The following is a 226,826-nucleotide window of genomic DNA, read 5'->3' on the forward strand; positions in this document are numbered from 1 at the left end:
CATGGGCGTCCTCGGGGATCCCGAGGACGCCCCGGGCGTGGCGGCGGGCCCGGGCGTCGAAGGCGAAGCGCTCGGTCTCGATGCCGTTGGGGACGACCCGGATGCGGTCCGGCGGCACCCCCCAGTCGGCGAGCCGGCGGGCGACGCTGGGGGAGACGGCGACCGTGGAGGTGCCGAGCCGCTCGGACGCGAGGTAGAGCGCGCGGGTGCCCGCCGAGAGCGGCCTGCCCTCGATCTGGGTCTCGCCGAGGGAGTGCTCCGTGGCGATGACGCGCCGCACCCCGGCCAGCCGGGCCGCCGTCCTGCCGTACACACAGGCCCGGTAGAGGTGGGTGTGGACGAGGTCGTAGCGGCCCTGCCGGACGATCCGGGCGAGCCGGGGGAGCGCGCCGACGTCCCGGTTGCCCGCCATGCCCAGGTGGGTGACCGGGGTGCCGTCGGACTCGATGCCGGTCGCGACGACGCCGGGGTTGGTGAGCGTGACCACGTCGCTCCGCACCGGCAGATGGCGGAGCAGGAGCCGCAGCTGCTGCTCGGCGCCTCCGATGCCCAGCCCGGTGATGACGTGCAGCACCTTCATGCCGCACCGACCACGGCGGGTCCGTACCGCGCGGGGACCAGATCAGCGGGGTGGCGGCGGCGCAGCGGGTGGAGGAGACGCTTGGCGGTGAGCCGCCACGCGGTGTCGTCCTCGCCGATGTGGACCCGGGGCAGGGCGTACGTGCCGGTGTGCGGGCCCGGGTCGATCGCGCAGCCGTACCGGTAACCGGCTCTGCGCACGGCGTGGATGGCGCGCGGGTCGACCTTCCCGTACGGGTAGCAGAAGCCGTCGACGGTGGCGCCGGTCATCTCCTCCAGGAGTTCACGGCTCCGCCGGGTCTGGGCGGCGAGCTCCGCGTCGTCGACCTCGGTGAGCGGGACGTGCGTGAGCCCGTGCGAGGCGATCTCCATGCCTGCCCGGGCGATCCGCAGGATCCCGTCCTCGGTGAGCAGCGACTTGCGCGGGCCCTCCGAGTCCCAGGCGTTCTCCCCGCCGAGCCGCCCCGGCAGGACGAACACCGTCGCGGTGAAGCCGTGCCGGAGGAGGAGCGGAAGCGCCGAGTCGAGGAAGTCCGCGTAACCGTCGTCGAAGGTCAGGCCCACGAGCCCCTTGGCACGCCCCTCCGTGGTGGCGGCGAGCAGCTCCCGGACCGACACCCCGCGCAGTCCCCGGTCGGCCAGCCAGTGCAGCTGGCGGGCGAAGCGCACGGGGGAGACGGTCACCCGGTACGGATCGTCAGCGGTGTCCGTGATCGAGTGGTACATCGCCACCCACGGGGGCGGCTTCATCCACAGGGGCGGCTTCGGCAGCAGACGGCTCAGCGCGGTGACGGCGGGCATGGGGGGTCCTCCGGAAGGCGGAGCGGGGCAGGGGCGGAATCTCGGGCGCCTTGGCGGCGCAGGCGGTGAAGATCAGGAAGACGCCGATCACGACCAGGCCCGCCACCGCGACGGCGAGGGCCGCGGGGCCGATCGCGAGGGAGCACAGCCAGCCGGCGCCGGTGGCCCACGCCCCCGCGGTGGCGAGCCGGAGCAGCCCCTCGCCGAGCCGGCCGACGTGGACCGGTACGGCCTGCCGGTGCGCGCCGCGCAGCAGCAGGACCGCGGTCAGGGTGATGCCGAGGGCGTTGGCCGCGGCGATGCCGACGGCGCCCCAGTAGTGGGCGCCGGGGACTCCGGCGGCGGCGGTGGTGACGAGCCCGGCGGCCATCGCGGCGGCCGGGTACCAGAGCGGGCGGGCGGCGGAGAAGTAGCAGCGGACCAGGGCGCCCACCATCGTCTGGCCGAGCAGCCCGAGGGCGTAGACCCGCATGACGGCGGCGGTGGCGACGGTGTCGTCACGGGTGAACTCGCCGCGCTCGAAGAGGAGCTCGACGATCCGGGGGGCAGCCGCGATCACCGTGGAGGCGCCGACGAGGACGACGACGGCGGCGAGCAGCAGGTCACGTTCGACGCGACGGCGGGCCGCCTCCGTATCGCCCGCCGCGAGGGCGCGGGCGACCACCGGGAAGCTGACGGTGCACAGCATCAGGGAGAGGATCATCGGCATCTGCGCGATCTTCTGCGCGTAGTTCAGCTGCGAGATGGCGCCGGCGGGCAGCGGCGAGGCGAGGAAGCGTTCGATCAGCGTCTGGGACTGGCGGGACAGCGAGAACGCGACGACCGGAGCGATCAGGCCGAGGACCAGGATGCGGCCCTCACCGGTGGACGGAGGCGTGGACGCCTCGGGCTCCCGTACGGGTACGGGGCGGGCGCGCAGCTCCCGGATGAGCGAGGGGGCCTGGACGAGGACCATCAGGACCCCGCCGACGGCGACGCCGGCGGCGGCGGAGCGCACCCCCCACGGCTCGCGGAGCAGCAGGATGGTGCCGATGATGCCGGCGTTGTACGCCACGTAGATGGTGGCCGGCGGCAGGAAGGAGCCGTGCGCGCGCAGCGCCGCCGAGCAGTAGCCGACCAGGGCGAAGGTCAGGACGCAGGTCCCGGTCAGACGCGTGCAGTCGATCGCGAGCCCGGGGTCGGGCAGCCCGGGGGCGAGCGCCCCGACGATCAGCGGGGCGGCGGCGATCAGGACCGCCGCGACGACACCGACGGCGAGGGTCAGCCGGGGCAGGGTGCCGCGCACGAGGGCCCGCACGGGGTCGGCGAGCGGCCGGCCGGAACGGCGGGCCAGGGCGCGGGAGAAGGCGGGCACCAGGATCAGCGCCATCGCGTCCTCGATGAGCAGCGTCGAGGCGAACTCCGGCACGGTCCACGCCACCAGGAACGCGTCCGTCTCGGCGCCGGCCCCGAAGTACCCGGCCAGGATCTGGTCCCGGACGAGCCCGAGCAGCGCCCCGACCGCCGTGAGCCCGGCGGTCACGGCGGCGGCCTTCGCGAGGAACCCCCGGCCCTCGGGCGCGCCGGTCCGGGCCGCCCGGACCCGCGCGTGGGCGCGGCGGCCGGGAGGGCGGGGGGAGGCGGTGGTCCCTGACACGGGGGTACGGGGCGGGGGCGGAGGAACGACACGCGGACCCTCGGCCGTTCCCGTCCCCGGCAGCACGACGGCCTCCGGGGGCCACGGGGAGTCCGTGGGGCCCGGAGGCGCGGTCGGCCAGGGATCGGTCAGCGGGGTGCCGCAGGGCGGTCCGCCCGCGGGGCGTGGTTCACCGGCCCGCGGGGTGTCCGTGGGCTCCGGTTCCCCGGCCCACGGGTCACGCACGTCGGACCTCCGCGAGGGCCCACCAGGCCGCGAGGCCCAGCACGACCGACATCAGGACCGTCGAGGGGCCGCCGATGTCCGCGTAGAAGAAGTCGATGAGCTGCCAGCCGAGCAGACCCGTCGCGACGAGCGCGCAGTCCGCGCCCAGGCGGTGGCGGCGCAGCGACGCGACGAGCAGCGCCGTCCAGCTGCCCACGAGGGCGATCAGCCCGAACAGGCCCTGCTCGCTGAGGACCAGGAGGTACATGTTGTGCGGGGAGAGCAGGGGCTGACGCGCGAAGGCGGCGCCGGCGCCGGCCGTGTCGCTGCCGGAGGACAGGGCGAGGGAGGCGTTGGAGTCGCGGTACTGAGGGAAGCCCTTGAGGCCGACCCCGGTGACCGGCTCCGAGGCCCACATCCGCCCGGCCGCCGCCCACATCGTGTACCGGTCCGTCACCGACTGGTCCGGCGCGGCCGCCACCTGCGTGATGCTGGCGACCCGCTCCTTCACCATCGCCGAGCCGATGCCGAGCCCGCCGACCAGGACCACCCCGAGCGCCCCGGCGGCGAGCGCCACGCGCGCCGCCCGCCGGGGCCCGGAGAGCAGCAGCTGGACGCCGCAGGCGAGGACGGTCGCGATCCACGCGCCCCGGCTGAACGACAGCACGAGCGGCACGAAGAGCAGTCCGGCGCAGACGAGCGCGGCCGTCCGGGTCCGGCCGGGACCGCTGCCGAGCGCGATCCCGGTGACGACGACGAGTCCGTACGACACGACGGTCGCCATGCCCATCACATCGGTGGGCCCGAAGGTGCCGACGGCCCGGACGTCCTCACCCATGTACGAGGCGCCGGTGCCGGTCAGGTACTGGGCGACGCCGACCGCGCCCTGGACCAGCGCGAGCCCGACCAGACCCCAGGCGACCACGGCGAAGTCCCGCCGGTCCCGGATCATCAGGAGCACGGCCGCCGGGACGAGCACGAAGATCTGGACGTACCGGGCGACGCCCGGCAGGCTCGCGGCCGGGTCGTTCGAGGTGATCGCCGCGAGACAGATCCCGAGGACCGGCAGGCCGAGGACGACGGCCGCCGTCCGGGTCAGCGGCCGGGCGCCGCCGCGCAGCACCCGGACCAGACAGATCAGGACGAGGAGCCCGGAGGCCGCGTCGGCGACCGTTCCCGAACCGCCGGTGCCGCCCTGCGCGCCGCCGCCGCCCGGGACGAGCAGCAGCGCGATCACGGCGAGGACCGGGGAGAGCGCCCCGGCCCTGCGCGCCCAGTCCCGTACGTCGTCCGGGGCGAGCGCCGGCACCGTCACGGCCGTGGCCATCCTCAGCTCCCCGTGGGTCGGACGAGTCCGGCCGCCGTGCGCAGCAGGATGCAGACGTCCTGCCAGAGCGACCAGTGGTCGATGTAGTGGTTGTCGAAGCGGCAGCGGTCCTCGATGGACGTGTCGCCGCGCAGCCCGTGCACCTGCGCCAGACCGGTCAGCCCCACCGGCATCCGGTGCCGGGCCGCGTATCCGGCGTGGATCTTGCTGAACTGGGCGACGAAGTACGGGCGTTCGGGCCGCGGCCCGACGAGGCTCATGTCACCGCGCAGCACGTTCCACAGCTGCGGCAGCTCGTCGAGCGAGGACTTCCGCAGGAAGCTCCCGGCCGCGCTCATCCGCCGGTCGCCCGCCACGTTCCAGCGGGTCGCCGACTCGGTGTCGTCGGAGGGGCGGAGCGTCCGGAACTTGAGCAGCGTGAAGTGCCGTCCGTGCTGGCCCACCCGCTCCTGCCGGAACAGCACCCCGGGACCGTCCGCGAGCCGTACGGCGAGCGCGCACAGCAGCAGCACGGGCAGCGCGAGCGCCAGCGCGGGCGCGGCGAGCACGATGTCGAGGGCGCGCTTGGCGGGCAGCCGGCGCCGCTCGACCGGCGGGGCGACGCGCTGCCAGGCGTACCCCCACATGTGTGCGCCCATCGGGCCGTCCTGGTGCCGTCCGCCGACCCGCCAGGTCGTGCAGCCGTAGTGCTGGAAGAGGGTCATGAGCCCCGGGTCGTCGTGGAGGAACACGGCGTCCCGCACCGTGTTCTGGATGACGGCCCGGTGGATCTCCTCGGTCGTGGTGAGCACCGGAAGCCCGGCCTCGCCCGCCGACCGGGACGCGCCGCCCTGCTCGGGCACACCGACGATGCCGACCGGCCGTACCCCGTACTCGGGGTGCTGGACGGCCGCGGAGGCGAACCGGCGCGCGGCCCCCGCCCCGCCGACGACCAGCGCCGACCGGGGGTGGGCGCGGGCGGTCCGGCGCCGCTGGTGGAGCATGAGCGCCCGGACCAGGACCACGACGCCGACGTGCGCGGTGTACGCGGCGAGGAGCCGCAGCGGCCCGATCGCGAGGGCGGGGGCGTACGCGGCCACCCCGGCCGCCGCCAGACACCAGGCGACGCCGGCGCGGGAGGCGAGCGCGGGCAGTTCGTCGAGGGCCCGGGTGTGCGGGGCCGGGCGGTGGAGCCCCGCGCGCCCGTCGAGCACGAGGACGAGCGCCACGACCGGCAGCAGCAGCCGGGGGTCGTGGTGCGCCGTGCTCAGCAGCGTGGCGGCGGAGAGGACGGCCAGGCAGTCGACCGCGACGAGCGGCAGCACGCCGGTCCCGGGCCGCGCGGGGCGGTACGGGAGGGCGTGCCGCGCGGTCGTGCCGCGGCGCGGTGCGAGGGAGGCGAGGCCGAAGGTCTGGCCTGCCGCGGGCCACGGGCCCGGTGAGGGAGGGACGCTGGTGCTTTCGGTGGTCACTGCGCAATCGGCTCTCTGTGCTCGGTGTCGCGCACTCCGGCCAGTTCGCGGTAGACGTCCGCGACGGCCGCGCCGGTGCGCCGGACATCGAATCTGCTGAGTACGTGCTCGTGGGCCTCGCGGCCCAGGCGGTGCCGGAGCTCCTGCCTGCCGAGGAGGCGGCCGAGAGCGGTGGCGAGGGCGGCCGGGTCCTCGGGCGGGACCAGGCACAGGGGTTCATGGGCGGGCGGCAGGCTCTCGCGGGCCCCGTCGACATCGCTGACGACGACGGGCCGGCCGGCGGCCATGGCCTCCAGGGGTGCGAGCGCCATGCCCTCCCAGCGGGACGGCAGGACGACCACATCGGCGGCCCGGTACCAGGGGGCGGTGTCGGCGACGGCTCCGGTGAACCGCACCGAGGGGCCCGCCGCGGCACGCAGCAGGTCGCCGTCGGGGCCGTCGCCGACCAGGACGAGCCTGGCCGTCGGCACCTCCGCGAGGACGGCGGGCCAGGCGGCGAGCAGCACGTCCTGCCCCTTCTGGCGGCAGAGCCGGCCCACGCAGACGACGGTGGGCGCGGGGTTGCCCGCCGGGCCGTCGGTCGCGAACCGGGCCACGTCCACGCCGTTGTGGACGACGGCCCAGTCGGCCGTCACCCCGGCGGCCTCGCCGGTACGCCGCTCGGCCTCGCTGACGCAGAGGATCCGGTCGGCCCAGCGGGCGCCGTACCGCTCCCAGCGCCGGGCCAGCGAGGCGGTCGTTCCCTCGACCGCCTCGAAGGACCAGGCGTGCGGCTGGTACACCGTCGGAATCCGTCCGCGCAGGGCGAGTCGGGCGCACAGCCCGGCCTTCGCGCTGTGCGCGTGGACGAGTCCGGGGCGCACGGTACGGATCACCCGGGCGAGGCCGCGGGTCTCGCGGAGGAGCTGGGGTCCCGGGTTCCGCCCGGCCCGCCAGACATGGGTGTCGGCCCCCTCGGCGCGAACGGCGGCGGCCAGGACGGTGTCCGGTGGGCAGGCGACCGCGACCCGCAGGCCGGCGGCGAGTTGGGCGCGGACGAGGTCGATGACGACACGGGCGACCCCGCCGTCACCGGGCTGGACCGCGTGCAGGACGGTGACGGACCCGGGGTCCGTGTCTCGTGGAGGCCGCACGTCAGCGCCGGACGTCCGCCTGGAAGAAGAGCGCACCGAGCCAGACGGTGTCCTTCCGGCTCCCCGACCGGACATGGACACGGTCGGCCCCGTCGCGCAGCGCCCCCCGCAGATCGAAGACGTCGGAGTCGTACCCGAGCGTGTTCGTACCGTCGGGTGAGCGGACCGTACGACCGGTGCCGAATTCGGTGATGCTGGAGTTCATCACGTCGTCCGCCGAATTGGCGGAATCGGATAGCCGGACGCTCTTCGAGCGGCCCGTTTCCACCGCCAGGTAATCACCGGAAGTGCCCCGGTCGCCGTCATAGGCGACCACTCCGAGACGGCCGTTCGTGGCCTTGCCGTAACGGTTTGCGTCGAGCGGTACGCGAAGCTCCCCGGAGCGCGGTCCGACCGTTTCGAATCCGTCCCAGACGCCGATCCTGCGGAGCGGTTCCGAGGCCTTCTCGTACGCGGCGACGAGCGTCCAGCCACCCCAGCCGCCGACCGCGGAGCGGCCCATGGCCACGTTGACCTGAGCGACCGTCCACTGCCCCGAACGGGAGGAACGGACCAGCTCGGTGACGTCGGCGGAGGCCTGGAAGGCGTCGGCGCCGTCGGCCGTGCGATGGCCGATCAGGGTGTCCGCGAGCAGCGCCTTGTAGGCGCCGCCGGGCTCGGCGATCAGCACCCGGCCGTTGTCCTCGGGCGGCTTCTGCTCGCCCACCCGCAGGTTGCCGCCCCAGTAGAGACGGGCCCAGCTGACCCGGGCGCCCGCGGGAACGGCGAGCTCGGCACGGCTGGAGTTGTACGTGTTGGGGTCGCTGTCCACGTCGACGTAGGCGATCGAGACGTCGTCGTTGACCGACTCGGTGCCCTTCGCGCCCTTCGCCGAGGAGTTGGCCGCGCGCACGACCCCACCGTGCTGCACGGACTGGTAGCGAGCGGCGAACGGGATGCGGGTCGCCTCCCGTGGCTGTGGTGCCGAGGCGGAGGCGACCGGCAGCGCGGCGGACAACGCCGCACACGACAGGGCGCACAACACGCTGCGTCGCACAGCAGGAACCGCTGAATTCCGCATACAGGTTCTCCGCTTTGATGAGAGAAGGAAGGGAAGACCCGTGAAGGCCGGGAGGGGGGAAGGTGTCGTCCGCACGAAATGGGTGAACGCGCGGCGGGCCCGGAAGCAACGTTCGGGAACGTTATAACCCCGGCGCGGGGCGATAGTACGCATTAGATGCCTGGAAACGCTAACTCCCGTATCCGCGGGGCAGGTTCGTCGTTGAGCGTGTTGCGCCATTCCACGCCCACTCCCTCCAATGGCCCTCCTATGGCCCAAAGATCGGTTGAACGTCACCCGTTCGGGAGAGCAACCGATGAAAAGCCCGGGCGTTGTTGAGGGAGCCGGGCCGCACAGTCCGCGCAGTCCACGTTGAATTTCGATCGAGGAGCACTTCCCCATGTCCCGTATCGCCAAGGCCGTTGTCCTGACCGTGGGTGCCGCCGCCGCGGTCGCCGGTGCCGCCGGTGCCGCCACCGCCGACGCCGGCGCCGAGGGCGCGGCCGTGAAGTCCCCCGGCGTCGGCTCCGGCAACGTCGTCCAGGTCCCGGTGCACATCCCGGTGAACCTCTGCGGCAACACCGTCAGCGTCATCGGCGCGCTGAACCCGACCTTCGGCAACACCTGCGTCAACGCCTGATCCGGCACGCCTGATCGGTCCTTCCGAAGCCGGTGCGCCCACTCCCGACGGGGTGGGCGCACCGGCTTTTTCCTTGTCGTCACGGGATCGGTACTCGTTCGGCGGCACCGTCGTGCGCCGGTCGGTGCAACGGCGTACGCCCCATCGAGGGGCATGTTCGAGGGGTGGATTCACTCGAACGGAGGCGTGGCGCTCAGTAGTTCTGCGGTTGCGGAGGGCTATACCCGCAGGCACGGTGAGAGGGAAGTTGTCCGACGCATAAGGAAAAGGAACACATATGCGTCCCCTGGCTACACGCCGCATCACCGCCCTGGCGATATCCGCCGTCATCACCCTCGGCACGGCGGGACCCGCCATCGCCGGCGAGCACCATCCGTCCACCGCGGCCGAACGGGCCGCCCGCGCACCCCTCCCCGACGCCGCCGCCCTGCTGAGCCAGGCCGAAGCGCTCGGAGGCCTCGGCTCGGTGACCACTCCCGTGACCGAACTCGTCACGGCCGCGCTCAAGGCCGACTCCGGTCAGCTCCCCGCGGCCGACGCCGAGACCCTCAAGGCCAAGATCGCGGCAGCCGTCGACGAGGCCAAGGCCACCGCCCCGGCCCCGCTGCCGGTCACGCCCGTCACGCCGCCCTCGACGGACCTCCCGGTCACGCCCCCGTCGACGGACCTTCCCGTCACGCCGCCCGCGGCCGACCTTCCCGTCACGCCGCCGGTCGTGGAGACCCCCGTCGAGCTCCCGGCGACGCCGCCCGTGGAAGCCCCCGCCCTGCCGGTGACGCCGCCGGCGACCCTGCCCGTCGTGGCCGACGCGAAGGCCGCGTGGGCCGGGAAGACGGCCGCCCCCGCCGACGTCGTCGACGACGCGCTCGCCTCGGTCGAGAAGGCGGTCGCCGCGCTGCTCGCCGCGGTCACCTCCGGCGACGCGGGCGGAGTCGTACCGCAGGTCACGGCGACCCTGACCTCCGTGGTCAACCTGGCCGTCGCCACGGTCCTCGGGAGCGGTCTGCCCGCTCCCGACCTGGCGGGACTGCCCGCGCTGCCCGCGCTCCCGGTCACGGCGCCCGAGCTGCCGGTGGACCCGCCGGAGCTGCCCGTCGACCCGCCGGCCGCCGTGCCCGCGCTGCCGGCCACGCCCCCGCTGCCGGTCCGGTAGTCACCCGCAGGCCCTGTACCGGCCCGGCGTCCCGCCGGGCCGGTACAGGCGCGTGCGGCGGGGGTGCGCCCCGGGGCGCGAGGGGGCGCGCCGGTGTGCGGTCGGCAAATAGCACCGGTCCGCATCGATCGGGTGCAGTGTCGAGAAATCCTTCCTTCCGGAGTTTCCGTGCGGCACGCCGTTCGTTACAGAAGCAGAACAAAGTGCGCGGGATTCGGCCAAGAGCCCTGTGCGGTAAGTGACTTGAAGCCATAGAGGAAGGACTCATCCCATGAAGCCCACCAAGGTCGCCGCGGTTGTCGCCGGTTCGCTGATGGCCCTCGGCGCTGCCGCGCCCGCCATGGCCACGGAGGCGCTGACCCCCACCAGCCTGAACGGTGGCCTCGAAGCGATCGCCGCCAATGGGCTGAAGTCGGACGTCCTGAGCAGCACCACGGACGGCTCCCCGGTCAAGACCGTCACGGACACCGCGACCCAGCTGAACGAGACCACCAAGGGCGCGCCGCTCCTCGGTGGGCTCCCGGTCCCCGGCGGTCTGCCGCTCGGTGGCTGACGCGGGGTCACCACGCGACTGACAGCACCTCAGTAGGCCTGCCTTTCGGGGCACTTGCGGTGGCCTCGGCGCCACCGTCTCCCACGGTCGGCTGATCGAATGATTTTCTGATCAGCTGCCGTGTGGCCCCCGTTGCACGGGGTTCGCCGACCCATACCCTCTGGCCAGTCCCACGCGAACGTCGGCGTGGATCAGGCCGGTCGGAGCGAGGGGGGATCCTCGCCGGCCTCTCCCTTTCTCCAGAGGAAGAGCGGTATGCGGTCCATCATCAGCAGGAAAGTACTCACCGCGGCGGCAGCGACCGGCATCCTGTCGCTGAGCGGCGGATTCGCCCTGGCCGCGAACTCCCACGCGGGTACCGGCGACGGTCCGGGCCCCGGCAACGCCGGCCATGTCCAGGCCCCGCTGCCTGCGGACGTCTGCGGAAAGAGCATGGAACTCGGCGGTTACGTCGCCGCGGCCGTCGGTGACCTCTGCGACCAGGCGGAGGGTCCCGGCGGCTACGGCGACGAGCCGGGTGAACCTACGCACCCCGGCGAGCCGACTCATCCGGGTGAACCCACGCACCCGCCCACGCACCCGCCCACGCACCCGCCGACCCACCCGCCCACGCACCCGCCGACGCACCCGCCCACGCACCCGCCGACGCATCCGCCCACCCACCCGCCGACGCACCCGCCGACGACGCCTCCCACGACGCACCCGCCGACGACGCCGCCGACGACCCACCCGCCGACGCATCCGCCGACGACGCCTCCCACGACGCATCCGCCGACGCATCCGCCGACGACGCACCCGCCGACGACGCCGCCGACGACCCACCCGCCGACGACCCACCCGCCCACCACGCACCCCACCACGCACCCGCCGACCCACCCGGGTGAGTGCGAGGAGCCCCCGCCGGGTGAGGAGCCGGAGCCCGGTTGCGAGGAGCCGACGCACCCGCCGACCACGCCTCCCAGCACCCCGCCCGAGCTCCCCGACACAGGTAGCGGGCCGGCGCTCATGGGCGCGGCCGCGATCAGTGCCGCGCTGATCATCGGCGGTGGCGTCGTGTACCTCCGCGGCGGCCGGATCGCCCGCCGCCACTGACGCCGCCCAACGGCCGAGCGTCAACCGGGGCCCTCACCTTCACCGGTGAGGGCCCCGCCCGTTGCTGCACATGGGGGAGTTCCGGCGACGTTCCCCCGAAGGTCTCGTTGTCAGAACATGACTCTGCGCTCTCACGCCGGCATGGGACTCCTCATGACCGCATTCGCCTCCGCCGCCCTGGCCGCCCCGGCCTCGGCCGTCGAGGCGCCGGTGATCGTCCCCCTCCAGGGGCTCGACCCGGTGCTCCCGATGGACGCCCCCACGGTGGCCACCGGCGTACCCGTCGCCATGCCCGGCGCGCCCACCGGTTTCCAGAAGGGACTCGGCTCGCTGCCCGACGTCGCGCTGCCCAGCGTGCCGCTCACCGGCACCCTCCCCGCGACGGTGGTGGACGCCCCGCTGCCCGAGGTCCTGAAGGACAGCGAGCCCGGCCGCGCGCTCTTCGCCACCCCGCACTCGGAGATGGCCGCGGCCACCCCGGGCGCCGTCGTCGGCAACCCGGTGGTCGCCCCCGAGGGCGACGGCCTCGCGGGCCTTCCGGACCTCGCGAAGCCCCGGGTCGGCCTGCTGCCCCCGATGGTGAGCGGTGCGCTGGACTCCCAGCTCGGTCTGGCGCCCGAGTCGCACTGACGCGGCGGACCGTCGCGAGACGGCACGCAGGGGCCGGCCCTCCGACCCCTTCCTTTGTTCGTTCTTCTGTGCGATCGGCGGCTCAGTGGGTGAAGACACGATTCTTCCCCGCCACCGGAAGGGCTTTCGTTCGTTGCAACAAGAGGCTTGTCGCATGGCCGCGGCCCGCGTACCGAGGACGTCCCGTCGTATCCGACGGCGGACGGTTCTCGGGCCGCGGGCCATTTTTCGGTTTTCCTTCTTCTCTTTCGGCCCAACGGCCGTGACCCGGCCCGTGGTACGACGTTGAACGGGAATGACGGCCGTGATTCCTGCGGTCGCTTTCCACGTCCAAGGAGTTCTTGATGTCTCGCATCGCGAAGGCTGCCGCTGTTCTCGCCGGCACGGGTGCCGTTGCCCTCAGCGGAGCCGGCCTGGCCGTCGCCGACTCGGGCGCCGAGGCCGTCGCCGCCCACTCGCCCGGTGTCGCCTCCGGCAACGTCGTCCAGGTCCCGGTCCACGTCCCGGTCAACCTCTGCGGCAACACCGTCAACGTCATCGGTCTGCTGAACCCGGCGTTCGGCAACACCTGCATCAACGCCGACGGCCACGACAACGGCGACGGCGGCTACGGCGGCTGATCCCCCGTGACGACCGTGTCCCCCCGATCCTGCCGGATCGGGGGGACACGTGTGTGCGGGGTGCGGAACCGCCCGGGGCACGGGGCCCTCCGGCGGGTCCCTCAGACGTACCGGTAGATCCGGCTGTGGTCGAACATCGACGTCGGCGTCACTCCCCAGGGCGCCATCGGCTCGTGCCGGGCCACGACCTTGCGGTACTGCGCGTCCCCGAGCGGCGGCGGCTCCGCGGGGAGGTACGCGGCGCCCGGGTTGCGCTGCTGCCAGCGCGACCAGACCAGGTCGACGAACGAGTGGTGCAGCCAGAACACCGGGTCGTTCACGGAGCCGCCGCCCAGCATCAGACCGCCGACCCAGCGGTGCACCCGGTTGTGGACGCGGAACCGTTCGTTGCCCCGGCCCGGCGCCCAGCCCTCCAGGCGGTTGCGGAAGCCGGAGGCGCTCGTCGAGTTCCACGGCGTCACGTCGTACACCCGCTCCCGCATCACCTCGTCGAGCTGCGCCTGCGTCGGCAGCGCGATCGGATCGCGGGGGCGGCCGAAGTCCCTGGTCAGGAAGCGTTCCTCGGTCATCGACTGGGTGATCGTCCAGCGCCCGGCGGAATGCGCGAAGGGCCCGGTCATCACCTGGAGGTCGGCGCGGCGCCCGTTGCCGCCCAGGAAGTCCTCGCCCCAGAGCGCGGACGCCGGAGTGTTGTCGCGGGTCCAGTCCCAGTACGGGACGGAGACCGTCGGGTCGATCCGGCGCAGGGCCGTCTCGAACTCCAGCAGGAACTTGCGGTGCCAGGGCAGGAAGCTCGGGGTCATGTGGGCGACCCGGAGCCGCCCCTCCCCGTCGGCCGTGTAGTGGTCGATATGGGTGCGGACGAAGCGGTCGTACGCCCCCGTGCGCTTGAGCTCCAGGACGGCGGCGACGAACTTCCGGCGCTCGGCGCCGGTCAGGTCGCGCTGGTTTTTACGCGTGTACACCACGCGGGCTCCCTCCCGTCGGGTCGGTGTGGACGCCATGGGCGGCGGCGAGCGGGGAGAGCCGGGCGGTGCCCAGCCCGTCCACGGCCGCGCGGACGGCCGCCAGCGGCGTCGGGCAGGACTCGTAGTGGTCGATCGGAGTGACGTAACCGCCGTCGGCGCAGCGCATCAGATGCAGGGGCCGGCCGTCGACGAGGGCCACCGGCTCGCCCCCGGGGCCGGAGCGGCCCAGGAGGTGACGGCCCCCGTACATCTCGTCGAAGGCGTGCGGATCGCGCGCGTTCCCCGCGGGCGCTCCGGAGGGTGGGCGGGTCGTGATGCGCCCGAGGGCGCCCCCCGTGAAAGCGGTGACGGCCAGCGCGAAGAGGGACCGCAGTGCGACGCGGCGCGGGACGATCATGAGTGATCTCCTCGGGGTCGGGGGAGCCCTCAGGGCACAACGATGAAAACCCGGGTTCGTTGCGCCGGAAATGCCAGCGGCGTGAATGTCGGCCGTTCGAGTGAAAACGGCGCGGGGAAAGGGTGGTTGGAGCATTAGCATCCGATTCATGACCACTTCCAACGTCGTTTCCTCGGCGCGCAGCGCCTCTCCGCTGGGAACTCTCACGGTGATCCCGTGGTCCAGCGAGCCCTCCGCCGATGCGGCGGGTACGCCGTTTCTCATGGCGTATTCGCTCGGCGACGGCCGGGACGGACCGGAGGCCGGTCAGCAGGCCATGCGGACCGCCCTGGAGGCCATGGGCCTCTCCGTCGGCGACCGGCTCTTCGATCTGGACAAGGACGCCGGGATCTCCGCCTCCCTGCTCGTTGAGGGCGGCTCCGTCGTCCTCAACCTGCCGTTCCTCAAGGTGCAGTGCCCGGTGCCCGACGAGTGGCAGGAGGCGGCCCGCGAGCGCGGCCAGGTCTACCTGATCTGCTCCCTGCGGCCCTGGCCCGAGGCGGTCCCCGGACAGCCGGTCGACGAGGCGCGGCTGCGGGCGTTCGTCTCCGACGAGGAGATGCTCAAGGAGAGCGCCCACGTCCTGATGCCCGTCCGGCGTCTGCAGGGCTGAGCGGGAAGGGGGTCGCGTCATGGCGACGGTGAACGTACGGGGCGGGGTGCCGGACCAGCGGCAGGAGCGGGAGGAGTCCGCGCGGGGGACCGCGGGGACGATCGGCGCGAGCCGGGCCCTCGCCTGGCTGCTGATGATCACCGGGGCGGCGGGCGTGCTGTCCGGCTGGGTGATCACGATCGACAAGTTCAAGCTGCTCGAGGACCCCGGCTTCCAGCCCGGGTGCAGCCTCAACCCGGTCGTGTCCTGCGGCAACATCATGAAGAGCGAGCAGGCAGGGGTCTTCGGCTTCCCCAACCCGATGCTCGGCCTCGTCACGTACGCCGTCGTCGTCGCCCTCGGTGCCGGGCTCCTCGCCGGGGCCCGCTACCGCGGCTGGCTCTGGCTCGGCCTCAACGCCGGCATGCTCTTCGGCGTCGGATTCTGCACCTGGCTGATGTACCAGTCTCTGTACGAGATCAACTCGCTGTGTCTGTGGTGCTGCCTGGCCTGGGTCGCCACCATCGTCATGTTCTGGTACGTCACCGCGCACAACGTGCGGCACGCGACGATCCCCGCCCCGGCGGGCGTGCGGACCTTCCTCGGCGAGTTCACCTTCGCCCTGCCCGTCCTGCACATCGGGATCATCGGGATGCTGATCCTGACCCGGTGGTGGGAATTCTGGACGAGCTGACGTGAGACGTCCCCTTCCCGGGCCGCGGGCCGCACTTCTCGTGCTGCTCGCGGCCGTTCTCGTGCTCCTGCTGCCGTACGACCGGATCCTGCCCGGCGAGCGGGACACCGGGACCGGGGCGGAGCCGGACCAGCGGCCGCTGCCCGGGGTGCCGTCCGGGTTCTTCACCGGCTCCGACGAGGCCGGGGTGCGCAGGATCGCCCAGGCGCAGGCCTGGCTCGGCGGCGGGTCGCTGACCGTCGGGCACACCTATCTGCCGGGCGACCGCTGGTCCAACATCGAGGGCCATGCGGCGCTCTTCGAGCCCTGGGCGCGCTGGAAGGAGGCGCGGCCGGGGCGTCTCTTCGTGCTCAACGTGCCGATGATGGACCGGAGCGAGGCGGGGCTGTCGGACGCCGAGGTGCGGGCGGGGCTGCGGCGCGGCGCGTCCGGTGCCTTCGACGGCCATTTCCGGACGCTCGGGGAGCGGCTGGTGGAGCACGGGCTCGGGGAGGCGGTCCTGGTGCTCGGCTGGGAGATGAACGGCACCACGTACAGCCATCGCTGCGGGCCGGACCCGGAGGCCTGGAAGGCGTACTGGCGCCGGGTCGTCGAGGTGATGCGGGGAGTGCCGGGGCAGCGGTTCCGCTTCGACTTCACGCCGAGCCGGGGGCGGGACGCGGTGGAGTGGCCGCGCTGCTACCCGGGGGACGACGTCGTCGACATCATCGGGATGGACGCGTACGACCAGCCCGCGGGGCTCTCCTTCGAGGACCAGGTGGCCGAGGAGTACGGGCTCGCGCACCAGGTGCGGTTCGCGGCGGAGCACGGCAAGCCGGTCTCGTACCCGGAGTGGGGGCTCTTCCGGAACGGCGACAACCCGGCGTACGTGCGGGGGATGCTCGACTGGTTCGCGGTCCACCGGCCCGTCTACCAGACGGTCACCGACTACTGCCCGCACGGGGTGTGGGGGTGCGCCGACAATCCCGAGTCGGCGCGGGTGGTCAGGAAGGCGCTGGGAGGGCAGGCCGGGCCGTGAGGGACCGGCCGTTCGCGTGTGCTCTCCCCGGGTCCGGTCAGGCGTGCTGGTAGGCGACCAGGGAGATGCCGACGTAGTGGACGATGAAGGCGGCCAGCGTCAGCGAGTGGAAGACCTCGTGGAAGCCGAACCAGCGCGGTGAGGGGTTCGGGCGCTTCATGCCGTAGATGACGCCGCCCGCGCTGTAGAGCAGTCCGCCGACGATGACGAGGACGAGGACGGCGATGCCGCCCGCGCGCATGAAGTCGGGCAGGAAGAAGACCGCGGCCCAGCCCATCGCGATGTAGCAGGGCGTGTACAGCCAGCGCGGGGCGCCGACCCAGAAGACCCGGAAGGCGATGCCGGCGAGGGCCGCCGCCCAGACCGCCCACATGAGCGGGCGGCCGGTGGAGTCGGGGAGCAGCAGCAGGGTGAGCGGGGTGTAGGTGCCGGCGATGATCAGGAAGATGTTGGCGTGGTCGAGGCGGCGGAGCACGGCCTCGCCGCGCGGGCCCCAGTCGCCGCGGTGGTACAGCGCGCTGATGCCGAAGAGCAGGCAAGCGGTGAGGACGTAGATCCCGCAGGCGATGCGGGCGCGGGGCGAGTCGGAGAGGGCCACCAGGACCAGACCGGCGACGATCACGGCGGGGAACATCCCCGCGTGCAGCCATCCTCTGAGCCGGGGCTTCAGCGGGAGCGACGGGGGTTCGCCGACTGCGTTCGGCTCGATCGGGGTCACTTCCGGCGTGGCTGCAGTCATGGAACGGAATCGTACCTACGGGCCCGTAGGTCGCGGATACGAGTGGCGATGCTCACATGTGCGCGCCCCTGGACATATGGGCGGATCCGTCGGATGATCAAATGAGTGCGGTCGGCACCGGATGAGCAGCTACGAAGCATCCGGGTCGCGGCCCCCACGGGGCACACACCAAAAAACCCCTCTACAAGGAGCAATCGTGGCGCGCGACAACGCGGCTCCCCAGACCCTTCCGACCCAGCACCAGGAGCTCGTCTCCTGGGTGAACGAGATCGCGGAGATCACCCAGCCGGACGAGATCGTCTGGTGCGACGGCTCCGAGGCCGAGTACGAGCGCCTGTGCGAGGAGCTCGTCGCCAAGGGAACCTTCACGAAGCTCGACCCGGTGAAGCGCCCGAACTCGTACTACGCCGCCTCCGACCCGACCGACGTCGCGCGCGTCGAGGACCGGACCTTCATCTGCTCCGAGAAGGAGGAGGACGCGGGCCCGACCAACCACTGGAAGGCCCCGGCGGAGATGAAGGAGATCTTCGCGGGCGAGAAGGGCATCTTCCGCGGCTCGATGCGTGGCCGCACCATGTACGTCGTGCCCTTCTGCATGGGCCCGGTCGGCTCCCCGCTCTCCGCCATCGGCGTCGAGATCACCGACTCCGCGTACGTCGCCGTCTCCATGCGCACCATGACCCGCATGGGACAGGCCGTCCTCGACGAGCTCGGCACCGACGGCTTCTTCGTGAAGGCCGTCCACACCCTCGGCGCCCCCCTGGAGGAGGGCCAGGAGGACGTGTCGTGGCCGTGCAACTCCACCAAGTACATCTCGCACTTCCCCGAGAGCCGCGAGATCTGGTCGTACGGCTCCGGCTACGGCGGCAACGCCCTGCTCGGCAAGAAGTGCTACGCGCTCCGCATCGCCTCCGTCATGGCCCGTGACGAGGGCTGGCTCGCCGAGCACATGCTGATCCTCAAGCTCACCCCGCCGCAGGGCGAGGCGAAGTACGTCGCCGCCGCCTTCCCGTCGGCCTGCGGCAAGACCAACCTCGCCATGCTGGAGCCGACGATCTCCGGCTGGACCGTCGAGACCATCGGCGACGACATCGCCTGGATGCGCTTCGGCGAGGACGGCCGTCTCTACGCGATCAACCCCGAGGCCGGCTTCTTCGGCGTCGCGCCCGGCACCGGCGAGCACACCAACGCCAACGCCATGAAGACCCTCTGGGGCAACTCCGTCTTCACCAACGTCGCCCTCACCGACGACAACGACGTGTGGTGGGAGGGGATGGCCGAGACGGCCCCCGCGCACCTCACGGACTGGAAGGGCAACGACTGGACGCCGGAGTCCGAGACGCCGGCCGCCCACCCGAACGCCCGCTTCACCGTCCCGGCCGGGCAGTGCCCGACGATCGCCCCCGAGTGGGAGGACACCAAGGGCGTTCCGATCTCGGCGATCCTCTTCGGCGGCCGCCGCGCCTCCGCCGTCCCGCTGGTGACCGAGTCCTTCGACTGGAACCACGGCGTCTTCCTCGGCGCGAACGTCGCCTCCGAGAAGACCGCCGCCGCCGAGGGCAAGGTCGGCGAGCTGCGTCGCGACCCCTTCGCGATGCTGCCGTTCTGCGGCTACAACATGGGCGACTACATGGCCCACTGGGTCAAGGTCGGCGCCACCGCGGACGCGGCCAAGCTGCCCAAGATCTACTACGTGAACTGGTTCCGCAAGAACGACGCCGGCAAGTTCGTCTGGCCCGGCTTCGGCGAGAACAGCCGCGTCCTCAAGTGGATCGTCGAACGCCTGGAGGGCAGGGCCGAGGGCGTCGAGACCCCGATCGGCATCCTGCCGACCGCGGAGTCCCTCGACACCGAGGGCCTCGACCTGCCGGCCGAGGACCTGGAGTTCCTCCTCAAGGTCGACCGTGACGTGTGGCGCGAGGAAGCCGCCCTCGTCCCCGACCACCTCAACACCTTCGGCGACCACACGCCGAAGGAGCTGTGGGACGAGTACCACGCGCTGGTCGAGCGCCTGGGCTGATCCCGCACCGCAGACTCGTGGTGGGTTGCCCCGAGATACCGCCCTGACCAGTGGGGTCACGACGGCCCACCACGACGCAACCGGCCCCCGGAGCCCCCTCAGGCACCGGGGGCCGGCGCATGCCCGCGCTCAGTCGCCCCGCTCCTCCACGTACCGCGTGTGGATCTGCTGCCGGACCGCCTCCGCCTCCCGCAGGGCGGAGGCGACGGAGACCGCCTGCTCGTGGAGCGCGGTCAGCTGGCGCTCCAGGTGTTCCTCCGGCGCCTCGGCGCCCGCGGAGAACCGGGACCACCACCGTGTCCGCACGAAGGTGTCGACGGCCTCCGGGACGTCCTGGCGCACGGTGCGGGCGATCAGGTGCAGATGCTCCGGGTCGGTCACCCAGCCCGGCTCCAGCAGGGCCTCGACGAGGGCGTCCAGCGCGGTCAGCCGCTCCCGCGCGGCGACCGGCAGCTCCACCTCCGCCAGGTACCCGCGCAGGGTCGCGAAGTCGGCCCGCAGCCGGTCGAGCCGGTCCCCCTCCTCGGCGAACTCCGGGGTCGCCGGCCGGTCGGGCGGGGCGATCAGCGCCCCCGCCGTGTACAGACCGCCGACCACCAGGGGCCAGAGGGCGCCCGCGGCCCCGGTGAGGGCGATGCCCACACCGGCCAGGCCGCAGACGGAGCCGAAGAGGTTCTGCCGGGACTCGGCGTACCGGAGGACGGCGCTCCAGGGTCTCTCACTGGTAGCCACGGATCTCCTCGAAGGCGCCGTCCAGCGAACCCTGCTGGGCGTCGAAGAGCCTGCCGCCGGTCAGGCCCGCGATGTGGTCGAGCTCGCCGCGGTCGGAGTCCCCGAAGAGGATCGGGAAGACCGGCGTGCGCTTCTGCTCGGCGGACAGGGAGCCGTAGAAGCCGTCGAAGGCGGTGGCCGGGTCCCCGTCGGTGTTCTCCCCGTCCGTCATGAGGACGATCGAGGTGAACGTGTCACCGCGGGACTTCCCGAGGAAGCGGTACGCCTCCTGGAGGCTGGAGTAGATCGCGGTGCCGCCCGAGGCCGAGAGCTTCCGCGCGTCCCCCTTGATCGCGTCGAGCGCCGCCCGCGGCGAGGCCGGGTCGACCGTGTGCGTACGCACCTCGTCCTGCTTCACGGCGGAGCCGAAGGGCATCAGGGTGACCTCCTCCCGGTCCCGGAAGTCGCCGGTCAGCTCCACCAGGGCCTTCTTGAGGCGGTCGAGCCGCTCACCGCTCATGGACCCGGAGGTGTCGAGCACGTACACCGTCCGGGACGGCCTGCGCAGGGTGTTGTCGTACGCGTCGAGCAGTCCGTCCGCCACCTTCCGGCTGCCGGGGAACGGCAGTTCGCGCCGCTGGTCCCGGGCGAGCCCGGGAGCCGGGTCGACGCCGGGGACGACCGGGCGGCGCAGGGTCTTCTCGGTGATCTGCCGCTGGGCGTCCGGGGTGCGCAGGAACGTCGTGAGCTTCACCGCCGCCGCCTTCGCCTCGGGACGGGCGGAGGTGAGCAGGGTCAGCGGGTAGTCGGCCGTCACGACGCCGTCGGACGGCCGGATCACCGTCAGCCGGCCGGGCGCGGACAGCAGGACCGACTCGTAGTTGACGAGCGCGTCGACATCGGTGCGGCGGGCGTACGCGGTGGCGAGCCAGCCGGAGGAGCCCGAGGTCAGCTTCTGGCCGGTGAAGAACTCCTTGAGCCGCGGGGTGGCCTCGGCGACGTCCCGCTCGGTGAGCGCCGACTGGGCGCCGGAGAGGCCCGAGGCGACCGAGACCAGTGCGGAGAAGCCCGAGTTGGAGCGCATCGGGTCGGTCATGCCGTAGGTCAGCTTCCCGTCGGCGACCGCCCGGTGCAGCTGCGACCAGGTGACCTTCGCCGGATCCCAGCCGAGCCGGGTGATGGCCTCCGGCCGTACCCCGAGGGCCACCGGCGAGGCCATGACCGGCGTCTCCCCGGTGATCTTCCGGGCGGTGTCCGGGCGCAGCCGGAGATAGTCGTTGGAGGAGAGCCAGACCGCGTCGTAGGCCTTCTCCGCCTCGCCGGACGCGATCTGCTCGACGGCGTCGAGGGTTCCGGCGTACGTGGGCCGGACGGTGACGCCGGTGGACTTGCGGGCCTCTTCGAGGATCGGGGCCATGTCGGCGAGCTCGGAGGAGGCCAGGACCCGGAGGGTGCCGGCGGCCGCCTCCTGGCCCTGCCCGTCGGGCCGGCCGGTGGCCCCGCCGCCGGTGTCCCCGGACCCGCCGGTGCAGGCGGTGACCAGCAGGGCGAGGGAGAGCCCGGCGACGGCGCGGGCGAAGGAGCGGTGGCGACGTGTACGGGTGGTCGTCATGCGAGGCCACCACCTTCCGGCGCGCAGGTGCGGCGGCTGCGCGCCAGACGGGCGCTCGCCTCCTGGAGTTCGGCGGTCAGCGACTCGACCGTCGCCGCCATCGACTCCGTCGCCCGCGCCTTGTACGTGTCGATGGCGTCGAGCGTCCGGTAGATCTGCTGGAACGCCGTACGGAGCGTCTCCGCGCCAACCGCCGGGTCCGCCGCGATCCGCTGGATCTCGCCGGCCTGGGTGGCCAGCATCTCGGCGTTGCCGCGGATCAGGCCCTCGGTCGTCGAGCGCAGCGCGTTCACCTGCTCGGTGACCTTCCGCTGGTTCTCGAGCGCCGAGGCCAGCATCACCGCGATCCGCAGCGCCGACACGGTCGTCGTCGCCGCCCGGTCGACGCCCTTGATCAGTTCGTCGTTGTTCCGGCGGACCACGTCCATCGCCAGATATCCCTGGGCGCAGACGGCGAGTTGGGTGAGCAGGTCCTGGTGTCTCTGGCGGACCGGGAAGAGGACGTCCGCGCGCAGCGCGTCCGCCTGGGCCGGGTCGGCCGTGGTGGCGATGCGGCGCTCCACGGCGGCGTCGAGCGCGTCGGTGAGCACCGCGTACTCCTGGAGCCTGCCCATCGTCTCCCAGAGCCGGGCCCGCTCGGTCTGCAACGCGGCGTTGTCGCGGCGCAGTTCGTCCTGGCCGCCACGGAGGGACCCGACGATCCGGTTCAGGGTGGCCTGCGAGGAGGCGTACGCGGCGACGTGGTCGCGGAGCCTGTTGCCGCCGGGGAGCTTCGAGAGCAGCCCCTTGAGGCCCTTGCCGGGAGTGTCGCGGGGGTCCAGGTCCGTGATCGTGCGCCGGAGTTCGACGAGGGACGTGCCGACCCGGGACCGGGCGTCGGCGCCGGCTCCGGAGCCGAGCGAGCGGACCGTACGGTCGAGCATCCGGTTCGACTGCTGGGCGGCGGTGCGCATCTCGCCCGCGCCGAGTCCCGCGATCTCGCCGATGCGGCCGGTGAACTCGGGGGAGCGCGGGTCGAGTCCCTCGATCGAGCCGACGTACTCGGCGGCCCTCCGGGACAGCTCCGTACGGGTGGCCTCGTCGACCGGCACCAGGCCGGAGGCCTGCTCGGCGCGGACCGGTGGCACGGGCTCGGGCGGGGTGAGGACCAGCGGGGTGTCGTGCTCGGGAGGCGTCAGGGCCATCGTTCTTCTCGGATCCTCGGGCGTGGTCATGCGGTGTCCCCCTGGTCGCGGGCCAGCAGGGCCATCTCGTGCAGCACCTTGCCGGTGGGCACGGGCGCCTGGCGGACACCGGTCAGCGTCTGGTTGAGGTAGGCGGTGTGGCTCTGGGTCGCGGTGGTGAACTCGCTCGCCGCGCCCTGCGGCCGGAAGCCGTGGCGGACCGCGAGCCTGCGCAACTCGGGGTCGGTGGAAAGGAGTTCGCCGAGGGCGCGGCCGTTGTCGGTGAGCGGTACGAGGGTGTGGTCGCTGTTGACCGTGGTGTCCGGGTAGAGGACGACGAGGTCGCCCATCGGCCGGCCCGCCAGGAGCTGGGCGGCGACCTGGGACTCGTACACGAGGACGAGCGGGTTGCCGACGCCGCTGATGAAGTCCCGGAAGGGGGCGTCGGAGCCGGACTGCTGGGCGCCCTGGACCTGTACGAGCTTGCGCAGCAGCGGCGCGGTGCGGGTCACGGCCGCCTTGTCGCCCGCGACGCGGCCGCCGTCGGCGACGTAGCTCGCGGCGGCGAGGTAGAGGGCGCCCGAGTTGGAGGCGACCGGGTCGGTGGAGGTGATGAAGAGGGTGCCGCTCAGTTCGGAGTGCCCGGCGGAGCCCTTGAGCTGCTGCCAGGTCCGGTCGGCCCGTGCCGCCGTGAGGTAGGCGTCCATCCGCAGGGTGCCGCTGGTGCCGCGCGGTCCGAGGGTCGCCAGGCCGTTCCCGGCGAGGACCCGGGCGGCGGCGCTGTGCGCGACCACGACGAGCGGCGAGTAGAAGGGCCGCAGCGGGGCGGTCGTCGCCTTCGTCCGGTCCGCCGCCTTCGCGCGCAGTCCGTCGGCCGGGGCCTTGGAGGACGGGAAGGCGAAGTCGTAGCCGTCGAGGGGCAGTTCCTCCATGTCCCAGGACCCGGAGGTCTCGGTGCCCACGGTGAAGCCCTTCGCGGCGAGGGCCTTCACCACCTGCGGGTCGGTGAAGAACTCGGCCTTCTCCGACCCGATGACTCCTCGCACGGTCTTCGTTGCCGTGCCTGTGTCCTTGTCGCCGCCCGTCACGAGGACGGCGGCGACGCCGCCGAGGAGAAGGACGGCCAGGACGATTCCCAGGATGCGTCTCACGTGGGCAGCGTGCTCACGGAAACCCACGTTCCAGGGGGCGCCGGGTGTACGGGGGGTGAAGGAGCGATCCCGGTACCGAACCGGAGCGTGGGGTGCCGTATCTCCGGGGTTCTGGGGTGTGGAGGGGGCGTGGAGGGAGGAGGGGGAAGGCGGTGGCGCCCGGCCGGTGGTGCGGGGGTGTGCCGGGTGGGTGGCGCCCGGTCCGCGCGGTTCGTGACGCGCGGACCGGGGCCGTCAGGGGGTGCCGACTCCGGCCAGGGTGGGTTCCCCGGCGAGTGCGGCGGTGTGCGCGTCCATGCGCTTCGCGGCGAGGATCGCGGCGGCGGTGTCGGCCCGCGAGGCGGCGACGACCAGGGCGCGGCCCGCGAGGGCGTGCGCCCTGCGGTGCAGGTCCGGCGCCGACGAGCCGCTCAGACCCGCGTGCCGCGCCGGCGGCGCGCCGCGCAGCCGGGCCACCTGCCGGGCGATGAGTTCGCCGGCCTCGGTGTCGCCGAGCTCGTCGGTGACGGCGAGCAGGGCGGAGAGGTGTCCGGCGAGCTGGATGTCCAGCTCCTCCTCGCGGGAGCGGTGCGGATACGCGTCCTGGGCGTCGTCGGCCGTCCGGTGGACCGACTTGGCGCGGATCGGTTCGTACATGGGACGGCCTCCTGAGTGCTCTGGAGCCATCCTAGCTTAGATTCAGTCTAAAGTTGAGCGGGGTCCGGACATGGCGCGCTACGGCTGGCTGTAGCCGTCCAGGAAGCGGCCGATCCGGGTCACCGCGTCCGCCAGGTCCGCCGCCGCCGGCAGCGTGACGATCCGGAAGTGATCGGGCTCGTGCCAGTTGAAGCCCGTCCCGTGGACCACCATGATCTTCTCGGCCCGCAGCAGGTCCAGGACCATCTGCCGGTCGTCCTTGATCTTGTAGACGTTCGGGTCGAGCCGCGGGAACAGGTACAGCGCGCCCTTCGGCTTCACGCACGTCACGCCCGGGATCTGGGTCAGCAGCTCGTACGCCGTGTCCCGCTGTTCGAGCAGCCGCCCGCCCGGCAGGACGAGGTCCTCGATCGACTGCCTGCCCTGGAGCGCGGCGGCCACCGCGTGCTGCGCCGGCATGTTCGCGCAGAGGCGCATGTTGGCGAGGATCGTGAGGCCCTCGATGTACGAGGACGCGTGGTGCTTCGGACCGCAGACGGCGAGCCAGCCCGAGCGGAAACCGGCCACCCGGTAGTTCTTGCTCATCCCGTTGAAGGTCAGGACGAGCAGGTCGGGGGCGATCGCGGCGGTCGGGGTGTGCGTGGCACCGTCGTAGAGGATCTTGTCGTAGATCTCGTCCGAGCAGATGACCAGGTCGTGGCGGCGGGCGATCTCCGTGAGGGAGCGGAGCATCTCGTCGTCGTAGACGGCGCCCGTCGGATTGTTCGGGTTGATGATCACGATCGCCTTGGTGCGATCGGTGATCTTCCGCTCGATGTCCGCGAGGTCCGGCATCCAGTCCGCCTGCTCGTCGCAGCGGTAGTGCACGGCCGTACCGCCCGCGAGCGAGACCGACGCCGTCCACAGCGGATAGTCCGGCGCCGGGACGAGGACCTCGTCACCGTCGTCGAGCAGCGCCTGCATCGACATCTGGATCAGCTCCGAGACGCCGTTGCCGAGGTAGATGTCCTCGACGGAGAGCGGGATGCCCTTGGTCTCGTAATGGCTCATCACCGCACGCCGGGCCGCGAGCAGCCCCTTCGCGTCGCCGTAGCCGTGCGCCTCGGAGAGGTTGCGCAGCACGTCCTCGAGGATGGCGGGCGGGCACTCGAAGCCGAAGGCGGCCGGGTTCCCCGTGTTGAGCTTGAGGATGCGATGACCCGCGGCCTCAAGCCGCATCGCCTCTTCGAGCACCGGACCCCGGATTTCGTAACAGACGTTGGCGAGCTTCGTGGACTGGATCACCTGCATGCCGAGAGCTTACGGCCGGGTCGGCCGGGACGCTTCGTGTTTTGGGACACGTCGGACAGGGGCACGGGCGGACCGGCGGCGCTTTCCCCTGGTGAGGGACGCCGAATAGGGGTCCTCCGGCCGGCGGGATAGGTTGGCCCGTCATGTGGGTTCAGAGTGCTTCCGGATGCCGGTGGCTCGGCGCGGCCGGGTCGCTGGCCGTCGCCGTGGGCGGCTGGGCCGCCGGGACGCTGCCGGTACGCGGCGGCTGGGGGCTGTGGGAGCCGCGCGGCTCCGCGCTCACCCTGGCCGGCGCGCTCCTCGCGTACCTCGGCCTGACCGTGCTCGTCGCCGCCTGGTGGCGGTACGGCGTGCTGCTCGCCCGGGGCGTACGGGACGGGGTGCTCGCCACCCTGGCCTGGTGGACCGCGCCGCTGCTCCTCGCGCCGCCGCTCTACAGCAAGGACGTCTACAGCTACATCGCGCAGGGCGCCATGGTCCTCGAAGGACACGACGTGTACGGCGGCGGGCCCTCCGTCCTCGGGCCCGGCGACCTGGGGGCGGACGCGGCCGCGAGCGTCGGCGGGCACTGGACCGACACCCCCGCGCCGTACGGGCCCGCCTTCCTGGTCCTGGCGCAGCTGGTCGTGCGGCTGACCGGCGGCGACATCGTCCCCGCCGTGCTCGGCATGCGGTTGCTCGCGGTCGGCGCGCTCGCGCTGATCGTCTGGGCCGTACGGGGGCTGGGAGGCGGACGTGGAGGCCCCGACGGGGCGCTGTGGCTGGCCGCCCTCAACCCGCTGCTGCTCATCCATGTCATCGGCGGCATGCACAACGACGGACTGATGATCGGGCTCATGCTGGCGGGCGTGCTGCTCGCCGTGCGGGGCCGGTGGGTGCTCGGGTGCGTCCTCGTGGGCCTCGCGATGATGGTCAAGTCGCCCGCGGCGGTCGCGCTGCTCTTCATCGGCGTGATGGTCGCGCGGCGGGACGGCGGCGGCGTGCGGGGGCTGGCGAAGGGACTCGTGCTGCCGGGGCTCGTGGCCGGGGCGGTGGCCGCGGGGGCGACGGTGCTCGCCGGGACCGGCTTCGGGTGGCTGCGGACGCAGAGCGTGGCCGGGACGATCCACACGGCGCTCTCCGTGAGCAGCGATCTCGGTCTCGGGCTGGGGCTGCTCCTCGGGGACGACCCCGACCCGGTCAGGGCGGTCGTGCGGAACCTCGGACTGCTGGCCGCCGCGGTGATCATCCTGGTGCTCGCGTGGCGGGCCTGGAAGGGGCGTCTCGACCCGGTCCTCGGGCTGGGTCTCGCACTGGTGGCGCTCGTCGCGCTCTCGCCGATGGTGCAGCCGTGGTACCTGCTGTGGGGGACGGCCGTGGTGGCGGCGGTCGCCTGGCGGAGCCGGGCGGGGCAGGTGCTCGCGGTGCTCTCGGCGGCGCTGGTCTACGAGACGGCGCTGGACGGGCGGACGCCCTGGTACGGATTCGTGGTGACGGGACTGGTGCTCGTGGTGGGGCTGGTGTGGGTGCGGCGGGAGCCGTGGGGCGAGGGGCCCGCACGGCCCCGCCGCACGCTAGCGCGTACGACGGACTGACCTGCCCGCCAGCGCGTTCGTGCGCCGGCCGTCCTCCATCACGAACTCACCGTTGACCAGGACGTGCGGGATTCCCGTGGGGAGCGTGCGCGGGGACGCGTACGTCGCTCCCGCCGCGACCGTACCGGGGTCGAAGAGGACCAGGTCCGCCCGGTGGCCCTCGCGGACGAGGCCCCGGTCCCGCAGGCCCAGACGGGCTGCCGGGCGCGAGGTCAGATGGGCCACGCAGTCCTCCAGGGTGAGGACGCCGAGGTCCCGTACGTACCGGCCCAGGTACTGGGGAAACGTGCCGTACGCGCGCGGGTGCGGCTTCAGGCCCTGGAGGATGCCGTCCGAGCCACCGGTGTGCACCCGGTGCCGCATGATCGTCCGGACGTTCTCCTCGTGGCCCACGTGCTGGAGGATCGTCGTTCCGAGCCGGTCCTCCAGGAGGAGCCGGCGGGCCGTCTCCCAGCCGTCCACCCGGCGGCCCACCCAGTCCGTGAGCGTCCCCTCGGACACCCCCGAGACCTCGATCGTGTCCCAGTCCATCGGGACGCCGTGGCAGCCGTCCGAGCCGAGGACCTCCAGGTGGTGGCGGATGCGCTCCGCCGTCCCTTCGTCGCGCAGCCGGGCGAGCACCGCCTCCGGGCCGCCCTCGCTCGCCCAGCTCGGCAGCAGGGCCACCAGGGTCGTACAGCCGGGTGTGTAGGGGTACGTGTCGAGGCTGATGTCCGCGCCCGCGTCCAGGGCCCCGTCCAGGAGGGCGAGGAGTTCGGGGGCCCTGCCCTCGTTCACGCCGAAGTTCATCGTGGCGTGGGCGAGGTGGAGGGCGCAGCCCGCCTCCCGGGTGAGCCGCACCATCTCCTCGTACGCCTCCAGGGCCCCGGCCCCGTACGAGCGGTGGTGCGGGCAGTAGTAGCCGCCGTACCCGGCCACGACCCGGCAGAGCTCCGTGAGCTCGGCGTCCTTCGCGTACATCCCGGGTGTGTAGGTCAGGCCCGAGGACATGCCGACCGCGCCCTGCTCCATGCCCTCGGCGACCAGCCGGCGCATGTGGTCCAGCTCGGACTCCGTCGCCGGGCGGTCGTCCCAGCCGACGGCGTACATCCGCACCGTGCCCTGGGGGACCAGGTACGCGGCGTTGACGGCGATGCCCCGGTCCAGGCGGTCCAGGTACTCGCCGACGGTGCGCCAGTCGAAGTCGATGTCGTCGCCGGACCCGTTCCAGCCGGTGATCGTCCTGCGCACCTCGGCGAGCGTGCGGTCGTCGACCGGGGCGTACGACAGGCCGTCCTGGCCCAGCACCTCGAGCGTCACGCCCTGTGCGGCCTTCGCGCTGTGGTCCGGGTCGCGGAGCAGCGCGAGGTCGCTGTGGGCGTGCATGTCGATGAAGCCGGGGGAGAGGACGAGGCCCTCGGCGTCCACCACGCGGCGGGCGGTGGGGCGCTGGCAGCCGGCCGCCGCGCCCTCCTTCACGATCGCGGCGATCCGGCCGCCGTCGATCGCCACGTCGGCGCGGTAGGAGGCGCCGCCGGTGCCGTCGACGACCTCCGCGTCGCGGAAGACGAGGTCCATGCCGACTCCTTCTAGAAGAACGTGCGGATGTAGTCGACGACCGTGCCGTCCGCCTCGACCAGCGGGATCAGCTGCCACTTGTCGAAGATCGTGCACGGGTGGGACAGGCCCATGCCGAGCCAGTCGCCGACCTCCAGATCGGCGCCCTCCTCCGTCCGCACCCAGGCGTGCTGGTCGGAGAGGCCGGTGACGGTCAGGCCGTCGGCGGGACGGATCTCGCCGGTGCGGGCGTCCCGGACCACCTGCGCCTCGGGGAGGTGCAGGTCGTGGGCGGCGTCGCGCTTGCCGGCGTTGGTGAACGCCTGCTCCGGGGTGGGGCGGGAGACGACCTGCGACCAGAGGCGGAACGCGGGCTCCAGGGCGCCCTCCTCCGGGACCCGGTTGAAGGGCGTCCGCTCGCGGTACTGCCCGTCGTCGTGCGAGACGTACGCGCCGGAGCGCAGCAGCTTCAGGACGGGCAGCGAGAGCCCGGGGATCTCCGCGAACACGTCCGCGACCGCGTCGAACCACTCGCTGCCGCCCGCGCTCACCACGATCTCGCCGATCGAGGGGTCGAAGCGGCCGGCCTTGTCGAAGTCGGCCGCGAGCGCGACCAGCCGGTGCAACCACTCCCTGACCCGCTCGCCGTCGGCCCCGGGCATCGTGCCCTCGTACCCGGCGACGCCGACGAGCCGCAGGGTGGGGGCGTCCGCGACCGCGTCGGCGACGGCCGCGCACTCCGCCTCGGTCCGTACGCCGGTGCGGCCCGTCGCGCCGGCCGCCAGCTCGACGACGACGTCGACGGGACGGCCCGCGCCCGCGGCGCGCAGGGCCCCGTCCATCAGCTCGACGCCGCGCACGGAGTCGACGTAGCAGAGGAAGCGGAAGTCCGGGTCGGCGTCCAGCTCGCCGGCGACCCAGCGGAGCGCGACCGGGTCGACGATCTCGTTCGCGAGGAAGATCCGGCCGATGCCGTGCGCCCGGTAGACGCGGGCCTGGTGGGGGAGGGCCGCGGTGATGCCCCAGGCGCCGTGCGCCAGCTGCCGGTCGAAGAGCTGGGGGGCCATGGAGGTCTTGCCGTGCGGTGCGAAGGCCAGGCCGTGGCGCTCGGCGTACGTCTCCAGGAGGCGGAGGTTGTGCTCGACGGACTCGGCGGAGAGGGCGAGGACGGGGGTGGTGAAGCCGCCGGTGAAGAGGTTGCGCCGCTGGGCGGCGAGCTCGCCGACGGTCAGGCCCTCGGCGTCCGGGGGCAGGGCCTTGAAGCGGTGGTCGACGCGCTCGTTCGCCAGGTCGGGCATGAGGCCTCCTCATCGAAGCGTTGCGAAGGGTGCAACAGCCATTGCGTATGTCGCTCAAAGCTGTCTAGCATCCGGGCCAAGGCCGGGTCAATGGACCCCGCGAGAGTCGCAAGGGAGCGCCAGAGTGGCCGGAGAACCGTCCGTGGATGTCGTGTGCCTCGGCGAGTCCATGGTCACCTTCCTTCCCTCCCGACCGGGCCGCCTCGCCGACGTACCCGCCTTCGAGCGCGCGATCGGCGGCGCCGAGTCCAACGTCGCCTGCGCCCTCGCAGCCGCGGGCCACCGCACCCGCTGGGTCGGCCGGGTCGGCCGGGACGGCTTCGGCGACCACCTCGTCGAGACCATCGGCGCCTACGGCGTCGACGTCAGCGCCGTCGACCGCGACCCGCGGCGCCCCACCGGCGTCTACTTCCGCACCGCCGCCGACCGCGCCACCGCCGCCCACGAGGTCGTCTACTACCGGGCCGGATCGGCCGCCTCCGCGATGTCGCCCGCGACCGTGCCCTACGAGACCGTCGACGACGCCCGCGTCCTCCACCTCACCGGCATCACCGCCGCCCTCTCCGACGACTGCCTCGCCCTCATGCGCGCCCTCACCGCGCCCCGGGCGGGCCGCCCCCTCGTCTCCTTCGACGTCAACTGCCGCCCCGGACTGTGGCGCGACGGCGCCTCCACCGCCGGGCCCGTCCTCCTGGAACTCGCCCGCCGGGCCGACCTCGTCTTCGTCGGCGCCGACGAGGCCGAACAGGCCTGGGGCCTCGGCGACCCCGCCACGATCCGCGCGGCCCTCCCCGAACCCGCCGTCCTCGTCGTGAAACGGGGCGCCGACGGCGCGACCGTCCACGAACGCACCGGCCCCGGAACCGACACCGTCGTGCACGTGCCCGCGCCCCGCGTCGACGTCGTCGCCGCCGTCGGCGCCGGAGACGCCTTCGCCGCCGGATTCCTCTCCGCCACCCTCCGCGGGCTCGACGCCACGGCCCGCCTCCGGCACGGCCACCTGCTGGCCGCCGCCGCCCTCACCGTTCCCGGCGACCTGGCCGTGCCTCCCCGCCGCGCCCACGCCGACCGGCTCGCCGCCCTCCCCCCGACCGCCTGGGGCACACTTCTGCTCGGCCCCGGCTGGACGGGGGACGACCAGGAGGGACGTACACCATGAGCCAGACCGTCGACCGGGCGCTCAGCATCCTGCCCTTGCTCGCGCAGGGTCCCGCCGACCTCGGACAGGTCGCCGACCGGCTCGGCGTCCACAAGTCCACCGCCCTCCGGCTGCTGCGCACCCTGCACGAGCACGGCCTCGTCTACCGCCAGCAGGACCAGCGCTACCGGCTCGGCGCCCGCCTCTTCGCGCTCGCCCAGGAGGCCGTCGAGAACCTCGACATCCGCGAGATCGCGCACCCCCACCTCGCCGCGCTCAACGAACGGATCGGGCACACGATCCACCTCGCCGTCCACGAGGACGGCGAGGTCCTCTACATCGACAAGGTCGAGAGCCGCTACCCGGTCCGCATGTACTCGCGCATCGGCAAGCCCGTCGCGATCACCGTCGCCGCCGTCGCCAAACTGCTCCTCGCCGACCTGCCCGAGCCCGAGCGCCGCGCCCTCGCCGGCAAGCTCGACTACCCCCCGTACACGCCCCGTTCGACCCCGAACGCCGCCGCCTTCCTCAAGGAGCTGGCGACCGTACGCGAACAGGGCTGGGCCACCGACCTCGGCGGCCACGAGGAGTCCATCAACTGCGTCGCCGCGCCCATCCGCGGCGCCGACGGGCGCGTCGTCGCCGCCATGTCGGTCTCGGCGCCCAACGTGGTCGTCACGGCCGAGGAACTCCTCTCCCTCCTCCCGCAGGTGCGCCGCACCGCGGACGCCATCAGCCGGGAGTACTCCGGCACCTCCCCGAGCAAGGACAGCGCATGACCGACCAGAACCCCGCCCAGCCGACCGAGAAGACCGCCCTCACCCCCGCCACCCACACCGCCCCGCCCGCGAAGTTCTCGCACGGCGTGAAGAAGGGCAACATCCTCCAGGTCGCGGGCCAGGTCGGCTTCCTGCCCGCCGTCGAGGGCCAGGCCCCCACCGTCGCCGGCCCGACCCTGCGCGAACAGACCCTCCAGACCTTCGCCAACGTCAAGGCGATCCTGGAGGAGGGCGGCGCGAGCTGGGACGACGTGATGATGATGCGCGTCTACCTGACGGACGTGGACCACTTCGCCGAGATGAACGCGATCTACAACCAGTACTTCGAGGAGCAGGGCCTCAAGGCCCCCGCCTCCGCCCGCACCACCGTCTACGTCGGTCTGCCCCAGGGCCTCCTCATCGAGATCGACGCCCTCGCCGTCCTCGGCTGATCCGAGCGCGCACGGCCGGAGCACACACGGCCCGAGCACGTACGGCCGGAGCGCTCACGCCCGAGCGCGTACGGCCGGCGTCCACCCGCCCGAACGGACCTGAACCGATCCACCTGAACCAGCCGCTCCACGGCACGGCGTTCTCCCCCGGAACGCCGTGCCGCGCTCCCCCCTACCCAAAAGCGAGGCCTCCCCCCGCCATGAACCCCGCCACGCCCCCGCACACCGGTGGACTGCTCCACCTGATACCCGGCACCGCCGGCCTGCTCACCGTCGCCGCCCTCGGCATCGCCGTCCTGCTCCTGCTGATCATCAAGATCCGGCTCCAGCCCTTCGTCGCGCTGCTCGCCGTCTCCATCGGCGTCGGCCTCGCCGCCGGCCTCTCCGTCACCGAACTCTTCGGCACCGTCCAGAAGTCCGCCGCCACCTCCGTCATCGAGACCGGCATGGGCGGCATCCTCGGCCACGTCGCGATCATCATCGGACTCGGCACCATGCTCGGCGCGATCCTGGAGGTCTCGGGCGGCGCCGAGGTGCTGAGCAGCCGCCTCCTCGGCCTCTTCGGCGAGAAGCGCGCCCCCCTCGCCATGGGCCTCACCGGACTCATCTTCGGCATCCCGGTCTTCTTCGACGTCGGCATCTTCGTCCTCGCCCCGATCGTCTACGCCGCCGCCAAGCGCTCCGGCAAATCGATCCTGCTCTACGCCATGCCGCTGCTCGCGGGCCTCTCCATGACCCACGCCTTCCTGCCGCCGCACCCCGGCCCGGTCGCCGCCGCCGGCCTCCTGCACGTCTCGCTCGGCTGGGTCATCCTGATGGGCGCCCTGGTCGGCATCCCCGCCGTGCTCGCGGCCTGGGCGTACGCCGGCTGGATCGGCCGCCGGCTCTTCGTCGCGGTCCCGCAGGACATGCTGGAGGCCGCCGAGGAGGCCAGGGCCAAGGTCGCCGCCGAGCGGCGCGGCGGGACCGAGGAGCCCGTGGCCCTCTCCACCGTGCTCCTCATCATCGGCACGCCGCTGGTCCTCATCCTCGCCGCGACCTTCTCCTCCATCGCCCTGGACGAGTCGACCCTCCGCTCCGTCGTCGAGTTCTTCGGCAGCCCCTTCGTCGCCCTGACGCTCGCGCTCCTCCTGGCGTACTGGCTGCTCGGCATCCGCCGCGGCTGGTCCCGGAAGTCCCTGGAGCAGGTGTCCACCTCCTCCCTCAAGCCGGTCGGCAACATCCTGCTCGTCGTCGGCGCGGGCGGGGTCTTCGGCGCGGTCCTCAAGGTGAGCGGCGTCGCCCAGGCGCTCTCCGACACCTTCCACGACGTCGGTCTCCCCGTCATCGTGCTCGCCTACCTCATCTCCCTGGTGCTGCGCGTCGCCCAGGGCTCGGCGACGGTCGCCATCGTCACCACGGCCGGCATCGTGCTGCCCCTGGTCGAGGGCGGCGGCCACTCGCAGGCCTTCCTGGCCCTCGTCATCATGGCCATCTCGGCCGGCTCGATCTTCGCCTCGCACGTCAACGACGGCGGCTTCTGGATCGTCTCCAAGTACTTCGGCATCACCGAACGGGACACCCTCAAGTCCTGGACGGTGCTGGAGTCGGTGCTCTCCCTGGCGGGCTTCGCGGCGGCGGCCGTGCTGAGTCTGTTCGTCTGAGGAGCGGCCCGTGACGCGGGGGCGCCCCGGCGGAATGCCGCCGGGGCGCCCCCTCTCACGTACGGGCCGTCAGGCCGCGCAGTACTGCGCCTGCTTGCCGATCGAGCGGTACATGCAGTCGGCGTTCTCCAGGAGCTGCAGGACGGCGTCGCGGTTGCGGCTCGTCTCGCGCTCGATGACCTCGTCGGGCGGGTAGAACCCGCCGCCGCCGGACGAGGACGGGTACATCTCGAAGGTGTACGCGAAGATCCGCTGCGAGCCCCACAGATAGTCGTCGATCGACCCGTCCGTGATGTAGAGGTCGCTGGACTGCTCGGGGGTGTAGCCGTTGCTGGCCGCCATCTTGCCGCCGACCGCCGCGAACGCGTTCCGGTCGTCCAGCGTCATGCCCGGCGCGGTGTTGGCCGTGGTCCAGCCGAAGGGCCACAGCACGAGCTCGCTGTAGGTGTGGAAGTCGATGGCAGCGGTGATCTGCTGCTTGCCGCCGACCACCCGGGAGCGGACGAAGTCGGCGACGACCTTGACCTCGGGGGCGGACTCGGGGGCCGCGCCGCGGTACGTCTCGGAGCTCTTGGAGCCGGAGGAGCCGCCGCAGCAGCCCCACTTGTAGTCCCAGTTCCGGTTGAGGTCGGTGCCGATGTACGAGGAGCCGGAGTTGGGCTGACGGTTCTTGCGCCAGCTGCGGTAGGAACCGCTCGCGATGTCGTACTCGCCGCCGTCCGGGTTGAGGTCCGGGACGATCCAGATCTCGCGGCCGTTCACGGCACCGGTGATCCTGGAGTCGCTGCCGTACCCCGCGCCGAGCTCGCGCAGGAGGTACAGCGCCATCTCGACGGTGAGGTGCTCGCGGGCGTGCTGGTGGTGGGTGAAGAGGACCTCGGGCTCGGCCTCGTCGGTGGCGACGTTGTCGCTGACCTTGATGGCGATGATGTCCCGGCCCTGGTACGTCTTCCCGATGACCTGCTTGCGCATGATCGAGGGGTAGGCGGCGAGCCGCTGGTCGATCTCCGCGTTCATCTCCGCGTAGTTGTGGTACTTCGCGTCGGCGGAGGGGAAGTCGAGCGGGCCGGCCGCCTGGCCGCCCTCGGCGGTGCGGTTCGGCGGGCCGGGGAGGGCGACCGGCCGGTAGCCGAGCGCCTTGAGGTTCCTCAGTTGTTCGGAGTTGGCGCTGACCACGACCGACCGGGCGTCGACCTCGTCGATCGAGACGCCGGTGGCGGTCAGCGCGCTCCGGGCGGCCGGGGTGGACGGTCCGGCGACCTCGTACTGCCGGATCACCTCGTCGGCGCCGACGGCGATCCGGGCGGCGGCCGAGGAGGGGTCGGCCCCGGCGGGTGTCGTGAGGGCGGACAGGGGCGCCGCGAGGGTGAGCGCCACGAGGGCCGCGAGGGTGGCGGACCTTCGGCCGCGGATGGGACGTCGCATGCTGTCTCCTGGGTGGGGAGGGTGGGGGGTGCGACAAGCTCGTGCGGGTCTTCGGTGGTGCGGTGCTGCGGTGTTCGGCGCTGCGGTGCTGCCGTGATCGGTGGTGCGGTGTGGAGCGGCTCGCCGATCAGCCGCCGGCTGTGAGGTGTCCGGCCACATGGTGAGCCCGTGTCATGGACCGGTCAAGATGGGGAGTTCGGCCATACTGTCCCGCGTGGGGACCCTCATCGGCAGATACGTCATCGAGCACAAGCTAGGCGAAGGCGGCATGGGCACCGTCTATTTGGCGCGATCGCGCGGCGGGCGTGCCGTGGCCGTCAAGGTGGCGCGGCCGGAACTCGCCTCCGATCCCTCCTTCCGCGCCCGCTTCCGCGCCGAGGTCGCGGCGGCCCGGCAGGTCGGCGGCTTCCACACCGCCCAGGTCGTCGACGCCGACCCCGACGCGGAGGCACCCTGGCTCGCCACCGCCTACATCCCCGGCCCCACCCTCGCGGCGCTCGTCACCGCCGACGGCCCGATGGACGAGGGGCGGCTGCGCTCGCTCGGCGCCGCGCTCGCCGAGGCCCTGGAGGCCATCCACGGCTGCGGGCTCGTCCACCGCGACCTCAAGCCCGGCAACATCGTCATGGCCCCCGACGGGCCCCGCGTCCTCGACTTCGGCATCGCCCGCGCGCTGGAGTCGACCCGGCTCACCGCGACCGGCTCCGCCTTCGGCACTCCCGGCTACCTCGCCCCCGAGCAGGCCCTCGGTGAGGAGGTCACGGGCGCGGCGGACGTCTTCGCGCTGGGCGCGGTGCTGGTCGCGGCGGCGGGTGGCCGCCCCTTCGGCGACGGCACGCCGATGGGCCTCATGTACCGCGCGGTCCACGAGGCCCCGGACCTCGCCTCCGTACCGGAGTCCCTGCGCGTGCTCGTGGGCCGCTGCCTCGCGAAGGACCCGGCCGAACGGCCGACGCCGGAGGAGATCCTCGACGCCCTGGGTGAGGGGGCGGAGGGTCCGGCGGGGACGGCGCCGCCGGCGACGGTCGTCGACGCGCCCGCGACGCCGAGCCGCCCCGTCCCGCCCGGGTTCGGACCGCCGCACGACTCGGTCCCGCCGGGGTTCGGGCCGCCCGCCCCCGCCCTCTTCGTCCCGCCGCCGCCCGTCGTGCCCCCGCAGCCCGTGCCGGAGTTCGTGGCCGCCGACAGCGTCTACGGGGTCGTCGTGGACGGTGCCGGGATCTGCCTCCAGCTGCTCGACGACGAGGCGGAGTTCACCTGGGCCGAGATCGGATCCGTACGGTACGAGCGGACCCGGCGCGGCCGGTCGCTGCGGATCTCCGTCGACCTCTACGGCGGCACCAGCTACCTCTGCGAGATCGACGGCCGCCGGGCGGCCAGGGTGGAGGAGTGGGTCACCGGGCTCGACCGGGCCCTGGCCCGGTTCCTGCCCGGGTGAGGTCCGGGCCGCCGGCCCGAGGAGACGCCGCGGCGCCGCCGGGGGACCGGCGGCGCCGCGGGTGGTGCGGGACCGTTTCCGTTACGGCAGGTTGTGGACGTGCGGGCCCACCGCGTTCGACCAGGCGTTGCCGGCCGTCGCGTCCCAGTTCGTCGACCAGGTCATCGCGCCGCGCAGCGTCGGCCAGGCCTGGGCCGGCTTGAAGGTGCCGCAGCCCGTGAGCCTGGTCAGGCAGTCGAGCGCGTTCTTCACGATCTGCGGGTCGACGTAGCCGCTGCCCGCGCCCCGCGAGGAGGCGGGGACGCCCAGGCCGACCTGCGACGGGGCGAGACCGCCCTGGATCTGGATGCAGGCGAGGGCGGTGAGGAAGTCCACCGAGCCCTGGCTGTAGACCTTGCCGTCGCAGCCGAGCATCGAACCGCTGTTGTAGTACTGCATGTTGACGACCGTGAGGATGTCCTTCACGGCGAGCGCGGTCTTGAAGTACTCCGTGCCCGTGCTCTGCATGTCGATGGTCTGCGGGGCCATCGTCAGGACCAGCGACGAACCGGCCTTGGCGGACAGCTGACGCAGCGCCTTGGCCAGGTAGGTCGAGTTGATGCCGTGCTCGAGGTCGATGTCGACGCCGCTGAAGCCGTACTCCTGCATGAGGGCGTACGCGCTGTTCGCGAAGGCGGTCGCGGAGGCGTCACTGTTGATCGTGACGTTCCCCTTCTCGCCGCCGACCGAGATGATGACGGACTTGCCGGCGGCCTTCTTCGCGGCGATGTCCGCCTTGAAGTCGGCGACCGAGGCGTAGCCGACGGCCGGGTCGAGGTTGAAGACGATCTGGCCGGCCGTGGTGGTCGAGTCGGCGAACGAGACGGCGATGATGTCGTACTGCGACTGCACGTCCCGCAGCTTCTGGACCGTGGCGCCGTTGTTGAAGTTCTGCCAGTAGCCGGTGAGGGCGTGCTTGGGCACGGCCGGGCCGGGGCCCGGGTCGGTGACCTTGGCGGTCCTGGCCGAGACGGCGGCGGACTTCGCGGACTCGCCCGCGGAGTTCGTCGCGGCGACCTGGAACTGGTACGCGGTGTCGGCCGTGAGCCCGCTGATCGTGGCCGACGTGCCGCTCACCGTCTGCGGGTTGGCGCCGTCCCGGTACACCTTGTAGCCGGTGGCGCCGGAGACCGCGCCCCAGTTCAGGTCGACCGAGGAGGAGGTGACGGTGCCCGCGGCGAGACCGGTCGGGGTGGACGGGACCACCGGGTCGGGGTCCTGGCCGCCGCCCCCGTCGGGGCCGTAGACGCTGACGTCGTCGACGGAGTACGGGGAGGTCCCGTACCAGCCGTGGGTGTAGATCTCCACCGACGTGGTGCTCGCCCCGGTGGTGAACGTGGTGGTGAGCTGCTTCCAGGCGGAGCTGTCGGGCGTCCAGGTGGAGACGCTGCCGGAGCCGGTGCCGGTGTTGTTCGCGCCGAGGTAGGCGTAGCCGCCCTGGACCCAGGCGCTCAGCGTGTACGTCGAGTTGGGCTTCACGGCCACGGTCTGCGCGCACTTGGCGTTGTCGAGCCCGGCCGGGGTCGCCCGGAGCGCGCCGGCCCCGGTGCGGACCGGGGAGGAGACGGCGGCGCCGCTCCCGGCGGAACAGGACCAGTTGGCGAGGCCGTTCTCGAAACCGGCGTTCTTGGCGACGTTGACGTCGGCCGCCTGCGCGGTGCCGGCTCCGCCGACGAGGACGAGCCCGGAGCCGACGGCGAGCGCGATCGCTCCGCCGAGCCAGCGGCGTCCGTACGGGCGGGTGGTGGTGCGGTCCACGTGCATCCTCCGGAGGGGAGTTGGGGATGTGGGGGATGTGGAGGTGCCGTACGTCGTCGTACGGAGGGGCTCGTACGGGGGTACGAGGCGGTACGGGGGGTATGGGGGGGCAGAGGGTTCCCGAGGTTCGGGCGGTACGGGGAGTGCGGACGGTGGCCACCGCTGTGGGGACAAGTTGGTCCAGACCAATCGCGTTGTCAAGACCTCTGGCAGCAAGCCCTGTTCGGAGCGGGTGAGGGGGACGCCGGGCGGGCCCCCGGGCCCCGGGTCGCCGACCCCCAAGAAAGCGGGACAGCTTGGCGGATTGTGTGTTCACCACCCCGGGGGGCGTGGATAAGGTGCAGAGGCGGCAGCACCCTGCGGTGATGCCCTGAACGCGGTAAGTGATCCGCGGCCCCCGGGACACCGGAGGCCGGAGGGGACGGGGGGTCCGACGTGCCGACAGCGATCGCGGTCACCAGTGCCGACCTGGCACTGCCGCCGACCGACCCCGGGACCCCGCACGCCACCGTCCTCCCGGCCCCCGACACCCAGTCGCTCGACGCCTCGATCGCCGACATGCAGCAGCTCGTCGCCCGGTACGGACATGTGGTCGTCGTCTGCCCCACCTCCGCCCCGGCCGCCGTCGAACAACGCCTGCGCGCCGTCCGCGCCCTGCTCGAGAGCGACCGGATCGCCCTGGTCAGGACCGACCTGCCACCCCTGGGAGCGGCCGTACTCGTCCGCCAGCTCCGACAGCTGGCGGGCTGCGACTTCAGCCCCGGCGTCCTCGCCTCCGCCGCCCGGCTGCTCGCCCACTACATCTACGCCGGAGCCGTCCTCGGCTCCGTCTCCCGGCTCGACCGCGTCCCCGTCAGCCTCGGCTCCCACCTCAAGGGCTGGCTGCCCGGCGCCCACTTCGCGGTACTCGCCGGACCCACCGCGCAGATCACCCGCGTCGGCAGCGGCGAGATGGCCCTCCCGGGACCGGAGTTCACCACCGAACTCCTGCTCGCCCGCGGCCAGCTCCAGACCGACTGGCCCACGACCACCCTCGTGCCCGGGTGGCGGATCCAGGGCGCCGTCCAGGAGACACCGCTGCCCGAGGCCTCGCCCCGCTGGTGGGGGACGGGCAAGCTCGTCGAGTTCGCCGCGTACCTGCCCGACCTGTCCGTCCTCTACCAGCTCGTCTCCTCCGTACGGCGGGAGATCTGCCACTGGTGCGCGATGGAACTCATCGGCGACCGCTGCGGCTTCTGCGGGGCGCCCCTCCAGGTCGGACCGGTACCGGAGCAGGTAGCCCGCGCGCTGAACGGCGGTCCGGGCGGGGGCCGGAACGACGGCGACACCCGCGCACTCGGGCCCGGAGCGCAGACGGCCCGACCGGAGGGCGCGCACCCGGGCCGGCAGCCGGACGGCGTACACCCGGCCCCGTACCAGGCGCCGCACCCGGCCCACCCGGCGTCCTCGTACACCGAACTCACCCCCGTGAACGCACAGCAGGCGAACCCCACCCGTGCCCTGCCGTGAGCGGCCCCCCGCCCCCCTCCACACCCCCTCCTCCCGCCCCCGACCACCCGCTCCCGTCCGCCCCGGACCCACGTCTCCGATCGAGGTAGTACGGCCATGAACTCCCGCCAGCGCCGCGGCGTGATCCTGCTGCTGCTGTCCGTCCTGTGCGCGATCGGCGCCTTCGCCGGTGTGCTCGCCGTGATCAGCGACGTGAACTCCAAGGTCGGCCCGGAGACCACCGCGTACCGGGTCAAGGACGACGTGGCCCCGTACGCCCCCCTGAGGGCGAGCCAGTTCGAGAAGATCTCCATGCCGAAGCGCTGGCTCTCGGAGACCGCCGTCACCGACCTCCGCCGGATCGAGGGCCGGATCGCCGTCACCCGGCTCAAGGCCGGCTCGCTCCTCCAGTCCGACATGATCGTCGACCGGCCCGAACTCCAGCCCGGCCAGCAGGAGATCGCGATCATGATCGACGCCGCCACCGGTGTCGCCGGGAAGATCACCGCGGGCGCCACCGTCAACATCTACGCCACCTTCGCGGGCGACAAGAAGGGCGAGGCCTCCCAGTCCCGCATGATCGTCTCCGGCGCCCGCGTCCTCGACGTCGGCAAGCTCACCCCGATCAGGGAGAGCTCCCAGGGCTCCGCCCGCACCAACGACGCCGTGCCGATCTCCTTCGCCCTCTCCACCCTCGACGCCCAGCGCGTCGCGTACGCCGAGTCCTTCGCCGAGCACGTACGCCTCGCCCTGGTCGCCCCCACCACCACCGGCGGCACCCCCGCCGACCAGCGCGACCGCACCTACACGCTCGAAAAGGACAAGTGAGGCCGGTATGACCACCAGGATCCTGCCGGCCGTCGGCGACCCCGACGCGGCCCGGTCCGTCACCACGCTCATCGGCCAGCTCCCCGACGCCGAGCCCGCCCCACCGGTCACCGACTCCACCCAGCTCGTCGACACCCTCGCGCGGCTCGCCGCCGCCTCACTCGACGAACTCCCCGAGGTCGTCCTGGTCCACGAGCGGATCGGACCCGTCCCGGCGCTCGAACTCGTCCGCGAGGTCGCCCTCCGCTTCCCCGCCGTCGGCGTCGTCCTCATCACCGCCGACGCCAGCCCCGTCCTCTTCTCCGCCGCCATGGACTCCGGCGCGCGAGGACTCGTCACCCTGCCCCTCGGTTACGAGGAGCTCGCCAGCCGCGTCCAGGCCGCCGCCCAGTGGTCCGTCGGCGTCCGCCGCCACCTCGGCGCCGGAGCCGAGCAGGTCACCGGCCCCGGCGGCACCGTCGTCACCGTCAGCGGCGCCAAGGGCGGGGTCGGAGCCACCGTCACCGCCGTCCACCTCGCCCTCGCGGCCCGCGCCTCAGGGCGCACCGTCGCGCTCGTCGACATGGACCTCCAGAGCGGCGACATCGCCTCCTACCTGGACGTCCAGTTCCGGCGATCCGTCGCCGACCTCGCCTCCATCGCCGACATCTCGCCGCGCGTCCTCCAGGACGCCGTGTACGTCCACGAGACCGGCCTCTCCCTGCTCCTCGCCCCGGCGGAGGGCGAGCGCGGCGAGGAGGTCACCGACCGCGCCGCCCGACAGATCGTCAGCGCCCTGCGCGGCCGGCACGAGGTCGTCGTCGTCGACTGCGGTTCCCAGCTCAACAGCGCGAACGCCGCCGCGATCGAGATGGCCGACACCGCCGTCCTCGTCGCCACGCCGGACGTCGTCGCCGTCCGGGCGGCCAAGCGGACCGTCCGCATGTGGGAACGGCTCCAGGTCCGCAAGGCCGAGGAGACCGTGACCCTGGTCAACCGGCACCACCGCTCCACCGAGATCCAGCCGCCCCTCGTCCAGAAGATCACCGGCACCCGGGTCGCCGGCGTCGCCGTCCCCGCCCACTACAAGGAACTCCAGGCGGTCGTCGACGCGGGCCGGCTGCACGAACTCGACGCCAAGTCGACGGTGAAGCAGGCGCTGTGGTCCCTCGCGGGGGAGCTGGGCCTGGTCCAGGCCCCGGCCGCGGCACCGTCGGCGGGCGGGCCGGGCAAGCAGCTCGCGCGCGCCGGCGACCGGGGCTCGCTGGGACTGCGGCGCCGCGCCGGAGGACGCTGAACCATGCGCGCGCACCGGGGCCCGGGCGGGGACGACAGGGGGCAGGTGGCGGTCGAGTTCCTCGGCATGGTGCCGCTGATCCTCCTCACCCTCGCGCTGCTCTGGCAGATCGTCCTGGTGGGGTACACGTACACGCTCGCGGGGAACGCCGCGGACGAGGCGGCGCGGGCGTGCGCCGTCGGCGACGACGGGGCCGCGGCCGCCGGCCGCCACATCGGCGGCGCCTGGAGCGTCTCCGGTGGGGCCTGCGACGTGAGCGGCGGCATGGTCCACGTCGAGATCTCCGTCGAGGTCCCGGTCCTCGTCCCGGGCCTGGGCGGGCTCTTCCCGGTGATGGGCAAGGCCGGTGCCGTGGACGAGAGGGGCCTCACACCATGAGCGGACACCCGCGCGAGCGGCGGCGCGACCGGGGCCAGGCCGCCATCGAGTACCTCGGATTCCTGCCGATCCTGCTGATCGTCGGCCTCGCAGGACTCCAGCTCGGCATCGCCGCCTACGCGGCGCAGCAGGCGGGCACGGCGGCCCGGGCCGCCGCGCGGGCGGCGAGCAGCGACGCGGAGGACGGGCCCGATGCCCAGACGGCCGGCACCGCCGCCGTGAGCGGCTGGATCCACCCCGCTGTCGGCGTCGGTCCCCCGGGCGGCGGCGAGATCACCGTCACCGTCACCGTCACCATCCCCTCCGTCATGCCCTTCGTACACGACTTCGGCTCCGTGACGAAGACCGCCACCATGCCCCTGCCCGACGAGGAGGACGAGTGAGAAGGGACGAGGAAGCATGAGTCTGCGGGCCCGGATCAACGCCCCCGAGGAGAACGGCGGCGGCGCGGCGGCCCGGGAGGACGGCCATCTGGTCGCGTCCTTCCGCGCCAAACTCCTGGAGGAGATCGACCTCACCGAGATGTCCGCGCTCGCCGCCGCCGAGCGGCGGGCCCGTCTGGAGCGCGTCCTCGGGCACATCATCAGCCGTGAAGGGCCCGTCCTCTCCACCGCCGAGCGAGCCCAGCTGATCCGCCGGGTCGTCGACGAGGCCCTCGGTCTCGGCGTACTCGAACCGCTCCTGGAGGACGCCTCGATCACCGAGATCATGGTCAACGGCCCCGACCAGATCTTCATCGAACGGGCCGGCCGCGTCGAGCTGCTGCCGCTCCGCTTCGCCTCCCACGACCAGTTGATGCAGACCATCGAGCGGATCGTGTCCACCGTCAACCGGCGGGTCGACGAGTCGAACCCGATGGTCGACGCGCGGCTGCCGTCCGGCGAGCGCGTCAACGTCATCATCCCGCCGCTCTCGCTCACCGGGGCGACCCTCACCATCCGCCGCTTCCCCCGGGCGTACACGCTCCACGAGATGATCGGCCTCGGCTCGCTCGACGAGCAGATGCTGCTCCTGTTGTCGGGACTGGTTCAGGCCAAGTTCAATCTGATCGTCTCGGGTGCCACCGGCACCGGGAAGACCACCCTCCTCAACGCCCTCTCCGGTCTCGTCCCCGACGGCGAGCGGATCATCACCATCGAGGACTCGGCCGAACTCCAGCTCCAGCAGTCCCATGTGATCCGGCTGGAGGCCCGGCCGCCGAACATCGAGGGCCGCGGCGCGATCACCATCCGCGATCTCGTCCGCAACTCGCTCCGTATGCGGCCCGACCGCATCATCGTCGGCGAGGTCCGCGGCGGGGAGACCCTCGACATGCTCCAGGCGATGTCCACCGGACACGACGGTTCGCTCGCCACCGTCCACGCCAACTCGGCCGAGGACGCGCTGATGCGACTCCAGACCCTGGCGTCGATGTCGGAGGTCAAGGTGCCCTTCGAGGCGCTCCGGGACCAGATCAACAGCGCCGTGGACGTCCTCGTCCAGCTCACCCGGCACCCCGACGGCACCCGCCGGATCACCGAGATCTCCGTCCTCGCCTCCCACGGGCGCGAGCGTTTCCTGCTCGCCACGGTGTGCCGCTTCCAGGCACAGCCGGTGGCCGCCGACGGACGGGTGTACGGGCGGTTCACGTACCACCCGCTGCCCAGGCGGGTCGCGGAGCGCCTCTACCTGGCGGGCCAGCCCATTCCACAGGCCTTCGGCGTGGCCGTGACGGACGCCCACCTCACCACCCGGGAAGCCGACTGATGCCGACGAGAGCCGACGAGGAGCAAGGCACATGACCGACCCGTTCTGGCTGACGATCGGCGTCGCGCTGCTCTGCTGCGTGCTGGGCATCACCGGCATCCAGCTGTACGCCAGCGGCGCCCGCCGGCACGCGGCGCTCGTCGCGCGGCTCGACGAGTCGGGGGCGCCCGAGGCGGCCGGCCGCCGGAGGCGCCGCTTCCAGGGCGTCGACCGGCGGGTCCGCCGGACGTCCCTCGGCCGGAGGCTGGAGCTGCGGATCGCGGCGACCGGTCTCGACATCACCCCGGGCGAGTTCTCGATGGGTCTCGCGGCGACGGTGGCCGTCCTGTGGGTGGTCGGCCAGGCGGCGCTCTCGCCGTTCTTCGGCCCCCTCTGCGGACTGCTCGGCGTCTGGGTCGCCATGGGCTATCTCGGCTGGCAGCGGCAGAAGCGGATCGAGAAGTTCATCAACCAGCTGCCGGAACTCTCCCGGATCCTGGCCAACGCCACTCAGGCCGGGCTCGCGCTCCGGATGGCCCTCAGCCTGGCCGCCGACGAGATGGAGGCACCGGCCGGGGACGAACTGGAGAAGGTGGCACAGCAGTTGTCCGTCGGAACGTCGCTCGACGACGCCCTGGGGGAACTCGCCGAGCGGCTCCCGTCCCGGGAGCTCGTCGTCCTCGTCACCACCCTGGTCCTCGCCAACCGGGCCGGAGGCACCGTCGTCTCCTCCCTGCGCAACCTCACCGAGACGCTGGAGGAGCGCAAGGAGACCCGGCGCGAGGTCCGCACCCAGCTCTCGCAGGTGAGCATGACCGCGTACTCGGTGCCCGTCATCGGCGTCGGTTCGCTGCTGCTCATCGACAACATGCAGCCGGGCGCGCTGGACCGGATGACCGGTTCGGGCCTGGGCCAGTTCGCCGTCGTCGCCGCGTTCGCCCTGTACGTGGTGGGCTTCATCGCCATCCGCCGCTTCTCCAAGATCGACGTGTAGGGACGGGACAGCCGCCGTGGAACTCCTCCTCGCCCTCCTCGCGGGCCTCGCCGTCGCCGGGGCCGCGTACGGCGTCCGCCTCTACCGCGCGGACGCCAAGCTCCCCGACGACCTCCGGCTCGCCCTGGAGGTCGGCGCCACCCGCACCGGAGCCGTCGACTCGGCCGTCGACCGGCTGGGCATGCGCTGGTCGCCGACCGTGCTCCGACTGATGGGCCCCAAGCGGGTCAACGCCGTCCGGCGCCGGATCGACCTGGCCGGAAACCCCGGCGGTCTCACGATCGACCGGTACGGGGCGAGGCGGGCGGTCTACGGCTTCCTGGGCGTCCTGGGCGGCCTGCTGATGCTCAGCAGGGGCTCGTTCCTGGTGGCGGTCCTCCTCTTCGCGTTCGGCGCGTTCTGGACCGAGGTCGGCATCTGGTCCGCGGTCCGCATCCGCAAGGACCAGATCGAACGCACGCTGCCGGACTTCCTGGACGTGCTGGCCGTCGTGGTCTCGGCGGGCCTGGGGTTCCGGCAGGCCCTCGAACGGGTGGCGGAGAAGTACGAGGGCCCGTGGGCGGACGAACTCCGCATCACGCTGCGGCAGATGGACATGGGCGTGAGCCGCCGCCAGGCCTTCGACGAACTGCGCCGCCGGAACGACTCGGAGCAGGTGGCGCAGTTCGTGACGGCGCTGCAGCAGGGCGAGGAGCTGGGTGCGCCGATCGTGGACACGCTGATTCAGATCGCGAACGACATGCGGCGCACGGACGCGCAGAACGCCCGCCGGAAGGCGGCGAAGGCGGTCCCGAAGGCGACGATGGTCATCACGACACTGATGGTCCCGGCGACGATGATCCTGCTGGGCGCGGGCCTGTTCCTGGGCACGGGGACGGACTTCGGGTCGGTGACGGGGGAGTGAGGGGGGAGTGAGGGGGCGAAGGCGCGACCGGTGACATATTCATGGGAAAGGCCTTCGCGCGCACAACAGGATGTGCCACAGTGCGGACTGAGTGTGAGGAAGGGAGAGATGGGCGTGATCGCGAGCAGCCTCGAGAACCGCCACATCGCCACCCGCACACGTGCCGAGGCCATAGCCTCCCGGCTGGGCAGGAGGCCCACCCGATGACCAGGGCCCATACGGCCCGCGGGCCCTGTCCGCCGACCCGCCGGTCGGCGAACCGTACCCGAGCACAGGCGTCTGAACGCGGAGGGGACCACGATGAACGACGCGATGCTGAAGGCTCTGACGAGGGCCAAGGTGGGAGTGACCGCGCGACTGCTGCGAGGGGATCGCGGGCAGACGGCGGTGGAGTACTTGGGGATCATCGTGGTGGTGGTGGCGATCGTGGTGGCGATCACCGGCACGGACATCGGGCAGTCGATCAAGACTGCCATCACGGACAAGATTGCCGACCTGACCGGCGGGTGATGGGCGGTTCCCTTAGGGACTCGGGGCAGGCGTTCCCTGTTTACATTGCTGCCGTGGCAGCCCTCCTGTTCCTGGCGTTCGCCTACTTCGTCGTGGGGCAGGCAGGTGCCACGCGCAGCAGTGCCCAGACGGCGGCCGACGCGGCGGCACTCGCCGCCGCGGAGGATGCCCGGACCCAGCTCCGCGAGGGTTGGCTCGGCGTAATCCTGGACCCTGGGCAGTGGGACGGGTTCCTCAAGGGGACGGCGTATTACGTCTCGTCTGCATGTCAGAAGGCAGCGGCCTTCGCAGCGAAGAACGATGCGGTGCTCTTGGAGGATGAGTGCGATCCCCTTGCGGGGCGGCCGGGATTCAGTGTCACCGTCCGCACACAGGGAAGTGTCGGACTGCCTGGAACCAAGCCACGGAATGCAGTCGCATCCGCGACGGCCCTGATCGAGGCGAAATGCACCTTCATTCGTCCCGAGGAGCCCGAACCGGAGGAAACCGAGCCGGGTCCCGATCCCACCGGGCCGGATCCCGAGCCCACGGAGCCGGAGCCGGAACCTGAGCCGATCACTGGGCTCACCTGCGACGGGGAGGCCTGGACGATCGACCCCGACGACCCGGTACTGCCCAGCGCGGTAGATCTCTTCACTGTTCGACTGGCCGGCGACGACGAGTAAAGGAAGCGCGCTTCATGAATGTTCGGTACGCACGAAAGGGGCTGGCCTCCCTCGCGGTCGCGTCGGTGGCACTCCTCGCAGTCGGCTGCGGGGCTGAGGAGAAGCCGCAGGCGAACAAGCCGGTCGCAACCACCGCTTCGTCGCAGAAGACCCCAGCCGGCCAGGCTCAGCCGAGCGCTGAGGATGCGGCAGAACCAATCGCTGTACTCAAGGGGCGCAAGGGCCTGCAAATGGAGCTCACTTCGGTGGAGCGTGACGCTGGCGGTTTCCTCACGGTCAAAGGTCGGCTGACCAACGCCGGGGAATCCGGAAGCGCAGTCCCCGCGCAGGTGAGCGGTGACGAGACAGAGGTCGTGAAGCACGGCACCTCGCTGGGCGGCGCCACTCTTGTCGATGCTGTCGGAAAGAAGAGGTACTACGTGCTGCGGGACACGGACGGGCGGCCGCTGACCACCTCAGGCCTCGCCATCGTGCCGGCAGGGGACTCGATCGAGGTCTTCATGCAGTTCCCCGCACCCCCCGCCTCCGCCACCGACGTCTCGTTCCAACTCCCCACCTTCGAACCCGCCACCCTCAAACTCTCCTGAGGCGACGCCATGACGACGACATCCCGCCGCCTCGCCGTGCTCCTGGTCGCCTCTGTCGCTCTGGGGCCTCTCGTCGTGCCCGTCGCGTACGCCGACGATCCCCCCGGGTCCGCCGCCAGTGCCTCCGCGCCGCCGGTCATCGACTCCGAGTCCCCGGGGCTCATGCTTCCCGACGGGGCCACCCTCGCCGCCGCCAAGGTGCTCGACATCAAGCAGATCGTCGAGGACGAGGGCGGTGAGCAGCGCCGTCAGGACACCAACGTGGACGTGACGTTCGCGCTGCAGGCCGAGGTCCTGTTCCCCAAGAACAGTGCCAAGCTCGGGGCCCCCGCCCACGCCCGTATCGCCGCCATCGCCGCCGAGATCAACAAGCTCGGTTCCGGTCGTGTCCGCGTCTTCGGGTTCACCGACAACCTGGGGACGTACGAGCACGGTCTGAAGCTGTCGAAGGAGCGCGCCGTCGCCGTGCAGCAGGTCCTGGCACGGAGCCTCGACCCGGGCACGACCTTCGACATCCGGGGCTACAGCGAGGACTACCCGATCGCCGACAACGGCTCCGAGGAGGGCCGCAAGAAGAACCGTCGCGTCGAGATCTCCTTCCCGCGCACCACACCGCCCCCCGCCACGCCCTGACGCCGCGACGCCCGGGCCGTGCCCGGGCGCCCCGGCCGTCCCTCCTGCGACGGCGGTCCGCGAGGCGACGGCGGTCCGACGGTCCTCACGTCAGAGCGCCAGCGCCGCCCTGATCGTGGCCGTCATCCGGTCCGGATGCCGGAAGACCTCGCCCGCCGTGAACCGCAGCACCCGGCGGATCTCCGGGCAGGACTGCAGCGCGTTGTACCGGGCCACGTCCCGCTCGTGGGCCCGGCGGGTGCCGTGGAAGGCGTACCCCTCGACCTCCACCGCCAGGCCCTGCGCGCGGAACAGGAAGTCGGGGCGCAGCAGCGGTCCCACCGCCGTCCGCAGGCTCGGCTGGGACTCCGGGAACAGGCCCGCGTCCCCCATCCGCAGCCTCGCCACCGTCTCGGCCGGCGAGCCCGACGCCGGCTCGGCGAGCCGCAGCCAGGAGCGGGCCCGGGGTGCTCCCCGCCGGGGCGCCGAGAGTTCTGCGGTGAGCTCCTCGTACCCGACGAGTGCCTCGCGCCGTACCCCCTCGACCGCGCGGTGCGCGAGCGCCGAGTCGGCGACCACCACGGCCTCCTCCCGGCTGCCGGCCGTCCGTATCAGGTCGCCGACCGTCCGCGCCGGGGTCGTCGTCCGCAGGCCCCGTCGTATCGACCCGTCGCCGGCCGTCAGGAACCTCGTGCCGTGGACGCGTACCCCCGCCCCCTCGCCGGCCGTCGAGCGGGACGACGCGGTGAACTCCAGCCGGTCCGCGCGGTCCTGCGCCCCGAGCCGCTCGATGCGGTGGAGCCGCGCGGCCGTCCCGTGGCTGCACACCCACTCCGGGCGCAGGAGCTGGAGCGCCGTGGCCCGCACCCGCCAGTCCACCTCCTTCCCCGGGGCCGCCCACGCGCCCCGGCAGATCCGCTGCCAGCCGTCGCGGCGCAGACGGCCGGTCAGGCGGCCCGGCGGCCAGCCCGCCGCGACCGCCCAGACCGTCAGGAGGACCCCGCCCCTGGCGAGGATCGCCAACTCGTACATACGCCCAACGATCCACGGAAGAGGGACACTTCGCACCCCCTGTGGAAAACCTGCCGAAAGCCGTCGTCAGGAAAGCGCAAAGGTGGCGGGACAAGCTTGTCGGGCAGGAGCATTCTGGACAGATGACGACGACGGGCGAAACTCCGGGAAGAGCCCCGAGTGCGCACAGCGCTCACGGCACTCAGCGGGCTCACGGTGCTCAGCGGGCTCACAGCGGGCAGAGCGCGCAGGGTGTGCAGTTGGTCAGCGACCTCGTCACCCGGATCCCGGAGTTCCGGGACGTGTACGAGAACCACGTCTTCCATCAGGGCGATGTGCAGCCGCACGTGTTCTTCTGGGACGTCGTCCAGGACACCGTCCGCTCCTTCCTCGGCGAGTCCCCGTGCGCGGCCGACTGGCGCCGCACCCTCGCCTTCCTGGAGGAGCAGAGCTGTCGTGGTGTCCTCGGCGTCGACGAGGTGATCGTCACCTCCTTCCTCGGCGACCTGCCCTCCCCGCACGAGCCGGGGCACGCCATCGTCCGGCAGCTCGGTCCCGTGATGGCCGCGAGGTTCGTCCGCATAAGGCCGCTGGGCTGAGCCACGGCGCCCCGTCGGGATAATCGGGCGCATGTCCCCGCCGTCCCCGCCCGTACTCGCCCGTCGCACCCGCGCCACGCGTGCCGTTCATCCCCTCCGCCCCCTCGACCCCGCCGTTCTCGCCGTCGGCGGGTACGCCGTGACCCGGCTCATCGGCCTCGCGGTCCTCGCGATCGCCTCCGCCGTCACCGGGGAGGACGGGCTGCACCGGCTCAAGGGCCGCTGGGACTCCGTCTGGTACGTGCGGATCGCCGAGAACGGCTACGGCTACCAGGCCACCCTGCCGAACGGCGACGTCCACCCCGACCTGGCGTTCTTCCCGCTCCTCCCGGCCCTTGAGCGCGGCCTCTCCGCCGTCCTCCCGCTGGACGCGGCCACCGCCGGTCTGCTCGTCTCCTGGACCGCCGGGCTCGCCGCCGCCTGGGGCATGTACCGCTGCGGCGCCCATGCCTTCGGGACCCGTGCCGGCATCCTGCTCGCCGTCCTCTGGGGCGTGTACCCGACGGCCTTCGTCCAGTCGATGGCGTACACGGAGACGCTGTTCACCGCCTTCGCCGCCTGGTCGCTCTACGCGGTCCTGCGCGGGCGCTGGATCCTGGCCGGCGCCCTGTGCGTGGCCGCCGGGCTCACCCGGCCGACGGCGGTCGCCCTGATCGCCGCCCTCGGGATCACCGCCCTCGTCACGCTCGTACGGGAACGACGGCTGCCCCTGCGCACGGTGGCCGGGGTCCTGATCGCGCCGCTCGGCTGGCTCGCCCACATCGCGTACGTCGGTGTCCGCCGGGGCAGTGCGACCGCGTACTTCGACGTCCAGGCCGCCTGGGGCAACTCCATCGACGGCGGGGTCGCCCTCGCCCGCTTCATCGCCGGACTGCCGTGGCCCGCCGCCCTCGGCCTCTGCGCGGCGCTCGCGCTGCTCGGATGGCTGGTCGCCCTCTGCGTACGGCAGCGGCAGCCCCTGCCCCTGCTCGTCCTCACGATCGGCGTCGTGTTCGTCTCGCTCGTCGGCGCCGCGTACTTCGGCTCCCGGCCGCGGCTGATGATGCCCGCGTTCGGGCTGCTGCTTCCGCCCGCCGTGGCCCTCGCGCGGCTCCGGGTCCGGACCGCCGTGCCGGTCCTCGCCGGGCTCGCGCTCGCCTCCGCCGTGTACGGGGCCCTCACTCTGCTGGGCCCGGGCCCGCCGTGAGGTCCCCGGCCGGGGACCCGTGCCCGGAATCCGTCTCCACGCGCACGCGTACCCCCGGCCGCAGCCCCCAGCACGCCATCGCGCCCGCCTCCGCCTCCAGGACGTGCCGGCCGCGCGGCCGGATCATGCCGAGCCGTCCGGGCCGCATCGTGACGACGGAGCGGACCGTGAACGACCGGTCCAGATAGGCGACGTCGATCGCGAACCGCATCCCGAAGGTGTGCACGCTGTTCGTCCGGACGATGAGCATCGCCCCCGCGACGCCGTCCCGCCCGAGCAGTCCCCGTCGGCGCGCGCGGTACGAGGCCGCGACCTCCAGCGGCACCTCCCGGACCGTGTCCGTCGCCAGTGTCCCCGTCCCGTCCGCCCATTTCCCCATGTGCCAGACCGTAGCGGCCCGCCGAGCCTAGGGTCGGCCCCGTGTACGTCACGACGATCACCCTCGCCGCCCTCTGGGGCGCCGCCGTCGGGCTGCTCGTGCCGCGCGCCGCGTACCGGCTCTCCGTGGCATCCGAGGAGCCGTGGCGGGACCGCTGCCCCGCCGGGCACGTCCTCGCCGGGCCCGGGCGCGGCTGGCTCGGCGGGCCCGGCCGGCAGGAGTGCGCGGCCCCCGCCGGGCGGCTCGCGGCGCCCCTGCTCACCGCGCTCGTGTGCGCCGTGCTCGCCGCCGCCACCGGCGGGCCCCGGCCCGAGCTCGCGGTCTGGCTGCTCGGCGCGCCCTTCGCCGTTCTCCTCGCCAGTGTCGACGCGCGCGTGCACCGGCTTCCGGACGCTGTCACCCTGCCGCTCGCCGTCGCGGTCCCGCTGCTCCTCGGCGTCGCCGAGCTGCTTCCGTACGACGCGGGCTCCTGGCTCCACGCGCTGCTCGGCGCGCTCGCACTCGGCGGGGCCTATCTGGTGCTCCATCTGATCAACCCGGGCCAGCTCGGGCAGGGCGACGTCAAGCTGGCGCTGCCGCTCGGCGCCGCCCTCGGCTGGTACGGCTGGGGCGTGCTCTTCACCGGGGCGTTCGCGGGGTTCCTGTTCGGCGCGGTGTACGGACTCGGCCTCATGCTCCTGGGCCGGGCCGACCGCACCTCGGCGATCCCCTTCGGCCCCTTCATGCTCGGCGGCGGGCTGTTGGGGCTGCTCCTCGGCGCGTTCACCGCGCTTCCGTGACGTCGGTACCCGCCGGGTCACCGACTGGTCGCCCGCGGTGACGGCACCGGTTCGGTCCATCGAGGCGTCCGGGGTCTGACCTGCCGGAAAACCGTCCGGGGCGGCTGCCCCGTCAATGCGACGCCCGGCCCGGGTGGTCCCTCTTCGGAGGGACGGAAGTCCGCCGCCGCGCCGGGGCGCAAACCCGCCACGGCCCGCTACACCCCTTGTCCCGCCTGGGATCCGGCGAATTCGCCGAGGTTCGGTCGGCGTACCTGGCGCGCATCACGACTATCGAAGGGTTATGGTGGAAACCCCCCCTCGGGCCGGTCCGTATCCCCCCCCACGGACCGGCCCGTTTTTTCTTTCCCGGATCCCGCCAGGGCCCGCCCCGGATCCCCACAGGGCCTGCCCCCGGTCACTCCGGAGGCGTCAGCCCCGGCCGGCCCAGATGTTCGTGCCCTCGGTGTCCACGGCGAACGAGTCGATCTCCACCAGCTCGTCGGAGGTCAGCGGCGCGGCCGCGAGAGCCGCCACGTTCTCCTCCAGCTGGGCGACGCTGGACGCGCCGATCAGCGCCGAGGTCATCCGCTCGTCGCGCAGCACCCACGACAGCGCCAGCTGCGCCAGCGACTGCCCGCGCCGGCCGGCGATGTCCGCGAGGCCGCGCAGCCGCCGCAGCACCTCGTCGGAGAGCAGGTTCGGGTCGAGGGACTTGCCCTGGGTGGCCCGCGAGCCCTCCGGGATGCCCTTCAGGTACTTGTTGGTGAGCAGCCCCTGCGCCAGCGGCACGAAGGAGATGCAGCCCATGCCGGCCGCCTCCAGCGTGTCGAGGAGGCCGTCCTCCTCGGTCCAGCGGTTGATCATCGAGTACGAGGGCTGGTGGATGAGGGCCGGGACGCCCATCTCACGCAGGATCCGCGCGGCCTCGGCGGTCTGCTCGCTGTTGTACGAGGAGACACCCACGTACAGCGCCTTGCCCTGCTGGACGGCGGAGGCCAGGGCCCCCATCGTCTCCTCCAGCGGGGTGTTCGGGTCGAAGCGGTGCGAGTAGAAGATGTCGACGTGGTCGAGGCCCATCCGGTTCAGGGAGGCGTCGAGCGAGGACAGCAGGTACTTGCGGGAGCCCCACTCGCCGTACGGGCCGGGGTGCATCTCGTACCCGGCCTTGGTGGAGATGATCAGCTCGTCGCGGTAGGGCGCGAAGTCCTGGGCGAAGAGCTTGCCGAAGTTCAGCTCGGCCGAGCCGGGCGGCGGCCCGTAGTTGTTCGCCAGGTCGAAGTGGGTGACGCCGAGGTCGAAGGCGCGGCGCAGGATCGCGCGCTGCGTGTCGAGGGCGCGGTCGTCGCCGAAGTTGTGCCAGAGGCCGAGGGAGATCGCCGGGAGTTTGAGGCCGCTGCGGCCCGAGCGGCGGTACTCCATGGAGTCGTAGCGGTCCGCGGAGGCGCGGTACAGGGGGGAATCAGTCACGTATCTCTGCTTATCACGGACTTGTGACAGTCCCGGGCTGGGTCCCTGTCGCCCGTCCGCAGTAGTGTGGCCGCTTGCGGACCGCCGCGGCACGGCGGGCCTGCCGCTGCATGGAGAGGTAAAGAACAGTGAACCTGCGCGACCTGGTGTACGGGCTCTACGCACGCCGGGTGGAAGGCCGCCTCGACCATGACCAGGTGCCCAAGCACATCGGGGTCATCCTCGACGGGAACCGCCGCTGGGCCAAGGCCTCCGGCGGGACGCCCGAGCAGGGCCACAAGGCGGGCGCGGACAAGATCCAGGAGCTGCTCGGCTGGTGCGCCGAGACCGACGTCGAGGTCGTCACGCTCTGGATGCTCTCCACGGACAACCTGAACCGGCCCGAGGAGCAGCTCGTCCCGCTGCTCGGCATCATCGAGAACGCCGTACGGGCGCTCGCCGCCGACGGCCGCTGGCGCGTCCACCACGTCGGCACGATGGACCTGCTGCCCGCCCGTACGCAGTCGGTGCTCAAGGAGGCCGAGCAGACCACCCACGACAACACGGGGATACTCGTGAACGTGGCCGTGGGCTACGGCGGCCGGCAGGAGATCGCCGACGCGGTCCGCTCGCTGCTCCTGGAGCACGCGGAGCGCGGCACGAGCTTCGAGGAGCTCGCCGAGATCGTCGACGTCGAGCACATCTCGGAGCACCTCTACACGCGCGGTCAGCCCGACCCGGACCTGGTGATCCGCACCAGCGGCGAGCAGCGGCTGTCCGGATTCATGCTGTGGCAGAGCGCCCATTCCGAGTACTACTTCTGTGAAGTGCACTGGCCGGCCTTCCGCAAGGTCGACTTCCTGCGGGCGCTGCGCGACTACGCCGCCCGGCACCGGCGCTACGGAACCTGATCACCGGCATCCCGGGCGCCCCCGGAACCCCCGGGGACGCGATCGGAACCGATCACCTCGTGTTCACGAACACGTCGTCATATGCCATGGCATGGCAGAGCCTGTTCGAGGGCATATCCCTGGTGAAGTGAGCGGCACGGAGACCGCCACCCGGGAGGCCCCTTGCACCAGGACGACCGTGCGGGACACGTACGGGAGAAGCGGAGGGCCGTGGTTCGGCCCATGCACGGCGGCCCGAACCCGGTCCCAATCCGCAGCGACACCGGTTCCGTCGCACCCCGACCTCACAGGGGTCTTCCGAGGGGGTCTGTCCATCCGTGGTGACAAGCACGAAGCGCCGCCTTTCCGACCGGCGCACCTATGTTCTCGACACCAGCGTCCTGCTGGCCGACCCCAACGCCGTCTCCCGGTTCGAGGAGCACGAGGTCGTGCTCCCGATCGTCGTGGTGACGGAGCTTGAGGCCAAGCGGCACCATCCCGAGCTCGGGTACTTCGCCCGGCAGGCCCTGCGCCTCCTGGACGACTTCCGGGTCCGGTACGGACGCCTCGACGCCCCGCTCCCCGTAGGGGACCTGGGCGGCACCCTGCGTGTCGAACTCAACCATTCCGACCCCGGCATCCTGCCCGCCGGCTACAGGTTGGGGGACAACGACTCACGGATCCTCGCGGTCGCGCGCAACCTCCAGGCGGAGGGGTACGACGTCACGGTCGTCTCCAAGGACCTGCCGCTGCGCATCAAGGCCTCGTCGGTCGGACTCCTCGCCGAGGAGTACCGCGCCGAACTGGCCATCACGGACGCCAACGGCTGGACCGGAATGTCCGAGCTGGCGCTCTCCGGCGAGCAGGTGGACCTGCTCTTCGACCAGGAGTCGCTGTACGTGCCGGAGGCCGCCGAGCTTCCGGTCCACACGGGCCTGGTGCTCCAGTCCGAGCGCGGCAAGGCACTCGGCCGGATCACCGCCGAGGGGAACGTACGGCTGGTCCGCGGCGACCGGGAGGCCTTCGGGCTCCGCGGCCGCAGCGCCGAGCAGCGGATCGCGCTGGACCTGCTCCTCGACCCGGACGTCGGCATCATCTCCATGGGCGGCCGGGCCGGCACCGGCAAGTCCGCGCTCGCGCTCTGCGCGGGCCTGGAAGCGGTCCTGGAGCGCCGTCAGCACCAGAAGGTGATGGTCTTCCGTCCGCTGTACGCGGTCGGCGGCCAGGAGCTCGGCTACCTGCCGGGCAGCGAGGCGGAGAAGATGAGCCCGTGGGCTCAGGCCGTCTTCGACACGCTGTCCTCGGTGGCGAGCCGGGAGGTGGTGGAGGAGGTGCTCGGCCGCGGGATGCTGGAGGTCCTGCCGCTCACCCACATCCGGGGCCGTTCGCTCCACGACGCGTTCGTCATCGTGGACGAGGCCCAGTCCCTGGAGCGGAACGTCCTGTTGACCGTTCTGTCCCGTATCGGGGCGAATTCGCGGGTCGTTCTGACCCACGATGTCGCGCAGCGAGACAACCTCAGGGTCGGCCGGTACGACGGAGTCGTCGCCGTGGTCGAGAAACTGAAGGGGCATCCGCTCTTCGCCCATGTCACCCTCACCCGCTCCGAGCGCTCCCAGATCGCGGCGCTCGTGACGGAGATGCTGGAGGACGGTCAGATCTGACCCGATTCGTACGCGTCCGTACACGTACGGAAGTTGGCGCCGCCCGGCAGAGCGCAGGAGCTTAGCCGGGCGGCGCCCTCATGTCCGCCCTATCTCCAAAAACACCTGCCTCAGTCCAGGTGTGAGCTTTCACACGCAACACGGAATTGCCTTGCGGTGTCGCCGTCCGGCAAAGTCTTGCTTCCGTCAGGCCCCGCATACGGCACCCGTGCACCTTCAGGCGCACAAGCACCGCACAACTCCACAGTCGTTCGCCGTATGCCGCCCACAGCACCACGGGCCCGTGTCTCCTGTGACCCCGTATGTCGGAGACCAGCGCCAGGGGCACGATTTCGGCCGCGTGGTCACCTGTGCGGACGATGCTGGAAGGAAACCGTGTGAGCCGGATCTCGGTCCGGGGATTCGCGGTGGCTTCGGCCACTGCGGTCACCACCGTCGGCGCCGTCATGGGCGTTGCGTCGGGTAACGCCGCTCAGTCCTCGGACGACAACTTCGAGGCCACCGCGGCCGACACCACGCTGCTCGCGGACATTCCCGTGGGCGAACAGGCCCAGGTACAGGTCTCGTCCCTCTCGGAGCAGGCCGACGTCCAGGCCGCCGCTGCCGACTCCGTCGCCAAGAAGTCCGCGGAGGAGACGGCTCGTCTCCGCGCCGCCAAGGACGCCGAGGCGAAGAAGGAGGCGGCCGACAAGGCCGCCGCCGAGGAGAAGGCCGAGAAGGAGCGCAAGGAGGCCGAGGAGCGCGCCAGTCGTTCCGCGGTCCGCGACGCCTCGTCCTTCAGCGCGCAGGGCTCGTACTCCGTCTCCGAGGTCAAGGCGATCGCCCGCCAGATGGTCCCGGCCTCGCAGTTCCAGTGCTTCAGCAACATCGTGGACCACGAGTCCACCTGGAACTACAAGGCCGTCAACCAGGGTTCGGGCGCCTACGGTCTCGTCCAGGCGCTCCCGGGCAACAAGATGGCCAGCGCGGGCGCCGACTGGCAGACCAACCCGGCCACCCAGATCAAGTGGGGCCTCAACTACATGAACGACCGCTACGGCAGCCCGTGCGGCGCCTGGTCGTTCTGGCTGTCCCACCGCTGGTACTAGTCACGGCGTGCTCAACCTCGGGGAGCCCCTCACCGTCCTACGGTGAGGGGCTCCTTGCGTGTAGTTTCGAAGGTCCACGGTTTTCCGGGGGATCGGTGGGCAACCGGTGGGAAAGAGCGAGCGGGGGATGAGGAAAGCGATGTCGAGAGTGCCAGGGTGGCTGGGCCGACTGGGCGAGAGCCTGAGCCGTATGGGTGAACGCCTCGACGAGCGGCGGGCCGAGGCGGAGCGAGCGGATCCGCTCGACCCGCCGTACGAGGAGTCGCGGGAACGGCGTCCGGCCGACGCGGCCCCCGTCGCCGGCGAGGTGAACGGGAGCGGCGCCGCGAACGGTCGCGGAGCCGAGGCCGGGTCGGGGACCGGGGCGGTCGCCGTCGCCGTGCCCGCCCGCCCCGACGAGGACCAGGACGCCGCGGCGTCCGTCCCGAAGCCCGCCACCGCCCCGGCAGTCGACTCGGGCCGCTCCGTCCCGGCACCCCCCTCGTACGCACCGGCCGTCGCCGCCCGGCCCGACCCCGCCGCCGCGATCCCGTGGGGCATGCGGGTGGCCGCCGAGGCGAGCTGGCGCCTGCTCGTCTTCGCCGGCACCGTCTGGGTGCTGATGAAGGTGATCAGCTCCGTCCAGCTGGTCGTCCTCGCGTTCGTCGCCGCCCTCCTCATCACCGCGCTGCTCCAGCCCACCGTGGCCATGCTGCGCCGGAAGGGTCTGCCGCGCGGGCTCGCCACCGCCGTCACCGCCGTCTCCGGCTTCGTCGTGATGGGGCTGGTCGGCTGGTTCGTGGTCTGGCAGGTGATGGACAACATCGACAACCTGACCGACCAGGTCAAGGACGGCATCGAGGAGCTCAAGCGCTGGGCCCTCGACAGTCCGTTCCATGTGACCGAGCGCCAGATCAACGAGATTGCGAAGAACCTCAGCGACACCATCGGGGCGAACGCCGAGCAGATCACCTCCGTCGGACTGCAGGGCGTCGCCGTCTTCGTCGAGGCGATGACCGGCATCCTGCTCGCCATGTTCTCGACGCTCTTCCTGCTGTACGACGGGAAGAAGGTCTGGGAGTGGACGCTCAAGCTGGTGCCCGCGCAGGCCCGGCCCGGCGTCGCGGGCGCGGGGCCGCGCGCCTGGCGCACCCTCACCGCCTATGTGCGGGGCACGGTGCTCGTCGCCCTGATCGACGCGGTCTTCATCGGCCTCGGACTCTGGTTCCTCGAGGTGCCGATGGCCGTACCGCTCGCCGTCTTCATCTTCCTCTTCGCCTTCATCCCGCTGGTCGGAGCGGTGGTCTCCGGCGCCCTCGCGGTCGTCGTCGCCCTCGTCACCAACGGGCCGTTCACCGCGCTCATGGTCCTGGTCGTCGTCCTCGCCGTGCAGCAGATCGAGGGCCATGTGCTCCAGCCCTTCATCCTCGGGCGCGCGGTCCGGGTCCACCCGCTGGCCGTGGTCCTCGCGGTCGCGGCCGGCGGCCTGACCGCCGGCATCGGCGGCGCCGTGGTCGCCGTCCCGCTGGTCGCCGTCGTCAACACGGTGGTCGGCTACCTCCGCGCGTACAGCACCGAGCAGGCGCTGCGCAGCGCGCCGGAACCTCGCGGGGCGACCGCACACGAGGTCGCGCCCACCCCGGCCCCCGGCTCGCTCGCCGCCAGGGGGGACGGCAAGTGATATCGGAGCCGGAGTTCGTGGGCACGGTGGAGTTCGACGACCCCGAGGTGCTCAGCGAGACCCCGCCGCCCCGTCCGCCTCGTGGGCGGCGACCCTGGCTGTGGGCGCTCGGCGGCGCGGTGCTGGCGTCGGCGGTGTGGGGCGGCGGGCTCTACGCGTACGGGCAGAAGGAGGACCCGGGACCCGACCTGGGCGGGTACAAACCGATGGAGGACTTCTGCGGGGCGGCGAAGCTCAAAGGGCTCTCCGGCGCCCTCGGCAAGCGTATCGACGGGGGTTTCGGCCCCTTCCTGGACGAACCGGCGATCAGCGAGTCCTCATGCCAGATCACCTTCGCCTCGGTGGACACCGGGCCGAGTGTCTCGGTCACCTACACCCTCCACAAGGTGACCGATCCGGGGCCGGAGTTCGCCGCGCGGGCGCAGCAGTACGGCGTCCTGCAGAAGGTCGACGGAGTCGGTGAGCAGGCCTTCTTCGACGACGAGAGCGGTCAGGGCGGCCACCTCCGGGTCCTCGACGGCCAGGCCGAGTTCGATCTCCAGCTCTACACCCAGGGCGGTCACGACGAGAACGGGAAGCCGATCGATGCGCCGCAGGTCGACCTGTCGGGGATCGATGTGCCGATGATCCAGGACGTGCTCGCCCTCATGAAGGCGCTCAGGAAGTGACGGAAGGGCCCCGGGGTCGAGACCCCGGGGCCCTTCTCGTGGCGTGTCGTCCTACTCGGCGGAGGCGAGGACCGCTTCCGCGTCGAGGGTGACGCCGACCGCCTGGATCACCGCGGCGATCTTGACGGCCTCCTGGATGGTGGCCCGGTCGACACCGGCCTGGCGCAGGACCTGCTCGTGCGAGTCGAGGCACTGGCCGCAGCCGTTGATCGCGGACACCGCCAGCGACCACAGCTCGAAGTCGACCTTCTCGACGCCCGGGTTGCCGATGACGTTCATCCGCAGACCGGCGCGCATCGTCCCGTATTCGGGGTCCGACAGCAGGTGCCGGGTCCGGTAGAAGACGTTGTTCATCGCCATGATCGCGGCGGCGGACTTGGCCGCCTGGTACGCCTCGGGCTTCAGGTTGGCCTGGGCCTCGGGCTCCAGCTCCTTGAGGACCTTCGGCGAGCGCGAGGCGATCGCGCAGGCGAGGACGGTGCCCCAGAGCTGCTGCTCGGGCAGCTCGCTGTTGCCGATGACCGAACCGAGGTTCAGCTTCAGGTCCTTGGCGAAGTCCGGTATGGCGGACTTCAGTTCGTCGAGAGCCATGTCAGATCACTCGCCCGACAGGAGCGCGGCGGCGTCGAGGGTGCCCTCGCCCTTGTTCCAGTTGCAGGGGCACAGCTCGTCGGTCTGCAGGGCGTCGAGGACCCGCAGGACCTCCTTGGGGTTACGGCCGACGGAGCCGGCGGTCACCATGGTGAACTGGATCTCGTTGTTCGGGTCCACGATGAAGACGGCACGCTGGGCGAAGCCGTCCTCGCCGCGCACGCCGCAGTCGCTCATGAGCTCGTGCTTGGAGTCGGCCAGCATCGGGAAGGGCAGGTCACGCAGGTCGGCGTGGTCCTTGCGCCAGGCGTGGTGCACGAACTCGGAGTCGCCGGAGACGCCGAGGATCTGGGCGTCGCGGTCCGCGAACTCGTCGTTCAGCTTGCCGAACGCGGCGATCTCGGTGGGGCAGACGAAGGTGAAGTCCTTCGGCCAGAAGAACACCACGCGCCACTTGCCCTCGTAGGCCTTGTGGTCGATCTGCTCGAACTCCTTGCCGCTCTCCAGCGACACGCAGGCGGTCAGGTCGTAGGTGGGGAACTTGTCACCGACAGTGAGCACGCGCTCTCCTTGCGAACGGGAAGGGTCCCTTTTGGGGTCTTCCGTGGGGGTTGGACGGCTCACAGCATGGCACGGAGTGCATTGATCAGTGAAATAGCTAGAGTGGGTCGTGTTGATCGAAGGTGGTTATCAGTGATCCCGGCACGACGTGTGAAACAGCCCAGCCTGTCCCAGCTCAGAGCCTTCGCGGCGGTGGCCGAACATCTCCACTTCCGCGATGCGGCGGCCGCCATCGGCATGAGCCAGCCCGCGCTCTCGGGCGCGGTTTCGGCTCTCGAAGAGGCACTCGGTGTCCAGCTCCTCGAGCGTACGACGCGGAAGGTGCTGCTCTCGCCCGCGGGGGAACGGCTCGCGCTCCGCGCCCGGGCGGTCCTCGACACGGTGTCGGAGCTGATGGAGGAGGCGGAGGCGGCCCAGGCCCCGTTCACCGGAGTGCTGCGGCTCGGGGTGATCCCCACGGTCGCCCCGTATCTGCTGCCGACGGTGCTGCGGCTCGTCCACCGGCGCTACCCGGACCTCGACCTCCAGGTCCACGAGGAGCAGACCTCCTCCCTCCTGGAGGGGCTCGCGGCGGGGCGGCTCGACCTGCTGCTGCTCGCCGTGCCTCTCGGAGTGCCCGGAGTCACCGAACTCCCCCTGTTCGACGAGGACTTCGTCCTGGTCACCCCGCAGGGTCATCCGCTGGCCGGCCGGGACGACATTCCGCGCGATGCCCTCAAGGAGCTGCGCCTGCTGCTCCTCGACGAGGGGCACTGCCTGCGCGACCAGGCGCTCGACATCTGCCGCGAGGCCGGGCGCACGGACGGCGCCGAGGTCACCACCACCGCGGCGGGGCTCTCCACCCTGGTCCAGCTGGTGGCCGGCGGTCTCGGGGTGACCCTGTTGCCGCGTACCGCCGTCACGGTCGAGACCGCCCGTAACAACGCCCTGTGGACCGGGCTCTTCACCGAACCGGCCCCCGCCCGGCGGATCGCCCTCGCGATGCGTTCGGGCGCGGCCCGGCACGCCGAATTCGAGGAACTGGCGGCGGAGCTGAGGGGCGCGATGCGCGGGCTTCCGGTGCGGGTCCTGGACGGAGGCGCCTGAGACCCGCCGGTACGGGTGAGGGGCGGCGGTTCCTGAGACCCCCCGGTATCAGGAACCGCCGCCCCTCTCCTCGTACATCCGCCCGGAGGGTTACTCCGTGCGCAGCCCGTCCGCGCGCATCAGGCGCCAGAGGACGGGCATGCTCAGCAGCGTCACGGCGGCGATCAGGCCCAGCCCGATCCCGACGACGGGCAGGAAGACCCACCAGTCCTGGACCTGCTGCCCGCCCGTCTTGAGCAGGACGACACCGAGGCCGGTCCCGCCCGCGACGGCGAGGAGCAGACCGAGGACGATCGGGACCGCCGTCTGCCACAGCACCGACAAGCTCAGGGTGGAACGCCGGGTGCCGAAGGCGACCAGTGAGGAGAGCAGCCGCTTGCGGTCCCGGAGCTGTTCCAGGGTCGCGACCAGGAGCGAGGCCGCCACCAGCAGCATCGTCAGCGTGGAGCCGACCAGGATGCCGGTGCGGACGCTGCTGAACGCGGCGTCCCGCTGGGTGTCCTCGAGAGTGCGGACCCAGGACGTCGGGGAGACGGCCTCCGCCGTGTTCCGTACGAACTCGGCGGCGTCCGGCACGGCCGGGTCGAGCCGGACCATGGCCTGTGCGTCGGGATCGTCGAGCCGGGTGGCGTCGATGGCCGACGGGGTGGCGAGGACGCCGTACTGGTACATGCCCGTCGGGTCGGGGCGGGAGTCCACCACCCGGGCGCCGGCGGGGATGCGCCACTGCGGGACCGGGCCGCCCTCGGCGCGCTTCGGCTCGTCCGGGTGCGGATGCGGGTCGCGCAGCGCGACCGCGGCGCCCGGCCGTGCCGTCCTGGTGACGAACGCGTCCCCCGGGTTGCCCTGCGCGCCGTGCGCGAGGAAGACGAACACATCGCCGTCCTCGCAGGAGGGCAGTGCGGCGAACTCCGCGAGGGAGGCGCAGTCGCCGATCCTGAGGGAGGTCATCGGGGCGAACTCCTCGCCCTCCTTCAGGGGTCCGGGACGCCACAGACTCGATTCGACGATGCCGGTGACGCCGGTGACGCCCTTGGTCCTCTCGAAGCGGTCGATCATCCGGCGGGCCTCGTCGGCGGTCCCGGCGTCGACGCCGACGGCGATCTGGGCGCGGGACACGTCCTGGCCCGTGACCTCGGTGAAGTCGCTCTCCATCGCCTGGAAGAGCATCTGCAGCGCGATCGCGCCCGTCGCCGCGACGACGATGCCGCTGACCGCGCGGGCCGCCGTGCCGCTGCTCAGCTGGAGCCGCCGGACCGCGAGCTGCCAGGACACCGGGCCCGTGTGCAGCCGCTTCACCCCGGCCTCGACGAGCCACGGCAGCAGCGTGGTCAGACCGATCAGGGCCAGCGTGGTGCCGGCCGCCACGCCCACGGTGTCGATGCTGGTCTCGGTGACCTGGACCTCGCCCATGAGCGGGACGAGCAGGGCCACTCCCGCCGCGAGGAGCAGCAGGCGCCACCACAGTCGCCGACGGCGGGGAGTGGAGGTCCGGACGACCCCGAGGGGCTCGATCACCACACCCCGCAGCGCGAAGAGGGTGACGACGACCGAGGAGACCGGGACGGCGACGAGCGCGAGCACGGCGAGCGCGGGCATCGGTACGACGTCGGAGGGGTACGCGTTGACGTCCCAGATGGTGAACGCCCCGGCGAACTGCCGTGCCACCGCGAAGAGTCCGAGTCCGACGAGCAGGCCGAGCAGCGCGCCCGCGAGGGACTCGCCGGCCGCGATCCGCCGGGTCATGGCGGTGTCGGCGCCGACGAGGCGGAGCGCCGCGAGCCGCCGGTCGCGCTGTTCGCCGCCGAAGCGGACGGCGGTGGCGATGAAGACGAGCACGGGCAGGAGCAGGACCACGCAGGCGACGACGACGAGGAGGATCAGGAACGCGTTCATCGGTTCCTCGGGCACCGACCAGCCGTAGCGCACGCCGCGCCCGTCGAAGGTGTCGGTGGTGAGGAAGCCGACGTGGGCGACGTACCGCAGCTCGGCGGGGCCGATGAGTCCGTCCGGCCCGATCGTCCCGGCGACCTTGTAGGGGAGGCGCTCCTTGAGGAGGGCTCCGTCGGGGGAGTCGAGGATGTCCTGGAGCGCGGGGGAGACCAGCATCTCGCCGCGCGCGGGGAACGCCGCCGCGCCCGGCGGGACCGGCGGGCGGTCGCCCTCCGGGGTGAGCAGCAGCCCGCTGACCACGTCGTCCCGGTAGACGGTGGTCCTGCCGAGGTGGAGGAAGGTGTCGGCCCGGGGCGCGTTGACCTGCTCGCTGCCGTCGACGGCGCGGACGGACTCGCGCACCTCCCGCTGGAAGAGCATGTTCGGCAGGGAGGAGGCGAGCAGCAGCAGGGCGACGCCGAAGCCGACCCCGGTCGCCGTCAGCAGGGTGCGCAGGAGGCCGGACCGGCCTCCGGCGACCGCGAACCGGGCGCCGAGCGCCAGGTCGCGGGTCCAGGTGCGGAGCGTCATGCCACCCACTCCGCGTCGCGTACGGCTCCGTCGCGGACGACGATCTCGCGGTCCGAGTAGGCGGCGACGCGGGCCTCGTGGGTGACGAGGACGACGGCGGCGCCGGTGTCCCTGGAGGCGTCGGTGAGCAGGTGCATGACCCGCTCGCCGTTGAGGGAGTCGAGGGCGCCGGTCGGCTCGTCGGCGAAGATCACCCGCGGGGCGGTGACGAGCGCGCGGGCGACGGCGACGCGCTGGCCCTGGCCGCCGGATATCTCGCCGGGGCGCTTGTGCGCGGTGTCGTCGACCTCCAGGCGTGCCATCCACTCGGCGGCCCGGGCCTCGGCGGCCTTCCGCTTCTCGCCGTTGAGGCGGAGCGGGAGGGCCACGTTCTCGACGCAGGTCAGCTCGGGGACGAGCTGGCCGAACTGGAAGACGAAGCCGAAGTCGGTACGGCGCAGGGAGCTGCGCGCGGTGTCGGAGAGCGCGGTGAGTTCGCGTCCGTCGTAGGTGATCGTGCCCGCGTCGGGGCGCACGATGCCGGCCAGGCAGTGCAACAGGGTCGACTTGCCGGAGCCGGAGGGCCCCATGACGGCGACGACCTCGCCGGCCCGGAGCGCGAAGCCGGCTTGGGCGAGGGCCGTGGTCGGGCCGTAGGCCTTGTCGAGGCCGGTGGCGGTCAGGAGCGGGGTGGGGCTCATCGGCGGATCTCCTCGGCGAGCCGGTCGAGGCGGGCGGCGGTCAGTTCCAGCCAGCGCAGGTCCGCTTCCAGATGGAAGAGGGCGTGGTCGCAGATCAGCTGGTCGGCGAGGTCGCCGTCCTTCTTGCGGCGGGTGAGCTCGCGCATCAGGCGCAGGTGCTCGGCGCGCTGGGTGTCGAGGAGCTCGGCGGCGCCGCGACCGGTGAGCAGGGCCAGGACGACCTTGGTGTAGAGCGTGGACTGGAGGTACGGCTCGGGCTTCTCGGGCGTGGTGAGCCACTGGGCGACATCGGTGATGCCGGCCTCGGTGATGGCGTACCGCTTCCGTTCCGGGCCGCCGCCCGCCTCGATGCCGTCGACGACGACGAGGCCGTTCTTCAGGAGCCGGGACATGGTCGAGTAGACCTGGCCGTAGTGCAGCGGCCGGTCGTGGCCGAACTTCTCGTCGAAGGCGCGCTTGAGGTCGTAACCGTGACGCGGGCCGGACTCCAGGAGCCCCAGGAGGGTGTGACCGATGGACATGCCGGTCACTGTACACGGGGTGTATACCCACGATGTATAGCCACCCCGGGCGGGGCGGGGAAGGGTCGGTCACAAAGCGGAATCACGCCCTCACGCAACCATCGGTCCCTTCCGGGCGTCGGTTCCTCTGGGTATGGGTGCTGATTCTCACGTCCGGAAAAGGCGTGATCGGTTGTCGTTTGTCTGCATCGTCGGTGTTAGCTGACTAGCTGAACCGATCCGGCGCGGGGACACGGGCCGAGGCACGCCGGGACACACGACGAGCGGAGCGACAGGACACATGGGCGGACCGGACAAGAGCAAGGCGAAGAAACGCGGCCTGCGCCGCTTCTTCTCCTGGAGGAAGCTCCTGGGCACCTTCTTCGTGGTCTGCCTGCTCGCGATGGGCGCCCTGTACGTCGTCTACCTCCTGGTCCCGGTGCCGACGGCCAACGCCGAGGCGACGATGCAGAGCAACATCTACAAGTACGCCAACGGCAAGGTCCTCGCCCGCACCGGCAAGATCAACCGAGAGATCGTCGGCCTCGACAGGATCCCCCTGCCGGTCCAGAAGGCGTTCGTCGCCGCGGAGAACAAGACCTTCTACCGGGACAACGGCGTCGACATCAAGGGCACCACCCGCGCCGCCTGGTCGACCATCACCGGCAAGGGCAAGCAGGGCGGCTCGACCATCACCCAGCAGTACGTCAAGAACTTCTACCTGAGCCAGGACCAGACCGCGACGCGCAAGCTCAAGGAAATGGTCATCGCCATCAAGGTCGACCAGGAGTCGAGCAAGAGCGACATCCTCGCCGGGTACATGAACACCAGCTACTACGGGCGCAGCGCCTACGGCATACAGGCCGCCGCCCGCTCGTACTACGGCGTCGACGCCACCCAGCTGACCACCGCCCAGGGCGCCTATCTCGCCTCGCTGCTCCAGGCGCCCAACCAGTACGACTGGACCTCCGCGAGCAGCACCGGCCGCAAGCTCGTCGAGGAGCGGTGGAACTACGTCCTCGACAACATGGTCGGCGAGGGCTGGCTCCCGCAGGCCGAGCGCGCCGGCATGAAGTTCCCCGTCCCGCAGAAGCCCAAGCCCCTCCCCGGCATGGAAGGCCAGACCGGGTACATCGTCGAGGCCGCCAACCAGGAGCTGATGCGCCAGGGCGTCAGCGAGGAGGACATCAAGGCCGGCGGCTGGACGATCACCCTCTCCATCGACGAGAAGCGGCAGAAGGACCTCGTCAAGGCGGTCGACCGGCAGCTGGAGGCCAAGCTCGACCGCAAGGGCGACAAGAAGGACGCCACCGTCCAGGCGGGCGCCACCTCCGTCGACCCGAAGACCGGCGAGGTCGTCGCGCTGTACGGCGGCATCGGCGCCACCGAGCACTGGACGTCCAACGCCACCCGCCGCGACTACCAGCCCGCCTCCACCTTCAAGCCGGTCGTCCTCGCCTCCGCCCTCGACCACCGCTCGGTCACCCAGGACGGGCGGGACATCGGCCTCGGCACGATCTACGACGGCACCAGCAAGCGCGAGGTCGTCGGCAGCGACATCCCCTTCGCGCCGGAGAACGAGGACAACCGCAGCTACGGACCCGTCTCCGTGCAGAAGGCCACCAACAGTTCCATCAACTCCGCCTTCGCGCAGATGATCGTGGACGTCGGCCCCGCCAGGACCAAGGAGACCGCCCTCGCCCTCGGTATGAAGGACGGCCCGGACTTCGGCGCGACCCCCGCCATGTCCCTCGGCACCATGGGCGCCTCCACGATGGACATGGCCGGCGTCTACGCCACGCTCGACAACCACGGCAAGAAGGTCTCCCCGACCCTCGTGAAGGCGGCCGTGCACCGGGACCGCACGCTCTCCCCCGCCAAGGGGATCGGCGACCAGGTCATCAGCCGCGAGGCCGCCGACACCGTCACCCAGGCCATGACGGGCGTCGTGCAGAACGGCTCCGGCACCCGCGCCGCCGGAGACTACGAGGCCGCCGGCAAGACCGGCACCTCCGAGAACAACCGTTCCGCCTGGTTCGTGGGCTACACCCCCGAACTCGTCACCGCCGTCGCCCTCTTCGGCGAGGACCCCAAGGGCAACCAGGTCACCCTCACCAACACCATCAACGAGGGCCGCGCCAACGGTGGCCGTACGCCCGCCCAGATCTGGGGCGACTACACCGACCGCGCCCTCGGCGGCGGCTCCGACGCCTCCTTCGACCTGGAGACCGACGGCTCGGCCTCCTCCGACCCGGACCCGACGCCCACCCCCACCAGCACCGAGGAGACGCAGGAGCCGACCGACGAGCCGACCCGGGAGCCGACGACACGCTCCCCGGACTCGACGCCCCCGCCGACCTCCACGGCCACCACGCCGCCGGAGCCGACGCGCGACCCGGCCACCACACCGCCGGAACCCACGAGCACGCCGCCGGTCACCGACGAGCCTTCGCCGCCGCCGTCGATCGAGCCGCCGAACCCGGACGCCAGTCAGGGCGACACCGACCGACCGCAGCGGTAGAGAACGGCGACACGACGACGTACAGGGGCCGGACCCCACCGGGGTCCGGCCCCTGTGCGTCACGGTGACGTTCTCGCCGCGCCTACGACTGGCTCGGGGTCGCCAGTTCGAACCAGACCACCTTGCCGCCCGAGAGCCGTGTGGCCCCCCAGCGCCGCGCCAGCCGGTTCACCAGGAAGAGGCCGCGCCCGCCCTCGTCGGTGTCGCGCGCCCGCCGCTGCCGGGGCAGCTGCGGCGAGTCGTCGCCGACCTCGCAGCGCAGCACGTCCGTCCGCAGCAGCCGCAGCGTCACCGGCCGCTCCGCGTACCGCACGGCGTTGGTCACGACCTCGCTGATCAGCAGCTCGACCGAGTCCGTCAGCTCCTCCAGGTCCCAACGGGCCAGCGCCCGCCGGGCGAGCCGCCGCGCCCGTCCCGGGGCGGCGTCCTCCGGTTCCAGGAACCAGTACGCCACGTCGCTCGGCGCGATGCCGTCGAACCGCGCCGCGAGCAGCGCGATGTCGTCGTCCCGGTCACCGGGACCCAGCATGTCCAGGACGTCGTCGCACAGCGCCTCCAGAGGCGGCGAGTGGTCCGGTCCGGTCAGCTGCGCCGTCGCCGCCAGGCGCTCCCGCAGCTGCTCGATGCCGGTCCACACGTCCCGAAGCCGGGACTCGACCAGACCGTCCGTGTAGAGCAGCAGCGTCGCACCGGCCGGGGCGTCCAGCTCGACCGCCTCGAAGTCCACGCCGCCGACCCCGATCGGGGCGCCCGGCGGCACCCGCAGCACCTCGGCGCGGCCGCCCAGGTGGAGGAGTATCGGCGGCGGATGACCGGCGTTGGCCACGGTGATCCGGTGCGAGACCGGGTCGTACACCGCGTACATACAGGTCGCCATCCGGTCCTGGCCGAGCCGTTGCGCCTGCTCGTCCAGGTGGTGCAGGACCTCCTGCGGCGGCAGGTCGAGCCCGGCCAGGGTCTGCGCGGTCGTGCGCAGCTGGCCCATGATCGCCGCCGAGGTCATCGAGTGACCCATGACGTCGCCGACGACCAGCGCGACCCGGCTGCCGGGCAGCGGGATCGCGTCGTACCAGTCGCCGCCCACCCGGGCCGTCTCGGCCGCCGGCAGATAGCGCGAGGCCAGCTTGACGCCGGTCGGCTGCGGCAGCGAGTCCGGCAGCATCGTCCGCTGGAGCTCGTCCGCGATGTACGCCTCACGGCCGTACAGCACGGCCTTGTCGATGCCGAGCGCGGTGTGCGTGGCCAGCTGCGCCGCGACGAGCAGATCGTTCGGCTCGAACCCGGCCCGCTCGGGGCGGCGCAGGAACACGGCGGCGCCGATCACCCGGCGCCGGCCGCGCAGCGGCGCCAGGACGGCCCGCAGTCCGCCGGGCAGCGGATGCTCGGGGCCGAGGAGCTCGGTCAGCGCGGTCTTGGCGGCGGCGGAGTCGCCGAACACCGGCCGCACCCCGCGCAGGACCTCGGCCAGCGCCCCACCGGACCGCACCTCGCAGAGTTCGGCCGCGGGGGTCGGATCCGGGTCGGGTACGAGCACGAGCTCCTCGCCCTCCAGATCGCTTAACCGGAGCCGGTCCGTGCGGCGCAGGCGCAACACGAACGGCGCGACCGGCCGCTCGTCGCCCACCGGCAGCGGGTCGCGGAGGTAGACGAGGATCTCGTCGGAGAAGGTCGGCACGGTCGCCCGGCACAGACCGAGCACGATCTCGTCCAGGTCGATGCCGCGGGCGATGCGCCGGGTCGCCGCCCCGACGAACCGCAGCTTCTCGCCCTCGCGCCGCGCGACGGCGTCCCCGCCGCGGCCGCCGCCCGCGAGCTGCGCCGACACGGCGACGGCCATGGTGCCGGGCAGGCCGGGGACCGTGGGCGCCGGGGGCGTGGGCGCGTCCGGGGACGCGGGGGCCGCCGGGCCCGCCGCCCCGCCCGGCTGTGCGGGCACGTCGGAGGGCAGGCCGGCCGCTGCCTCCTGGCGAGGGCGCGCGCGTTCCTGCGACCGGGCAGCCAGGGGCTGCCGGCCTTCGTGGGAGGTGGGATGCTCCGTCACGCGTGGGATTCCGTCCGTCCGGGCCGGTGGTGCGATGCACTCGCTCTTCTCGCCGATGCCGCGCCTTCGGCGGGGCTAAACCCCTTGTGTGCGGTGGATCTGAAGGCTCCGCGAGCGGCGGCACCAGCGGGGGTCGGAACACCCGGGCAGACGTCCGGCACTGCTCTCCCCCTCGTGGATGACTTCTGGTCAGGTCCTGCGCTGCGTTCGGTCGTTGACGTGCTGCTCGATCGGTCTGACGTGCCGTTCGGTCCGCCTCCGCCGTGCGGAGGACGATCCTACGTTTGAACCCCGGGGGCGCATCAAGGGTCTCACGGTGCCGTGTGCGCCGGAGTGCGGTCCCAGTCGGCCGGCAGTTCCGGAACCCGCCATGCCGGATCGGGCCGCCAGTTCTCCCAGCCGTCCGAGAACGGCGCCCCCCACTCCTTGATGCGTTCTACCGCCCGCCGCCCGGCCTCCCGCACGCGCGCGGCCTGTTCCGGACCCATCAGACCGGACCGCTGCGCCTGCGCGAACTCGTCCTCGTCCCGCCACAGCCAGCTGCGGTCGGGATAGACGGAGATGTCGAGGAAGTGGTCCTCGGAGTCGAAGCCGCCGGACCAGCGGACCCGCGGCTCCTCCAGGTTCACGTACCAGCTGCGGAAGCGCCAGCCGCGCTCCCAGAACAGCCACACCGACCACGGGTCGCCGGGCCGCGCCAGCTTCAGGACGCCGCTGCCGGACCACCGCGCGCGTTCCGTGGTGCGCGGCGCGGTGTAGCGGGTGGCGAGGGGCTCCTCGTGCACGGGCGTGCCGTCGGTCAGGACCGGACGGACACATTCCGTGCCGGGCGCCATCCAGACCGCGAGGAGGTCCGGAGTGTCCTGCACGACCGTCACCGGCCGGCAGATGTGCACGTCCCCGGTGCCGTTGCCGCGGTAGCGCCAGAGGACGTGCTCCCCCGGCGCCCAATGCTGAGGGCCGCCCGATCCTGTCATGCGCAGATCTTAGGGGCGCGCTCCCACGACCGCAGCGGCATGGATCACGGATGAGTCATACGAGGACGTCTGTCACGGCCGCGTCATCCGCAGCACGTCCAGCGCTTCGTCCAGCTGCTCGACCGTCAGGTCGCCGCGCTCCACGTAACCGGACTCCAGCACCACCTCGCGGATGGTCCTCCGCTCGGCGAGCGACCTCTTCGCGACCTTGGCGGCCTCCTCGTAGCCGATGTACTTGTTCAGCGGGGTGACCACGGACGGCGAGGACTCGGCGTACTCGCGGGCCCGCTCGACGTTGGCCGTGATGCCGTCGACCGTGCGGTCGGCGAGCAGCCGGGAGGCGTTGGCCAGAAGCCGTACGGACTCCAGGAGGTTCTTGGCCATCACCGGCAGCATCACGTTGAGCTCGAAGTTGCCGGCCGCGCCCGCCACCGCCACCGTGGTGTCGTTACCGGTCACCTGCGCGGCGACCATCAGGACCGCCTCGGGGATCACCGGGTTCACCTTGCCCGGCATGATCGACGAGCCGGGCTGGAGGTCGGGGAGGTTGATCTCGGCGAGGCCCGTGCGGGGACCGCTGGCCATCCAGCGGAGATCGTTGGAGATCTTGGTGAGGGAGACCGCGACCGTACGGAGCTGCCCGGACGTCTCCACCAGGGCGTCCCGGGCGCCCTGCGCCTCGAAGTGGTCGCGGGCCTCGGTCAGCGGCAGGCCGGTCGCGCGGGCGACCTCCGTGATGACGGCCGCGGAGAAGCCGGCCGGGGTGTTGATGCCGGTGCCCACCGCCGTACCGCCGAGGGGGAGTTCGGCGAGCCGGGGGAGTGCGGAGCGCAGCCGCTCGATCCCGTACCTGACCTGTGCCGCGTAGCCGCCGAACTCCTGCCCCAGCGTGACCGGGGTGGCATCCATGAGGTGCGTACGGCCGGACTTCACCACCGACGCGAATTCGGCCGATTTTCGCTCAAGGGAAGCGGCCAGATGATCGAGGGCGGGGATCAGGTCGCGGGTGACGGCGCCGGTGGCCGCGATGTGGATCGAGGACGGGAACACGTCGTTGGAGGACTGCGAGGCGTTCACATGGTCGTTGGGGTGGACCTCGCGCCCCTCGGGGAGCCGCTCGGTGGCGAGGGTGGCGATCACCTCGTTGGTGTTCATGTTGGACGAGGTGCCGGAGCCGGTCTGGAAGACGTCCACCGGGAAGTGCTCGTCCCAACGCCCCTCGGCGACCTCGGCCGCCGCCGAGGCGATGGCCTCCGCGCGGTCCCGGTCGATCACTCCCAGCTCCGCGTTGACCTGGGCGGCGGCGGCCTTGATCCGGGCGAGGGCCTCGATGTGGGCGCGCTCCAGGCGCTGCCCGGAGACCGGGAAGTTCTCCACGGCCCGCTGGGTCTGGGCCCTCCACTTGGCGTGTGCCGGGACCCGCACCTCACCCATGGAGTCGTGCTCGATCCGGTGGCCGTCGGCCTGGTCTGTGTCGTTCATGTTCCTCAACCTCCTATAAAAGATGAGCACTTGTCTTGTTCGATGTATTCCCATCGGGCGTACCGGCCAGTAAAAACCGTGGGTAACCCCACTTCCAGGAGGCGCAATGACGCGCACCAGGTACAGACACCGCTGGCCCATCGCCGTCGTCGCCGCGGCCGCCGCCGCGCTCGGCACGATGACCGCCGCCGCCCCCGCCGGAGCGGCCGGCACGGGCACCGCCGGCGCCACGGCCGTGACCGCCGCCGTACCGCTCCCGCCCGCTCTGGAGGCGATCCGCGCCGCCGAGGCCACCACGATCTACGGCAGCCCCGAGGAGCGCCCGCTCGCCCAGCGCAGGACCGGACTGATCTCGCTCGGCGACAGCGAGATCTCCGGCGAGGGCGTCGGCACCTACGAGTCGCCCACCAACGGTCCCACCAACTGGTGCCACCGCTCGCCCGAGGCCGCCATCCACCGCACCGGAATCCCCGCGGACCTCACGTTCAACGTGTCCTGCTCCGGCGCGTACACCGGCAACATCCGGATCGGCGGCTCGAAGCAGTACGCCGACGAGCTCGTCCAGAGCGACAATCTGGCCGTCAAGGCGCGCAACACCCGGATCAAGATGATCACACTCGTCGCCGGGGCCAATGACGACCTGCAGTTCGGGCCCGTCATGACCGACTGCGTCCAGCGCTACCTGCTCCTCCAGGGCGCCTGTGAGCCCAAGTACGCGGGCGGTTGGCAGGCCCGCGTCGACGCGCTCGTCCCCAAGGTCGAGCAGACCGTCCGCGACCTCAAGACCGTGATGCGCGACGCCGGTTACGCCGACGGCGACTACAAGCTCGTCGTCATGGGCTACCCCAGCCCGATCGGCCCCGACTTCCGCGACAACCCCGACTTCCCCGGGAAGCTGATCTGCGGTGGGCTCGGCTACGACTCCGACACCGTCTGGGGCCGCAACACCGCCGTCCCCGCCTTCGAGCGCGGGATGCGCGCGGCGGCCGCCTCCACCGGCGCCGTCTACCTCGACAACTCGCGGCTCTTCCACGGCCACGAGGTCTGCATGGAGGACGCCTGGGCCCGAGGCCTCTACATCGACCTCTCCAAGCCCGGGACCCCGGACGAGAACTCCGTACGGCAGTCCTTCCACCCCAACGCGCGCGGACACGCGGCCTTCGCCTCCTGCCTCACCCAGATCTACAACTCGGGTGCGCGGGAAGCCGGTTGCGCGGACGTGAACTCCTCGGGCACGCCCACGCTCTTCCCCCTCGCCTGGGACGACGCCTACAGGCCGCTGAAGAACCAGGCGACCGGCAACTGCCTGGACGTCGACGCGGCCACCTCGTCCAACGGGACGGCCGTCCTCGGCTGGGACTGCCACGGCGGCCGCAACCAGGGCTGGTGGTACGACTCCACCCGCCGGACCGTCCACACCCAGCTGACCCAGGACCGCTGCCTGGACGTCCCCGCCTCCGGCTACCAGGCGGGCAAGGCGCTCGTCCTGTGGAACTGCCACGGCGGCGCCAACCAGAAGTTCGTCCGGGACGGAGCCACGATCCGCCCGGCCGACGCGACCGGCCTCTGCCTCGCCCAGAGCGCGGCGAAGCAGCCGGTCAGGCTGCAGACCTGCGACGGCTCGGCGAACCAGAAGTTCGTGTAGCGGCGTCCGGTCCTTCCCGTACTCCCTCACGTCCTTCGGTACTTCCCGTACTCCCTTGAGACCGTGGCCCCCGTCCCTGAGCGGACGGGGGCCACGGCCGTGTTCGGTACGGGCACGGGCACGGGTGCGGGCTCAGAGTGCCTTGAGCGAGGTCCTGGCCAGTTCGTAGGCCGGGAGCATCGCCCGGTGCTCCGCAGTGTCGAGCCCGCCGAGGTGCACGATCACCGTCCCCTTCGGCGTCGAGACGGCGAAGGCGCGCTCCTCCTTCGTCCCCCCCATCAGCTCGTCGCGGACGGTGTACGTCACCTCGGTGGCGGGACCCGCGCCGGACCCGCTCTCCTGGTAGACGACCCCGGAGGTGTTCCGCCCGGCCTTCACGAATCCTTCGAGGGCCGTCCTGGCCGGGCCCTTCCCGGCCGTCCACACCCGGAGGAAGCCCACGTGCCCGGCCGGCTTGGCGTCCACCTCGCAGCGGACGGTGGCCGGCCCCTGCTGGGTGAGCGCGGCGAACTCCGGGTTCTCGGGGTCCTCGACCGCCTTCGGCGTCCACTTCTCTGCCACCCCGAAGGAGACCGGCAGCGCGCAGGCCGTCCCCGGACCGCCGACGGTCACCCGGGACGCGGCGGCCGCGGGCGCCTTCGTGGCGGGCGCGGCCGTGGGGCGGGCGCCCTGTGCGACCTCGGGCAACGGCTCGACGGCGGCGCCGCAGCCGGCGAGCAGCAGCCCCGTCGCCAGGGTGGCGGCGCAGGGGGCCAGGGTCCGTATCGGGTGTCTCATGCGCGTCAGCGTAGTGGCGGCCCGGAGGTCCTCCGGACGGGCGACCCGGCGGCCCGGTCATGGGGCGGACCCTGCCGGCGCGCGGGTCCGCCCGTCCGGGGTCAGGAGAGCTTGCCGCCGTAGTCCGGGAGCTTGAACGTGCGCTCGGCGTGACCGCCGACCAGGTCGGTGGTGTTGTTGCCGATGTTCGCGATGATCGTGTAGCCCTTGCCCTCGATCTTGGCGCGCTGCTCCGTCTTGTACGCGCTGACCTCGGCGAACAGATCGGGAAGCGAGCGCACGTACAGCCCGTCGACGGGGTAGCCGGCCTGCTTCAGGTTCCAGTCGGTGAGGGACTGGATGATGCCCGGGCGGGCGGTGACGAAGAAGACGTCGACGCCGCGGTCGTGGGCCTCGCGGACCAGGGTGCGCACCTCGGCGATGGCCGGGGTCGGCAGCTCCCAGAAGGGGTGGAAGTCCGTCTCCAGCGAGCTGTTGTCGATGTCGAGGACGATCGCCTGCTTCTCGGTCCCGGCGTTCCTGGAGCGCTCCTCGATGTACGGGCGGGCCTGCGCGACCACGGCCGCCACGTCACGGCGCCAGGTCGTGTAGTCGACGTCCTTGAGGGCGGCGGTCGACGTGCTGTGGCCGTCCGGGTCGGAGGCGGAGGCGGTGGGCGCGGGGCCGACGACGAGGAAGGCGGTCAGCGCGAGCGTGGCGGTGGTTCCGGCGGCGGCGCGCCTGCGGAAGGGCGTGACGGGCATGGGGGGCTCCTTGGTCGACCAGCTCAGGACTTTGGCATGCTCGCGCTCAATACTGGACAGTAGGCAACGAGATGGCTACCGGTCGGTAGCGACTTTCTGAGCGGACGACGAAGCCCCCCGGTCCACAGGACCGAGGGGCGGGCGCCGGGCGCCGGGGGATCAGCCGAGGCCGGGGCCCCGCACCGGGATGTGCGTGAACGTCGGCTCCGGTGCCGGGTTCTGGAAGAAGTCGTTGCCCTTGTCGTCCACCACGATGAACGCCGGGAAGTCCTCGACCTCGATCTTCCAGACCGCCTCCATGCCGAGCTCCTCGTACTCGACGACCTCGACCTTCTTGATGCAGTCCTGCGCGAGCCGCGCGGCCGGGCCGCCGATCGAGCCGAGGTAGAAACCGCCGTGACTGCCGCAGGCGTTCGTGACCTGCTGCGAGCGGTTGCCCTTGGCCAGCATGACCTTCGAGCCGCCCGCCGCCTGGAACTGCTCCACGTACGAGTCCATCCGGCCGGCCGTCGTCGGACCGAACGAACCGGAGGCGTACCCCTCGGGGGTCTTCGCCGGGCCCGCGTAGTACACCGGGTGGTCCTTCAGGTACTGCGGCATCTCCTCGCCCGCGTCCAGCCGCTCCTTGATCTTGGCGTGCGCGATGTCGCGCGCCACGACCAGCGGGCCGTTGAGCGAGAGCCGGGTCTTGACCGGGTACCTGGTCAGCTCGGCGAGGATGTCGTCCATCGGCTGGTTCAGGTCGATGGTGACGACGTCGCTCTCCTCGGCGAGGCCCGCGGCGGAGCCGCTGTTCAGCTCCGTGTCGGTCGTCTCCGGCAGGAAGCGCGCCGGGTCGGTCTCCAGCTGCTCCAGGAAGACGCCCTCGGCGGTGATCTTCGCGACGGCCTGGCGGTCGGCCGAGCAGGATACGGCGATCGCGACGGGCAGCGAGGCGCCGTGGCGGGGGAGGCGGACGACCCGGACGTCGTGGCAGAAGTACTTGCCGCCGAACTGCGCGCCGATGCCGATCTTCTGCGTCAGCTCGAAGACCTTCTCCTCCAGCTCCTTGTCGCGGAAGCCGTGGCCGGTCTCGGCCGAGCCCTCGGTGGGCAGCTCGTCCAGGTAGTGCGCGGAGGCGTACTTCGCGGTCTTGAGCGCGAACTCGGCGGACGTGCCGCCGACGACGATCGCCAGGTGGTACGGCGGGCAGGCGGCCGTGCCGAGCGAACGGATCTTCTCCTCCAGGAACTTCATCATGCTCGCCTCGTTGAGGACGGCCTTCGTCTCCTGGTAGAGGAAGGACTTGTTGGCGGAGCCGCCGCCCTTGGCCATGAAGAGGAACTTGTACGCGCCGCCGTCGGTCGCGTACAGCTCGATCTGCGCGGGCAGGTTCGAGCCGGTGTTCTTCTCCTCCCACATGGTGACCGGGGCCATCTGCGAGTACCGCAGGTTGAGCTTGGTGTACGCGTCGTAGACGCCCTTGGACAGGGCCTCCTCGTCGCGGCCGGAGGTCAGCACGTTCTGGCCGCGCTTGCCCATGACGATCGCGGTGCCCGTGTCCTGGCACATGGGCAGGACGCCGGCGGCGGCGATGTTCGCGTTCTTGAGGAGGTCGAGCGCGACGAACTTGTCGTTCGACGAGGCCTCGGGGTCGTCGATGATCCGGCGCAGCTGGGCCAGGTGGGCCGGGCGCAGGAAGTGCTGGATGTCGTGGATCGCCTCGGCGGCCAGGGTGCGCAGCGCCTCCGGCTCGACCGTGAGGAACGTACGGCCGTCGGCCTCGAAGGTGGAGACACCTTCGGAGGTCACCAGGCGGTAGGGCGTGGTGTCCTCTCCCAGGGGGAGCAGATCGGAGTACGCAAACTCTGGCATGGGGGCCATTCCTCACTCGGCAAGACGGCGCACCGCCTCCGTTGGCAGTGCGCCCTCCAGCGTAGAACGCGGGCGGGCGCGCGGTCCTGTGAGGTAAGGCTCACTTGGGACGGCGACCGTGCCGCGGTGGCGTGTTTCCGCTGGGGCGGCCGGGTCCCGGGGTGGGGTCGGGGCCGGACGGACAGCAGGGTCGGTTCGCTCCCAGGACGTGGTCCGGTCCGGATGGCCGTGCCTTCAACCCGCTGTTTCCGCCGTCCGGTTCGAGACGTCGTCCCCAGGGCACGGCCCCGCCCCCTGGTCGCGATCTATCGCGTTTCGCTAGGCTGGCGACGTGGACCTCGAAAAGAAGCCCGAACCCGAAAAGCAGCCGGAGCCGCAGCGGCAGGCCGCCCCCGCCGAGCCCGCCCCCGCGGAGACCGCCTTCGCCGACCCGCAGGGCTCGCTGCGGGCCTCGGACGCGGACCGGGACCGGATCGCGGACATCCTGAGGGACGCCCTGGCCGAGGGGCGGATCGACGCCGAGGAGCACTCGGACCGGATCGACTCGGTGTACCGGGCGAAGACCGTCGGGGAGCTGGAGCCGATCGTCCGCGACCTGCCGGGCGCCCGGACGCGCCAGGAGCCCGCCCCGGACTACGGGTACGGCCCGGAGGACGCCGACGGCCCCCCGGCCAATCTCGTCGCGATCTTCTCCAGCACCACGCGCAAGGGGCGGTGGCGGGTGAGCCGCCGGACGAACGCGTTCGCGCTCTTCGGGAACATCGAGATCGATCTGACCGAGGCGATCTTCGCGCAGCGGCTGACCACCATCAACGCCACGTCGATCTTCGGCAACGTGGAGGTCCGCGTCCCGGAGAACATCAGCCTCCGGGGCAACGGCAGCGGGATCTTCGGCAACTTCGAGGTCGTGACCCTGGAGGGCGTCGACCCGCACGCCCCGGTCGTCGTCATCAACGGCTACTCGGTCTTCGGAAACGTCGAGGCGCGGCCCAAGCGCGGCAAGTGGATCACCGACCTCCAGGACAGGATGCGCAAGCATCTCGGCCACTGACACGGCGCCGCGCGCGGACGCCGTGACCCGAGGGGCGGGGCTCCGGCGACCGGGTCCGGCGGCCGGTTCCGGCACGCCGTTCCGACCCGTCGCCCGGGGGTGACCGGAATTCGCCCTCGGGTATCCGCAGTGCGGAACGACGCGGCACGCAGTGCATAGGCGCGCGCACAGCGGGTAGGGCTGGTGCATCGCCGCTCGCTCGCGAAGCCGTCGTCAGGAGTAGACCGTGCTGCAACTGCCGCATCAGCCCCTCCAGGTCGCCGCCGTGCCTCCTCAGCGCGCCCCTGCACGGGAGGACGAGGCCGGTCCTTGGCACGCGGAGGCGGTGTGCCGCCGGGACGAGGCCGGACTGTTCTTCGCCCCCTCCAAGGAGCCGACCGCCGCGCGGCTCGCGCGTGAGGCGGCGGCCAAGCGGGTCTGCGGCCGCTGTCCCGTGATGGTCGAGTGCCGGGAGCACGCGCTCCTCCAGCCCGAGCCGTACGGCGTGTGGGGCGGGCTCACCGCGGCGGAGCGCCGGGTCGCCCTGGCCCGCCGCCGGCGGCGCGAGGTCGAGCTGCGGAAGGCGGCCGCGACCGACCGCATCGCCCAGGCGGGCTGACGCGGAGGCACCGCACTCGCGGCCGAGGCGGACGCTCCGCCCTCGCGGCTGACGGGGGCGCGGCCACCGCCGTCGTTCCGTACGGGAAGGGGCGCCCCCACCGCACATGGGGGCGCCCCTCTTCGTACCGCTCGGTGGTGAGGCGTCGCCGCCCCTCCGGCCCGCGCGGCTAGTTCGCGCGGTCGAAGTCGATCTTGCTGTACGCGCGCAGCTTCGAGAGCCGGTGCGTGGAGTCGATCTGGCGGATCGTGCCGGACTTCGAGCGCATGACGAGCGACTGCGTGGTCGCCGTCTCGGCGCGGTAGCGGACCCCGCGGAGCAGCTCGCCGTCGGTGATGCCGGTCGCGACGAAGAAGACGTTGTCGCCGCCGACCAGGTCGTTCGTGGAGAGCACCCGGTCCAGGTCGTGGCCCGCGTCGAGGGCCTTCTGGCGCTCGGCCTCGTCCTTCGGCCACAGCTTGCCCTGGATCACCCCGCCGAGGCACTTGATGGCGCAGGCGGAGATGATGCCCTCGGGGGTGCCGCCGACGCCCATGAGCATGTCGACGCCGGTGCCCTCGCGGACGGCCATGATCGAACCGGCGACGTCGCCGTCCGAGATGAACTTGATGCGGGCGCCGGTCTCGCGGATCTCCTTGATGATGCCCTCGTGACGGGGGCGGTCCAGGATGACGACCGTGATGTCCTCGGGGGAGGAGTTCTTCGCCTTGGCGACCCGGCGGATGTTGACCGAGACCGGGGCGTTGATGTCGACGAAGTCGGCGGCCTCGGGGCCGGTGACCAGCTTGTCCATGTAGAAGACCGCGGACGGGTCGAACATGGTGCCGCGGTCCGCGGCGGCCAGGACGGCGATCGCGTTCGGCATGCCCTTGGCGTTCAGCGTGGTGCCGTCGATCGGGTCGACGGCGATGTCGACCTCGGCGCCGGTGCCGTCGCCGACCCGCTCGCCGTTGAAGAGCATGGGCGCCTCGTCCTTCTCGCCCTCGCCGATGACGACCACGCCGTTCATCGAGACGGTGGAGATCAGGGTGCGCATGGCGTTGACCGCCGCGCCGTCCGCGCCGATCTTGTCGCCGCGGCCGACCCAGCGGCCGGCGGCCATGGCGGCGGCCTCGGTGACGCGGACCAGCTCAAGGGCGAGGTTGCGGTCGGGAGCCTCGGGGGAGACCACGAGCTCGGGCGGCAGATTCTGCTGCTCGGTCATCGGAACGCACCTTTCTGTACGGCGACGGCCGGTTAAGGGAGGGTGCTGCGACTCTATCGGTACGTCGACAAAATGAGCAGAGGGGCCCACGTATGAGCACGGACCCTTGATGCGACCATGGTGCGCGTGGCAGGTATGCGAGGCAGGCAGACGGTACGCGGGATGTTCCAGTCCCTCGGGGTGATCTTGGTCGCCGCGGGAGTGATGTATCTCTTCATTCCGCATGATGAGAGCGCCGAACCGGTCAAGGCGAAGGACTACCGGGTCGAGCTCCTGACGGCTCAGCGGGCGGCACCGTATCCGGTGCTGGCCCCCGAGGGCCTCGGCGAGGGGTGGAAGGCGACGGTCGTCTCGTACAAGCGCGAGAACGCCAACGCCTGGCAGCTCGGCTTCCTCTCGCCGGACACCCAGTACGTGGCGATCCACCAGTCGACGGCGGCGCCGAAGACCTTCGTGCCGGACGTCACCCAGCGGGCGAAGAACACCGGGAAGACCGAGACGGTGGCCGGCCAGGTCTGGCAGCGCTGGGAGGGCCCGAAGTACGACGCGCTCGTCCGGGTGGACGGCGGGGCGACGACGGTGGTGACCGGCACGGCGTCGTTCGAGCGGCTCTCCGAGATGGTGGCGTCGCTCCAGTCGAAGAAGGTCTGAGCCGGAGAGAGCACGAAGAAAGGCCCCGCACTCGTGGAGTGCGGGGCCTTTCCGTGTCATCGCCGTGCCGGCGGGACTCAGACGGTGGTGACGACCTCGTCGAAGGAGAGGCGCGGGGAGCGCGGGAACCAGGCGTCCTCGCCCGGCTTGCCGATGTTGACGACCATCAGCGGGGTGTGGTCGTCGTCCAGGAACTCCTTCTGGACGCCGGCGAAGTCCAGGCCGGTCATCGGGCCCGCGGCCAGGCCGGCGGCGCGGACGCCCACGATGAAGTACGCGGCCTGGAGGGCGGCGTTCAGAACGGCGGACTGCTCGCGGACCGGACGCTCGGCGAAGAACATGTCCTTGGCCTGCGGGAAGTGCGGCAGCAGGGCCGGGAGCTCCTCGTGGAACTCGTTGTCGGCCGAGAGTATGGCGACGAGCGGGGCGGCGGCGGTCTTGGGCTGGTTGCCCTCGGCCATGTGCTTGACCAGGCGCTCGCGGGCCTCGGGGGAGCGGACCAGGGTGATGCGCAGCGGGGTCTGGTTGAAGGCGGTCGGACCGTACTTCACCAGGTCGTAGATCGCCTGGACCTGCTCGTCGGTCACCGGCTCGTCGGTGAACGTGTTGGCCGTGCGGGCCTCGCGGAAAAGGAGATCCTGAGCGGCGGCGTCAAGGGCGAGAGACATGCTGCGTACCTTCCGGACTGCAAGGGGGGCTCGCTCGTAGGGGGTTCAAGCGATGTCCTCGACAGTACGCCCATGATTGGTGAAAGTTCAACTAATCCATCCGGATAGTGATCCGCTTCACTCGCAGTCTACGCCCTGCCGCGGGGACGCCTCGGGGGCGGGACGTCGGGGCGGCCGGAGCGGGGCTGCCGGTCGGGGCGGCTGCAGGCCCGGGCCGCTTGTGCCGGGGCTGCTACCGGTCGGAGCGGCTCACGCCTCGGGTGGCCGCCGGTCAGGGAGCTCGCGCCGCGGCTGCTGCCGGTCCCGGGCCGCCTACTCCTCCTCGTCGCCGCCGGAGGGGCTCCCGGCCTCCTCCGCCGCCCGCTCGGCCGCGAGCGAGGCGTCCAGCCGGGCCCGCGCCCCTTCGAGACGGCGCCGGCAGACCTTCGCCAGCTCCTCACCGCGCTCCCAGAGTGCGAGGGACTCCTCCAGGGACGTTCCGCCCGCTTCGAGCCGCCGTACGACCTCGATCAGCTCGTCCCGCGCCTGCTCGTACCCGAGGGCCGCCTCGTCCGCGCCCGATGCCGCCGTATCCGTTCCCGCTGCCATGTGCCGCTCCACCCTCCGTAACCGGTCTTCCCTAGGTCCTGCTGGTCCCGCTGGTCCCGCTCTGTGCCGCTGGTCCTGCGTCGTCCTCCGTGGCCCCGCGCGGTCCGCCCTGGTCCCAGGGCGATCCCGTGCGGGCCGTTCAGGCCGGGTCGGCCACGCGCCGCACCGCGAACTCGCCCTCCGCGACCCGGGCGCGCAGCTCCTCGTCCGCCGCGACCTCCTCGGGGGAGCGGACCACCGAGCCGTCGGCCCGCTGGAGCACCGCGTACCCGCGCTCCATCGTCGCGGCGGGCGACAGCGCCCGGACCCGCGCCCGGGTGTGCGACAGCTCGGAGTCCGCCCGGTCCAGGAGGTGACCGAGGACCCGACGGCTGCGCGCGAGCAGCGCGACGATTTCGTCCTCGCGGACCTCGACCATGCGCTGCGGATGCTCCATGACGGGCCGGGCGAGCGTGTGCGCGAGACCGCGCTCCTCCCGGTCGAGCAGCCCGCGTACGGTCCGCAGGGCCCGGTCCCGGAGCCCGCGCACCCGGTCCAGCTCCTCGCCGACGTCCGGGACGACCTTCTTGGCCGCGTCCGTCGGCGTCGAGGCGCGCAGGTCGGCCACCAGGTCGAGAAGGGGGGAGTCGGGTTCGTGCCCGATGGCCGAGACCACCGGCGTACGGCAGTCGGCGACGGTGCGGACGAGCTGCTCGTCCGAGAAGGGCAGCAGGTCCTCGACGCTGCCGCCGCCCCGGGCGACGATGATCACGTCGACGTCCTCGTGGGCGTCGAGCTCCTTGACGGCCTGGACGACCTGGGGGACGGCCTTCACGCCCTGCACGGCCACGTTCCGCACCTCGAAGGCGACGGCCGGCCAGCGGCGGCGCGCGTTCTCCAGGACGTCCCGCTCCGCCGCGGAGGCGCGGCCGCAGACGAGGCCGATGCGGTGGGGCAGGAAGGGCAGCGGCTTCTTCCGGTCGAGGGCGAACAGCCCCTCGGAGGCCAGGCCGCGCTTCAGCTGTTCGAGACGGGCGAGCAGCTCGCCGATGCCGACGGGCTTGATCTCCACCGCCCGCAGGGACAGCTGGCCGCGCGGCGCGTACCACTCGGGCTTGGCGCGCACGACGACCCGGGCGCCTTCCGACACGACGTCCGCCACGGCGTCGAAGACCTGGCGGTAGCAGGTGACGCCGATGGAGATGTCGTGCGAGGGATCGCGCAGCGTCAGGAAGACGACGCCGGCGCCGGGGCGCCGGGACAACTGCGTGATCTGCCCCTCGACCCAGATCGCCCCGAGCCGGTCGATCCACCCCCCGATCAGACGGGAGACCTCACCGACGGGAAGCGGTGCTTCGGCGGACGTAGTCAGAGCCATGGACCGAGCGTAACCGCGCGGTACGACAACGTCAGGGGCACGCGCACGCAGCACGGCCCGGCTCGGGCCCCACCACGCGCGCGTGGCCCTGCTCCACGGCGCGGCCCGGCTCGGGCCCCACCCCGTCTCCCGCGCCCCCTCGCACCCCGTGCGCCCCTACCCCCCGGATCAGCGGCGTGACGGTGTTCTCGTCGCGCCCTGGACCGCGAGGACGATCAGGCCCACGCCCAGCCACACCACGCCCACCACCTGTGCCGCCACCGAGGCCTCCACGATGACCGCGATCAGGATCGCGGCGCCGATCACGGGCAGGACGACGTGCCTCAGCCAGTGCGGCGGTCCCTCCGCCCTGCGTACCGCGAACCAGCCCACCACGCTCGCGTGCAGCAGGACGAAGGCCGTCAGGGCGCCCACGTCGACGACCGACACCAGGTGGTCGAGGCCGTCGTCCCGCCGGGCCGCCCACACCGCCGCGATCATCGTCACCGTCGCCGACACCAGGAGCGCCACCCGCGGCACGCCCCCGTCCGTCCGGGCGAGCACGTGCGGCAGGCGCCGTTCGCGGCCCATCGCGAAGAGGAGACGGCCACCGGCCGCCTGCCCCGCGAGCGCCGCGAAGGCCGCGCCGATCGCCTTCGAGACGGCCACGAGGTCGTGCAGCCAGCCGCCGACCGCGCTCTCGACGGCGTCGTAGAAGGCCGATCCCTGCTTGCCCGGGTCGGCGGCGAGCTCGGCCGAGGAGACCGGTTCGAGCAGGGCCACCAGCCAGGTCTGCGCGATGAACAGGACGCCCGCGAGGGCCAGGCAGAACAGCAGCGCCCGCGCCACCTTCGCCGAGCCGCCCGTGACCTCCTCCGCGAAGGAGGCGATCGCGTCGAAGCCCAGGTAGGACAGGACGGCCACGGACACCGCGCCGATGACGGCGGCGAGCGAGAACGACGCGTCACCGGCGAGCGGCGACCACCAGTCCCGCCGTGCCCCGTCCTGCGCGAGCGCCACGATCGCGGAGACGACGAAGACCAGCAGCACGACGATCTCCATCGCGAGCACCGCGAAGCCGACCCGGGCGGCCGCCCGTACGCCCCAGAGGTTGAGCAGGGTCGTGAGGACGACGGCGATCCCGGTCCACACCCACCGGTCGACCTCCGGGACCAGCGCCTCCATCGCGATGCCCGCGAAGAGATAGGCGACGGCCGGGATCAGCAGGTAGTCGAGCATCGCCATCCAGCCGGCGACGAATCCCGGCCCTTCGCCGAGGCCCTTGCGCGCGTACGTGAAGACCGAACCGGCCTGCGGCGCGACCCGCACCATCTGCGCGTAGCTGAAGGCGGTGAACGCCATGGCCACCGTGGCGAAGACGTACACGAGCGCGACGGCTCCGCCGGACTTCGCGTCGAGGGTGCCGAAGACGCCGACGGGGGCCATGGGGGCGATGAACAGCAGCCCGTAGACGACCAGGTCCCGGAACCCGAGGTTCCGACGAAGTCCCGTATGTTCCGCGTCTTCCCCGCGCGCCGCCACCTGCGATTCCTCGGCCATGGCCACAGTTTCGGCCACGGCACCGATCAAACCGCTCACCGACGCGGCCTTACGATGGGACGCATGACTGCAACGCCCGCGTCGACGCCCGATTCCGCCTCCGCGACGAACCGCCCGAAGCGTGTCCTGCTCGCCGCTCCCCGCGGCTACTGCGCGGGCGTGGACCGTGCCGTGATCGCGGTGGAGAAGGCCCTGGAGCAGTACGGCGCCCCGATCTACGTCCGGCACGAGATCGTCCACAACAAGTACGTCGTCCAGACCCTCGAGCGGAAGGGCGCCATCTTCGTCGACCAGGCGACCGAGGTGCCGCCGGGCAACATCGTGATGTTCTCCGCGCACGGCGTCGCCCCGACCGTCCACGAGGAGGCCCGTGAGGGCCGGCTCGCGACCATCGACGCCACCTGCCCGCTGGTCACCAAGGTCCACAAGGAAGCCGTCCGCTTCGCCAACGACGACTTCGACATCCTCCTCATCGGCCACGAGGGCCACGAGGAGGTCATCGGCACCTCCGGCGAGGCCCCCGACCACATCCAGCTGGTCGACGGCCCCGGCGACGTCGCCAAGATCGAGGTCCGCGACCCGTCCCGCGTCGTCTGGCTCTCCCAGACCACGCTCTCGGTCGACGAGACCATGGAGACGGTCGACGCGCTGAAGGAGAAGTTCCCGCAGCTCATCTCCCCGCCGTCCGACGACATCTGCTACGCCACGCAGAACCGCCAGATCGCGATCAAGGAGCTGGCCGGCCAGGCCGAGCTCGTGATCGTCGTCGGCTCGAAGAACTCCTCGAACTCGATCCGCATGGTCGAGGTCGCCAAGCAGGCCGGCGCCCCCGCCGCGTACCTGGTCGACTTCGCGAGCGAGATCGACGAGGCCTGGCTGGACGGCGTCACCAGCGTCGGTCTCTCCTCCGGCGCCTCCGTCCCGGACATCCTCGTGCAGGAGGTCCTGGAATGGCTCTCCGAGCGCGGTTACGCGGACGTGGAGATCGTCAAGACGGCCGACGAGTCCCTCACCTTCTCGCTGCCCAAGGAGCTCCGCAACAAGGACCTGCGGGCCGTGGCCGAGAAGCTGGGGGCGGGCACGCCCGCAGCGTCCGCCAAGGAGTAACCCGGCACCCCAGCCCGTACCGTGGATTCCATGAACGTCTTCGGAGTGGACATCGGCGGCTCGGGCATCAAGGGCGCCCCCGTGGACCTGGAGCGCGGGACGCTCACCGAGGAGCGCCACAAGGTACTGACCCCGCACCCCGCCACACCCGACGGTGTGGCGGGGTGCGTCGCGGAGGTCGTGGCGCACTTCGGCTGGACCGGACCGGTGGGGGTGACCTTCCCGGGAGTGGTGACCGGCTCGACCATCCGTACGGCGGCGAACGTCGACAAATCATGGGTCGGCGTGGACGCGGGCACCCTGCTGAGCGAACGCCTGGGCGGCCTCCCGGTGACCGTCCTGAACGACGCCGACGCGGCCGGAATCGCCGAGATGACCTTCGGCGCGGGCCGCGGCCGCAAGGGCACCGTGATCATGCTGACCCTCGGCACGGGCATCGGCTCGGCCCTCTTCGTCGACGGCCGCCTCGTCCCGAACACGGAGCTGGGCCACCTGGAGCTCAAGGGCCACGACGCCGAGACCAGGGCGTCGACGAAGGCCAAGGAGGACGAGGACCTCAGCTGGGAGCACTGGGCGACGCGCCGGGTGCGGAAGTACCTCGCGCACGTGGAGATGCTGTTCTCGCCGGAGCTGTTCATCATCGGCGGCGGGGTGAGCCGGAAAGCGGACAAGTTCCTGCCGCTCATCGAGGGCATCAGGGCGGAGATCGTCCCGGCGGAACTCCAGAACAACGCGGGGATCGTGGGCGCGGGGATGGCGGCGGGGGCGGCGTAGGGGCAGCCGGTCGCGGAGGAGGCCACGCAGACGGCGCGGGAACCAGCCGGCATGGCCGAGGGACGAAGGGCCGAGGGCACACGGATCGACGGCTCACAACATCCACGGGCCTACGGGCCTACGGGCCTCCGGGTCTCCGCGTCGACGGCCGTCCTAGGCGACGGGACGGCGGCGAGGAGTCCGGCCCGACGAGGGCCCCCTCCCACCGGCACCGGGCGCCTCACCGGCGGCGGAGGTTCCGGCCGGGGAGCCTGCGGCCGGGGTCGCGGCGGCGGTACGCACGAGGTGCTGGCGCCGTCCCATCTCCCGCACCTTCCGCACGCTCGCGATGAGCCCGGCGACGAGGGTCCCGCCGTACAGCCAGCCGGCGTGCACGGCGAGGGCGGTCACGACGGCCATGGCCTGGCCGCCGAAGCCGCCCGTGCCGCCCGCGATGGGGACGACGCCGACGGCGAAGGCGATGGGGACGCCGATGGGGGCGGTGACGAGGTCGGCGGTCCGGACCCAGAGCGCGGTCAGGGCGCTGACCGGCAGGAACAGCAGTCCGTAGACGACGGGGGAGCCGTCGAGGAGCAGCAGGTCGAGGAAGCCGAGCGTCAGCATGACGGCGGAGGCGAACAGCCCGGCGCCGAGCCCGGTGAGACGCGGCTGGGGGAGCCGCCGCAGCGCGAGGACGACGGGCGGCACGGGCCGTCCCGTCGGCTTCCCGGCCGCCGCTCCGTGTGCCCCGGCGCGCTGGACGCGGGGACCGCCGGGGCCCCGCCGGGTCCGGCCGGTCACCCGGTACACCGCCGCGCCCTCCACGAGCGCGGGCGGCGGGGTGACAGGCGGCGTGACGGGGGTTTGCGGCCGTCGGCGGCCTTGCGGCTGACTTGTCCTGTGCTGCTCCACTCCACCAACGTAGGTCGGGAAGGGGTGGGAAGCTGGTCCGGGACACGCCCTTTGGGTGACCTTGCCCCCGAGAACGACCGAAGGTCGGCGTCACTGGCCGGTTCGGCCCGCCCGTAAACTGGGGGATCGGCCCCCCATCCACACTTCAGGAAGTCGCCACCGTGTCGCTCACGATCGGAATCGTCGGTCTGCCGAATGTCGGCAAGTCGACCCTGTTCAACGCCCTGACCAAGAACGACGTGCTGGCGGCCAACTACCCGTTCGCCACGATCGAGCCCAACGTCGGGGTCGTCGGTGTCCCGGACGCCCGCCTGACCAAGCTCGCGGAGATCTTCAGCTCCCAGCGCGTCCTCCCGGCGACGGTCGACTTCGTCGACATCGCGGGCATCGTGCGCGGCGCGAGCGAGGGCGAGGGCCTCGGCAACAAGTTCCTGGCGAACATCCGCGAGTCGGACGCCATCTGCCAGGTCATCCGCGCCTTCAAGGACGAGAACGTCGTCCACGTCGACGGCAAGGTCTCGCCGAAGGACGACATCGAGACGATCAACACGGAGCTGATCCTCGCGGACCTCCAGACGATCGAGAAGGTCCTGCCGCGCCTCCAGAAGGAGATGCGGATCAAGAAGGACACGGCGCCGAAGGTCGCCGCCGTCGAGGCCGCGCAGGCGATCCTGGAGAGGGGCGACACCCTCTTCTCGCAGGGCATCGTGCAGGGATCGGAGAAGGCGGAGCTCCTCCACGACCTGCACCTCCTCACCACCAAGCCGTTCCTCTACGTCTTCAACGTGGACGAGGACGAGCTGACGGACGACGCGTTCAAGGCCGAGCAGAGCGCGCTGGTCGCGCCGGCGGAGGCGATCTTCCTGAACGCGAAGCTGGAGCAGGACCTGACGGAGCTGGACGAGGAGGACGCCATGGAGCTCCTCCAGTCCGTCGGCGCCGAGGAGCCGGGCCTGGCGATCCTCGCCCGCGTCGGCTTCGCGACCCTGGGCCTCCAGACCTACCTGACGGCCGGCCCGAAGGAATCCCGCGCCTGGACGATCAAGCAGGGCGCGACGGCCCCCGAGGCGGCCGGTGTGATCCACACCGACTTCCAGAAGGGCTTCATCAAGGCCGAGGTCATCTCCTTCGCCGACCTGGTGGAAACCGGCTCGGTAGCCGACGCCCGCTCGGCCGGCAAGGCCCGCATGGAGGGCAAGGAGTACGTCATGCAGGACGGCGACGTGGTGGAGTTCCGCTTCAACGTGTGACGTTTCGTCAAGAACTGTGCCCGACCCGGTTGTTGGCGGGTCGGGCGCAAGCCTTTGTCCGCAGGGAGCCCTCGCCCTCGTGATGAGGGGCAGTGACAGGTCCGGTCGGCGTGAGGCCGTCTCAGACCTTGACGACCTCGACAGAAGGGCCGCACAGGAGTGTCAGATCCTCGGGGTCGGACGTGAGGACCGTGACCGGCCGGGGTGCGTTGCGGGCGATGACGGCGAAGGCGGCATCGATGGCGTACTTGTGGCCGTGGAGGTGATGGGCGCGCAGAAGCGCGGCGGCCTGGTCGGTGATCTCCTTGGTGACGTCGTGAACGTCGACGCGGGAGAGGATCCACTTGATACGGGCCGGGTGGATGCGCTCGTAGTCGGCCTCAAGCGTGGTCATGGCGCTGGTGGCGACGCGGATGCCCTCTTCCGAGGCCGCTTGGACCAGGGCCACGACGGTACGGTCCTTGAGGTAGAGCTTCGAGAGGCCTTCGCTGTCGAGCAGGAGGGTGCCGGGCATCAGGCGGCGGCCCCGCCGGACCGCCGGTGGTCGTGCCGCAGCAGCGCCCGGGCGGCCTCGACCTCCTCGCGGGCGAGAGCTTCGTTGTCGGTCTCGAAGTCGGCGACGATCTCCCGGAGCTTGTCCATGGCGACCCGTTGTTCGAGTGCCTCGGCGACGTAGGCGGAGAAGCTGCCGGGGCCGACATGGGCGCGTACGGCCTCGGCGAGGTCCTCGGGCAGGCTGATGGAGTACTTCTTGCTACCGCTCATGCCGCTGATCCTACCGGCGGTCGTAAAGCTCTGTTGATGAAACCTCATGCAGGCCCAACCGGTCTGTGCCGACTTTTCCCATGTCCCGGAGATCGCAAGAAACGGCCTCTGACCTGCAGCAGCGCAGATCGGAGGCGTCCGGTGGGGCCTCGGCATCCTGTCCGGACTGGACGAACACCCTGTCCAGGGCCGGATTGGGCGGTGGGAGGACGAGGGGACTGCGAGAGATGGGATGGGACGCGTGGTGCGTAGTGAGCTGGACACGGTTGCGAGGGGAGCGTGACGCGTGACGGTAAGAGGCGGCGCAGGCAGTGGCCGGTGACCGCGCCGGGGTGGTCGAGGCGGTGCGGGCGGCGTTGAAGCCGTCTCCAACTTCAAGTACGTGCTGGGAGTGGTGAAGGCAGCGCTCGCTGCGGGTCCCACTGCCGGTACTCCGATGTTCGGTCCGCTCACCGGCATCGTCCCGGCCGGACGACGGCGGCAGATCGTAGACGACTTCGTCGGGGTCTCGGGACCAGCATTGCTCCTGGCGCAGATCCAGGCGGCCGGTGCCGGCCTCAATATGCAGGCTGCCTCCGTCGTGATCATCTGCGACCCGCAGATCAAGCCGATCATCGAACACCAGGCAGCGGCCAGGGCCCACCGCATGGGCCAGGTCAGGCCGATTCACGTGCATCACCTTCTCGCCACCGGGAGAGCGGATGAACACATGGTGAGGATCCTGGAGGAGAAGATCTGTCTGTTCGATCTCCTCGGACCTCCGTGTTCGCATTGCCGTTTCTCGCGACTGTGCGCAAGGGGTCTGGGGGCAAACTCGGCGATGGGCTTGCACGAGCCCCAAGACAGGAAAGGCTCCCCTGCCGCGGTGTGCAGGGAAGGGGAGCCTTAGAGAGTCGACCGTCTACCGGATCAGATCCCGTTCTCCTCGTCCTCGTCCCATGGACCGGGTTCGGCGGGCCGGCGCGGGCTGTGCGACGGGTCCCAGAAGTGGGGAGACGGAGTGTCGTCCTCGCTCGTCTCCCATCGATCCTGGCGCTGGTCCCCGGTGTTCGCGCTGCCCTCCGCTGTCCTCGGCGCGAACGTGCTCGCAGTGGGGGCCACGTACGGGTCGGTGAACGGCGGGCCTTCCGGGGCCGGGGAGCGAGGCGGCCAGGGGCCGGTGGTGTTCCCCTCGCTCGAAGGCTCGTCCTCCGGGCCCTCGCCGGGAGCCAGGCCAAAGGCCCGCCTGATCTCGTCGGCGGCCTCGTCCAGCCCCTCCGTTTTCAAGAACCTCATTACGCGGTGCGCGAGCACCGTGTAACCGTCCATGTCCGGCTTCAGGCCTGCCTCTGTCAGCAACAGGCGCAATCGATCCGAGACCCCTACTTCCTCCTCGCGGTCGAAAACGCCTCCTTCGTGGTCGCCCCCGTCCCACAGCGGGCCCCCGGCGGTCGCTTCGCTCCGTGCGCCCACGGGTGGGACGAGCAGGTGGCGGAAGAGCTCGGGCACTTCCTCGTCGTTGGCCGCCGCCGCGACCTGGGCGAGCGGGCCGATCATGTCGACCGCCTTCTCGATTTCGTTCTCGTGGCGGGCGAGCCACCACACCACCGCGCTGCCCGCGCTCTTGAGCACGTCGTCACCGAGGTAGCGCCGCTTGTTGCGCTCGTGCTGACGTTCGTACTCCCAGATCTCCTCGTCCTTGCGAAGATCGTTCAGCTTCTGCAGGCGTTCGCGGTCGGCTGGGGCGAGGGCCAGCGTCACATCGGCCGCCATGGCCTTCACCCGCCCGCTCAGGTCCGGGAGCAGGATGCCCAGCTGCCCCTCCAAGAGGTACCGTGCGAAGCTCGCCCGGCCGGGTTCCTCGTGACGGACGACCTCCAGGGCTCGGCTGACGACCGAGGACACGGCGAGGGCTGAGGAGGTGCTGTCGGCTTGGCCGGCATGGTCGGGGACCGGCCTCCACCACACGGTGGCGGAGAAGAGGAAGTCGTAGCCGTCCGTCGCGCTCGGCAGCACCGCGTCGACCACCCGTGCCTCCTGGTACGGCTGCTCCGTCGGCACCGCGGGCGGCTCGGGTTCCCCGGGCTCGTACGGGTCGACGGACGTGTGGCCACCGCTGAGGACCGTCATCACGAGCAGCAGGGAACCGGAGGCCGTGACCATGGACATAAAGCCCCACAACCACGCCGACCAGTCCAGAAAGTGTCCGAGCACAGCCGGTGCGAGGCCGCAGAGAGCGACGAACAGCAGGCTGGGAAAACGATGTTTCATCGTTCCTCTTCCGTGGTCCGTGGTTGGGCGCCCGCATGCTCCGTACTCTCCGTGCGGGCGTACTGCGCTTGGTCGATGTGCTGCCAGAAGAGGGTGGCGACGGCCGCCCGGGACGGGTGGGGCGCAGACCGTGCCCAGCCGCAGGCGATGAGGTAGAGGCGGTGGAGAGCGGTCGTGCGGCCGTGCGTCGCCCTGACCATCACGTCCAGCGACATCTCTTGCGTGCGGTCGTCCGCCACGGTGTCCAGCCAACTGCTCACCAGCGGGTTCCAGAGTTCAGTCGGCGGTTGGGAGAACACCGCCTTCCAACCCAGGAACAGGTCCGACCAGCGAGGCGGGTCCGGCGCTCGGTCGCTCCTCAACAGCTCTGTGAGCAGAAGGAGATGGGGATTCGCCCTGTGTGGTTCCTGATGCGACCGGTCCCGCAGGCGGTCGATCAGCAGTCGGTAGAGCCGACGGTCACGGCCGGCAAGGTCGAGAAGCGCTTCCCGGGCCTCGTGCGCTGTCTCCCCCCTCCGCACGGCGAGGTGGTGGAGGCGCACCATGGCTTGATCTGGGTGTGTCGCGCCGAGGCTCTGGTGACAGGCGGTCGTCAGGACACGGGCCAGGCCGTCAGACAAGGAGCCGGACCTCGTGACGCACTCGTACGTCCGCCTGCGGAACCATCCCCCGAACTCCTCATGCCGGAGACCGAGTTCGAGGGCCGTCGCGGCCCGCGGATCGCCGGATGCCCTGGCCGCGCGGTTCGCCCAGCGCACCACGAGGCCGAAGAGGTGGTCGGGCCGCCCGACGGCCAGAGACTGCTCGCCGAAGCGGACGACGACGTCCACCTGGTCGTCGATGGTCAAACCGTCCAGCCCGGCGCCGCAGTCGATCCAGTCCCTGAGGTCGTCGCGTACCCCGGGGAAGTTCGCCCAGAAGTACGTCCGTACCGCGTCGGCGTAGGCCAGCCGCTCGAAGCGGAGCCGTCCGTCCGGGGATCGCTCGATCCCGAGCACTTTCAACCGCTCCCCGAAGCCCGTCTGCGCGAACTCGGAGGTCACCTCCTCCTTGTGTCCCACCTTCTTCATCAAGTCTTGCCATGCCTCGTAGACGGTGTCAGCGCGAGCCCCCTCGAACACCGCCGCCGCGAGAAACAGGGCCCGCTCGGGCGCGGTGCGGACCGCGACCATCTGCCGACCCACCTCACCGGCACGGTCGGTCACCGCATGTATCGCCTGGTCGAGCCATCCCGCGAAGTCGGATCCGAACCGGCCACTGTCACGGGCGGCTTTCACCAGCCCCGCGAGCCGCGCCAGTTCCCGCATGGGGGAGCGGCCGCACAAACGTTGGAGGTCGGCGCTCCCCAGATCCGCAGGGCGGAAGGCCATCCGGTCCATACGGAGGTACCGGGTGACGACAGCGATGCCCCGGGGGCGTTCCAGCTTCACTCTGTGCGGTTCGAAGTCCGGCGCATGGGCGTGCTCCATGACCGACGGCAGGACGACGACCATGTGGGCCCCCGCCTCCTGAACCTTCGACCGGTGCACGGCCAGACGGCGCTGGGCCGTGGCGTACTCCTCTTCGTCGGTGATCCCGGAGAGGTCGAGAAGAAAACGGTCCCCCTCACCGGGGGCGAGTGGCTTATCGTTCCTGTGCTCGTCCTTGGCTGTGGCGGGAAGCTCCTCGACCCGGACCCTCTCCTCGTCGGCGCTCTCGTCCTCACCGAACCTGTGCAGCAGCATGATCGCCGCGGCACGGCGGCCGCTGCCGGGCGGTCCCTCCAGCAGCACCACCGCCCCCGGTTTCTCCAAGTGGTCGGCGGCGATGCGGTAGCCCCTGGGGGGAACGAACCGGTTGGCCAGGCGCATCCGGTCCTCGCGGGCGATCCGGAGGGACTCGACCCCTTTGCGGGTCATCCAGTCCGTGCCAGCGCCGTAGAAGACGTACTGGTGTCCCTCGCCGTTGTTCACCGGGCCGCGCGGATCGTTGACGGTGACGCGGTCCTGCTCGGTCATCGCCCGTCGTCCGAGCGTCGGCGCTCGCGCTCGAAGCGCTGGTGGACCGTACCGCTGTTGTCGCCCGCGGTGAACTGGACCCCGGTGTTGTCGCCCTCGAAGTGAGGCGCGTTGTACTGATGGCCCCGACCGGTGTTCACGGGCCCCTGCGGCTCGTTGACGAAGGTGCCGGACAGGTCTCCGTTGAGGTTTCCGATGCCGCCACGCACGCGCTGTTCGACGTCACGCGTTCGCATCCTGATGTGCCCGATGTCCCCGGTCGACTTCTCGCGTGACTTTGCCTCCGTCCGCTCCTTTGCCGCACGGCCGTCGCGGTCCACCTTGCTCAGCTCGGGCAGCAGCCGGGAGAGGGTGTCCCCGAGCGTCGTCAGGTCCGATTCGGCGTTGCGGTGGTCGAACCGCCTGTACTGGAAGTCCGCCAGCTCCAGCAGATCGTCCGGAAGGACGGTGCGATCGATCCGCGTGGCCTTTCCGACTAGCACGGGGATCACCAGGACTCCACGGTCGAGCGCGGTCTGGATCTCACGACGGGTCCAGTCCTGTTCGGCTTCGAGCGCGGGGCGGCCGTCGGCCCCCCGTACCTCCGCCCAGCGCGGGCCGATCACGGCGAGGAGCGCCTCGCATTCCTCCACCGCCCTGACCAGTTCCACCGGGAAACGGCGTCCGGGATCAATCGAGTTGCTGGCGAAGAAGATCCGCTCGTCGCCGAACCTCCGGGCGAGTTCCCGAGCGATCATGGTCGCGGCGGACTCCTCGTCGCCTGTGCGGTAGTTGACGAAGACATCGGGCATGGAAGGTTCCCTTCGTGAGAGAAAGACGAGTGAACGGGCGCGGGGCTGCGGACCGGGGTTCCGGTTTACCCGAGCCATCAGGTCCCGACCGTGTGACGGCATGACGCGTCCACGGAAGGGCGTGCGAATGGAGGGGCACCGCCTGTGCATCACTGGCTGCGGGCAGCCCGGAGAAGCCGGGGGCGCGATGTGACGCGTCGGGCGGGAATCAGAGAGGCCTGCCGGGGATCGTGGGATCCGGGAAGCCGGAAGGAGCGGGTAATGGGGCGAGCCGGGCGGCTCGAGTCCGTGTCGGTCGTGGAGCGGCTGTCAGCCGTGCGCGGGGGCGAGTACGCGTGCCAGCGCGGGCTGCAGATCACGCACGGCGCGGCTGCTCCGGAACCGGGACAGTTCCTGTGCGAGGCGTCGGACGTCGCTGTTCACCGTCGCCGAGGGCACGGCCGGCATCACTCCCAGGAGCTCCCCGGCGATCGCGCACGCGTGCTCGACCTCCCCGGAGGCGGCATGTGCCAGGGACCTGCGGAAGCCGTACCGGGCGCGGGTACGCAGCGCGTGCGGCGGAAGGCGACGGCACTCTCGGTCGAGTACCTCGGCAGCGGCCTTGGGACGCCCGAGGTCGTACAGACACCAGCCGGTCGACATCGCCGCCGGATCGCTCACGTGTGAAGTGCCGATCACGGGCTCGGCGCCGTTGAGGGTGTCGTCGGCGAGCAGTTCCCGCGCCCTGTCGAGGCTGCGGAGGCAGTCGACTTCGTTGCCGACGAGCGCGTGCCCTTGGGCCTCTCGTTGGGCCGCGAGTCCCCTGATGCGCGATGGGAGTTCGCTGCTCTGGGCGCGGCGGGCCAGCGCGACGGTGCCAGCGGCGTCCCCGCCGTACATGGTGACCAGGGCGCGCCGCACCAGTGCGTAGGAACCGAGGTGCGGGTCACCCCCGGCGCGCGCCAGTTCGACGGCCTCGCCCGTCCAGTCGAGTGCCGCGTCGCTGTCCCCGGCCTCCTGGGCCATCCAGCCGGTGAACTCCGCGAACCGCGAGGCGAGCAGGAGCGCGGGGGCCCGGGAAGCGGACCGGATGTCGGAGACGAGCCCGGCGATCATGCGGGTCTGCGTCTCCAGCAGGGGCAGCAGGATTTTGGGAGCGGTGGACTGACCGAGCTTTCGCAGCTGGTCGAACTGCGTGCGATAGGAGCCCAGTAGGGGGGCGTCGGCGGAGGACAACGCCTGACTGCCGAGTTTCAGGCCGAGGTCGATCAGTACTCCGGTACCCGCCGAGAGGACTGCCCGACGCCCGACGAGCCAGCGGCTCGGACCGGCGGGGGATTCGGCGGTACCCGAGTCCGAGTCCGCTTCGGGGCGGGCGGCCAGGCGCTGCAGCTCGCCGTCCGCGCCGAGGAAGGCGTCACACCGCCGGGCCAGTTCGGGGGACGCGGAACGCTCTCCGCGCTCGACCTTGCTGAGGTGCCCCTTGTCGTAGTTGAGTGCCACGGAGAACTCGGTAAGAGTGAGCCCCGCTTCCACTCGTAAACGACGAAGTTCCGGGCCAAAACGTAAAGTCGTGCTCATCATCAACCTCCCCTTGAACAGTGACCGCGAGGGCCGTCCGCTCTCGACGTTGAACACCTGCTGTAACGGTGTCGTTTCGCTTCGCGTCCGAAAGTGAGTCTGGCACGACCCTCGTCTGGAGAACCGGGGTTCGGTGGCGTTGCCCGTTGCCTCTTTCGTTCTTCGTTGTTCCCCGCCCGTTCCGCGGAGTGACCGGGATTGACCATGATCGGAACAGAGTGTTCGAGAGTGGCAGGACCATGGGTGGGGTCCCGCCTTCACGAAGTCGCAGCGCTCGATCATGCAACCGCAGCTGGTCTTTGCGGGTGCCGGGACGCTGTCGGTCACTTTCCCGGGCGCAGGTCGGTGCGGTCGATCCAGGTGGGGGCGACGAAGACGTTGTCGCCGATGGGGGCTTCGGAGGCTTCCAGCAGGGACCAGGTGCGGGACTCCTCGACCAAAAGCTCCCAGGGCGCGGTCCAGTCGAGTTCCCAGTTCAGGCCGGTGTCGGAGATGCCGTACGTGCGGCCGGCGTCCACCCGCCGGAACTGGGCGTAGAGGATCACCTGGGCGTGGTCGGCCAGGTCATTGATGACCTCGGGAAAGCGGGCCGAGGGCCAGCCCGGGGCGTCGTTTGCTGCGGCGGCTCGCAGGCGCGCGGTGAGCGGCGGGACGAACGGGGCGCGGGCGCCGAGTTCAGTCAGGGCCCAGCGGATGCCTTCTGGCTCGCTCCAGTCCGGTGGCGTCGCCCGTTCCAGGTAGGCGGGGTAGGCGCGACGCAGGGGCTCGACCGCGCCGTCGATCTCCAGGCTCGCCAGGGCCATCACCGCCCATTCCCGGACGGGTGGAGTCGTCGCTGCGCAGGAGGGCGATCAGAGCGGGGCCGCAGCGCGGGTCCGCCACCTCTTCGAAGACCTCGATGGCGGTCAGCTGCCCGAAGCCGCCGAGGGGGGCAGTCCGTCGATGATGGCGGGGATGGCGTCGGACCCGATACCGATCAGTTCCGCGCGGGTGTCGTACGACGGGCCGGTCGAGTCGTCGAGCTGCTGGATGAGTCTCTCGGTGTGGGTGGTCATGGGTGGTCCCGGCGCCAATAGGTGGGGAGCCACCAGCAGAGCACCGAGCGGTCGTCTGGCCACGGGGCGCGGTCCTCGGATTCCCAGTCCTCGAAGGAGTCGCGCGTCAGGTCGATGGGCCGCCAGGCGGGGTCGAGCGGCTCGTCCTCGGCCGGCGGGCGGACAAACCGGCGGCCGTGCTCATCGCAGGCGCCGAAGTCCTGGTAGTTCCGCTGGGCCTCAATCAAGGAGACCTTGTTCGCCCCGCCTGCCATGGTCGGCCAGCGGAACTGGACCCCGTCGTCCTCCCAGAAGCAGACAGGGCAGATCTCGAACGAGCCGGGCATCTCGTCCAGCACGCGGTGCCCGCAGCAGGGACAGGGGTAGGAGTTGCTCACCTGCGCAGTCTCCTTGCAGGCCCAGCCGGTGTGCCAGGGATTTCGCCGCCTCGGAGCCTCCGGCCAGTCCGCAGCCAGTCCGCAGGACACCCGTAAACAGGCGTCTGGAGCCAACGCACGCCAACAAGGAAATCCCAGGTCAGGGATCTGGAGGGGGCTCCGCCGCAGGTCAGGATCAGGCCGCAGACGTTCCGCTTCAACGTCTCGGCGCGTCGTCCCCGCGCGTTGGTCGCTCTCGTCGAACGTGCGGGTCGGAAGGGGTCGGGCTCCGGCGAGTCCGACCCCTTCCGTGCTCCCGTGCTGACGTGGTGCCGACTTCTCAGCTGCTTCGGGGTGGCGTCAGCTTGTCGAGGTCCAGGGCTGGGTCGATGCGCGGAAGGGCGACTTCCTCTACGTGCCCCAAGGCGGGCTGCACGCCTTCCGCAACGACTCGGACGCCCCCGCCGAGATGCTGATGATCTTCGCCCCGGGTGCCGCGCGCGAGGAGTGCTTCGAGGGTCTGGCCGCGATGGCGGACGCGACGGACGAGGAGCGCGCGGAGTTCTTCGTCCGTCATGACTCCTACTTCGTCGAGTAGCGGCGGCGGGGTCCGCGTGCCGGGGTGCGGCCGGTCCGCGGTGGTGTCCGACGGCGGGCATACTTTCAGCCGGAATCATCGTGGTGGAGGTGCGGGTCGTGAAGCTTGCCGAGGCGCTGGTGCTGCGGGCGGATGCCGCGCGGCGGGTCGAGCAGTTGCGGTCCCGGGTGGTCGGCAGCGCCCGGTACCAGGAGGGCGAGGAGCCCGCCGAGGACGCGGCCGCCCTGCTGGCCGAGACGGGCGAGGTCCTGGCGGAGCTGGAGGGGTTGATCCGGCGGATCAACCGGACCAACGCCCAGGCCGTCGTCGAGGGCGGGGGCACGCTCACCGACGCGCTGGCGCGGCGTGACGTGCTGCGGCTGCGGCACTCCGTCGTCACGTCGGCCGCCGACGCCGCCGCCGGGCGGGACCAGCACGGCATGGTGCGGCAGCTGCGGTCCGAGCTGAAGATGCTGTCGGCGTTCCCCGTGGCGCCCCTGCGGGCGCAGGCCGATGTGCTGGCGCGGGAGATCCGTGAGGTCGACGTGCTGATCCAGCGGTCGAACTGGGAGGTCGACCTGCTGGACTGAGCGAGTCGTTCGACGTGGAGCAGGTAGTCGCCCCGAAGGCGTGCACAAGCCGAGGACCGGCGGTACATCCGGTTCATCCTGGCGCGTGGGGAGCAGCGCAGGGGTTCGATCCCCCTTTTTACACAGCCGCTCAGCACAGCGCACAGGTAACCGTGCACAACGCACAGTTCATCACCATGTGCAGATTCGGACGACGAGGGCGGGATCGGGGATCTCCACGTCACGGTCGACCCTCCCACCCCACGTATCCTCGACTGCTGGGGAACGGGGGCAGGATCGCGGAGGTGTACTGGTGGAGTTCCGGCTGCTCGGCTCCGTTGCGCTGGTGACGGAGGACGGGGACGTAGCCCTGGGGCCCGCCAAACGGTCCAGCCTTCTCGTCATGCTGTTGCTACGGCCCAACAGCGCGGTGAACGTCAATCAGCTGATCGACGCGCTCTGGGAGGAGGAGCCGCCCACCCACGCCAAGACCGTGCTCCAGGGACACGTCTCGCGGCTGCGGGCGCTTCTCGCCGAGCACGGGGCGGAGGCGTACGGGGTCGAGCTCGCCACCCAGGGGTCGGCGTACGTGCTGCGGATGCCGGAGTCCCTGGTGGACGCGCACCGCTTCGAGGAGCTCGTGGCGCTCGCCGGGGTGCAGCGGCGCCCCGCCGACGCGGTACGGATGCTGCGGGAGGCCTTGTCGTACTGGCAGGGTCCCGCGCTCACCGGGACCGTGCACAGCCGCCCCCTCGAAGCCGCCGCCGGGGGGCTCGAGGAGCTGCGCCTCGCCTCCGTCGAGTCGCTGGCGGAGGCGTACGGAGCGCTCGGCGAACACGCCAGGGCCGCCGCCGTCCTGCGTACCGAGGCTGTCGCGCACCCCCTGCGGGAGTCCCTCGCGGCCGCGCTGATGCTGGCCCTCGGCCGCTCGGGCCGACAGTCCGACGCGATCGACTGGTACCACCGCACCCGGCGGCTGCTCGCCGAGGAGCTGGGCGTCGATCCCGGCGAGACGCTCAGCGAGGCGTACGCCACACTGCTCCGCTCCGCCGAGCCCGTGACCGCACCCCGGCCCGTGCCTCCCGTCGCGGTCCCGGCGCCGGAGGGGCTGCCGCGCGCCCCGCGCGGATTCACCGGGCGCGGCGCGGAACTCGCCGCCCTCGACCGGGTCGTGCGGGGCGGCGAAGGGCCCGTCTGCCTGGTCACCGGGCCCGCCGGCGTCGGCAAGACGGCCTTCGCCGTCCACTGGGCGTACGAGCGCCGCGCCGACTTCCCCGACGGGCGGCTCTTCGCCGACCTGCGGGGCTTCAGCAACACCCCGGCCCCCGAGACCGCCGGCGTCCTCCGCGAATTCCTGCTCGCGCTCGGAGTCCAGCCGCAGCGGATCCCCGAGGCCGTCGAGGCGCGCGGTGCCCTGTTCCGCTCCCTGACCGCCGGCCGCCGACTGCTCGTCGTCCTCGACAACGCGCGCTCCTCCGAGCAGGTCAGGCCCCTGCTGCCGGGCGGCGACCACTGCGCCACCCTGGTCACCAGCCGCGACCGGCTCGGCGGCCTCATCGCCTCCGACGCGGCCCGGCCGGTGCCGCTCTGCCATCTCCCCCCGGCCGATTCCGAGGCGCTGCTCACCACCGTCCTCGGCGAGACGCGGGTCGCCGCCGAACCGGCCGCCGCCGCTCGGCTCGCCGGACTCTGCGACGGCCTGCCGCTCGCGCTGCGCGTGACGGCCGCCCGGCTCGCCGAGCGCCCCGGGTGGACCCTCGGCGCGATGGTCGGCGAACTCGCCGACGAGCAGAGCCGGCTCCTGCTCCTCGACGTCGAGGACCGGGGCGTCTCCGCCGCGCTGCACCTCACCGTGCAGCAGCTGCCCGACTCCGCGGCCCGGCTGTTCCGCGCGATCGGCCTGCACACCGGCTCCGACCTGGACCGGTTCGCGGCCGGCGCGCTCGTCGGCACGTCCCCGGCGCAGGCCTCCGTCGACCTGGACCGGCTGGCCGCCGCCCATCTGCTCACCGAGCCCGTCCCGGGCCGCTGGATGCCGCACGACCTGGTACGGCTCTACGCCCGCCACCTCGCCGAGGACGCCGATCCCGAGGGCCTGCGGCGCCTCTTCGACCACTACCTGTACACGGGGCTCGCGGCCGACGCGGCGGCCGAGCCGGGCTCCCAGCCCTGCTACTCGCTGCCCGCCGACGCCCGCCGCCCCGCCGCGACCCTCGAGTTCGAGGACCGGACGGCGGCCCTCGACTGGTACGTGGCCGAGCGCGCCGCCCTGGAGGGCGCCGTCACCGCAGCGGCCGCCCTCGGCCTGCACGACCGGGCCTGGCGGCTCGCCCTGGTGCAGTGGCCGCTGATGCTCATGCGGATCGGGGACGGCTGGACGCCGCTCCTGGAGGCCGGACTCGTCTCCGCCGAGCACGTGGGCGACTTCGACGCGCAGTCGCGGACCAGGGCGCTGCTCGGCTGGATCCTGCACGAGGAGGGCCGGGACGCCGAGGCCCTCGTCCATCTGGAGAAGGCGCCCGGCCTGGCCGCCCGGGCCGGCGACACGATCAGCGAGGCGATCGCGTACGTCAACCACGCCGCCGTCCTGGACTCGACGGGGGAGCACGAGCGCGCCGGGCTGCTCATGGTGCACGCCGTCTCGCTGGCCGACCGCACGGGCCATCCGTCCACCCAGGTGCTCACCCTCCATCATCTGGCGGGGCACTGCATGAACGCGGGGGACTATCACGCGGCGCTCGCGCACACCCTTCGCGCCGGGGAACTCGTCGCACCCGACGCGGTGGTCGTCCAGGCCCAGCTGCAGATCGTCAAGGGCGAGGCGCTGGCCGGCATCGGTCGTGTCGAAGAGGCCGCCGACCAGCTGGAACGTGCGATCGCGGCGTCCGACGCGGCCGGTTTCACGGAGGGTTCGGCGCGGGCGGCGGCGCGGCTCTCGCGCCTGTCAGCGGATCGTTAGCGGTACGCAAGCGGGACGGCAGCGCGAGGGCGGAAGCTGGATACAGCACCGGGGACCTGACGTACTCGGTGTCCTGACGCCGGGGCGGTCGCCCCGGCGCGTCCACGCCGACCGCACGTTTCACGGGGGAGAACCACCATGCGTACCCACCACAAGTCCACCGTCCTGGCCGCCGCCGCCATCGCCGCCCTCTCGCTGGGCCTGACGGCCTGCGGAGGCGACACGGACACCGGCGCGAAGGACGCGGGCAGCGCGAGCTCCGCCCCGTCGGCCGCGGGCTCCGCCGACAAGGGGACGGGCGCCGACGCCGGCACCGCCGACCAGACCGCCGCGAAGAGCGGCTCCGGCTCCGCCGGCGGGTCGACGACGACCGGTGGTACGACGACGTCCGGCGGCAGCGGTACGAAGGGGACCACGGCGGGCTCCTCGACCGGTGGCAAGACCTCCGCCAAGGCGCCCGCCTGTGCCTACGGCGACATCAAGGTCACGGCGGCGAAGGCCGACGAGGTCCCGACCGAGCACATCGTCCTCACCGCGACCAACACCTCCGGCAGCGCCTGCACCCTGCTCCAGTACCCGCTGCTCGCCTTCGGCCCGATCCAGACCGCCAAGGACGTCCCGGCCGTCGCGAAGAGCAAGCCGGGCGCCCCGGTCGTCCTCGAGCCCGGCGCGCCCGCCTACGCGAACGTGCGCGTCGCGCTCGGCGGCACCCACGAGAACACCGAGGTCGTGAACAGCTTCAACGTGAACCTCTTCGCCACCGACGGCCCGGCCGAGGGCAGCATCGTGGTCAAGGCGCCCGCGGGCGGCCTGGCCGTCGACGGGGCCGTCGCGAAGACGGGTTACTGGACGGAGCAGCTCCGCAACGGCGCCGACGAGTTCTGAGCGGCCTCGCGCCGGACACATCCGGCGCGGGCAGCCGTCACGGCCTTCGCCGCGGGCATCCGCCCGCGGCGTTCCGGCCTTGGCCCCTGACCCCCCGCCGCGGCGTTCCGGCCCTCGCCCCCGACGCCCGCCCGGTCGCACCGGAGGGCCCCGGGGTCACCGCGCGAGCCCGGTCTTCGCCCCCGCCCCGCACAGCGGTACGACCGTGAGGCCGGGCCTCGGCGCGGCGGCTCGGACCGCCGCCCAGCAGGCCACCCCGGTGGACTCCACGAAGAGGCCGCGGCGGGCCAGTTCCCGCTGCGCGTCCCGGATCTGGTCCTCCGTCACCGTGAGGAACGTGCCGCCCGTCGCCCGTACCGCCCGCAGGATCTGAGAGGCGCGGGGCGGCGCCGGGATCGCGATGCCCTCGGCGAGGGTGGGGCGGACGGGGACGGCCTCGCCCAGCTCCTCCGCGCCCGCGTGGAACGCCGCGGCCAGCGGGGAGACGGCCTCCGCCTGGACGGCGACGAGGGCGGGGCGGTTGTCCGTGAGGCCGTGGCTGTGCAGCTCGTCGAGGGCGAGGGCGGCGCCGAGGAGCAGGGTGCCGTTGCCGACGGGGACGACGATCGTGTCCGGGAGGCGGCCGCCGAGCTCCTCCCAGAGTTCGTAGACGTAGGTCTTGGTGCCGTGCAGGAAGTACGGGTTGTGGACGTGCGAGGCGTAGAAGGTGCCGGGCTCGTCGGCGGCCGCCCGCGCGGCGCGGGCCGTGGCCTCGCGGTCGCCGGGCACCTCGACGACCCGGGCCCCGTGCGCCCGGATCTGCTCCAGCTTCTTGGCCGAGGTGCCCTCGGGGACGTACACGAGGCAGTCGAGACCGGCCCGTGCGCCGTACGCGGCGATCGCCGTGCCCGCGTTGCCGCTGCTGTCGGCGACGACCTGGCGGAGGCTGCCGTTCCGTGCGAGGCGGAGGGCGTGGGCGGCAAGCATCACCGCGCCGCGGTCCTTGAAGGACAGGGTCGGCATGAGGAAGTCGAGTTTGGCGGAAACCGTTCCCTCCGCCGCTTCCTCCAGGGGGACGAGGGGGGTACGGCCCTCCCCGAGCGTCACCTCCGGCGCGTACGGCATCGGCGGTAGTGCCTCCTCGTAACGCCACAACGAATTTCGTCGTGACGCGAGTGACGGGAGGGAAACCGGCCCACCGGTGAACTCCAGATCCCAGGGGCCGCGGCACTTCGGACAACACCAGGTGAGGGCGTCCGTGGGCGAGTGGACCTGGCAACGGGGGCACACGTAGGCGGTCATGAGGATCAGCATGTCAGCTGTGTGGCGCGGGTGTTGCGGGCTGTCGGGAGCCCTTGTGAGATTCCTATGGATCAGTCAATCTTTCGCTCGGCAGCCGGATGCGCGAGGCGGTGTGGAGCCACATCTACTTGTCATGTCCCTGCTAATCCCCCACAGCGACGCACCACCAATGAGGAGGACCCCTCACATGTCAGTGATGCGTGAATCACGGCGTCGAATCGCCACCGCCGCGGCCGTCGCCGTCACCGCCCTCACCCTCGGCACCCTCTCCGCCCTCCCGGCCGCCGCCTCACCGGCCGCCCCGGAGGGTGTCATCGAGAACGCGGGAGCCGAAGGCACGATCGCGGGCAGCTACATCGTCACCCTCGACGGGTCGGCGCGGGCCGAGACCGCGAAGGGCCGCGCCGTGGCCGCCAGGTTCGGCGCGAAGATCAAGCGGACGTACACCTCGGCGCTCAACGGGTACTCCGTCGAACTCTCCGAGGCACAGGCGAGGAAGCTCGCGGCCGACCCCGCCGTGGCCTCCGTCGTCCAGAACCGCGTCTTCCACGTCGACGGCACGCAGCCGTCGCCGCCGTCCTGGGGCCTGGACCGGATCGACCAGAAGGCCCTCCCGCTGAACCAGAGCTACACCTACCCGGACACCGCGGGCCAGGGTGTGACCGCGTACATCATCGACACCGGCGTACGCATCACCCACAGCGACTTCGGCGGCCGTGCCTCCTACGGCTACGACGCCATCGACAACGACAACACCGCGCAGGACGGCCACGGCCACGGCACCCACGTCGCCGGTACGGTCGCCGGCACGTCGTACGGCGTCGCGAAGAAGGCGAAGATCGTCGGCGTCCGCGTCCTCGACAACTCCGGCTCCGGCACGACCGAGCAGGTCGTCGCGGGCATCGACTGGGTCACGCGGAACGCCGTGAAGCCGGCCGTCGCCAACATGAGCCTCGGCGGCGGCGTCGACACCGCCCTCGACACGGCCGTCCGCAACTCGATCGCCTCCGGCGTCACGTACGCGGTCGCGGCGGGCAACGACAGCGCCAACGCCTCCAACTACTCGCCGGCGCGCGTCACCGAGGCCATCACCGTCGGCTCCACGACCAGCACCGACGCCCGCTCCAGCTTCTCCAACTACGGCACGGTCCTGGACATCTTCGCCCCGGGCTCCTCGATCACCTCGTCCTGGAACTCCAGCGACTCCGCCACCAACACCATCTCCGGTACGTCCATGGCGACCCCGCACGTCGTGGGCGCCGCGGCCGTCTACCTCGCCGGCAACCCGACGGCGACCCCGGCGCAGGTCTCCGCGGCCCTGACGGCCGCCGCCACCCCGAACGTCGTCACCAACCCGGGCTCCGGCTCCCCGAACCGGCTGCTCTACGTCGGCGGCGGCACCACCACCCCGCCCACCGGCCCGAAGTTCGAGAACACCGCCGACTTCGCCATCGCCGACAACGCGACCGTCGAGTCCCCGGTCACCGTCAGCGGCGTCACCGGCAACGCCCCGGCCGCCCTCCAGGTGCCGGTGAACATCGTCCACACCTACATCGGCGACCTCCAGGTCCAGCTGATCGCCCCCGACGGCTCGGCGTACACGCTGAAGGCCTTCGGCACCGGTGGCAGCTCGGACAACATCAACACCACGTACACCGTGAACGCCTCCTCGGAGGTCGCCAACGGCACGTGGAAGCTCCGGGTCACGGACAACGCGAACGCCGACACCGGCAAGATCGACTCCTGGGGGCTGCAGTTCTGACCCCGGTCCCGACGGACCCTGAACGATGAGGGGCGGTCGCCTGACGGCGACCGCCCCTTCCGTCGTCCGACGGCGACCGTCTCTTCCGCCGCCGCCGGGATCGTCGGAGTTGTCCCCCGCATGCCGACCGCTCCGCACGGCCGCGTACGATGCGCGACCGATCGTTTGTTCGCGTCGTTCGCCCCGAACAGGAGCACCGTACCCGTGGAGCCGACCCCGCCGACCCCACCCCCGCCGCCGTCCCCCGGGGGAGGCCCGCAGCAGGGGGGTTGGCCCGCGCCGGGGCCGTACACCTCGCCGGGGATGCCGTACACGGCCGGTCCCTACACGGGGACGCCCGGCGGACCCGGCATGCCCGGTGTCGGCCCGTACGGACAGCCGCCCCGCCGCACCACCAACGGGCTCGCCGTCGCCTCGCTCGTCTCCGGCATAGTCTGCTGCCTGCCGCCGCTCGGCCTGGTGCTCGGCCTCCTCGCCCTTCCCCGGATCAGGAAGCGCGACCAGGCCGGCAAGGGGCTCGCCGTCGCGGGCATCGTCCTCTCCGCCCTCAGCTGTCTGCTGCTCGTGGTCGGCATCGCCACCGGCGGCATCAGCTCGTTCTGGGGCGGCTTCAAGGAGGGCGTCGACGAGGCGTCCCGGTCGAAGTCGCCCTTCTCACTGCGGACCGGGCAGTGCTTCACCCCCGAGGGCGAGCTGGAACAGTACGCGACGGACGTCACGGTCGTCGGCTGCGACCGTCCGCACATCGGCGAGGTCACCGGCGGGTTCAAGGTGACCGGCTTCGACAAGTGGCCGGGCGAGGACGCGATCGACAAGATCGCGGAGAAGCGCTGCGAGACGGTCAACGGCGCGTACGCACTGGACACCTGGGCCGTCCCAGCGGACGTCTGGCTGTACTACTACCTCCCCAGCAGCCAGAGTTGGCGCCTCGGCGACCGCACGGTGACCTGCGCGTTCGCCAGCGAGAAGAAGCCCTTCAGCGGCTCCGTGCGCTCCGACGCGACCCGGCTCACCGACGACCAGGAGTCCTTCCTGAAGACCGTCAACCCGATCGAGACGGTCACCTACCGGGAGCCGGAGTCGGACCCGGACGAGGACTTCACCGCCAACAAGGTGTGGGCCACGGAGCTGCTGGGCGCGGTCAACACGGCGTACACGGGTCTGGGGAAGCGCACCTGGCCCGCGGACTGCGCCCCGTCGGTGGCGGCGCTCCGCAAGCAGCTCGGGGCCGCGTCGAAGCAGTGGCTCAAGCTGGCGACGGCCCCCGACGCGGACGCCTACTGGGCCGCCTACGACGCGGCGTGGGAGGCGCTCCCCGAGGACCTGGGCGCGGACGCCCGCACCGCGCTCGACCTGACCGGCACCCCGCCGGTGGGCGCGGCGGGCGAGGGCACGTCCGCCTGAGCCGACACGTCTGCCGGGCCCGTGCGGCTTCGTGCGGGACTTTCGTACGGGGCCTCGGTGCGGGCCTTCGTGCGGGCCCCCTGCCTCTTCGGCGGGTTCGTAGAACGGGGCCGGGCCTCCTTCGGGAGGCCCGGCCCCGTCGTATGCGGACCGGGCGATGGCCCGGGGTGCGGCGGCCCGTGACCGACCGCCGCAGCCGGTCCACCGCGAGCGGCGGTGCCGGTCCGCGGTCCGGGGGCCCCGGCCACCGCCGTACGGCGGCCGGGGCGTGGGGTCAGCGCCGGGTCAGGCCCCGGTCGATGGCGGTGATCAGCTCACCGTCCGCGGTGTCCCCGTCGAGGGACCAGATCATCGCGCCGCCGAGCCCGTTCTGCCGGACGTAGGACGCCTTGGTGCGCAGCACGGTCGGGTCGTCGTACGTCCACAGGTTCGTGCCGTCGAAGAGCCACGCGTGACCGTCGCGGTAGCCGCGGTGGAGCTTGTACGTCCCCGATTCCGCCAGCTTCTTGAGGTACTTGTAGTCCTCGGAGCCCGCCACCCAGGTCGCGGGCGCGGGGCCGGTCGCCGGCTGCCCGAGGCCGTCGCCGCCGCCGGTGACGCCCGTCCAGCCCTGGCCGTAGAACGGCATGCCGACCACGAGCTTCTTGGCGGGGGCGCCGCGCCGCAGCCAGGCCTTGACGGTCTGGTCGACGCTGAAGTCGTCCTTGGCGAAGAGCGCGGACTGCTGGGCGGTGGTCTTCTCGCCGGAGACGTGGAAGTCGTAGCCCTGGAGGTTCACGAAGTCGAAGTCCCGCATGATCTTGGAGACTTCGAAGCCCGCGTCGATCTTGGCGGGCGCGGTGGGCACGTAGGCGCTGAGCTCGTAGTGCTTGCGCTGGTGCTTCGGGAGCGAGCGGCCGTAGGCATCGAGCTGGGTGCGGAACTCCCGCACCAGCTTGGTGAAGTTGGGCTTGTCCTCGGGGCGGATCACGTTCCCGGGTGCGCCGTCCGAGCCGGGCCACTCCCAGTCGAGGTCGACGCCGTCGAAGATCCCGGCGGCGGCCCCGGCGCCGCCGCGGGCGCCGTCGACGGGCAGGTTGCCCTTGATGTACGTGTCGATGCAGGAGGCGACGAGGGTCTTGCGGCCGGCGTCGGTGCGCACCGCGTCGGAGAAGTGCGCGGAGCCGGTCCAGCCGCCCAGCGAGATCATGACCTTGAGGCCGGGGTTCTCGGCCTTCAGCTCGCGCAGCTCGTTGAAGTTTCCGGCCAGTCGCTGGTCGGCGGTGTCACCGACGCCGTCCACCGAGGTGGCGGCGTCGACCGGGCGCACGTAGTCGGCCCACGGGTCGGAGCCGGGTGCGTTGCCCATGAGGCACTTGCCGTCCGGACCGATCACGCCGAAGGCGTAGTTGATGTGGCTGAGCTTGGCGGCGGTGCCGCTCGTCTCCAGGTCCTTGACCTGGAAGTTCCGTCCGTAGATGCCCCATTGGGTGAAGTAGCCGATCCGCTTCAGCTCGGGCCTGTGCCCGTTCGGCTGATGCGCGTCGGCGCTGGGGGCCAGGGTGGCGAGGAGACCGAGAGTGGCCGCGGCGGCCGCACCGAAGGTCAGCTTGGTCATGGCTCTGGGACGCATGGGCTCGTTCCTGTGCGAGGCGGGATGGCGCGTGCGGTGGAGCGTGCGGGCGCGCGCACGGTGGGGAGCGTGCGTGCGGGCCGGAGCGTGCGTGCGAGGTGAGACGTGCTGACAGGAACGTATTGGTCTGTACCAATGCGGGTCAAGAGGGCTGACGCCGCCTAACCGGAGTGACCCTGGGTAGCAAGAGGTGTGATCTCGGTGTCATCACTTCGAGTGAAACTTTGGCCCATGCTTGCGGATCGCGACCGACGGTTGCCAGGCTGTAGCTGTCAGTCAACCTGAGGGGAGTGTCCAGTGACGTTCGGTGAGCAGCCCGCCTATCTCCGCGTGGCGAGCGATCTGCGGGAGAAGATCGCGAACGGCTCGCTTCCGCCGCATACCCGTCTCCCCTCGCAGGCGCGCATCCGCGAGGAGTACGGGGTGTCGGACACCGTCGCGCTGGAGGCCCGCAAGGTACTCATGGCCGAGGGACTGGTGGAAGGGCGCTCCGGCTCGGGAACCTACGTCCGGGAGCGCCCGGTGCCGCGCAGGATCGCCCGCTCCGGCTACCGCCCCGCGTCGGGCGCCAGCCCCTTCCGGCAGGAGCAGGCGGCCGAGGGGGCCCGCGGCACCTGGGAGTCGAGCAGCGAGCAGGAGCCGGTGAGCGGCGAGGTGGCCGAGCGCCTCGGCATCGAGCCGGGGGAGCGCGTGATGCGCACGCGGTACGTGTACCGGGACGGCGGTGAGCCCATGATGGTCGCCACCTCCTGGGAGCCGCTCGCCGTCACGGGCCGGACGCCGGTCATGCTGCCCGAGGAGGGCCCCCTGGGCGGCTGCGGTGTCGTCGAGCGGATGGCGGCCATCGACGTCGTCGTGGACAACGTGGTGGAGGAGGTCGGCGCGCGGCCCGGCCTCGCCGAGGAACTCCTGGCGCTCGGCGGTGTGCCGGGGCATGTCGTGATGGTCGTCGAGCGCACGTACTACGCCTCGGGCCGGGCCGTCGAGACCGCCGACGTCGTGGTCCCGGCCGACCGCTACCGCCTCTCGTACCACCTGCCCGTGCGGTGACCGTTCAGCGGACCCCGCCGTCCGCGGGGCGTGACCGCGAGTTAACGGGCCGTCAGCTCGCGTAACCCCGGCGCAACCCCGCACCGCCGCCGTCCGTCACGACCGGCTCCTACCTTCCACGTCCGTACCCGCGAACCGGTCGGACGACAGGAACCCTCATGACGGACACGGTCACCACCCCCACCCCCGAACCGGGCGGGGACACCTCCATCCCGGAGCCGGCCGGGGGCGCAACCGCCCCGGAGCCGGGCGGGGGCGCCTGCCTGGCCCCCGACGCGCCGGGAGAGGCCGGGCCGCCCCCCGGGCACCCCCGCCGCAGCTACGCCAAGCTGGCCGCCGACGAGAGCCGCGAGGACTACTCGCTGCGCTACGCCCCGCACTCCTTCCGGCGCTGGTCGCCCGGGACCGTGGCGGGAACCGCCCTCGGCGGCATCGCCTATCTCGCGGACTTCGCCATCGGCGCCTCGATCGTCTTCACCTACGGCTTCGGCAGCGGGCTCGCCTCGATCCTCACCGCCGCCACTCTCATCTTCCTCACCGGCATTCCCATCGCCCGCGCCTGCGCCAGGTACGGCCTGGACATGGACCTGATCACCCGCGGCGCCGGCTTCGGCTACTTCGGCTCGACGCTCACCTCGCTCATCTACGCCTCCTTCACCTTCATCTTCTTCGCCCTCGAAGGCTCGATCATGGCCCAGGCCATGCATCAGGCCGTCGGCCTGCCCGTCGAGATCGGCTATCTGATCACCACCCTCATCGTCATCCCGATCGTCTTCCGCGGCATGGGCGCCCTGGCCAAGGTGCAGGCCTGGACCCAGCCGGTCTGGATCATCGGCATGGTGCTGCCCTTCGTCGTCCTGGCCTTCGAAGCCCCCGGCGCCTGGGGCGCCTTCGCCTCCTTCGGCGGTACGGAGGGAGCCGGCGCCGGCTTCTCGTGGATCGGCTTCGGCCTGGGCACGGGCGTCGCGCTGTCCCTGATCGCCCAGATCGGGGAACAGGCCGACTACCTGCGCTTCATGCCGGCCAGGACGGAGGCCACCAAGCGCCGCTGGAACCTCGCCGTGCTCGCCGCCGGTCCCGGCTGGGTCGTCATCGGCGCCGCCAAGCAGCTCGGCGGCGCCTTCCTCGCGTTCGTCGCCCTGGAGGCCGTCGGCAAGACCCACGCCCTGGAACCGATCGCCCCTCAGATCGAGGCCCTCAAGCCCTGGCTCGGGACCTTCGCCCTGCCGGCCGCCGCGCTCTTCGTGATCGTCTCCCAGGTCAAGATCAACGTCACCAACGCCTACAGCGGCTCGCTGTCCTGGTCGAACTTCTTCTCCCGCGTCACCCACCGGCACCCGGGCCGTGTCTGGTACATCTTCCTCAACCTCGCCATCGCGCTGACGCTGATGGAGATGAACATGTTCGCGGCCCTGAACAAGCTGCTCGGGTTCTACTCCAACGTCGGCATCGCCTGGATCACGGCCGTCGCCGCCGACCTCGTCATCAACAAGCGGGCCGGCTGGAGCCCCCCGTACATCGAGTTCAAGCGCGCCTATCTGTATGCCGTGAACCCGGCCGGCTTCGGAGCCATGGTCATCGCCTCCGTCGTCTCGATCCTCGCCTTCTTCGGTCTCTTCGGTACCTACGCCCAGGCCTTCTCCACCTTCATCGCCGCCGGTCTCGCCCTCGTCCTCTGCCCGCTGATCGCCCGGGTCACCCGGGGCCGCTACTACCTGGCCCGCCCCAACACGGTGAACGGTCCGGCCGCCGGTGCCGTCGACGAGCGGGCGACCCACACCTGCGCGGAGTGCGAGACCGCCTACGAACTCCCCGACATCGCCGACTGCCCGGTGCGTTCCGGCCCGGTCTGCTCCCTCTGCTGCTCGCTCGACGCCACGTGCGGCGACGTCTGCCGCAAGGACCCCGAGGGTGCCGGTGGTCCCGTCCTGATGCCCGTGCCGACCGTGCCCGGGGCGGCCGGCGGGGCGTGACTTCGGCCTCCCTCCGTCGGTTCCCGGCCGATCCGTATCTCTTTGTGTAATTCCGTATCCGCTGTGTGAAGGTCAGGCGTAAGCTCCGGCATATGCGGATTGCGGTTTCACGGAGATCCTCAACGGCGCCCGGACCGGCGGAGGGAGAAGCCTGATGACCGAGAGCGGCCCTGTCCTCGCCTGGCTCGTCATTCGGCAGGACGACAACGGCAACCGCTACCGGGTGGGGCGGTACGCGACCGAGGACGAAGCGCAGAAGATCGCGGACAGCCTCGACGACCGCGGCCACAAGCGGCTCTACTGGGTCGAGCGCATCGGCACCCCCGCGCTCTGAGCCCGACGGCCGTCGGCCGGGCCGGGCTACGCTCGCGCCCATGACCGATCGCACCACCGACCCCGCCGCGCCCCACGAACCCGCCGTGGTCGTCGTCGCGGGCGCCCTGTACGACCGGGGGCGGCTGCTCGCCGCGCGCCGCAGCGCCCCCGTCGAGCTCGCCGGCCGCTGGGAACTGCCCGGCGGCAAGCTCGAACCGGGCGAGAGCCCCGAAGAGGCCCTCGTCCGAGAGCTGCGTGAGGAGCTCGGTGTCGAGGTCGAGCCGGGCGAACGGATCCCCGGCGAGTGGCCGCTGAAGCCCGGATACGTCCTCCGGGTCTGGACCGCCCGGCTGCTCTCGGGTGAACCGCGCCCGCTGGAGGACCACGACGCCCTGCGCTGGCTCGCCCGGTCCGAGCTGGACTCGGTCGACTGGCTCGACCAGGACCGCCCCGCCGTCGCCGAGGCCGCCCGGCGGTTCCCGGCCGAGCCCGGAACAGGCGCGCACGGCTGACTTTCTACGCCGTTCGTGCCACCGTGCGCCCGCTGCTGCGCCCAGCGCGATATCCCGCCCCATATTCCGGGTATGTCCTGATTGACCCGTTGAAAGAGGACGTGGGCCTTCCTGCTGACGCACGGCTGGGGAAGTGATCGGGTGTGATCGACACCGACGGCGAGCGCGCCGAGTGGAACTTCCCGGCGGAGGCGAACGCCGTGCGCACGGCTCGCCACGCCGTGCGCGAGACGCTGCGTGCCTGGGACCTCGACTCGGCCCTCGGCGATGTGACCGTCCTGCTGGTCAGCGAGCTGGTGACCAACTCCCTGCGGTACGCGTCCGGACCGATCGGGGTCCGGCTCGTCCGCCCCCGAATCGACGGCAGCGACCCCACCCGTCCGCCCGCCCTCCTCGTGGAGGTTTCCGATCCGCTTCCGGATCCCCCCACCGCACGCGCCCCCGGACCCGAGGACGAAGGGGGCCGCGGACTCGGTCTGGTGGCCTGTTCCGCACGCCGCTGGGGCACTCGTAAAGGAAGAACCGGCAAAACCGTATGGTTCGAGCTGGCTCTCCCTGGTGAGTAAACAGGGTGGGACAACGATCACCGGTACTCGGCGCGAAGCGAACGAGACCACCCTGTGATCGTGAACGTCGTGCCGTCCGGGCCTGCCGTATTGAATACTGCGGGCATGGCCGGTCCGGTGCGGTGAGCTGGAGGGGACGGTCGCGTGAGCGAGATACCTGAGAAGGCGAGTGGCGGCGTCGTGTGGCAGAGCAGCCCGCCCGGCTCCATCTATGACTACATCCGGGTGGCGTCCTTCTCCATCGGGCCCGACGGACTCGTCGAGCAGTGGAGCCGACGGGCCGTGGACCTCTTCGGGGTGACCGCGGAGGACGCCAGGGGCAAGGACCCCGTCGAGGCCTTCATGCCCGCCGACCTGCGCGAGCGCGGTCACCGGCGGGTCCGGGAGATCCTCGACGGCAAGGAGTGGACAGGTCTCGTCCCCTTCCGGATCCCCGGCGACGACCGGCCCCACGGCATCGCCGAGATGTACGTCATGCCGAGCGAGACGCAGACCGGAGAGCGGGCCGCGCTCTGCATCGTGGTCGATGTCCGCGCCCTCCGCCGCATCGAGACGGACCTCGCCGCCTCCCAGGCGATATTCGGCCAATCGCCCTTCGGGTTTCTCCTCTTCGGTACCGACCTCACCGTGAAGCGGGCCAACCGGCGCTTCGCCACCGTCTTCGGCGGCTCCGCCGACGACCACCGCGGCCGCACCGTCCACGACTACCTCAACCTGCCCGAGGCCGACCGGATGACCGCGGCCCTCCGCGGCGTCCTGGAGACCGGGGAGTCCGTCACCGACTTCGAGATCGTCGGCGCCGCCCCCGGCTCCCGCGACCGCCGCCACTGGTCCATCAACCTCTACCGGGTGCACAGCGGATCCGGCCGCCCGATCGGCGTCGCCGGCCTCGGCATCGACGTGACACGCCGCCACAACGCCGCCAGGGAAGCCGCCAGCGCCCGCCGCAACCTCGCCCTCCTCAACGAGGCCGGCGCCCGCATCGGCAACTCCCTCGACCTGGAGGCCACCGCCCGCGAGCTGCTCGACGTCGCCGTCCCCGGCTTCTGCGACCTCGCCTCCGTCGACCTCTACCAGGGCCTGCTCACCGGCGACGAGGCGCCGCCCGGCCGATGGGGCAGCTCCCACGACGTCGGCTACGGGGCCGGCAGCGCCGAACTCCGCAGGGTCGCCTTCGCCAGCGCCGTCTCCGACACGCCCCTGAGGACCGACGAGAGCCACGGGCCGGGCAGCGGCTGTTGCGGGCCGGAACCGATCGAGGTCGGCGCCGTCCACCGCTACCCCTTCAACTCGCCGTGCGCCGGGGTCCTGCGCACCGGCCGCCTCCGCACCGTGCCCGGCGCCGACGGCGAACTCGTGCAGACCACCCTGGTCGTCCCGATGGTCGCCCACGACACCGTCGTCGGACTCGTCCAGTTCTCCCGTGCCAAGGGCAGCGAGTCCTTCGGGGAGCGCGACCGCGCCCTCGCCGTCGAACTCGCCGCCCGCGCCGCCGTCTGCATCGACAACGCCCGCCTCTACCGCCGCGAGCACGAGCGGGCCCTGATCCTCCAGCGCAGCCTGCTCCCGCCCGGCGACCCCGAGGCGGCCGGCCTCGACATCGCCTGCCGCTACCTCCCCGGGACCGCGGCCACCGAGGTCGGGGGCGACTGGTTCGACGTCATCGAGCTCCCGGGCCACCGCACCGCCCTCGTCATCGGGGACGTCATGGGCCGGGGCCTGCGCGCCGCCGTCGCCATGGGCGAACTGCGCACCGCCGTCCGCACCCTCGCCCAGCTCGACCTGGAGCCGGCCGAAGTCCTCTCCCACCTCGACGAGATCGCCCGCGGCCTCGGCGCCCCCATCGGCGCCCAGCAGTCCCGCGGCCACAAGTCCCGCGGCCCCGAGCTCTCCGAGGTCTACCTCGCGACCTGCGTCTACGCCGTCTACGACCCGGTCACCCGCCGCTGCACCTTCGCCAACGCCGGACACCTCCCGCCGGTGCTCGTCGAACCCGGCGAGGAGGCCCTGCTGCTCGACGTACCCCCAGGGATGCCGCTCGGGGTCGGCGGCGAACCCTTCGAGGAGGTCGAGGTCGAACTCCCCGAAGGCGCCCTGCTCGCCCTCTACACCGACGGGCTCGTCGAATCCCGCGACCATCCCCTCGACGAGGGCCTCAGCGCCTTCCGGCGCGCCCTCACCGACCCCGCCCGCCCCCTGGAGGACGTCTGCGACCGGGTCCTGACGAGCCTGGAGACCGGACACGGCGAGGACGACATCGCCCTCCTCATGGCCAGGATCCAGGGACTGCCCAGCGAGGCCGTCGGCGACTGGCGGCTGCCCAGGGAACCCCGCTCGGTCGGCCGGGCCCGTGAACTCGCCCGCACCCAGCTCAAGGCCTGGGACCTCGAACCGCTCGTCGACACCGTCGAACTCCTCGTCAGCGAGCTCGTCACCAACGCGCTGCGTTACGGAGAGGGCGAGATCCGGCTGCGGCTGCTCCGCGACCGCACCCTCGTCTGCGAGGTCTGGGACGCCGGCCTCGTCCAGCCCAGGCGTCGCCGCGCCAAGGACACCGACGAGGGCGGCCGGGGCCTGCAGCTGGTCGGTCTGCTCTCCTCCTCCTGGGGCTCGCGTCGCACCCCGCGCGGCAAGACCGTCTGGTTCGAACTGGCCCTGCCGGACGGCGAGGGAACGGCGGAACCCACGGTGGAACAGCTCCTGAGCATGTTCTGACACCCAGCGCACCCGCCGCCGCAGCCACCCGGACGCGCGGCGGAGCCGACACCCGCCCGCGCGGCCGGGCCGACGCCCGGCCCCGGCCGCGCGGGCGGGTGCCGGCAGGGGTCCGGTCAGCCCTTGAGCGCCGCCAGCCGGGCCTCGATCTCGGCACTGTCGCCCCACGCGTCCAGCTGCTCGAACTGGGCGTCCAGGGAGGACGCGGCGAGCTCCTGCTTGCCCGTCGCCCGCGCCTCCTCCCGGCGCACCTTGTCCTCGAACCGGCTCAGTTCGCTGGTCGGGTCGAGCACATCGATGTTCTTCACGGCGTCCATCATCGTGTTCTGCGCCTGGGCCGTCCTGGCGCGGGCCACCAGCTCGTCGCGCTTCGCCCGCAACTCGCCGAGCTTGGCCTTCATCTGGTCGAGGCCCGTCCTGAGCTTCGACACCACCTCGGTCTGTGCGGCGATCGTCGGCTCCGCCGTCCGCGCCTCCTTCTCCGACTGGAGCTGACGGCCGAGCGCCACCTTCGCCAGATTGTCGAAGCGGTCCGCCTCCGAGGTCTGCCCGCCGCTCCGCAGCTCGTCGCCCTTCCGGCTGGCGGCCAGCGCCTTGCCGCCCCATTCCTTCGCCGCCTCCACGTCCTCCTGGTGGTCCTGCTCCATCAGCCGGAGGTTGCCGATGGTCGCGGCCACCGCCTCCTCCGCCTCCGTGATGTTGTGGGAGTAGTCGCGGATCAGCTGGTCCAGCATCTTCTGCGGGTCCTCCGCCTGGTCCAGCAGCGCGTTGATGTTGGCCTTCGCCAGCTGGGTGACCCGGCCGAGGATGGTCTGCTTGCTCATGGCTCTTCTCCTTGAGAGGGACAGAAAGGGGCAGGGCGCGCGCCGCGCCGCCCTCAGAATCGGCCTCCGCCGCCCAGCCGGCCGCGCGTGCCGCCGCCGCCGAAGCTGCCGGGCCCGCCGCCGAGACCTCCGCCCCCGAGACCCCCGCCCGAACCTCCACCGAACCCCCCATGTCCGCCTCCCCTTCCCCCGCCGAACAGTCCGCCGAGGATGATGCCGCCGAGCACCGCACCGCCGAGCCCGCCGCCACCGCCTACCCCTGATACACCGCCCGGGCCGTTCGGGTTCCCGTACCTCCGGACGTCCTGCTCGGCCAGGTCCTGGGCCCGCCGGGCCAGGGCGTCCGCCTGCTGAGCCTCCGCGAGGGCGGCCTGCGGGTCGTCGGCCTCCGCCAGCGCCCGCGCCTTCTCCCAGCGCCGCTGGGCCTCGGCGAGGCGCGTACGGGCCTCACTGCCCACGGCACCCCGGTGGGTCGTGATGTAGTCCGCGGCCGCCCCGATCGCCGAACGGGCCGTCAGCATCGACTGGTCGAGGAGCCCGCGGGCGCGCCGGCTGCCCGACTCGCGCTCCCGCGCGCCCTCCAGCGCCTCGTCGAGCACCGCGTCGGCCTCCTCCACCCGGCGAAGGGAGTCGAGCGGGTCGTACCGTCCGGTGTCCATGACCCGCCTCACCTCGCCGAGCACCGACTCGGCGCGGGCGATCCGGCCCCGGAGATCGGCCGTCGACCCTTCGGTGGCCCCCTGCAGCAGCCCCCGGGCCTCCGCCAGGTCGGCGTCCGTCTCCGACAGGGCGCCGGGCAGCTTGCCGACGGCCTCGGCCAGTTCCTGTGCCCGCCGGTCGACCGCCTCGATCAGCCGGGCCGCCTGGTCCACGGCGCTCTCGGCCGCCCGGATGTGGACGGCGGCCCCGCCGTTGTCACCGGCGTCGATCCGCAGGCGGGCCTGGTCGATGTGGGTCGTCGCGAAGACGAGCCGGTCCTTGGCCTGTTCGACGTCGCCGGCGACGGGAGCGGCGGCCGTCTCGGCGTACCGCCCGCGCATCGCCGTCAGGGCCGCCTCGGCCGTGCCCGTCCTGCCGGTCTGCTCCTGGACCGCGGCCTCGACGGTGGCCAGCGCCTCGGGCGCGGTCCGCTCCAGGGCCCGCAGCCGGTCGAAGTCCTCGCTCTCGGCGTCCAGCCGGGCGTTCGCCTCCGCGCAGCGGCGCAGGATCTCGTCCAGCATGGTCCGCCGGGTCGCGTCGTCCTCGGGGAACGAGTCGTCGAGCTTCTGCCGCAGCCGGAACGAGGCCGTCAGCTGCTGCTCGGCGAAGGCGACCGCCTCGGTGAAGGGGCGGACGGCCTCCTCGCCGAACTGGGCGGTCGCGAAACCGAGTTCCTCCTGGCTGGTGCGGACGGCGTCGTCGGTGGCGACCAGCGTCTGCCGGGCCTGTCCGTCGAGCTCGTCGAGGGACGGCGGCGCGGGCTCCCTCGGCGGGCCCCAGCCCTGCCCGCCCTGCGGCGTGGTGCGGGTCTCGGTGCGCCGGCGTCGCTTGGTGAACGCGTACGCCGCCACGGCGCCGGCGCCGCCGACCAGGACCACCGGCAGGACCAGATCGGTCGCCGAGGTGCCGTCGTCGACCGCGCCGCCGGGATCGGCGGGTCCCGGGGTGATGGCCGGGGCGGGGACGGGCTGTCCGGCGAGGACGGCCGAGTAGCCGTCGGCCGCGCCGATCGCGGCGCCCGCCCAGTCGTTCTGCCGCAGCGCCGGTTCGACGGCGGTCCGCGCCACCTCGTCGAGCTGGCCCTGGGTGAGGGGGGCGTCAGGGTCGGCGGAGTAGCCGTACCGGCGGTCGTGGGTGGCGACGGCGAGCAGCACGTCGTCGACCCCGAGGCCGTTGCGTTCGGCCGTGGCGTCGGCCCAGGCCTGGCCCGTGCGGCCGGAGAAGTCCCGTACGTAGACGACGAAGAGCTGGATCCGCCGGGTGTCGTAGAGCCGGTCGAGGGCCCGCACCACGGAGGCGCGGCGGTCGCCCAGCGCGTCCACCCGGTCGGTGATCTGTCCGTCCCGGGACAGGGCGACGGGGTCGTCGGCACGCGCACCGTGAACGGCGGGCACGAGGAGCCACCACGCCGCCACCAGTACCGCGAGAAGGGCTTGGGTGGCTGTTCGCGTCACAAGGGGGAGGTTATGTCCGCGTATGTCACCCCGCGACCGGACAGCCGGCCGGACCCGCGACCGGACAGCCGACCGGACCTCGCGACCGGACAGCCCGACCGGACAGCCCGACCGAACGGGCCTGGACGGGGGCTCGGATCCGGACAGCCCGGCGGGACCGGGCTGTCACCACAGCCCCGCGGAAACCATTCTCCACAGCCCTGCGTCACTGTCAGTAGCCGCCGCTACGGTGAGAAGCGGTGGGACACGTGACACGACGGCACGAGGGGGCTCGGGTGAGTGGACGACTCAGGGGAATGTGGCGACGGGGGCGCTGGTTCGTGCTCGGCCTCGTCCTCCTCCTCGTGGTGCCCCCGCTCTTCGGTGCGCTCGCCCTGCGCGTCAGCTACGCGGGCGACCTCAGGGACGACGCGAAGACCCGGGACAAGGACGCCGTCTGGCTCGGCCACGCCTGGGTCGACGGGAGGAAGAAGGACGCCGACCTCGCCGCGTTCGCCGCCCGGATCAAGGACACGGGCATACGCGACCTGTACGTCCACGCCGGACCCCTGGAGCACGACGGCACCCTGCCCGCCGCCAAGTACCCGCGCGCGAAGTGGTTCATCGACGCCGTGCACCGCACGATGCCCGGGATACGGGTGCAGGCCTGGCTCGGTGACGTCCTGGCCAACGACGGACCCGACGGACTGCACCTCGACAGGACGGGCACCCGCGCGGCCGTGGTGACCTCGGCCCGGCAGATCCTGGACGCCGGCTTCGACGGGGTCCACTTCGACCTGGAACCGCTGCTCTCCGACGACGCCGACTACCTCTCCCTCCTCGACGACCTCGGCGAGGTCACCCGGCCGCGGAAGGCGCAGCTCTCGATCGCCGCCCACCAGATCGACCCACTCCCCGGCCTGCACTCGGCCAACAGCCTGCTCACGGGCAAGGAGAAGTGGTGGTCGCAGGAGTTCTTCGGACAGGTCGCCCGGCGCGTCGACCAGATCGCCGTCATGTCGTACGACACCTGGATGCCGCTGGAGAGCCTGTACGGCGGGTACGTCGCCCAGCAGACGAGCCTCGCCCTGGAAGTGACCCCCGAGTCGACGGACCTCCTCATGGGGCTCCCCTTCTTCCACGAGGACGACCTCGGCCACCACGAGAACGCGGAGACCGTCGAGGCCGCCGTCCGGGGCGTCAGACTCGGCCTCGGGCGCACCGATCCCGGCCGCGCGCGGTTCGGCGTCGCGCTGTACGTGGACTTCGCCGCGGAGGAGGGCGACTGGGCGGCCTACCGCGCCGGCTGGCACTGAGCGCCTAAGTCGTCCTCCGCCGCCTGATCGTGTCGCCCAGCCACACCAGCGGGTCGTACGTGCGGTCCACGACCCGCTCCTTCATCGGGATCAGGGCGTTGTCGGTGATGTGGATGGACTCCGGGCACACCTCCGTACAGCACTTGGTGATGTTGCAGTAGCCGAGTCCGTGCTCCTCCTGTGCCGTCCGCCGGCGGTCGAGTCCGGACTCCTCGGCCGCGTCCAGCGGGTGCATGTCGAGCTCCGCGATCCGCATGAGGAAGCGGGGCCCGGCGAAGGCCTCCTTGTTCTCCTCGTGGTCGCGCACCACATGGCAGGTGTCCTGGCACAGGAAGCACTCGATGCACTTCCTGAACTCCTGGGAGCGCTCCACGTCCTCCTGCCGCATCCGGTACTCGCCGGGGCCCACCCCGGCCGGCGGAACGAAGGCCGGGATCTCCCGGGCCTTCGCGTAGTTGTAGGAGACGTCCGTGACCAGGTCGCGCACGACCGGGAAGGCGCGCATCGGGGTCACGGTGATCACCTCGTCCCGGGCGAACACCGACATCCGGGTCATGCAGAGCAGCCGCGGCCTGCCGTTGATCTCGGCCGAGCAGGAGCCGCACTTGCCCGCCTTGCAGTTCCACCGCACCGCGAGATCCGGTGTCCGGGTGGCCTGCAGGCGGTGCACGACGTCGAGGACGACCTCGCCGTCGTGGACCTCCACCGTGTAGTCGGTCAGTTCGCCGCCCTCGGCGTCTCCCCGCCACACCCGGAACCGCGCGTCGTACGTGCTCATGCGTCGTGCCCCCCTTCCAGGCCCGCCAGCTCGTCCGCGGCGAGGTACTTGGCCAGCTCCTCCGGTTCGAACAGCCCGAGGAGATCGGGCCGCACAGGCTCCGTACGCGTCCGTTCGAGTGCGATGCCGTCGCCCTCCAGGTGGCAGAGCAGGTTCACCGGGCGCCAGGCGCGTTCCATCGCCGGGTAGTCCTCGCGGGTGTGTCCGCCGCGCGACTCGGTCCGCTCCAGGGCGGCCCGGGCCACGCACTCGCCGACGAGCAGCATGTTCCGCAGGTCGAGGGCGAGGTGCCAGCCGGGGTTGAACTGCCGGTGGCCCTCGACCGCGATCCGTCGGGCCCGGGCGCGCAGGGCGGCGATCCGTTCCAGGGCCTCGGCCATCTCGCCCTCCCGCCGGATGATCCCGACGAGGTCGTTCATCGTCTGCTGGAGCTCCTGGTGGAGGGTGTACGGATTCTCCGGGGGGCCCGCGCCCTCCTCGGGCCCGTGGCCGCCGGGCGCCGATCCGAACGGCGCCAGCGCTTCCGCCACCGCGGCCTCGACGTCGGCCGCCACGATCCCGCCGCCGATCCCCGACAGCGCGTACCGCGCCGCGTGCAGACCGGCCCGCCGGCCGAAGACCAGCAGGTCGGAGAGGGAGTTCCCGCCGAGCCGGTTGGAGCCGTGCATGCCGCCGGCCACCTCACCGGCCGCGAACAGCCCGGGCACCCCCACCGTCGCCGCGGTCTCGGAGTCGACGTTGACTCCGCCCATCACGTAGTGGCAGGTGGGCCCCACCTCCATGGCCTCCGCGGTGATGTCGACATCGGCCAGCTCCTTGAACTGGTGGTACATCGAGGGCAGCCGCCGCTTGATCGTCTCGGCCGGCATCCGGGTCGACACGTCCAGGAACACCCCGCCGTGAGGAGAGCCGCGTCCCGCCTTCACCTCGGAGTTGATGGCCCGTGCCACCTCGTCGCGCGGCAGCAACTCGGGCGGGCGCCGGTGGTGGTCGGGGTCCTCGTACCAGCGGTCGCCCTCCTCCTCCGTCTCCGCGTACTTCTCCTTGAAGACGTCGGGGACGTAGTCGAACATGAAGCGCCGGCCCTCGGAGTTCCGCAGGACCCCGCCGTCCCCGCGGACGGACTCGGTGACGAGGATGCCCTTCACCGAGGGCGGCCAGACCATGCCGGTCGGGTGGAACTGCACGAACTCCATGTTCACCAGCGGAGCGCCCGCGAGCAGGGCGAGGGCGTGCCCGTCCCCGGTGTACTCCCAGGAGTTCGAGGTCACCTTGAAGGACTTGCCGATGCCGCCGGTCGCGAGGACGACCGCGGGGGCCTCCAGGACGAGGAAGCGCCCGCTCTCCCGCTCGTAGCAGAAGACCCCGGAGACCCGCCCGTCCCCGTCCTTGAGGATCCGGGTGACGGTGAACTCCTGGAAGACCTTGAGCCGTCCCTCGTGGTCGCCGGTCTCGCGGTGGTCCTCCTGCTGGAGTCCGACGGACCGCTGCTGCAGGGTGCGCAGCAGTTCGAGGCCGGTGCGGTCGCCGACGTGCGCGAGCCGCGGGTACTCGTGGCCGCCGAAGTTGCGCTGCGAGATCCGGCCGTCAGGAGTGCGGTCGAAGAGCGCGCCCCAGGTCTCCAGTTCCCAGACCCGCTCGGGGGCCTCCTGGGCGTGCAGCTCGGCCATCCGCCACTGGTTGAGGAACTTCCCGCCGCGCATGGTGTCGCGGAAGTGGGTCTTCCAGTCGTCCTGGGGGTGCGCATTGGCCATGGAGGCGGCGATTCCGCCCTCGGCCATCACGGTGTGGGCCTTGCCGAAGAGGGATTTGCAGATGACCGCCGTACGGGCGCCCGCGCGGCGTGCCTCGATCGCGGCCCGCAGCCCGGCGCCGCCCGCGCCGACCACGACCACGTCCCACTGCTCTCGCTCGACGTGCGTCATCTCAGAAGAACCTCGGGTCGTCGAAGGTGCCGGTGGCGAGCAGGTACACGTACAGGTCGCAGAGGGCGACGCTGATGAGGGAGGACCAGGCGAGCAGCATGTGACGGGTGTTCAGTCGGCCCACCCAGGTCCACAGCCGGTAGCGGACCGGATGCTTCGAGAAGTGCTTGAGCCGTCCGCCGACGATGTGCCGGCAGGAGTGGCAGGAGAGGGTGTACGCCCAGATGAGGGTGATGTTGACGAGGAAGAGGAGCGTCCCGAGCCCCGCGTGGCCCCACGCGTAGTCGGCGTTCCGGAAGGTGAGCACCGTGTCGTACGTGAGGATTCCGGCCACCGGCAGCGCCGCGTAGAAGAAGTACCGGTGGAGGTTCTGCAGGAGCAGCGGGAACCGGGTCTCGCCGGTGTACGACCTGTGGGGCTCGGCGACCGCGCAGGCCGGGGGAGACGCCCAGAAGCCCCGGTAGTACGCCTTCCGGTAGTAGTAGCAGGTCAGCCGGAAGCCCAGCGGGAAGACCAGGATCAGCAGGGCGGGCGAGAGGCCCCACCAGCTGCCGAGGATCTCCCAGTTCGGCCCGCCTTTCATGGGGACGCAGTTCTCGGCCAGACAGGGCGAGTAGAACGGCGAGACGTAGGGGGCGGCGTAGTAGTCGGCGTTGGCGAAGGCCCGCCAGGTCGAGTAGGCGACGAAGGCGAGCAGTCCGGCGGCCGTCGCCGCGGGGGAGAGCCACCAGCGGTCGGTGCGCAGATGCCGGGCGGCGAGGGAGGCGCGCCCCGGGGTGCGCACCCCCGTGGCGGATCCGGGCGGTTCCGTACCTGTGGCCAACGGGCCCTCCTACGGTCGGTTGCCGGTGCGGCCCGCGGCGCGGGGTGGCCTACGGCGCGTGGCGGTCGCGTGCTCCCAGTCCCTCGTCGTCCGTGTCCGTCCACAGCCCGCTGTCGTAGGGGGCGTCGGGGATGGCCACCATGCTTGCGGCGCGTCCGGAGGCCGGCGCGGCGAGCGCGCCCCGCTCGGCCGTGACGGAGCGATCGAGCTGTCCGACGGTGCGGACCAGGTCTTCGAGGCAGCGCTTGACGGCTGCCAGATCGTCCTCAACGGACATGGTTGCCCTCACTTCCGCGAGCGGCTTCGGCAGGAGTGTCGCGCGTCACATTCCCGCTTGGGAAGCCATGTGCACGGGATTCCATGCGTCCGGAGCGCTCCCTCTCCGGCGGTTGGGCCGCACGAGTGGGGTTTTCCGGACGTGCCGCCGTGTCGCCGTGGCCGGATCCGTTCCGTCCTTTTCAGTGTATGAGCAATAGGTGTGATCATCTCCAAATGGAATAAATCTGGACGAAGGGGTACAAGTCATGTCCCAGATCGGCGCCCCTCGCGGGAGGACATGCTCCAGGAGCCCCCGCTCCCGCACGCTCCGCTCCGTCGCCGCCCTCACCAGCGCCGTCCTCGCCGTCGCGGTCCTCGCCGGATGCAGCTCCTCCGACGACGCCGACGAGGCCAGGGCCGCGGCCCAGGACAACGCGCCCGCCGCCCGCGACAAGGTCGCCGACGGAGGCACCCTGCGCTGGGCCGTCGACGCGCTCCCCACTACCCTCAACACCTTCCAGGCCGACGCCGACGGCACCACCTCCCGGATCGCCGGGGCCGTGCTCCCCTCCCTCTACACGCTCGACGGGCGGGGCAGGCCGCAGCTCAACCCCGACTACCTGGAGACCGCGCAGGTCGTCGAGACGGAGCCCAAGCAGGTCGTCCTGTACAAGCTCAACCAGCAGGCGGTGTGGAGCGACGGACGCGAGATCGGGGCCCCCGACTTCGTGGCCCAGTGGCGGGCGCTGAGCGGCCGCGACACCGCGTACTGGACCGCGCGGAACTCCGGCTACGAGCGGATCGAGAAGATCGAGCGGGGCAAGAACGACCTGGAGGTGCGGGTCACCTTCTCCAAGCCCTACGCCGACTGGAAGTCCCTCTTCACCCCGCTCTACCCGAAGCAGGTGATGGGCTCCCCCGCCGCCTTCAACGACGGGGCCCGCACCGGCCTGAAGGCCACCGCAGGACCGTTCCTGCTGAAGGCGGTCGACCGCAAGAACGGCGATGTCACCCTCACCCGCAACCCCCGCTGGTGGGGACAGCCCGCCAAGCTCGACAGCATGGTCCTCAAGGCCGTCGCCCGCACCGACCGGGCGGACGCCCTCGCCGCGGGCACCCTCGACCTGGCCGAGATCGACCGGTCCACAGCCGAACGCATCTCCCTCGCCCTCCGCGACGCCCGCGCCGGACGGGGCGGCGCCGAGGCCGCCCTCGCCCACGGCCCCGGCTCCTCGATCACCCCCTCGAAGGCCCTCAAGTCCTGGGCCCTCGCCCACGGCTCCGACGACGAGAAGGCGCAGGAGGTCCAGGCCGCCCGCGAGAAGAACCAGAAGGCCATCGCCGCGTACGCCACCGCCCAGGACACCCTCGCGAAGTACGTCGTCCGCAAGTCGCTGGAGCCCGCCTACACCCAGCTCTCGCTGAACGGCGAGTCCGGGCCGCTCGCCGACGAGCGGGTACGGCGCGCGGTCGCCCGCGCCATCAACCGCCGGGAACTGGCCGAGTCCGTACTCAAGCCGCTCGGCCTCCCCGCGGAACCTCCCGGCAGCCACCTGGCCCTCGCCGGCCAGGCGGCGTACGCGGACAGCAGCGACGCCCTCGGCAGCCAGGACACCGAGGAGGCACGGGCCCTGCTCGCCGACGCGGGCTGGGTCCCCGGCGGCGCGGCCAGGAAGCCGGCGGACGCGGGCACCAAGGCGGGCAGCGAGGCCGAGAAGAAGGCCGCGGAGAAGAAGGCCGGTGAAAAGGAGAAGGCCGGCGAGGACGGTGCGAAGAAGCAGCCGGCCAAGGACGGCACCGACGCCAAGAAGCAGGCCGCCGACACCGCGTCCGACGAGGGCCTCTACATCGTCGGCGACGACAAGCCGGGCGAGCGCCGGGCCGCCCCCGCCATCGGCGCCGTCGGCCCCGAGACCGGCACCGACATCCTCGCCCCGGCCCCCGCGGCCGCCCGCCAGAGCGCCGCGCTCCTCGCCCGCGCCGAGGCACTCGACACCGGTACGGGCGCCGCCCACGCCGCCCAGACGGTCCCGCGCGGCGACAAGGGCGTCGCCGGGGCCTACGCCCCGCGCGGCACCGCCGCCCCCGTGACGGCGCCCGAGGCGAACAAGGCCCTCGGCAAGGACGGCAAGGCGCTCAGCCTCCGCTTCGTGCTGCCGTCCGGCCCCGGCTCCGAGTCGCTGCGGGCGGTCGGCGACCGCATCGTGCGGATGCTCGACGCGGTCGGCATCCGCACCGAGGTCACCAAGGTCTCCGACGACAGCTTCTTCAAGGACCACGTGGCCTCCGGCGACTACGACCTGGCCCTCTACTCCTGGCCCGCGTCCGCCTTCCCGGCGACCGACGCCCGGCCGATCTTCGCCAAGCCCGAGCCCGCCTCGGACGGCTCCCTGCTGGTCGAACAGAACTACTCACGGGTCGGCACCGACCGCATCGACCAGCTCTTCGACCAGGCGGCGGGGACGCTCGACGAGGAGGAGGCCCGGGACCTGGTGCGCCAGGCCGACGCCCGGATCTGGGCCGCCGCCGGCTCCATTCCCCTCTACCAGCGTCCGCAGCTCGTCGCCGCCAAGGCGGATCTGGTGAACGCGGGGGCCTGGGGCCTGGCCGGTCCCCGTTACCAGGACATCGGCTTCAAGAAGCGCGAGACGTCCAAGGGCGCCGAGCGCACCCCCTGAGGCGACCGGGCCCCACATCGGGGGGCACCGAACACAAGGAAAGCCCTGAAAGCCCTGAAAGCGCAGGTCACAACCTCAGAACCAGCTCAATTTCCTTGCCCGCCGGTGACCCCGGCGGGCAGGATCGCGTCGGCCCCTTGACCCGGTCGCACCACCTCCCCCACCCCCTTGCCCACTCGCTGTAGAACTTCTCGGATCTTGGCCGGGGAAGCCCCTTGCGCGGCAGCCCCGTACCATAGGACATAGCCGTGGCGCGTCCGCCCGGCGGGCGTACGAGGAACTGACGCCGCATCCCACGATCCGAGAGAAGCGCAAGCACCCATGCCCACGCGCCACGACATCCGTAACGTCGCCATCGTCGCCCACGTCGACCATGGCAAGACGACCATCGTCGACGCCATGCTCAAGCAGGCCGGTGCCTTCGCCGCCCACCAGCAGCTCGACGACCGCATGATGGACTCGAACGACCTGGAGCGTGAGAAGGGCATCACGATCCTCGCCAAGAACACGGCGGTGAAGTATCACCCCAAGGACGGCGGGGCCCCGATCACGATCAACATCATCGACACCCCCGGCCACGCCGACTTCGGTGGCGAGGTCGAGCGCGGTCTCTCGATGGTGGACGCGGTCGTCCTCCTCGTGGACGCCTCCGAGGGTCCGCTCCCGCAGACCCGGTTCGTGCTGCGCAAGGCTCTCCAGCAGCGCAAGCCCGTCATCCTCTGCATCAACAAGACGGACCGCCCGGACTCCCGGATCGACGAGGTCGTCAACGAGACCTACGACCTCTTCCTCGACCTGGACGCGGACGAGGACCAGATCGAGTTCCCGATCGTCTACGCCTGCGGCCGTGACGGCGTCGCCTCGCTGACCAAGCCGGAGAACGGCACGGTCCCCGCGGACAGCGAGAACCTCGAGCCGTTCTTCTCCGCCATCCTGGAGCACGTCCCGGCCCCGGTGTACGACGAGGAGGCCCCGCTCCAGGCCCACGTCACCAACCTGGACGCCGACAACTTCCTCGGCCGCATCGCGCTCCTCCGCGTCGAGCAGGGCGAGCTCCGCAAGGGCCAGACGGTCGCGTGGATCAAGCGGGACGGCTCGATCTCCAACGTCCGCATCACCGAGCTGATGATGACCGAGGCGCTCACCCGCAAGCCGGCCGAGGTCGCCGGCCCCGGTGACATCTGCGCCGTCGCCGGTATCCCCGACATCATGATCGGCGAGACCCTGGCCGACCCGGAGAACCCGATCGCGCTCCCGCTGATCACGGTCGACCAGCCGGCCATCTCCATGACCATCGGCACCAACACCTCGCCGCTCGTCGGCCGCGGCGGCACGGGCAAGGGCGCGGAGGCCAAGTCCGCGGTCAAGCAGCGCAAGGTCACCGCCCGTCAGGTCAAGGACCGTCTGGACCGCGAGCTGATCGGTAACGTCTCGCTCCGCGTCCTCGACACCGAGCGTCCCGACGCCTGGGAGGTCCAGGGCCGCGGTGAGCTCGCGCTCGCCATCCTGGTCGAGCAGATGCGCCGCGAGGGCTTCGAGCTCACCATCGGCAAGCCCCAGGTCGTCACCAAGGAGGTCGACGGCAAGACGCACGAGCCCGTCGAGCGCCTCACGGTCGACGTTCCCGAGGAGCACATGGGCGCGGTCACGCAGCTCATGGGTGTCCGCAAGGGCCGCATGGACAACATGTCGAACCACGGCTCCGGCTGGGTCCGCATGGAGTTCGTCGTTCCGTCCCGTGGCCTCATCGGCTTCCGTACGGAGTTCCTCACCAACACCCGCGGTACGGGCATCGCCCACTCGATCCACGAGGGCCACGAGCCGTGGTTCGGCACGCTGACGACCCGTAACAACGGTTCGCTGGTCGCCGACCGCGCGGGTGCCGTCACCGCGTTCGCGATGACGAACCTCCAGGAGCGCGGTGTCCTGTTCACCGACCCCGGCACCGAGGTGTACGAGGGCATGATCGTCGGCGAGAACTCGCGTTCCGACGACATGGACGTGAACATCACCAAGGAGAAGAAGCTCACCAACATGCGCTCCGCCTCCGCCGACTCCTTCGAGGCGATCGTCCCGCCGCGCAAGCTCTCCCTGGAGCAGTCCCTGGAGTTCTGCCGCGACGACGAGTGCGTCGAGGTCACCCCGGAGGCCGTGCGTATCCGCAAGGTCATCCTGGACCAGAACGCGCGTGGCCGTGCGTCCTCGCGCGCCAAGAACGGCTGACCGGCTGAGCCGAGAGATCGGCTGAGTCCGGCCGCATACGGCCGATGACAGTGGGGTAGATCACGATTCTGTGATCTACCCCGCTTTCGGTTCGACGCGACGTCAGCACCGGAGCCCGGACCCCCTCAGGGAGTGAGGGAGTCCGGGCTTTTCGTCAACTTCCGTCAACTCCATTTCGGAGGCCTGGTGTCCGCATATCGGCCATCGCTCTCCGGTACGTGTGTTAACGGTCCGTTTCGGGGGTGTCTGTCTGTGCTCAGTTTGTCCGGATTTCGGTATCCGGGGGTGTGGTGATGTTGTCAAAACGAGACCACTTAAGTGTGGTTTACAGCCCGGACGTACTTAATAGTTGGCTCCATTGAGCTCGGGTCAATGGGTCACGCACTGTGGGGAGTGCCGACTCACGAGCACACTCGGGGCACTTGAGTGCATTGCCGTCAGGGGTGTCGGCAGAACTCGGAGTGCCCCTCTTGTAGTGACAAAAGTGGACTCATGAGGAGGAACCCATGCGCGGTGCCAAGAGCGCCAAGTGGGTAACGGGCGCGATCATCGTTGCCCTTGCTGCGACCGCCTGTGGCGGGGGTAAGAGCGACAGCGGCGACGCCAAGGGCGCTGTTGACCCGAACGGAATCTTCTCCGTCGAGCTGGGCGAGCCCGAGAAGCCCCTGCTCACCGGTGACACGATGGAGTCCAACGGCTCCGCCGTGATGGCCGGCCTGTTCTCGACCCTGGTCGACTACAAGGCCGACGGCTCCCTGGAGATGATCAACGCCGAGTCGGTCACCACGACGGACTCGAAGACCTGGACCGTCAAGCTGAAGCCGGGCTGGACCTTCCACGACGGCACCCCGGTGACCTCCAAGTCCTACGTGGACGCGTGGAACTGGAACGCCAACGTCAAGAACGCCCAGGGTCTGTCCTCGTGGTTCGCGGACATCAAGGGCTACGACAAGGTCCACCCCGAGGCCGAGGGCGCCAAGCCCACCGCCGAGAAGATGGACGGTCTGACGGTCGTCGACGAGACCACCTTCAAGATCGAGCTCACCAAGGCCGTTCCGTACTTCGGCCACAAGCTCGCCTACATCGTCTTCGCGCCGCTGGCCGAGTCCTTCTACAAGGACCCGGCTGCCGGTGGCCAGAAGCCGGTCGGCAACGGTCCCTACAAGTTCAAGAGCTGGGACCACAAGAAGAAGATCGAGATCACTCGATTCGACGGCTACAAGGGCCCGAACAAGGCGAAGAACGGCGGTGTGGTCTTCAAGAACTACACCACCCTCGAGGCCGCGTACGAGGACCTGAAGTCCGGCAACGTCGACGTGCTCCGTCAGATCGCGCCGAAGGACCTCCCGGTCTACCGCCAGGACCTCGGCGACCGCGCCGTGGACCAGGCCTACTCCGCGATCCAGACCATCGCCGTCGCCTTCTACGCCGACCAGTGGAAGAAGCCGAAGCAGATCGACCCGCGCGTGGTCCAGGGTCTGTCGATGGCGATCGACCGTGCCACCATCACCAAGACGGTGCTGCAGGGTACGCGTGAGCCCGCGACCGGCTGGGTCGCCAAGGGTGTCCTGGGCTTCCAGGAGGACGGTGGCGCCGGCGTCACCAAGTTCGACCCGGCGAAGGCCAAGGAGCTCATCAAGGCCGGCGGCGGCGTCCCCGGCAACAAGATCTCCATCCAGTTCAACGCCGACGGTGGCCACAAGGAGTGGGTGGACGCTGTCTGCAACTCCATCCAGCAGGCCACCGACGTCCAGTGCGTCGGCGACGGCAAGCCGGACTTCCAGGCCGACCTGACCGCTCGTAAGACGAAGCAGGTCAAGTCCCTGTACCGCTCCGGCTGGGTGCTCGACTACCCGGTGAACGCCAACTTCATCTCGGACCTGTTCCGTACGGGTGCGGCGGGCAACCAGGGCGACTTCAGCAACAAGGAGCTCGACGCCAAGATCGCCAAGGCGGACTCGGCTGCGACCCTCGACGAGTCGGTGAAGCAGTTCCAGGCCATCGAGAAGGACCTGGTCAACTACATGCCGTCCATCCCGCTCTGGTACTACAAGGTCAACGCGGGCTACTCCGAGAAGGTTTCGGGCGTGGCGTACGGCCAGGACGGTGACCCGATCCTGACCGGCGTCGAGGTCAAGAAGTAATCACTCAAGCGTAGTCCGCCTGCCGATGCGGGGCTGACGGGATGTCAGCCCCGCGTTCGGCGCCTTACGTATGTGGCTGGGGGGCCCTTCCACGACATTCGCGCGCCCGCTCAGGGCCGCGGTTGCCGAGGGAGGGCCCGTCGGTTGCTGCTGTCATATTTCAACGGAGGCATGATGGGGCGCTATGTCGCACGACGACTGCTCCAGATGATCCCGGTTTTCCTCGGGACCACCCTGCTGATCTTCCTCATGGTCTACAGCCTGCCCGGCGACCCCGTGGCGGGTATGTTCGGGGACAAGGGCGCTGACCCCGCGACCCTCGCGAAGATCAGACACGATCTGGGACTGGATCTGCCGCTCTGGCAGCAGTACTGGAACTACATGACCGACATCATCCTGCACTTCGACTTCGGGACCCAGATCCGCAACGGTCGCCCGATCACCGAGGTACTGGGTGAGGCGTTCCCCGTCACTCTGCAGCTCGCCGCTCTGGCGTTCGCTTTCGAGCTGGTCTTCGGCATCGGCCTCGGCATCATCGCCGGTCTCAAGGCCGGCCGTCTCGCCGACAACGCGATCCTCATCTTCACGCTGCTGATCATCTCGATCCCGGTCTTCGTGCTCGGCTTCATCATCAAGATGGTGTTCGCCTTCGAGCTCGGCTGGATCGAACCGAACGTCAGCAACGACCAGTTGGTCTCGGAGATGATCGCTCCGGCCATTGTGCTCGGCGGTCTGTCACTCGCCTATGTGGCCCGGCTCACGCGTACCTCCATGGCGGAGAACCTGCGCGCCGACTACATGCGCACGGCCGTCGCCAAGGGCCTGCCCCGCCGCCGCGTCATCGGCGTGCACCTCATGCGCAACTCGATGATCCCCGTCGTCACCTTCCTCGGCACCGACATCGGCGCCCTCATGGGCGGCGCGGTCGTCACCGAGCGCATCTTCAACATCAAGGGCGTCGGTGGCCTCATCGCCGAGTCGATCACCCGGCGTGAAGGGTCGACCCTGGTCGGCCTCGTCACCATCCTGGTGATCATCTACCTCGTCACCAGCCTGCTCATCGACCTGCTGTACGCGGTCCTGGACCCGAGGATCCGGTATGCCTGACGTGACCAAGACCGCGACCGCCGTCGAGGACGCCGTCGCGCCTCCCGCCGCCCCGGCCCACGCCGGCAAGCAGGAGAAGGCCCGCAGCCTCTGGGGCGACGCCTGGGTCGACCTGCGCCGCAACCCGTACTTCCTCGTGGCGTCGGTGCTGATCTTCTTCCTGCTCCTCGTCGCCGCCTGGCCGAGCCTCTTCACGAGCGCGTCGCCCACCAAGGGCGACCTCGTGAAGCACTTCCTCGGCAAGCCGGAGCTCGGCAGCATCGGCTCCGAGGGCTGGCTCGGCTACGACGGCCAGGGCCGCTCCGTGTACGCCCGACTGATCTACGGCACCCGTGCCTCGATCATCGTCGGCGTCACCGTCACCGCGATCGTCACGCTCGTCGGTGGTGTGATGGGCATGCTCGCCGGTTACTTCGGCGGCTGGATCGACGCGCTGCTCTCGCGTCTGACCGACATCTTCTTCGGCATCCCGTTCCTGCTCGGTGCCATGGTCGTCCTGCAGTCCTTCGTCGAGCGCACGGTCTGGGTGGTCGTCTTCGCCCTCGCGTTCCTCGGCTGGACCCAGATGGCCCGCGTCATGCGCGGCGCCGTGATCACGGTCAAGCACGCCGACTACGTCCACGCGGCGAAGGCACTCGGCGCCGGCACCAGCCGGATCCTCTTCCGGCACATCCTGCCGAACGCCATGGCCCCCGTGATCGTCGTCGCGACCATCGCGCTCGGCGGCTACATCTCGGCCGAGGCCACCCTGTCCTACCTGGGTCTGGGCCTCGCCGCCCCGACCGTCTCGTGGGGCGTGGACATCTCCACCGGTGTCGACCAGATCCGAGTGGCGCAGCACATCCTGCTGTGGCCCTCGATCATGCTCAGCATCACCGTTCTGGCGTTCATCATGCTCGGCGAAGCCGTACGCAACGCCCTCGACCCGAAGCTGCGCTGAGGAGGGCGTAAAAGATGAGCATCATCGACAAGACCGCGTCCGTCCCCGCGCCCCGCGACGGAGCCGACCACAACGGTCCGCTGCTCGAAGTCCGTGACCTGCACGTCGAGTTCCACACCCGCGACGGTGTGGCCAAGGCGGTCAACGGTGTCAACTACTCGGTGAACGCCGGCGAGACCCTCGCCGTCCTCGGCGAGTCCGGCTCCGGCAAGTCCGTCACCGCGCAGGCCATCATGGGCATCCTCGACATGCCGCCCGGCAAGATCCCGCAGGGCGAGATCCTCTTCCGCGGCCAGGACATGCTGAAGATGGCCGAGGAGGAGCGCCGGAAGATCCGCGGCCGGAAGATCGCGATGATCTTCCAGGACGCGCTGTCCTCCCTCAACCCGGTCCTCAGCGTCGGCTACCAGCTCGGCGAGATGTTCCGCGTGCACCAGGGCCTCTCCAAGAAGGACGCCACGGTCAAGGCCGTCGAGCTGATGGACAAGGTCAAGATCCCCGCCGCCAAGGCGCGGGTCACCGACTACCCCCACCAGTTCTCCGGCGGCATGCGCCAGCGCATCATGATCGCCATGGCGCTCGCCCTGGAGCCGGACCTGATCATCGCCGACGAGCCCACCACGGCTCTCGACGTGACCGTCCAGGCCCAGGTCATGGACCTCCTCGCGGAGCTCCAGCAGGAATACAACATGGGCCTGATCCTGATCACCCACGACCTCGGCGTCGTCGCCGACGTCGCGGACAAGATCGCCGTGATGTACGCCGGCCGGATCGTCGAGCAGGCGCCGGTGCACGAGCTCTACAAGCGCCCGGCCCACCCCTACACCAAGGGTCTCCTGGAGTCGATCCCGCGCCTGGACCAGAAGGGCCAGGAGCTCTACGCGATCAAGGGCCTCCCGCCCAACCTGCTCCGTGTGCCCACCGGCTGCGCCTTCAACCCGCGCTGCCCCAAGGCCGACGACATCTGCCGCACGGAGATCCCGGCCCTCGTGCCGGTCACCGAGCAGAACGGCGCGGACCTCCCGGGCCGTACGAGCGCCTGCCACTTCTGGAAGGAGACGATCCATGGCTGACCTCAGCAAGAACGACGAGGCCGTGGCCGCCGCCATCGAGGCCCCCGCGGGCCGCGGTGAGCCGATCCTCCAGGTGCGCAACCTGAAGAAGCACTTCCCGCTGACCCAGGGCATCCTCTTCAAGAAGCAGGTCGGCGCGGTCAAGGCCGTGGACGGGGTCTCCTTCGACCTCTACCAGGGCGAGACCCTCGGCATCGTGGGCGAGTCCGGCTGTGGCAAGTCCACGGTCGCCAAGCTCCTGATGAACCTGGAGCGGGCCACCGCCGGCGAGGTCTTCTACAAGGGCCAGGACATCACCAAGCTGGGCGGCCGCGCGCTGAAGGCCGTGCGCCGCAACATCCAGATGGTGTTCCAGGACCCGTACACCTCGCTGAACCCGCGCATGACGGTCGGCGACATCATCGGCGAGCCCTTCGACATCCACCCCGAGGTGGCCCCGAAGGGCGACCGGCGCCGCAAGGTGCAGGAGCTGCTCGACGTCGTCGGTCTGAACCCGGAGTACATCAACCGGTACCCGCACCAGTTCTCCGGCGGCCAGCGCCAGCGCATCGGCATCGCCCGCGGCCTCGCGCTCAACCCGGAGATCATCATCTGCGACGAGCCGGTCTCGGCCCTGGACGTCTCCGTCCAGGCGCAGGTCATCAACCTGATGGGGAAGCTGCAGGACGAGTTCAACCTCTCCTACCTCTTCATCGCGCACGACCTGTCGATCGTCCGGCACATCTCGGACCGCGTCGGCGTCATGTACCTCGGCAAGATGGCCGAGATCGGTACGGACGAGCAGATCTACGAGCACCCGACGCACCCGTACACCCAGGCGCTGCTCTCCGCGGTGCCGGTGCCGGACCCGGAGGCCCGCGCGCACCGCGAGCGGATCATCCTGACGGGTGACGTCCCCTCGCCGGCGAACCCGCCGTCGGGCTGCAGCTTCCGCACCCGTTGCTGGAAGGCGCAGGAGAAGTGCTCGCAGGAGACGCCGCTGCTGGCGATCCCGACGCGCTTCGACGGCCAGGACACCCCGGCCGCCCACCTCTCGGCGTGCCACTTCGCCGAGGAGAAGCAGGTCGTGCCGGTGCACTGACGCACCGACCGGCGGACATCACGAAGGGCGCCCCGTTCCGTACCTACGGAACGGGGCGCCCTTCGTCGTGCCCGCGCGGGCTCCGGGGCTCCGCGCCCGCGGGCCACCGTCCGGCGGCCGTAAAAGTGCAGCCCCGTCAATATCGGGTGATATTGGGGCCTAAGTCAGACTTAGGACATTCGGGAGGCACTCCATGCGCGGAGCCACGCACGCCAAGTGGGCCGCTCTGGCCACCGCAGTCGCCCTCGCGGCGACCGCCTGTGGCGGCGGCGACGACAGCGGCGGCGGAGGGGCCGACGGCATCGTGAGTTCCTCGTGGGGCGACCCGCAGAACCCGCTGGAACCCGCCAACACCAACGAGGTCCAGGGCGGCAAGGTCCTCTCCATGATCTTCCGGGGACTCAAGCAGTACGACCCGAAGACCGGCGAGGCCAAGGACATGCTCGCCGAGAAGATCGAGACCACCGACTCGATCAACTTCACCATCACGGTCAAGGACGGCTGGACCTTCTCCAACGGCGAGAAGGTGACCGCCAAGTCCTTCGTCGACGCGTGGAACTACGGCGCCGACCTGAAGAACAATCAGAAGAACGCCTACTTCTTCGGCCAGATCGAGGGCTACGACAAGGTCCACCCCGAGAAGGGCGAGCCGTCCGCCACATCCATGTCCGGCCTCAAGGTCACCGGCCCCCAGACCTTCACGGTCAAGCTCACCCAGAAGTTCTCCACCTGGCCCATCACCCTCGGCTACGCGGCCTTCTCGCCGCTGCCCCAGGCCTTCTTCGACGACCGCCAGGCCTGGCTGTCGAAGCCGATCGGCAACGGCCCGTACACCGTCGACTCGTACTCCAAGGGCTCCCAGATGGCCCTCAAGCGCTGGGACGCCTACCCCGGCGCCGACAAGGCCCAGAACGGCGGCATCACCCTCAAGGTCTACACGGACAACAACACCGCCTACACGGACCTGACGGCCGGCAACCTCGACCTCGTCGACGACGTGCCCGCCTCGCAGCTCAAGAACGTCGAAGCGGACCTCGGCGACCGTTACATCAACGTCCCCGCCGGCATCATCCAGACGCTGTCCTTCCCGTTCTACGACCCGGCCTGGAACAAGCCCGGACAGGAGAAGCTCCGCCAGGGCCTCTCCATGGCGATCGACCGCGACCAGATCACCGAGACGATCTTCCAGAAGACCCGGACCCCCGCCGTCGACTGGACCTCCCCGGTGCTCGGCGAGGACGGCGGCTTCAAGGACGTCTGCGGCGACTTCTGCAAGTACGACGCCGCCGAGGCGAAGAAGCTCGTGGCCGAGGGCGGCGGCATCCCCGGCGGCACCATGAAGATCTCGTACAACGCCGACACCGGCTCCCACAAGGAATGGGTCGACGCGGTCTGCAACTCCATCAACCGCTCCCTCGGCAACAACAAGGCCTGCGTCGGCAACCCGATCGGCACCTTCGCCGACTTCCGCAACCAGGTCACCCAGTCGAAGATGGACGGCCCGTTCCGCGCCGGCTGGCAGATGGACTACCCGCTCATCCAGAACTTCCTCCAGCCGCTGTACTACACCAACGCCTCGTCCAACGACGGCAAGTACTCGGACCCCCAGTTCGACAAGCTGGTCAACCAGGCCAACGCCGAGGCCGACACCGCGAAGGCCATCGGGCTCTTCCAGCAGGCCGAGGAAGTCCTCCGGGACGACATGGGCGCCATCCCGCTCTGGTACCAGAACGGCAGCGCCGGCTACTCGGAGCGGGTCACCAACGTCTCCCTGAACCCGTTCAGCGTCCCGGTCTACGACCAGATCAAGGTCAACTGACGTCGTAGCAGGTCGGAGGCGTACGGCCCGGCCCGCGGACCTCCGCGCCGCCGGGCCGCACGTCTTCTCCGCACCCCACCGCCACGCGGAGCCACCCCTCTTCCCGGAGCCAACCCCCGGAGCCCCCCATGGGTCGATATGTGATCCGGCGGCTGCTGCAGATGATCCCGGTCTTCTTCGGCGCCACGCTGTTGATCTTCCTGATGGTGAACGTGATGGGCGACCCCATCGCCGGACTGTGCGGCGACCGCCAGTGCGACCCGGCGACCGCCGCCCAGCTGGAGAAGGAGTTCGGTCTCGACAAGCCCGTCTGGCAGCAATACCTCACCTACATGGGCAACGTCTTCACCGGAGACTTCGGCACCGCCTTCAACGGGCAGCCCGTCACCGAACTGATGGCCAGCGCCTTCCCCGTCACCATCCGGCTCACGATCGTCGCGATCTTCTTCGAGATCGTCATCGGCATCAGCCTCGGTGTGGTCACCGGCCTCAAGCGCGGCCGCCCCGTCGACACCACCGTCCTGCTGCTGACCCTGGTCGTCCTCTCCGTCCCGACCTTCGTCACCGGCCTCCTCGTCCAGCTCCTCCTCGGCGTCAAATGGGGCTGGATCAAACCGGCCGTCTCGCCCGAGGCCACCTTCAGCGAACTCATCGTGCCCGGCCTGGTCCTCGCCTCGGTCTCGCTGGCCTACGTCACCCGGCTCACCCGGACCTCGATCGCCGAGAACAAGCGCGCCGACTACGTCCGCACCGCCGTCGCCAAGGGCCTGCCCCGCCGCCGGGTCATCAGCCGGCACCTGCTCCGCAACAGCCTCATCCCGGTCGTGACGTTCATCGGTGCCGACGTCGGCGCCCTCATGGGCGGAGCCATCGTCACCGAACGGATCTTCAACATCCACGGCGTCGGCTACCAGCTCTACCAGGGCATCGTCCGCCAGAACACCCAGACCGTGGTCGGCTTCGTGACCATCCTCGTGCTGGTGTTCCTGCTGGCCAACCTCCTGGTCGACCTCCTGTACGCCGTCCTTGACCCGAGGATTCGCTATGCCTGAGCAGCCCGAGCCGCTTGAGTCGTACGAGGAGGGCCGAGCCATCGCCCCCACCGGCGCCGGTGGCGCGTCCGATCTCGCGACGGCCGAAGGCGAGACCCTGGAGCGGACGCCCGGCGGCCCCCTCGGCACCGGCGCCGACAAGAAGCCCCGGTCCCTGTGGTCCGACGCCTGGCGAGACCTGCGCCGGAACCCGATCTTCATCATCTCCTCGCTGGTGATCCTCTTCCTGGTCGTCATCTCCATCTGGCCCCAGCTGATCGCCTCCGGGGACCCCCTCGACTGCGACCTCTCCAAGGCCCAGGAAGGCTCCCAGCCCGGCCACCCCTTCGGCTTCAACGGCCAGGGCTGCGACGTCTACACCCGCACCGTCTACGGCGCCCGGACGTCCGTGACCGTCGGCGTCCTCGCCACCCTCGGCGTCGCCGTCCTCGGCAGCATCCTCGGCGGCCTCGCCGGCTTCTTCGGCGGCGCCTGGGACGGTGTCCTCTCCCGGATCACCGACGTCTTCTTCGCCATCCCCGTCGTCCTCGGCGGCCTGGTGCTCCTCTCCGTGGTGACCAGCTCCAGCGTGTGGCCCGTCATCGGCTTCATGGTGCTGCTCGGCTGGCCGCAGCTCTCCCGCATCGCCCGCGGTTCCGTCATCACCGCCAAACAGAACGACTACGTGCAGGCGGCCCGGGCGCTCGGCGCCTCCAACTCCCGGATGATGCTCCGCCACATCTCACCCAACGCCATCGCCCCGGTGATCGTCGTCGCCACCATCGCCCTCGGCACGTACATCGCGCTGGAGGCGACCCTGTCCTACCTCGGTGTCGGCCTGAAGCCCCCGACCGTCTCCTGGGGCATCGACATCTCCTCGGCGTCGCAGTACATCCGCAACGCGCCGCACATGCTGCTCTGGCCGGCCGGCGCGCTCGCCATCACCGTGCTCGCCTTCATCATGCTCGGCGACGCCGTCCGCGACGCCCTCGACCCGAAGCTGAGGTAGGGACCCATGCTGCTCGAAGTGCGCGACCTGCACGTGGAGTTCCACACCCGCGACGGGGTGGCCAAGGCCGTCAACGGCGTCGACTACTCCGTCGACGCGGGGGAGACCCTCGCGGTCCTCGGCGAGTCCGGCTCCGGCAAGTCCGTCACCGCCCAGGCCGTGATGGGCATCCTCGACGTCCCGCCGGGAAAGATCAGCCAGGGCGAGATCCTCTTCCAGGGCCAGGACCTGCTGAAGCTCAAGGAGGACGAGCGGCGCAAGATCCGCGGCGCCAAGATGGCGATGGTCTTCCAGGACGCGCTGTCCTCCCTCAACCCCGTGCTCAGCGTGGGCGACCAGCTCGGCGAGATGTTCCAGGTCCACAAGGGCATGTCGCGCAAGGACTCCAAGGCCAGGGCCGTCGAACTGATGGACCGGGTCCGCATCCCCGCCGCCAAGGAACGCGTCGGGCAGTACCCCCACCAGTTCTCCGGCGGCATGCGCCAGCGCATCATGATCGCCATGGCGCTCGCCCTCGAACCCGAGCTGATCATCGCCGACGAGCCCACCACCGCCCTCGACGTCACCGTCCAGGCCCAGGTCATGGACCTGCTCGCCGAGCTCCAGCGCGAACTCAACATGGGCCTCATCCTCATCACCCACGACCTCGGCGTCGTGGCCGACGTCGCCGACAAGATCGCCGTCATGTACGCGGGGCGGATCGTCGAACAGGCACCCGTCCACGAGATCTACAAGGCGCCCGCCCACCCCTACACCCGCGGCCTGCTCGACTCCATCCCGCGCCTCGACCAGAAGGGGCAGGAGCTCTACGCGATCAAGGGCCTCCCGCCCAACCTCCTGGCCATCCCACCCGGCTGCGCCTTCAACCCCCGCTGCCCCATGGCCCAGGACGTCTGCCGCACCGACGTGCCCCCGCTCTACGACGTGACCGAGTCCCCGGTGAAGCGCTCCAGCGCCTGCCACTTCTGGAAGGAGTGCCTCCATGGCTGAGGCGATTCTCGAAGTCCGGGACCTCCACAAGCACTACCCGCTCACCCAGGGCATCGTCTTCAAGAAGCAGGTCGGCGCCGTCCGGGCCGTCGACGGCGTCGACTTCGACCTCCACGCCGGCGAGACCCTCGGCATCGTCGGCGAATCCGGCTGCGGCAAGTCGACGGTCGCGAAGATGCTGGTCAACCTCGAACGGCCGACGTCCGGCTCGATCCGCTACAAGGGCGAGGACATCAGCACGCTCTCCCCCCGCGCCCTCAAGGCCGTCCGCCGCAACATCCAGATGGTGTTCCAGGACCCGTACACCTCGCTCAACCCGCGCATGACCGTCGGCGACATCATCGGCGAGCCGTACGAGATCCACCCCGAGGTCGCCCCCAAGGGAGACCGGCGCCGCAAGGTCCAGGACCTCCTGGACGTCGTCGGCCTCAACCCCGAGTACATCAACCGCTACCCGCACCAGTTCTCCGGCGGCCAGCGCCAGCGCATCGGCATCGCCCGCGGCCTCGCCCTCCAGCCCGAGATCATCGTCGCCGACGAACCCGTGTCCGCCCTCGACGTCTCCGTGCAGGCGCAGGTCATCAACCTGATGGGGAACCTCCAGTCCGAGTTCTCCCTGTCGTACGTCTTCATCGCCCACGACCTGTCGATCGTGCGGCACATCTCCGACCGGGTCGGCGTCATGTACCTCGGCCGGATCGTCGAGATCGGCACCGACGAGCAGATCTACGACCACCCCACCCACCCCTACACCCAGGCGCTGCTGTCCGCCGTCCCGGTGCCCGACCCCGAGGCGCGCGCCCACCGCGAACGCATCATCCTCACCGGCGACGTCCCGTCCCCGGCCAACATCCCCTCCGGCTGCCGCTTCCGCACCCGCTGCTGGAAGGCCCAGGAGCGCTGCGCCCTGGAGGTCCCGCTCCTCGCCGTCCCGGCCGTCTTCCGCCTCACGGACAGCCCCGCGAAGCACGACTCGGCCTGCCACTTCGCCGAGGAGAAGCACGTCGTCCCCACGGAGGGCGGCGAAGGGCCCGAGACACCGCCCGAGAGCGGCACGGACCCCTTCCGGAAGCCCGAATCGCCTTAACAGAGCGGCAACTCGACGGAATCGGATCCGATATACGAACACGCCAGTCTGTACACCGTACGGCCGTGCGGGTGCCGTGAGCCGGGCCGGGGCGCGCCATGTCGCCCCGGCCCGGACCCGTGTGTTCCCCGTGCCTCACAGGTTTCGCGGAACCGCTTGTTTCGGTCGATGGCGACCGTGAGTATCGGTTCCGTGACTGTGACACGACCGGCACGCCTCACGGGCGCCGCGCTCTGCGCCGTGCTCGCCCTCACCACCGCCGTGTGGATCCTCAAGGATCTCGCCGCGCTCGGCTCGCCCGCCGACCTCGCCTGGTACTGGGCCCGGGACCACGACTTCCTCATGCGGGGCCGGGCCGTCACCTCCCTGATCGACCCCGTGCTGCTCGTCGTCTCCGCCGCCGCCGCGGCCGCCGCGATCCGCTCCCGGCACGCGGCCTCCGCGCTGGCCGCCACCGGCACCGTCACACTGGCCCTGCGCCTGCCCGGCCTCTTGGAGCCCGGCAGCGGCGCCCTCGCCACCGCCCTCGCCGAACTCGCCCTCGCCGCCGGTCTGATCGTCACCGCCGCCGCCGGCCGCCGCCCGGCCACCGCCTCGTACGAGCCGCTCCCCACGCGCCCGCGTAGGAGCCCCGCCGTCGCCGCCGGGGTCCTCCTCGCGACCGGCGCGCTCGCCGTGGCCCTGTGGGAGCTGTACTGGGCCACCGAACTGCCCCTGCAGCTCACCGTCGACCGCTTCACCGGCGGCCGGTCCATCATGAAGGCGGCCCTCGCGCCCCCGCCCGGCTGGCTGTCGCTCGTCCTCGTGGCCCTGTACGCGACCGCCGCCGTCTCCGCCTTCTCACGGGCCCGCCACAGCCGGGCCTTCGGGCTGCTCGCCGGGGTGTTCCTGGCGGCCGGCGGTCTCGCGGACGTCGCCAGGACCATCCGCTACGACCTGATCGGCGACTTCTGGGACCTCCCGACCACCGCCCGGCTGAGCATCCTCACCCCCTTCTTCGGGCTGCTCGCCGGCATCGCGGTGCTCGTCCTGCTCGCCGGGCGCGGCGCCCCCGCCGGAGCGCCGAGCCCGTACCCGCCGGCCGGGATGCCGCCCCCGGCCCCGCCCTACCCGCCGCCGCCCGGCTGGTGAGCCGGCCGGTGGCCCGGCGGGTGGGCCGAGTGGCGACCCGGCGGGTGGGTCAGCCCCGCCGCCCGGCGAGCGACCGCTGCAGGAAGTCCACCTGGAGCAGCAGCAGGTTCTCCGCGACCTGTTCCTGCGGCGTCATGTGGGTGACCCCCGACAGCGGCAGCACCTCGTGCGGCCGGCCCGCCGCGAGGAGCGCCGAGGAGAGCCGCAGCGCGTGCGCGACGACCACGTTGTCGTCCGCGAGACCGTGGACGATCATCATCGGCCGCACGGGCACCTCCGGGGCGGAGATCCCGTCGTCGGTGAGCAGCGACTGCTCCGCGTACACCTCGGGGTCGTCCTGCGGGGTGCCGAGGTACCGCTCGGTGTAGTGGGTGTCGTACAGCCGCCAGTCCGTCACCGGCGCCCCCACCACCGCCGCGTGGAACACGTCCGGCCGCCGCAGCACCGCCCGCGCCGCCAGATAGCCGCCGTACGACCAGCCCCGGATCGCCACCCGGTCCAGATCCAGCGGGAAGCGCCCGGCCAGGCCCTGGAGCGCGTCCACCTGGTCGTCGAGGGTCGGCCCGAAGTCCCGCGCGATCGACTTCTCCCAGGCGGGGGAGCGGCCCGGCGTGCCCCGCCCGTCCGCCACGACCACCGCGAAGCCCTGGTCGGCGAACCACTGGGACGTCAGATGCGCGTTGTGCGCGGCGAGCACCCGCGGTCCGTGCGGACCGCCGTACGGATCCATGAGCACCGGCAGGGGCCCGTCGCCCTCCTCGTACCCCGACGGCAGCAGCACCGCGCACGGGATCCGCCGCACGCCGGCCTCCGTGAGCCGCACGCGCGCGCGGAGCAGCGGATCCTGGGCGTACGAGGTCACCACCGCGATGCGCTCGCCGTCCCGCAGCACCCGCGCCACGCTCCCCGGCGTCTCCGGCCCCGCCGACACCAGCACGGTCACCGCCCCCGAGCGCACCGCGCCGTGCACGCCGACGCCCTCGGACAGCCGCTCCGCGCCCCGACCGGTCACCCGGTACACATGGACCTCGCCGGTCTCCGGGCGAGCCGCCTCCGCGCCCGCCGACGCCGACACGAGGATGTCGTCCTCCCCGACGTCGAGCACGGCCCGGACATGCAGCGAGGCGTCCGTCAGCACCTCGTCGCCCACGGCCAGGGCCCGTGCCCCGGTCTCGTCCGTGAGCCGTACGAGCCGCCCGTCCGGAGCCCACGCCGGCACCCCCGGCAGCACCTCCAGCCACACGGGGTCACGCTCCGCCCGGACCGTCCTCGTCTCCCCGGACTCCGGGTCCACCGCGAGGAACAGCTGCTCCCGCTGGTCCCGCGCCTGGACGAGCAACAGCGGCGCGCCGGCCGACGACCAGTGCACGCGCGCGAGGTACGGGTACCGCTCCCGGTCCCACGCCACCTCGGTGCGGGCGCCCGTGAGGTCCATGACGAACAGCCGTACGTCCGCGTTGGCCGTACCCGCCGCCGGGTACGCCACCGGCTGCGGCTCCCGCTCCGGATGCGCCGGGTCGGCGATCCACCAGCGGCGCACCGCCCGGTCGTCGGCGCGGGCCACGAGCAGCCGGTCGGAGGCGGGCGACCACCAGAACCCCCGGTCCCGGGTCATCTCCTCCGAGGCGATGAATTCGGCCAATCCGTAGGACACCTGAGGCTCCTCCGGAACGGCCAGTTCACGGTCGCCCGAACCGTCCGCGCCGACCACCCGCAGCGCGCCCTCCACCACGTACGCGACCAGACGCCCGTCCGGCGAGGGCCGGGGATCGATCACCGGCCCCGGCACCGGCAGCTCCCGCGCCGTCCCCGCCCGCAGCTCCGCCGCGAACAGACGCCCCGACAGGGCGAAGGCCGCCAACTCCACGGCCCCGTCCACCGCGTACGCCACCACGCCGGCCGAGCCCTCCCGGCTCCGCTCCCGGCGCGCCCGCTCCCGCGGCGACAACTCCTCCTCGCCGTCCGCGAGCAGCGCGTCCGGGTCCGCCGCCACCCGCTCCACCGGGGCGCCGCCGTCGCGGGGCAGGTCGAGGACCCAGAGCCCGTGCGTACGGTCCACACCGGACGCGGCCCTGACGAACACGACGCGCTCCCCGTCGGGGGAGACCGAGAAGGCACGCGGAACGCCCAGGGTGAACCGCTGGGTACGGGCGTGACGGCGGGGGAAGGAGAGCCCGGCAGGGGGTGTGGCCGGCTGCTGTCGAGACGAGGTCATGAGGCCGAAACTAGCGCTGTGCGCCCCCCTCGTGCCTCCGTCCGCCGATCGATGCGGCCGCACGGATAGTTATGATCCGTAGCGCTAGGTGGGTATGCATCCGACGGGCCTGCCCTCTGGCACATGCTGATCGACCGAACCACTCGAATATCCGACCGAAGAAGTGTGGAGGTGAACCGCCGTGGCACTCTCGATCTCCGTGGTGGTGCTGCTGGCGATCGTCGTCTTCCTTCTGATCCGGAAATCCGGGTTGAAGGCCGGACACGCGGCGATCAGCGCGCTCCTTGGCTTCTATCTGGCGAGCTCCTCCATCGCCCCGTCCATCAGCACCCTCACCACCAACGTGGCGAACATGGTGGGCGGCCTCAAGTTCTGAGGGCGCCTGCGCGCGCCGACCTCGTAGGGTGGGGCCATGTCCGATCTCCCCGCCCGCCGTCTGCTGCTCGTGCACGCGCACCCGGACGACGAGTCGATCAACAACGGCGCCACCATGGCCAGGTACGCGGCCGAGGGTGCCCTCGTCACCCTGGTCACCTGCACGCTCGGCGAGGAGGGCGAGGTCATCCCGCCCGAGCTCGCCCATCTGGCCCCCGACCGCGAGGACCGGCTCGGCCCGTACCGGATCGGCGAACTCGCCGCCGCGATGGCCGAGCTCGGTGTCACCGACCACCGCTTCCTCGGCGGCCCCGGGCGCTTCCGCGACTCCGGAATGATGGGCGTCGAGCAGAACAAGCGGGCCAACGCCTTCTGGAACACGGACGTCGACACCGCAGCCCCGTACCTCGTCGAGGTCATCAGAGAGACCCGCCCGCAGGTCCTCGTCACCTACGACCCCGACGGCGGCTACGGACACCCGGACCACATCCAGGCCCACCGGGTCGCCATGCGCGCCGCCGAACTCGCCGCCGACCCCGGCTACCGCCCCGACCTGGGGGCGGCCCACACGATCGCCAAGATCTACTGGAACCGGGTCCCGCGCCCGGTCGCCGAGGCCGGCTTCGCCCGGCTCCGCGCCGAGGGCTCCGCCTTCCCGGCCGCCGCCGCGATCGACGACGTCCCCGGCGTCGTCGACGAGGAGTCGATCACCGCCGAGATCGACGCGGGACCGGAGCACACGGGCCGCAAGAGCGCGGCGATGGCCGCGCACGCCACCCAAGTCGCGGTCGACGGACCGTTCTTCGCCCTCTCCAACGACCTCGGCCAGCCGATCTTCACCACCGAGTACTACGAGTTGGTACGAGGCGTGTCGGGCGCCCCCGAAGGCACCCGCGAGACGGACCTCTTCGCCGGAGTGGCCGCATGAGCCCCAAGCCGCCCGCGACGCCCAACCCGCCCAAGGCGCCGGCCGCGCCCGGTGCGTCCACCGTCTCCCGTAACGCCCGATTCGCCTGGTACGCGGGCCTGGTCGTCCTCGGCGTCCTCGTCGGAACCGCGGGCGCCCTCGTCCAGGCCGCCTGGCTCCCCGTCGGTCTGATCCTCGCCCTCCTCGCCACCGCAGCCCTCTTCTACGGCGGGCTGCGGGCCACCGAGACCCAGGTCGGCGTCGTCGCGGGCGGCGTCGGCTGGCTCGTCGCCGTCATCCTGCTCAGCTTCGGACGCCCGGAGGGTGACGGAGCGTTCGGCGGAGGCGTCGGCGAGCTGCTGTTCCTCTTCGGCGGCATGGCGATCGCTGTGATGTGCACCACGCTGGCCCGGCTGCCCCGACCGATCCCGTGAACAGGACGACTTGAGTCCGCGGACGCCCCGACTTCGGCCGGATTGACCGTCGTCAGCCACCCATGGGTCAGCTATGTGACGGCGGCGACCAGTATGGTGGTGCGCGCCGCCGAACCGCCCGGGTTATACGAGCATCAGCAAGAGCGGGCGGTGGAGCCAACCGGGAGATCCTGCTTTGAGTCGTGAAACTGGTCGAGAGACTGACAGTTCGTCCTCCGGCGCCCAGGGGCGCGGTGGAGCCGCGTATCCCTCGGGTACACCGCCGTACGGATCCCGCCAGTATCCGTCGCTCCACCCCTCGCAGGACGCGCCGGAGGAGACCGCCGCCGCGCCCGCACCGCCGGAGGAGCCCAAGACCGAGACGACGCTGACGACCCGGATCCGGATCAACATCCCGGGTTCGCGTCCGATCCCGCCGGTCGTGGTCCGCACCACGGTCAACGAGTCGCCCACGGCACCGCCGGCCACCGCGCCGGAGCCCGCTCCCGCCGCGGAGCCGGAGCCCGAGCCGGCGGCGGCCCCCGAGCCGCCGCAGGCCGAGGAGGCACCGAAGGCGAAGGAGACGAGCGACTGGTTCGCGCCCCGCAAGGCGGCGCCCCCGAGCCCGGCTCCCGAGCCCGCGCTGCCCCCGGCACCCGCCCCGGCCCCGAAGCCCGCTCCGGCCACCACCGGACCGGACGACCGTGGCACCGGCTTCGCGGGTTCCGCGACCTCCGGCGTCCCGACGGTCGGCAGCGCCCCGTCGAGCCGCCCGGTCCAGGGCCGGCCCGCACCGGGCAACCCGCTGTACGACGGGGGCACGCCCGCGGGCGGCACCCCGATGTACCCGGGCACGCCCGCGGGCGGCACCCCCATGTACACGGGCACACCGCCCGGCGGGACCCCGAGGTACGACGGAACCCCCGCCGGCGGCTCCCCGAGGTACGACGGCCAGGGCGCCGCGCACCCGGGCGCCGGGAACCCGCTCTACGACGGCACCCCCGCCGCCGGAACCCCGATGTACACGGGCACACCGGCCGGCGGCACGCCCGCGTACCGCGGCCCGGCCGCGCCGACCGGCCCCACGACGGGCCCGGTCACGGGCACGGCGTCGCTGGGCGGTCAGCCGGGCGGTCAGGGCGGTCCGGCCGGCCTGGCCGGATCCACCGGACCGGGCCAGGGCGCGGGCTCCCCGTTCCCCGGGGGAACGCCCGGCGGCGCGCCCCGCATGACCGACGACACCGCGATCCTCACCCCGCAGGCACCCGCGCCGACCGCCCCCGGCCGGGGCGGCCCGGGCGGACCCGGCGGAAAGCGCGGTCCGGGACGACCGGCCGACGGCGGCAACGGACACGTCTCCGGCGACACCCTCACCAGCGGCATCCCGGTCGTCCCGCCGAAGGCGGCCCGACCGAACCCCGCCCCCCGCACCGAGGAGCAGGCGCCCCCGGCCCCCGCACCCCGCCCCGCCCCCGCCGCCGACCGCGCCGCTCCCGCGAAGAAGGGCCGCTCCAAGCTGGTCCTCGCCGCCGTCGGAGTCTTCGGCCTCGCCGGCGTCGCCTACGGCGCCGGGCTGCTCCTCAACCACTCCGACGTCCCGAAGGGGACCACGGTCCTCGGCGTGGACATCGGCGGCGGTACGAAGGAGGAGGCCGTCAACAAGCTGGACGCGGCTCTCGGCAAGCGCGCCGGGACCCCGCTCCAGCTCGGCATCGGCGGCGAGAAGGTCCAGCTCGCCCCGGACAAGGCGGGCCTGGCGCTCGACAGCGTGGAGACCGTGCGCGCCGCCGCGGGCAGCGACTACAACCCCGTCTCGGTCATCGGCTCCCTCTTCGGCGGCGAGCGGGTCGCCAAGCCGGTCTTCCCGGTCGACGAGGAGAAGCTCGCCGTCACCCTCGCCGACCTGGCCGGCACGTCCGCGTCGGCGACCGAGGGCACGATCCTCTTCGCCCCGAACAAGGTGACGCCCGTCGAGGGCAAGGCCGGCAAGGGTCTGGACGTCCAGCGCTCGATGATCTCGGTCCGGGACGCCTTCCGCGCCCAGGTGGAGACGGGGCAGACCAAGCTGGTCGAGCTGCCGGTCACCAACCGTCAGCCGACCGTCAGCAAGGCCGAGGTGGACCGGGCGATGAGGGAGTTCGCGACGCCCGCGATGTCCGACCGGATCACCATCCGGGCGGGCGGCAGGGAGATCCAGTTCGGCCCGGCGCGCTCGCTGCCGCAGATCCTCTCCATGAAGGCCGCCGGCGGCCGCTTGGAGGCGGTCTACGACACGAAGGCCATCGAGCGGCTCCTCGACGGCGCCTTCAAGGGCATCGTGATCACCAAGGCCGACGGCACCAAGCACGAGGTCTCGGCCGACGACGTGGCCTCCGTGATGCGCGAGGCGCTCCTCGGCAGGACCAAGAACGAACGCACCAAGACGATCGACCTGAACCCGAAGGGCTGACAGCCCGAGCGGCCCACCCCGAGCCCCCGCCCGAAGACATCGGGCGGGGGCTCGGCGCGTGGCGGGGACGGGGGACGCGCGGGGGGTGCGCCTCAGTAGTGGGCGACGAGGACGGCGGAGAGGGCGAGCGCGCCGGGGAGAGCCTGGGCGAAGAGGATGCGGCGGTTGGCCGTGGCGGCGCCGTAGAGGCCGGCGATGACGACGCAGGACAGGAAGAAGACCCGGACGCGGAAGGCGATCGGGCCGTCGGCGATGAGGCCCCAGACGAGCCCGGCGGCGAGGAAGCCGTTGTAGAGCCCCTGGTTGGCGGCCATGGCGGCGGTGTCACGTGCCGTCTTCGCGTCGAAGCCGGAGAAGCGACGGCCGGTCTCCTTCTCCCACAGGAACATCTCCATCACCAGGATGTAGGCGTGCAGCAGGGCGACGAGGGCGACGAGGATGTCTGCGGTCAGCGGCATGGCCCGCATTCTGCCGCCGGGCGTGCGGGGGACGGGGGACGGCGCGCACGGGCGCGCGCGGGGCGGTTCGCGAGGATGAATGGTTAATTCCGGATCCTGAACTCACCATCAGGAAATAGTCTTAAAAGCTCGACGGCGGAGCCCTCCGACCGGGAAACTGTCTGCAACGGGCCTGCACACAGGCCTCGTTGGACATAGTCCGCATCACATCCGGGGGATGACATGGCAGGAACCGCTCGTCGTTGGGCTGCGCGCATATCGGGCGTGGGAGCCGCTTCGGCAATGATTTTCGGCGGTACGGCGGGTACGTCGTTCGCGATCGAGAACCCGCCCACGGTCACGATCAGCGTGAACTTCGGCGTGGTCGCGACCACGCACCCGGACACGGTGGGGTGCAACGGCTACAAGGTGGTCGGGACGGGGACGGCAGGCGGGGCACCGGTGAACGGTGCGGCCTGGGCGCAGGACGAGGTGGCGTGTACGGCCACCGTCCCCGGCACGTACGACATCAAGGGGACGGCGACGCTGACGGAGAGCGACGGCGACAAGCTCTTCATCAGCTACGAGCTGTCGGCGCCGCTGACCTCGGACACGATGGTCTACCCGTCCGGCACGTTCAAGATCTTGAAGGGTGAGGGCAACTTCGAGGACTCGACCGGCGGCGGCCAGATGAGCGCGAAGGTCAACCTGCTGGACCACGCCCACGCCAGCGCCACGCTGACGGGCTACATCCGCAAGTACTGGCAGGTCTGATCCACCCCTGCCGCCACCGCCCGCCGAGGACGCCCGGCGGGCGGTGGCGGTCCCGCTCCCGGCGCCGGACAGGTCGCGGCGCGTTCCGCGGCGACGGGTCCGGACCGCTCGGGTTCGGGTCGTCGCAGATTGCGGGCCCCCGCGAAATCCCCTCGTGCCGAGGTCCCTTCGCCCGATATGATCATCCCAAGGGCGGGGTCGTAGCACAGAGGTAATGCGCCGCGATGACATCTCGGAGGACGCCGGTTCGAATCCGGTCGCCCCGCCCCCTCACCCTCGGAGGCCGCGCTCGTGCGTGTACGGACGGCCCAGGCCGTGGCTCTGCTCTCGACGGGGCTGCTCACCGGTGCCTTCGGTTACGGCGCGGCCAATCTCGTTCCCGCCTTCCGCGCCGTGCCCCTCGACATGCGGCTGGACTTCCACACCCAGCTGATGACGACGAACGGCATCACCATGCAGACGGCGATGGCGCTGGCCTTCCTCAGCTCCCTGGCCCTGGCCGTCCTGACCCGGGGCCGCGCACGCCTGCTCGCCGGCGTCTCGGCGCTGCTGGTCCTGGCGTCCTTCCTGATCACCCGGTTCGGCAACGTGCCGATCAACGGCCGCATCAAGCATTGGGCCGCCACCTCCGCCCCGGCCGACCACGCGGAGATCCTGCACCGCTGGGAGCTCTTCAACCTCGCGCGCACGTCCACGGCCCTCGTCGCCTTCGTCGTGCTGATCGCCCTCGTGGTGAGCGCGCCCCGCGAGGACCGCGTCGCACCGCGCCCGTAGCCGCCCCGCACCCCGCCCCGCCCCAGGACGCGCCCGGCCTCGCCGGCTGCCCGGCTGCCCGGCTTCGTTCTGCCCGGTCGACAGGACACCCTTAGTTCAGCCGTGCCCGCGCCGCCTGGGCCCTGCGGCGGACCGTCGTCGCCGACTCCGGGTCCACCGCGTCCATGACCTGCGCGTACGCCTCCATCTCCGCCGCCCCCGTCAGGAAGTCCCCGCGCTGGACGAGCAGCTCGGCGCGCTCGTAGCGGAGTCTCGCCGGGTGGGACGGGAGGAGCAGGGAGAGTTCCACCGCCCACAGGGCCACGTCGGAGCGCTCCGGCCGGGGGGCCGCCCAGGCGCGGATGTTGTTGAGGACCCGCAGCACGATCGCGCCCGGCTCGGCCGGCCGGAGCATCGAGCGGTCCAGGGCCTCGCCCGTCGCGCTCGTCACCAGGAGCTCGGCGTCCGGGCCCGTCATGGCCCGGCCGCCCGCGAAGGGGTCGGCCAGGTTGAGGTCGGCGGGGTCGCCGAAGCCCACGACGAAGTGGCCGGGCAGCCCGAGCCCGTACACGGGAGCGCCGGCCCGCCGGGCGACCTCCATCCAGACGACGGAGAGCAGGATCGGCAGGCCCCGGCGGCGCCTGAGCACCTCGTGCAGGAGCGAGGACTCCAGGCGCTGGTAGTCGGCGGGCACGCCCTCGAAGCCCTCCCGGGTGCCGAGGAGCTCGGCGAGGGCGGTGGTCCAGTCGCCGACGATCCGGGTGGCGTACGGGACGAGTCCGGCGAGGCGGTCGAGTTCGATCTCGGCCTCGTTCAGGACGTGCCGGGTGACGGTGGGGTCGGCCACCGCTCCGATCAGCAGGCAGAGCCGGGCGAGGTCGGGTCGTTCCGACCGTGCCTCCTCCGCGAACTCCCGCCGCCAGTCGGGCGGGTCCGGGCCCTCGAAGGGGTCCTCGCCCGCCGCCCCGTCCCGCCCTGGCGGTCCGTCCCCCGGTCCGTCCTCCGGTGGTGGTACGTCCTCCGTCACGCCTCCGCCCATCGGTAGTGGTGGTAGTGGTGGTGCGGCGCGAAGCCCATTCCGTCGTACAGCGCTCGCGCGCCGTCGTTGTCCGCCTCCACCTGGAGCCAGGCCGCCGACGCGCCCTCGTCGAGGGCCCGCCGGGCGAGCGCCGTCATGACGGCCGTCGCCAGGCCCCGGCGCCGCTGCTCGGGGTCCACCTCGACGGCCATGAAGCCGGCCCAGCGTCCATCGACCACACAGCGTCCGATCGCCGCCGGTACCTCTCCGGTGCCCGGCACGGATGCGAACCACACACTCGGGCCGGACGTCAGCACCGACCGTACCGCCGGGCCCGGTTCACCGAAGCGCTGATAGCGGCGGAGCCACGTGTCGTCGACGGTCCGGGAGAGGCGTATGGCGGAGATGTCGGCGTCCAGGTCGCCGATCGGGGCCAGTGCCGCGATCCGTACCTCGGCGGAGACCTCACGCCGCCAGCCGTGCCGGTCGAGGGCCGCGCAGAGCAGCTCCTGGGTGCCCTCGGCGCCGGTCGCGGTCTGGACGTACGCGGGGAGCCTCCTGGCCTCGTACCACGCGCGCACGTGCGTCAGGGCGTCGGCGATCGGCAGCCCCGGATCGCCGAGCGGGAGCACCGAGTTGGCCCGCCGGGTGAAACCGTCGGAGGCCCGCAGGGTCCACTCGCCGAGCTCCTCGCTCTCGACCGGCCGCCACGCGCGCGCGGTGGCGCGGGCCAGCTCGGGGAAGGTCGCGGAGGGGCCGCGACGGCGGGCCGGAGCGGGTGGGACGGTCTTCCCTGCGACCAGGGCGGGTTCCGCGATCCGGACGCTCTCACCGCTCTTTCGTGTGATCAGCAGCACAGAGTTGTCCCATGATGTGAGAACGCCGACCGCGTCGGTGAACTTCTCACCCTCCGCCGCCGAGTCCGTCACGCACCGAACGGAGACACGTTTTCCCACGTCAGCGCTGGTGATTCGGATCTCAAGGCGCCCTCCGCCGGTGAATTCCACAGCTTCTCCGCCCCTCCTGTTCGGATCGCCCCCAAGAACGGAGATACTAGGTGCGGGCATCGACGACGCCGCGCTCCCGCGCAGACCAGCCCTATCGAGGAGGAACGACAGCGTGACCTACGTCATCGCGCAGCCTTGTGTCGACGTGAAGGACAAGGCGTGCATCGAGGAGTGCCCCGTCGACTGCATCTACGAGGGCAAGCGGTCCTTGTACATCCACCCGGACGAATGCGTCGACTGCGGGGCCTGTGAGCCGGTCTGCCCGGTCGAGGCGATCTTCTACGAGGACGACACCCCGGAGGAGTGGAAGGACTACTACAAGGCGAACGTCGAGTTCTTCGACGACCTCGGTTCGCCCGGTGGTGCCTCCAAGCTCGGCGAGATCGAGCGCGACCACCCCTTCATCGCCGCCCTGCCGCCGCAGAACGGCTGATCGACCGCTTTCAGGTCGCATCCGGTCCCGTACGGCGTCGGCCGCCGTACGGGACCGAGGCGTTTCCCGACGCCTCACCCGCGTACGCACAGGAAGTGAGAGCCAACCCGTGAGCGCAGTCTCTTCGCGCCTGCCCGTCTTCCCCTGGGACAAGCTGGAGCCGTACAAGAAGACGGCCGTGGCGCACCCCGACGGAATCGTGGACCTCTCGGTCGGCACGCCCGTCGACCCGGTCCCCGCGCTGATCCAGGAGGCCCTGGTCGCGGCGGCGGACTCGCCGGGCTATCCGACGGTGTGGGGGACGAAGGAGCTGCGGGACGCGCTGACCGGCTGGTGCGAGCGGCGGCTGGGCGCGGTGGGCTTCGCCCACGAGAACGTGCTGCCGGTGGTCGGCTCCAAGGAACTGGTGGCCTGGCTGCCGACGCAGCTGGGTCTCGGCGCGGGCGACCGGGTGGCGTACCCCCGGCTCGCGTACCCGACGTACGAGGTCGGCGCGCGGCTCTGCGGTGCGGAGGCCGTGGTCTACGACGACCCGACGGAGCTGGACCCGGCCGGGCTCAGGCTGCTCTGGCTCAACTCCCCGTCCAACCCGACCGGCAAGGTCCTCGCCAAGGACGAGCTGATCCGGATCGTGGCCTGGGCGCGCGAGCACGGCGTCCTCGTCTTCTCCGACGAGTGCTACCTGGAGCTGGGCTGGGAGGCCGACCCGGTCTCCGTGCTGCACCCGGACGTCTGCGGCGGCTCGTACGAGGGCATCGTCGCCGTCCACTCGCTGTCCAAGCGCTCCAACCTGGCCGGCTACCGGGCCGCGTTCATCGCGGGCGACGCGGCCGTGCTCGGCGAGCTGCTCCAGATCCGCAAGCACGGCGGCATGATGACCGCGGCGCCGGTGCAGGCGGCGACGGTCGCGGCGCTCGGCGACGACGCGCACGTGGCCGAGCAGCGGGAGCGGTACGCGGCCCGCCGGGCGGCGCTGCGGGCGGCCCTGGAGGCGCACGGCTTCCGGATCGAGCACAGCGAGGCGAGCCTGTACCTGTGGGCGACCCGGGACGAGCCGTGCTGGGAGACCGTGGCGTACCTGGCCGAGAAGGGCGTCCTCGTCGCGCCGGGCGACTTCTACGGCGAGGCGGGGGAGCGGTTCGTGCGGGTCGCCTTCACGGCGACGGACGAGCGGGTCGCGGCGGCGGTCAAGCGGCTCGGCTGACCGTCCACGGCGTACGGAAGGGCCCGGGGAGCATGCGCTCCCCGGGCCCTTCCGCGTGCGGGGCTCCGGGCGGGTCAGCCGCCGATCGGCAGGCCGCCGAGCGTCTGACCGGTGGGCAGGCCGCCGAGGCCGCCGCCCAGGGCGCCGCCGGTCGGGCCCTCCGCGCTCTCGGCGGCGGCACCGGCGGTCTTGCCGACGACCTCGCCCGCGCTGCCGGCGGTGTCACCGGCGACCTGCTGGGCGGCCGGGGTGGCGGTCCTGCCCGCCGCGCCGACCGCCTTGCCGGCGGCGGGGGCGGCCGTGCCGACGGCCTGGCTGCCGGTGGAGCCGACGACGCCGGTGGCGGTCTGCGAGGCGCTGTCGACGGCGGTGCCCGCACCGGCGGCGTCCAGGGCGGTGACGCCGCCGAGGGCTCCGGTCGGCGCGAGGCTGTGGTCCAGGGCGCTCGCGGAGCCGGCCGCACCGACCACGGGGGCTGCTCCGGCCGCGATGAGGAGGGCGGCGCGGGCGATCCGACGGGTCAGGGGGAGGGACATGGTGCTCCTTCGACGAGGTGCGAGGTGTTGTTCGGACGCAGTGACAACCGGCCCTGGGGCGGGTTGGGTTGCGGCGGTCGAAGGTAAAGACTTGGCAATGCGTCGTATTGTCGGGTGGGGAGGAAAACGGACGAACGTGTCATTGCGTGACGCCTGCCGAACCGTCACTTCCCTTGCCCCGCAAGGGGATGGGGAGGCCGGGGCGCGGTGCGCGAAAGACGGCGCGGAAGGGTCGCGAATTCCTCCGGACGCGCACCGGCGTGATGCCACGGGCGAGTGAACCGCCGTACGGGTGACCGGCCGCCGATCACCCGGAGAGGGCCCGGAGCCGGACCGGGAGGGCCCGGAGACCAGACGGAGGCCGTACGGGAGAACACCCGGCGGCGGCCCGGTGGCGGGCTGGAGACGGCGCGGAGGACTCCTTGAGGCGGCCCGGAGGACTGAGGCGGCCCTGAGGCGGCCCTGAGGCGGCCCTGAGGCGGGCCGCCGGGCGGGTCGGTGGGCGGCTACTGGGCGAGTCGCACGCGGATGGACTCCGCGGCGGAGGCGGGCGCGCCCAGGGTCTTGCCGGCCCCCGCGACCTTCGACCAGCCGCCCCGCGCCTCGCCCGCGCGCCACACCCGGTCGCCGTACACGACCTCCGTGATGCGCAGCGTCTCCGCCCGCGCCACGGACCACTGCGCCAGCTCCCAGCCGCGCCGCGCGTCCGAGGCCGCGTCCCCCGACCGGGCCGTCGACCGGACCGGCACCACGAGCACCGGCGGCTCGGCCGCCGACCGGCCCGCGCTCGGACCACCCGTCACGGCCGTCGGAGCCGCCTTCTCGCCGAAGGCGCGCACCAGCTCCGCGCGCACCTTCTCGGGATCGCCCGGACGGCCCTCGGCCTCGCTCGCCGTACAGGAGAGGGCGGCGGGGGACCGGCCCGTCAGCGCGGCCGCGAGCAGCGTCGCGTCCGGCTCGTGCTTCGCGTAGGCCTGCGGAAAGCCGCTCTTCTGCACCTTCTGCGCCGCCACCGTCAGTGGCAGCCGCGAGTACCCCGGGACCTTCTCCAGACCGTCGTAGAACTTCCCCGACGAGTACACCGGGTCCATGATCTGCGCCGGCGTTCCCCAGCCCATCGAGGGCCGCTGCTGGAAGAGGCCGAGGGAGTCCCGGTCGCCGTGCTCGATGTTCCGCAGCGCCGACTCCTGGAGCGCCGTCGCGAGAGCGATGGTCACCGCCCGCTCCGGCAGGCCCCGGGTGGTGCCCACGGCGGAGATCATCGCGGCGTTCGACGCCTGTTCCGGAGTGAACTCGTACCGGTTGTCCCCGGCGCCGACGGTGCACCGGGGGGTGCCGGTACTCCCCGTCACCTGGTGGAAGGCCACGTACGAGGCGAGGCCGAGGAGCGCGGCGAAGGCGGCCGCGGAACGGGCGAGGCGGCCGCGACGGCGGGGGCGGGTGGGCTCGGACACGGGCCCACCGTACTGGAGGCCGCGTTAGGGTCGGCACATGGCTGACATCACCCCGCTCGACACGCCCCTCGACCTGTCCCAGGACGGGGCCGCGCTGACCGCGGCCCTCGTCGACTTCCCGTCCGTCAGCGGGACCGAGCAGCCGCTCGCGGACGCCATCGAGCAGGCCCTGCGCGCCCTGCCGCACCTCACGGTGGACCGGTACGGAAACAACGTCGTGGCCCGTACGCGCCTCGGCCGCGGCGAGCGCGTCGTCCTCGCCGGCCACATCGACACCGTGCCGATCGCCGACAACGTGCCCTCGCGGCTCGACGAGGACGGCATCCTGTGGGGCTGCGGCACCTCCGACATGAAGTCCGGCGTCGCCGTCCAGCTGCGGATCGCCGCCACCGTCCCCGAGCCCAACCGCGACCTCACGTTCGTCTTCTACGACAACGAGGAGGTCGCCGCCCACCTCAACGGCCTCGGGAAGATCGCCGACGCCCACCCCGACTGGCTGGAGGGCGACTTCGCCGTCCTCCTGGAGCCCTCCGACGGGCAGGTCGAGGGCGGCTGCCAGGGCACGCTGCGCGTGATCCTGCACACCGCCGGGGAGCGGGCCCACTCCGCGCGCTCCTGGATGGGCTCCAACGCCATCCACTCCGCCGCCCCGATCCTGGCCCGCCTCGCCGCCTACGAGCCGCGCAAGCCGGTCATCGACGGCCTGCAGTACCACGAGGGCCTCAACGCCGTCGCGATCCAGGGCGGCGTCGCCACCAACGTCATCCCCGACGCGTGCACGGTCACGGTCAACTACCGCTACGCCCCCGACCGCTCGCCGGCCGAGGCGCTCGCGTACGTCCGCGAGTTCTTCGCCGACTGCGACATCGCCGACCTCGTGATCGACGACGAGAGCCCCGGCGCCCTGCCCGGCCTCTCCCACCCGGCGGCGGAGGCCTTCATGAAGGCCGTCGGAGGCAGCGCCCAGCCCAAGTTCGGCTGGACCGACGTGGCCCGCTTCAGCTCCCTCGGAGTGCCCGCGGTCAACTACGGCCCCGGCGATCCCCTCTACGCGCACAAGCGGGACGAGCACGTGCCCGTCGACCGGATCCACCACTGCGAGGCGCGGCTCCGCGACTGGCTGACCGCCTGAGCGCCCGACTTCCCTCGTCCCGACTCCCGTAATTTCGCATTTCGTCACCTCTGTGGTCCTACGCTGACCGGACCAGAAGATCGTTGGATCGACGGAGGGAGCAGGCCATGGGTATCCCTGAAGGGGAGACGAAGCCGGAGGAGCAGCGGCTCGGGCCGGTGCTCAGGCGCCGCGACCAGGTCCAGCCGGGCACCACGGACCAGCGGCTGCTCGACACCGAGGGCGACTCGGAATGGGTGCACACCGACCCCTGGCGGGTCATGCGCATCCAGTCCGAGTTCGTCGAGGGCTTCGGCGCCCTCGCCGAACTGCCGAGCGCGATCAGCGTCTTCGGCTCGGCCCGCACCAAGCCGGACTCGCCGGAGTACGAGGCGGGCGTACGGATCGGCAGGGCGCTCGTCGAGGCCGGCTTCGCGGTCATCACGGGCGGCGGCCCCGGCGCCATGGAGGCGGCCAACAAGGGGGCCAGGGAGGCCAAGGGCGTCTCGGTCGGCCTCGGCATCGAGCTCCCCTTCGAGCAGGGGCTCAACCCGCACGTCGACATCGGCGTGAACTTCCGCTACTTCTTCGTCCGCAAGACGATGTTCGTGAAGTACGCGCAGGGCTTCGTGGTCCTGCCCGGCGGCCTCGGCACCCTCGACGAGCTCTTCGAGGCGCTGACCCTGGTCCAGACCCGCAAGGTCACCCGCTTCCCGATCGTCCTCTTCGGCACGGAGTACTGGAAGGGCCTCGTGGACTGGCTCCGCGACTCGGTCGTCGCGGGAGGCAAGGCCTCGGAGCGGGACCTGCTCCTCTTCCACGTCACGGACGACGTGGACGAGGCGGTGGCGCTGGTGACGAAGGAGACGGGCAAGTAGCGGTCCACGGGGCGGGGGCGACGGTCCTCCGTCGCCCCCGCCCCGTTCCGTCCCGCGCCCCGCCGGAGCCCGCCGGGTTCCGGCCCCCCGGCTACGCCAGTCCGCGTCGCGCCACGGCCGGCGCCCGGTGCCCGGCGATGGACGCCACCATGTCCAGCACCTGCCGCGTCTCGGCCACCTCGTGCACCCGGTACACCCGTGCCCCCAGCCAGGCGGACACGGCGGTCGTCGCCAGGGTCCCGAGGACGCGCTCCTTCACCGGCCGGTCCAGCGTCTCGCCGACGAAGTCCTTGTTGGAGAGGGACACGAGCACCGGCCACCCCGTCTCCGCCATCTCCCCGAGCCGCCGCGTCGCCTCCAGGCTGTGCCGGGTGTTCTTCCCGAAGTCGTGGCCCGGATCGATCATGATCGCGTCCCGCCGCACCCCGAGCGCGACGGCCCGTTCGGCGAGTCCCACGGTCACGCGCAGGATGTCGGCCATCACGTCCTCGTACTCCACGCGGTGCGGCCGCGTCCGCGGCTCCGCGCCGCCCGCGTGTGTGCACACGAGCCCCGCTCCGTACTTAGCGGCGACCTCGGCGAGTCCGGGGTCCACCCCGCCCCAGGCGTCGTTCAGGACGTCCGCGCCGGCCTCGCAGACGGCCGCGCCGACGTCCGCCCGCCAGGTGTCCACGCTGATGACGACCTCGGGATGACGGCGGCGGACCTCGGCGACGAAACCCACCGTGCGCCGCGCCTCCTCCTCGGCCGTGACCTCCTCGCCGGGGCCCGCCTTCACCCCGCCGATGTCGATGATCGCCGCCCCCTCGGCCACGGCCTGCTCGACGCGGGCGAGCGCCGGCTCGTCCCGGAAGGTGGCGCCCTGGTCGTAGAAGGAGTCCGGGGTCCGGTTGACGATCGCCATGATCACCGGCTCGTGCGGCCCGAATTCACGCCGTCCCAAGCGCAGCATCCCTTTTGTCCTCCCTCGTGTCCGTTCGCCTGCGACCCTAGCTGTCGGCGGCGCATGGCACGATCGGCACGGGACGTTTTCCACTCCGGGGAGAGGCACGCAGGTGTTCTGGTTTCTGCTCATCACGATGGTCGTGGTCGTGGCCGCGGTGACCCTGGCCGTGGTCGGCGGCGGCGACAGCGAGGTGCTGCCCGAGGTGGCGCCCCAGGAGCTCGTCGACCCGCTTCCGGCCGCCCGCCCGGTCGACCGCGCGGACGTCGAGGCGCTCCGTCTCCCCGTCGCGGTCCGCGGCTACCGGATGGCGGACGTGGACGACGTGCTGGTCCGCCTCGGCGCCGAGCTGGCCGAGCGCGACGCCCGGATCTCCGAGCTGGAGGAGGCGCTCGCGGGAGCGGCCGCCGCCGGTGACGGAGAGGACGGGCGGGCGTGACGGCCGGCGGGGCGGTGCCGGGCCCGGACGGGCGGCTGCGCTGCCCCTGGGGCCTGTCGACCGAGGACTACGTGGCGTACCACGACGAGGAGTGGGGCCGCGCGGTCCACGGCGACGACGCGCTGTTCGAGCGGCTCTGCCTGGAGGCGTTCCAGTCGGGTCTCTCGTGGATCACGATCCTGCGCCGCCGCGAGGGCTTCCGGTCGGCGTTCGCCGGTTTCCGGATCGCCTCGGTCGCCGGGTTCGGCGAAGCGGACCGAGAGCGGCTCCTCGTGGACGAGGGCATCATCCGCAACCGGGCCAAGATCGACGCGACCATGGCCAACGCGAAACTGCTGGCCGAGTGGTCCCCGGGCGAACTGGACGAGCTGATCTGGTCGTACGCCCCCGACCCTGGGAAGCGCCCCGTCCCGCGGACGGTCGCGGACGTCCCGGCGGTCACGGACGAGTCCACGGCCCTCTCGAAGGCCCTCAAGAAGCGCGGCCTCCGCTTCATCGGACCGACCACGGCCTACGCCCTGATGCAGGCCTGCGGTCTGGTCGACGACCACGTGAAGGGGTGCGTGGCACGGGGCGCGGAGTAGCCCCGGGCCACGCTGGTGACCCCGTCGGCCCGTGAGCCCGTCAGCGGCCCAGGTACGTGGGCCTCTCCTTGGCGATGAACGCGCGGACCGCGATCGTGTGGTCCTCCGAGGCGCCCGCGCGGTTCTGGAGCTCCTCCTCCTTGTCCAGCGCCTCGGACAGCGAGTGGTCGGCGCCGTGGGCGAGGGACTCCTTGAGGGCCGCGTAAGCGACCGTCGGGCCCTCCGCGAGCTTGCGGGCGACCTTCTCGGCCTCCGCCGCGAGGTCGGCGGCCGGGACCACCCGGTTCGCGATGCCCAGCTCGTACGCCTCCTGGGCGGAGACCGAGCGCGGGAAGAACAGCAGATCGGCGGCGCGGCTCGGGCCGATCACGCGGGGGAGCGTCCAGGACATGCCCGAGTCGGCGGTCAGCGCGACTCCCGCGAAGGACGTGTTGAACGAGGCGGTGTCCGCGACCACCCGGTAGTCCGCCGCGAGCGCGAAGCCGAAGCCGGCCCCCGCCGCGACCCCGTTCACACCGGCCACGACGGGCTTCCGCATGCCCGCGAGCGCCCTGGTGATCGGGTTGTAGTGGTCCCGGACCGTGTTCATGGTCTCCCGGGTGCCGTTCTCGTGGTCCGCCATGAGCAGACCCACGTGTTCCTTCAGGTCCTGGCCGACGCAGAACGCCCGCTCGCCGGCCGCCGTGAGCAGCACCGCCCGTACGGCGGGGTCCGCCGCGGCCGTCTCCGCGGCGTCCCGGAGCGCGACTTTCGCCGCCACGTTCATCGCGTTCATGGCCTCGGGGCGGTTGAGCGTGATGGTGGCGAGCCCGTCGCTCACCTCGTACAGCACCGTGTCGGCCATGGGGTTCCCTTCGCCTCTTTGCGTGGTTGACCTGCACAGCATGGCGGACATCACTCGCCCCGCCCATGTGAGCTGCGTCAAAGATTTGAAGGGCCCGACCGGACGCCGAGCGGCGAAGTATCGCAGGCCGATCGCCGAAATGTGGGGTTTTGAGAGAGCGCGTTGCGCAAGCGATGCCATTCGATGTTGGTCATCGGGTCCTGCCATGCGGGATAATGACCTGGAAGCAATGTGTTCGAAGCCGGTGACGCGTGCTCCAGGTCATGGAGCTGCCCGGCTGACAATGAGCTGGTTTCAGGAAGGGGAACAAGCATGGCGGCCATGAAGCCGCGGACGGGTGACGGCCCGCTCGAGGTGACCAAGGAGGGGCGGGGCATCGTCATGCGCGTTCCGCTCGAAGGCGGCGGTCGGCTTGTCGTCGAGCTGACTCCCGACGAGGCCGAGGCGCTGGGCGACGCCCTGAAGAAGGTCGTCGGCTGACCTTCCCTCGCATCCTGAGCACTGCCCCGGCACGGTCCGTCCGTGCCGGGGCAGTGGTGTGTCCGGGGTCTTTGAGCCGCGGGCGGTCCCGGGAGTTCCGGCCGCGGGCGGCACGGGGTCTTTCGCCCGCGGGCGTTCCCGGGGCCTCTCGGCCGCGGGCGGGACGGCGCCGTTCAGCCGCGGCGGACCGCGCACAGCAGGCCGTCGCCCACCGGCAGCAGGGAGGGGATGAGTTCCTGGCTCTCCCGCACCGTGCGCAGCAGCTCGCGGACCCGCTGGACCTCGGCCGGCTGGGCGCCCGAGTCGACCGTGCGGCCGTCCGCGAAGACACCCTCGAAGCAGACGAGTCCGCCAGGTCGCAGCAGGCGCAACGATTCAGCGAGGTAGTCCAGGTACTCAAGCCGGTCGCCGTCGCAGAACACGAGGTCGTACCCGCCGTCCGCGAGCCGCGGCAGCACGTCCAGGGCCCGGCCGGGGATGAACCGCGCCCGGTTGCCCGCGAATCCCGCCGCACGGAACGCCGTCTTGGCGAGCTGCTGCCGCTCCGGCTGGAGGTCCACCGTCGTCAGGACGCCGTCCGGCCGCATCCCGAGCAGCAGGTAGATGCCCGACACGCCGGTGCCCGTGCCGATCTCCGCCACCGCCTTCGCGTCCGCCGTGGCCGCGAGCAGGCGAAGCGCCCCACCGGTGCCCGGGGACACCGAGGGCAGCCCTGCCTCCCGGGCCCGCTCACGGGCCCAGCGCAGAGCTTCGTCCTCGGCGACAAAGGCGTCGGCGAACGACCAGCTCGTCTGCCGGTTGGCGGTAATGGCCCTCTCCTGTCCCCGTAGTTGACGCAACGGTGACTGTATCCGCTGTCAGCGGGAACCCGCAGATGGGACCGGGCGTTCACCAGGGGAAGGACGCGGCAGGAGGAAGCCGGGGAGCCGGTTCCAAATTCGCGTAAAGATTCTTATCCGGAGCTAACGGGCGAGGTGGCTATGGTAGGGGCTCCACTGGACACCACCAGAGCCGACAGGGGAGGTGCGGCTGCGCCTGTGGATCGGGGAGGAGTGCTTCGGCGTCTTCTCAGGTCGGCGGGTGAGCCGAAATCCGTGACCGACACCGCTGACCGAATCCGCACCGCCGACTCCGCTCCCACCACCGCGACCTTCGCATCGGATGCGGAATCGCAGGCGTGGACTCCGCCCACCTGGGAGGAGATCGTCAGCACGCACAGCGGCCGGGTATACCGCCTCGCCTACCGGCTGACCGGCAACCAGCACGACGCCGAGGACCTGACCCAGGAGGTCTTCGTCCGCGTCTTCCGCTCGCTGTCGACCTACACGCCGGGCACCTTCGAGGGCTGGCTCCACCGCATCACCACCAACCTCTTCCTCGACATGGTCCGCCGCAAGCAGCGCATCCGTTTCGACGCGCTCGCCGACGACGCCGCCGAGCGACTGCCCAGCCGTGAGCCCTCGCCGCAGCAGGTGTTCAACGACACCCACTTCGACGCCGACGTGCAGCAGGCCCTGGACACCCTCGCGCCCGAGTTCCGTGCCGCGGTCGTCCTCTGCGACATCGAAGGACTGTCGTACGAGGAGATCGCCGCGACCCTCGGCGTGAAGCTCGGCACCGTCCGCAGCCGCATCCACCGCGGGCGCTCCCACCTGCGCAAGGCCCTCAAGCACCGCTCGCCCGAGGCCCGGGCGGAGCGTGCCCTGGCCTCCGTCGGATGGGAGGCAGGGACAGCGTGAGTGGCACACGTCCCTCGTCGCCGACCCCCGCGGAGCACCACCTCGGGGACCGGCTGGCCGCGCTCGTCGACGGCGAACTCGGGCATGACGCCCGCGAGCGGGTCCTCGCCCACCTCGCGACCTGCGCCCGCTGCAAGGCGGAGGCCGACGCGCAGCGCACTCTCAAGAGCGTCTTCGCCTCGGCGGCTCCTCCGCCGCCCTCGGAGGGATTCCTCGCCCGGCTGCAGGGGCTACCCGGGGGTCCCGGTGAGCCGGGCGGACCCGGCGGACCGAGAGGCCCCCTCGAAGAACTCCTCGGCGCGGGTGGTGTGAGGTCCGACGGCTTCGCCACGGCCACCGTCGTCACCCCGCACTCCCCGCACTCCGCTCCGCAGACCGGTTTCCGCATCCACGAGGTCGGCGACCGCGCGTCCGGCAGCCCGTGGCGCGGCCGGCGCTTCGCCTTCGCGGCGGCCAGCGCCGTCTCGTTCGCGGCCATCGCCCTCGGCGGCACCCTGCCGCTGGAGGCCTCGGTGAACGCGAGCGCGCGCGGCGGCCAGGGCACCGGCACGGCGGTCACCCCGCTGCGTGCCACCGCCGCGGGCCCCGGCGGCGGCACGGCCGTCTCCCGGGGTACGCGCTCCGGCGAGCGCGGCGCCCAGTCCGTCGACGGCTCGCAGGTGATCTCCGGGGCTCCACTGACTCCCGGAACGCCGGCGGCGCTTCCGCACGGGCCGGTCTCACCGCTCGCCCCAGGCACGGTCCCGGCGGGCGCCGTGCCGCCGGACGCGGTGCGCTCCCCGGCCATGCCGCTGGTGGCGGTACGGCTCCGGGACCCGGGCGCGCAGTCGATGCTCGCGCTCTCGCCGTTCATACGACCGACGGCGCCGGCCCTCCAGCTGGCCTTCGGTCCCGGACCGAGTCCGGCCCCCAGCCCGGCCACCGCACCGCTCGGCTCCCCCCGCTGACCCGCGACCTGGTTGAATCCAGGGACAGGGGCGCCCGCCCAAGGGGGCGCGGACGGGTCAGCGGGTTGCGGGGAGAGCATGAACAACGGGAAGCCGAACTGGTGGAGCCGGCCGTCGAGCGCACCGGAGGCGGCACGGATACCCACGCCGCCTCCGGCCGACGACCTCACACAGGGCGTCACCGCCGTCGCCGCGCATGACGCCGACGGCGACTTTCCGCTGCCCGCGCCGCAGCCGTCGGCCGACGCGACCGACGCGACCGACGCGGTGGACGCTGACACCGTCATGGCCGACGTGACGGACGTGACGGACGTGAGAGCCGCGAGCGACACGGGGGACACCGCGGTGATGCCCGCCGACGCGCCGCCCGCCGTGCTGCTGACCAAGAGCGAGTCCCCCGCCCCGGCGGACGGGGTCCCGGCGGACGCGGCCCCGACCGAGGCCCTCCCGGTGACCGGGGCTCAGGCGACCGAGGCCGGGGCGACCGAGACCCTTCCGGTCGTCGACGCCTCCGTGGCCGACACCCCGCCGGCCCCGGCCGCCCAGGTGCCCGCCCAGCCCGCGCCGACGCCCCTCCACGCGCCCGACGAGTACCGGACGCCGCCCTACGGCGAGCCGGGCCCCTGGGCGCCCGCACCGCCCGTACAGCGCCCTCCGGCGCACGTACCGCCCCAGCAGGCCCACGTGCCCCCCGTACCGCCGCAGTCCCAGCCCCCGCAGCCGCACCCCCACCCCCCGCTCCACGCGGGGGGCGGGGGAGTGCCGCCGCAGGCCGGCGCGCCCTGGACGCAGTACGACCCCTGGGGCGCCGGCGGGGCCGGGCTCCCGCCGCTGCCCGCGAAGAAGTCCCGCAAGGGGCTCGCCATCGCCGGGGCGCTCGTCTTCGCGCTCGTCACCGGAGTCATCGGCGGCGGCATCGGTGCGTACGTCGAGCGGAACGGCGGGATCACCACCGTCGAACTCCCGCAGGCGGACGGGGGCGACACCGACCGGGCCCCGGACAGCGTGGCCGGGATCGCGGCCAGCGCCCTGCCCGGCGTCGTCACCCTGCACGTCAAGGGCGGCGGTTCGTCCGGCACCGGCACCGGCTTCGTCCTCGACACCAAGGGCCACATCCTCACCAACAACCACGTCGTGGACGGGGCCCAGTCCTCCCGCGACATCTCGGTGACCTTCTCCAGCGGCGAGACCGCCCGCGCCAAGGTCGTCGGCAAGGACACCGGCTACGACCTCGCCGTCGTCCAGGTCACCGGCGTCTCCGGCCTCAAGCCGCTGCCGCTCGGCAACTCCGACAACGTCCGCGTCGGCGACCCCGTCGTCGCCATCGGCGCCCCCTTCGACCTCTCCAACACGGTCACCTCCGGCATCATCAGCGCCAAGGAGCGTCCGATCACCGCGGGCGGCGAGAAGGGCGACGGCAGCGACATCAGCTATGTCGACGCCCTCCAGACCGACGCCCCGATCAACCCCGGCAACTCCGGCGGCCCGCTCCTCGACGCCAAGGGCCGGGTCATCGGCATCAACAGCGCCATCCGCGCGGCCGGCGGCGGTTCGGGCGAGGGCGAGGGCGGCAGTGCCTCCCAGCCCGGCTCCATCGGCCTCGGCTTCGCCATACCGATCAACCAGGGCAAGCGGGTCGCCGAGGAGCTGATCAACACCGGCAAGGCCACCCACCCGGTCATCGGTGTGAGCCTCGACATGCAGTACAACGGCGACGGCGCCCGGGTCGGCGAGAAGGGCAAGGACGGCTCCGCCTCCGTCACGCCCGGCGGTCCGGCCGCGACGGCGGGGCTCCGCCCCGGCGACGTCATCACCAAGGTCGACGGCCAGCGCGTGCACAACGGCGAGGAGCTGATCGTGAAGATCCGCGCCCACCGCCCCGGCGACCGGCTGGAGCTCACCCTGACCCGGGACGGCAAAGAGCTGACAAAGACGTTGACGCTCGGTTCGTCCCAGGGCACCTGAGCATCATGTGGCGGACACCCGGAGGTACCCGTCCGGCAGTTTCGGCGGGTACCTTGGACCGGGCCCTTGACCGGCACGAAGGAGCTACTAGGTGTTCAGCGACATAGGCGCACTCGAGCTGGTGACGCTCGTCGTCCTCGCCGTGCTCGTCTTCGGGCCGGACAAGCTCCCGAAGGTCATCCAGGACGTCTCGCGCTTCATCCGGAAGGTCCGCGACTTCTCGGACAGCGCGAAGGAGGACATCCGCAGCGAGCTGGGTCCGGAGTTCAAGGACTTCGAGTTCGAGGACCTCAACCCGAAGACGTTCCTCCGCAAGCAGATGGAGCAGAACGAGGACCTCCGGGACCTCAAGGAGCTGCGGGGCAGCTTCGACCTCAAGAAGGAGATGAACGACGTCGCCGACGCGGTCCACGGCCGCGCCCCGGCCGTCAACGGCTCGCCGTCGGCGGGTGCTTCCGCCGCCGCCGTCACCGCCGTCAACGGGACCCCGGACCTGCTGAAGAAGCAGGACAAGCCGGACACCCCGGAGCGTCCTCCGTACGACTCCGACGCGACCTGACGACGGGCTGTCACCGACCCGACGCGTCCCGGTGGCTATCCTCCCTCTGTTGACGGAACGAGGAGGCGGCCACGATGGAGACCACGAGTCGGGTGGAGGGCGTACCCCTGGCCCGGCGGACCGCCGAGAGCTACCTGCGCGCACCCTTCGCCTGGTACGGCCTGGACGAGGCGTTCACCGGGCCTCGCTGGCTGATGCAGGTGGGCACGGCGGCGGACGGCAGCGTGCAGCACGGTTCGACCGGGCACGGAGACACGCCGTCGATAAAGACGGACGCGAGCGGCGCGGAGAAGGAGCGGTTCGCGGTCGTCGTGACGGTGGCCGCGAGCCCGGTCCGGCGGACCGGTGACGGCACGGGCGTCCTCGACGCCACCACCGTGTCCTCGGCGGCCTGGCTGGCCGGCTCGGGGCTGCTCGTCCACACCTGGCCCGCCTCGCTGGACCACGCGACGCGGGACAACTGGCTGGACCAGCAGACCGAGACGGCGTTCGAGCTGGCCGACGACCTCGACGGGGCGGAGTGGTCGACGCTCTCGCTGCCGGTGGACGGGGTGCCGGTGCCCTTCCACTACCGCGAGTCGGAGTTCGGGTGGGTGCTCGCGGGGTCGGCGGCGGGGGTGCACATCGGGGCGTACGGGCGTGGGATGAGCGCGTACGGTCTCGGGTTCGCCCAGATCAAGGACCTCGACGCGTACGCCTGACGGCACGAGAAGACGCGTACGCCTGACGGCACGAAGAGACGCGTACGTCTGACGGCATGACGAAGGGCGCCCCCGAGGGGGCGCCCTTCGTCACAGCCTCAGAACTTGTTGCGCGGGGTGATGCCCAGGCTCATGCCCGAGAGGCCGCGCTGGCGGCCGCCGAGCTTGCCGGCGATCGCGCGGAGGGCCGCGCCCGCCGGGGAGTCCGGGTCGGAGAGGACGACCGGCCTGCCCTCGTCGCCGCCCTCGCGGAGCCGTACGTCGATCGGGATCGAGCCGAGGACCGGGACCGTCGCGCCCGTGGTCTGCGTCAGACCGTCGGCGACCCGCTGGCCGCCGCCCGTGCCGAACACGTCGACCATCTCGTCGCAGTGCGGGCACGGCAGGCCCGCCATGTTCTCGACGACACCGACGATCTTCTGGTGGGTCTGGACGGCGATGGAGCCGGCCCGCTCGGCGACCTCGGCCGCCGCCTGCTGCGGCGTGGTGACGACCAGGATCTCCGCGTTCGGCACGAGCTGCGCGACCGAGATCGCGATGTCGCCGGTGCCCGGGGGCAGGTCGAGCAGGAGGACGTCCAGGTCTCCCCAGTACACGTCCGCGAGGAACTGCTGGAGCGCGCGGTGCAGCATCGGACCGCGCCACACCACCGGCGCGTTGCCCGGGGTGAACATGCCGATGGAGATGACCTTCACGCCGTTCGCCGACGGCGGCATGATCATGTTCTCGACCTGCGTCGGACGGCCGTCCGCGCCCAGCATCCGCGGCACGCTGTGGCCGTAGATGTCGGCGTCGACGACGCCGACCTTCAGACCGTCGGCGGCCATCGCCGCGGCCAGGTTCACGGTGACGGACGACTTGCCGACGCCACCCTTGCCGGAGGCGACCGCGTACACCCGGGTCAGCGAGCCCGGCTTCGCGAACGGCACCTCGCGCTCGGCGCTCGTGCCGCGCAGCGCCGCCGCGAGCTCCTTGCGCTGCTCGTCGCTCATCACGTCCAGCGAGACGTCGACGCCCGTGACGCCCTCGACGCCGGAGACGGCCTCGGTCACCCGCTGGGTGATGGTCTCGCGCATCGGGCAGCCGGAGACGGTCAGGTAGACCGTGACGGCGACCTTGCCGTCCGGTTCGATCTCCACCGACTTGACCATGCCGAGCTCAGTGATCGGTTTGTTGATCTCGGGGTCGTTCACCGTCGCCAGTGCTTCGAGCACCGCGTCTTCCATAGCCATACCGACGATGGTACGGCGCCGACCACCGGCCCATGAAAGGCCTGTCAACGGTCGGGTACGTCACTTCCCCGGGAGTCGGCCGACGGGAATAGATCCCGGCGCTCCTCCAGCTCCTTGATCAGGTCCTGGAGTTCCGAGCGGATCCAGTCGCGGGTGGCCACCTCGCCGAGGCCCATCCGCAGCGCCGCGATCTCCCGGGTGAGGTACTCGGTGTCCGCGATCGACCGCTCGTTCTGCTTCCTGTCCTGTTCGAGGTTGACCCGGTCCCGGTCGTCCTGCCGGTTCTGCGCGAGCAGGATCAGCGGGGCCGCGTACGAGGCCTGGAGGGACAGCGCGAGCGTCAGGAAGATGAACGGGTACTCGTCGAACTTGAGCGGGCCCGGCGCGAAGATGTTCCACAGGACCCAGACGATGATCGTCAGGGTCATCCAGACGAGGAACCGGCCCGTGCCGAGGAAGCGCGCGATCCGCTCCGACATGCGTCCGAAGGCCTCGGGGTCGTACTCCGGGAGGAACCGCGCCCGCCGCTCGCGCGGCAGGTCGAGCCGGATGCGGGGCGCCGGCCGGTCGCGCTCCCGTTCACGGTCCCGCTCCCGCTCGCGGTCGTGTGTGCGCTCAGCCGCCATGCCCGGCTCCCTCCTCGTGGAACTCGGTCTCGCGCCAGTCCTCCGGCAGCAGATGGTCGAGCACGTCGTCGACGGTGACCGCGCCCAGCAGTGAGCCGCTCTCGTCCACCACGGGCGCGGCGACCATGTTGTACGCGGCGAGATAGCTGGTCACGGCCGGCAGCGGGGTGTCCGGGCCGAGCGGCGGCAGATCGCTGTCCACGAGCGAGCTGACCAGGGTGAACGGCGGATCGCGAAGGAGCCGCTGGAAGTGCACGGTGCCCAGGTACTTGCCCGTCGGCGTCTCGTCCGGCGGCCGGCACACGTACACCTGCGCGGCCAGCGCCGGTGACAGGTCCTGCTGGCGGACCCGGGCCAGCGCGTCAGCGACCGTGGCGTCCGGCCGCAGCACGATCGGCTCGGTCGTCATCAGACCGCCCGCCGTGCGCTCCTCGTACGCCAGGAGACGTCGTACGTCGGCGGCGTCGTCCGGCTGCATCAGCGTCAGCAGCCGTTCCTTGTCCTCCTCCGGCAGCTCGGACAGCAGGTCGGCCGCGTCGTCCGGGTCCATCGCCTCCAGGACGTCGGCCGCGCGCTCCTCCTTCAGCTTGCCGAGGATCTCGATCTGGTCGTCCTCCGGCAGCTCTTCGAGGACGTCGGCCAGCCGGTCGTCGTCGAGCGCGGCGGCCACCTCGACACGCCGCTTGGGCGGGAGGTGGTGCAGCGCGTTGGCGAGGTCGGCGGGGCGCAGCTTCTCGAAGGTGGCGACCAGGTTCTCGGCGCCCTGCCCGTGCTCCTCCAGGGAGAAGCCGGTGACGCCCGACCACTCGACGGTCAGCGTCTCGCCCTTGCGGCTCAGCACCCCGCCCTTCCCCTTGCGGACGAAGACCTTGTCGATCTCCCAGTCGCGGCGGGCGGGCAGCTGCTGGATGGCGACGTCGAGGACGGTGACCTCCTCGCCCTCCCGTCCGCCGGGCCCCACCAGACGGACGCGCCGGTCGAGGAGCTCGCCGAGGACGAGACGCTCGGTGGGGCGCGGCTCGAAGCGGCGCATGTTGACCACACCGGTCGTGATGACCTGGCCGGACTCCACGCCCGTGATCCGGGTCATCGGGACGAAGACCCGGCGGCGGCTGAGGACCTCCACGACCATGCCGAGCAGTCTCGGCGGTCTGCGGCCGACCCGCAGCATGGCCACCAGGTCGCTGACCCGGCCGACCTGGTCGCCGACGGGGTCGAAGACCGGGACTCCGGCGAGGTGGGAGACGAAGATCCGGGGGGCGCCTGCCGCCATGCCACGCGCCTCCTCGGTGTCGCACGATTCGAGTCACTGCCGAGCTTTGCCGGGTTCAGGCTAGCCCGTGCCGTTCCGCACCGCCCCGGCAGCGCCTCCGTACGGCTGCTGACGGGCGGCTGACCCGTCCCGGGTACGCTGCGGTCTGCCGTCCCCACCGGCACGCCGGCCCTCCCGCCCGGCGGAACTGGCAGAACAGAAGGCCGCCGCCCCGGGTCCCCCGCCCGTACGGGCCGCGGTCCGTGTCCCCCACGACATGAGAGGCAGCGCTGATGGCCGTTCGTGCCGCGTCGTCGCGTATCCACCGGGCCGTCGTGCCGCTCGCGCTCTGCGCCGGCCTGACAGCGGGGCTCACGGCCTGCGCCGCTGATCCCGACGAGGGGACCAACGGGGTCGGAAGGCTGTCCGCGGCCGAGATCGAGGGCAAGGCGCGGACCGCCGCGGACACCGCGAAGGCGGTACGGCTCTCCGGCACCCTGGTCAGCAAGGGCGACACCTTCAAGCTGAACATGCGCCTCAAGCAGGACGGCGCGAGCGGCTCGGTGACGACGAAGAACAGCACGTTCGAGCTGCTGCGAATCGGCGAGGCGCTCTATCTGAAGGCGGACGCGGGCTTCTGGTCCCACGAGACCAAGGACGGCGACAAGCCGACGGAGGCGGACGCCGAGGCCGCCGACAAGCTCGACGACAAGTACGTGAAGGTGCCGCAGGGCGACCCCGCGTACAAGCAGCTGCGCGGCTTCACCGAGATGGACCTGCTGCTCGCCGGGCTGACCGGGCTCCACGGCGAGAAGGTCAAGGGCGACCGGGACCAGATCGGCGGGGTCCGCACGATCAAGGTCAAGGGCGGCGCGGACGGCGAGGGCGGCACCCTCGACGTGTCGCTGCAGGGCGACCCGTACCCGGTGCAGTTCGCGCGGGGCGGGGGAGCGGGCCTGGTGGTGCTCTCCGAGTGGAACAAGGACTTCCCGCTCACCGAGCCGTCGAAGGAAGAGACCCTCGACTACGGCAAGCAGCTGCCCAGGACCTGATCCCGTTCAGCGTCGCTTGCGGCGCTTGAGCAGCAGCTTCGGGAGACCGGACGGCACCGGGTCGCTGGTCGTGGCCGCCGAGGGCAGCGGGACGGCCGCCAGGGAGCCGTCCGGCAGCTCCGTGGTCGAGGAGCGGGGGTCGAGCCGCAGGACCCGGCACTCGCGCCCCCAGCGGGCCGTCATGGCCTCGCCGTCGGGCGCGTTGAGCCGCTTGCCCTTCAGCTCGGCGACCGCCGCGTCCCACTCCTCGGTGCCGTGCGCGATCTCGCGCACGGCGGCCGTCCAGGCGACGAGACGGCCGCCCTTGTCCTTGCTGCGGACCGTGACCTCGGCCGTCCCGCCGTCGACCAGTCCCGGCAGCGGCTGTTCGCCGGGGCCGTCGCCGACGACGAACGCTGCGCCGTCGGACCAGACGTGCCAGAGCGCGCGGGCGGGGCCGGTGCCGCGGACCCACACCAGGCCGGACTTCTTGGTGGCCTCCTCGACGAGGGCGGACCCGATCAGCTCTTCAGTCATGGCCCGAAGCCTAGGGCCTGTCGTCACCCTTCCGTCCTCGCCCGGAGGGCGGACGGAAGGGTGACGACAGGCCCCGGCCCCCGAGGGTCACAGCCAGCCGTTGCGCTTCAGCGTGCGGTGGATGGTGAAGCAGATCGCGACGATGCCGGTGAGCACCATCGGGTAGCCGTACTTCCAGTGCAGCTCGGGCATGTGGTCGAAGTTCATGCCGTACACGCCGCAGACCGCCGTGGGGACGGCGACGATCGCCGCCCACGAGGTGATCTTGCGCATGTCCTCGTTCTGCGCGACGGTCGCCTGCGCCAGGTTGGCCTGGAGGATCGAGTTGAGCAGCTCGTCGAAGCCGACGACCTGCTCCTGCACGCGCGCGAGGTGGTCGGCGACGTCCCGGAAGTACTTCTGGATGTCGGGGTCGACCAGCCGCATCGGCCGCTCGGAGAGCAGCTGCATCGGGCGGAGCAGTGGCGTGACGGCCCGCTTGAACTCCAGCACCTCGCGCTTCAGCTGATAGATCCGGCCGGTGTCCGTACCGCGGGTCGAACCCTTCGCGGCCGGCGAGAAGACGTCGATCTCCAGCTGGTCGATGTCGAGTTCGACCGCGTCGGCGACCGCGATGTAGCCGTCGACGACGTGGTCGGAGAGGGCGTGCAGCACCGCCGAGGGCCCTTTGGCGAGCAGTTCGGGCTCGCCCTGGAGGCGGTGCCGGAGGTTGCGCAGGGAGCCCTGGCCGCCGTGCCGGACGGTGATGACGAAGTCGGGGCCGGTGAAGCACATGACCTCGCCGGTCTCGACGACCTCGCTGGTCGCGGTGAGCGCGGCGTGCTCGACGTAGTGGATCGTCTTGAACACGGTGAAGAGGGTGTCGTCGTACCGCTCCAGCTTGGGCCGCTGGTGGGCGTGGACGGCGTCCTCCACGGCGAGCGGGTGCAGCCCGAACTCGGCCGCGATACCGGCGAATTCGGCCTCGGTCGGCTCGTGCAGGCCGATCCAGGCGAAGCCGCCGTTCTCCCGGACCCGGCTCATGGCGCCGCGCGGGGTGAGGCACTCGCGGTCGTCGACGCGGCGTCCGTCGCGGTAGACGGCGCAGTCGACCACGGCACTGGAGGCCGTGTGGTCGCGGGTGGGGTCGTACGAGGTGTACGTGGTGGGGGTCTTGCGCAGGGGGTGCCGCAGGCTCGGACGGACGGCGGCGCGCAGGTCACGGATCATCGACATGGGCATGCTCCTTCACGGAGAAGCCGTCGGCGAGCGTGGAACAGCCCGGAATGGGGACGTGGAGCTACGTCGTCCACAAAGCGGGCGGCACCGAGAGATCGCGGTGACGGCGTTCGCTACAGACAGGCAAAGGCGAGATGCTCTTCCGTCGTGCGAGATGCCGGAGAGGCGGGGCCGTACGGGGACGGGCCGGGAATCACCGGAAGTACGTACGCACCGGGCTCGGGTGCGGGGCGGAAGAGCGGCTGGTACTGCCCGATCGACTTCGGTCCATCGCAGCCCCACCTCCTCCGGCCGGTCCCTCGTGAGGGATGACGTGTGACGAGTAGTCGGGAGTTCGGGACTCCCGACCAGCGGCCAAGACTATCAGCCGACTGAGGGTCAATCCCTTCCTTTGCCCGTTCCATACGCGCTTTATGCTCAAGACATGGGAGAAGTTCTTGCTCTGGTCGAGGCCCGGTTGCGGACGGCACTCGGAGAACCGGACGCGCGCGCCGCGGTGACGTTTCTCGGCACGGACCGGATCGAGGTGCTCCGCTTCGCCGACGGCGACCTCGTGCGGTACGCGACCCTCGGCATGTCCGCACAGCCGATGTCCGATCCGACCGCCGCGCTCGCCGATCCGGTCAAGGGACCGCGCGCCGAGCTCGTCCTGACCGTACGGGCCGGCCTCGCCGACACCGACAAGGTGCTGCGCCCGCTCGCGGTGCTCGCCGCTGCCCCGCAGGTCGAGGGCGTCGTCGTGGCGCCGGGCGCCTCGCTCGACGTCGGCGACCCGCTCTGGCCGGGCGCCGCCTTCAGCTCGGTCCTGGTGGCGGAGTCCGGCGGTCTGGTCGAGGACCTGGAGCTCGACGAGCCGATGGACCCGGTGCGGTTCCTGCCGCTGCTCCCGATGACCTCGAACGAGGCGGCGTGGAAGCGGGTCCACGGGGCGCAGGCCCTGGAGGAGCGCTGGCTGACGCAGGGTACGGACCTGCGCGATCCACTGCGCAGGTCCGTACCTCTGGACTGACGGCCCCCGGGGCCGGCAGGCGTTCCGGCCGCCCGGCTTCCCCGGGTCAGGTCCGGGCGACGGTCCTGCTGGCCACGAGATGGGCGATCAGCACGTAGACGATCGCCGGAATGCCGTAGTCGAGCAGCACCTGAAGGGCGTGCTGGGAGACGTCGAAGAGCCCGATCGACCAGCCGGCGAGCCAGTCCGCGGCCTCGCGGAACCAGCCGACCACGGTGTTTCCCCGGTTGGCGTCGAGCAGGTCCAGGACGATCCAGACGACCAGGATGCCCGCGAGGACGCGGGCCACGGTTCTTATGACGGAGTCGATGCCTCTCATGGACTCCGTCTTGCCCGAGCTTCCCGCGGCAAACGGGCCGCGGCGGGACGGTCAGTCGGCGAAGACCCCGACGCCGTCCTCCGCGGCGTGCTTCGGGGCCAGTTCCGCGGCCTCGAGGGTGAGCGCCTCGCGGCGGACCCGGACGACCACGGCGCCGAGCGCCGCGGCCGCGCCCGCCACCACGAACGGCATGTGGACGTCGCTCCACTCCTCGATCTTCGGGGCGAAGTACGGAGCGGCGGCCGCGGCGAACCAGCGGACGAAGTTGTAGCCCGCGCTGGCCACCGGGCGCGGGGCGTCCGAGACGCCGAGGGCCAGTTCGGTGAAGACGGTGTTGTTGACGCCGATGAACGCGCCCGACAGGACCGTGCAGACGATCGCGGTCGTGTGATCGCCGTACCCGAGGACCACCACGTCGACCGCGAGCAGCACCAGTGAGCCGCCGAGGACGGTGAGCGAGCCGAAGCGCCGCTGGAGCCGGGGCGCGACCAGGACCGAGAAGACGGCGAGCAGGACACCCCAGGCGAAGAACACCGCGCCGGACTTGTACGGCGTCATGTCCAGCACGAACGGAGTGAAGGCGAGCACCGTGAAGAAGGCGTAGTTGTAGAAGAACGCGGCCGCCGCGGCCGAGGCGAGGCCGCCGTGGCCCAGCGCCCGGATCGGGTCGAGCAGCGAGGTCCGGCGGGCCGGTTTCGGCTGCTCCCTGAGGAAGACCGCGATGCACAGGAAGCCGATCGCCATCAGCGCGGCCGTGCCGAAGAAGGGGTAGCGCCAGCTGGCGTCGCCGAGCAGGGCGCCGAGCAGCGGTCCGCAGGCCATGCCGAGGCCGAGCGCCGACTCGTAGAGCAGGATCGCGGCCGCGCTGCCGCCGGCCGCGGCGCCCACGATCACGGCGAGCGAGGTCGAGACGAAGAGCGCGTTGCCGAGTCCCCAGCCCGCCCGGAAGCCGACGAGCGCGCCGACGGAGTCCGAGGTGCCGGCGAGAGCGGCGAAGACGACGACGAGCGCGAGTCCGGCGAGCAGGGTCCGGCGTCCCCCGATGCGGCTGGAGACGAATCCGGTCACCAGCATCGCGACGGCGGTGATGAGGAAGTACGAGGTGAAGAGCAGCGAGACCTGACTGGGCGTCGCGTCGAGGCCCTGGGCGATCGACGGCAGGATCGGGTCGACGAGGCCGATGCCCATGAAGGCGACGACGGACGCGCCGGCGGTGGCCCAGACGGCCGGTGGCTGACGCAGGAGGCTGCCTCCGCCGGCGTTCTCTTCTGCTCTCTCCATGGGTTCCGCTCCTCCGCGTCGAGATGGGTGCTCTATGCACAGAATAAGTTAGAGAAGCTAATGAGTGCAAACTACATCTATATCTGCGGGTGGCGGGGGGTGAACGCCACGGTCCGGACGGGTGATCGTCGGTGATCGTCCTTGACGCGGGGCTCCGGTGGTAGGACCGTTGAGCCCTATGAGGGGCGAACCCAGTTGTCCGAAGTGTGGTGGCCGGGTCAGGGCGCCCGGGCTCTTCGCCGACTCCTGGCAGTGCGTCGTGCACGGCTCGGTGCACCCGCTCCAGCCCGTGATCCCGCCCAGCGTCGAGGCCCTCGGTGTGGTGGTGCACCGGTCCCACGTGCCGGTGTGGATGCCGTGGCCCCTGCCCGTCGGCTGGCTCTTCACCGGAGTCGCGTACGCCGGTGACGACCGCAGCGGCGGACGCGCGACCGCCGTCGCCTGCTCGGGACCCGGACCGCTCGGCGGCATCGGCGAGCTGCTCCTGGTCGCCGAGGAGCTCGGCGTCGGCCTCGGCGCCCGGTACGCCGGCATCGACGGCCCCGATCCCGGCGCGGGCATGGCCATCGACAGACCCCCGCAGACGAAGGTCCTCGCCGCCGGACGCCCGACCCCGCTCTGGCACGTCAGCGGCGCCCCGCAGGACCGCGCGGTCTTCGCGGGGGAGGCGCGCGGCCTCTGGCTGTGGGCGATCGTCTGGCCCGAGCAGTCCGGCCTCCTGATGTACGACGAGCTGGTCCTGACGGACCTGCGCGACGCGGGCGCCGAGGTCGAACTCCTGCCGTGCGGAGCGCTGACGCCGAGGCTGCTGAGCTGACGCGCCGCCGACCGGTCCGGCAGGCTCCTTTCCGTAGGGGCGTGTTCGATTCGCCCGTTATGCTGGAGCGTCCCTCGTCCGTGCCGAAGTCCTGGAGTACCGCGTCGTGCGCATCGACCTGCACACCCACTCCACGGCCTCCGACGGTACGGACTCCCCGGCCGAACTCGTCCGCAATGCGGCCGCCGCCGGGCTCGACGTCGTCGCGCTGACGGATCACGACACCACCCGGGGCCACGCCGAGGCGATCGCGGCCCTGCCCGAGGGGCTGACCCTCGTCACCGGGGCCGAGCTGTCCTGCCGGACCGACGGCATCGGCCTGCACCTGCTCGCGTACCTCTTCGACCCCGCGGAGCCCGTACTCCTCGCCGAGCGCGAACTCGTCCGCGACGACCGGGTCCCGCGCGCGCGTGCCATGGTCGGCAAGCTCCAGGAGCTCGGCGTCCCCGTCACCTGGGACCAGGTCGCCCGCATCGCCGGCGACGGCTCCGTGGGCCGCCCGCACGTCGCCGAGGCGCTTGTCGAGCTCGGGGTCGTGCCGGACGTGTCCGGGGCGTTCACGCCCGAGTGGCTCGCCGACGGCGGCCGGGCGCACGTCGGCAAGCACGAGCTCGACCCCGTCGACGCCATCCGCCTGGTGAAGGCGGCCGGCGGCGTCACCGTCTTCGCGCACCCGCTCGCCGTCAAGCGCGGCCAGGTGCTGCCCGAGGCCTCGATAGCCCGCCTCGCCGAGGCCGGACTCGACGGCATCGAGGTCGACCACATGGACCACGACGAGGCGACGCGGGCACGGCTGCGCGGGCTCGCGAAGGAGCTCGGTCTGCTGACCACCGGCTCCAGCGACTACCACGGCAGCCGCAAGACCTGCCGCCTGGGCGAGTACACGACCGATCCCGAGATCTACGGCGAGATCACCCGCCGCGCCGCGGGGGCCTTCCCGGTCCCCGGCGCGGGAGGACCCGCCTCCTAGCCTTCGGCTGCCGGGCTCCACGGAGCCCGGACCCGTTCCGCGGGACCCGTCCCCCGGCCGTCCGGCCGGGAGGACCGCCGCGCCGCGTGCCCCGCCCCGTGTCCGGATGCGGGCCGTGCGGTCCGTCCCGCGCCCGTCGAGTGGCTTCCCTCCTCCTGGTCCGCCCCCTCACGGCTCCGTGCCGTGCCCCGGGGCGGCGCTCTTCCTGCCCTGCCGCCGGAATCCCGCATTCCGCCCGCCGGGGCCACACCCCACCGTTCGACCTCTCCCGCAAGGCACCCCACCGTGTTCGACGTCGCCGTCTTCGGCTCGCTGTTCCTGACCCTCTTCGTGATCATGGATCCCCCCGGGATCACGCCGATCTTCCTCGCCCTCACCTCCGGCCGGGCCGCCAAGGTGCAGCGCCGGATGGCCTGGCAGGCCGTCGCCGTGGCGTTCGGTGTCATCACCGTCTTCGGTCTGCTCGGCCAGCAGATCCTGGACTACCTGCACGTCTCCGTCCCCGCGCTGATGATCGCGGGCGGCCTTCTGCTGCTGCTCATCGCGCTCGACCTGCTCACCGGCAAGACCGACGAGCCCCAGCAGACCAAGGACGTCAACGTCGCCCTGGTCCCGCTCGGCATGCCCCTGCTCGCCGGTCCCGGAGCGATCGTCTCGGTCATCCTGGCCGTCCAGAACGCCGACGGCGCGGCCGCGCAGGTCTCCGTCTGGGCCGCCATCGTCGCCATGCACATCGTGCTCTGGCTGACCATGCGGTACTCGCTGCTGATCATCCGGGTCATCAAGGACGGCGGCGTCGTCCTGGTCACCCGGCTCGCCGGCATGATGCTCTCCGCCATCGCGGTGCAGCAGATCATCAACGGCGTCACCCAGGTGATCCAGAACGCCTGAGGCGCCGGGGGCGCGCGCCCAGCGGTGCGCCCCGCCCCGGACACCACTGCGCCCCCGTACGGATTCCGCTCTTGCGAAGTCCGTGCGGGGGCGCGGTGCGTGGTGTGGACCGGGCCTGTTACGAGGCCGAGGTCTCGGCGGGGCGGATCCAGATGCGCTGGCCGATCGAGGCGGCCTGCTGCACGATCCGGTTGACGGAGGCGGCGTCCACGACGGTCCGGTCGACGGGCGTGCCGTCGATGTCGTCAAGTCGCAGGATTTCGAAGCGCACAGGCTTCTCCCTTCGTCTGAGTTGATCCTCCTGGTGGAGAACTGCGTTACGTATGGGTCCAACGACATGCATCCTGCAAACATTCCTTACGCTAAGGAAAATTTTCGGATGTCTAACTACTAGCGGGTAGGAGGGTGTGGCGGCGGGGCCCCGTGCGGCGGACAATGAGCCCCGTATGAACGACGCAGACACCACTCAGGTGACCGAGACCGACGCCCGACTGCGCGCACTCGACGTGCGCCTGGAGCGCACCAATGAGCTCCTCCAGCGGATGCTGGCCGAGGTCGCCAAGACCCCCTCCACCCACGCCATCTTCGTCGACGCGGGTTACGTCCATGCTGCGGCCGGGTTGCTGGTGACGGGAACCGAGGACCGGCGCTCCTTCGACCTCGACGCCGAGGGCCTCATCGAGGCCTTCATCGACAAGGCCCGCACGATCTTCGCCGACAGCAGACTCCTCCGCGTCTACTGGTACGACGGCGCCAGACGCCGCATCCACACCCCCGAGCAGCAGGCCATCGCCGAGCTGCCCGACGTGAAGGTGCGCCTCGGCAACCTCAACGCCAACAACCAGCAGAAGGGCGTCGACTCCCTGATCCGCACCGATCTGGAGTCCCTCGCCCGCCACCGCGCCATCAGCGACGCCGCCCTCGTCGGCGGCGACGAGGACCTCGTGTCGGCCGTCGAAGCCGCCCAGGGGTACGGCGCCCGCGTCCACCTCTGGGGCATCGAGGCCGCCGAGGGCCGCAACCAGGCCGAGGCCCTCCTCTGGGAGGTCGACAGCCAGCGCACCTTCGAGCTCGACTTCTGCCGCCCGTACGTCACCCGCCGCCCCGTCACCACGTACGAGAACGAGGGCGAGCCGCCGCCGTCCCGCGAGGAGGTGCGGTTCGTCGGCGCCCAGATCGCCGCGACCTGGCTCGGCGAACGCGGCCGGGACCGGCTCGCCGAACTCCTGCCGGGCGCGCCCTACCTGCCGGGGCCCGTCGACCAGGACCTGCTCGTCGAGGCGGAGCGCCTCCTCAGCCGCTCGCTGCGCGGCCACGCCGCCCTCCGGCGCGCCCTGCGGGACGGCTTCTGGCAGCACCTCAAGGGGCAGTTCTGACGGCCGCCCGCGCCCGCGAGGCCGGCGGCGACCCGGCGGGGGCCGTGGTCAGCGGGCGGTGCCGACGCCGGCGGGAGCCGGCGTCCGTTCCCAGAAGCCGGTGAGGCGGTCCGTCAGCTCCTGCGGGTGCGACACGTTGGGGGAGTGCCCGGCGCCCGCCACCACCGTGTGGTGCGCGCCCGTACGGGCCGCCGTCGCCGCGAGCGCGGCCGTCGGCCAGACCATCTCGTCCGCCCCGTACGCGATGTGCAGCGGCATCCGCAGTCCGGCGAGCTCCTCCGTACCGTCCTGACGGCTGAGCAGCAGCCGCCCCGCGCCCGCGAGTTGCGCGATCCGGGTGCGCATCCAGCGCCGTCGCAGGAAGCCCGCGAGCTGCGGCGCGTCGTCCGTGTCCGGCTCCTCGCCCCGGCTGTCGAGCCAGCACATCGCCTGCCACACCCGCTCCTTCGGCAGGAACGCGAGGGCGACGCGCAGCACCCGCACCCGGACGCGCTGCGGCCTGGCCACCCGGCCGGGGCCCGAGGAGAGCAGGGTGAGGGAACGGAAGGCGGCGGGGGCGAGCGAGGCGGCCGCGCGGGCCACCAGGCCGCCGAACGAGTGGCCGAGCAGATGGACCGGGCCGTCGCCGAGCGCCGAGGCCTGTGCCACCGCGTCGAGCGCGAGCGCCCTGCGGCGGTAGCCGGCCCGGCCGCGGGGGCCGGGGGACTGGTACTGCCCGCGACCGTCCACCGCCACGGCCCGGTAACCGGCCTCGCTCAGCGGGCCGAGCAGCGCCAGGAAGTCCTCCTTGCTGCCGGTGTATCCCGGCAGCAGCAGCACCGTCCCGCGCCGCTCGCCCCGGGGCCCGGTGTCGAGCACGGCGAAGTCGCCGCGCGCGGTCACGAGGTGATGGGCACGGGTGCCGGGCGGCAGGACGAGGGACCGGGGCTTGCTCATGTCTGGACTGTAACCGCGCCCGGCGGGACCGGCCCGGGAGCCCCTGCCCCCCCCCCCCCCCCCCCCCGCGGCGGCCGCTTCCGGGGGTACGACCGCGGCCCGGCCCCTGGGGAGGGGCCGGGCCGCGGTCATGAGGGCGGGCGGGATCAGCTCTCGGGCTGAGCGGCCGCCGCCTTCTTGGTGGTGCGACGGCGCGGGGCCTTCGGGGCCTCGGCCTCGACGGCCTCGGCGACCGGCTCCGCGGCGGCCTTCTTCGTCGTACGGCGACGGGTCGGCGTCTTCGGCTCCGAGGCGTCGGGCGCCTCGGCGGCGACGGCCTTCTTGGCGGCGCGGCGACGGGGAGCCTTGGGGGCCTCCTCGGCGGCCGGAGCCTCGACGGCGGCGGCGGTCTCGGCGACCGGCTCCGCCACGGCCTTCTTGGCGGCGCGGCGACGGGGAGCCTTCTTCGGCTCCTCGACCGGGGCCTCGGCGACCGGGGCCTCGGCGACGGCCGGAGCGGCCTTCACGACGGGAGCCTCGACGACGGCCGGAGCGGCCTTGGTGACCGCGGTCGTGACGATGACCGTCGCGGCCTCGGTGGCCGTGGCCGGCGAACCGGCGGCCTTGCGGACCACACGGCGACGCGCGGGCTTCTTCGGCTCCTCCTCGACGACCGGCACGGGCGCCGGCTCGACGACGGCCTCGACGACCGGGGCGGAGGTCACCGGAGAACCGGCGGCCTTGCGCACCACACGGCGACGGCGCGGCGCGGGAACCTCGGCCGTGACCGCCGGAGCGGCCTCGACGACGGGCTCCACGGTCGCGACAGCGGTCACGACCGGCTCCGCCACCACCGGAGCGGCGACGACGGTCTCGGCGACCGGCTGCGTGACGGCCTTCTTCGCCGTACGGCGACGGGCCGGCGCCTTCGGCTCCTCGACCGGGGCCGGAGCGGTCTCGGCGACCGGGGCGAGCGGCGCGGCACGCAGGGCGGCAGCGGCGGTCTCCACGGTCTGGAACGACACGGTGTCCTCGACCGGGCGCAGTCGCGCACGGCGACGGCGCGGGGCCGGAGCCTGCTCCTGGGCCACGGGGGCCGGGGCGGCGGGCGCGGCCTTCACGGCCTCCGGGCGGGCGGCCGTACGGCCACGGCGGCGGGGAGTCCTCGGCTCGGCGACCGGGGTCTCGACGACCGGAGCGGCGGCCACGGGCGCCGGAGCGGCCTCGGCGACCGGAGCGGGCGCGGCCTGGGCGGCCGGAGCCGCCTGGACGGCCTGGGCCACCGGCGCCGAGCCCGGGGCGCCGACGCGGGTGCGACGGCGGCGGCGCGGGGTACGCGGGCCGGACTCGGCCTGCGCCTCGTCCGTCACCGGCGCGGCCTCGACGGCCGGAGCCGCGACGGGCGCCGACACCGGGGCGTCGACCTCGCCGCCACGGGTACGCCGGCGCTGACGCGGGGTCCGCGTCCGCTCGGGGCGCTCCTCGGTCCGCTCGGCCCGCTCGGTCCGGTCGTTCTTGGGGCCGCGGGCACGGCGTCCGCCGGGCTCGCCCAGGTCCTCCAGCTCCTCCGCGCCCAGACCCGCACGGGTCCGCTCGGCGCGGGGCAGGACGCCCTTGGTGCCCGCCGGGATATCCAGCTCCTCGAAGAGGTGCGGGGACGAGGAGTACGTCTCGACCGGGTCGTGGAAGTCCAGTTCGAGGGCCTTGTTGATGAGCTGCCAGCGCGGGATGTCGTCCCAGTCGACCAGCGTCACCGCCGTGCCCTTGTTGCCCGCGCGGCCGGTGCGGCCCACGCGGTGCAGGAAGGTCTTCTCGTCCTCGGGGGACTGGTAGTTGATGACGTGCGTGACGCCCTCGACGTCGATGCCCCGGGCGGCGACGTCGGTGCAGACGAGCACGTCGACCTTGCCGTTGCGGAAGGCGCGCAGCGCCTGCTCGCGGGCGCCCTGGCCGAGGTCGCCGTGGACGGCGCCGGAGGCGAAGCCGCGGCGCTCCAGCTGCTCGGCGATGTCGGCCGCCGTGCGCTTGGTGCGGCAGAAGATCATCGCGAGCCCGCGGCCGTTGGCCTGCAGGATGCGGGAGACCATCTCCGGCTTGTCCATGTTGTGCGCGCGGTAGACGTGCTGCTTGATGTTGGCGACGGTCGCGCCCTCGCCGTCGGGCGAGGTGGCGCGGATGTGCGTCGGCTGCGACATGTAGCGGCGGGCCAGGCCGATGACCGCGCCCGGCATGGTCGCCGAGAACAGCATGGTCTGACGCTTCGCCGGAAGCATGTTGATGATCTTCTCGACGTCGGGCAGGAAGCCCAGGTCGAGCATCTCGTCGGCCTCGTCCAGGACGAGGACCTTGACGTGGGACAGGTCGAGCTTGCGCTGACCGGCCAGGTCGAGCAGACGGCCGGGGGTGCCGACGATGACGTCGACGCCCTTCTTCAGGGCCTCGACCTGGGGCTCGTACGCCCGGCCGCCGTAGATGGCGAGCACCCGGACGTTGCGCACCTTGCCGGCGGTGAGCAGGTCGTTGGTGACCTGCTGGCACAGCTCGCGGGTGGGGACGACGACGAGCGCCTGCGGGGCGTCGGTCAGCTGCTCGGGCTTCGCCCGGCCGGCCTCGACGTCCATGGGGACGGTGACGCGCTCCAGGATCGGCAGACCGAAACCGAGGGTCTTGCCGGTGCCGGTCTTGGCCTGGCCGATGACGTCGGTGCCGGTCAGGGCGACCGGGAGGGTCATCTCCTGGATGGGGAAGGGGGTGACGATGCCGACGGCCTCAAGGGCTTCGGCCGTCTCGGGAAGGATTCCGAGGTCTCGGAAAGTCGTAGTCAGGGTGCTGCCTCTTCTGTGGACGCGGTGCGAGGCGAACGAAGGGGGTCGTACCGTGCCGGGAACTGCCGGCGCGATCCGGGGGATCGCTGCCGGGTGGCACGGGACCACTGCCGTCGCTCGAGCGTCGTACCGCTGAGGTGACCCTTCCGCGGGTCCGCCGGAAGGGCTGTCGGGCCGGAGCCGATCGGGCCACCGACCGGGCATCCTCATTCATGCGTCGGCCCACCGGATACGTCCGAACGTGCGAAAGCATGTCCGCATACTCAGCAGGCGCCTTATCACTGTACCCCGGAATCGCGCATGTGTGTTGGGAGAAATGGTGATGAGGGCACGGTCACACTGACTGACCAGCGCCTTCCCCCGGTGCCCGAGCGGGCTATTGTGCGCTCCATGGAGACGCCTGACAACGCCACACCCACCGGGATCGCAGCCAAGGACTGGGCGGCGGCTTCCGCCGAGCCGCAGTACCGCGCCGCCGTGATCGACCTCCTCGGAGCCCTCGCCTACGGAGAGCTCGCGGCCTTCGAACGGCTCGCCGAGGACGCCAAGCTGGCGCCGACCCTGGCGGACAAGGCGGAGCTGGCGAAGATGGCCTCCGCCGAGTTCCACCACTTCGAGCGGCTGCGCGACCGCCTCGCCGCCGTCGACGCCGAGCCGACCGCGGCCATGGAGCCCTTCGCCAAGGCGCTCGACGACTTCCACCGCCAGACCGCGCCGTCGGACTGGCTGGAGGGCCTGGTCAAGGCGTACGTCGGCGACTCGATCGCCAGTGACTTCTACCGGGAGGTCGCGGCCCGCCTCGACTCCGACACCCGGGGCCTCGTCGTCTCGGTGCTCGACGACACCGGCCACGGCAACTTCGCCGTCGAGAAGGTCCGCGCCGCGATCGACGCCGACCCGCGCGTCGGCGGCCGGCTCGCGCTCTGGGCGCGCCGTCTCATGGGCGAGGCGCTCTCGCAGGCCCAGCGTGTGGTCGCCGAGCGCGACGCGCTGTCGACCATGCTGGTCGGCGGTGTCGCCGACGGCTTCGACCTGGCCGAGGTCGGCAGGATGTTCTCCCGGATCACCGAGGCCCACACCAAGCGCATGGCCGCGCTGGGTCTGGCCGCCTGAGTCACCCTACGATGACGTTCCCGTGCGAAGGCGTCGCCGTCGTGCGGGAAGGGGGCGTGCGGCGCTGTTCACGCCGCCGCTGATCGCCGCAGCCTGCGCGAGGCCGGCCGGATCAGCAGCGAGAGCAGTACCGCCGCCACCGCCACCGCACCGATCAGGGTGGCGAGGAAGTGGCCGGGGCCGAGGGCTCCGTGGGTGACGAGCGCGCCGAAGACGGCGCCCAGCGTCCCGGTGACGAGGACGATCACCCGGACGGGGAGGCGGTCGGGCAGCCGGTGCACGGCGGCCCAGGCCAGTGCGAAACCGAGCAGGGCGGAGCCGAAGGCTTCCAGGAACACAACGAATCACCTCGCGAGGGGTGCGGGGCGGGTGGTGCGGTCGAGAACCCTCCTACCCCAGGGCTCCGGAACGCAATCCTCCCGTACGCCCTGACGTGGTCATTCGGACATACGAGGGCATGGCGGGGACGCGCGCGCCCGCATGACGAAGGGCCCGGCGGACCGAGACGGTCCGCCGGGCCCTTCACGCAGATCCCGGGCTCAGAGCGCGCCGAAGCCCACGCGGCGCACGGCGGGCTCGCCGAGCTCCACATACGCGATCTTCTCGGCCGGGATGAGGATCTTGCGGCCCTTCTCGTCCGAGAGGCTGAGCAGCTGCGCCTTGCCGGCCAGTGCGTCGGCCACGGCGCGCTCCACCTCCTCGGCGGACTGCCCGCTCTCCAGAACGATCTCCCGGGGTGCGTGCTGCACGCCGATCTTGACCTCCACGGCTATGTCCCTCCGAACGGTCAGCGTTGCGCGAATACCGCGCCGTACGCTGCACACATTAGCCCGGTGAGGGGACGCGTACGGCTCAGCCGGCGCACGCCAGGAGCGAACAGCCCGCGGGAGTGCTCAGTGACCCTCGGCGCTCAGCTGGCCGTCCACCGCGTGCAGCGGGAAGCCGGCGATGCCGCGCCAGGCGAGCGAGGTCAGCAGTCCGACCGCCTTGTCGCGGGGGATCGAGGACCCGCTCGACAGCCAGTAGCGGGCCACGACCTGGGAGACGCCGCCGAGTCCCACGGCGAGCAGCATCGACTCGTCCTTGGAGAGACCGGTGTCCTCGGCGATGACGTCGGAGATCGCCTCGGCGCACTGCAGGCTCACCCGGTCCACGCGCTCGCGCACGGCGGGCTCGTTGGTCAGGTCGGACTCGAAGACGAGCCGGAAGGCGCCGCCCTCGTCCTCGACGTAGGCGAAGTAGGCGTCCATCGTGGCCGCCACACGCAGCTTGTTGTCGGTGGTGGAGGCCAGGGCCGTGCGCACCGCCAGGAGGAGGGACTCGCAGTGCTGGTCGAGCAGGGCCAGGTAGAGCTCCAGCTTCCCGGGGAAGTGCTGGTAGAGCACCGGCTTGCTGACGCCCGCGCGCTCGGCGATGTCGTCCATCGCCGCGGAGTGGTACCCCTGGGCGACGAAGACCTCCTGGGCGGCGCCGAGGAGCTGGTTCCGTCGGGCACGTCGCGGCAGGCGCGTGCCCCGAGGGCGTGCTGCCTCTGTCTGCTCGATGGCGCTCACGCGGCCTCCCAAAAATCGATCCATGCACGCTGTCGCGCGCGTCGCCATCGTACTTTTGGGTAACCCGGCTGTGCGCGCTGCGGACGCAGAATTTCACGGACCGGACGTCCGGGTCGACAGTCGATTCAAGATTAAACCGAACAAATCAGCGGTAGTCGTCCGGTCAGCGGTAGTCGTCCTCGTCCTGGGCGACGACCCGCGCCTGTTCGCTCGAGTCCGCCTCGTTCGCCGAGTCGCGCTCGACATGGGTGAGCGGTTCGTCCTCGCGTTGCTGCAGTTCCGTGTGCTGCTCGGCAGCGTCGGCCTCCGGGATCTCCTGGTCCAGCACGACGTCCTCTTCCTCGGCGAATGTGTCCGGCTCGCTCGGATCGACAGTCATGAGGTTCCTTCCGGAGCTGCGGGTCGCGGTCCTCTCCGATGGCCCTCTCTCCGAGCCTAGGAGCACACGCGGCTCGCCGCACACGCACCTGTGACGGCACCCACACGTCCGCGCGCGTGATCGTCTCGTAATATTGCGGCCATGTCGTCGACCGAGCTGCCGGAAACCCGGACCGCCGCCGCGCCCTCCGCGTCGCGCACCGCGCGCGCCGTACGGGTCGCCGACGGCGAGGAGCTCCGCTCCGTCTCGCTGCCCGGACTCACCCTCACCGTGCGGGCCCGGCCGGGCGTCGAGCCCGGACTGCCGCCCGCGTTGTACGTCCACGGCCTCGGCGGTTCCTCGCAGAACTGGTCCGCCCTGATGCCGCTGCTCGCGGACCTCGTCGACGGCGAGGCGGTCGACCTGCCCGGCTTCGGCGACTCACCGCCGCCCGACGACGGCAACTACTCGGTCTCCGGACACGCGCGCGCCGTCATCCGGCTCCTCGACTCCACGAGTCGCGGACCTGTCCATCTCTTCGGCAACTCGCTGGGCGGCGCCGTCGCCACCCGCGTCGCCGCGGCGCGCCCCGACCTGGTCCGCACCCTCACCCTCGTCTCGCCGGCGCTGCCCGAGCTGCGCGCCCAGCGCACGGCCTGGCCCACGGTGCTGCTCGCGATGCCCGGTGTCGCCTCGGCGTTCGCGAAGCTCACGAAGGACTGGACGCCCGAGCAGCGCGTCCGCGGTGTCCTCTCGCTCTGTTACGGGGACCCCGGCCGGGTCACCGACGAGGGTCTGCTGCACGCCGTGGAGGAGATGGAGCGGCGCCTCGAGCTCCCCTACTTCTGGGACGCCATGGCGCGCTCCTCGCGCGGCATCGTCGACGCGTACACGCTCGGCGGCCAGCACGGACTGTGGCGCCAGGCCGAACGGGTTCTCGCACCGACGCTCCTCGTCTACGGTGGGCGCGACCAGCTCGTCTCGTACCGGATGGCCCGTAAGGCCGCCGCGGCCTTCCGCGGCTCGCGCCTGCTGACCCTTCCCGAGGCGGGGCACGTGGCGATGATGGAGTACCCCGAGACGGTCGCCCAGGCCGCCCGGGACCTGATCGCCGATCACGGCGGGAGCTGATCCGGGGCGTGGGACGACATAGTCGCAAGGGCTCCGCGCCCTCGGTGGCCGACACCGGACAACAGCCGGTGGCCGCACAGGCCCCGCCCGCGGCGGCGGGCACGCAGGCGGGCCGCCCGCCGCAGGGCGGCGGCACGGGACGCCGCCGCAGGACCACGGGCGGCGGGGGCCAGGACCCGGCGGGTACCCCGGCGCACGGGACCCCGATGTACGGGACCCCCGCGCACGGGACCCCGACGCACGGGACCCCGGCGTACGGGACTCCGGCGCACGGCACTCCGATGTACGGGACCTCCGCGCACGGTGTCCCCGTCCACGGCGGCGGGGTCCACGACACCGGGGCGCACGCGGCCCTCGGGACCCCCGCGCACGGCGTCCCCGTCTACGGCGGCTCGGCCGTACGGGGCGGGCATCCGCAGCACGAGGAGGGCTCCGCGCCGAGGTCGTACGCCCCACGGCACGACACCCCCCGCACCGACGGAACCGAACAGGCCGCCCGCCGGGCGCCGTTCATCCCCGGCCCGCGCCGCGAGACCCTCCCCGAGGCCGACGAGCCGGCCGGCAGGGGCGGCCTCGGCCGCACCCTCACCGGGGTCGCGGCCGCCGCCGTCGCCACGGTCCTCGCCGTCGTCGTCACCGGACAGGTCGCCGACCAGGACGAGGCCCAGGGCGCCGCCCACGCCGCCGGACAGCCCGACGAGCGGGCCTCGGACGACACCTCCGCCTCCCGTTCCGACGAGCGGGACACCCCGTCGAGCCCGGCCGCACCGGCCCCGACCCCGCCGCCCCCGACGTACGAGCAGCTGATCGCCCGCCAGTACCCGATCGACCCGAAGCTGAAGGGCTCCGGCAAGTTCGGCGCCGTGCCCGGCTTCCAGAAGGCGCCCGGCAAGGGGAATCTGGTCCGCTACCGGATCGACGTCGAGGAGGGGCTCGGTCTCGACCAGAACCTCTTCGCCACTGCGGTGTTCAAGACCCTCAACGACTCCCGCAGTTGGGCCGGCAAGGGCGAGATGACCTTCGAGCGCATCTCCAGCGGGGAGCCCCAGTTCGTCATCACCCTCGCCAGCCCCGGCACCACCGGCGTCTGGTGTGCGAAGTCAGGGCTCGACACCCTGGCCGAGAACGTGTCCTGCGACTCGGCGCAGACGGACCGCGTGATGATCAACGCGTACCGCTGGGCACAGGGCTCGGAGACCTTCGGGCCCAAGGCGATGTTCGCGTACCGCCAGATGCTCATCAACCACGAGGTCGGACACCGGCTGGGGCACGGCCATGTGAACTGCGGCACTCCCGGCGCGCTCGCGCCCGTGATGCAGCAGCAGACGAAGTCCCTGAGCATCGACGGAATCAAGTGCCGTCCCAACCCCTGGGTGCACCCGGGGAGTTGAGATCCGCCCCATTCTCCGATCGCGCCGCCTTCGAGCTGGCGCTCATCGGCGTGGCCGGGCACTCCGTCGCCGACGTTCTCTGTGGCTGACTCCCGCCCGGGCCTCGTGGCCCGGGCGGGCCCCCAGCCCGAGCGCCCGTCGGCCGTCGCCCTGTCCGTAATGCCGGCGACTCTCCGCGCCCGGGTGTTCCTCTCCCGCAGGCGCGGCTCCCTCTTCTGATCTCCTGTGCCCGGCCATTCCCCTCGGATGCCGCCGCTCGCCGCTGCCTGCGCGGAGTTCCCTTTCGTCACCCGTCACGCGCTGCGCGGCGCCGTCCCGCCCGTCATCGCGGTCAGCGCCGTCGACCTAGGCTCGAAGTGCAGGACCTCACCGTCGAGTCCACGCGCTCCGCGGACGCCGACCGGGCCGTCGACGGGCTCTCCTTCACCCTCGGCGAAGGACGTGCCCTCGCCCTCGTCGGCGAGTCCGGCAGCGGCAAGTCCACCGCCGCCGGCGCCCTCCTCGGCCTCCACCGGGGGCACGGGCGCGCGGGTCGGCGGGACCGTACGGGTCGGCGGCATCGACGTCGGCACGGCGGGCCCCGGCGAGCTGCGGAGGCTCCGCGGCGGGGTCGCCGCCATGGTCTTCCAGGACCCGCTGTCCGCGCTCGACCCCTACCACGCCGTCGGCGACCAGATCGCCGAGGTGTACCGCGTCCACGCCGGCGGCTGGACGGCGGGCCGCCCGCGCCCGTGCCGTCGAGGTCCTCGGCCGGGTCGGCATCCCCGACGCGGCCCGCCGTTCCCGCTCCCGCCCGCGCGAGTTCAGCGGCGGCACGCGGCAGCGCGCCCTGATCGCGATGGCCCTCGCCTGCGAGCCCCGGCTCCTCGTCGCCGACGAGCCGACCACCGCCCTCGACGTCACCGTGCAGGCCCAGATGCTCGACCTGCTGCACGAGCCGCGGCGACGGGGAGCGAGGGCGGTGACCGCCGTCGAAGGCGCCCCGCTCACCCTCCACGCGGGCGAGACCCACGACCTCGCCGTCGTCCGGCAGGTCAGCGACCGGGTCGCCGTCATGCGCGCGGGCCGGATCGTCGAGCAGGGCACGGTCGCCGAGGTGTACGGCGCGCCGCGGGACCCGTACACCCGGCAGCTCCTCGCCGCCGTCCCCTCGCTCGACCCGGTCCGCGCGACGGAACGCCGGGAACTGCGCCGCGCAGGGCGCCAGGAGCTGGCCGTCGCCTGACCCTCCGTGACCGCTCTGGCGCGTACCGCGACAGAACGCTACCGGGGTGGGAAAGTTACGTGCATTCACCCCTTCTGGTGGTGCGACGGACAACCGTCCGCCGCACCACCGGTATCTCCGCTTACGTTCTTCCCGCTGCGAGTCGCCGGACCAACGGTGGCCGTCGTCAAGGGAGATCGGGGGTGCACTCATGCGGATCGGACTGCTGACGGAGGGTGGCTACCCGTACGCCACCGGTGAGTCCGGACTCTGGTGCGAGCGGCTCGTACGGGGACTCGGACAGCACCAGTTCGACCTGTACGCCCTCACCGGGACCGGCACCCCGCGACCGCTCCCCCCGAACGCCCGCCTCGCCCGCACCGCCGACCACGGCGGCCCCGACTGCGGCCCGGCGGGCCGGAACCTTCTTGAACGGACCGCCTTCGGCGAGCGCCGCGCCGCCCGCCGCGCCTACGGCCGCCGCGAGCGCCGACGGTTCGTCGAGGCCTTCCACCGACTCGCGGTGGGGGTGTGCGGGGAGCACCCGGCCGGGCCGGGGGAGACGGGGAACGAGGCCGGGAGCGCCTTCGCCGAAGGGCTCTACGCGCTCGCCGAACTCGCCCGCGAGCGCGGCGGACTCCCCGGCGCGCTCCGCTCCGACGACGCCGTCCGCACCCTCGAATCCGCCTGCCGAGCGCCCGGCGCACGCCGGGGTGCGGCCGCCGCGGGACTCCCCGACCACCTCGCCTTCGTCGAGCACCTCGCGCGCACCCTGCGCCCCCTCTCCCTCGACTGGTACACGGAGGACGCGCTCGGCGCGGCCGACCTCTGCCACGCCGCCGCGGGCGGCACCACCGCCCTCCCCGGCCTGCTGGCCAAACGCTTCTTCGGGACCCCGCTGCTCGTCACCGAGTACGGCGTCCAGCTCCGCTCCCACTACCTCTCGACGGCCGGCACCGACCGCTCCGCCCCCCTGCGCACCCTGCTCGCCGCCCTCCACGGCCGGCTCGCCGCCGAGGTCTACGGGCAGGCCGCCCTCCTCACCCCCGGCAACGCCCACGCCCGCCGCTGGCAGGAGAAGTGCGGCGCCGACCGCGCCCGGCTCCGCACGGTCCACCCCGGCATGGCCGCCGACCGCTTCGCCGAGGTGGGCGAGGACGAGGAGAGCGGCGACCCCGCCACCCTCGTCTGGGTCGGCCGGGCCGAACCCGCCAAGGACCTCATCGCCCTGCTGCACGCCTTCGCCGAGATCCGCGCCCGGCAGCCCGACGCCCGGCTGAGGATCGTCGCCGTCCCGGTACGGGACCCCGGCTCCGGCGCCTACCTCGCCCACATCAAGGGGCTCGCCGCGCAGCTCTTCCCCGACGAGGCCGCCGGCGCGCACGCCGTCGGCGAGAACCCGGTCACCTTCGAGGAGCTCGGCGGCCCCGAGGCACCCACCCTGGAGGACACCTACGCCTCCGGCGCGGTCGTCGTCCTGTCCAGCGTCGTCGAAGGCTTCCCCACGAGCCTCGTCGAGGCGATGTTCTGCGCGCGGGCCACCGTCTCGACCGACGTCGGCGCGGTCGTCGAGATCATCGGCGGCACCGGGCTCGTCGTCCCCCCGCGCAACCCGAGGGCGCTCGCCGACGCCTGTCTCGCGCTGCTCCGCGAGCCCGAGCGCCGCCACCGCCTGGGCGCCGCGGCCCGCGCCCGCGCGCTCGAACTCTTCACCGTCGAACAGAACCTCGCCGCGTTCCGCGGCATCTACCTGGAACTCCTCTCCCACGCGCCGGTGCGCCACCGCCCCGGGGACGGCGTGCCCTTCGCCCACCCCGCCGAGGCGCACGTGCCGGGCAGCTGGGCGCACAAGGCCGTGGCCGCCGGGACAGGAGCCCCCGATGCCTGAAGGAGACACCCCCATGCGCGGCTCCGCCGCCCCGACGAGCCCCGGAGCCTGGGACGCCCGCTCCGAGGCCCTCCTCGGCGCCCCCGCACCGACCCCGCTGACCCCTCGCGCCGGTGGCGCCCTCGACCCGCACACCCCCGAGGGGCACGCCGACACCCCGCCGTCCGGGATAGCCCCGGCCCCGGGGGAGCCGGCGACGCCCCGGTGGGAGGACGGCGCGCCGACCGTCGCCCCGGCGGCGGAGGGCACACCCCGGCCGACCACGCCGACCACGCCGCCCGCCCCGTCGGGCCCGCTCGTCGTGCCCGACACCCCGGACACGACCGGTTCCGGCGAGCCGTCCGCCCCCGTCCCCGCGACGCACGCCCCGGCAGGTGTCCCCGCCCCCGCCGGAACTCCCGCCGGCCGCCCCCGGCGCGGCACCGCCGACCCCGTCAAGGTCCTCATGCACCGGCACCGGGAACTCTGCGCCCGGGCCGTCGACCCGCTGGAGATCGCCGCCGGGCTCGAAGCACAGGGCTTCACCGACCGGACCGCCGCACGCTTCCGGCACCGGGACGTGTTCTCGCTGGCCGAGGAGCTCTACGCGCGCGTGCCCCGCGGCGGCGAGACCCCCGCACCCGCCGCGCCCCCGCGCACGGACACCGACCCCTGGGCACTCGCCGTCCTCACCCCCGGCGCCGCCGCCGCGCTCACCGGCATCGGACTGGCCGTCACCCACGGGCCCGTACGCCTCGCCCTCGGCGCGACCGGAGCCCTGCTGCTCACCGCCGCACTCCTCCTCGCCGTCCGGCGCGGCCCCTTCCGCGCCCCCGACGGCGGCACCGTGCCCGCCGCCCGGCTCTGGACCGTCTGGCTCGTGGCGTACGCGGTGTGCGGCGACGGACTCCTCACCCAGGTGCTCAGCGGAGGCCCCGACGGTCCCTGGGACCTGACCCCCGGACCGGTCCTCGCCCTCGCCCTCGCCGTCGCCCCCGCCGCCTGGTGCGCCCGGCTCTTCGCCCACCGCGCCCGCCGCCGGATCGCCGACAGCCGGGGCCTCGCCGACTTCGCCGCCGGCACCCGCCCGCTGCTCCTCGGCACCGTGACCCTCCAACTCCTCGCCCTCACCCTGCTGCTCGCGCTCACCGGGTTCAGCCCCGGGGCCCTGGCCCTCGGCGCGCTCCTGCTGCTCGCCCGGCTCCTCACCGTCCACGGCTTCCCCGAGACGGCCGCGGCCGCCCTCGCCGCCGCCAGCGCCGCCGAGGCGCTCGCCCTCACGAGCGTCCTCGCCGCCCGCGTCCCCCTTCCCGGCTTCGACGCGCTCGCCGCCCCCGTGCGGACCGTCGTCGACACCTGGGGTCCGGGGGCCGTACCCACCCTCGTCTGCGGCGCCGCCGCGCTCGGCCTGCTGGCCCACGCGACCGGCTCCCTAGCCCGGGCCTCGGCCCACGCCACCCCGTGAGAACCCGCCACCACCCCCGTCGGAGGCCGGGCGGCCACCGCGCTCCCCACCCCGCCCAGCCTGCCGTCAGGAAACCCTTTCGCACCCGCGGAGCCGACGCCGCGGGCGCGCCCCGTCACCTCTCTCATCACCTCGCAAGGAGACCGAAGACCATGACCCCGCAACCCCAAGGAACGGCCGGTCGGCACGAAGGGGCCGCACGATGAGGGTGCTACTGCTCGGAGCCAACGGCTTCATCGGCCGCTTCGTCGCCGACCGGCTCCTCGCCGACCCGGCGGTCCACCTCACCGCGCTCGGCAGGGGCGACGACGCCGACGTGCGTTTCGACCTCGCCTCCGGCAGCCCCGGCGCGCTGACCCGGTTCCTCGACGCCGTCCATCCCGGGGTCGTCGTCAACTGCGCCGGCGCCACCCGCGGCGGCGCCCGCGACCTGACCCGGCACAACACCGTCGCCGTCGCCACCGTCTGCGAGGCCCTGCGCCGCAGCGGCTGCGGCGCCCGCCTCGTCCAGGTCGGCTGCGCCTCGGAGTACGGGCCGAGCCAGCCCGGCTCCTCCACCGCCGAGGACGCCGTACCCCGCCCCGGCGGCCCGTACGGAGTGTCGAAGCTGGCGGCGACCGAACTCGTCCTCGGCTCGGGCCTCGACGCCGTGGTCCTCCGCGTCTTCTCGCCCGTCGGCCCCGGCACCCCCGCCGGCTCGCCGCTCGGACGCCTCGCCGAGGCGATGCGCCGGGCCATGCAGGCCGGCGACGGCGAGCTCAAGCTCAGCGGCCTCGGCGTGCAGCGGGACTTCGTGGACGTCCGGGACGTGGCCCGGGCCGTGCACGCGGCCTCGCTCTCCGCCGCCCAGGGCGTCGTCAACATCGGCACGGGCCGCGCGGTCCGGCTCCGGGACGCCGCCGCCGTCCTCGCCAGGGTCGCCGGCTACTCCGGCAACCTGCACGAGCTGGACGCCCCGCACGGCATCCCGCAGCGCCCGATGATCGGCTCCCCCCGCACCGAGGGGACCATCGCCGACCAGCTGGCCGCCGCCCCCTACCCGTATCCCGACGGCTGCGGCCCCTGGCAGCAGGCCGACGTCCGGACCGCCCGCGACCGGCTCGGCTGGCGGCCCCGGATCAATCTGGAGGAGTCGCTCGCCGACATCTGGATGGAGGCGGCGTGTCGCATCTGACGGCGACCACGGGGGCGGTGAAGGAGGCCCTGGGGGTGGGCGTGCCCGGCTACGCCCACCCGCTGCTCGCCCCCGTCGAGTGGGGCGAGCTGACCCGCCCCGGAACCCCGCTGCACTGGGCGGTGCTCAATGTGGCGGAGGGCCCGGGCAGCCGTCCGGACCCGCACTGCCTGGAGGCGGCGGGGAAGCTCCGTAACGCCGGGGTGCGGGTCCTCGGGCATCTGGACGCCGCGTACGGTTCCCGGCCGTTCGGGGAGCTGGTCTCGGACGCCCACCGCTTCGTCGACTGGTACAAGGTCGACGGCTACTACCTGGACCGCTGCCCCGCGGACCGGGCGGACCTGGCCGGGGTGCGGCGGGTCACCGCCACCCTGGAGGCGGTCCTCGGCGGCGAGGCCCACCTCGTCCTCGGCCACGGCACCCATCCCCATCCGGGATACGCAGAGACCGCCGACCAGCTGGTGACCTTCTCGGGTGCCTGGGCGGACTACCGCTGGTCGCAGGTGGCCGAGTGGACGGCCGAGTACACGGAAGCGAAGTTCGTCCATCTCGTGCACGGCGTCCCCCGCACCCACCTGGACGAGGCCCTGCGGATCGCCCGCTGGCAGGGGGCCGGGACGATCTTCTTCACCGACCGCGCGGGGGGCCCGGGACAAAGCGCGCCATTCCACTCGCTGCCCGGCTACTGGGACGAAATCGTCTCGCGGATCGGACCGGGTGTCTCGGAATGAGAAGGGGCGTGGCAGTGTTACGGGGAGAAGAACCGTACTGACATACCGACAACCGGAGTCCCCGTGTCGCTGCCACCCCTGGTCGAGCCGGCTGCCGAGCTCACCGTAGACGAGGTCCGCAGGTACTCCCGCCACCTGATCATCCCGGACGTCGGGATGGACGGGCAGAAGCGGCTGAAGAACGCCAAGGTGCTGTGTGTCGGCGCCGGCGGTCTCGGCTCGCCGGCGCTGATGTACCTGGCCGCCGCCGGCGTGGGCACGCTCGGCATCGTGGAGTTCGACGAGGTCGACGAGTCGAACCTCCAGCGCCAGATCATCCACAGCCAGGCCGACATCGGCCGCTCCAAGGCCGCGTCGGCACGCGACAGCGTGCTCGGCATCAACCCGTACGTGAACGTGATCCTCCACGAAGAACGGCTCGAGGCCGAGAACGTGATGGACATCTTCAGCCAGTACGACCTGATCGTCGACGGCACCGACAACTTCGCCACGCGCTACCTCGTCAACGACGCGGCCGTGCTGTTGAACAAGCCGTACGTCTGGGGCTCGATCTACCGGTTCGACGGCCAGGCGTCCGTCTTCTGGTCCGAGCACGGCCCCTGCTACCGCTGCCTCTACCCGGAGCCCCCGCCGCCGGGCATGGTCCCGTCCTGCGCCGAGGGCGGCGTCCTGGGCGTGCTGTGCGCGTCCATCGGCTCCATCCAGGTCACCGAGGCCATCAAGCTCCTCGCCGGCGTGGGAGACCCGCTGGTCGGCCGCCTGATGATCTACGACGCCCTGGAGATGCAGTACCGCCAGGTGAAGGTCCGCAAGGACCCGAACTGCGCGGTCTGCGGCGAGAACCCGACCGTCACCGAGCTCATCGACTACGAGGCCTTCTGCGGCGTCGTGTCCGAGGAGGCCCAGGAGGCGGCGCTCGGCTCCACGATCACTCCCAAGCAGCTCAAGGAGTGGATCGACGAAGGCGAGAACATCGACATCATCGACGTCCGCGAGCCGAACGAGTACGAGATCGTCTCGATCCCGGGCGCGCGTCTGATCCCGAAGAACGAGTTCCTGATGGGCACCGCCCTCCAGGACCTCCCGCAGGACAAGCGCATCGTCCTGCACTGCAAGACCGGTGTCCGCAGCGCGGAGGTCCTCGCCGTGCTGAAGTCCGCGGGCTTCGCCGACGCGGTGCACGTCGGCGGCGGCGTCATCGGCTGGGTCCACCAGATCGAGCCCGAGAAGCCGGTCTACTAGTCGGCCGAACGGAAGGGGCCCGGATCTCGACACGAGATCCGGGCCCCCTCTCATGCCCCGCTCGGCGTCACGCCCGGCCGCGAGCCGTCCCGCTGGAGCAGGTAGTGCCGTACGCGGGGACCTTGCCGTCCAGGAGGTACGCGTCGATCGTCGCCGTCGCGCACGACGACGTGCCGTACGCGCCGTGTCCCTCGCCCTCGTTGGCGACGAGGACGCCGACACCCGCGCCGAGTTCCTTCGCCATCTTCTCCGCGCCCTCGTACGGGGTCGCCGGGTCGCCCGTCGTGCCGACGACGAGGACCGGGGCCGAGCCCGGGGCGCTCGCCTCGGGGTTCGCCCGCTCGCCCTTCACCGGCCACTCGGCGCACCAGCCGGCCGTGTCCCAGGCGAGGAACTCGCCGAACACGGGGGACAGCCGCCGGAACGCGGGGATCAGCGCCTTCGCCTCCGCCGCGGTCGGGCGGGCGCTGGAGTCGGCGCAGGAGATCGCCCGCTGCGCGTGCGACTGGGTGGCGTAGTGGCCGTTCGCGTCACGGTCGTTGTAGTGGTCGGCGAGTTCGAGCAGGGCGCCGCCGCGGCCCTTCTCGGCCTCCGCGAGGGCCGCCGTCAGGAGGGGCCAGTTGGCCTGGCCGTACAGCGTCACCGCGATGCCCGTGAGCGCCAGGCCCTCGGTGAGCTTCCGCTCGCCGACGGTCAGCGGGGCCCGGTCGAGCTTCCGCAGCAGGCGTGCGATCCGCTCGGTGCCGTCCTCGGGGTCCTGGCCGGTGCTCTTCAGGTAGTTGCCCAGGGCCCGTTGGAAGCCGATCGTCTGGTGGCGGGCGTGCGCCACGGTGTCGGCCGTCGGGTCGACGACCGCGTCGAGGACGAGCCGGCCCACGTTCTTCGGGAAGAGGTGCGCGTACGTGCCGCCGAGCTGTGTCCCGTACGAGATGCCGAAGTAGTGGAGCCTGTCGTCGCCGAGGACCCGCCGGATCAGGTCCAGGTCGCGGGCGGTCGCGGTGGTCGTGGTGTACGGGAGGACCGTGGCGGAGCGGCGGGCGCAGCCGGCGGCGAAGGCGGCGTTGTCCCGGAGGAACGCGGCCTCCTCGGCGGCCGAGTCCGGGGTGAGGTCCACGGTGGCCTCGGCGGCGGCCTGTTCGGCGTCGGTCCGGCAGACGACTCCGGAGCTGCGGCCGGTCCCGCGCGGGTCGAAGCCCACCAGGTCGTAGCGCTCGGCGAGCGTCCCGTAGTCCTCCTCGACCTGCGGCAGGATGTCGACGCCGGAGGCGCCGGGGCCGCCGAAGTTGAAGAGCAGGAAGCCGATCCGGTCGGCCTCGCGGTCGGCCTTCCTGCGGATCAGGGCGATCGGGATGGTCGCGCCCTCGGGCTTCGCGTGGTCGAGCGGCACCTTCACGGTGGCGCAGCGCCAGTTCTCGCCGGGCTTCGCCCCGTCGGGCCCGGGTGCCGGGCAGGACCGCCAGTCGGGGCGCTGGCCGGTGAGGGCCGCGGGGAGCGGGGGAGTGGCGGCGGTGGCCGAGGGGGCGGCGGTGGCCGGGGGCTTGGCGTCGGCCGTGGTCGTCCTCGGGCCCGGGGCGACGGGGGGCGCTCCGCCGCCGCTCGTGCAGCCCGCGACCAGCAGGCCGGTGACGGCAAGGACCGCCACCCGTACGCGTATGGACATGTGTTCCCCCCAGGAGCCCTACAGGGCGGCCCATCCTAGGTCCTGTCCTCCCGCTCCCGTCGCCGCCCGGAGGGCGGCCCCGCGGCTACTTGCAGACGGTGCCGGAGGCCGGGACCTTGCCGTCCAGGAGGTAGGCGTCGACCGCCTTCTTCACGCACGCGTCGCCGCTGTTGTAGGAACCGTGGCCCTCGCCCTCGTACGTCAGCTCCACGCCGACCCCGTCACCGAGCGCCTCCACCATCGACCGGGCGCCCTCGTACGGGGTGGCCGGGTCGCCGGTGTTGCCGACGACCAGGATCGGCGCCGCGCCCGGCGCGGAGACGTCCGGGTGCTCCCAGGTCCCGGGCACCGGCCACTGCGAGCAGCTGGAGAGGCCCCAGCCCATGAAATCGCCGAAGACGGGGGAGGCCTCGCGGAACCGGCCGAGCCGCTCCTTGGCCTGGCCGAGGGTGTAGCGCTCCTTGAAGTCGACGCAGTTGATGGCGGCGTTGGCGGCCTGGATGTTGCTGTAGGAGCCGTTCTGGCCGCGCCCGTTCATCGAGTCCGAGAGGGTGAGGAGCAGCGCCCCGTCGCCGCCCTCGGCGTCGGAGAGGCCCTGCTCCAGATAGGTCCAGAACTCCTTGGAGTAGAGGGCCTGCGCGATGCCGTTGGTGGCCTGCGTCTGGGTGAGCTTGCGTTCGCCGATGCCGGGGATCGGCTCCTTGTCGAGGGAGGCGAGGAGGTCGGTCACGAAGGTCTCGATCTCGGCGGCGGTCGAGCCGGGCAGGGTGCACGCGTCGCCGCGGTCCACGCAGTCCTGGGCGAAGTTGTCCAGGGCGAGCTGGAAGCCCTTCGCCTGGCCGAGCGCTCCGTCCTCGACGCCCGCGTCCGGGTCGACGACCGCGTCGAAGACGGCCCGGCCGACGTTCTTCGGGAAGAGGTGCGCGTAGACGCCGCCGAGTTCGGTGCCGTACGAGATGCCGAAGTAGTGCAGCTGGTCGTCGCCGAGGACCTGGCGCATCAGATCCATGTCCCGGGCGGCGTTCTCGGTGCCGACGTGCGGCAGGGCCGGTCCCGCGTCCCGGTCGCAGCCGGCCGCGTACCTCTTCTGCGCCTCGGAGAGCGTCCGCTCCTCGGCCTCGTCATCGGGGGTGAAGTCGAGGGCGTAGTAGGCGTCGAGCTCCTTGTCGGTGAGGCACTCCACCGGGTCGCTGCGGCCCACCCCGCGCGGGTCGAAGGAGACCAGGTCGTAGCGGCTGCGCAGGGACTCGTAGTCGTTGGCGAAGCCGGGCAGCGCGGTGACCCCCGAGCCGCCCGGCCCGCCGAAGTTGAAGACGAGCGAACCGATCCGCCGGTCCTGGTCCCGGGCCCGGGCCCGGATCAGCGCGAGCTCGATGGTCTCGCCCTCCGGCACCGACCAGTCGAGCGGGGCCTGGAGGAAGGAGCACTCCCAGGTGGCGCCCCCGGGCAGCGGGGAGGGCGCCGGCCCGCCGCCCTCCGCGGCGGACGGTGCCGGGCACGGGGCCCAGGACAGTTTCTGCGCCGCCAGCGCCGAGATCCCGGCCGTGCCGCTCGGCTTCGTCGCGTCCGCCGTGTCGGCGCCGTCCGAGTCCGAGCAGCCGGCGGCGAGCAGCACGGTGGAGGCGGTGAGCAGAGCGGCGCGCTGCGCGGCGGAGATCGGCATAGGCCCATGGTGTGCCGGGGCTCCCGCCGCCGCGCGGGACGGGGGGCCATGCGGGTGGCGCCCGGAGGTGGCTCCGCCGCCTACAGCGCCTCGCGTTTCGTCAGCCAGTTGAAGCAGATCCAGCCCGGGAGGACCGGGATCCACAGGGTCAGCAGGCGGTAGAGCAGTACGGCCGGGGTCGCGACCTCGATGGGGAGGCCGACCGCCACCAGACCGAAGGTGAGCGCGGTCTCGACCGCTCCCACGCCGCCCGGGGTCGGCGCGGCCGAGCCGAGCGCGTTGCCCGCGAGGAAGACGACCGCCACGCTCGCGTAGCTGATCGAGACGGGGCCGTGGTTGAAGGCCCGGATCGAGGCGTCCAGACAGAGCACGAAGGTGAGGGTGAGCAGCAGCATCCCGCCGATGCCGGTGAGCAGCTTCATCGGCCGCTGCAGCACGTCCAGCATGCGCGGCACCACACCGGCGAAGAGCGAGCGCAGCCGCGTCGACACGAACTTCCGCATGAACGGGATCGCCGTCACGACGAGCACGAGCACCGCGACCGTGAGGAGACCGGCGATGACCGTCCTCGACGGGGTGAAGGACTGTGACCGCTCCGTCCCCGTCAGATAGCCGAAGGCGAGCAGGAGCAGGATGTGCGCCCCGAGCCCGAAGAGCTGGGAGGCACCCACGCTCGCCACCGCGAGCCCCGGCCGGACCCCCGAGCGCTGGAGGAAGCGGGTGTTCAGGGCGACACCGCCGACCGCCGCCGGGGCGACGATCTTCACGAACGAGCCGGCGACCTGGGCCACCACCGTCCGCCAGAATCCGACCCGCTCGGGCACGAAACCGAGCAGACTCATGGCCGCCGCCACATAGCTGACCGCGGAGAACACGACTGCGGCCGCCACCCACCGCCAGTCCGCCTCGCTGATGGTCGACAGCGGCGTCCGGGAGATCTGCGACAGCAGGAAGTACGCGGCGACCGCGCCCGCGATCAGACTGACCAGGGTCCGTGGCTTGATCCGCTCCAGCCGGACCGGCTCCGCCGGCGCCTGCGGGCGGATGAGGAGCACCTGCCGCCGGATCTGGGCCAGCAGGTCCTCCTCGCGGGCCTCGTCGAGCGCCGTGTCCAGCGCCCGCTTCTCGGCCTTCTTGTCCGCCTTCTTCTCGGCCTTGGTCTCCGCCCGCGCCGCCGTCGGGTCGGCGGCGGCCTCGGCGGCCTGGGCCTTCGCCAGCTCCCGCTCGTGCTTGGCGGTCTCGGAGGCGGCGAGCACGGCCTCCCGCTCGCGTGCCGACCGCTCGCGGGCCAGTCTTCGCAGCGTCGCGCGCGTGGAGCGGCTCAGGGCGATCGGCTGGAGCAGCGGCAGACAGTCGGCGACGGCGTCCGGACCGAGCACCTCGACGGCCGCGGCGACCGTGCGCTCGGCACCGACCCGCAGACCGAGGGTGGTGAGCAGCTGGGCGATGTCCATCCGCAGGATCAGGTCGCCGGCCGCGATCTCGCCGCCGCGCAGGTCGGTGAGGATCACTCTGCCGGAACGATCCACCAGAATCGCGTCGCCCGTGAGCCGGCGGTGCGCGATCCGGCGTGACTGGAGCGCCCGTACCTGCCGCCAGGCACTGCGGACCAGCTCGTCGGTGATGTCGTCGTCGTCGAGCGCGTCGAGGCTGCGGCCGCCGATGTGCTCGTACACGAGCATCACGGCGTCCGGGCCGAGCTCGGAGGTGGCGATCAGCTTCGGCGCGTTCGCCCCGGCGGCGATCGCCGCGTACGCGAGCAGCGCCTCCTGCTCCAGGGCCTGCCGCAGCGAGACGATGGACCGGCGGGTGGTGATGGTCCGCAGGGTGATCCGCCGCCACGCGCGGTAGAAGAAGCCGTGCGCCTGCTGCTCGCGGTCCACGACGGTGACGTCGAGCGGCGGCCCGTCCTCCAGCGTCACGATGTACCGGCGGCCCCGGTCGCCGCTGTCCGAGGAGTCGGGAACGCCCTCGGCGCGCAGCGCCGTGACCGGCCGGAACCCGACCCGGCGCAGACCGGCGAGGAGGGTCTGACCGGTGGGCCGGACGTTGGGGGAGCCGACCGCGTACAGGGTGCCGTACGCCACCGTCCAGCCGATCAGGACGGTCAGGATGATCGAGAGCGCGGTGGTGTAGCCGGCCACCAGCATGGTGAACGCGTCGAGCAGCAGCACCACCCAGAGCGACACCCGCCAGCGTGGCCTGCGGGCCATGCCGACGGCGGTCATGTACGCGATCACCGGTGCGAGGTAGTTGTGCACGGGGTCGGTGAGTCCGCCGCCGGACGCCGGCTGGGTCAGCGCGTCCTGGATGGTGCCGGGCGCCGCCTGGGCGACCCAGAGGTCCGTGGCGAGGGTGAGACCGTGCGCGAGCACGGCGGCGAGGACGCCGTCCGCGATCCGCAGCCCGTCTCGTTTGATCAGGCGTTCGATGGCGAAGGCGACGGGTACGAGGAGGACGGCGATGGAGGAGACGAGACCGGCGATCTTGACGAAGACATCGGGTGCGCCGACGGCGCCCTTGTTGATGTCCTCCTCGAGGCCCGAGGTCGTCGCGTGGGCGAACGCGGCGACGGCGATGACGAGCCCGATGGCGAGCAGACCGGCGAGCAGCCGCATCAGGTCCGAGGGCCGGTGGACGCGGGCGGCGAGCAGGGGCTCGTCGCCGGAGACCCGCTCGGGCACGTCGGCCTGGCCCTCCTCGGGGGGCTGGGTGTCCGGTGCCATCACCATGTCCGTCTCTGCATGCGCGTCGTGTCGTTCTCGTTCTCGCTGTTGGTCCGGCTGTTGTTCTTGTACTTGTCGCTCTTGATCTCGTATCACCAGTCACCGCCCGCACGATGGTGGCATGAAGAGCCGCCGCGCGGAGGCATCAGGGCCATGTCGGTGGGGTGAGGCAGGATGGGGCGGATGAGCATGGAGGTGCCCGTGGGGGAGACCGGAGAACTGCCCGAGTACGCGGAACGGGTGCTCGACGTCGCCGACGGGATCCCGCCCGGCCGGGTGATGACCTACGGCGACGTCGCCGAATGGCTGGGCGAGGGAGGACCCCGCCAGGTCGGCCGGGTCATGGCACTGTACGGCGGGACGGCGCCCTGGTGGCGGGTGGTCCGCTCGGACGGCACGCTGCTCCCCGGCCACGAGCTGAGGGCCCTCGACCACTACCGCGAGGAGGGCACGCCGCTGCGCGAGCGGGGCGCGGCGGCCGAGGGGCACCTGCCGAGGATCGACATGCGGCGGGCCCGCTGGGACGGAACTCACACCTGAGCCCGCCGGCCGGGGACGACCGTGCGGGACCGGGCGTGAGCGGTGCCGGAGGGGGCGGACGCGGTACGGGAGGGGGCGCGGAGTACGGCTCGGCGGCGGGCCGTTTCGCGTAACGTCGACGTTCGCGTCTCCCGAGGCGACGGCGGGCCGAGGCGCCCGGCGGACGGCCACGGCGGACGGCCGCCTCACCCGCACCACCACTCCCACCAGGACCGGCGACCCACGTGAGTACCTCCTCGACCACCCGGCGTACGCCGCCGTACCAGGGACAGCCGTACCCGGGTTCGGGACGGCCGCGGAACCCGGGCGCGTACCGACTGGTGCGCACCACGCCGGCCCCGATGGATTCCCCTCAGCTGGACGCAACCCAACGCGAAGTGGTTGACCACGACGGCGGACCTCTTCTCGTCCTCGCCGGACCCGGCACCGGCAAGACGACGACCCTGGTCGAGGCCGTCGCCGCCCGGATGGAGAACGGCGCCGACCCCGAACGGCTCCTCGTCCTCACCTTCAGCCGCAAGGCCGCCGTCGAACTCCGCGACCGCATGGCCGCCCGGCTCGGCGGCCGCCGCCCGCCGCAGGCCACCACCTTCCACTCGTACTGCTACGCCCTGATCCGCGCCCACCAGGACGCCGAACTCTTCGCCGAACCACTGCGGCTGCTCTCCGGACCCGAGCAGGACCTCGCCGTACGGGAGCTGCTCGCCGGCCACATCGACCTGGAGAGGACCGGGCTCGGGCACATCCGCTGGCCCGACGAACTCCGCGCCTGCCTCACCACCCGGGGCTTCGCCGACGAGGTACGCGCCGTCCTCGCGCGCTCCCGCGAACTCGGCCTCGGACCGGACGCCCTCGCCCGCTTCGCCGAGCGGGTCGGCCGACCCGACTGGAAGGCCGCCGCCGGCTTCCTCGCCGAGTACCTGGACGTCCTCGACCTCCAGGGCGTCCTCGACTACACGGAGCTCGTCCACCGGGCCGTACTGCTCGCCGAGGACATCAGCCTGCCCGCGTACGACGCGATCTACGTCGACGAGTACCAGGACACCGACCCGGCCCAGGTCCGGCTGCTGCACGCCCTCGCGGGCGGTGCGACACGGGCCGCCCGAGAGGCGTCCGTGCGAGGGGGCGGCCGGGCGACGGGCGGGAGCACCGTCGTCGCCTTCGGCGACCCCGACCAGTCCATCTACGCCTTCCGGGGCGCCGACGTGAACGGCATCCTCGACTTCCCCGAGTCCTTCGGCGGCGCGGACGTCCGCGTCCTGCGCACCGCGCGCCGCTCGGGCGCGGAACTGCTCGGCGCGACCCGGCAGCTCGCCCAGCGGATGCCGATGCCCCGGCTCCCCGCCGACAAGGTCCGCGCCCACCGGGACCTCACGGCGGCGCGGGAGGGGGGCCGGGCCGAGGCGTACACCTACCCGACGGCGTCGGCGGAGGCCGAGAACATCGCCGACCTGCTGCGCCGCGCCCACCTGGAGGACGGCGTCCCCTGGCAGCACATGGCCGTCCTCACCCGCGCCGCCGCCGTCCTCCCGTCCCTCCGCCGCGCCCTCACCTCGGCGGGAGTCCCCGTGGAGACCGACGCGGCGGACACCCCCCTGCGCCACGAACCGGCGGTGGCCCCCCTGCTGCTGGCCCTGCGGGCCGTGGCCTCGGTCGTGGGCAGACGTCCTCAGGGGACGGCGGGGGCCCCGGACGACACTTCGGAGTCGGCGGGCCCCGCCGCCGACGGCGCCCCGGAGACGGCGAGCACCACCGGCGCCCCGGAGACGGCGGACACCACCGGCGCCCCGGAGACGGCGAGCACCACCGGCGCCCCGGAGACGGCGGACACCGCCGACGACGACGCCCGGGAGAAGGCGGGCTGGCTCCCCACCGAGACCGCCCTGGAGCTGCTCGCCTCGCCCCTCGCCGGGGTGGACCCCGCCGACCTCCGCCGCCTCGGCCGCGCCCTGCGCGACGAGGCGCGGGCCGCGGGAGACAAGGTCCCGCCGCCCTCCGACGTCCTGCTCGCCCGCGCCCTCGCCGAACCCGAACGCCTCGCCGCCCACGACCCCGCCTACACCCGCGGCGCGAAGCGGCTCGGCGACCTGCTCCGTGACACCCGCACCCTCCTCGCCGACGGCGGCACCGCCGAGGAGGCCCTCTGGGTGCTCTGGAGCGGCACCCCCTGGCCCGGCCGCCTGGAGCGCGCCGCGCTGCGCGGCGGGCCCGCCGGCCGCAACGCCGACCGGGACCTCGACGCCGTCTGCGCCCTCTTCGAGACCGCCGCCCGCGCCGAGGAGCGCGTCGGCGGCCGCGGTGTCCTCAACTTCCTCGAAGAGCTGGACGCGCAGGACATCGCCGCCGACACCCTCACCCGCCGCCACACCCGCCCCGACGCCGTCCGCCTCATGACCGCCCACCGTTCCAAGGGCCTGGAGTGGAGCCTCGTCGTCGTCGCCGGGGTCCAGGAGGGCCTCTGGCCCGACCTGCGGCGCCGCGGCTCGCTCCTGGAGGCCGACCGCATCGGCCGCGACGGCCTCGCCGAGCCCCTCACCCCCGGCGCCCTCCTCGCCGAGGAACGCCGCCTCTTCTACGTGGCCGCCACGCGCGCGCGTGACCGGCTCGTCGTCACCGCCGTGAAGGCCGCGGCCGAGGACGGCGACCAGCCCTCCCGCTTCCTCACCGAACTCGGCGCCGAACCGAAGGACGTGCCCGGCCGCCCCCGCCGCCCCCTCGCCGTCTCCGCGCTCGTCGCCGAGCTGCGCGCCACCACCGTCGACCCGGACGCCTCGCCCGCGCTCCGCGACGCCGCCGCCCACCGGCTCGCCGAGCTGGCCGCCCTCACCGACGAGGACGGCCAGCCGCTGGTCCCGGCCGCCCACCCGGACCGCTGGTGGGGCCTGTTCGAGCCGACCCGCGGCCCGGAGCCGCTGCGCGACCGCGACCGGCCCGTCGCCCTGTCGCCGAGCTCCCTGGACAACCTGGTGAGCACCTGCTCCCTCCAGTGGTTCCTGGGCCGCGAGGTCAAGGCCGCGGCCCCCGCCACCGCAGCCCAGGGTTTCGGCAACGTCGTCCACGTCCTCGCCGACGAGGTCGCCTCCGGCCGTACCCCCGCCGACCTCGACGTCCTCATGGCCCGCCTGGACTCCGTGTGGGACGCCCTCGCCTTCGACGCCCCCTGGAAGTCCGACCAGGAGAAGCGGAACGCGCGCGTGGCGCTCGAACGCTTCCTGAGCTGGCACGTCATGGACCGCGGCGGGCGCACCCCGGCCGCGTCCGAGCACGGCTTCGACGTGACCCTGGAGGCGGGCGCCTACGAGGTCCGCATCCGCGGCTCCATGGACCGCGTCGAGACCGACGAACACGGCCGCGCGTACGTCGTCGACTTCAAGACCGGCAAGTCGTCCCCCACCAAGGACGAGGTCGCCCAGCACCCGCAGCTCGCCGTCTACCAGCTCGCGGTCCGCGAGGGCGCCCTCGACGAGGTCCTCGACGGGCGGCGGCCGGAGCCGGGCGGCGCCGAACTCGTCCAGCTCCGGCAGGCCGCCCCGCAGAAGGAGGGCGGCGACGCCCTCCCCAAGGTCCAGGCACAGGAACCGCTCGCCGGGGAGTGGGTCGGCGCGCTGCTCGCCGACGCCGCGGGGAGGGTCCTCGACGAGCGCTTCACCCCCACCACCGGACAGCACTGCGCGAACTGCTCGTTCCGCGCCTCCTGCAGCGCCCAGCCGGAGGGCCGCCAGGTCGTCGAGTGACGGGAGGCCCGGGCGCGGAGTCGCGGGCACGCGCGCGCGGGGAGACCCTGGTGGACAGGGATCGGGGAAACCGCGAGGAGGCTCGCATGGCGACCCACCGAAAGCTCCGCGCCGCGGCCGTCGTCTGCGCCGTCGCCGTCGTCACGGGTCCCGCGCCGGTCGCGGCCTGGGCGGCGACGAGCGCCACCGCGGCCGCCGCACCCCCGGTGACGGCGCCCTCGCCCGACCCGTTCTCCGGTCTCACCGCCGACGAGATCGGCGACAAGGCGGTCGCCGCGACCCGGTCGGCGACCGCGCTCAGGATGACCGGCCGGGTCGTCACGGATGGACAGCCCCTCGACATCGACTTCGCCGTGAACGACCGCGACGAGTGCACCGGCGTGATGAGGATCAAGGGCGGCACCGCCGAGCTCCGCAAGATCGACCGGATCACCTATATGAAGGGCGACGAGGCCTTCTGGCGCGTCTCCATGGCCTCCCAGGGAATGCCCGACGCCCAGATCGACCCCACGGTCGAGCTGGTCAAGGGCCGCTGGCTGAAGATCGCCCCGGGGCAGGCCGGCAGCGCCGACCTCAGCGGCGTCTGCGACCTGAAGTCGCTCCTCGCCGACCTCGACAAGGACAAGGCGGAACGCCGCGGACTCACCAGGGGCCCCGACTCCGAGATCGACGGCACTCCCGTCGCGAACCTCGTGAAGAAGAGGACCGACGGCGGGACCACGGAGACCACCACCGTGTCCGTGTCCCAGAAGGGCAAGCCGTACATCCTGAGGATGGTCAAGGCCGGCGCCGAACCCGGCGCGATACGGCTCTCCGACTACGACAAGCCCGTCCGCGTCGTGGTCCCGCCCGCCGCAGAGACGGTGGACCTGTCGAAGCTGGACCAGGGCACGCCCGCGTGAGGAGGGTCTCCCCGGTCCGCCGGGCCGGACGGCGCCGCAGCGGACCGGACTGTCGGTCCGCCGCGTTAGCCTCTTTGGGGTGACCGCACGCATCACCGACCCCGAGCAGCTCAAGGAGCTCCTCGGCATCCCGTTCACCCCGGAGCAGACGGCCTGCATCACCGCGCCGCTCGCCCCGCAGGTCGTCGTGGCCGGAGCCGGCTCCGGCAAGACGACGGTGATGGCCGCCCGGGTGGTCTGGCTGGTCGGCACGGGCCAGGTCGCCCCCGAGCAGGTCCTCGGCCTCACCTTCACCAACAAGGCCGCCGGTGAGCTCGCCGAGCGCGTCCGCACCGCCCTCGTCCGCGCCGGAGTGACGGATCCCGACGTCATCGACCCGGACGACCCCCCGGGCGAGCCGCGGATCTCCACCTACCACGCGTTCGCCGGCCGGCTCCTCACCGACCACGGCCTGCGCATCGGCCTCGAACCGACCTCCCGGCTCCTCGCCGACGCCACCCGCTACCAGCTCGCCGCCCGCGTCCTGCGCGAGGCCCCCGGCCCGTACCCGGCGCTCACCCGCTCCTTCACGACCCTGATCACCGACCTGCTCGCCCTCGACGCCGAGCTCGCCGAGCACCTCGTACCGCCGGAAAGACTTCTTTCGTACGACTCCGCGCTGCTCGCCGCCCTCGCCGAGGCCAGGCTCAGCAACGCCGAGCTGCGCAAGATCCCCGAGGCCGCCACCGCCCGCCGCGAACTCCTCGACCTCGTCGTCCGCTACCGCACCGCCAAGCGCTCCCGCGACCTGCTCGACTTCGGCGACCAGATCGCCCGCTCCGCCGAGCTGGCCACCACCCGGCCCGAGGTCGGCGAGATCCTCCGCGACGAGTTCCGGGTCGTCCTCCTCGACGAGTACCAGGACACCTCCGTCGCCCAGCGGCTGCTGCTCTCCGGCCTCTTCGGCCAGGGCACCGGACAGCGCGCCACCGGCCACGCGGTGACCGCCGTCGGCGACCCGTGCCAGGCCATCTACGGCTGGCGCGGCGCCTCCGTCGCCAACCTCGACGACTTCCCCGAGCACTTCCCGCACGCGGACGGCAGCCCCGCCGACCGCTACTCGCTCTCCGAGAACCGGCGCAGCGGCGGCCGCCTGCTCGACCTCGCCAACGGACTCGCCACCCCCCTGCGCGCCATGCACGCGGGCGTGGAGGCGCTGCGTCCCGCGCCCGGCGCCGAGGCCGACGGAAGCGTCCGCATCGCGCTCCTGCCCACCCACGCCGAGGAGATCGACTGGCTCGCCGACTCCCTCGCCCACCTCGTCCGCACCGGCCGGGAGCCCGGCGAGATCGCCGTCCTGTGCCGTACCGCCACCGACTTCCCCGCCATCCACGCGGCCCTCGTCGCCCGTGACGTACCCGTCGAGGTCGTCGGTCTCTCCGGCCTCCTCCACCTGCCCGAGGTCGCCGACCTGGTCGCCGTCTGCGAGGTCCTCCAGGACCCGGGGGCCAACGCCGCCCTGGTCCGCCTCCTCACCGGCCCCCGCTGGCGCATCGGCCCCCGCGACCTCGCCCTCCTCGGCAGGCGGGCCCGGCACCTCGTCCACCGGGGCGGCGACGACCCCGACCCCGAGCAGCGGCTCGCCGCCGCCGTCGAGGGCGTCGACCCGGCCGAGGTCGTCTCCCTCGCCGACGCGCTCGACACCTTCCTGGACTCCGGCGGCGCCGCCGACGACGGCCTCGCCTTCTCCACCGACGCCCGGGTCCGCTTCGCGCGCCTCGCCGCCGAGCTGCGCGCCCTGCGCGGCTCGCTCGCCGACCCGCTCATGGACGTGCTGCACCGGGTGCTCTCGGCGACCGGCCTGGAGGTCGAACTGTCCGCCTCCCCGCACGCGCTCGCCGCCCGCCGCCGCGAGACCCTCGGCCACTTCCTCGACATCGCCGCCGGCTTCGCCTCCCTGGACGGCGAGGCGAGCCTCCTCGCCTTCCTCGGCTACCTGCGCACGGCCGTCCAGTTCGAGAAGGGCCTCGACAACGCCCTCCCCGGCGGCGAGAACACCGTCAAGGTCCTCACCGCCCACAAGTCCAAGGGCCTGGAGTGGGACGTCGTCGCCGTCCCCGGGCTGGTCACCGGGCAGTTCCCCAGCGCCCGGGCCCGGGAGTCGTGGACCTCGCAGCCGCAGGTCCTCCCGCACGCCCTGCGCGGCGACGCGGCGACCCTGCCGGCCGTCGACACCTGGAACGCGAAGGCCCTCACCGCCTTCAAGAACGAGATGCGGGACCACCAGCACACCGAGGAACTCCGCCTCGGCTACGTCACCTTCACCCGCCCCCGCAGCCTTCTCCTCGGCTCGGCCCACTGGTGGGGCCCGTCGCAGAAGAAGCCGCGTGGCCCGTCGGACTTCCTCCAGGCCCTGTACGCCCACTGCGAGACGGGCCACGGGGAGATCGAGGCGTGGGCGGAGGAACCGGAGAAGGACGCGCGGAACCCGACGCTGACGGAGGCGGAGGGCGACGAGCCCTGGCCGCTCCCGCTGGACCGGGAGTCGTTCAGACGCCGGCAGGAGGCGGCGGCCCTCGTCCGCACCCGGCTGGAGACGATCGCCGCGCAGGGCGGGCCCGGCGCGCACGACCCCGGCAGCGCGGCGCCCGTCGCCCGGGACCCGCGGCCGGAGGACCTCTGGCCGGACGAGGAGGAACCCGTCTGGGACGAGGAAGAACTCCCCGAGGACACCCACGCGGACGCGGTCCCCGCCCCCCGCGAGCCCGGGCACGGTCCCACCCCCGAGGACACCAGGACCATCGCCTCCTGGGACCGCGACCTCACCGCCCTCACCACCGAACTCCGCCGCGCCCGCGCCACCACCCGTGACGTCGTCCTGCCCGCGTACCTCTCCGCCTCCCAGGTCCTGCGCCTGGCCTCCGACCCCGACGGCTTCGCCCAGGAGCTGGCCCGGCCCATGCCGAAGGCCCCGCAGCCGGCCGCCCGCCGGGGCACCCGGTTCCACGCGTGGGTGGAGTCCCGGTTCGAGGAGCTGCCGCTGCCGTTCCTCGGCCCGGAGGAGCTGCCCGGCGGGGAGGACTTCGCGGGGGAGCCGGAGATCCTCGACGAGCGGGACCTCGACGAACTGAAGGAGGCCTTCGCCCGTACCGAGTACGCCCACCGCACCCCGTACCGGGTCGAGGTCCCCGTGCACCTCTCGCTCGGCGGCCGGGTCGTCCGGGGCCGGATCGACGCCGTCTACCGGGACCCGGACTCCGGCACGTACGAGATCGTCGACTGGAAGACCAGCCGGCAGCGCAGCGCGGACCCGCTCCAGCTCGCGATCTACCGGCTCGCCTGGGCCGAGCAGCACGGCCTCGCGCCCGAGGACGTGGCCGCCGCCTTCGTCTACGTACGGACGGGCGAGGTCGCCCGCCCCACCCGCCTGCCCGGCCGGGCCGAGCTGGAGGCCCTCCTCCTCGGAGAGCCGGCCCCGGACGCCGGTCGGGCCCTCCTGCCGGAAGAGGCACCCCCGGGCGCCGGATAGGCTCGGGGGCATGAGCGAGACCCCGGACAGCGCCGTCCACGCCGTACGCACGTACATCGAGCAGCACCGTGCCGCCTTCCTCGGCGACCTCGCGGAGTGGCTGCGCATCCCCTCCGTGTCGGCGCAGCCGGACCGCGCGGGGGACGTACGGCGCAGCGCCGAATGGCTCGCCGCCAAGCTCACCGGGACCGGCTTCACCACGGTCGAGATCTGGGAGACCGGCGGCGCCCCCGCCGTCTTCGCCGAGTGGCCCTCCGACGACCCGGACGCGCCGACGGTCCTCGTCTACGGCCACCACGACGTGCAGCCCGCCGCCCGCGAGGACGGCTGGCACACCGACCCCTTCGAGCCGACCGTGGTCGACGGGCGGATGTACGCGCGCGGGGCGGCCGACGACAAGGGGCAGGTGTTCTTCCACACCCTCGGTGTCCGCGCGCACCTCGCCGCCACCGGCCGCACCGCGCCCGCCGTCCACCTCAAGCTGATCGTCGAGGGCGAGGAGGAGTCCGGGTCCCCGCACTTCCGCGACCTCGTCGAGACGCACGCCGAACGCCTCGCCGCCGACGCCGTGATCGTCTCCGACACCGGCATGTGGTCCGAGACGACCCCCACCGTCTGCACCGGCATGCGCGGGGTCGCCGACTGCGAGATCGAGCTGTACGGCCCCGACCAGGACATCCACTCCGGCTCCTTCGGCGGCGCCGTGCCGAACCCGGCCACCGTCGCCGGCCGGATCGTCGCCGCCCTCCACGACGCCGACGAGCACGTCGCGATCCCCGGCTTCTACGAGGGCGTGACCGAACTCACCGACGCCGAGCGCGCCCTCGTCGCCGAGCTGCCCTTCGACGAGGCCGCCTGGCTGCGCACGGCGAAGTCGCACGGCACCCTCGGCGAGGTCGGCTTCTCCACCCTGGAGCGGGTCTGGGCCCGCCCGACCGCCGAGGTCAACGGCATCGGCGGCGGCTACCAGGGCCCCGGAGGCAAGACGATCGTCCCCGCCTCCGCCCAGCTCAAGCTCTCGTTCCGGCTGGTCGCCGGCCAGGATCCGGGCAAGATCGAGCTCGCGGTACGGGACTGGCTCGCCGGTCTCGTCCCCGCCGGCATCCGGTACGAGATCGTCTTCGGCGCCCCGACCCGTCCCTGCCTCACCCCGCTCGACCACCCCGCACTCACGGCGGTCGCCGGGGCCATGAGCCGGGCCTTCGACGGCGCCAAGGTCCGCTACACCCGCGAGGGCGGCTCGGGACCGGCCGCCGACCTCCAGGACGTCCTGGAGGCACCCGTCCTGTTCCTCGGCATCTCCGTCCCGTCCGACGGCTGGCACGCCCCCAACGAGAAGATCGAGCTCGATCTCCTCATGAAGGGCGTCGAGACGACCGCTCACCTCTGGGGCGACCTGTCCGCCGCCCTCCGTCCCGCCTGACCGCCGAGCGCTGAACCCACACACCGATCAGGGGGAGTTGGAAGCACCTGTGAGCACCTTGAAGAACGCGTCAGCGGACCGCCCGATCTCGCTCACCGCTCCGAGCGGCATCGACCGCGCCGCGCACCACCGCCTCGACGAGGCCTGGCTTGCGGCGGCCTGGAGCCACCCCACCACGCGGGTCTTCGTGGTCTCCGGGGGCCAGGTGCTGATCGACGACACGGCGGACGGCACGACCGAACTCGTCATGACCCCGGCCTTCGAGGCCCCGGTCACCGAGACCCACCGCTACTTCCTGGGCACGGACGCCGACGGCGTCTCCTACTTCGCGCTCCAGAAGGACTCCCTGCCCGGCCGCATGGACCAGTCCGCGCGGCCCGCCGGGCTCCGCGAGGCCGGACTGCTGCTGTCGGACCGGGACGCGGCCCTCATGGTGCACGCGGTGGCCCTGGAGAACTGGCAGCGCCTCCACCGCTTCTGCTCGCGCTGCGGCGAGCGCACCGTCATCGCCGCCGCCGGGCACATCCGCCGCTGCCAGGCGTGCGGCGCCGAGCACTACCCGCGGACCGACCCCGCGGTGATCATGCTGGTCACGGACGAGGAGGACCGGGCGCTGCTCGGCCGCCAGGTCCACTGGCCCGAGGGCCGCTTCTCGACGCTCGCCGGGTTCGTCGAGCCCGGCGAGTCCATAGAGGCGTCGGTGGCCCGTGAGGTCTTCGAGGAGGCCGGTGTCACGGTCGGCGAGGTCGAGTACATCGCCAGCCAGCCGTGGCCGTTCCCGTCCAGCCTGATGCTGGGCTTCTTCGCCCGCGCGACCTCCTCGGAGATCACCGTGGACGGCGAGGAGATCCACGAGGCCCGCTGGTTCTCCCGCGATGACCTGGCCGCCGCCTTCGAGTCGGGCGAGGTGATCCCGCCCTACGGCATCTCGATCGCCTCCCGGCTGATCGAGCGCTGGTACGGCAAGCCGCTGCCGAAGCCCGGCGACGTGATCTGAGACGCACGGCACGTCCGCGGCCCGGCGAGATGATCTGAGACGTACGACACGTCCGCCGGCGCACGGAGAAACCCCCGACCGATCAGACCGGTCGGGGGTTTCTCCGTGCGCGGGGAGCCCGGTGGCTCAGACGCTGAGCGCCTGCTTCACCTGGGCGAGGCTCGGGTTCGTCAGCGTGGAGCCGTCCGGGAAGAGGACGGTCGGAACGGTCTGGTTTCCGCCGTTCGCCTTCTCCACGAAGGCCGCCGAGTCGGGGTCCTGCTCGATGTTGATCTCCGTGTACGCGATGCCCTCGCGGTCCATCTGGCTCTTCAGCCGACGGCAGTAGCCGCACCACGTGGTGCTGTACATCGTCACAGTGCCCTGCATGGCGAGGCGCTCCTCTTGGTTTCGCTGACGGGTGCCGAGAGGAAGAACGTACGCCCTGTCCCGGCCATTCCCGGAATTCGTACGACCGCGGCCGCGGCCTGTGGACAAGCCTCCGCGGCGAGCCCGGCGGACCTGGCAGCATTGGGGGGTGACAGCAGCAACGCACTCCACTCTCTTCCCGCAGGTCCCGGAGACGGCCGACGCGGTGCTCGACGGGCTCGACCCGGAGCAGCGCGAGGTCGCCCTGGCCCTGACCGGCCCGGTGTGCGTGCTGGCGGGCGCCGGCACGGGCAAGACGCGGGCGATCACCCACCGCATCGCCTACGGCGTGCGGTCGGGCAGACTCCAGCCCGCCAGCGTGTTGGCCGTCACCTTCACCAACCGCGCCGCGGGCGAGATGCGCGGCCGGCTCCGGCAGCTCGGCGCGGGCGGCGTCCAGGCGCGCACGTTCCACTCCGCGGCCCTCCGCCAGCTCCAGTTCTTCTGGCCGAAAGCCGTCGGTGGCGATCTGCCCCGGCTCCTGGAGCGGAAGATCCAGCTCGTCGCCGACGCCGCGGCCCGCTGCCGGGTCCGGCTCGACCGGAACGAGCTGCGCGACGTGACCGGCGAGATCGAGTGGGCCAAGGTCACCCAGACCGTCCCCGCCGACTACCCGGCCATCGTCGCCAAGGCCCACCGGGACGCCCCCCGCGACCCGGCGGAAATCAGCCAGATCTATGCGATGTACGAGCAGCTGAAGCGCGACCGCTCGGTGATCGACTTCGAGGACGTGCTGCTGCTCACCGTCGGCATCCTCCAGGACCGGCACGACATCGCCGACCAGATCCGGAGCCAGTACCAGCACTTCGTCGTGGACGAGTACCAGGACGTCTCCCCGCTCCAGCAGCGGCTGCTCGACCTGTGGCTCGGCGACCGCGACAACCTCTGCGTCGTCGGCGACGCGAGCCAGACGATCTACTCCTTCACCGGGGCCACTCCCGACCACCTGCTGAACTTCCGCACCCGCCACCCCGGGGCCACGGTGGTCAAGCTGGTCCGCGACTACCGCTCGACCCCCCAGGTCGTCCACCTCGCCAACGGCCTGCTCGGCCAGGCCCGCGGCCGGGCCGCCGAGCACCGCCTGGAACTGATCTCCCAGCGCGACCCCGGCCCCGGCCCCGTCTACACCGAGTACGCGGACGAGCCGACGGAGGCCGAGGGCACCGCCCGCCGCATCCGGGACCTCATCGCCGCCGGCGTCCCGGCCGGCGAGATCGCCGTCCTCTACCGGATCAACGCCCAGTCCGAGGTGTACGAGCAGGCCCTGGCCGACGCCGGGGTGCCCTACCAGCTGCGCGGCGCCGAGCGCTTCTTCGAGCGCCAGGAGGTACGGGAGGCGGGCATCGCCCTGCGCGGCGCGGCCCGCGCCGGGGGCAACGACTCCCTCCTCGACGACGCCGAGGACCTGCCCGCTCAGGTCAGAGCCGTCCTCTCGACCAAGGGCTGGACCTCGCAGCCGCCCTCGGGCTCCGGCGCCGTCCGGGACCGCTGGGAGTCCCTCGCCGCCCTCGTCCGGCTCGCCGAGGACTTCGCCCGCGCACGGTCCGGAGCCACCCTCTCCGACCTCGTCGCCGAACTCGACGAGCGGGCCGCCGCGCAGCACGCGCCGACCGTGCAGGGCGTCACCCTCGCCTCGCTGCACTCCGCCAAGGGCCTCGAATGGGACGCCGTCTTCCTGGTCGGCCTCACCGAGGGCATGATGCCCATCACCTACGCCAAGACCGACGAGCAGGTCGAGGAGGAGCGGCGCCTGCTGTACGTCGGCGTCACCCGAGCCCGGCTCCACCTCACGCTCTCCTGGGCGCTCTCCCGCTCCCCGGGCGGCCGGGCCTCCCGGCGCCCCAGCCGCTTCCTCAAGGGCCTGCGGCCCGGCTCCGGCTCCCTCGGCACCGTCGCCCCGGGCGGGTCCGGCTCCTTCGAGCGGGGCGCCGCCGGCCGCCGCAAGCCGCGCGGCCCCGTTCTCTGCCGGGTCTGCGGGGCGACCCTCACCGAGGCGGGCGCCATGAAGCTCATGCGCTGCGAGGACTGCCCCTCGGACATGGACGAGGGACTGTACGAGCGGCTCCGCGACTGGCGCGCCGAGCAGGCCAGGGAACTCGGTCAGCCGGCGTACTGCGTGTTCACCGACAAGACGCTGATGGCCATCGCCGAGCGGGTCCCCGGCACCGGCGGGGAGCTCTCCTCGATCTCCGGCGTCGGCGCCCGCAAGCTCGACCGCTTCGGCGCCGACGTCCTGGCCATCTGCGCAGGTGAGGACGGAGGGACGGGCCTCGACGACAGCTGAGCGAAACTCGTGGGAAAAATAGTTTGCGCCTGCCCCGTCAAGCCCCATAGGTTCTTAACCACGGAAACAGCGGCTTCTAAGAAGCCCTGTCTCTGTGCTGTACTTGTCCAAATAAACATGAGGGTCCGGCTCGCACCCGAGCCCTCCGAGACGCCGAGAGGAGGCGATTCCACGTGATCAGCAACGTCATTCAGACCAGCACCGCCAGCTTCATCAGCCGTGCCGGCTTCGTCAGCACCGTCAAAATGACCGACCGCTCCGTCGTCTCCGCCTGCTCGCTCGGCCTCTCCGCCTCGGCGTTCATTGGCACCGGTCTGCCCGTCTCCGGCCTTGCCGGTGCCGGCCTGCGGCCCGCTGCCGTGGAGCTTCGCAATGAGCGACCGACCAAGGCACTGGAAGCAGGAGCAGCAGGCAAGGCCAAGGCCTATGACTTTGCGGCGACCGGTGCCGGCACCCAGCAGCAGACGACGACGCACGACCACAAGATGTGGGCCTTCCGTGGGCTCGAACCCTGGAGCGATCCAGTCTGATCCATGATCAGACCGGCGCCTTCAGGGCCGCGGAACCCCACCCGGGATCCGCGGCCCTTTTGTTTGTCCCCGAACGGGGACGACGACACGAGGACGCCTCGGGACAGACACACCCCGGTACCAGCCGAAACCCCGGTCAACAGGCCGGAACGACCAGACGAGGAAAGACCACCGTGCAACTCGAAGCGCACGCCCCGTCAGTACCGCCTTCCGCATCGATCGCCCAGCCCGGCCGCCCCACGGAGGACCCCACTTTGACCCCCCTCAGCACGCTCACCGCGCTCGACGACGCCATCGAGAACCTCGGCGTCCCCGTCCCCTGTCGCGCCTACGACCCGGAGGTCTTCTTCGCGGAGTCCCCGGCCGACGTCGAGTACGCGAAGTCCCTCTGCCGGACCTGCCCCCTCGTGGCCGCCTGCCTCGCCGGCGCCCAGGAGCGGCGCGAGCCGTGGGGTGTCTGGGGTGGCGAGCTCTTCGTCCAGGGCGTGGTCGTCGCCCGCAAGCGGCCCCGTGGCCGTCCGCGCAAGAACCCGGTCGCGGCATGAGCGCCACCGGAACCATCGACCGCCCCCTCACGCACGATCCCCAGAAGCAGGCCCCGATGACCTCTTCCACCAGCGAGCCCGCCGGCTCCGCCACCCCAGTCTTCTTCCCCTCCGCCGCGCCCACCGCGCGTCAGAACAGGACCCGTGAAATGCAACTCGCCCCAGAAGCCCTCGCCCGTGCCCATATGCACGAGCGTCACCGTGAGGCCGACGCGGAACGCCAGGCCGTGCGCCTGGTCGCCGCCCGACGCATGCAGCGCCGCGCCGAGCGCGTCTCGCTGCGTGCCCGCCGCGCGCTGGCCATGGCCGTCATGCACTGACGCACGCCATGCGCCGATCCACCCGCGCCCCCCAGGGGCGCCCCCGCGGGGGCCGGTCCGAACGGACCGGCCCCCGCGGTGCGTTGTCGGGTCCCCGGCGCTTCGTCGGGTTATCGTCACAAGGGTGAACGACGCCCGTACCCCCGAGGGGCCCCTCGTCTGCGCACGCTGCGGCAAGACGGCCGACACCCTGCCGCTGACCTGGACCTGTTCGGTGGAGAACGGCCGGCGCAGCTACTTCTGCGAGGACTGCGCCCGCGCCAACATCCGTGCGATCGAAGGCCGCCTCGACTCCTCCTGGTGGTGACCCGTCAGTCCGAGGCGTCCGCCACGAAGCCCGGCAGCCACTCCTCCAGCTCGGCCCGCAGACGCACCGTCGCGTTCAGCTGGCAGAGCACCCCGATGGTGCTCAGCGTCACGCGGTGTATCAGCAGATACGAGGGCGGCAGGTTCAGCTGCTTGCCCAGCTGGTGCGCGGGGGAGCGAGGGTCGGCGATCCGGGCCGCCTGGGTGCGCATCCAGCCGCGGGTGAACAGGAAGGACTCCGCCTCGGCCGGCTCGATGATCGGCAGCAGGTACTCCAGGACCGCGTCGGGGTCGAGCACCACGGACTTCTTGACGAAGCCGTCCGCCCGCAGCAGCTCGTAGACGGTCTCGGCCTCCCCCTCCAGCGTCATCCGCAGACAGGTGCCGATCGTCTCCGGAAGCCCGCCCGGCAACCTGTCCACGGTGCCGAAGTCGAGCACCCCGAGCCGCCAGCCCTCCGGTCCCTCGTCCTCGTCGGCGCCCGGAAGCAGCCGGAAGTTCCCCGGGTGCGGATCGGCGTGCAGCAGACCGGTGCGCGCGGGGCCGGAGAAGAGGAATCGGGCCAGGAGCTGGCCCGCCCGGTCCCGCTGCTCCGCCGTACCGTCCGCGATCACCTCCGCGAGCGGGATGCCGTCCATCCACTCGGTCACCAGGACCTGGTCCGCCCGGTGCACCACCGCCGGCACGAGCACGTCGGGGTCGTCCGCGAACTCCTCCGCGTGCTTCTGCTGGGCCGCCGCCTCCAGGGCGTAGTCCAGCTCCTCCGAGACCCGGTCCCGCATCTCGGTGATCAGCGGCTTGATGTCCATCCCCGGGATCAGCGGGCCGAGCAGCCGGGCGAACCGGCTCAGTTGCGTGAGGTCCGAGAGCAGGGCCTCCCCGGCGCCCGGGTACTGCACCTTCACCGCGACCTCGCGCCCGTCGTGCCACACGGCCCGGTGCACCTGGCCGATCGAGGCGGCCGCCGCCGGCTTGTCCTCGAACTCCAGGAACAGCTCCCGCCACTCCGTGCCCAGCCGCTCCTCGAGGACCGCGTGCACGGTACGCGTCGGCATCGGCGGCGCCGCGTCCTGGAGCTTCGTCAGGGCCGCCCGGTAGGGCCCGGCCACCTCCTCGGGAAGCGCCGACTCGAAGACGGACAGCGCCTGCCCGAACTTCATGGCCCCGCCCTTGAGCTCACCGAGCACCTTGAACAGCTGCTCGGCCGTGCGCTGCTGGAGTTCACGGGCGACGATCTCCGCCGATCTCCCGCCGATCCGCTTGCCCAGGCCCCAGGTGGCCCGGCCCGCGAAGCCCAGCGGCAACGCGGCCAACTTGGCGGTCCGGGTGACCGCCTTCCGGGGAAGATCAGACATACGCCCCTCCAAAACCCAGACTGCCGTGCCGCGCAGGGCGGTCAGCCCTGCCGTGCCGCGCAGGGCCGTTACCCCGCCATTGTGTCCTGCGCGCCTCCGGCTGCCGAGGCGCGCTCCCCCTCTCCGCCGCGCGAAGCCCCGCAGGGGCAGGCCGGATGGGGTCTCAGCCGCTCCGCCCGCCACTCCGACAGCGGCAGCGACATCTCCCAGCGGGTGCTCGTGCTCGCCGGGAGGTCCCCGTCGAGGAAGGCGAGCGCGTGCGCGGCGGCCAGCCCCGCCACCGCCGTCGCGAGACCAAGGTCGCAGGCGGGCAGGGGATGCCGGGCGCCGGAGCGCCACTGGGCCAGCAGCCGGGGCCAGTCCGGCTCCCGGTCCGTCCGTTCCTCCTGGAGGCACCGCGCGCACGCCGTGCCGCCCGGCAGGACGAGCGGCCCGACGACTCCCGTCGCCTCGATGACCCCGGCGTACAGATGCGGGGTCCCCGTGGTGACCCATCGCTGCGCCGGAAGCGGATCGGGGACGTACGCGCCGAGACCGTCCCGTGGCGTCACCACGACGAGTGACAGCCCGAACCCGCCGGACCCCTCACCCGGTCGCGCCGGTCCGCCCGGGCCGCGTGCCCTCCGCCACCGGCCGACCAGCCGACGGGCCGCCGTCGCCCGGCGCTCGCCGACCGCCTCGGCCGGCAGCCCGCCCGGGGCCGTCTCCCAGGGCTCGACCCGGCCCGAGTCGACGACCTCGACCCCGCCCACACCCGCCGCCGCGAGCAGCGCCGCCACCATCGCCCCCACCCGACCCGCGCCCCGGACCTGGACGCGCGCGGCCCGGCGGGCCGCCAGGACCCGTACCGCCCGGTCCGGCTCCGGGTGGACGACGGAGAGGGAGGCGAGGTCGGCGCGGAGCGGATCGAGGGCGGTGTCCACCGCGCCGGCCGTCGGCCCGGCCTTCCCCGGGCGCCCGGTCGAGGCGTCGGCCAGCAGTCCCGCCGATTCGAGCCGCGCGAGCAGCGCGTCGAGGCGTCCGCGCGGCAGGCCGAGCGTCCTCGCCTCGGCCCCGAGCAGCTCGGTGCCGCGGGTGCCGTCGAGCAGTCCGAGCAGGGTTCCCGTCGCCTGGTCGACGGGATCGAGCACCACCGCGTGCGCGGGGGTGACCCCGAACTGCACGCTGCGCAGACTGCGCCAGGCGCGCCGCAGCGCCGGTTTCACCATCGGATGCATTTCCCCCGCCCCGCATTCATGATCGACAGCTTCATGATCGACAACGGCCTTTCGCCGTCGGGTCGAGAATGCCCCGCCGCCGTGACGGTCGCAGAAAGTTGTCCACAGGCGAGGCGATTAGTCATTCGAATCGTGTGGGGTGTGAGCGGATCGTTGCCGAAACCACTCCGGAGGCGGGACTTCCCCCGCTGACAGCGGGTAACGTCGGGGCCGTGCCCGCCGACCCACAGCGCAGCGTGACCGACAAGCCGCACCGCGGTGCGGGGACGAGTGCGGTCGAGGTCCGCAGAAGCCCACGACGGAGCAGAACCGTCTCGGCCTACCGCGAGGGCGACCGCACCATCGTGCTCATCCCGGCCCGGATGTCCGAGGCCGAGGAGCGCCGCTGGGTCGGCGTGATGCTCGACAAACTCGCCGCGCAGGAGAGCCGCGGCGTCCTCGGGGACCGCGAGCTGACCGAGCGGTCGCTGCGCCTCTCCGAGCAGTACTTCGGCGGCCGGGCCCGCCCCAGCTCCGTGCGCTGGGTCACCAACCAGAACACCCGCTGGGGTTCCTGCACCCCCTCCGAGGGCAGCATCCGCCTCTCCCACCGGCTCCAGGGCATGCCCGAGTACGTGATCGACTACGTCCTCCTGCACGAGCTGGCCCACCTGCTCGTCCCCGGGCACGGTCCCGGGTTCTGGCGGCTCCTGGAGGCGTACCCCCGCACCGAGCGGGCCCGCGGCTACCTGGAGGGCGTGGTCGCCGCCGGGCGCCTGCCGCATCTCCCGGGCGCCGGCGCGGAGTGACGCCCCTCCACGGGCGGGGAACGATCTTCTCCACTCGCGCGGAGTGACGCCCCTCCACGGGCGGGGAGCAACCCTCTCCGCTCGCGAGGAGTGACCCCTTCCGCTTGCGGGGAGTGACGCGGGCAGCACGTGCGCGTGACCGAGGTTTCCCGATTCGGTACCGAAAACGACCTGCGCTGTCTCAATGTCGCACTCAGCGGCTAGCCTGGCGCGAGCATTCGCCATTCGGGATGGGGGACGGTCGTTACGCATGGCCAGGGAATTCCAACGCGGCCACAAGGCCAAGATCAGTGATCTCACCGCGGGTACCGATCTGTACATCGGTGTGCAGATCGCAGCGCCCGGACTGACCTTCGACATCAGCTGTTTCGGACTGGACGCGGAGGAGCGGCTCTCCGACGACCGCTACTTCGTCTTCTTCAACCAGCCGAAGACGCCCGAGGAGTCCGTCCAGCTGCTCGGGGCGCAGTCCGGTGACACCGAGTCCTTCCGCGTGACTCTCGACCGCATCCCCGCCAACATCCACAAGCTGTCGTTCACCGCGACCATCGACGGCGCCGGCCAGATGTCGCAGGTCGGCCCCGGCCATCTGCGGATCGTGGCGGGCGGCGAGGAGGTGGCCCGGTACGCCTTCACCGGCGCGGAGTTCACCACCGAGCGCGCGGTGATGCTCGGCGACTTCTACCTCAAGGACGTGTGGCGGTTCGCCGCCGTCGGCCAGGGCTTCGACGGTGGCCTCGACGCACTCCTGCGGAACTTCGGCGGCGAGGTCGCCGAGGAGGAGCCCACCCCGCAGCAGCAGGCCGCGCCCGGCTTCGCCCCGCCCGCGCAGGCGGCGGCGCCCCCGGCGTTCGGCGCCCCCGCGGCCCCGGCTCCCGCGCCCGGCTTCGGCGCGCCGCCGGCGCCCGCACCGGCTCCCGCGCCCGCGTTCGGCGGGCCGCCCGCCCCGCCCGCGCCCGTGCCGCCCGCCCAGCCGGTGCACACGGCGCCGACCATGGTGGCGCCGTTGGCCCCCGCCCCGGTCCCGCCGCCGGCACCGGCTCCCGCCCCGTACGGGCAGCAGCCGCCCGGCTACGGCCAGGTCCCGGGACAGCCTCCGGGGCAGTACCCCGGCCAGGTGCCGCCGCAGGCGCCCGGCCCGTACCCCGGCCAGCAGCCCCCGGCGCCCGGTTACGGCCAGGCCGCCCCCGCCCCGTACGGCCAGCAGCCCGGCGTCCCGCAGGGTGTCCCGGCGGCCGGAGCGGGCCTCGCCGCCGCGCTCGCGCCGTACAAGGAGACCCCCACCGGCGCCCGCTGGACCTCGCAGAACCAGCAGCTCATGCGGGTCGACCTGGCCATGGGCGGCATGCCCGTGCTCGCCCGGCAGGGCTCCATGGTCATGTACCAGGGCAAGGTCGACTTCTCCCACAAGGGCGCCGGCTTCACCGGCCGGATCGTCGGCAACGCCACCGGCCAGGAGATGCAGCTGATGCGCTGCACCGGCCGCGGCCAGCTCTTCCTCGCCGAGGAGGGTGCCCACCTGCACCCGATCGAGCTCCAGGGCGACGGCATCTGCGTCTCCGCGGAGAACGTCCTCGCGTTCGACGAGTCCCTGCAGTACGAGGTGCGGCGCATCGAGGGCCACGGCATCCCCGGCGGCGCCCTGTTCACGATGCAGTTCCAGGGCACCGGCACCGTCGTCGTGAAGACCCACGGCGTGCCCGTGGTGCTGCCCGTCACGCCGACCACCTTCGCCGACTGCAACGCCGTGGTGGCGTGGTCGTCCGCCTCCCAGGTCATCCTCTCCAGCCAGGTGCGGCTCCGCCGCAACGCCTACCCCGGCCACAGCGGAGAGACCGTGAACCTCCAGTTCCGGGGAGCCCCCGGCAACTTCATCGTCGTCCAGCCCTACGAGGTCTGAGGGAGCCCGAAGTCATGAACCAGCAATTCGCGGGCTACGCCCCGACCCCCGTCGCGGCCCGGATGGAGAACCACGGCCGCGCCATGCTCAAGGTGGCCATGGCCTCCGGCCAGGACCTCTACGCCCGGACCGGCTCGATGGTCTCCTACGAGGGCTACATCACCTACGAGCCCAACCCGCCCGCCGCCCGCCAGGTCGCCCAGCAGTGGGTCACCGGCGAGGGCGCGCCCATCATGAAGTGCTCCGGCGACGGACTGCTCTACCTCGCGGACTACGGCGCCGACGTCGTCGTGATCAACCTGCAGAACGACTCGCTCTCGGTCAACGGCACCAACCTGCTCGCCTTCGACGCACACCTCCAGTGGGGCGTCGAGCGGGTCAAGGGACTCGCCAAGTTCGCCGGCCAGGGCCTGTTCAACGTGGAGATCGCCGGCACCGGCTGGGTCGCCCTGACCTCGCGCGGCACCCCGATCGTCGTCGACTGCGGACGCGGCGACGACGAGACGTACGTCGACCCCGACGCGCTCGTCGCCTGGTCGCCGTCGCTCAAGGTCAAGGGCAAGCGCAGCTTCAAGGCCTCCTCCCTCATCGGGCGGGGCAGCGGCGAGGCATTCCAGATGGCCTTCTCGGGCCAGGGCATCGTCGTCGTACAGCCGAGCGAGGACAGCACCGACCGCCTGCGGGCCCGGGGCTGAGGGGGAGCGAGAACACACCATGCAGAGCCCGCTTTTCAACCACGCCGAACAGCAGAGCCAGGAGCGGTACGTCATCCAGAACCCGCAGCTCCTGCGGGTCAGCCTCACCGGGCAGGACGACATCCTGGCCCGCAAGGGCGCCATGGTCGCGTACCAGGGACTCGTCGACTTCGACGGCGAGTACAAGACCCCCGGCCAGCGCCGGGCCCAGGCACGCACCGGTGAGGGCCTCGACCTCATGCGCTGCTCCGGCCAGGGCACGGTCTACTTCGCCAACCTCGCCCAGTACGTGCACGTCGTGGACGTCGAGCAGGAGGGCCTGACCGTCGACAGCGCCTACGTCCTGGCGCTCGACTCCACCCTCCACACCGAGGTCATCGCCGTCGACAGCCAGTACGGCGTCTCCGGCACCGGCAAGTACCAGCTCAACATCTCCGGCCGCGGCCGGGTCGCCCTGATGACCTCGGGGCAGCCGCTGATGATGCACGTCACGCCCGAGAAGTACGTGAGCGTCGACGCGGACGCCATCGTCGCCTGGTCCACCGGACTGCGCGTCCAGATGCAGGCCCAGACGCACAGCTCCAGCGTCCGCACCCGCCGCGGCAGCACCGGCGAGGGCTGGGAACTCAGCTTCCTCGGCCAGGGCTTCGCGCTCGTCCAGCCCAGCGAGGTCATGCCCCCGCAGAACGCGGCCATCGGCCAGGGCATCGCCGCCCAGTTCGGCGCCGGACAGCACGGCTCCCACGCCCAGAACCAGAACAACGCCTGGAACTAGGCACGCGTAAGGGAGAGGGGCGGTCGCCGAACGGCGACCGCCCCTCTCCCGTGTCCGGGCGCCGCTAGAGGCGCGCCAGCGTGCTCTCCAGGAGACGGACCACCGACGTGTCCGCCACGCCCGCCACCTCGTCGTACGCGAACCAGCGCAGGTCCAGCGACTCCTCGCTGATCTGCTCCACCGCACCGGCCGGAGCCAGCGCCGCGTACTGCACGTCCAGGTGCCAGTGGCAGGGCGCCGGGATCGGATGCCGGTCCAGCCGCACCGGGCCGCCCGGCAGCAGGGTCAGTCCCGTGATCCCGGACTCCTCGGTGGCCTCCCGCAGCGCGGCCGCCTCGACCGTCGTGTCACCCGCCTCGCAGTGACCGCCCATCTGCAGCCACATGCCCAGCTTCTTGTGCAGGGTCAGCAGCACCCGCCCGCGCGTGGGGTCGACCACCAGCGCGCTGGAGGTCAGATGCCCGGCCCCGCAGGGCTTGTACATGCCGTCCGGATGCGCGTCCAGATGGGCCAGGTACGCGTCGCGCAGCTCCGGCTGGTCCCCGTACCCCTTGAGGACGAGGACCGCGTCGTCGTGCAGAGTCACTCCTTGCCGTCCCCGTCTTCCGGGGCGTCGCCCTTGGCCGCCTCGCCGAGCATCTTGTCGATCTCGGAGAAGTCGAGGTGCTC

205 protein-coding genes, 1 tRNA gene and 4 pseudogenes (2 of these 210 only partly in view) are annotated in these 226,826 nt (G+C 72.1%); 122 read left to right on the plus strand and 88 right to left on the minus strand.

The features are described 5' to 3' along the window. The 7 genes from OG392_RS23165 to OG392_RS23195 all read right to left on the minus strand — a co-directional run. A protein-coding gene (locus OG392_RS23165) for a glycosyltransferase (protein ID WP_329282440.1) crosses the window boundary here: on the minus strand, positions 1 to 580 show its 5' portion. The gene continues 554 nt to the left of window position 1, outside the view; only the first 580 of its 1,134 coding nucleotides appear in the window; its start codon is at positions 578 to 580; its stop codon lies beyond the left edge, outside the window. Beyond that, positions 577 to 1,380 (minus strand): polysaccharide deacetylase family protein, encoded by an 804-nt coding sequence (locus OG392_RS23170; protein WP_329282442.1) that lies wholly within the window; start codon positions 1,378 to 1,380, stop codon positions 577 to 579. The genes OG392_RS23165 and OG392_RS23170 overlap by 4 nt, the downstream gene beginning before the upstream one ends. Further along, entirely contained in the window at positions 1,277 to 3,016 is a 1,740-nt protein-coding gene (locus OG392_RS23175) for a lipid II flippase MurJ (RefSeq protein ID WP_329282444.1), read from the minus strand. The genes OG392_RS23170 and OG392_RS23175 overlap by 104 nt, the downstream gene beginning before the upstream one ends. A gap of 217 nt (positions 3,017 to 3,233) precedes the next feature. After that, positions 3,234 to 4,547, minus strand: a complete 1,314-nt coding sequence (locus OG392_RS23180) for an O-antigen ligase family protein (protein WP_329282446.1) — start codon at positions 4,545 to 4,547, stop codon at positions 3,234 to 3,236. Positions 4,548 to 4,549: 2 nt separating this feature from the next. Continuing rightward, complete coding sequence (locus OG392_RS23185; RefSeq protein ID WP_329282448.1) at positions 4,550 to 5,998, minus strand: exopolysaccharide biosynthesis polyprenyl glycosylphosphotransferase; 1,449 nt, start codon at positions 5,996 to 5,998, stop codon at positions 4,550 to 4,552. Then, the gene (locus OG392_RS23190) at positions 5,995 to 7,131 is read right to left on the minus strand and encodes a glycosyltransferase (protein ID WP_329282450.1); all 1,137 of its coding nucleotides are present in this window, start codon (positions 7,129 to 7,131) and stop codon (positions 5,995 to 5,997) included. Before OG392_RS23190 ends, OG392_RS23185 begins: the two co-directional genes overlap by 4 nt. A 1-nt stretch (position 7,132) precedes the next feature. Continuing rightward, positions 7,133 to 8,128, minus strand: coding sequence for a DUF3344 domain-containing protein (locus OG392_RS23195; protein ID WP_443054842.1), 996 nt, complete (start codon positions 8,126 to 8,128; stop codon positions 7,133 to 7,135). 442 nt (positions 8,129 to 8,570) lie between these two features. Here OG392_RS23195 and OG392_RS23200 point away from each other — a divergent pair, with 442 nt between their 5' ends. The 6 genes from OG392_RS23200 (at position 8,571) to OG392_RS23225 (ending at position 12,858) form a co-directional block, all read left to right on the plus strand. Next, positions 8,571 to 8,810 carry a chaplin gene (locus OG392_RS23200; protein ID WP_030324034.1) on the plus strand — a complete coding sequence of 80 codons (240 nt, stop codon included), beginning with the start codon at positions 8,571 to 8,573 and terminating at the stop codon, positions 8,808 to 8,810. A 277-nt stretch (positions 8,811 to 9,087) separates the two neighbouring features. After that, complete coding sequence (locus OG392_RS23205; RefSeq protein WP_329282456.1) at positions 9,088 to 9,963, plus strand: hypothetical protein; 876 nt, start codon at positions 9,088 to 9,090, stop codon at positions 9,961 to 9,963. A 271-nt stretch (positions 9,964 to 10,234) separates the two neighbouring features. Continuing rightward, the gene (locus OG392_RS23210) at positions 10,235 to 10,516 is read left to right on the plus strand and encodes a hypothetical protein (protein ID WP_329282458.1); all 282 of its coding nucleotides are present in this window, start codon (positions 10,235 to 10,237) and stop codon (positions 10,514 to 10,516) included. Between the two features lie 255 nt (positions 10,517 to 10,771). Beyond that, positions 10,772 to 11,608 carry a hypothetical protein gene (locus OG392_RS23215; protein WP_329282460.1) on the plus strand — a complete coding sequence of 279 codons (837 nt, stop codon included), beginning with the start codon at positions 10,772 to 10,774 and terminating at the stop codon, positions 11,606 to 11,608. Between the two features lie 153 nt (positions 11,609 to 11,761). Next, a complete protein-coding gene (locus OG392_RS23220) occupies positions 11,762 to 12,238 on the plus strand; it encodes a hypothetical protein (RefSeq protein ID WP_329282462.1) in 477 nt (158 codons plus the stop codon). A 344-nt stretch (positions 12,239 to 12,582) separates the two neighbouring features. Next, positions 12,583 to 12,858, plus strand: coding sequence for a chaplin (locus OG392_RS23225; protein ID WP_030324043.1), 276 nt, complete (start codon positions 12,583 to 12,585; stop codon positions 12,856 to 12,858). 101 nt (positions 12,859 to 12,959) lie between these two features. On the opposite strand, the gene OG392_RS23230 is transcribed toward OG392_RS23225, so the two are convergent. Further along, complete coding sequence (locus OG392_RS23230; RefSeq protein ID WP_329282463.1) at positions 12,960 to 13,826, minus strand: tyrosinase family protein; 867 nt, start codon at positions 13,824 to 13,826, stop codon at positions 12,960 to 12,962. Beyond that, positions 13,810 to 14,223, minus strand: coding sequence for a tyrosinase family oxidase copper chaperone (locus OG392_RS23235; protein ID WP_329282466.1), 414 nt, complete (start codon positions 14,221 to 14,223; stop codon positions 13,810 to 13,812). The genes OG392_RS23230 and OG392_RS23235 overlap by 17 nt, the downstream gene beginning before the upstream one ends. Before the next feature lie 148 nt (positions 14,224 to 14,371). On the opposite strand from OG392_RS23235, the gene OG392_RS23240 reads away from it, so the two are divergent. Genes OG392_RS23240 through OG392_RS23250 form a run of 3 tightly spaced genes read left to right on the plus strand, consistent with a single transcriptional unit; the run spans position 14,372 to position 16,566 of the window. Beyond that, complete coding sequence (locus tag OG392_RS23240) at positions 14,372 to 14,875, plus strand: DUF5949 family protein (protein ID WP_329282468.1); 504 nt, start codon at positions 14,372 to 14,374, stop codon at positions 14,873 to 14,875. Positions 14,876 to 14,894: 19 nt separating this feature from the next. Then, a complete protein-coding gene (locus OG392_RS23245) occupies positions 14,895 to 15,548 on the plus strand; it encodes a vitamin K epoxide reductase family protein (protein WP_329282469.1) in 654 nt (217 codons plus the stop codon). A gap of 1 nt (position 15,549) precedes the next feature. Then, positions 15,550 to 16,566, plus strand: a complete 1,017-nt coding sequence (locus OG392_RS23250; protein WP_329282471.1) for a glycoside hydrolase family 26 protein — start codon at positions 15,550 to 15,552, stop codon at positions 16,564 to 16,566. A gap of 37 nt (positions 16,567 to 16,603) precedes the next feature. Here OG392_RS23250 and trhA read toward each other — a convergent pair whose 3' ends face one another. After that, positions 16,604 to 17,305: a PAQR family membrane homeostasis protein TrhA gene (gene trhA, locus OG392_RS23255; RefSeq protein ID WP_329282473.1), complete on the minus strand. Its 702-nt coding sequence runs from the start codon at positions 17,303 to 17,305 to the stop codon at positions 16,604 to 16,606. A gap of 196 nt (positions 17,306 to 17,501) precedes the next feature. On the opposite strand from trhA, the gene OG392_RS23260 reads away from it, so the two are divergent. Continuing rightward, positions 17,502 to 19,325, plus strand: a complete 1,824-nt coding sequence (locus OG392_RS23260; protein ID WP_329282475.1) for a phosphoenolpyruvate carboxykinase (GTP) — start codon at positions 17,502 to 17,504, stop codon at positions 19,323 to 19,325. Between the two features lie 129 nt (positions 19,326 to 19,454). Here the strand turns inward: OG392_RS23260 and OG392_RS23265 are convergent, their stop codons facing one another. From OG392_RS23265 to OG392_RS23290, 6 genes are all read right to left on the minus strand, one after another. Beyond that, positions 19,455 to 20,057 (minus strand): hypothetical protein, encoded by a 603-nt coding sequence (locus OG392_RS23265; protein WP_329282477.1) that lies wholly within the window; start codon positions 20,055 to 20,057, stop codon positions 19,455 to 19,457. Further along, positions 20,044 to 21,648, minus strand: coding sequence for a substrate-binding and vWA domain-containing protein (locus OG392_RS23270; RefSeq protein WP_329282479.1), 1,605 nt, complete (start codon positions 21,646 to 21,648; stop codon positions 20,044 to 20,046). Before OG392_RS23270 ends, OG392_RS23265 begins: the two co-directional genes overlap by 14 nt. Next, on the minus strand, positions 21,645 to 22,862 hold the full coding sequence (locus OG392_RS23275) for a toxic anion resistance protein (protein ID WP_329282481.1): 1,218 nt from the start codon (positions 22,860 to 22,862) through the stop codon (positions 21,645 to 21,647). The genes OG392_RS23270 and OG392_RS23275 overlap by 4 nt, the downstream gene beginning before the upstream one ends. Then, entirely contained in the window at positions 22,859 to 23,989 is a 1,131-nt protein-coding gene (locus OG392_RS23280) for a hypothetical protein (RefSeq protein WP_329282483.1), read from the minus strand. The genes OG392_RS23275 and OG392_RS23280 overlap by 4 nt, the downstream gene beginning before the upstream one ends. A 207-nt stretch (positions 23,990 to 24,196) precedes the next feature. Next, a complete protein-coding gene (locus tag OG392_RS23285; RefSeq protein ID WP_329282485.1) occupies positions 24,197 to 24,598 on the minus strand; it encodes an SCO4983 family protein in 402 nt (133 codons plus the stop codon). A gap of 78 nt (positions 24,599 to 24,676) precedes the next feature. Further along, the gene (locus OG392_RS23290) at positions 24,677 to 25,888 is read right to left on the minus strand and encodes a pyridoxal phosphate-dependent aminotransferase (protein ID WP_329282488.1); all 1,212 of its coding nucleotides are present in this window, start codon (positions 25,886 to 25,888) and stop codon (positions 24,677 to 24,679) included. Positions 25,889 to 26,031: 143 nt separating this feature from the next. Here OG392_RS23290 and mptB point away from each other — a divergent pair, with 143 nt between their 5' ends. Beyond that, entirely contained in the window at positions 26,032 to 27,462 is a 1,431-nt protein-coding gene (gene mptB / locus OG392_RS23295) for a polyprenol phosphomannose-dependent alpha 1,6 mannosyltransferase MptB (protein ID WP_329282490.1), read from the plus strand. Here mptB and OG392_RS23300 read toward each other — a convergent pair. Together OG392_RS23300 and OG392_RS23305 are read right to left on the minus strand one after the other, a co-directional pair. After that, positions 27,442 to 29,019 carry an N-acyl-D-amino-acid deacylase family protein gene (locus tag OG392_RS23300; protein ID WP_329282493.1) on the minus strand — a complete coding sequence of 526 codons (1,578 nt, stop codon included), beginning with the start codon at positions 29,017 to 29,019 and terminating at the stop codon, positions 27,442 to 27,444. The two genes, mptB and OG392_RS23300, sit on opposite strands and share 21 nt — an antisense overlap. 11 nt (positions 29,020 to 29,030) lie before the next feature. Further along, complete coding sequence (locus OG392_RS23305) at positions 29,031 to 30,296, minus strand: alanine racemase (protein WP_329282495.1); 1,266 nt, start codon at positions 30,294 to 30,296, stop codon at positions 29,031 to 29,033. 124 nt (positions 30,297 to 30,420) lie between these two features. Between OG392_RS23305 and OG392_RS23310 the strand changes: the two genes are divergently transcribed. From OG392_RS23310 to OG392_RS23325, 4 genes are all read left to right on the plus strand, one after another. After that, positions 30,421 to 31,455: a sugar kinase gene (locus OG392_RS23310; protein WP_329282497.1), complete on the plus strand. Its 1,035-nt coding sequence runs from the start codon at positions 30,421 to 30,423 to the stop codon at positions 31,453 to 31,455. Further along, entirely contained in the window at positions 31,452 to 32,213 is a 762-nt protein-coding gene (locus tag OG392_RS23315) for an IclR family transcriptional regulator (protein ID WP_329282499.1), read from the plus strand. The genes OG392_RS23310 and OG392_RS23315 overlap by 4 nt, the downstream gene beginning before the upstream one ends. Beyond that, a complete protein-coding gene (locus OG392_RS23320; protein WP_329282501.1) occupies positions 32,210 to 32,644 on the plus strand; it encodes a RidA family protein in 435 nt (144 codons plus the stop codon). The genes OG392_RS23315 and OG392_RS23320 overlap by 4 nt, the downstream gene beginning before the upstream one ends. A gap of 200 nt (positions 32,645 to 32,844) precedes the next feature. After that, positions 32,845 to 34,287, plus strand: coding sequence for a GntP family permease (locus tag OG392_RS23325; protein ID WP_329282503.1), 1,443 nt, complete (start codon positions 32,845 to 32,847; stop codon positions 34,285 to 34,287). A gap of 69 nt (positions 34,288 to 34,356) precedes the next feature. Here the strand turns inward: OG392_RS23325 and OG392_RS23330 are convergent, their stop codons facing one another. After that, a complete protein-coding gene (locus tag OG392_RS23330; protein ID WP_329282505.1) occupies positions 34,357 to 35,712 on the minus strand; it encodes a M14 family metallopeptidase in 1,356 nt (451 codons plus the stop codon). A gap of 268 nt (positions 35,713 to 35,980) precedes the next feature. On the opposite strand from OG392_RS23330, the gene OG392_RS23335 reads away from it, so the two are divergent. Beyond that, the gene (locus tag OG392_RS23335; protein ID WP_443055091.1) at positions 35,981 to 37,150 is read left to right on the plus strand and encodes a serine/threonine-protein kinase; all 1,170 of its coding nucleotides are present in this window, start codon (positions 35,981 to 35,983) and stop codon (positions 37,148 to 37,150) included. Positions 37,151 to 37,231: 81 nt separating this feature from the next. On the opposite strand, the gene OG392_RS23340 is transcribed toward OG392_RS23335, so the two are convergent. Then, complete coding sequence (locus OG392_RS23340; RefSeq protein WP_443054845.1) at positions 37,232 to 38,947, minus strand: chitinase; 1,716 nt, start codon at positions 38,945 to 38,947, stop codon at positions 37,232 to 37,234. Between the two features lie 435 nt (positions 38,948 to 39,382). Here OG392_RS23340 and OG392_RS23345 point away from each other — a divergent pair. The 12 genes and pseudogenes from OG392_RS23345 to OG392_RS23400 all read left to right on the plus strand — a co-directional run. Then, positions 39,383 to 40,291: pseudogene (locus OG392_RS23345) on the plus strand (hypothetical protein); the annotation flags it as partial. Positions 40,292 to 40,552: 261 nt separating this feature from the next. Beyond that, positions 40,553 to 41,263 carry a Flp pilus assembly protein CpaB gene (gene cpaB / locus OG392_RS23350; protein WP_329282514.1) on the plus strand — a complete coding sequence of 237 codons (711 nt, stop codon included), beginning with the start codon at positions 40,553 to 40,555 and terminating at the stop codon, positions 41,261 to 41,263. 7 nt (positions 41,264 to 41,270) lie between these two features. After that, positions 41,271 to 42,539: an AAA family ATPase gene (locus OG392_RS23355; RefSeq protein WP_329282516.1), complete on the plus strand. Its 1,269-nt coding sequence runs from the start codon at positions 41,271 to 41,273 to the stop codon at positions 42,537 to 42,539. A gap of 3 nt (positions 42,540 to 42,542) precedes the next feature. Continuing rightward, entirely contained in the window at positions 42,543 to 42,917 is a 375-nt protein-coding gene (locus OG392_RS23360) for a TadE/TadG family type IV pilus assembly protein (RefSeq protein WP_329282518.1), read from the plus strand. Continuing rightward, entirely contained in the window at positions 42,914 to 43,300 is a 387-nt protein-coding gene (locus OG392_RS23365; RefSeq protein WP_329282520.1) for a TadE/TadG family type IV pilus assembly protein, read from the plus strand. Before OG392_RS23360 ends, OG392_RS23365 begins: the two co-directional genes overlap by 4 nt. Before the next feature lie 16 nt (positions 43,301 to 43,316). After that, positions 43,317 to 44,663, plus strand: a complete 1,347-nt coding sequence (locus OG392_RS23370) for a CpaF family protein (protein ID WP_329282522.1) — start codon at positions 43,317 to 43,319, stop codon at positions 44,661 to 44,663. A gap of 31 nt (positions 44,664 to 44,694) precedes the next feature. Further along, the gene (locus OG392_RS23375; protein ID WP_329282523.1) at positions 44,695 to 45,636 is read left to right on the plus strand and encodes a type II secretion system F family protein; all 942 of its coding nucleotides are present in this window, start codon (positions 44,695 to 44,697) and stop codon (positions 45,634 to 45,636) included. 16 nt (positions 45,637 to 45,652) lie between these two features. Next, complete coding sequence (locus tag OG392_RS23380) at positions 45,653 to 46,540, plus strand: DUF5936 domain-containing protein (RefSeq protein WP_329282525.1); 888 nt, start codon at positions 45,653 to 45,655, stop codon at positions 46,538 to 46,540. A gap of 300 nt (positions 46,541 to 46,840) precedes the next feature. Beyond that, a complete protein-coding gene (locus tag OG392_RS23385) occupies positions 46,841 to 47,050 on the plus strand; it encodes a Flp family type IVb pilin (protein ID WP_329282528.1) in 210 nt (69 codons plus the stop codon). Beyond that, positions 47,050 to 47,715: a pilus assembly protein TadG-related protein gene (locus OG392_RS23390; RefSeq protein WP_329282531.1), complete on the plus strand. Its 666-nt coding sequence runs from the start codon at positions 47,050 to 47,052 to the stop codon at positions 47,713 to 47,715. Before OG392_RS23385 ends, OG392_RS23390 begins: the two co-directional genes overlap by 1 nt. A gap of 14 nt (positions 47,716 to 47,729) precedes the next feature. Next, positions 47,730 to 48,302, plus strand: coding sequence for a hypothetical protein (locus OG392_RS23395; RefSeq protein WP_329282532.1), 573 nt, complete (start codon positions 47,730 to 47,732; stop codon positions 48,300 to 48,302). A 9-nt stretch (positions 48,303 to 48,311) separates the two neighbouring features. Further along, complete coding sequence (locus tag OG392_RS23400; RefSeq protein WP_329282534.1) at positions 48,312 to 48,935, plus strand: OmpA family protein; 624 nt, start codon at positions 48,312 to 48,314, stop codon at positions 48,933 to 48,935. A 90-nt stretch (positions 48,936 to 49,025) separates the two neighbouring features. Here OG392_RS23400 and OG392_RS23405 read toward each other — a convergent pair whose 3' ends face one another. Continuing rightward, positions 49,026 to 49,946, minus strand: coding sequence for a hypothetical protein (locus OG392_RS23405; protein WP_329282536.1), 921 nt, complete (start codon positions 49,944 to 49,946; stop codon positions 49,026 to 49,028). Between the two features lie 233 nt (positions 49,947 to 50,179). Here OG392_RS23405 and OG392_RS23410 point away from each other — a divergent pair, with 233 nt between their 5' ends. Continuing rightward, positions 50,180 to 50,524 carry a hypothetical protein gene (locus OG392_RS23410; RefSeq protein ID WP_329282538.1) on the plus strand — a complete coding sequence of 115 codons (345 nt, stop codon included), beginning with the start codon at positions 50,180 to 50,182 and terminating at the stop codon, positions 50,522 to 50,524. 31 nt (positions 50,525 to 50,555) lie between these two features. Continuing rightward, entirely contained in the window at positions 50,556 to 51,710 is a 1,155-nt protein-coding gene (locus OG392_RS23415) for a hypothetical protein (protein WP_329282539.1), read from the plus strand. Here OG392_RS23415 and OG392_RS23420 read toward each other — a convergent pair. Next, a complete protein-coding gene (locus OG392_RS23420; RefSeq protein WP_329282541.1) occupies positions 51,682 to 52,089 on the minus strand; it encodes a DUF192 domain-containing protein in 408 nt (135 codons plus the stop codon). The two genes, OG392_RS23415 and OG392_RS23420, sit on opposite strands and share 29 nt — an antisense overlap. A gap of 41 nt (positions 52,090 to 52,130) precedes the next feature. Between OG392_RS23420 and OG392_RS23425 the strand changes: the two genes are divergently transcribed. Next, positions 52,131 to 52,868, plus strand: coding sequence for an A24 family peptidase (locus OG392_RS23425; RefSeq protein WP_329282542.1), 738 nt, complete (start codon positions 52,131 to 52,133; stop codon positions 52,866 to 52,868). A 411-nt stretch (positions 52,869 to 53,279) separates the two neighbouring features. On the opposite strand, the gene mgrA is transcribed toward OG392_RS23425, so the two are convergent. Next, positions 53,280 to 54,317: an L-glyceraldehyde 3-phosphate reductase gene (mgrA, locus tag OG392_RS23430; RefSeq protein WP_329282544.1), complete on the minus strand. Its 1,038-nt coding sequence runs from the start codon at positions 54,315 to 54,317 to the stop codon at positions 53,280 to 53,282. Between the two features lie 128 nt (positions 54,318 to 54,445). On the opposite strand from mgrA, the gene OG392_RS23435 reads away from it, so the two are divergent. The 5 genes from OG392_RS23435 (at position 54,446) to OG392_RS23455 (ending at position 60,266) form a co-directional block, all read left to right on the plus strand. Beyond that, a complete protein-coding gene (locus OG392_RS23435; protein WP_329282545.1) occupies positions 54,446 to 55,207 on the plus strand; it encodes an isoprenyl transferase in 762 nt (253 codons plus the stop codon). A 317-nt stretch (positions 55,208 to 55,524) separates the two neighbouring features. Then, complete coding sequence (locus OG392_RS23440) at positions 55,525 to 56,850, plus strand: PhoH family protein (RefSeq protein WP_329282548.1); 1,326 nt, start codon at positions 55,525 to 55,527, stop codon at positions 56,848 to 56,850. A gap of 377 nt (positions 56,851 to 57,227) precedes the next feature. Continuing rightward, positions 57,228 to 57,938, plus strand: coding sequence for a transglycosylase SLT domain-containing protein (locus tag OG392_RS23445; protein ID WP_187622292.1), 711 nt, complete (start codon positions 57,228 to 57,230; stop codon positions 57,936 to 57,938). Positions 57,939 to 58,077: 139 nt separating this feature from the next. Continuing rightward, positions 58,078 to 59,598, plus strand: coding sequence for an AI-2E family transporter (locus tag OG392_RS23450; protein ID WP_329282551.1), 1,521 nt, complete (start codon positions 58,078 to 58,080; stop codon positions 59,596 to 59,598). Next, entirely contained in the window at positions 59,595 to 60,266 is a 672-nt protein-coding gene (locus OG392_RS23455) for a hypothetical protein (RefSeq protein WP_329282553.1), read from the plus strand. The genes OG392_RS23450 and OG392_RS23455 overlap by 4 nt, the downstream gene beginning before the upstream one ends. A 51-nt stretch (positions 60,267 to 60,317) precedes the next feature. Here OG392_RS23455 and OG392_RS23460 read toward each other — a convergent pair whose 3' ends face one another. Next, positions 60,318 to 60,857 carry an alkyl hydroperoxide reductase gene (locus tag OG392_RS23460; RefSeq protein WP_329282556.1) on the minus strand — a complete coding sequence of 180 codons (540 nt, stop codon included), beginning with the start codon at positions 60,855 to 60,857 and terminating at the stop codon, positions 60,318 to 60,320. 6 nt (positions 60,858 to 60,863) lie between these two features. Further along, positions 60,864 to 61,418 (minus strand): peroxiredoxin, encoded by a 555-nt coding sequence (locus OG392_RS23465; protein WP_024758658.1) that lies wholly within the window; start codon positions 61,416 to 61,418, stop codon positions 60,864 to 60,866. 132 nt (positions 61,419 to 61,550) lie between these two features. On the opposite strand from OG392_RS23465, the gene OG392_RS23470 reads away from it, so the two are divergent. Continuing rightward, positions 61,551 to 62,504 carry a LysR substrate-binding domain-containing protein gene (locus OG392_RS23470; RefSeq protein ID WP_329282559.1) on the plus strand — a complete coding sequence of 318 codons (954 nt, stop codon included), beginning with the start codon at positions 61,551 to 61,553 and terminating at the stop codon, positions 62,502 to 62,504. A 90-nt stretch (positions 62,505 to 62,594) separates the two neighbouring features. Here OG392_RS23470 and OG392_RS23475 read toward each other — a convergent pair whose 3' ends face one another. From OG392_RS23475 to OG392_RS23485, 3 genes are read right to left on the minus strand one after another with little or no spacing between them, the layout of a single operon-like run. Beyond that, positions 62,595 to 64,967 carry an FtsX-like permease family protein gene (locus OG392_RS23475; protein WP_329282560.1) on the minus strand — a complete coding sequence of 791 codons (2,373 nt, stop codon included), beginning with the start codon at positions 64,965 to 64,967 and terminating at the stop codon, positions 62,595 to 62,597. After that, positions 64,964 to 65,647 carry an ABC transporter ATP-binding protein gene (locus OG392_RS23480; protein ID WP_329282562.1) on the minus strand — a complete coding sequence of 228 codons (684 nt, stop codon included), beginning with the start codon at positions 65,645 to 65,647 and terminating at the stop codon, positions 64,964 to 64,966. Before OG392_RS23480 ends, OG392_RS23475 begins: the two co-directional genes overlap by 4 nt. Further along, positions 65,644 to 66,168 (minus strand): PadR family transcriptional regulator, encoded by a 525-nt coding sequence (locus OG392_RS23485; protein WP_017239865.1) that lies wholly within the window; start codon positions 66,166 to 66,168, stop codon positions 65,644 to 65,646. Before OG392_RS23485 ends, OG392_RS23480 begins: the two co-directional genes overlap by 4 nt. Before the next feature lie 280 nt (positions 66,169 to 66,448). Here OG392_RS23485 and OG392_RS23490 point away from each other — a divergent pair, with 280 nt between their 5' ends. Then, positions 66,449 to 68,668: a transglycosylase domain-containing protein gene (locus OG392_RS23490; protein ID WP_329282563.1), complete on the plus strand. Its 2,220-nt coding sequence runs from the start codon at positions 66,449 to 66,451 to the stop codon at positions 68,666 to 68,668. A gap of 82 nt (positions 68,669 to 68,750) precedes the next feature. Here the strand turns inward: OG392_RS23490 and OG392_RS23495 are convergent, their stop codons facing one another. From OG392_RS23495 to OG392_RS23505, 3 genes are all read right to left on the minus strand, one after another. Beyond that, positions 68,751 to 70,709, minus strand: a complete 1,959-nt coding sequence (locus OG392_RS23495) for an ATP-binding SpoIIE family protein phosphatase (RefSeq protein ID WP_329282565.1) — start codon at positions 70,707 to 70,709, stop codon at positions 68,751 to 68,753. Between the two features lie 311 nt (positions 70,710 to 71,020). Continuing rightward, positions 71,021 to 71,686, minus strand: coding sequence for a cytidylyl-2-hydroxypropylphosphonate hydrolase (fomD, locus tag OG392_RS23500; RefSeq protein ID WP_329282567.1), 666 nt, complete (start codon positions 71,684 to 71,686; stop codon positions 71,021 to 71,023). A 72-nt stretch (positions 71,687 to 71,758) separates the two neighbouring features. Continuing rightward, positions 71,759 to 73,168 (minus strand): class II fumarate hydratase, encoded by a 1,410-nt coding sequence (locus OG392_RS23505; protein WP_329282569.1) that lies wholly within the window; start codon positions 73,166 to 73,168, stop codon positions 71,759 to 71,761. A 106-nt stretch (positions 73,169 to 73,274) separates the two neighbouring features. On the opposite strand from OG392_RS23505, the gene OG392_RS23510 reads away from it, so the two are divergent. Then, the gene (locus OG392_RS23510) at positions 73,275 to 74,813 is read left to right on the plus strand and encodes a ricin-type beta-trefoil lectin domain protein (protein ID WP_329282571.1); all 1,539 of its coding nucleotides are present in this window, start codon (positions 73,275 to 73,277) and stop codon (positions 74,811 to 74,813) included. A gap of 132 nt (positions 74,814 to 74,945) precedes the next feature. On the opposite strand, the gene OG392_RS23515 is transcribed toward OG392_RS23510, so the two are convergent. The 3 genes from OG392_RS23515 to OG392_RS23525 form a co-directional block, all read right to left on the minus strand. Then, positions 74,946 to 75,590, minus strand: a complete 645-nt coding sequence (locus tag OG392_RS23515) for a lipoprotein (protein WP_329282573.1) — start codon at positions 75,588 to 75,590, stop codon at positions 74,946 to 74,948. Positions 75,591 to 75,691: 101 nt separating this feature from the next. Then, a complete protein-coding gene (locus OG392_RS23520) occupies positions 75,692 to 76,333 on the minus strand; it encodes an HAD family acid phosphatase (RefSeq protein WP_329282574.1) in 642 nt (213 codons plus the stop codon). A gap of 159 nt (positions 76,334 to 76,492) precedes the next feature. Continuing rightward, positions 76,493 to 78,187, minus strand: a complete 1,695-nt coding sequence (locus OG392_RS23525; RefSeq protein ID WP_329282576.1) for a fumarate hydratase — start codon at positions 78,185 to 78,187, stop codon at positions 76,493 to 76,495. A gap of 331 nt (positions 78,188 to 78,518) precedes the next feature. On the opposite strand from OG392_RS23525, the gene OG392_RS23530 reads away from it, so the two are divergent. Together OG392_RS23530 and OG392_RS23535 are read left to right on the plus strand one after the other, a co-directional pair. Then, positions 78,519 to 79,238, plus strand: coding sequence for a DUF1707 SHOCT-like domain-containing protein (locus OG392_RS23530; RefSeq protein WP_329282578.1), 720 nt, complete (start codon positions 78,519 to 78,521; stop codon positions 79,236 to 79,238). Between the two features lie 226 nt (positions 79,239 to 79,464). Further along, positions 79,465 to 79,836, plus strand: coding sequence for a WhiB family transcriptional regulator (locus OG392_RS23535; protein WP_030320581.1), 372 nt, complete (start codon positions 79,465 to 79,467; stop codon positions 79,834 to 79,836). Positions 79,837 to 80,005: 169 nt separating this feature from the next. On the opposite strand, the gene glpX is transcribed toward OG392_RS23535, so the two are convergent. Beyond that, on the minus strand, positions 80,006 to 81,040 hold the full coding sequence (gene glpX, locus OG392_RS23540; protein ID WP_329282581.1) for a class II fructose-bisphosphatase: 1,035 nt from the start codon (positions 81,038 to 81,040) through the stop codon (positions 80,006 to 80,008). A 117-nt stretch (positions 81,041 to 81,157) separates the two neighbouring features. On the opposite strand from glpX, the gene OG392_RS23545 reads away from it, so the two are divergent. Then, the gene (locus OG392_RS23545; RefSeq protein ID WP_329282584.1) at positions 81,158 to 81,691 is read left to right on the plus strand and encodes a DUF4245 domain-containing protein; all 534 of its coding nucleotides are present in this window, start codon (positions 81,158 to 81,160) and stop codon (positions 81,689 to 81,691) included. A gap of 77 nt (positions 81,692 to 81,768) precedes the next feature. On the opposite strand, the gene OG392_RS23550 is transcribed toward OG392_RS23545, so the two are convergent. The 4 genes from OG392_RS23550 to OG392_RS23565 all read right to left on the minus strand — a co-directional run bounded on the left by OG392_RS23550 (position 81,769) and on the right by OG392_RS23565 (position 85,843). Then, a complete protein-coding gene (locus OG392_RS23550; protein WP_329282586.1) occupies positions 81,769 to 82,359 on the minus strand; it encodes a malonic semialdehyde reductase in 591 nt (196 codons plus the stop codon). 312 nt (positions 82,360 to 82,671) lie between these two features. Then, positions 82,672 to 82,947: an exodeoxyribonuclease VII small subunit gene (locus OG392_RS23555; RefSeq protein WP_329282588.1), complete on the minus strand. Its 276-nt coding sequence runs from the start codon at positions 82,945 to 82,947 to the stop codon at positions 82,672 to 82,674. Positions 82,948 to 83,086: 139 nt separating this feature from the next. Further along, positions 83,087 to 84,304, minus strand: coding sequence for an exodeoxyribonuclease VII large subunit (gene xseA, locus OG392_RS23560; protein WP_329282589.1), 1,218 nt, complete (start codon positions 84,302 to 84,304; stop codon positions 83,087 to 83,089). Between the two features lie 168 nt (positions 84,305 to 84,472). Further along, positions 84,473 to 85,843, minus strand: a complete 1,371-nt coding sequence (locus OG392_RS23565; RefSeq protein ID WP_329282592.1) for an APC family permease — start codon at positions 85,841 to 85,843, stop codon at positions 84,473 to 84,475. A gap of 54 nt (positions 85,844 to 85,897) precedes the next feature. Between OG392_RS23565 and OG392_RS23570 the strand changes: the two genes are divergently transcribed. Both OG392_RS23570 and ppgK read left to right on the plus strand, forming a co-directional pair. Beyond that, positions 85,898 to 86,950, plus strand: coding sequence for a 4-hydroxy-3-methylbut-2-enyl diphosphate reductase (locus OG392_RS23570; protein WP_443054848.1), 1,053 nt, complete (start codon positions 85,898 to 85,900; stop codon positions 86,948 to 86,950). A 30-nt stretch (positions 86,951 to 86,980) separates the two neighbouring features. Continuing rightward, positions 86,981 to 87,724, plus strand: a complete 744-nt coding sequence (gene ppgK, locus OG392_RS23575) for a polyphosphate--glucose phosphotransferase (protein ID WP_329282597.1) — start codon at positions 86,981 to 86,983, stop codon at positions 87,722 to 87,724. Between the two features lie 153 nt (positions 87,725 to 87,877). Here ppgK and OG392_RS23580 read toward each other — a convergent pair whose 3' ends face one another. Beyond that, the gene (locus tag OG392_RS23580) at positions 87,878 to 88,513 is read right to left on the minus strand and encodes a DUF6542 domain-containing protein (RefSeq protein WP_443054849.1); all 636 of its coding nucleotides are present in this window, start codon (positions 88,511 to 88,513) and stop codon (positions 87,878 to 87,880) included. A gap of 263 nt (positions 88,514 to 88,776) precedes the next feature. On the opposite strand from OG392_RS23580, the gene ychF reads away from it, so the two are divergent. Continuing rightward, positions 88,777 to 89,865: a redox-regulated ATPase YchF gene (gene ychF / locus OG392_RS23585; protein ID WP_329282598.1), complete on the plus strand. Its 1,089-nt coding sequence runs from the start codon at positions 88,777 to 88,779 to the stop codon at positions 89,863 to 89,865. 121 nt (positions 89,866 to 89,986) lie between these two features. Here ychF and OG392_RS23590 read toward each other — a convergent pair whose 3' ends face one another. Together OG392_RS23590 and OG392_RS23595 are read right to left on the minus strand one after the other, a co-directional pair. Further along, entirely contained in the window at positions 89,987 to 90,379 is a 393-nt protein-coding gene (locus tag OG392_RS23590) for a DNA-binding protein (RefSeq protein ID WP_329282600.1), read from the minus strand. Beyond that, positions 90,379 to 90,630, minus strand: a complete 252-nt coding sequence (locus tag OG392_RS23595) for a hypothetical protein (RefSeq protein WP_329282602.1) — start codon at positions 90,628 to 90,630, stop codon at positions 90,379 to 90,381. The genes OG392_RS23590 and OG392_RS23595 overlap by 1 nt, the downstream gene beginning before the upstream one ends. A 364-nt stretch (positions 90,631 to 90,994) precedes the next feature. Here OG392_RS23595 and OG392_RS23600 point away from each other — a divergent pair. Next, positions 90,995 to 91,378 (plus strand): annotated as a pseudogene (locus OG392_RS23600) (helicase-related protein); the annotation flags it as partial. Between the two features lie 161 nt (positions 91,379 to 91,539). On the opposite strand, the gene OG392_RS23605 reads toward OG392_RS23600, so the two are convergent. The 7 genes from OG392_RS23605 to OG392_RS23635 all read right to left on the minus strand — a co-directional run bounded on the left by OG392_RS23605 (position 91,540) and on the right by OG392_RS23635 (position 98,660). Beyond that, positions 91,540 to 92,880 (minus strand): hypothetical protein, encoded by a 1,341-nt coding sequence (locus OG392_RS23605; protein ID WP_329282604.1) that lies wholly within the window; start codon positions 92,878 to 92,880, stop codon positions 91,540 to 91,542. Continuing rightward, entirely contained in the window at positions 92,877 to 94,877 is a 2,001-nt protein-coding gene (locus OG392_RS23610) for a hypothetical protein (RefSeq protein WP_329282606.1), read from the minus strand. Before OG392_RS23610 ends, OG392_RS23605 begins: the two co-directional genes overlap by 4 nt. Then, the gene (locus OG392_RS23615; protein WP_329282608.1) at positions 94,874 to 95,668 is read right to left on the minus strand and encodes a toll/interleukin-1 receptor domain-containing protein; all 795 of its coding nucleotides are present in this window, start codon (positions 95,666 to 95,668) and stop codon (positions 94,874 to 94,876) included. The genes OG392_RS23610 and OG392_RS23615 overlap by 4 nt, the downstream gene beginning before the upstream one ends. 309 nt (positions 95,669 to 95,977) lie before the next feature. Further along, positions 95,978 to 97,228 carry a helix-turn-helix domain-containing protein gene (locus OG392_RS23620; protein ID WP_329287413.1) on the minus strand — a complete coding sequence of 417 codons (1,251 nt, stop codon included), beginning with the start codon at positions 97,226 to 97,228 and terminating at the stop codon, positions 95,978 to 95,980. 323 nt (positions 97,229 to 97,551) lie between these two features. After that, positions 97,552 to 98,031: a hypothetical protein gene (locus tag OG392_RS23625; protein ID WP_329282610.1), complete on the minus strand. Its 480-nt coding sequence runs from the start codon at positions 98,029 to 98,031 to the stop codon at positions 97,552 to 97,554. Positions 98,032 to 98,133: 102 nt separating this feature from the next. After that, positions 98,134 to 98,283 (minus strand): hypothetical protein, encoded by a 150-nt coding sequence (locus tag OG392_RS23630; RefSeq protein WP_329282612.1) that lies wholly within the window; start codon positions 98,281 to 98,283, stop codon positions 98,134 to 98,136. Next, the gene (locus tag OG392_RS23635; protein WP_329282615.1) at positions 98,280 to 98,660 is read right to left on the minus strand and encodes a CPCC family cysteine-rich protein; all 381 of its coding nucleotides are present in this window, start codon (positions 98,658 to 98,660) and stop codon (positions 98,280 to 98,282) included. Before OG392_RS23635 ends, OG392_RS23630 begins: the two co-directional genes overlap by 4 nt. A gap of 373 nt (positions 98,661 to 99,033) precedes the next feature. Between OG392_RS23635 and OG392_RS23640 the strand changes: the two are divergent. From OG392_RS23640 to OG392_RS23655, 4 genes and pseudogenes are all read left to right on the plus strand, one after another. After that, positions 99,034 to 99,237, plus strand: a pseudogene (locus OG392_RS23640) (cupin domain-containing protein); the annotation flags it as partial. Positions 99,238 to 99,335: 98 nt separating this feature from the next. Further along, complete coding sequence (locus tag OG392_RS23645) at positions 99,336 to 99,806, plus strand: DIP1984 family protein (RefSeq protein ID WP_329282617.1); 471 nt, start codon at positions 99,336 to 99,338, stop codon at positions 99,804 to 99,806. 292 nt (positions 99,807 to 100,098) lie between these two features. Continuing rightward, on the plus strand, positions 100,099 to 102,744 hold the full coding sequence (locus OG392_RS23650; RefSeq protein ID WP_329282618.1) for an AfsR/SARP family transcriptional regulator: 2,646 nt from the start codon (positions 100,099 to 100,101) through the stop codon (positions 102,742 to 102,744). Between the two features lie 138 nt (positions 102,745 to 102,882). After that, on the plus strand, positions 102,883 to 103,629 hold the full coding sequence (locus OG392_RS23655; RefSeq protein ID WP_329282620.1) for a DUF4232 domain-containing protein: 747 nt from the start codon (positions 102,883 to 102,885) through the stop codon (positions 103,627 to 103,629). Positions 103,630 to 103,785: 156 nt separating this feature from the next. Here the strand turns inward: OG392_RS23655 and OG392_RS23660 are convergent, their stop codons facing one another. After that, positions 103,786 to 104,922 carry a threonine synthase gene (locus OG392_RS23660; protein ID WP_329282622.1) on the minus strand — a complete coding sequence of 379 codons (1,137 nt, stop codon included), beginning with the start codon at positions 104,920 to 104,922 and terminating at the stop codon, positions 103,786 to 103,788. 175 nt (positions 104,923 to 105,097) lie between these two features. On the opposite strand from OG392_RS23660, the gene OG392_RS23665 reads away from it, so the two are divergent. Continuing rightward, the gene (locus OG392_RS23665; RefSeq protein ID WP_329282624.1) at positions 105,098 to 106,672 is read left to right on the plus strand and encodes a S8 family peptidase; all 1,575 of its coding nucleotides are present in this window, start codon (positions 105,098 to 105,100) and stop codon (positions 106,670 to 106,672) included. 303 nt (positions 106,673 to 106,975) lie between these two features. Next, complete coding sequence (locus OG392_RS23670; RefSeq protein ID WP_329282626.1) at positions 106,976 to 108,076, plus strand: DUF4190 domain-containing protein; 1,101 nt, start codon at positions 106,976 to 106,978, stop codon at positions 108,074 to 108,076. Positions 108,077 to 108,350: 274 nt separating this feature from the next. Here OG392_RS23670 and OG392_RS23675 read toward each other — a convergent pair whose 3' ends face one another. Then, on the minus strand, positions 108,351 to 109,688 hold the full coding sequence (locus OG392_RS23675; RefSeq protein ID WP_329282628.1) for a glycoside hydrolase family 18 protein: 1,338 nt from the start codon (positions 109,686 to 109,688) through the stop codon (positions 108,351 to 108,353). A gap of 297 nt (positions 109,689 to 109,985) precedes the next feature. Between OG392_RS23675 and OG392_RS23680 the strand changes: the two genes are divergently transcribed. The 6 genes from OG392_RS23680 to OG392_RS23705 all read left to right on the plus strand — a co-directional run bounded on the left by OG392_RS23680 (position 109,986) and on the right by OG392_RS23705 (position 116,819). Continuing rightward, the gene (locus OG392_RS23680; RefSeq protein ID WP_329282631.1) at positions 109,986 to 110,738 is read left to right on the plus strand and encodes a GntR family transcriptional regulator; all 753 of its coding nucleotides are present in this window, start codon (positions 109,986 to 109,988) and stop codon (positions 110,736 to 110,738) included. 158 nt (positions 110,739 to 110,896) lie between these two features. Then, entirely contained in the window at positions 110,897 to 112,711 is a 1,815-nt protein-coding gene (locus OG392_RS23685) for a purine-cytosine permease family protein (RefSeq protein ID WP_329282633.1), read from the plus strand. A gap of 154 nt (positions 112,712 to 112,865) precedes the next feature. Then, complete coding sequence (locus OG392_RS23690; protein ID WP_329282635.1) at positions 112,866 to 113,045, plus strand: SPOR domain-containing protein; 180 nt, start codon at positions 112,866 to 112,868, stop codon at positions 113,043 to 113,045. A gap of 40 nt (positions 113,046 to 113,085) precedes the next feature. After that, a complete protein-coding gene (locus OG392_RS23695; protein WP_329282637.1) occupies positions 113,086 to 113,538 on the plus strand; it encodes a (deoxy)nucleoside triphosphate pyrophosphohydrolase in 453 nt (150 codons plus the stop codon). Between the two features lie 143 nt (positions 113,539 to 113,681). Beyond that, entirely contained in the window at positions 113,682 to 114,104 is a 423-nt protein-coding gene (locus OG392_RS23700) for an ATP-binding protein (protein ID WP_329282639.1), read from the plus strand. 144 nt (positions 114,105 to 114,248) lie between these two features. Beyond that, positions 114,249 to 116,819 (plus strand): SpoIIE family protein phosphatase, encoded by a 2,571-nt coding sequence (locus OG392_RS23705; protein WP_329282641.1) that lies wholly within the window; start codon positions 114,249 to 114,251, stop codon positions 116,817 to 116,819. A 116-nt stretch (positions 116,820 to 116,935) separates the two neighbouring features. On the opposite strand, the gene OG392_RS23710 is transcribed toward OG392_RS23705, so the two are convergent. Then, positions 116,936 to 117,643, minus strand: a complete 708-nt coding sequence (locus OG392_RS23710) for a PspA/IM30 family protein (RefSeq protein WP_329282644.1) — start codon at positions 117,641 to 117,643, stop codon at positions 116,936 to 116,938. 53 nt (positions 117,644 to 117,696) lie between these two features. Beyond that, positions 117,697 to 119,796, minus strand: a complete 2,100-nt coding sequence (locus tag OG392_RS23715) for a TPM domain-containing protein (RefSeq protein ID WP_329282647.1) — start codon at positions 119,794 to 119,796, stop codon at positions 117,697 to 117,699. Positions 119,797 to 120,092: 296 nt separating this feature from the next. Here OG392_RS23715 and OG392_RS23720 point away from each other — a divergent pair, with 296 nt between their 5' ends. Next, positions 120,093 to 121,091: a hypothetical protein gene (locus OG392_RS23720; protein WP_329287415.1), complete on the plus strand. Its 999-nt coding sequence runs from the start codon at positions 120,093 to 120,095 to the stop codon at positions 121,089 to 121,091. Between the two features lie 4 nt (positions 121,092 to 121,095). Here OG392_RS23720 and OG392_RS23725 read toward each other — a convergent pair whose 3' ends face one another. Genes OG392_RS23725 through OG392_RS23740 form a run of 4 tightly spaced genes read right to left on the minus strand, consistent with a single transcriptional unit; the run spans position 121,096 to position 124,894 of the window. Further along, positions 121,096 to 121,869 (minus strand): succinate dehydrogenase/fumarate reductase iron-sulfur subunit, encoded by a 774-nt coding sequence (locus OG392_RS23725; RefSeq protein WP_329282649.1) that lies wholly within the window; start codon positions 121,867 to 121,869, stop codon positions 121,096 to 121,098. Further along, a complete protein-coding gene (locus OG392_RS23730) occupies positions 121,866 to 123,794 on the minus strand; it encodes a fumarate reductase/succinate dehydrogenase flavoprotein subunit (RefSeq protein ID WP_329282651.1) in 1,929 nt (642 codons plus the stop codon). Before OG392_RS23730 ends, OG392_RS23725 begins: the two co-directional genes overlap by 4 nt. Position 123,795: 1 nt before the next feature. Beyond that, a complete protein-coding gene (locus OG392_RS23735; protein WP_329282653.1) occupies positions 123,796 to 124,617 on the minus strand; it encodes a hypothetical protein in 822 nt (273 codons plus the stop codon). A 49-nt stretch (positions 124,618 to 124,666) separates the two neighbouring features. Continuing rightward, complete coding sequence (locus OG392_RS23740; protein ID WP_329282656.1) at positions 124,667 to 124,894, minus strand: hypothetical protein; 228 nt, start codon at positions 124,892 to 124,894, stop codon at positions 124,667 to 124,669. 247 nt (positions 124,895 to 125,141) lie between these two features. Here OG392_RS23740 and OG392_RS23745 point away from each other — a divergent pair, with 247 nt between their 5' ends. From OG392_RS23745 to OG392_RS23805, 13 genes are all read left to right on the plus strand, one after another. Beyond that, a complete protein-coding gene (locus OG392_RS23745; protein ID WP_329282658.1) occupies positions 125,142 to 127,553 on the plus strand; it encodes an ABC transporter family substrate-binding protein in 2,412 nt (803 codons plus the stop codon). Between the two features lie 321 nt (positions 127,554 to 127,874). After that, a complete protein-coding gene (gene typA, locus OG392_RS23750) occupies positions 127,875 to 129,776 on the plus strand; it encodes a translational GTPase TypA (RefSeq protein ID WP_329282660.1) in 1,902 nt (633 codons plus the stop codon). 506 nt (positions 129,777 to 130,282) lie between these two features. Beyond that, positions 130,283 to 131,920, plus strand: a complete 1,638-nt coding sequence (locus OG392_RS23755) for a peptide ABC transporter substrate-binding protein (RefSeq protein WP_329282662.1) — start codon at positions 130,283 to 130,285, stop codon at positions 131,918 to 131,920. Positions 131,921 to 132,094: 174 nt separating this feature from the next. Next, complete coding sequence (locus OG392_RS23760) at positions 132,095 to 133,027, plus strand: ABC transporter permease (RefSeq protein ID WP_030320650.1); 933 nt, start codon at positions 132,095 to 132,097, stop codon at positions 133,025 to 133,027. Next, entirely contained in the window at positions 133,020 to 133,967 is a 948-nt protein-coding gene (locus OG392_RS23765) for an ABC transporter permease (protein WP_329282664.1), read from the plus strand. Before OG392_RS23760 ends, OG392_RS23765 begins: the two co-directional genes overlap by 8 nt. A gap of 14 nt (positions 133,968 to 133,981) precedes the next feature. Continuing rightward, on the plus strand, positions 133,982 to 135,040 hold the full coding sequence (locus OG392_RS23770) for an ABC transporter ATP-binding protein (protein ID WP_329282665.1): 1,059 nt from the start codon (positions 133,982 to 133,984) through the stop codon (positions 135,038 to 135,040). Next, positions 135,033 to 136,121: an ABC transporter ATP-binding protein gene (locus tag OG392_RS23775; RefSeq protein ID WP_329282668.1), complete on the plus strand. Its 1,089-nt coding sequence runs from the start codon at positions 135,033 to 135,035 to the stop codon at positions 136,119 to 136,121. Before OG392_RS23770 ends, OG392_RS23775 begins: the two co-directional genes overlap by 8 nt. A gap of 193 nt (positions 136,122 to 136,314) precedes the next feature. Then, positions 136,315 to 137,940 (plus strand): peptide ABC transporter substrate-binding protein, encoded by a 1,626-nt coding sequence (locus tag OG392_RS23780; protein WP_329282670.1) that lies wholly within the window; start codon positions 136,315 to 136,317, stop codon positions 137,938 to 137,940. Positions 137,941 to 138,068: 128 nt separating this feature from the next. Then, positions 138,069 to 138,992: an ABC transporter permease gene (locus OG392_RS23785; RefSeq protein ID WP_187622344.1), complete on the plus strand. Its 924-nt coding sequence runs from the start codon at positions 138,069 to 138,071 to the stop codon at positions 138,990 to 138,992. Next, positions 138,985 to 139,980, plus strand: a complete 996-nt coding sequence (locus OG392_RS23790) for an ABC transporter permease (RefSeq protein WP_329282673.1) — start codon at positions 138,985 to 138,987, stop codon at positions 139,978 to 139,980. The genes OG392_RS23785 and OG392_RS23790 overlap by 8 nt, the downstream gene beginning before the upstream one ends. Positions 139,981 to 139,986: 6 nt before the next feature. Further along, a complete protein-coding gene (locus OG392_RS23795; RefSeq protein WP_329282676.1) occupies positions 139,987 to 140,970 on the plus strand; it encodes an ABC transporter ATP-binding protein in 984 nt (327 codons plus the stop codon). Continuing rightward, the gene (locus OG392_RS23800) at positions 140,963 to 142,057 is read left to right on the plus strand and encodes an ABC transporter ATP-binding protein (RefSeq protein WP_329282678.1); all 1,095 of its coding nucleotides are present in this window, start codon (positions 140,963 to 140,965) and stop codon (positions 142,055 to 142,057) included. The genes OG392_RS23795 and OG392_RS23800 overlap by 8 nt, the downstream gene beginning before the upstream one ends. A gap of 192 nt (positions 142,058 to 142,249) precedes the next feature. Beyond that, positions 142,250 to 143,188, plus strand: coding sequence for a hypothetical protein (locus tag OG392_RS23805; protein WP_329282680.1), 939 nt, complete (start codon positions 142,250 to 142,252; stop codon positions 143,186 to 143,188). 49 nt (positions 143,189 to 143,237) lie between these two features. Here OG392_RS23805 and OG392_RS23810 read toward each other — a convergent pair whose 3' ends face one another. Beyond that, positions 143,238 to 145,403 carry a S9 family peptidase gene (locus OG392_RS23810; RefSeq protein ID WP_329282681.1) on the minus strand — a complete coding sequence of 722 codons (2,166 nt, stop codon included), beginning with the start codon at positions 145,401 to 145,403 and terminating at the stop codon, positions 143,238 to 143,240. A gap of 181 nt (positions 145,404 to 145,584) precedes the next feature. Between OG392_RS23810 and OG392_RS23815 the strand changes: the two genes are divergently transcribed. From OG392_RS23815 to OG392_RS23830, 4 genes are all read left to right on the plus strand, one after another. Next, complete coding sequence (locus tag OG392_RS23815; RefSeq protein ID WP_030320669.1) at positions 145,585 to 145,779, plus strand: hypothetical protein; 195 nt, start codon at positions 145,585 to 145,587, stop codon at positions 145,777 to 145,779. A 36-nt stretch (positions 145,780 to 145,815) separates the two neighbouring features. Further along, complete coding sequence (gene mshB / locus OG392_RS23820) at positions 145,816 to 146,706, plus strand: N-acetyl-1-D-myo-inositol-2-amino-2-deoxy-alpha-D-glucopyranoside deacetylase (protein WP_329282684.1); 891 nt, start codon at positions 145,816 to 145,818, stop codon at positions 146,704 to 146,706. Then, on the plus strand, positions 146,703 to 147,119 hold the full coding sequence (locus OG392_RS23825; RefSeq protein ID WP_329282687.1) for a DUF6113 family protein: 417 nt from the start codon (positions 146,703 to 146,705) through the stop codon (positions 147,117 to 147,119). Before mshB ends, OG392_RS23825 begins: the two co-directional genes overlap by 4 nt. Before the next feature lie 175 nt (positions 147,120 to 147,294). Next, positions 147,295 to 149,547 (plus strand): hypothetical protein, encoded by a 2,253-nt coding sequence (locus OG392_RS23830; RefSeq protein WP_329282689.1) that lies wholly within the window; start codon positions 147,295 to 147,297, stop codon positions 149,545 to 149,547. A gap of 92 nt (positions 149,548 to 149,639) precedes the next feature. Here OG392_RS23830 and OG392_RS23835 read toward each other — a convergent pair whose 3' ends face one another. Next, on the minus strand, positions 149,640 to 150,005 hold the full coding sequence (locus tag OG392_RS23835) for a DUF1304 domain-containing protein (RefSeq protein ID WP_329282692.1): 366 nt from the start codon (positions 150,003 to 150,005) through the stop codon (positions 149,640 to 149,642). Positions 150,006 to 150,287: 282 nt separating this feature from the next. Here OG392_RS23835 and OG392_RS23840 point away from each other — a divergent pair, with 282 nt between their 5' ends. From OG392_RS23840 to OG392_RS23850, 3 genes are all read left to right on the plus strand, one after another. Continuing rightward, positions 150,288 to 150,758, plus strand: coding sequence for a hypothetical protein (locus OG392_RS23840; RefSeq protein WP_329282694.1), 471 nt, complete (start codon positions 150,288 to 150,290; stop codon positions 150,756 to 150,758). 192 nt (positions 150,759 to 150,950) lie between these two features. Then, a tRNA-Val gene (locus OG392_RS23845) sits at positions 150,951 to 151,025 on the plus strand. 24 nt (positions 151,026 to 151,049) lie between these two features. After that, entirely contained in the window at positions 151,050 to 151,532 is a 483-nt protein-coding gene (locus OG392_RS23850) for a DUF1772 domain-containing protein (RefSeq protein ID WP_329282696.1), read from the plus strand. 91 nt (positions 151,533 to 151,623) lie between these two features. Here OG392_RS23850 and OG392_RS23855 read toward each other — a convergent pair whose 3' ends face one another. Then, positions 151,624 to 152,538, minus strand: a complete 915-nt coding sequence (locus OG392_RS23855) for a transglutaminase-like domain-containing protein (RefSeq protein ID WP_329282698.1) — start codon at positions 152,536 to 152,538, stop codon at positions 151,624 to 151,626. Further along, positions 152,535 to 153,536: a GNAT family N-acetyltransferase gene (locus OG392_RS23860; protein ID WP_329282700.1), complete on the minus strand. Its 1,002-nt coding sequence runs from the start codon at positions 153,534 to 153,536 to the stop codon at positions 152,535 to 152,537. Before OG392_RS23860 ends, OG392_RS23855 begins: the two co-directional genes overlap by 4 nt. A gap of 112 nt (positions 153,537 to 153,648) precedes the next feature. Between OG392_RS23860 and fdxA the strand changes: the two genes are divergently transcribed. Next, entirely contained in the window at positions 153,649 to 153,969 is a 321-nt protein-coding gene (gene fdxA / locus OG392_RS23865; protein ID WP_030207635.1) for a ferredoxin, read from the plus strand. Positions 153,970 to 154,078: 109 nt separating this feature from the next. Continuing rightward, positions 154,079 to 155,173, plus strand: coding sequence for a bifunctional succinyldiaminopimelate transaminase/glutamate-prephenate aminotransferase (locus tag OG392_RS23870; protein ID WP_329282704.1), 1,095 nt, complete (start codon positions 154,079 to 154,081; stop codon positions 155,171 to 155,173). 74 nt (positions 155,174 to 155,247) lie between these two features. Here the strand turns inward: OG392_RS23870 and OG392_RS23875 are convergent, their stop codons facing one another. Together OG392_RS23875 and OG392_RS23880 are read right to left on the minus strand one after the other, a co-directional pair. Further along, on the minus strand, positions 155,248 to 155,709 hold the full coding sequence (locus OG392_RS23875; RefSeq protein ID WP_329282706.1) for an ATP-binding protein: 462 nt from the start codon (positions 155,707 to 155,709) through the stop codon (positions 155,248 to 155,250). Positions 155,710 to 156,215: 506 nt separating this feature from the next. Then, on the minus strand, positions 156,216 to 157,163 hold the full coding sequence (locus tag OG392_RS23880) for a hypothetical protein (RefSeq protein WP_329282708.1): 948 nt from the start codon (positions 157,161 to 157,163) through the stop codon (positions 156,216 to 156,218). Between the two features lie 37 nt (positions 157,164 to 157,200). Here OG392_RS23880 and dapE point away from each other — a divergent pair, with 37 nt between their 5' ends. Together dapE and OG392_RS23890 are read left to right on the plus strand one after the other, a co-directional pair. Further along, on the plus strand, positions 157,201 to 158,295 hold the full coding sequence (dapE, locus tag OG392_RS23885; RefSeq protein ID WP_329282710.1) for a succinyl-diaminopimelate desuccinylase: 1,095 nt from the start codon (positions 157,201 to 157,203) through the stop codon (positions 158,293 to 158,295). 107 nt (positions 158,296 to 158,402) lie between these two features. Beyond that, positions 158,403 to 159,152, plus strand: coding sequence for a TIGR00730 family Rossman fold protein (locus tag OG392_RS23890; protein ID WP_055603473.1), 750 nt, complete (start codon positions 158,403 to 158,405; stop codon positions 159,150 to 159,152). A 91-nt stretch (positions 159,153 to 159,243) separates the two neighbouring features. Here the strand turns inward: OG392_RS23890 and folP are convergent, their stop codons facing one another. Further along, entirely contained in the window at positions 159,244 to 160,104 is an 861-nt protein-coding gene (gene folP / locus OG392_RS23895; RefSeq protein WP_329282713.1) for a dihydropteroate synthase, read from the minus strand. Between the two features lie 103 nt (positions 160,105 to 160,207). On the opposite strand from folP, the gene OG392_RS23900 reads away from it, so the two are divergent. Further along, entirely contained in the window at positions 160,208 to 160,534 is a 327-nt protein-coding gene (locus OG392_RS23900; protein WP_395363244.1) for a hypothetical protein, read from the plus strand. Next, positions 160,531 to 161,118, plus strand: coding sequence for a DNA-3-methyladenine glycosylase I (locus OG392_RS23905; protein ID WP_329282715.1), 588 nt, complete (start codon positions 160,531 to 160,533; stop codon positions 161,116 to 161,118). Before OG392_RS23900 ends, OG392_RS23905 begins: the two co-directional genes overlap by 4 nt. A gap of 40 nt (positions 161,119 to 161,158) precedes the next feature. Here OG392_RS23905 and OG392_RS23910 read toward each other — a convergent pair whose 3' ends face one another. Beyond that, the gene (locus tag OG392_RS23910; RefSeq protein ID WP_329282718.1) at positions 161,159 to 161,962 is read right to left on the minus strand and encodes an enoyl-CoA hydratase/isomerase family protein; all 804 of its coding nucleotides are present in this window, start codon (positions 161,960 to 161,962) and stop codon (positions 161,159 to 161,161) included. A gap of 312 nt (positions 161,963 to 162,274) precedes the next feature. Between OG392_RS23910 and OG392_RS23915 the strand changes: the two genes are divergently transcribed. Next, positions 162,275 to 162,442 (plus strand): DUF3117 domain-containing protein, encoded by a 168-nt coding sequence (locus OG392_RS23915; RefSeq protein ID WP_009997451.1) that lies wholly within the window; start codon positions 162,275 to 162,277, stop codon positions 162,440 to 162,442. Between the two features lie 173 nt (positions 162,443 to 162,615). On the opposite strand, the gene OG392_RS23920 is transcribed toward OG392_RS23915, so the two are convergent. Then, the gene (locus OG392_RS23920; protein WP_073912004.1) at positions 162,616 to 163,281 is read right to left on the minus strand and encodes an O-methyltransferase; all 666 of its coding nucleotides are present in this window, start codon (positions 163,279 to 163,281) and stop codon (positions 162,616 to 162,618) included. Positions 163,282 to 163,422: 141 nt separating this feature from the next. On the opposite strand from OG392_RS23920, the gene sigE reads away from it, so the two are divergent. The 5 genes from sigE (at position 163,423) to OG392_RS23945 (ending at position 168,353) form a co-directional block, all read left to right on the plus strand. Continuing rightward, complete coding sequence (gene sigE / locus OG392_RS23925; RefSeq protein WP_073912007.1) at positions 163,423 to 164,181, plus strand: RNA polymerase sigma factor SigE; 759 nt, start codon at positions 163,423 to 163,425, stop codon at positions 164,179 to 164,181. Next, positions 164,178 to 165,128: an anti-sigma factor family protein gene (locus tag OG392_RS23930; protein ID WP_329282722.1), complete on the plus strand. Its 951-nt coding sequence runs from the start codon at positions 164,178 to 164,180 to the stop codon at positions 165,126 to 165,128. Before sigE ends, OG392_RS23930 begins: the two co-directional genes overlap by 4 nt. 78 nt (positions 165,129 to 165,206) lie before the next feature. Then, complete coding sequence (locus OG392_RS23935) at positions 165,207 to 167,093, plus strand: S1C family serine protease (protein WP_329282723.1); 1,887 nt, start codon at positions 165,207 to 165,209, stop codon at positions 167,091 to 167,093. Between the two features lie 91 nt (positions 167,094 to 167,184). Beyond that, positions 167,185 to 167,652 carry a sec-independent translocase gene (locus tag OG392_RS23940; RefSeq protein ID WP_329282725.1) on the plus strand — a complete coding sequence of 156 codons (468 nt, stop codon included), beginning with the start codon at positions 167,185 to 167,187 and terminating at the stop codon, positions 167,650 to 167,652. A 74-nt stretch (positions 167,653 to 167,726) separates the two neighbouring features. Then, on the plus strand, positions 167,727 to 168,353 hold the full coding sequence (locus tag OG392_RS23945) for a hypothetical protein (protein WP_329282727.1): 627 nt from the start codon (positions 167,727 to 167,729) through the stop codon (positions 168,351 to 168,353). Between the two features lie 98 nt (positions 168,354 to 168,451). Here the strand turns inward: OG392_RS23945 and OG392_RS23950 are convergent, their stop codons facing one another. The 3 genes from OG392_RS23950 to OG392_RS23960 are packed head-to-tail and all read right to left on the minus strand — an operon-like array spanning position 168,452 to position 171,484. After that, the gene (locus tag OG392_RS23950) at positions 168,452 to 169,585 is read right to left on the minus strand and encodes an Mrp/NBP35 family ATP-binding protein (protein ID WP_328942708.1); all 1,134 of its coding nucleotides are present in this window, start codon (positions 169,583 to 169,585) and stop codon (positions 168,452 to 168,454) included. A gap of 44 nt (positions 169,586 to 169,629) precedes the next feature. Further along, positions 169,630 to 170,211 (minus strand): DUF1003 domain-containing protein, encoded by a 582-nt coding sequence (locus OG392_RS23955; protein WP_329282730.1) that lies wholly within the window; start codon positions 170,209 to 170,211, stop codon positions 169,630 to 169,632. Continuing rightward, complete coding sequence (locus OG392_RS23960) at positions 170,201 to 171,484, minus strand: magnesium transporter MgtE N-terminal domain-containing protein (RefSeq protein ID WP_329282733.1); 1,284 nt, start codon at positions 171,482 to 171,484, stop codon at positions 170,201 to 170,203. Before OG392_RS23960 ends, OG392_RS23955 begins: the two co-directional genes overlap by 11 nt. 272 nt (positions 171,485 to 171,756) lie before the next feature. Here OG392_RS23960 and OG392_RS23965 point away from each other — a divergent pair, with 272 nt between their 5' ends. Next, positions 171,757 to 172,515 carry a hypothetical protein gene (locus tag OG392_RS23965; protein ID WP_329282735.1) on the plus strand — a complete coding sequence of 253 codons (759 nt, stop codon included), beginning with the start codon at positions 171,757 to 171,759 and terminating at the stop codon, positions 172,513 to 172,515. Positions 172,516 to 172,521: 6 nt separating this feature from the next. Here the strand turns inward: OG392_RS23965 and OG392_RS23970 are convergent, their stop codons facing one another. Together OG392_RS23970 and OG392_RS23975 are read right to left on the minus strand one after the other, a co-directional pair. Then, the gene (locus OG392_RS23970; RefSeq protein WP_329282737.1) at positions 172,522 to 173,031 is read right to left on the minus strand and encodes a hypothetical protein; all 510 of its coding nucleotides are present in this window, start codon (positions 173,029 to 173,031) and stop codon (positions 172,522 to 172,524) included. An 87-nt stretch (positions 173,032 to 173,118) separates the two neighbouring features. Further along, the gene (locus OG392_RS23975; RefSeq protein WP_329282739.1) at positions 173,119 to 174,246 is read right to left on the minus strand and encodes a magnesium and cobalt transport protein CorA; all 1,128 of its coding nucleotides are present in this window, start codon (positions 174,244 to 174,246) and stop codon (positions 173,119 to 173,121) included. Positions 174,247 to 174,673: 427 nt separating this feature from the next. On the opposite strand from OG392_RS23975, the gene OG392_RS23980 reads away from it, so the two are divergent. Then, complete coding sequence (locus tag OG392_RS23980; RefSeq protein WP_329282741.1) at positions 174,674 to 175,258, plus strand: suppressor of fused domain protein; 585 nt, start codon at positions 174,674 to 174,676, stop codon at positions 175,256 to 175,258. Positions 175,259 to 175,304: 46 nt separating this feature from the next. Here OG392_RS23980 and OG392_RS23985 read toward each other — a convergent pair whose 3' ends face one another. Then, positions 175,305 to 175,547 (minus strand): hypothetical protein, encoded by a 243-nt coding sequence (locus tag OG392_RS23985; RefSeq protein WP_329282743.1) that lies wholly within the window; start codon positions 175,545 to 175,547, stop codon positions 175,305 to 175,307. A gap of 81 nt (positions 175,548 to 175,628) precedes the next feature. Further along, on the minus strand, positions 175,629 to 176,858 hold the full coding sequence (locus OG392_RS23990) for an MFS transporter (RefSeq protein WP_329282745.1): 1,230 nt from the start codon (positions 176,856 to 176,858) through the stop codon (positions 175,629 to 175,631). A 178-nt stretch (positions 176,859 to 177,036) separates the two neighbouring features. Here OG392_RS23990 and OG392_RS23995 point away from each other — a divergent pair, with 178 nt between their 5' ends. The 3 genes from OG392_RS23995 to OG392_RS24005 all read left to right on the plus strand — a co-directional run bounded on the left by OG392_RS23995 (position 177,037) and on the right by OG392_RS24005 (position 179,536). After that, entirely contained in the window at positions 177,037 to 177,675 is a 639-nt protein-coding gene (locus tag OG392_RS23995) for a DUF6758 family protein (RefSeq protein ID WP_329282747.1), read from the plus strand. A 106-nt stretch (positions 177,676 to 177,781) separates the two neighbouring features. Then, on the plus strand, positions 177,782 to 178,645 hold the full coding sequence (locus OG392_RS24000) for a PHP domain-containing protein (protein WP_329282748.1): 864 nt from the start codon (positions 177,782 to 177,784) through the stop codon (positions 178,643 to 178,645). Between the two features lie 285 nt (positions 178,646 to 178,930). Continuing rightward, positions 178,931 to 179,536, plus strand: a complete 606-nt coding sequence (locus OG392_RS24005) for a MarC family protein (protein ID WP_329282752.1) — start codon at positions 178,931 to 178,933, stop codon at positions 179,534 to 179,536. 118 nt (positions 179,537 to 179,654) lie between these two features. Here the strand turns inward: OG392_RS24005 and OG392_RS24010 are convergent, their stop codons facing one another. After that, positions 179,655 to 179,807 (minus strand): hypothetical protein, encoded by a 153-nt coding sequence (locus OG392_RS24010; RefSeq protein WP_086024648.1) that lies wholly within the window; start codon positions 179,805 to 179,807, stop codon positions 179,655 to 179,657. A 175-nt stretch (positions 179,808 to 179,982) separates the two neighbouring features. Between OG392_RS24010 and OG392_RS24015 the strand changes: the two genes are divergently transcribed. Next, complete coding sequence (locus tag OG392_RS24015) at positions 179,983 to 180,912, plus strand: NYN domain-containing protein (protein WP_329282754.1); 930 nt, start codon at positions 179,983 to 179,985, stop codon at positions 180,910 to 180,912. A gap of 48 nt (positions 180,913 to 180,960) precedes the next feature. Here the strand turns inward: OG392_RS24015 and OG392_RS24020 are convergent, their stop codons facing one another. Continuing rightward, positions 180,961 to 181,848, minus strand: coding sequence for an alpha/beta fold hydrolase (locus OG392_RS24020; RefSeq protein ID WP_329282756.1), 888 nt, complete (start codon positions 181,846 to 181,848; stop codon positions 180,961 to 180,963). Positions 181,849 to 181,994: 146 nt separating this feature from the next. Continuing rightward, on the minus strand, positions 181,995 to 184,559 hold the full coding sequence (locus OG392_RS24025) for a DEAD/DEAH box helicase (RefSeq protein ID WP_329282758.1): 2,565 nt from the start codon (positions 184,557 to 184,559) through the stop codon (positions 181,995 to 181,997). A 483-nt stretch (positions 184,560 to 185,042) separates the two neighbouring features. Between OG392_RS24025 and OG392_RS24030 the strand changes: the two genes are divergently transcribed. Then, entirely contained in the window at positions 185,043 to 185,765 is a 723-nt protein-coding gene (locus OG392_RS24030; protein ID WP_329282759.1) for a ferritin-like fold-containing protein, read from the plus strand. Positions 185,766 to 185,833: 68 nt separating this feature from the next. On the opposite strand, the gene OG392_RS24035 is transcribed toward OG392_RS24030, so the two are convergent. The 4 genes from OG392_RS24035 to OG392_RS24050 form a co-directional block, all read right to left on the minus strand. Next, the gene (locus tag OG392_RS24035; RefSeq protein WP_329282762.1) at positions 185,834 to 186,103 is read right to left on the minus strand and encodes a hypothetical protein; all 270 of its coding nucleotides are present in this window, start codon (positions 186,101 to 186,103) and stop codon (positions 185,834 to 185,836) included. Positions 186,104 to 186,304: 201 nt separating this feature from the next. After that, the gene (locus tag OG392_RS24040) at positions 186,305 to 186,532 is read right to left on the minus strand and encodes a DUF3107 domain-containing protein (RefSeq protein ID WP_030207540.1); all 228 of its coding nucleotides are present in this window, start codon (positions 186,530 to 186,532) and stop codon (positions 186,305 to 186,307) included. A gap of 126 nt (positions 186,533 to 186,658) precedes the next feature. Continuing rightward, positions 186,659 to 187,318, minus strand: coding sequence for a TetR/AcrR family transcriptional regulator (locus tag OG392_RS24045; protein WP_329282764.1), 660 nt, complete (start codon positions 187,316 to 187,318; stop codon positions 186,659 to 186,661). A gap of 163 nt (positions 187,319 to 187,481) precedes the next feature. Further along, a complete protein-coding gene (locus tag OG392_RS24050) occupies positions 187,482 to 187,697 on the minus strand; it encodes a hypothetical protein (protein WP_329282766.1) in 216 nt (71 codons plus the stop codon). A 141-nt stretch (positions 187,698 to 187,838) separates the two neighbouring features. On the opposite strand from OG392_RS24050, the gene OG392_RS24055 reads away from it, so the two are divergent. From OG392_RS24055 to moeZ, 9 genes and pseudogenes are all read left to right on the plus strand, one after another. Beyond that, positions 187,839 to 188,807 carry an alpha/beta fold hydrolase gene (locus tag OG392_RS24055; protein ID WP_329282768.1) on the plus strand — a complete coding sequence of 323 codons (969 nt, stop codon included), beginning with the start codon at positions 187,839 to 187,841 and terminating at the stop codon, positions 188,805 to 188,807. A gap of 8 nt (positions 188,808 to 188,815) precedes the next feature. Then, positions 188,816 to 190,198 carry a DUF3152 domain-containing protein gene (locus OG392_RS24060; RefSeq protein WP_329282770.1) on the plus strand — a complete coding sequence of 461 codons (1,383 nt, stop codon included), beginning with the start codon at positions 188,816 to 188,818 and terminating at the stop codon, positions 190,196 to 190,198. Then, positions 190,195 to 190,287 (plus strand): Ms4533A family Cys-rich leader peptide, encoded by a 93-nt coding sequence (locus tag OG392_RS37555; protein WP_443054857.1) that lies wholly within the window; start codon positions 190,195 to 190,197, stop codon positions 190,285 to 190,287. Before OG392_RS24060 ends, OG392_RS37555 begins: the two co-directional genes overlap by 4 nt. Before the next feature lie 267 nt (positions 190,288 to 190,554). After that, positions 190,555 to 191,366: pseudogene (locus OG392_RS24065) on the plus strand (ABC transporter ATP-binding protein); the annotation flags it as partial. A gap of 247 nt (positions 191,367 to 191,613) precedes the next feature. Further along, on the plus strand, positions 191,614 to 193,290 hold the full coding sequence (locus OG392_RS24070) for a glycosyltransferase (RefSeq protein ID WP_329282772.1): 1,677 nt from the start codon (positions 191,614 to 191,616) through the stop codon (positions 193,288 to 193,290). Further along, positions 193,283 to 194,734, plus strand: a complete 1,452-nt coding sequence (locus OG392_RS24075; RefSeq protein WP_329282774.1) for a hypothetical protein — start codon at positions 193,283 to 193,285, stop codon at positions 194,732 to 194,734. Before OG392_RS24070 ends, OG392_RS24075 begins: the two co-directional genes overlap by 8 nt. 202 nt (positions 194,735 to 194,936) lie before the next feature. After that, positions 194,937 to 195,908, plus strand: a complete 972-nt coding sequence (locus OG392_RS24080) for an NAD-dependent epimerase/dehydratase family protein (protein ID WP_329282776.1) — start codon at positions 194,937 to 194,939, stop codon at positions 195,906 to 195,908. After that, complete coding sequence (locus OG392_RS24085; protein ID WP_319309981.1) at positions 195,896 to 196,639, plus strand: spherulation-specific family 4 protein; 744 nt, start codon at positions 195,896 to 195,898, stop codon at positions 196,637 to 196,639. The genes OG392_RS24080 and OG392_RS24085 overlap by 13 nt, the downstream gene beginning before the upstream one ends. A 63-nt stretch (positions 196,640 to 196,702) precedes the next feature. Then, positions 196,703 to 197,881 carry an adenylyltransferase/sulfurtransferase MoeZ gene (moeZ, locus tag OG392_RS24090; RefSeq protein WP_189835720.1) on the plus strand — a complete coding sequence of 393 codons (1,179 nt, stop codon included), beginning with the start codon at positions 196,703 to 196,705 and terminating at the stop codon, positions 197,879 to 197,881. Between the two features lie 67 nt (positions 197,882 to 197,948). Here moeZ and OG392_RS24095 read toward each other — a convergent pair whose 3' ends face one another. The 3 genes from OG392_RS24095 to OG392_RS24105 all read right to left on the minus strand — a co-directional run bounded on the left by OG392_RS24095 (position 197,949) and on the right by OG392_RS24105 (position 203,930). Next, positions 197,949 to 199,541, minus strand: coding sequence for an alpha/beta hydrolase (locus OG392_RS24095; protein WP_329282779.1), 1,593 nt, complete (start codon positions 199,539 to 199,541; stop codon positions 197,949 to 197,951). Between the two features lie 85 nt (positions 199,542 to 199,626). Continuing rightward, positions 199,627 to 201,204: an alpha/beta hydrolase gene (locus OG392_RS24100; RefSeq protein WP_329282780.1), complete on the minus strand. Its 1,578-nt coding sequence runs from the start codon at positions 201,202 to 201,204 to the stop codon at positions 199,627 to 199,629. An 80-nt stretch (positions 201,205 to 201,284) separates the two neighbouring features. Beyond that, on the minus strand, positions 201,285 to 203,930 hold the full coding sequence (locus tag OG392_RS24105; protein ID WP_329287419.1) for a lysylphosphatidylglycerol synthase transmembrane domain-containing protein: 2,646 nt from the start codon (positions 203,928 to 203,930) through the stop codon (positions 201,285 to 201,287). 174 nt (positions 203,931 to 204,104) lie between these two features. On the opposite strand from OG392_RS24105, the gene OG392_RS24110 reads away from it, so the two are divergent. The 6 genes from OG392_RS24110 (at position 204,105) to nudC (ending at position 215,034) form a co-directional block, all read left to right on the plus strand. Beyond that, a complete protein-coding gene (locus OG392_RS24110) occupies positions 204,105 to 204,470 on the plus strand; it encodes an MGMT family protein (protein ID WP_329282781.1) in 366 nt (121 codons plus the stop codon). Positions 204,471 to 204,694: 224 nt separating this feature from the next. Continuing rightward, the gene (locus tag OG392_RS24115; protein WP_329282782.1) at positions 204,695 to 208,204 is read left to right on the plus strand and encodes an ATP-dependent helicase; all 3,510 of its coding nucleotides are present in this window, start codon (positions 204,695 to 204,697) and stop codon (positions 208,202 to 208,204) included. Between the two features lie 86 nt (positions 208,205 to 208,290). Then, positions 208,291 to 209,106 carry a hypothetical protein gene (locus OG392_RS24120; protein WP_329282783.1) on the plus strand — a complete coding sequence of 272 codons (816 nt, stop codon included), beginning with the start codon at positions 208,291 to 208,293 and terminating at the stop codon, positions 209,104 to 209,106. Between the two features lie 79 nt (positions 209,107 to 209,185). Further along, complete coding sequence (locus OG392_RS24125; protein ID WP_329282785.1) at positions 209,186 to 212,614, plus strand: ATP-dependent helicase; 3,429 nt, start codon at positions 209,186 to 209,188, stop codon at positions 212,612 to 212,614. Positions 212,615 to 212,624: 10 nt separating this feature from the next. Continuing rightward, entirely contained in the window at positions 212,625 to 214,037 is a 1,413-nt protein-coding gene (locus tag OG392_RS24130) for a dipeptidase (RefSeq protein ID WP_329282786.1), read from the plus strand. A gap of 49 nt (positions 214,038 to 214,086) precedes the next feature. Beyond that, positions 214,087 to 215,034: an NAD(+) diphosphatase gene (gene nudC, locus OG392_RS24135; RefSeq protein ID WP_329282787.1), complete on the plus strand. Its 948-nt coding sequence runs from the start codon at positions 214,087 to 214,089 to the stop codon at positions 215,032 to 215,034. Positions 215,035 to 215,160: 126 nt separating this feature from the next. Here the strand turns inward: nudC and OG392_RS24140 are convergent, their stop codons facing one another. Beyond that, a complete protein-coding gene (locus OG392_RS24140) occupies positions 215,161 to 215,403 on the minus strand; it encodes a mycoredoxin (RefSeq protein ID WP_073912119.1) in 243 nt (80 codons plus the stop codon). 148 nt (positions 215,404 to 215,551) lie between these two features. Between OG392_RS24140 and OG392_RS24145 the strand changes: the two genes are divergently transcribed. From OG392_RS24145 to OG392_RS24165, 5 genes are all read left to right on the plus strand, one after another. After that, positions 215,552 to 217,726 carry an ATP-dependent DNA helicase UvrD2 gene (locus OG392_RS24145; RefSeq protein WP_329282789.1) on the plus strand — a complete coding sequence of 725 codons (2,175 nt, stop codon included), beginning with the start codon at positions 215,552 to 215,554 and terminating at the stop codon, positions 217,724 to 217,726. Positions 217,727 to 217,899: 173 nt separating this feature from the next. Further along, entirely contained in the window at positions 217,900 to 218,256 is a 357-nt protein-coding gene (locus OG392_RS24150; RefSeq protein WP_443054858.1) for a hypothetical protein, read from the plus strand. Between the two features lie 173 nt (positions 218,257 to 218,429). Beyond that, positions 218,430 to 218,801, plus strand: a complete 372-nt coding sequence (locus OG392_RS24155; protein ID WP_209496707.1) for a WhiB family transcriptional regulator — start codon at positions 218,430 to 218,432, stop codon at positions 218,799 to 218,801. Further along, positions 218,798 to 219,121, plus strand: coding sequence for a hypothetical protein (locus OG392_RS24160; protein ID WP_055600983.1), 324 nt, complete (start codon positions 218,798 to 218,800; stop codon positions 219,119 to 219,121). Before OG392_RS24155 ends, OG392_RS24160 begins: the two co-directional genes overlap by 4 nt. Before the next feature lie 124 nt (positions 219,122 to 219,245). Further along, the gene (locus OG392_RS24165; protein ID WP_055600984.1) at positions 219,246 to 219,428 is read left to right on the plus strand and encodes a hypothetical protein; all 183 of its coding nucleotides are present in this window, start codon (positions 219,246 to 219,248) and stop codon (positions 219,426 to 219,428) included. A 4-nt stretch (positions 219,429 to 219,432) separates the two neighbouring features. Here OG392_RS24165 and OG392_RS24170 read toward each other — a convergent pair whose 3' ends face one another. Both OG392_RS24170 and OG392_RS24175 read right to left on the minus strand, forming a co-directional pair. After that, positions 219,433 to 220,782: an ABC1 kinase family protein gene (locus OG392_RS24170; protein ID WP_329282793.1), complete on the minus strand. Its 1,350-nt coding sequence runs from the start codon at positions 220,780 to 220,782 to the stop codon at positions 219,433 to 219,435. Between the two features lie 68 nt (positions 220,783 to 220,850). Then, positions 220,851 to 221,999: a TOMM precursor leader peptide-binding protein gene (locus OG392_RS24175; RefSeq protein WP_329282795.1), complete on the minus strand. Its 1,149-nt coding sequence runs from the start codon at positions 221,997 to 221,999 to the stop codon at positions 220,851 to 220,853. 212 nt (positions 222,000 to 222,211) lie between these two features. Here OG392_RS24175 and OG392_RS24180 point away from each other — a divergent pair, with 212 nt between their 5' ends. The 4 genes from OG392_RS24180 (at position 222,212) to OG392_RS24195 (ending at position 226,157) form a co-directional block, all read left to right on the plus strand. Further along, positions 222,212 to 222,787 carry a M48 metallopeptidase family protein gene (locus OG392_RS24180; protein WP_329282797.1) on the plus strand — a complete coding sequence of 192 codons (576 nt, stop codon included), beginning with the start codon at positions 222,212 to 222,214 and terminating at the stop codon, positions 222,785 to 222,787. Positions 222,788 to 223,037: 250 nt separating this feature from the next. Beyond that, positions 223,038 to 224,687 (plus strand): TerD family protein, encoded by a 1,650-nt coding sequence (locus tag OG392_RS24185; protein WP_329282799.1) that lies wholly within the window; start codon positions 223,038 to 223,040, stop codon positions 224,685 to 224,687. Between the two features lie 14 nt (positions 224,688 to 224,701). Next, positions 224,702 to 225,382 carry an AIM24 family protein gene (locus OG392_RS24190; RefSeq protein ID WP_329282801.1) on the plus strand — a complete coding sequence of 227 codons (681 nt, stop codon included), beginning with the start codon at positions 224,702 to 224,704 and terminating at the stop codon, positions 225,380 to 225,382. Positions 225,383 to 225,401: 19 nt separating this feature from the next. Continuing rightward, positions 225,402 to 226,157, plus strand: coding sequence for an AIM24 family protein (locus OG392_RS24195; protein WP_329282803.1), 756 nt, complete (start codon positions 225,402 to 225,404; stop codon positions 226,155 to 226,157). A 64-nt stretch (positions 226,158 to 226,221) separates the two neighbouring features. On the opposite strand, the gene OG392_RS24200 is transcribed toward OG392_RS24195, so the two are convergent. Both OG392_RS24200 and OG392_RS24205 read right to left on the minus strand, forming a co-directional pair. Beyond that, entirely contained in the window at positions 226,222 to 226,743 is a 522-nt protein-coding gene (locus OG392_RS24200; RefSeq protein WP_329282805.1) for an NUDIX hydrolase, read from the minus strand. Continuing rightward, positions 226,740 to 226,826: the 3' end of a zinc-dependent metalloprotease gene (locus OG392_RS24205; RefSeq protein ID WP_329282807.1), read on the minus strand. The gene runs 1,344 nt beyond the window's last position; only the last 87 of its 1,431 coding nucleotides appear in the window; its start codon lies beyond the right edge, outside the window — the gene reads right to left on this strand; its stop codon occupies positions 226,740 to 226,742. The genes OG392_RS24200 and OG392_RS24205 overlap by 4 nt, the downstream gene beginning before the upstream one ends.

It is taken from the genome of Streptomyces sp. NBC_00691 (genome assembly GCF_036226665.1).
Taxonomy (GTDB): Bacteria; Actinomycetota; Actinomycetes; order Streptomycetales; family Streptomycetaceae; genus Streptomyces.

Excerpts from the sequence above, each read along its gene's own strand:
- OG392_RS24020 (WP_329282756.1), bottom strand. The coding sequence starts at position 181,848 with ATGAGCAAGCCCCGGTCCCTCGTCCTGCCGCCCGGCACCCGTGCCCAT.
- OG392_RS23400 (WP_329282534.1), top strand. The coding sequence starts at position 48,312 with ATGACGACGACATCCCGCCGCCTCGCCGTGCTCCTGGTCGCCTCTGTC.
- OG392_RS23550 (WP_329282586.1), bottom strand. The coding sequence starts at position 82,359 with ATGTCTCTCGCCCTTGACGCCGCCGCTCAGGATCTCCTTTTCCGCGAG.
- OG392_RS23965 (WP_329282735.1), top strand. The coding sequence starts at position 171,757 with ATGGCCGTTCGTGCCGCGTCGTCGCGTATCCACCGGGCCGTCGTGCCG.
- OG392_RS23180 (WP_329282446.1), bottom strand. The coding sequence starts at position 4,547 with ATGGCCACGGCCGTGACGGTGCCGGCGCTCGCCCCGGACGACGTACGG.
- OG392_RS23960 (WP_329282733.1), bottom strand. The coding sequence starts at position 171,484 with ATGGCGGCAGGCGCCCCCCGGATCTTCGTCTCCCACCTCGCCGGAGTC.
- glpX (WP_329282581.1), bottom strand. The coding sequence starts at position 81,040 with ATGACCGAGCAGCAGAATCTGCCGCCCGAGCTCGTGGTCTCCCCCGAG.
- OG392_RS23305 (WP_329282495.1), bottom strand. The coding sequence starts at position 30,296 with ATGCCCGACCTGGCGAACGAGCGCGTCGACCACCGCTTCAAGGCCCTG.
- OG392_RS23325 (WP_329282503.1), top strand. The coding sequence starts at position 32,845 with ATGAACCCCGCCACGCCCCCGCACACCGGTGGACTGCTCCACCTGATA.
- OG392_RS23610 (WP_329282606.1), bottom strand. The coding sequence starts at position 94,877 with ATGACCGAGCAGGACCGCGTCACCGTCAACGATCCGCGCGGCCCGGTG.
- OG392_RS23360 (WP_329282518.1), top strand. The coding sequence starts at position 42,543 with ATGCGCGCGCACCGGGGCCCGGGCGGGGACGACAGGGGGCAGGTGGCG.
- OG392_RS24175 (WP_329282795.1), bottom strand. The coding sequence starts at position 221,999 with ATGCATCCGATGGTGAAACCGGCGCTGCGGCGCGCCTGGCGCAGTCTG.
- mshB (WP_329282684.1), top strand. The coding sequence starts at position 145,816 with ATGTCCGATCTCCCCGCCCGCCGTCTGCTGCTCGTGCACGCGCACCCG.
- mptB (WP_329282490.1), top strand. The coding sequence starts at position 26,032 with ATGTGGGTTCAGAGTGCTTCCGGATGCCGGTGGCTCGGCGCGGCCGGG.
- OG392_RS23945 (WP_329282727.1), top strand. The coding sequence starts at position 167,727 with ATGGAGACCACGAGTCGGGTGGAGGGCGTACCCCTGGCCCGGCGGACC.
- OG392_RS23335 (WP_443055091.1), top strand. The coding sequence starts at position 35,981 with ATGGGCACCGTCTATTTGGCGCGATCGCGCGGCGGGCGTGCCGTGGCC.
- OG392_RS23595 (WP_329282602.1), bottom strand. The coding sequence starts at position 90,630 with ATGAGCGGTAGCAAGAAGTACTCCATCAGCCTGCCCGAGGACCTCGCC.
- xseA (WP_329282589.1), bottom strand. The coding sequence starts at position 84,304 with ATGGCTCTGACTACGTCCGCCGAAGCACCGCTTCCCGTCGGTGAGGTC.
- OG392_RS23330 (WP_329282505.1), bottom strand. The coding sequence starts at position 35,712 with ATGCGACGTCCCATCCGCGGCCGAAGGTCCGCCACCCTCGCGGCCCTC.
- OG392_RS23220 (WP_329282462.1), top strand. The coding sequence starts at position 11,762 with ATGACCGCATTCGCCTCCGCCGCCCTGGCCGCCCCGGCCTCGGCCGTC.
- OG392_RS23315 (WP_329282499.1), top strand. The coding sequence starts at position 31,452 with ATGAGCCAGACCGTCGACCGGGCGCTCAGCATCCTGCCCTTGCTCGCG.
- OG392_RS23710 (WP_329282644.1), bottom strand. The coding sequence starts at position 117,643 with ATGAGCAAGCAGACCATCCTCGGCCGGGTCACCCAGCTGGCGAAGGCC.
- OG392_RS23660 (WP_329282622.1), bottom strand. The coding sequence starts at position 104,922 with ATGCTGATCCTCATGACCGCCTACGTGTGCCCCCGTTGCCAGGTCCAC.
- OG392_RS24195 (WP_329282803.1), top strand. The coding sequence starts at position 225,402 with ATGCAGAGCCCGCTTTTCAACCACGCCGAACAGCAGAGCCAGGAGCGG.
- OG392_RS23625 (WP_329282610.1), bottom strand. The coding sequence starts at position 98,031 with ATGGCCCTGGCGAGCCTGGAGATCGACGGCGCGGTCGAGCCCCTGCGT.
- OG392_RS24055 (WP_329282768.1), top strand. The coding sequence starts at position 187,839 with ATGTCGTCGACCGAGCTGCCGGAAACCCGGACCGCCGCCGCGCCCTCC.
- ppgK (WP_329282597.1), top strand. The coding sequence starts at position 86,981 with ATGAACGTCTTCGGAGTGGACATCGGCGGCTCGGGCATCAAGGGCGCC.
- OG392_RS23935 (WP_329282723.1), top strand. The coding sequence starts at position 165,207 with ATGAACAACGGGAAGCCGAACTGGTGGAGCCGGCCGTCGAGCGCACCG.
- OG392_RS24190 (WP_329282801.1), top strand. The coding sequence starts at position 224,702 with ATGAACCAGCAATTCGCGGGCTACGCCCCGACCCCCGTCGCGGCCCGG.
- OG392_RS24130 (WP_329282786.1), top strand. The coding sequence starts at position 212,625 with ATGAGCGAGACCCCGGACAGCGCCGTCCACGCCGTACGCACGTACATC.
- OG392_RS24050 (WP_329282766.1), bottom strand. The coding sequence starts at position 187,697 with ATGACTGTCGATCCGAGCGAGCCGGACACATTCGCCGAGGAAGAGGAC.
- OG392_RS23995 (WP_329282747.1), top strand. The coding sequence starts at position 177,037 with ATGAGGGGCGAACCCAGTTGTCCGAAGTGTGGTGGCCGGGTCAGGGCG.
- OG392_RS24095 (WP_329282779.1), bottom strand. The coding sequence starts at position 199,541 with ATGTCCATACGCGTACGGGTGGCGGTCCTTGCCGTCACCGGCCTGCTG.
- OG392_RS23775 (WP_329282668.1), top strand. The coding sequence starts at position 135,033 with ATGGCTGACCTCAGCAAGAACGACGAGGCCGTGGCCGCCGCCATCGAG.
- OG392_RS23370 (WP_329282522.1), top strand. The coding sequence starts at position 43,317 with ATGAGTCTGCGGGCCCGGATCAACGCCCCCGAGGAGAACGGCGGCGGC.
- OG392_RS23545 (WP_329282584.1), top strand. The coding sequence starts at position 81,158 with ATGGTGCGCGTGGCAGGTATGCGAGGCAGGCAGACGGTACGCGGGATG.
- OG392_RS23170 (WP_329282442.1), bottom strand. The coding sequence starts at position 1,380 with ATGCCCGCCGTCACCGCGCTGAGCCGTCTGCTGCCGAAGCCGCCCCTG.
- OG392_RS23745 (WP_329282658.1), top strand. The coding sequence starts at position 125,142 with ATGTCCCAGATCGGCGCCCCTCGCGGGAGGACATGCTCCAGGAGCCCC.
- OG392_RS23515 (WP_329282573.1), bottom strand. The coding sequence starts at position 75,590 with ATGAGACACCCGATACGGACCCTGGCCCCCTGCGCCGCCACCCTGGCG.
- trhA (WP_329282473.1), bottom strand. The coding sequence starts at position 17,305 with ATGACTGCAGCCACGCCGGAAGTGACCCCGATCGAGCCGAACGCAGTC.
- OG392_RS23670 (WP_329282626.1), top strand. The coding sequence starts at position 106,976 with ATGCCGTACACGGCCGGTCCCTACACGGGGACGCCCGGCGGACCCGGC.
- OG392_RS23825 (WP_329282687.1), top strand. The coding sequence starts at position 146,703 with ATGAGCCCCAAGCCGCCCGCGACGCCCAACCCGCCCAAGGCGCCGGCC.
- OG392_RS23510 (WP_329282571.1), top strand. The coding sequence starts at position 73,275 with ATGACGCGCACCAGGTACAGACACCGCTGGCCCATCGCCGTCGTCGCC.
- OG392_RS23390 (WP_329282531.1), top strand. The coding sequence starts at position 47,050 with ATGGGCGGTTCCCTTAGGGACTCGGGGCAGGCGTTCCCTGTTTACATT.
- OG392_RS23950 (WP_328942708.1), bottom strand. The coding sequence starts at position 169,585 with ATGGCTATGGAAGACGCGGTGCTCGAAGCACTGGCGACGGTGAACGAC.
- OG392_RS23555 (WP_329282588.1), bottom strand. The coding sequence starts at position 82,947 with ATGGCAGCGGGAACGGATACGGCGGCATCGGGCGCGGACGAGGCGGCC.
- OG392_RS23275 (WP_329282481.1), bottom strand. The coding sequence starts at position 22,862 with ATGACCACGCCCGAGGATCCGAGAAGAACGATGGCCCTGACGCCTCCC.
- OG392_RS23630 (WP_329282612.1), bottom strand. The coding sequence starts at position 98,283 with ATGACCACCCACACCGAGAGACTCATCCAGCAGCTCGACGACTCGACC.
- OG392_RS23690 (WP_329282635.1), top strand. The coding sequence starts at position 112,866 with ATGACCGAGAGCGGCCCTGTCCTCGCCTGGCTCGTCATTCGGCAGGAC.
- OG392_RS23235 (WP_329282466.1), bottom strand. The coding sequence starts at position 14,223 with ATGATCGTCCCGCGCCGCGTCGCACTGCGGTCCCTCTTCGCGCTGGCC.
- OG392_RS23840 (WP_329282694.1), top strand. The coding sequence starts at position 150,288 with ATGATTTTCGGCGGTACGGCGGGTACGTCGTTCGCGATCGAGAACCCG.
- OG392_RS23225 (WP_030324043.1), top strand. The coding sequence starts at position 12,583 with ATGTCTCGCATCGCGAAGGCTGCCGCTGTTCTCGCCGGCACGGGTGCC.
- OG392_RS23675 (WP_329282628.1), bottom strand. The coding sequence starts at position 109,688 with ATGCGTCCCAGAGCCATGACCAAGCTGACCTTCGGTGCGGCCGCCGCG.
- OG392_RS23685 (WP_329282633.1), top strand. The coding sequence starts at position 110,897 with ATGACGGACACGGTCACCACCCCCACCCCCGAACCGGGCGGGGACACC.
- OG392_RS23485 (WP_017239865.1), bottom strand. The coding sequence starts at position 66,168 with ATGTCCATCGGTCACACCCTCCTGGGGCTCCTGGAGTCCGGCCCGCGT.
- OG392_RS23490 (WP_329282563.1), top strand. The coding sequence starts at position 66,449 with ATGGGCGGACCGGACAAGAGCAAGGCGAAGAAACGCGGCCTGCGCCGC.
- OG392_RS23570 (WP_443054848.1), top strand. The coding sequence starts at position 85,898 with ATGGGACGCATGACTGCAACGCCCGCGTCGACGCCCGATTCCGCCTCC.
- OG392_RS23620 (WP_329287413.1), bottom strand. The coding sequence starts at position 97,228 with ATGAGCACGACTTTACGTTTTGGCCCGGAACTTCGTCGTTTACGAGTG.
- dapE (WP_329282710.1), top strand. The coding sequence starts at position 157,201 with ATGGCTGACATCACCCCGCTCGACACGCCCCTCGACCTGTCCCAGGAC.
- OG392_RS24105 (WP_329287419.1), bottom strand. The coding sequence starts at position 203,930 with ATGGCACCGGACACCCAGCCCCCCGAGGAGGGCCAGGCCGACGTGCCC.
- OG392_RS23990 (WP_329282745.1), bottom strand. The coding sequence starts at position 176,858 with ATGGAGAGAGCAGAAGAGAACGCCGGCGGAGGCAGCCTCCTGCGTCAG.
- OG392_RS24070 (WP_329282772.1), top strand. The coding sequence starts at position 191,614 with ATGCGGATCGGACTGCTGACGGAGGGTGGCTACCCGTACGCCACCGGT.
- OG392_RS23520 (WP_329282574.1), bottom strand. The coding sequence starts at position 76,333 with ATGCCCGTCACGCCCTTCCGCAGGCGCGCCGCCGCCGGAACCACCGCC.
- OG392_RS23525 (WP_329282576.1), bottom strand. The coding sequence starts at position 78,187 with ATGCCAGAGTTTGCGTACTCCGATCTGCTCCCCCTGGGAGAGGACACC.
- OG392_RS23755 (WP_329282662.1), top strand. The coding sequence starts at position 130,283 with ATGCGCGGTGCCAAGAGCGCCAAGTGGGTAACGGGCGCGATCATCGTT.
- OG392_RS23320 (WP_329282501.1), top strand. The coding sequence starts at position 32,210 with ATGACCGACCAGAACCCCGCCCAGCCGACCGAGAAGACCGCCCTCACC.
- OG392_RS23790 (WP_329282673.1), top strand. The coding sequence starts at position 138,985 with ATGCCTGAGCAGCCCGAGCCGCTTGAGTCGTACGAGGAGGGCCGAGCC.
- OG392_RS23200 (WP_030324034.1), top strand. The coding sequence starts at position 8,571 with ATGTCCCGTATCGCCAAGGCCGTTGTCCTGACCGTGGGTGCCGCCGCC.
- OG392_RS24015 (WP_329282754.1), top strand. The coding sequence starts at position 179,983 with ATGAACGACGCAGACACCACTCAGGTGACCGAGACCGACGCCCGACTG.
- OG392_RS23245 (WP_329282469.1), top strand. The coding sequence starts at position 14,895 with ATGGCGACGGTGAACGTACGGGGCGGGGTGCCGGACCAGCGGCAGGAG.
- OG392_RS23835 (WP_329282692.1), bottom strand. The coding sequence starts at position 150,005 with ATGCCGCTGACCGCAGACATCCTCGTCGCCCTCGTCGCCCTGCTGCAC.
- OG392_RS23285 (WP_329282485.1), bottom strand. The coding sequence starts at position 24,598 with ATGTACGAACCGATCCGCGCCAAGTCGGTCCACCGGACGGCCGACGAC.
- OG392_RS23420 (WP_329282541.1), bottom strand. The coding sequence starts at position 52,089 with ATGGGGAAATGGGCGGACGGGACGGGGACACTGGCGACGGACACGGTC.
- OG392_RS23730 (WP_329282651.1), bottom strand. The coding sequence starts at position 123,794 with ATGACGCACGTCGAGCGAGAGCAGTGGGACGTGGTCGTGGTCGGCGCG.
- OG392_RS23915 (WP_009997451.1), top strand. The coding sequence starts at position 162,275 with ATGGCGGCCATGAAGCCGCGGACGGGTGACGGCCCGCTCGAGGTGACC.
- OG392_RS23980 (WP_329282741.1), top strand. The coding sequence starts at position 174,674 with ATGGGAGAAGTTCTTGCTCTGGTCGAGGCCCGGTTGCGGACGGCACTC.
- OG392_RS23795 (WP_329282676.1), top strand. The coding sequence starts at position 139,987 with ATGCTGCTCGAAGTGCGCGACCTGCACGTGGAGTTCCACACCCGCGAC.
- OG392_RS23665 (WP_329282624.1), top strand. The coding sequence starts at position 105,098 with ATGTCAGTGATGCGTGAATCACGGCGTCGAATCGCCACCGCCGCGGCC.
- OG392_RS24075 (WP_329282774.1), top strand. The coding sequence starts at position 193,283 with ATGCCTGAAGGAGACACCCCCATGCGCGGCTCCGCCGCCCCGACGAGC.
- OG392_RS23740 (WP_329282656.1), bottom strand. The coding sequence starts at position 124,894 with ATGTCCGTTGAGGACGATCTGGCAGCCGTCAAGCGCTGCCTCGAAGAC.
- sigE (WP_073912007.1), top strand. The coding sequence starts at position 163,423 with ATGGTAGGGGCTCCACTGGACACCACCAGAGCCGACAGGGGAGGTGCG.
- OG392_RS24110 (WP_329282781.1), top strand. The coding sequence starts at position 204,105 with ATGGGGCGGATGAGCATGGAGGTGCCCGTGGGGGAGACCGGAGAACTG.
- OG392_RS23970 (WP_329282737.1), bottom strand. The coding sequence starts at position 173,031 with ATGACTGAAGAGCTGATCGGGTCCGCCCTCGTCGAGGAGGCCACCAAG.
- OG392_RS23395 (WP_329282532.1), top strand. The coding sequence starts at position 47,730 with ATGAATGTTCGGTACGCACGAAAGGGGCTGGCCTCCCTCGCGGTCGCG.
- OG392_RS23810 (WP_329282681.1), bottom strand. The coding sequence starts at position 145,403 with ATGACCTCGTCTCGACAGCAGCCGGCCACACCCCCTGCCGGGCTCTCC.
- OG392_RS23505 (WP_329282569.1), bottom strand. The coding sequence starts at position 73,168 with ATGAACGACACAGACCAGGCCGACGGCCACCGGATCGAGCACGACTCC.
- OG392_RS23720 (WP_329287415.1), top strand. The coding sequence starts at position 120,093 with ATGTGGCGACGGGGGCGCTGGTTCGTGCTCGGCCTCGTCCTCCTCCTC.
- OG392_RS24170 (WP_329282793.1), bottom strand. The coding sequence starts at position 220,782 with ATGTCTGATCTTCCCCGGAAGGCGGTCACCCGGACCGCCAAGTTGGCC.
- OG392_RS23910 (WP_329282718.1), bottom strand. The coding sequence starts at position 161,962 with ATGGCCGACACGGTGCTGTACGAGGTGAGCGACGGGCTCGCCACCATC.
- OG392_RS23290 (WP_329282488.1), bottom strand. The coding sequence starts at position 25,888 with ATGCAGGTGATCCAGTCCACGAAGCTCGCCAACGTCTGTTACGAAATC.
- OG392_RS23460 (WP_329282556.1), bottom strand. The coding sequence starts at position 60,857 with ATGGCTCTCGACGAACTGAAGTCCGCCATACCGGACTTCGCCAAGGAC.
- OG392_RS23725 (WP_329282649.1), bottom strand. The coding sequence starts at position 121,869 with ATGAGCACGTACGACGCGCGGTTCCGGGTGTGGCGGGGAGACGCCGAG.
- fomD (WP_329282567.1), bottom strand. The coding sequence starts at position 71,686 with ATGACAGGATCGGGCGGCCCTCAGCATTGGGCGCCGGGGGAGCACGTC.
- OG392_RS23405 (WP_329282536.1), bottom strand. The coding sequence starts at position 49,946 with ATGTACGAGTTGGCGATCCTCGCCAGGGGCGGGGTCCTCCTGACGGTC.
- OG392_RS23695 (WP_329282637.1), top strand. The coding sequence starts at position 113,086 with ATGACCGATCGCACCACCGACCCCGCCGCGCCCCACGAACCCGCCGTG.
- OG392_RS23480 (WP_329282562.1), bottom strand. The coding sequence starts at position 65,647 with ATGAGCCCCACCCCGCTCCTGACCGCCACCGGCCTCGACAAGGCCTAC.
- OG392_RS23365 (WP_329282520.1), top strand. The coding sequence starts at position 42,914 with ATGAGCGGACACCCGCGCGAGCGGCGGCGCGACCGGGGCCAGGCCGCC.
- OG392_RS23210 (WP_329282458.1), top strand. The coding sequence starts at position 10,235 with ATGAAGCCCACCAAGGTCGCCGCGGTTGTCGCCGGTTCGCTGATGGCC.
- OG392_RS24025 (WP_329282758.1), bottom strand. The coding sequence starts at position 184,559 with ATGACCCTCCCGGTCGCCCTGACCGGCACCGACGTCATCGGCCAGGCC.
- OG392_RS23590 (WP_329282600.1), bottom strand. The coding sequence starts at position 90,379 with ATGCCCGGCACCCTCCTGCTCGACAGCGAAGGCCTCTCGAAGCTCTAC.
- OG392_RS23415 (WP_329282539.1), top strand. The coding sequence starts at position 50,556 with ATGTCCCCGCCGTCCCCGCCCGTACTCGCCCGTCGCACCCGCGCCACG.
- OG392_RS23240 (WP_329282468.1), top strand. The coding sequence starts at position 14,372 with ATGACCACTTCCAACGTCGTTTCCTCGGCGCGCAGCGCCTCTCCGCTG.
- OG392_RS23890 (WP_055603473.1), top strand. The coding sequence starts at position 158,403 with ATGGGTATCCCTGAAGGGGAGACGAAGCCGGAGGAGCAGCGGCTCGGG.
- folP (WP_329282713.1), bottom strand. The coding sequence starts at position 160,104 with ATGCTGCGCTTGGGACGGCGTGAATTCGGGCCGCACGAGCCGGTGATC.
- OG392_RS23565 (WP_329282592.1), bottom strand. The coding sequence starts at position 85,843 with ATGGCCGAGGAATCGCAGGTGGCGGCGCGCGGGGAAGACGCGGAACAT.
- OG392_RS23270 (WP_329282479.1), bottom strand. The coding sequence starts at position 21,648 with ATGACGACCACCCGTACACGTCGCCACCGCTCCTTCGCCCGCGCCGTC.
- OG392_RS24185 (WP_329282799.1), top strand. The coding sequence starts at position 223,038 with ATGGCCAGGGAATTCCAACGCGGCCACAAGGCCAAGATCAGTGATCTC.
- typA (WP_329282660.1), top strand. The coding sequence starts at position 127,875 with ATGCCCACGCGCCACGACATCCGTAACGTCGCCATCGTCGCCCACGTC.
- OG392_RS23475 (WP_329282560.1), bottom strand. The coding sequence starts at position 64,967 with ATGACGCTCCGCACCTGGACCCGCGACCTGGCGCTCGGCGCCCGGTTC.
- OG392_RS23785 (WP_187622344.1), top strand. The coding sequence starts at position 138,069 with ATGGGTCGATATGTGATCCGGCGGCTGCTGCAGATGATCCCGGTCTTC.
- OG392_RS24080 (WP_329282776.1), top strand. The coding sequence starts at position 194,937 with ATGAGGGTGCTACTGCTCGGAGCCAACGGCTTCATCGGCCGCTTCGTC.
- OG392_RS23300 (WP_329282493.1), bottom strand. The coding sequence starts at position 29,019 with ATGGACCTCGTCTTCCGCGACGCGGAGGTCGTCGACGGCACCGGCGGC.
- OG392_RS23975 (WP_329282739.1), bottom strand. The coding sequence starts at position 174,246 with ATGTCGATGATCCGTGACCTGCGCGCCGCCGTCCGTCCGAGCCTGCGG.
- OG392_RS24100 (WP_329282780.1), bottom strand. The coding sequence starts at position 201,204 with ATGCCGATCTCCGCCGCGCAGCGCGCCGCTCTGCTCACCGCCTCCACC.
- OG392_RS23800 (WP_329282678.1), top strand. The coding sequence starts at position 140,963 with ATGGCTGAGGCGATTCTCGAAGTCCGGGACCTCCACAAGCACTACCCG.
- OG392_RS23615 (WP_329282608.1), bottom strand. The coding sequence starts at position 95,668 with ATGCCCGATGTCTTCGTCAACTACCGCACAGGCGACGAGGAGTCCGCC.
- OG392_RS23355 (WP_329282516.1), top strand. The coding sequence starts at position 41,271 with ATGACCACCAGGATCCTGCCGGCCGTCGGCGACCCCGACGCGGCCCGG.
- OG392_RS23655 (WP_329282620.1), top strand. The coding sequence starts at position 102,883 with ATGCGTACCCACCACAAGTCCACCGTCCTGGCCGCCGCCGCCATCGCC.
- OG392_RS23205 (WP_329282456.1), top strand. The coding sequence starts at position 9,088 with ATGCGTCCCCTGGCTACACGCCGCATCACCGCCCTGGCGATATCCGCC.
- OG392_RS23780 (WP_329282670.1), top strand. The coding sequence starts at position 136,315 with ATGCGCGGAGCCACGCACGCCAAGTGGGCCGCTCTGGCCACCGCAGTC.
- OG392_RS23760 (WP_030320650.1), top strand. The coding sequence starts at position 132,095 with ATGGGGCGCTATGTCGCACGACGACTGCTCCAGATGATCCCGGTTTTC.
- OG392_RS24140 (WP_073912119.1), bottom strand. The coding sequence starts at position 215,403 with ATGCAGGGCACTGTGACGATGTACAGCACCACGTGGTGCGGCTACTGC.
- OG392_RS24120 (WP_329282783.1), top strand. The coding sequence starts at position 208,291 with ATGGCGACCCACCGAAAGCTCCGCGCCGCGGCCGTCGTCTGCGCCGTC.
- OG392_RS24160 (WP_055600983.1), top strand. The coding sequence starts at position 218,798 with ATGAGCGCCACCGGAACCATCGACCGCCCCCTCACGCACGATCCCCAG.
- OG392_RS23450 (WP_329282551.1), top strand. The coding sequence starts at position 58,078 with ATGTCGAGAGTGCCAGGGTGGCTGGGCCGACTGGGCGAGAGCCTGAGC.
- OG392_RS23375 (WP_329282523.1), top strand. The coding sequence starts at position 44,695 with ATGACCGACCCGTTCTGGCTGACGATCGGCGTCGCGCTGCTCTGCTGC.
- OG392_RS23765 (WP_329282664.1), top strand. The coding sequence starts at position 133,020 with ATGCCTGACGTGACCAAGACCGCGACCGCCGTCGAGGACGCCGTCGCG.
- OG392_RS24030 (WP_329282759.1), top strand. The coding sequence starts at position 185,043 with ATGGAGACGCCTGACAACGCCACACCCACCGGGATCGCAGCCAAGGAC.
- cpaB (WP_329282514.1), top strand. The coding sequence starts at position 40,553 with ATGAACTCCCGCCAGCGCCGCGGCGTGATCCTGCTGCTGCTGTCCGTC.
- OG392_RS23770 (WP_329282665.1), top strand. The coding sequence starts at position 133,982 with ATGAGCATCATCGACAAGACCGCGTCCGTCCCCGCGCCCCGCGACGGA.
- OG392_RS23955 (WP_329282730.1), bottom strand. The coding sequence starts at position 170,211 with ATGGCGGCTGAGCGCACACACGACCGCGAGCGGGAGCGGGACCGTGAA.
- OG392_RS23385 (WP_329282528.1), top strand. The coding sequence starts at position 46,841 with ATGAACGACGCGATGCTGAAGGCTCTGACGAGGGCCAAGGTGGGAGTG.
- OG392_RS23605 (WP_329282604.1), bottom strand. The coding sequence starts at position 92,880 with ATGAAACATCGTTTTCCCAGCCTGCTGTTCGTCGCTCTCTGCGGCCTC.
- OG392_RS23215 (WP_329282460.1), top strand. The coding sequence starts at position 10,772 with ATGCGGTCCATCATCAGCAGGAAAGTACTCACCGCGGCGGCAGCGACC.
- OG392_RS23875 (WP_329282706.1), bottom strand. The coding sequence starts at position 155,709 with ATGTCCCTCCCCCTGACCCGTCGGATCGCCCGCGCCGCCCTCCTCATC.